Source organism: Virgisporangium ochraceum, from assembly GCF_016863655.1.
Taxonomy (GTDB): Bacteria; Actinomycetota; Actinomycetes; order Mycobacteriales; family Micromonosporaceae; genus Virgisporangium; species Virgisporangium ochraceum.
The window spans coordinates 1-205,487 of record NZ_BOPH01000018.1; the positions used below are offsets into that span (position 1 = coordinate 1).

Annotated in this window: 189 protein-coding genes, 1 tRNA gene, 3 pseudogenes and 1 riboswitch; of the genes and pseudogenes, 131 read left to right on the top strand and 62 right to left on the bottom strand. The window is 70.9% G+C overall.

All coding sequences use genetic code 11. The annotated features are described in order from the left end of the window. Both Voc01_RS06640 and Voc01_RS06645 read left to right on the top strand, forming a co-directional pair. On the top strand, positions 1-2,620 hold a 2,620-nt coding region (locus Voc01_RS06640), incomplete at its 5' end, for a response regulator (RefSeq protein ID WP_203926384.1). An 89-nt stretch (positions 2,621-2,709) separates the two neighbouring features. Next, positions 2,710-3,216 (top strand): response regulator, encoded by a 507-nt coding sequence (locus tag Voc01_RS06645; protein ID WP_239160020.1) that lies wholly within the window; start codon positions 2,710-2,712, stop codon positions 3,214-3,216. Here Voc01_RS06645 and Voc01_RS06650 read toward each other — a convergent pair. Continuing rightward, on the bottom strand, positions 3,213-3,533 hold the full coding sequence (locus Voc01_RS06650; protein WP_203926385.1) for an STAS domain-containing protein: 321 nt from the start codon (positions 3,531-3,533) through the stop codon (positions 3,213-3,215). The genes Voc01_RS06645 and Voc01_RS06650 overlap by 4 nt on opposite strands. 194 nt (positions 3,534-3,727) lie before the next feature. Here Voc01_RS06650 and hemL point away from each other — a divergent pair, with 194 nt between their 5' ends. From hemL to Voc01_RS06695, 9 genes are read left to right on the top strand one after another with little or no spacing between them, the layout of a single operon-like run. Further along, positions 3,728-5,029, top strand: a complete 1,302-nt coding sequence (gene hemL / locus Voc01_RS06655; RefSeq protein ID WP_239160001.1) for a glutamate-1-semialdehyde 2,1-aminomutase — start codon at positions 3,728-3,730, stop codon at positions 5,027-5,029. Then, positions 5,026-5,670, top strand: a complete 645-nt coding sequence (locus Voc01_RS06660) for a histidine phosphatase family protein (protein WP_203926387.1) — start codon at positions 5,026-5,028, stop codon at positions 5,668-5,670. Before hemL ends, Voc01_RS06660 begins: the two co-directional genes overlap by 4 nt. 3 nt (positions 5,671-5,673) lie before the next feature. Next, positions 5,674-6,171, top strand: coding sequence for a TlpA family protein disulfide reductase (locus tag Voc01_RS06665; RefSeq protein ID WP_203926388.1), 498 nt, complete (start codon positions 5,674-5,676; stop codon positions 6,169-6,171). After that, positions 6,164-6,910 (top strand): cytochrome c biogenesis CcdA family protein, encoded by a 747-nt coding sequence (locus Voc01_RS06670; protein WP_203926389.1) that lies wholly within the window; start codon positions 6,164-6,166, stop codon positions 6,908-6,910. Before Voc01_RS06665 ends, Voc01_RS06670 begins: the two co-directional genes overlap by 8 nt. Further along, positions 6,907-8,505, top strand: a complete 1,599-nt coding sequence (gene resB / locus Voc01_RS06675; protein WP_239160002.1) for a cytochrome c biogenesis protein ResB — start codon at positions 6,907-6,909, stop codon at positions 8,503-8,505. The genes Voc01_RS06670 and resB overlap by 4 nt, the downstream gene beginning before the upstream one ends. Next, positions 8,429-9,376 carry a c-type cytochrome biogenesis protein CcsB gene (gene ccsB, locus Voc01_RS06680; RefSeq protein WP_203926390.1) on the top strand — a complete coding sequence of 316 codons (948 nt, stop codon included), beginning with the start codon at positions 8,429-8,431 and terminating at the stop codon, positions 9,374-9,376. The genes resB and ccsB overlap by 77 nt, the downstream gene beginning before the upstream one ends. 24 nt (positions 9,377-9,400) lie before the next feature. After that, on the top strand, positions 9,401-10,861 hold the full coding sequence (locus Voc01_RS06685; RefSeq protein ID WP_203926391.1) for a menaquinone biosynthesis decarboxylase: 1,461 nt from the start codon (positions 9,401-9,403) through the stop codon (positions 10,859-10,861). Continuing rightward, positions 10,824-11,723, top strand: coding sequence for a menaquinone biosynthesis prenyltransferase MqnP (gene mqnP, locus Voc01_RS06690; RefSeq protein WP_203926392.1), 900 nt, complete (start codon positions 10,824-10,826; stop codon positions 11,721-11,723). The genes Voc01_RS06685 and mqnP overlap by 38 nt, the downstream gene beginning before the upstream one ends. After that, the gene (locus Voc01_RS06695; RefSeq protein ID WP_203926393.1) at positions 11,723-12,346 is read left to right on the top strand and encodes a UbiX family flavin prenyltransferase; all 624 of its coding nucleotides are present in this window, start codon (positions 11,723-11,725) and stop codon (positions 12,344-12,346) included. Before mqnP ends, Voc01_RS06695 begins: the two co-directional genes overlap by 1 nt. Positions 12,347-12,362: 16 nt before the next feature. Here the strand turns inward: Voc01_RS06695 and Voc01_RS06700 are convergent, their stop codons facing one another. After that, the gene (locus Voc01_RS06700) at positions 12,363-12,569 is read right to left on the bottom strand and encodes a BldC family transcriptional regulator (RefSeq protein WP_239160021.1); all 207 of its coding nucleotides are present in this window, start codon (positions 12,567-12,569) and stop codon (positions 12,363-12,365) included. Between the two features lie 134 nt (positions 12,570-12,703). Between Voc01_RS06700 and Voc01_RS06705 the strand changes: the two genes are divergently transcribed. Continuing rightward, positions 12,704-13,156 (top strand): Lrp/AsnC family transcriptional regulator, encoded by a 453-nt coding sequence (locus Voc01_RS06705; protein ID WP_203926395.1) that lies wholly within the window; start codon positions 12,704-12,706, stop codon positions 13,154-13,156. Here Voc01_RS06705 and Voc01_RS06710 read toward each other — a convergent pair. Then, positions 13,153-13,728 (bottom strand): putative glycolipid-binding domain-containing protein, encoded by a 576-nt coding sequence (locus tag Voc01_RS06710; protein ID WP_203926396.1) that lies wholly within the window; start codon positions 13,726-13,728, stop codon positions 13,153-13,155. The genes Voc01_RS06705 and Voc01_RS06710 overlap by 4 nt on opposite strands. A 17-nt stretch (positions 13,729-13,745) precedes the next feature. Between Voc01_RS06710 and Voc01_RS06715 the strand changes: the two genes are divergently transcribed. Next, positions 13,746-14,894, top strand: a complete 1,149-nt coding sequence (locus tag Voc01_RS06715; RefSeq protein ID WP_203926397.1) for a MalY/PatB family protein — start codon at positions 13,746-13,748, stop codon at positions 14,892-14,894. Here Voc01_RS06715 and Voc01_RS06720 read toward each other — a convergent pair whose 3' ends face one another. Then, positions 14,895-15,512 carry a hypothetical protein gene (locus Voc01_RS06720; RefSeq protein WP_203926398.1) on the bottom strand — a complete coding sequence of 206 codons (618 nt, stop codon included), beginning with the start codon at positions 15,510-15,512 and terminating at the stop codon, positions 14,895-14,897. A gap of 2,307 nt (positions 15,513-17,819) precedes the next feature. After that, positions 17,820-19,244: a C40 family peptidase gene (locus Voc01_RS06725; RefSeq protein WP_203926399.1), complete on the bottom strand. Its 1,425-nt coding sequence runs from the start codon at positions 19,242-19,244 to the stop codon at positions 17,820-17,822. Positions 19,245-19,423: 179 nt separating this feature from the next. On the opposite strand from Voc01_RS06725, the gene mqnE reads away from it, so the two are divergent. The 4 genes from mqnE (at position 19,424) to Voc01_RS06745 (ending at position 23,269) form a co-directional block, all read left to right on the top strand. Continuing rightward, positions 19,424-20,593, top strand: a complete 1,170-nt coding sequence (gene mqnE / locus Voc01_RS06730; RefSeq protein ID WP_203926400.1) for an aminofutalosine synthase MqnE — start codon at positions 19,424-19,426, stop codon at positions 20,591-20,593. A gap of 76 nt (positions 20,594-20,669) precedes the next feature. Continuing rightward, positions 20,670-21,056: a hypothetical protein gene (locus Voc01_RS06735; RefSeq protein ID WP_203926401.1), complete on the top strand. Its 387-nt coding sequence runs from the start codon at positions 20,670-20,672 to the stop codon at positions 21,054-21,056. After that, on the top strand, positions 21,053-21,310 hold the full coding sequence (locus tag Voc01_RS06740) for a DUF4229 domain-containing protein (RefSeq protein WP_203926402.1): 258 nt from the start codon (positions 21,053-21,055) through the stop codon (positions 21,308-21,310). Before Voc01_RS06735 ends, Voc01_RS06740 begins: the two co-directional genes overlap by 4 nt. Before the next feature lie 90 nt (positions 21,311-21,400). Continuing rightward, a complete protein-coding gene (locus tag Voc01_RS06745; RefSeq protein ID WP_203926403.1) occupies positions 21,401-23,269 on the top strand; it encodes a M14 family metallopeptidase in 1,869 nt (622 codons plus the stop codon). 21 nt (positions 23,270-23,290) lie between these two features. Here Voc01_RS06745 and Voc01_RS06750 read toward each other — a convergent pair whose 3' ends face one another. The 5 genes from Voc01_RS06750 to Voc01_RS06770 all read right to left on the bottom strand — a co-directional run bounded on the left by Voc01_RS06750 (position 23,291) and on the right by Voc01_RS06770 (position 29,242). After that, on the bottom strand, positions 23,291-24,937 hold the full coding sequence (locus Voc01_RS06750; RefSeq protein ID WP_203926404.1) for an alpha-amylase family protein: 1,647 nt from the start codon (positions 24,935-24,937) through the stop codon (positions 23,291-23,293). 30 nt (positions 24,938-24,967) lie between these two features. Then, positions 24,968-25,360, bottom strand: a complete 393-nt coding sequence (locus Voc01_RS06755; protein WP_203926405.1) for a hypothetical protein — start codon at positions 25,358-25,360, stop codon at positions 24,968-24,970. Continuing rightward, on the bottom strand, positions 25,353-25,712 hold the full coding sequence (locus Voc01_RS06760) for a hypothetical protein (RefSeq protein ID WP_203926406.1): 360 nt from the start codon (positions 25,710-25,712) through the stop codon (positions 25,353-25,355). The genes Voc01_RS06755 and Voc01_RS06760 overlap by 8 nt, the downstream gene beginning before the upstream one ends. Continuing rightward, complete coding sequence (locus Voc01_RS06765; RefSeq protein ID WP_373873789.1) at positions 25,709-27,712, bottom strand: HelD family protein; 2,004 nt, start codon at positions 27,710-27,712, stop codon at positions 25,709-25,711. The genes Voc01_RS06760 and Voc01_RS06765 overlap by 4 nt, the downstream gene beginning before the upstream one ends. Positions 27,713-27,868: 156 nt before the next feature. Further along, positions 27,869-29,242 carry an ATP-binding protein gene (locus Voc01_RS06770; protein WP_203926408.1) on the bottom strand — a complete coding sequence of 458 codons (1,374 nt, stop codon included), beginning with the start codon at positions 29,240-29,242 and terminating at the stop codon, positions 27,869-27,871. Between the two features lie 90 nt (positions 29,243-29,332). Here Voc01_RS06770 and Voc01_RS06775 point away from each other — a divergent pair, with 90 nt between their 5' ends. Next, a complete protein-coding gene (locus tag Voc01_RS06775; RefSeq protein ID WP_203926409.1) occupies positions 29,333-29,923 on the top strand; it encodes an ArsR/SmtB family transcription factor in 591 nt (196 codons plus the stop codon). A 61-nt stretch (positions 29,924-29,984) separates the two neighbouring features. Then, a complete protein-coding gene (locus tag Voc01_RS06780; RefSeq protein WP_203926410.1) occupies positions 29,985-31,220 on the top strand; it encodes an MFS transporter in 1,236 nt (411 codons plus the stop codon). On the opposite strand, the gene Voc01_RS06785 is transcribed toward Voc01_RS06780, so the two are convergent. Then, a complete protein-coding gene (locus Voc01_RS06785) occupies positions 31,206-32,075 on the bottom strand; it encodes a serine hydrolase (protein ID WP_203926411.1) in 870 nt (289 codons plus the stop codon). The two genes, Voc01_RS06780 and Voc01_RS06785, sit on opposite strands and share 15 nt — an antisense overlap. Positions 32,076-32,112: 37 nt before the next feature. Between Voc01_RS06785 and Voc01_RS06790 the strand changes: the two genes are divergently transcribed. After that, positions 32,113-32,949 carry a menaquinone biosynthetic enzyme MqnA/MqnD family protein gene (locus tag Voc01_RS06790; RefSeq protein ID WP_203926412.1) on the top strand — a complete coding sequence of 279 codons (837 nt, stop codon included), beginning with the start codon at positions 32,113-32,115 and terminating at the stop codon, positions 32,947-32,949. On the opposite strand, the gene Voc01_RS06795 is transcribed toward Voc01_RS06790, so the two are convergent. Continuing rightward, positions 32,946-33,845, bottom strand: coding sequence for a serine hydrolase (locus Voc01_RS06795; protein WP_203926413.1), 900 nt, complete (start codon positions 33,843-33,845; stop codon positions 32,946-32,948). The two genes, Voc01_RS06790 and Voc01_RS06795, sit on opposite strands and share 4 nt — an antisense overlap. A 126-nt stretch (positions 33,846-33,971) precedes the next feature. Here Voc01_RS06795 and paaA point away from each other — a divergent pair, with 126 nt between their 5' ends. From paaA to Voc01_RS06830, 7 genes are read left to right on the top strand one after another with little or no spacing between them, the layout of a single operon-like run. After that, a complete protein-coding gene (gene paaA, locus Voc01_RS06800; RefSeq protein ID WP_203926414.1) occupies positions 33,972-35,033 on the top strand; it encodes a 1,2-phenylacetyl-CoA epoxidase subunit PaaA in 1,062 nt (353 codons plus the stop codon). Further along, positions 35,030-35,308: a 1,2-phenylacetyl-CoA epoxidase subunit PaaB gene (gene paaB / locus Voc01_RS06805; RefSeq protein WP_203926415.1), complete on the top strand. Its 279-nt coding sequence runs from the start codon at positions 35,030-35,032 to the stop codon at positions 35,306-35,308. The genes paaA and paaB overlap by 4 nt, the downstream gene beginning before the upstream one ends. After that, complete coding sequence (paaC, locus tag Voc01_RS06810) at positions 35,305-35,976, top strand: 1,2-phenylacetyl-CoA epoxidase subunit PaaC (RefSeq protein ID WP_203926416.1); 672 nt, start codon at positions 35,305-35,307, stop codon at positions 35,974-35,976. Before paaB ends, paaC begins: the two co-directional genes overlap by 4 nt. Continuing rightward, positions 35,973-36,443, top strand: a complete 471-nt coding sequence (gene paaD / locus Voc01_RS06815; protein ID WP_203926417.1) for a 1,2-phenylacetyl-CoA epoxidase subunit PaaD — start codon at positions 35,973-35,975, stop codon at positions 36,441-36,443. The genes paaC and paaD overlap by 4 nt, the downstream gene beginning before the upstream one ends. After that, positions 36,443-37,540 (top strand): 1,2-phenylacetyl-CoA epoxidase subunit PaaE, encoded by a 1,098-nt coding sequence (paaE, locus tag Voc01_RS06820; protein WP_203926418.1) that lies wholly within the window; start codon positions 36,443-36,445, stop codon positions 37,538-37,540. Before paaD ends, paaE begins: the two co-directional genes overlap by 1 nt. Next, positions 37,537-38,178, top strand: a complete 642-nt coding sequence (gene sigK / locus Voc01_RS06825) for an ECF RNA polymerase sigma factor SigK (RefSeq protein WP_275423698.1) — start codon at positions 37,537-37,539, stop codon at positions 38,176-38,178. The genes paaE and sigK overlap by 4 nt, the downstream gene beginning before the upstream one ends. Then, positions 38,175-38,933, top strand: a complete 759-nt coding sequence (locus Voc01_RS06830) for an anti-sigma factor (protein WP_203926419.1) — start codon at positions 38,175-38,177, stop codon at positions 38,931-38,933. Before sigK ends, Voc01_RS06830 begins: the two co-directional genes overlap by 4 nt. Positions 38,934-38,944: 11 nt before the next feature. On the opposite strand, the gene Voc01_RS06835 is transcribed toward Voc01_RS06830, so the two are convergent. Then, positions 38,945-39,712 (bottom strand): GNAT family N-acetyltransferase, encoded by a 768-nt coding sequence (locus Voc01_RS06835; RefSeq protein ID WP_203926420.1) that lies wholly within the window; start codon positions 39,710-39,712, stop codon positions 38,945-38,947. A 158-nt stretch (positions 39,713-39,870) separates the two neighbouring features. After that, a complete protein-coding gene (locus Voc01_RS06840; RefSeq protein ID WP_203926549.1) occupies positions 39,871-40,818 on the bottom strand; it encodes an aldo/keto reductase in 948 nt (315 codons plus the stop codon). Positions 40,819-40,844: 26 nt separating this feature from the next. Here Voc01_RS06840 and mqnC point away from each other — a divergent pair, with 26 nt between their 5' ends. The 3 genes from mqnC to Voc01_RS06855 all read left to right on the top strand — a co-directional run bounded on the left by mqnC (position 40,845) and on the right by Voc01_RS06855 (position 44,415). Beyond that, on the top strand, positions 40,845-42,029 hold the full coding sequence (gene mqnC, locus Voc01_RS06845; protein ID WP_203926421.1) for a cyclic dehypoxanthinyl futalosine synthase: 1,185 nt from the start codon (positions 40,845-40,847) through the stop codon (positions 42,027-42,029). Positions 42,030-42,196: 167 nt separating this feature from the next. Continuing rightward, positions 42,197-43,648, top strand: coding sequence for a COG1361 family protein (locus Voc01_RS06850; protein WP_203926422.1), 1,452 nt, complete (start codon positions 42,197-42,199; stop codon positions 43,646-43,648). 74 nt (positions 43,649-43,722) lie between these two features. Further along, positions 43,723-44,415: a demethylmenaquinone methyltransferase gene (locus tag Voc01_RS06855; protein WP_203926423.1), complete on the top strand. Its 693-nt coding sequence runs from the start codon at positions 43,723-43,725 to the stop codon at positions 44,413-44,415. 79 nt (positions 44,416-44,494) lie between these two features. Here Voc01_RS06855 and Voc01_RS06860 read toward each other — a convergent pair whose 3' ends face one another. Continuing rightward, complete coding sequence (locus tag Voc01_RS06860) at positions 44,495-45,391, bottom strand: type IV toxin-antitoxin system AbiEi family antitoxin domain-containing protein (protein WP_203926424.1); 897 nt, start codon at positions 45,389-45,391, stop codon at positions 44,495-44,497. A 197-nt stretch (positions 45,392-45,588) separates the two neighbouring features. Between Voc01_RS06860 and Voc01_RS06865 the strand changes: the two genes are divergently transcribed. The 17 genes and pseudogenes from Voc01_RS06865 (at position 45,589) to Voc01_RS06945 (ending at position 65,084) form a co-directional block, all read left to right on the top strand. Next, entirely contained in the window at positions 45,589-46,845 is a 1,257-nt protein-coding gene (locus Voc01_RS06865) for a geranylgeranyl reductase family protein (protein WP_203926425.1), read from the top strand. A gap of 117 nt (positions 46,846-46,962) precedes the next feature. Then, entirely contained in the window at positions 46,963-47,328 is a 366-nt protein-coding gene (locus Voc01_RS06870) for an NADH-quinone oxidoreductase subunit A (protein WP_445009824.1), read from the top strand. A 3-nt stretch (positions 47,329-47,331) separates the two neighbouring features. After that, positions 47,332-48,015, top strand: a complete 684-nt coding sequence (locus Voc01_RS06875) for a NuoB/complex I 20 kDa subunit family protein (RefSeq protein WP_203926427.1) — start codon at positions 47,332-47,334, stop codon at positions 48,013-48,015. Beyond that, positions 48,012-48,839: an NADH-quinone oxidoreductase subunit C gene (locus Voc01_RS06880; protein ID WP_307781561.1), complete on the top strand. Its 828-nt coding sequence runs from the start codon at positions 48,012-48,014 to the stop codon at positions 48,837-48,839. Before Voc01_RS06875 ends, Voc01_RS06880 begins: the two co-directional genes overlap by 4 nt. Continuing rightward, entirely contained in the window at positions 48,836-50,146 is a 1,311-nt protein-coding gene (locus Voc01_RS06885) for an NADH-quinone oxidoreductase subunit D (RefSeq protein ID WP_203926428.1), read from the top strand. The genes Voc01_RS06880 and Voc01_RS06885 overlap by 4 nt, the downstream gene beginning before the upstream one ends. After that, positions 50,143-50,953 (top strand): annotated as a pseudogene (gene nuoE / locus Voc01_RS06890) (NADH-quinone oxidoreductase subunit NuoE); the annotation flags it as partial. The gene Voc01_RS06885 and the pseudogene nuoE, both read left to right, overlap by 4 nt. Further along, the gene (gene nuoF / locus Voc01_RS06895; RefSeq protein WP_203926430.1) at positions 50,913-52,229 is read left to right on the top strand and encodes an NADH-quinone oxidoreductase subunit NuoF; all 1,317 of its coding nucleotides are present in this window, start codon (positions 50,913-50,915) and stop codon (positions 52,227-52,229) included. The pseudogene nuoE and the gene nuoF, both read left to right, overlap by 41 nt. 3 nt (positions 52,230-52,232) lie before the next feature. After that, complete coding sequence (locus tag Voc01_RS06900) at positions 52,233-54,728, top strand: NADH-quinone oxidoreductase subunit G (protein WP_203926431.1); 2,496 nt, start codon at positions 52,233-52,235, stop codon at positions 54,726-54,728. Beyond that, a complete protein-coding gene (gene nuoH, locus Voc01_RS06905; protein WP_203926432.1) occupies positions 54,728-56,086 on the top strand; it encodes an NADH-quinone oxidoreductase subunit NuoH in 1,359 nt (452 codons plus the stop codon). The genes Voc01_RS06900 and nuoH overlap by 1 nt, the downstream gene beginning before the upstream one ends. 2 nt (positions 56,087-56,088) lie before the next feature. Next, positions 56,089-56,685, top strand: a complete 597-nt coding sequence (gene nuoI / locus Voc01_RS06910; protein WP_445009825.1) for an NADH-quinone oxidoreductase subunit NuoI — start codon at positions 56,089-56,091, stop codon at positions 56,683-56,685. Next, on the top strand, positions 56,685-57,461 hold the full coding sequence (locus Voc01_RS06915) for an NADH-quinone oxidoreductase subunit J (RefSeq protein WP_373873795.1): 777 nt from the start codon (positions 56,685-56,687) through the stop codon (positions 57,459-57,461). The genes nuoI and Voc01_RS06915 overlap by 1 nt, the downstream gene beginning before the upstream one ends. Further along, the gene (gene nuoK / locus Voc01_RS06920) at positions 57,458-57,757 is read left to right on the top strand and encodes an NADH-quinone oxidoreductase subunit NuoK (protein WP_203926433.1); all 300 of its coding nucleotides are present in this window, start codon (positions 57,458-57,460) and stop codon (positions 57,755-57,757) included. The genes Voc01_RS06915 and nuoK overlap by 4 nt, the downstream gene beginning before the upstream one ends. A gap of 10 nt (positions 57,758-57,767) precedes the next feature. Next, complete coding sequence (gene nuoL, locus Voc01_RS06925) at positions 57,768-59,681, top strand: NADH-quinone oxidoreductase subunit L (protein WP_239160003.1); 1,914 nt, start codon at positions 57,768-57,770, stop codon at positions 59,679-59,681. 70 nt (positions 59,682-59,751) lie between these two features. Beyond that, positions 59,752-61,275, top strand: a complete 1,524-nt coding sequence (locus Voc01_RS06930; protein ID WP_203926434.1) for an NADH-quinone oxidoreductase subunit M — start codon at positions 59,752-59,754, stop codon at positions 61,273-61,275. Further along, positions 61,275-62,828 carry an NADH-quinone oxidoreductase subunit NuoN gene (gene nuoN / locus Voc01_RS06935; protein ID WP_203926435.1) on the top strand — a complete coding sequence of 518 codons (1,554 nt, stop codon included), beginning with the start codon at positions 61,275-61,277 and terminating at the stop codon, positions 62,826-62,828. The genes Voc01_RS06930 and nuoN overlap by 1 nt, the downstream gene beginning before the upstream one ends. A gap of 107 nt (positions 62,829-62,935) precedes the next feature. After that, positions 62,936-63,961: a polyprenyl synthetase family protein gene (locus Voc01_RS06940; protein ID WP_373873790.1), complete on the top strand. Its 1,026-nt coding sequence runs from the start codon at positions 62,936-62,938 to the stop codon at positions 63,959-63,961. Positions 63,962-64,307: 346 nt separating this feature from the next. Beyond that, positions 64,308-65,084: an IclR family transcriptional regulator gene (locus Voc01_RS06945; protein WP_203926436.1), complete on the top strand. Its 777-nt coding sequence runs from the start codon at positions 64,308-64,310 to the stop codon at positions 65,082-65,084. Positions 65,085-65,233: 149 nt separating this feature from the next. Here the strand turns inward: Voc01_RS06945 and Voc01_RS06950 are convergent, their stop codons facing one another. Beyond that, a complete protein-coding gene (locus Voc01_RS06950; RefSeq protein ID WP_203926437.1) occupies positions 65,234-67,276 on the bottom strand; it encodes a PhoX family protein in 2,043 nt (680 codons plus the stop codon). A gap of 166 nt (positions 67,277-67,442) precedes the next feature. Here Voc01_RS06950 and Voc01_RS06955 point away from each other — a divergent pair, with 166 nt between their 5' ends. After that, positions 67,443-67,934, top strand: coding sequence for a sigma-70 family RNA polymerase sigma factor (locus tag Voc01_RS06955; RefSeq protein WP_239160025.1), 492 nt, complete (start codon positions 67,443-67,445; stop codon positions 67,932-67,934). Beyond that, positions 67,931-68,755, top strand: a complete 825-nt coding sequence (locus Voc01_RS06960; RefSeq protein WP_203926439.1) for an anti-sigma factor family protein — start codon at positions 67,931-67,933, stop codon at positions 68,753-68,755. Before Voc01_RS06955 ends, Voc01_RS06960 begins: the two co-directional genes overlap by 4 nt. Positions 68,756-68,769: 14 nt before the next feature. On the opposite strand, the gene Voc01_RS06965 is transcribed toward Voc01_RS06960, so the two are convergent. Then, positions 68,770-69,150 carry a phage holin family protein gene (locus Voc01_RS06965; RefSeq protein ID WP_203926440.1) on the bottom strand — a complete coding sequence of 127 codons (381 nt, stop codon included), beginning with the start codon at positions 69,148-69,150 and terminating at the stop codon, positions 68,770-68,772. 148 nt (positions 69,151-69,298) lie between these two features. Between Voc01_RS06965 and eccB the strand changes: the two genes are divergently transcribed. The 3 genes from eccB (at position 69,299) to Voc01_RS06980 (ending at position 71,389) form a co-directional block, all read left to right on the top strand. Beyond that, the gene (gene eccB / locus Voc01_RS06970) at positions 69,299-70,633 is read left to right on the top strand and encodes a type VII secretion protein EccB (protein ID WP_203926441.1); all 1,335 of its coding nucleotides are present in this window, start codon (positions 69,299-69,301) and stop codon (positions 70,631-70,633) included. A 129-nt stretch (positions 70,634-70,762) separates the two neighbouring features. Continuing rightward, positions 70,763-71,071, top strand: coding sequence for a WXG100 family type VII secretion target (locus tag Voc01_RS06975; RefSeq protein WP_203926442.1), 309 nt, complete (start codon positions 70,763-70,765; stop codon positions 71,069-71,071). A 21-nt stretch (positions 71,072-71,092) separates the two neighbouring features. Then, on the top strand, positions 71,093-71,389 hold the full coding sequence (locus tag Voc01_RS06980; RefSeq protein WP_203926443.1) for a WXG100 family type VII secretion target: 297 nt from the start codon (positions 71,093-71,095) through the stop codon (positions 71,387-71,389). Between the two features lie 106 nt (positions 71,390-71,495). Here Voc01_RS06980 and mycP read toward each other — a convergent pair whose 3' ends face one another. After that, entirely contained in the window at positions 71,496-72,728 is a 1,233-nt protein-coding gene (gene mycP, locus Voc01_RS06985; protein WP_203926444.1) for a type VII secretion-associated serine protease mycosin, read from the bottom strand. Positions 72,729-72,926: 198 nt separating this feature from the next. Between mycP and Voc01_RS55095 the strand changes: the two are divergent. Further along, positions 72,927-73,181: pseudogene (locus Voc01_RS55095) on the top strand (SseB family protein); the annotation flags it as partial. A gap of 176 nt (positions 73,182-73,357) precedes the next feature. Here the strand turns inward: Voc01_RS55095 and Voc01_RS06990 are convergent. Further along, complete coding sequence (locus tag Voc01_RS06990) at positions 73,358-73,588, bottom strand: hypothetical protein (protein ID WP_203926445.1); 231 nt, start codon at positions 73,586-73,588, stop codon at positions 73,358-73,360. 652 nt (positions 73,589-74,240) lie between these two features. On the opposite strand from Voc01_RS06990, the gene Voc01_RS55100 reads away from it, so the two are divergent. Further along, on the top strand, positions 74,241-77,615 hold the full coding sequence (locus Voc01_RS55100) for an SseB family protein (RefSeq protein WP_507772761.1): 3,375 nt from the start codon (positions 74,241-74,243) through the stop codon (positions 77,613-77,615). Continuing rightward, on the top strand, positions 77,612-77,974 hold the full coding sequence (locus Voc01_RS07000) for a UCP033725 family protein (protein WP_203926447.1): 363 nt from the start codon (positions 77,612-77,614) through the stop codon (positions 77,972-77,974). The genes Voc01_RS55100 and Voc01_RS07000 overlap by 4 nt, the downstream gene beginning before the upstream one ends. 34 nt (positions 77,975-78,008) lie before the next feature. Here Voc01_RS07000 and Voc01_RS07005 read toward each other — a convergent pair whose 3' ends face one another. Then, positions 78,009-79,094: a C45 family autoproteolytic acyltransferase/hydrolase gene (locus tag Voc01_RS07005; RefSeq protein ID WP_203926448.1), complete on the bottom strand. Its 1,086-nt coding sequence runs from the start codon at positions 79,092-79,094 to the stop codon at positions 78,009-78,011. 56 nt (positions 79,095-79,150) lie between these two features. Here Voc01_RS07005 and Voc01_RS07010 point away from each other — a divergent pair, with 56 nt between their 5' ends. Continuing rightward, positions 79,151-80,071 carry an alpha/beta fold hydrolase gene (locus Voc01_RS07010; RefSeq protein WP_203926449.1) on the top strand — a complete coding sequence of 307 codons (921 nt, stop codon included), beginning with the start codon at positions 79,151-79,153 and terminating at the stop codon, positions 80,069-80,071. Between the two features lie 25 nt (positions 80,072-80,096). Here Voc01_RS07010 and acs read toward each other — a convergent pair whose 3' ends face one another. Next, complete coding sequence (gene acs, locus Voc01_RS07015) at positions 80,097-82,076, bottom strand: acetate--CoA ligase (protein ID WP_203926450.1); 1,980 nt, start codon at positions 82,074-82,076, stop codon at positions 80,097-80,099. 141 nt (positions 82,077-82,217) lie between these two features. Between acs and Voc01_RS07020 the strand changes: the two genes are divergently transcribed. After that, positions 82,218-82,958, top strand: a complete 741-nt coding sequence (locus Voc01_RS07020) for a Fic family protein (protein ID WP_203926451.1) — start codon at positions 82,218-82,220, stop codon at positions 82,956-82,958. 384 nt (positions 82,959-83,342) lie between these two features. Here Voc01_RS07020 and Voc01_RS07025 read toward each other — a convergent pair whose 3' ends face one another. The 3 genes from Voc01_RS07025 to Voc01_RS07035 all read right to left on the bottom strand — a co-directional run bounded on the left by Voc01_RS07025 (position 83,343) and on the right by Voc01_RS07035 (position 86,214). After that, positions 83,343-84,158 (bottom strand): HAD family hydrolase, encoded by an 816-nt coding sequence (locus Voc01_RS07025; RefSeq protein WP_203926452.1) that lies wholly within the window; start codon positions 84,156-84,158, stop codon positions 83,343-83,345. A 140-nt stretch (positions 84,159-84,298) separates the two neighbouring features. Next, positions 84,299-85,621, bottom strand: a complete 1,323-nt coding sequence (locus Voc01_RS07030) for an MFS transporter (protein WP_203926453.1) — start codon at positions 85,619-85,621, stop codon at positions 84,299-84,301. Then, positions 85,618-86,214, bottom strand: coding sequence for a winged helix-turn-helix domain-containing protein (locus Voc01_RS07035; RefSeq protein WP_203926454.1), 597 nt, complete (start codon positions 86,212-86,214; stop codon positions 85,618-85,620). Before Voc01_RS07035 ends, Voc01_RS07030 begins: the two co-directional genes overlap by 4 nt. A 168-nt stretch (positions 86,215-86,382) precedes the next feature. Between Voc01_RS07035 and ssd the strand changes: the two genes are divergently transcribed. The 7 genes and pseudogenes from ssd to Voc01_RS54005 all read left to right on the top strand — a co-directional run. Beyond that, on the top strand, positions 86,383-87,465 hold the full coding sequence (gene ssd, locus Voc01_RS07040) for a septum site-determining protein Ssd (protein WP_203926455.1): 1,083 nt from the start codon (positions 86,383-86,385) through the stop codon (positions 87,463-87,465). Next, positions 87,462-88,625 carry a TadA family conjugal transfer-associated ATPase gene (locus Voc01_RS07045; protein ID WP_203926456.1) on the top strand — a complete coding sequence of 388 codons (1,164 nt, stop codon included), beginning with the start codon at positions 87,462-87,464 and terminating at the stop codon, positions 88,623-88,625. The genes ssd and Voc01_RS07045 overlap by 4 nt, the downstream gene beginning before the upstream one ends. Then, entirely contained in the window at positions 88,622-89,317 is a 696-nt protein-coding gene (locus Voc01_RS07050; protein WP_239160006.1) for a type II secretion system F family protein, read from the top strand. The genes Voc01_RS07045 and Voc01_RS07050 overlap by 4 nt, the downstream gene beginning before the upstream one ends. After that, positions 89,314-89,964: a type II secretion system F family protein gene (locus Voc01_RS07055; RefSeq protein ID WP_239160007.1), complete on the top strand. Its 651-nt coding sequence runs from the start codon at positions 89,314-89,316 to the stop codon at positions 89,962-89,964. The genes Voc01_RS07050 and Voc01_RS07055 overlap by 4 nt, the downstream gene beginning before the upstream one ends. A 37-nt stretch (positions 89,965-90,001) precedes the next feature. Continuing rightward, on the top strand, positions 90,002-90,187 hold the full coding sequence (locus Voc01_RS07060; protein ID WP_203926457.1) for a DUF4244 domain-containing protein: 186 nt from the start codon (positions 90,002-90,004) through the stop codon (positions 90,185-90,187). Further along, positions 90,184-90,696 (top strand): TadE family type IV pilus minor pilin, encoded by a 513-nt coding sequence (locus Voc01_RS52900; protein WP_239160008.1) that lies wholly within the window; start codon positions 90,184-90,186, stop codon positions 90,694-90,696. The genes Voc01_RS07060 and Voc01_RS52900 overlap by 4 nt, the downstream gene beginning before the upstream one ends. 131 nt (positions 90,697-90,827) lie before the next feature. Next, positions 90,828-91,121 (top strand): annotated as a pseudogene (locus Voc01_RS54005) (Rv3654c family TadE-like protein); the annotation flags it as partial. A gap of 66 nt (positions 91,122-91,187) precedes the next feature. Here Voc01_RS54005 and sftH read toward each other — a convergent pair. Next, the gene (sftH, locus tag Voc01_RS07075; protein ID WP_373873796.1) at positions 91,188-93,596 is read right to left on the bottom strand and encodes a DEAD/DEAH box helicase; all 2,409 of its coding nucleotides are present in this window, start codon (positions 93,594-93,596) and stop codon (positions 91,188-91,190) included. Between the two features lie 167 nt (positions 93,597-93,763). Between sftH and Voc01_RS07080 the strand changes: the two genes are divergently transcribed. From Voc01_RS07080 to Voc01_RS07115, 8 genes are all read left to right on the top strand, one after another. Continuing rightward, positions 93,764-94,123: an STAS domain-containing protein gene (locus tag Voc01_RS07080; RefSeq protein WP_203926459.1), complete on the top strand. Its 360-nt coding sequence runs from the start codon at positions 93,764-93,766 to the stop codon at positions 94,121-94,123. Positions 94,124-94,127: 4 nt separating this feature from the next. Continuing rightward, entirely contained in the window at positions 94,128-94,604 is a 477-nt protein-coding gene (locus Voc01_RS07085; protein ID WP_203926460.1) for an ATP-binding protein, read from the top strand. A gap of 329 nt (positions 94,605-94,933) precedes the next feature. Further along, a complete protein-coding gene (locus Voc01_RS07090; protein WP_203926461.1) occupies positions 94,934-97,342 on the top strand; it encodes a sodium-translocating pyrophosphatase in 2,409 nt (802 codons plus the stop codon). A 116-nt stretch (positions 97,343-97,458) separates the two neighbouring features. After that, positions 97,459-98,007, top strand: coding sequence for a hypothetical protein (locus Voc01_RS07095; RefSeq protein ID WP_203926462.1), 549 nt, complete (start codon positions 97,459-97,461; stop codon positions 98,005-98,007). Beyond that, a complete protein-coding gene (locus Voc01_RS07100; RefSeq protein WP_239160010.1) occupies positions 97,998-98,732 on the top strand; it encodes a hypothetical protein in 735 nt (244 codons plus the stop codon). Before Voc01_RS07095 ends, Voc01_RS07100 begins: the two co-directional genes overlap by 10 nt. 103 nt (positions 98,733-98,835) lie before the next feature. After that, positions 98,836-101,640, top strand: coding sequence for a type I DNA topoisomerase (topA, locus tag Voc01_RS07105; RefSeq protein ID WP_239160011.1), 2,805 nt, complete (start codon positions 98,836-98,838; stop codon positions 101,638-101,640). Further along, the gene (locus Voc01_RS07110; RefSeq protein WP_203926464.1) at positions 101,640-102,482 is read left to right on the top strand and encodes an AraC family transcriptional regulator; all 843 of its coding nucleotides are present in this window, start codon (positions 101,640-101,642) and stop codon (positions 102,480-102,482) included. The genes topA and Voc01_RS07110 overlap by 1 nt, the downstream gene beginning before the upstream one ends. Continuing rightward, on the top strand, positions 102,479-102,847 hold the full coding sequence (locus Voc01_RS07115; protein ID WP_203926465.1) for a VOC family protein: 369 nt from the start codon (positions 102,479-102,481) through the stop codon (positions 102,845-102,847). The genes Voc01_RS07110 and Voc01_RS07115 overlap by 4 nt, the downstream gene beginning before the upstream one ends. A gap of 36 nt (positions 102,848-102,883) precedes the next feature. Here Voc01_RS07115 and Voc01_RS07120 read toward each other — a convergent pair whose 3' ends face one another. Further along, positions 102,884-104,218 carry a D-arabinono-1,4-lactone oxidase gene (locus Voc01_RS07120; RefSeq protein WP_203926466.1) on the bottom strand — a complete coding sequence of 445 codons (1,335 nt, stop codon included), beginning with the start codon at positions 104,216-104,218 and terminating at the stop codon, positions 102,884-102,886. A 162-nt stretch (positions 104,219-104,380) separates the two neighbouring features. On the opposite strand from Voc01_RS07120, the gene Voc01_RS07125 reads away from it, so the two are divergent. From Voc01_RS07125 to Voc01_RS07155, 7 genes are all read left to right on the top strand, one after another. Next, entirely contained in the window at positions 104,381-104,929 is a 549-nt protein-coding gene (locus Voc01_RS07125; RefSeq protein ID WP_203926558.1) for a TetR/AcrR family transcriptional regulator, read from the top strand. Positions 104,930-104,953: 24 nt separating this feature from the next. After that, positions 104,954-106,024, top strand: coding sequence for a Rossmann-like and DUF2520 domain-containing protein (locus Voc01_RS07130; protein WP_275423699.1), 1,071 nt, complete (start codon positions 104,954-104,956; stop codon positions 106,022-106,024). Continuing rightward, positions 106,021-106,845 carry a pantoate--beta-alanine ligase gene (panC, locus tag Voc01_RS07135; protein WP_203926467.1) on the top strand — a complete coding sequence of 275 codons (825 nt, stop codon included), beginning with the start codon at positions 106,021-106,023 and terminating at the stop codon, positions 106,843-106,845. Before Voc01_RS07130 ends, panC begins: the two co-directional genes overlap by 4 nt. Before the next feature lie 45 nt (positions 106,846-106,890). Then, positions 106,891-107,799: a septum formation family protein gene (locus tag Voc01_RS07140; RefSeq protein WP_203926468.1), complete on the top strand. Its 909-nt coding sequence runs from the start codon at positions 106,891-106,893 to the stop codon at positions 107,797-107,799. 67 nt (positions 107,800-107,866) lie between these two features. Beyond that, a complete protein-coding gene (locus Voc01_RS07145; protein WP_203926469.1) occupies positions 107,867-109,471 on the top strand; it encodes an L-aspartate oxidase in 1,605 nt (534 codons plus the stop codon). Between the two features lie 35 nt (positions 109,472-109,506). Continuing rightward, positions 109,507-110,385, top strand: a complete 879-nt coding sequence (gene nadC / locus Voc01_RS07150) for a carboxylating nicotinate-nucleotide diphosphorylase (protein WP_203926560.1) — start codon at positions 109,507-109,509, stop codon at positions 110,383-110,385. An 11-nt stretch (positions 110,386-110,396) separates the two neighbouring features. Next, the gene (locus Voc01_RS07155) at positions 110,397-111,170 is read left to right on the top strand and encodes a type III pantothenate kinase (RefSeq protein ID WP_203926470.1); all 774 of its coding nucleotides are present in this window, start codon (positions 110,397-110,399) and stop codon (positions 111,168-111,170) included. Here Voc01_RS07155 and Voc01_RS52910 read toward each other — a convergent pair. Continuing rightward, positions 111,164-111,925, bottom strand: a complete 762-nt coding sequence (locus Voc01_RS52910) for a hypothetical protein (RefSeq protein WP_239160012.1) — start codon at positions 111,923-111,925, stop codon at positions 111,164-111,166. The two genes, Voc01_RS07155 and Voc01_RS52910, sit on opposite strands and share 7 nt — an antisense overlap. 510 nt (positions 111,926-112,435) lie before the next feature. Here Voc01_RS52910 and Voc01_RS07165 point away from each other — a divergent pair. Beyond that, positions 112,436-112,792 (top strand): histone-like nucleoid-structuring protein Lsr2, encoded by a 357-nt coding sequence (locus Voc01_RS07165; protein ID WP_203926471.1) that lies wholly within the window; start codon positions 112,436-112,438, stop codon positions 112,790-112,792. Between the two features lie 298 nt (positions 112,793-113,090). Further along, a complete protein-coding gene (locus Voc01_RS07170; RefSeq protein WP_203926472.1) occupies positions 113,091-115,613 on the top strand; it encodes an ATP-dependent Clp protease ATP-binding subunit in 2,523 nt (840 codons plus the stop codon). Positions 115,614-115,656: 43 nt separating this feature from the next. Here the strand turns inward: Voc01_RS07170 and Voc01_RS07175 are convergent, their stop codons facing one another. Beyond that, entirely contained in the window at positions 115,657-116,550 is an 894-nt protein-coding gene (locus Voc01_RS07175; protein ID WP_203926473.1) for an HhH-GPD family protein, read from the bottom strand. Between the two features lie 67 nt (positions 116,551-116,617). Between Voc01_RS07175 and Voc01_RS07180 the strand changes: the two genes are divergently transcribed. Next, positions 116,618-117,289 carry an early set domain-containing protein gene (locus tag Voc01_RS07180; protein ID WP_203926474.1) on the top strand — a complete coding sequence of 224 codons (672 nt, stop codon included), beginning with the start codon at positions 116,618-116,620 and terminating at the stop codon, positions 117,287-117,289. On the opposite strand, the gene disA is transcribed toward Voc01_RS07180, so the two are convergent. Then, positions 117,286-118,347, bottom strand: coding sequence for a DNA integrity scanning diadenylate cyclase DisA (disA, locus tag Voc01_RS07185; protein ID WP_203926562.1), 1,062 nt, complete (start codon positions 118,345-118,347; stop codon positions 117,286-117,288). The two genes, Voc01_RS07180 and disA, sit on opposite strands and share 4 nt — an antisense overlap. 159 nt (positions 118,348-118,506) lie before the next feature. On the opposite strand from disA, the gene Voc01_RS07190 reads away from it, so the two are divergent. Continuing rightward, complete coding sequence (locus tag Voc01_RS07190) at positions 118,507-119,109, top strand: hypothetical protein (RefSeq protein ID WP_203926475.1); 603 nt, start codon at positions 118,507-118,509, stop codon at positions 119,107-119,109. On the opposite strand, the gene radA is transcribed toward Voc01_RS07190, so the two are convergent. From radA to Voc01_RS07205, 3 genes are all read right to left on the bottom strand, one after another. Further along, entirely contained in the window at positions 119,093-120,574 is a 1,482-nt protein-coding gene (radA, locus tag Voc01_RS07195) for a DNA repair protein RadA (protein WP_203926476.1), read from the bottom strand. The two genes, Voc01_RS07190 and radA, sit on opposite strands and share 17 nt — an antisense overlap. A 36-nt stretch (positions 120,575-120,610) precedes the next feature. After that, entirely contained in the window at positions 120,611-121,384 is a 774-nt protein-coding gene (locus Voc01_RS07200; protein ID WP_203926477.1) for a copper chaperone PCu(A)C, read from the bottom strand. A 69-nt stretch (positions 121,385-121,453) separates the two neighbouring features. Further along, positions 121,454-122,269, bottom strand: a complete 816-nt coding sequence (locus Voc01_RS07205) for a UbiA family prenyltransferase (RefSeq protein ID WP_203926478.1) — start codon at positions 122,267-122,269, stop codon at positions 121,454-121,456. Positions 122,270-122,336: 67 nt separating this feature from the next. Here Voc01_RS07205 and Voc01_RS07210 point away from each other — a divergent pair, with 67 nt between their 5' ends. Genes Voc01_RS07210 through Voc01_RS07220 form a run of 3 tightly spaced genes read left to right on the top strand, consistent with a single transcriptional unit; the run spans position 122,337 to position 125,220 of the window. Continuing rightward, entirely contained in the window at positions 122,337-123,023 is a 687-nt protein-coding gene (locus Voc01_RS07210) for a methyltransferase domain-containing protein (RefSeq protein ID WP_373873791.1), read from the top strand. Further along, positions 123,020-124,192 carry an acyl-CoA dehydrogenase family protein gene (locus Voc01_RS07215; protein ID WP_203926480.1) on the top strand — a complete coding sequence of 391 codons (1,173 nt, stop codon included), beginning with the start codon at positions 123,020-123,022 and terminating at the stop codon, positions 124,190-124,192. The genes Voc01_RS07210 and Voc01_RS07215 overlap by 4 nt, the downstream gene beginning before the upstream one ends. Then, the gene (locus Voc01_RS07220; RefSeq protein WP_203926481.1) at positions 124,186-125,220 is read left to right on the top strand and encodes a type III polyketide synthase; all 1,035 of its coding nucleotides are present in this window, start codon (positions 124,186-124,188) and stop codon (positions 125,218-125,220) included. Before Voc01_RS07215 ends, Voc01_RS07220 begins: the two co-directional genes overlap by 7 nt. Positions 125,221-125,487: 267 nt before the next feature. Here Voc01_RS07220 and Voc01_RS07225 read toward each other — a convergent pair whose 3' ends face one another. Beyond that, a complete protein-coding gene (locus Voc01_RS07225; RefSeq protein WP_203926482.1) occupies positions 125,488-126,363 on the bottom strand; it encodes a hypothetical protein in 876 nt (291 codons plus the stop codon). Positions 126,364-126,744: 381 nt separating this feature from the next. Here Voc01_RS07225 and Voc01_RS07230 point away from each other — a divergent pair, with 381 nt between their 5' ends. Beyond that, on the top strand, positions 126,745-127,230 hold the full coding sequence (locus tag Voc01_RS07230) for a CarD family transcriptional regulator (protein WP_203904670.1): 486 nt from the start codon (positions 126,745-126,747) through the stop codon (positions 127,228-127,230). A gap of 32 nt (positions 127,231-127,262) precedes the next feature. Next, positions 127,263-127,949, top strand: a complete 687-nt coding sequence (ispD, locus tag Voc01_RS07235) for a 2-C-methyl-D-erythritol 4-phosphate cytidylyltransferase (RefSeq protein ID WP_203926483.1) — start codon at positions 127,263-127,265, stop codon at positions 127,947-127,949. Here ispD and Voc01_RS07240 read toward each other — a convergent pair. Continuing rightward, entirely contained in the window at positions 127,939-128,730 is a 792-nt protein-coding gene (locus tag Voc01_RS07240) for a TVP38/TMEM64 family protein (RefSeq protein ID WP_203926484.1), read from the bottom strand. The genes ispD and Voc01_RS07240 overlap by 11 nt on opposite strands. A 96-nt stretch (positions 128,731-128,826) precedes the next feature. Here Voc01_RS07240 and ispF point away from each other — a divergent pair, with 96 nt between their 5' ends. From ispF to Voc01_RS07255, 3 genes are all read left to right on the top strand, one after another. Then, complete coding sequence (gene ispF / locus Voc01_RS07245) at positions 128,827-129,324, top strand: 2-C-methyl-D-erythritol 2,4-cyclodiphosphate synthase (protein ID WP_239160013.1); 498 nt, start codon at positions 128,827-128,829, stop codon at positions 129,322-129,324. Positions 129,325-129,368: 44 nt separating this feature from the next. Then, the gene (locus tag Voc01_RS07250; RefSeq protein WP_239160014.1) at positions 129,369-130,208 is read left to right on the top strand and encodes a hypothetical protein; all 840 of its coding nucleotides are present in this window, start codon (positions 129,369-129,371) and stop codon (positions 130,206-130,208) included. Positions 130,209-130,315: 107 nt separating this feature from the next. Then, positions 130,316-131,680, top strand: coding sequence for an outer membrane protein assembly factor BamB family protein (locus tag Voc01_RS07255; protein ID WP_203926486.1), 1,365 nt, complete (start codon positions 130,316-130,318; stop codon positions 131,678-131,680). 3 nt (positions 131,681-131,683) lie between these two features. Here the strand turns inward: Voc01_RS07255 and hisC are convergent, their stop codons facing one another. The 4 genes from hisC to hppD form a co-directional block, all read right to left on the bottom strand. Then, positions 131,684-132,733, bottom strand: a complete 1,050-nt coding sequence (gene hisC / locus Voc01_RS07260; RefSeq protein ID WP_203926487.1) for a histidinol-phosphate transaminase — start codon at positions 132,731-132,733, stop codon at positions 131,684-131,686. After that, positions 132,730-133,899 carry an RDD family protein gene (locus Voc01_RS07265; protein ID WP_203926488.1) on the bottom strand — a complete coding sequence of 390 codons (1,170 nt, stop codon included), beginning with the start codon at positions 133,897-133,899 and terminating at the stop codon, positions 132,730-132,732. The genes hisC and Voc01_RS07265 overlap by 4 nt, the downstream gene beginning before the upstream one ends. A gap of 31 nt (positions 133,900-133,930) precedes the next feature. After that, on the bottom strand, positions 133,931-134,782 hold the full coding sequence (locus tag Voc01_RS54010) for an RDD family protein (protein WP_275423700.1): 852 nt from the start codon (positions 134,780-134,782) through the stop codon (positions 133,931-133,933). Between the two features lie 197 nt (positions 134,783-134,979). Continuing rightward, positions 134,980-136,128 (bottom strand): 4-hydroxyphenylpyruvate dioxygenase, encoded by a 1,149-nt coding sequence (hppD, locus tag Voc01_RS07275; RefSeq protein WP_203926489.1) that lies wholly within the window; start codon positions 136,126-136,128, stop codon positions 134,980-134,982. A gap of 101 nt (positions 136,129-136,229) precedes the next feature. Here hppD and Voc01_RS07280 point away from each other — a divergent pair, with 101 nt between their 5' ends. Beyond that, the gene (locus tag Voc01_RS07280; protein WP_373873792.1) at positions 136,230-136,721 is read left to right on the top strand and encodes an Lrp/AsnC family transcriptional regulator; all 492 of its coding nucleotides are present in this window, start codon (positions 136,230-136,232) and stop codon (positions 136,719-136,721) included. On the opposite strand, the gene Voc01_RS07285 is transcribed toward Voc01_RS07280, so the two are convergent. Further along, a complete protein-coding gene (locus Voc01_RS07285; RefSeq protein WP_203926490.1) occupies positions 136,664-137,683 on the bottom strand; it encodes a helix-turn-helix transcriptional regulator in 1,020 nt (339 codons plus the stop codon). The genes Voc01_RS07280 and Voc01_RS07285 overlap by 58 nt on opposite strands. Positions 137,684-137,772: 89 nt before the next feature. On the opposite strand from Voc01_RS07285, the gene Voc01_RS07290 reads away from it, so the two are divergent. Beyond that, positions 137,773-138,144, top strand: a complete 372-nt coding sequence (locus Voc01_RS07290) for a VOC family protein (protein ID WP_203926491.1) — start codon at positions 137,773-137,775, stop codon at positions 138,142-138,144. Between the two features lies 1 nt (position 138,145). Next, a complete protein-coding gene (locus tag Voc01_RS07295; protein WP_203926492.1) occupies positions 138,146-138,544 on the top strand; it encodes a DUF3224 domain-containing protein in 399 nt (132 codons plus the stop codon). 29 nt (positions 138,545-138,573) lie between these two features. On the opposite strand, the gene Voc01_RS07300 is transcribed toward Voc01_RS07295, so the two are convergent. Then, on the bottom strand, positions 138,574-139,425 hold the full coding sequence (locus Voc01_RS07300; RefSeq protein WP_203926493.1) for a TetR family transcriptional regulator: 852 nt from the start codon (positions 139,423-139,425) through the stop codon (positions 138,574-138,576). A 129-nt stretch (positions 139,426-139,554) separates the two neighbouring features. Here Voc01_RS07300 and Voc01_RS07305 point away from each other — a divergent pair, with 129 nt between their 5' ends. Next, positions 139,555-140,538, top strand: coding sequence for an ABC transporter ATP-binding protein (locus tag Voc01_RS07305; protein WP_203926494.1), 984 nt, complete (start codon positions 139,555-139,557; stop codon positions 140,536-140,538). Continuing rightward, on the top strand, positions 140,535-142,160 hold the full coding sequence (locus tag Voc01_RS07310) for an ABC transporter permease (protein ID WP_203926495.1): 1,626 nt from the start codon (positions 140,535-140,537) through the stop codon (positions 142,158-142,160). Before Voc01_RS07305 ends, Voc01_RS07310 begins: the two co-directional genes overlap by 4 nt. Positions 142,161-142,335: 175 nt before the next feature. Here the strand turns inward: Voc01_RS07310 and Voc01_RS07315 are convergent, their stop codons facing one another. Continuing rightward, positions 142,336-142,893: a hypothetical protein gene (locus Voc01_RS07315; protein WP_203926496.1), complete on the bottom strand. Its 558-nt coding sequence runs from the start codon at positions 142,891-142,893 to the stop codon at positions 142,336-142,338. A gap of 76 nt (positions 142,894-142,969) precedes the next feature. Beyond that, positions 142,970-144,841: a DUF4012 domain-containing protein gene (locus Voc01_RS07320; protein ID WP_203926497.1), complete on the bottom strand. Its 1,872-nt coding sequence runs from the start codon at positions 144,839-144,841 to the stop codon at positions 142,970-142,972. A gap of 120 nt (positions 144,842-144,961) precedes the next feature. On the opposite strand from Voc01_RS07320, the gene Voc01_RS07325 reads away from it, so the two are divergent. The 10 genes from Voc01_RS07325 to Voc01_RS07370 are packed head-to-tail and all read left to right on the top strand — an operon-like array spanning position 144,962 to position 155,584. Then, complete coding sequence (locus tag Voc01_RS07325; RefSeq protein WP_275423701.1) at positions 144,962-145,987, top strand: polysaccharide biosynthesis protein; 1,026 nt, start codon at positions 144,962-144,964, stop codon at positions 145,985-145,987. Next, positions 145,984-146,727, top strand: coding sequence for a class I SAM-dependent methyltransferase (locus Voc01_RS07330; protein WP_203926499.1), 744 nt, complete (start codon positions 145,984-145,986; stop codon positions 146,725-146,727). The genes Voc01_RS07325 and Voc01_RS07330 overlap by 4 nt, the downstream gene beginning before the upstream one ends. Then, complete coding sequence (locus Voc01_RS07335) at positions 146,720-147,817, top strand: polysaccharide biosynthesis C-terminal domain-containing protein (protein WP_203926500.1); 1,098 nt, start codon at positions 146,720-146,722, stop codon at positions 147,815-147,817. Before Voc01_RS07330 ends, Voc01_RS07335 begins: the two co-directional genes overlap by 8 nt. Continuing rightward, complete coding sequence (locus tag Voc01_RS07340; protein ID WP_203926501.1) at positions 147,814-149,022, top strand: glycosyltransferase family 4 protein; 1,209 nt, start codon at positions 147,814-147,816, stop codon at positions 149,020-149,022. The genes Voc01_RS07335 and Voc01_RS07340 overlap by 4 nt, the downstream gene beginning before the upstream one ends. Further along, positions 149,019-150,137 (top strand): non-hydrolyzing UDP-N-acetylglucosamine 2-epimerase, encoded by a 1,119-nt coding sequence (gene wecB, locus Voc01_RS07345; RefSeq protein ID WP_203926502.1) that lies wholly within the window; start codon positions 149,019-149,021, stop codon positions 150,135-150,137. The genes Voc01_RS07340 and wecB overlap by 4 nt, the downstream gene beginning before the upstream one ends. Further along, the gene (locus tag Voc01_RS07350; RefSeq protein ID WP_203926503.1) at positions 150,137-151,264 is read left to right on the top strand and encodes a glycosyltransferase; all 1,128 of its coding nucleotides are present in this window, start codon (positions 150,137-150,139) and stop codon (positions 151,262-151,264) included. Before wecB ends, Voc01_RS07350 begins: the two co-directional genes overlap by 1 nt. Further along, on the top strand, positions 151,261-152,484 hold the full coding sequence (locus tag Voc01_RS07355) for a glycosyltransferase family 4 protein (protein ID WP_203926504.1): 1,224 nt from the start codon (positions 151,261-151,263) through the stop codon (positions 152,482-152,484). Before Voc01_RS07350 ends, Voc01_RS07355 begins: the two co-directional genes overlap by 4 nt. Continuing rightward, positions 152,481-153,482, top strand: coding sequence for a class I SAM-dependent methyltransferase (locus tag Voc01_RS07360; protein WP_203926505.1), 1,002 nt, complete (start codon positions 152,481-152,483; stop codon positions 153,480-153,482). Before Voc01_RS07355 ends, Voc01_RS07360 begins: the two co-directional genes overlap by 4 nt. A gap of 3 nt (positions 153,483-153,485) precedes the next feature. Then, entirely contained in the window at positions 153,486-154,709 is a 1,224-nt protein-coding gene (locus Voc01_RS07365; RefSeq protein WP_203926506.1) for a hypothetical protein, read from the top strand. After that, complete coding sequence (locus Voc01_RS07370) at positions 154,706-155,584, top strand: glycosyltransferase family 2 protein (RefSeq protein ID WP_203926507.1); 879 nt, start codon at positions 154,706-154,708, stop codon at positions 155,582-155,584. Before Voc01_RS07365 ends, Voc01_RS07370 begins: the two co-directional genes overlap by 4 nt. Before the next feature lie 10 nt (positions 155,585-155,594). Here Voc01_RS07370 and Voc01_RS07375 read toward each other — a convergent pair whose 3' ends face one another. The 3 genes from Voc01_RS07375 to Voc01_RS07385 are packed head-to-tail and all read right to left on the bottom strand — an operon-like array spanning position 155,595 to position 157,955. After that, positions 155,595-156,239: an acetyltransferase gene (locus Voc01_RS07375; protein ID WP_203926508.1), complete on the bottom strand. Its 645-nt coding sequence runs from the start codon at positions 156,237-156,239 to the stop codon at positions 155,595-155,597. Then, positions 156,232-156,849: a sugar transferase gene (locus Voc01_RS07380; RefSeq protein WP_203926509.1), complete on the bottom strand. Its 618-nt coding sequence runs from the start codon at positions 156,847-156,849 to the stop codon at positions 156,232-156,234. The genes Voc01_RS07375 and Voc01_RS07380 overlap by 8 nt, the downstream gene beginning before the upstream one ends. Beyond that, positions 156,846-157,955 (bottom strand): DegT/DnrJ/EryC1/StrS family aminotransferase, encoded by a 1,110-nt coding sequence (locus tag Voc01_RS07385; protein WP_307781562.1) that lies wholly within the window; start codon positions 157,953-157,955, stop codon positions 156,846-156,848. Before Voc01_RS07385 ends, Voc01_RS07380 begins: the two co-directional genes overlap by 4 nt. Before the next feature lie 134 nt (positions 157,956-158,089). Here Voc01_RS07385 and Voc01_RS07390 point away from each other — a divergent pair, with 134 nt between their 5' ends. After that, the gene (locus Voc01_RS07390; protein ID WP_239160015.1) at positions 158,090-158,752 is read left to right on the top strand and encodes an arsenate reductase/protein-tyrosine-phosphatase family protein; all 663 of its coding nucleotides are present in this window, start codon (positions 158,090-158,092) and stop codon (positions 158,750-158,752) included. 274 nt (positions 158,753-159,026) lie between these two features. Here the strand turns inward: Voc01_RS07390 and Voc01_RS07395 are convergent, their stop codons facing one another. Continuing rightward, complete coding sequence (locus Voc01_RS07395) at positions 159,027-160,598, bottom strand: polysaccharide biosynthesis tyrosine autokinase (protein WP_203926511.1); 1,572 nt, start codon at positions 160,596-160,598, stop codon at positions 159,027-159,029. Positions 160,599-160,868: 270 nt separating this feature from the next. Between Voc01_RS07395 and Voc01_RS07400 the strand changes: the two genes are divergently transcribed. Further along, the gene (locus Voc01_RS07400) at positions 160,869-162,653 is read left to right on the top strand and encodes a nucleoside-diphosphate sugar epimerase/dehydratase (protein ID WP_239160016.1); all 1,785 of its coding nucleotides are present in this window, start codon (positions 160,869-160,871) and stop codon (positions 162,651-162,653) included. On the opposite strand, the gene Voc01_RS07405 is transcribed toward Voc01_RS07400, so the two are convergent. Then, on the bottom strand, positions 162,637-163,107 hold the full coding sequence (locus Voc01_RS07405; RefSeq protein WP_203926512.1) for an NUDIX domain-containing protein: 471 nt from the start codon (positions 163,105-163,107) through the stop codon (positions 162,637-162,639). The genes Voc01_RS07400 and Voc01_RS07405 overlap by 17 nt on opposite strands. Positions 163,108-163,466: 359 nt before the next feature. On the opposite strand from Voc01_RS07405, the gene Voc01_RS54425 reads away from it, so the two are divergent. Beyond that, on the top strand, positions 163,467-163,604 hold the full coding sequence (locus Voc01_RS54425; protein WP_373873797.1) for a DUF397 domain-containing protein: 138 nt from the start codon (positions 163,467-163,469) through the stop codon (positions 163,602-163,604). On the opposite strand, the gene Voc01_RS07415 is transcribed toward Voc01_RS54425, so the two are convergent. Next, complete coding sequence (locus tag Voc01_RS07415) at positions 163,570-164,157, bottom strand: DUF6082 family protein (protein WP_203926514.1); 588 nt, start codon at positions 164,155-164,157, stop codon at positions 163,570-163,572. The genes Voc01_RS54425 and Voc01_RS07415 overlap by 35 nt on opposite strands. A 91-nt stretch (positions 164,158-164,248) precedes the next feature. Further along, positions 164,249-164,758, bottom strand: a complete 510-nt coding sequence (locus Voc01_RS07420; RefSeq protein ID WP_203926515.1) for a hypothetical protein — start codon at positions 164,756-164,758, stop codon at positions 164,249-164,251. A gap of 181 nt (positions 164,759-164,939) precedes the next feature. On the opposite strand from Voc01_RS07420, the gene Voc01_RS07425 reads away from it, so the two are divergent. From Voc01_RS07425 to rlmB, 4 genes are read left to right on the top strand one after another with little or no spacing between them, the layout of a single operon-like run. Then, complete coding sequence (locus Voc01_RS07425) at positions 164,940-166,256, top strand: PQQ-binding-like beta-propeller repeat protein (protein ID WP_203926516.1); 1,317 nt, start codon at positions 164,940-164,942, stop codon at positions 166,254-166,256. A gap of 34 nt (positions 166,257-166,290) precedes the next feature. Continuing rightward, positions 166,291-167,673 carry a class II fumarate hydratase gene (locus tag Voc01_RS07430; RefSeq protein WP_203926517.1) on the top strand — a complete coding sequence of 461 codons (1,383 nt, stop codon included), beginning with the start codon at positions 166,291-166,293 and terminating at the stop codon, positions 167,671-167,673. An 11-nt stretch (positions 167,674-167,684) separates the two neighbouring features. Further along, positions 167,685-169,097 (top strand): cysteine--tRNA ligase, encoded by a 1,413-nt coding sequence (gene cysS, locus Voc01_RS07435; RefSeq protein WP_203926518.1) that lies wholly within the window; start codon positions 167,685-167,687, stop codon positions 169,095-169,097. Continuing rightward, a complete protein-coding gene (rlmB, locus tag Voc01_RS07440; RefSeq protein ID WP_203926519.1) occupies positions 169,087-170,325 on the top strand; it encodes a 23S rRNA (guanosine(2251)-2'-O)-methyltransferase RlmB in 1,239 nt (412 codons plus the stop codon). Before cysS ends, rlmB begins: the two co-directional genes overlap by 11 nt. A 34-nt stretch (positions 170,326-170,359) precedes the next feature. Here rlmB and Voc01_RS07445 read toward each other — a convergent pair. The 4 genes from Voc01_RS07445 to Voc01_RS07460 form a co-directional block, all read right to left on the bottom strand. After that, a tRNA-Thr gene (locus Voc01_RS07445) sits at positions 170,360-170,435 on the bottom strand. Between the two features lie 93 nt (positions 170,436-170,528). Continuing rightward, entirely contained in the window at positions 170,529-171,701 is a 1,173-nt protein-coding gene (tuf, locus tag Voc01_RS07450; protein ID WP_203926520.1) for an elongation factor Tu, read from the bottom strand. A 180-nt stretch (positions 171,702-171,881) separates the two neighbouring features. Next, on the bottom strand, positions 171,882-172,424 hold the full coding sequence (locus tag Voc01_RS07455; protein ID WP_203926521.1) for a GNAT family N-acetyltransferase: 543 nt from the start codon (positions 172,422-172,424) through the stop codon (positions 171,882-171,884). A gap of 68 nt (positions 172,425-172,492) precedes the next feature. After that, complete coding sequence (locus tag Voc01_RS07460) at positions 172,493-173,149, bottom strand: DUF3159 domain-containing protein (protein WP_307781563.1); 657 nt, start codon at positions 173,147-173,149, stop codon at positions 172,493-172,495. Positions 173,150-173,243: 94 nt separating this feature from the next. On the opposite strand from Voc01_RS07460, the gene Voc01_RS07465 reads away from it, so the two are divergent. Together Voc01_RS07465 and Voc01_RS07470 are read left to right on the top strand one after the other, a co-directional pair. Beyond that, entirely contained in the window at positions 173,244-173,819 is a 576-nt protein-coding gene (locus Voc01_RS07465; RefSeq protein ID WP_203926523.1) for a TerD family protein, read from the top strand. 223 nt (positions 173,820-174,042) lie between these two features. Then, on the top strand, positions 174,043-175,155 hold the full coding sequence (locus tag Voc01_RS07470; protein ID WP_203926524.1) for an ABC transporter ATP-binding protein: 1,113 nt from the start codon (positions 174,043-174,045) through the stop codon (positions 175,153-175,155). Between the two features lie 113 nt (positions 175,156-175,268). On the opposite strand, the gene Voc01_RS07475 is transcribed toward Voc01_RS07470, so the two are convergent. Together Voc01_RS07475 and Voc01_RS07480 are read right to left on the bottom strand one after the other, a co-directional pair. Then, complete coding sequence (locus Voc01_RS07475; protein WP_203926525.1) at positions 175,269-177,860, bottom strand: Hsp70 family protein; 2,592 nt, start codon at positions 177,858-177,860, stop codon at positions 175,269-175,271. A 106-nt stretch (positions 177,861-177,966) separates the two neighbouring features. Next, entirely contained in the window at positions 177,967-178,806 is an 840-nt protein-coding gene (locus Voc01_RS07480; RefSeq protein WP_203926526.1) for a hypothetical protein, read from the bottom strand. A 361-nt stretch (positions 178,807-179,167) separates the two neighbouring features. Between Voc01_RS07480 and Voc01_RS07485 the strand changes: the two genes are divergently transcribed. Next, a complete protein-coding gene (locus Voc01_RS07485) occupies positions 179,168-179,386 on the top strand; it encodes a hypothetical protein (protein WP_203926527.1) in 219 nt (72 codons plus the stop codon). A 3-nt stretch (positions 179,387-179,389) separates the two neighbouring features. Here the strand turns inward: Voc01_RS07485 and Voc01_RS07490 are convergent, their stop codons facing one another. After that, on the bottom strand, positions 179,390-179,629 hold the full coding sequence (locus tag Voc01_RS07490; RefSeq protein ID WP_203926528.1) for a hypothetical protein: 240 nt from the start codon (positions 179,627-179,629) through the stop codon (positions 179,390-179,392). 79 nt (positions 179,630-179,708) lie between these two features. On the opposite strand from Voc01_RS07490, the gene Voc01_RS07495 reads away from it, so the two are divergent. Beyond that, a complete protein-coding gene (locus tag Voc01_RS07495) occupies positions 179,709-180,455 on the top strand; it encodes an SDR family NAD(P)-dependent oxidoreductase (protein ID WP_203926529.1) in 747 nt (248 codons plus the stop codon). On the opposite strand, the gene Voc01_RS07500 is transcribed toward Voc01_RS07495, so the two are convergent. Next, positions 180,452-181,240 carry a S1 family peptidase gene (locus Voc01_RS07500; protein ID WP_203926530.1) on the bottom strand — a complete coding sequence of 263 codons (789 nt, stop codon included), beginning with the start codon at positions 181,238-181,240 and terminating at the stop codon, positions 180,452-180,454. The two genes, Voc01_RS07495 and Voc01_RS07500, sit on opposite strands and share 4 nt — an antisense overlap. A 692-nt stretch (positions 181,241-181,932) precedes the next feature. Between Voc01_RS07500 and Voc01_RS07505 the strand changes: the two genes are divergently transcribed. Together Voc01_RS07505 and Voc01_RS07510 are read left to right on the top strand one after the other, a co-directional pair. After that, the gene (locus tag Voc01_RS07505; protein ID WP_203926531.1) at positions 181,933-183,411 is read left to right on the top strand and encodes a sugar transferase; all 1,479 of its coding nucleotides are present in this window, start codon (positions 181,933-181,935) and stop codon (positions 183,409-183,411) included. A gap of 12 nt (positions 183,412-183,423) precedes the next feature. Next, complete coding sequence (locus tag Voc01_RS07510; RefSeq protein ID WP_373873793.1) at positions 183,424-184,224, top strand: 3'(2'),5'-bisphosphate nucleotidase CysQ; 801 nt, start codon at positions 183,424-183,426, stop codon at positions 184,222-184,224. Here Voc01_RS07510 and Voc01_RS07515 read toward each other — a convergent pair. After that, positions 184,194-184,520 (bottom strand): STAS domain-containing protein, encoded by a 327-nt coding sequence (locus tag Voc01_RS07515; protein WP_203926532.1) that lies wholly within the window; start codon positions 184,518-184,520, stop codon positions 184,194-184,196. The genes Voc01_RS07510 and Voc01_RS07515 overlap by 31 nt on opposite strands. 92 nt (positions 184,521-184,612) lie before the next feature. Between Voc01_RS07515 and Voc01_RS07520 the strand changes: the two genes are divergently transcribed. Together Voc01_RS07520 and Voc01_RS07525 are read left to right on the top strand one after the other, a co-directional pair. Further along, positions 184,613-185,344 (top strand): M50 family metallopeptidase, encoded by a 732-nt coding sequence (locus Voc01_RS07520; RefSeq protein ID WP_373873794.1) that lies wholly within the window; start codon positions 184,613-184,615, stop codon positions 185,342-185,344. A 405-nt stretch (positions 185,345-185,749) separates the two neighbouring features. Next, positions 185,750-187,375 carry a VWA domain-containing protein gene (locus Voc01_RS07525; RefSeq protein WP_239160017.1) on the top strand — a complete coding sequence of 542 codons (1,626 nt, stop codon included), beginning with the start codon at positions 185,750-185,752 and terminating at the stop codon, positions 187,373-187,375. A 175-nt stretch (positions 187,376-187,550) separates the two neighbouring features. Here the strand turns inward: Voc01_RS07525 and Voc01_RS07530 are convergent, their stop codons facing one another. After that, positions 187,551-189,884 (bottom strand): DUF8508 domain-containing protein, encoded by a 2,334-nt coding sequence (locus Voc01_RS07530; RefSeq protein ID WP_203926534.1) that lies wholly within the window; start codon positions 189,882-189,884, stop codon positions 187,551-187,553. A 178-nt stretch (positions 189,885-190,062) separates the two neighbouring features. On the opposite strand from Voc01_RS07530, the gene Voc01_RS07535 reads away from it, so the two are divergent. Continuing rightward, positions 190,063-191,133 (top strand): NAD-dependent epimerase/dehydratase family protein, encoded by a 1,071-nt coding sequence (locus tag Voc01_RS07535; protein ID WP_203926535.1) that lies wholly within the window; start codon positions 190,063-190,065, stop codon positions 191,131-191,133. Here Voc01_RS07535 and Voc01_RS07540 read toward each other — a convergent pair whose 3' ends face one another. Together Voc01_RS07540 and Voc01_RS07545 are read right to left on the bottom strand one after the other, a co-directional pair. Then, a complete protein-coding gene (locus Voc01_RS07540) occupies positions 191,134-192,090 on the bottom strand; it encodes a type IV toxin-antitoxin system AbiEi family antitoxin domain-containing protein (RefSeq protein ID WP_203926536.1) in 957 nt (318 codons plus the stop codon). Positions 192,091-192,215: 125 nt separating this feature from the next. Then, positions 192,216-193,493 carry a hypothetical protein gene (locus Voc01_RS07545; protein ID WP_203926537.1) on the bottom strand — a complete coding sequence of 426 codons (1,278 nt, stop codon included), beginning with the start codon at positions 193,491-193,493 and terminating at the stop codon, positions 192,216-192,218. Positions 193,494-193,573: 80 nt separating this feature from the next. Between Voc01_RS07545 and Voc01_RS07550 the strand changes: the two genes are divergently transcribed. From Voc01_RS07550 to Voc01_RS07580, 7 genes are all read left to right on the top strand, one after another. Beyond that, positions 193,574-195,271, top strand: coding sequence for a potassium channel family protein (locus Voc01_RS07550; protein ID WP_203926538.1), 1,698 nt, complete (start codon positions 193,574-193,576; stop codon positions 195,269-195,271). A gap of 52 nt (positions 195,272-195,323) precedes the next feature. Beyond that, a complete protein-coding gene (locus Voc01_RS07555; protein WP_203926539.1) occupies positions 195,324-196,541 on the top strand; it encodes a trypsin-like serine peptidase in 1,218 nt (405 codons plus the stop codon). A 21-nt stretch (positions 196,542-196,562) separates the two neighbouring features. Then, the gene (locus Voc01_RS07560) at positions 196,563-197,273 is read left to right on the top strand and encodes a phosphatase PAP2 family protein (RefSeq protein WP_203926540.1); all 711 of its coding nucleotides are present in this window, start codon (positions 196,563-196,565) and stop codon (positions 197,271-197,273) included. Positions 197,274-197,306: 33 nt separating this feature from the next. Continuing rightward, positions 197,307-198,092, top strand: coding sequence for a DeoR/GlpR family DNA-binding transcription regulator (locus tag Voc01_RS07565; RefSeq protein WP_203926541.1), 786 nt, complete (start codon positions 197,307-197,309; stop codon positions 198,090-198,092). Between the two features lie 11 nt (positions 198,093-198,103). Next, a complete protein-coding gene (locus Voc01_RS07570; RefSeq protein WP_239160018.1) occupies positions 198,104-198,394 on the top strand; it encodes a DUF3263 domain-containing protein in 291 nt (96 codons plus the stop codon). A 68-nt stretch (positions 198,395-198,462) separates the two neighbouring features. After that, positions 198,463-201,237, top strand: a complete 2,775-nt coding sequence (locus tag Voc01_RS07575) for an alpha/beta fold hydrolase (protein WP_203926571.1) — start codon at positions 198,463-198,465, stop codon at positions 201,235-201,237. Beyond that, positions 201,234-202,106, top strand: coding sequence for an ABC transporter permease (locus Voc01_RS07580; protein ID WP_203926542.1), 873 nt, complete (start codon positions 201,234-201,236; stop codon positions 202,104-202,106). Before Voc01_RS07575 ends, Voc01_RS07580 begins: the two co-directional genes overlap by 4 nt. Here Voc01_RS07580 and Voc01_RS07585 read toward each other — a convergent pair. Beyond that, positions 202,103-202,501: a PPOX class F420-dependent oxidoreductase gene (locus Voc01_RS07585; protein ID WP_203926543.1), complete on the bottom strand. Its 399-nt coding sequence runs from the start codon at positions 202,499-202,501 to the stop codon at positions 202,103-202,105. The two genes, Voc01_RS07580 and Voc01_RS07585, sit on opposite strands and share 4 nt — an antisense overlap. A gap of 127 nt (positions 202,502-202,628) precedes the next feature. Beyond that, positions 202,629-202,763, top strand: a riboswitch (SAM riboswitch). Between the two features lie 14 nt (positions 202,764-202,777). On the opposite strand from Voc01_RS07585, the gene thrC reads away from it, so the two are divergent. Then, complete coding sequence (gene thrC, locus Voc01_RS07590; protein ID WP_203926544.1) at positions 202,778-204,058, top strand: threonine synthase; 1,281 nt, start codon at positions 202,778-202,780, stop codon at positions 204,056-204,058. A gap of 364 nt (positions 204,059-204,422) precedes the next feature. Next, a complete protein-coding gene (locus tag Voc01_RS07595) occupies positions 204,423-205,457 on the top strand; it encodes a GNAT family N-acetyltransferase (protein WP_203926545.1) in 1,035 nt (344 codons plus the stop codon). The last annotated feature ends 30 nt before the right edge of the window (positions 205,458-205,487 follow it).

Genomic DNA, 205,487 nt, shown 5'->3' on the forward strand with positions numbered 1-205,487 from the left:
GGGCGAGATCCTGCAGCTCAAGGACACCGTCAACACGATGGTCGACCAGCTCAGCTCCTTTGCCGACGAGGTCACCCGCGTGGCCCGCGAGGTGGGTACCGAGGGCAAGCTGGGCGGTCAGGCGCAGGTCACGGGCGTCTCCGGCACCTGGCGCGACCTCACCGACAACGTGAACTCGATGGCCTCGAACCTCACCAGCCAGGTGCGGAACATCGCCCAGGTCACCACCGCCGTGGCGAAGGGCGACCTGTCGCAGAAGATCACGGTGGACGCGCAGGGCGAGATCCTGGAGCTGAAGAACACCGTCAACACGATGGTCGACCAGCTGTCGAGCTTCGCCGACGAGGTGACCCGCGTGGCCCGCGAGGTGGGCTCCGAGGGCAAGCTCGGCGGCCAGGCCAAGGTGCGCGGCGTCTCCGGCACCTGGGAGGACCTCACCGAGAACGTCAACCAGCTCGCGTCGACGCTCACCACGCAGCTCCGCGCGATCGCCCAGGTGTCAACCGCCGTGACCCGCGGCGACCTCACCCAGCGCATCGCGGTGCAGGCCCAGGGCGAGGTCGCGGAGCTGAAGGACAACATCAACCAGATGATCGTCACGCTCCGCGAGACCACGAAGAAGAACGCGGAGCAGGGCTGGCTCGACTCGAACCTGGCCCGCATCGGCGGCCTGCTGCAGGGCCAGCGTGACCTCGCCGAGGTCTCCCGCATGATCATGACCGAGGTCACGCCGCTGGTCGACGCGCAGATCGGCGCGTTCTTCCTGGCCGGCTCCACCGACGACGGCACGTTCCGGCTGCGCCTGGGCGCCAGCTACGGCTACGCGGCGCCCGACCACCCGATCACGTTCGCACCGGGTGAAGGGCTGGTCGGCCAGGCCGCGATGTCGCGGCGGGCGATCCGGGTCACCGCGCCGCCGGACGACCGGCTGGTGGTCCGCTCCGGGCTGGCGGCGACGCCGCCGGCGGACCTCGTGGTGCTGCCGGTGCTGTTCGAGGGCGAGCCGCTCGGCGTCATCGAGTTCGCGTCGGTGGCCGCGTTCAACGAGCTGCACCTGAGCTTCCTCGACCGGCTGGTGGTCACGATCGGCGTCGCGTTGAAGACGATCCTGGCGAACCGCCGCACGGAGGAGCTGCTGTCGCAGTCGCAGCGGCTGGCCCTGGAGCTGCAGGACCAGTCGGCCGAGCTGCAGCGCACCAACGCCGAGCTGGAGGAGAAGGCGGCGCTGCTGTCGGAGCAGAAGACCAACATCGAGACGCAGAACCGCGAGATCGAGATGGCCCGGCTCGGCCTGGAGGAGAAGGCGCAGCAGCTGGCCTCGGCGTCGCAGTACAAGTCGGAGTTCCTGGCGAACATGAGCCACGAGCTGCGGACCCCGCTCAACTCGATGCTGCTGCTTTCGCGGCTGCTGGCCGAGAACACCGAGAGCAACCTGTCGTCGAAGCAGATCGAGTTCGCGCGCACGATCCACGGTGCCGGCTCCGACCTGCTCGGACTCATCGACGACATCCTCGACCTCAGCAAGATCGAGGCGGGACGCATGGACGTCGAGCCGGGCGAGGTGGCGTTCGAGGACGTGCGCTCGTACGTGGAGCAGGCGTTCGGGCCGCAGGCCGAGGAGAAGGGGCTCGACTTCGCGGTCACGGTCGCGGTCGACCTGCCGCCGGTGATGGTCACCGACCCGCAGCGCGTGCAGCAGATCCTGCGCAACCTGCTCTCCAACGCGGTGAAGTTCACCGACGCGGGCTCGGTGGAGCTGTCGATCGGGCTCGCGGCGGAGGACACCCGCTTCGGGGTGCCGGCGCTCGACGGCGCCCGCCGCGTGATCGCGTTCTCCGTGGCCGACACCGGCATCGGCATCTCGCAGGACAAGCTGGGCCTGATCTTCGAGGAGTTCCAGCAGGCCGACGGCACCACCAGCCGCAAGTACGGCGGCACGGGGCTCGGGCTGTCGATCTGCATGAAGCTGGCCCGCCTGCTCGGCGGCGTGATCCAGGTGTCGTCGCTGCTGGGCGAGGGCTCGACGTTCGTCCTCTACCTGCCCGACGTGCTGCGCACCGACCTGCTGCCCGTGCCGGGCTCGCTCGACGGCGCACCGCCGCCGGCGCCGATCATCGGTGCGCTGCCGGTGTCTCCGCAGTCACCGCCCACCACGCCGCCGCTGCGGATCGCGCCGAGCCCGTTGCGTCCGATCAAGGACGGCGACCGTCGCGCCACGTCGGCCGCCCAGCAGCTCGACGGCGCGACCGTCCTGATCGTCGACGACGACGTGCGGAACGTGTTCGCGCTGACCAGCGCGCTGGAGATGCACGGAATGACCGTCCTCTACGCCGACAACGGCGCCGACGGCGTGCGGCTGCTCTCCGAGCACCCGGAGGTCGACGTGGTATTGATGGACGCGATGATGCCCGAGATGGACGGCAACGAGACCACCCGGGCGATCCGTCGCAACCGCCGGTTCGCCGACCTGCCCGTGGTGTTCCTGACGGCGAAGGCGATGCCGGGTGACCGCGAGTCGAGCTTCGCGGCCGGCGCGAGCGACTACATCACGAAGCCGGTCGATCTCGACGAGCTGCTGGAGACGATGGCCGGCTGGGTCACCGGACGGCGGTCGTCGTGAGCGAGCGGAGCGAACGCGGGAGCCCCGTGGCCGCGCGGGTCCTCCTCGTCGACGACCGGAAGGACAACCTGCTCGCCCTGGAGGCGATCATGCAGGGCCTCCCGGTGCAGACGGTCGCCGCACACAGCGGCGAGGAGGCGCTCAAGCACCTGCTGGTGGAGGACTTCGCGCTGATCCTGCTCGACGCCCAGATGCCTGACATGGACGGCTTCGAGACCGCGCGGCACATCAAGCGGCGCGAGCGCACCCGCCACGTCCCAATCATCTTCCTCACCGCCGCCGACCGCGACTCCCACCTGGCGATGCGGGGGTACGCGGTCGGCGCCGTCGACTACCTCACCAAGCCGTTCGACCCGTGGGTGCTGAGGGCGAAGGTGTCGGTGTTCGTGGAGTTGTGGGCGAAGAACGAGCAACTGCAGGCGCAGGGCGAGGCGGCCCGGGTGCGTGACAACGCGATGCGCGCGGCCGGCGTCGCCGTCGGGGAGGCGTTGACGGCGCTCAACAGCACCGAGACCACCGGCGGAGAGTTGTTGCCGGCGCAACTGGAACGGGCGTTGGCCGCACTGGACAGGGCGCAACGCCACCTGGGGATCTAGGCGATCATGAGCGCGCCGCGCAGCCCCGTGATGTCGAGGACGCGCAGCAGGAAGTCACCCACGTTGGTGAGCACGAGGTGGCTCTGCACCAGGCCGGCCTTGCGGCTGAGCACCACCAGCGTGCCGAGGCCCTGCGAGTCGCAGAACGTGACCTCGCCCAGGTCGAGCACGACCCGGGGCGGCGGCTCGTTCGCGAGCATGTCGCCGACCACTTTGGACAGTCGCTGCACCGTGGACATGTCGATCTCACCCGCAAGCCGAACAACTGCCTCCGCAGCCGTGCGCTCGACAGCGATACTGAGATCCGGGCGATCCACGTCGGAAGCTTAACCCGGCTCACCGGGGCCGGCAGGTCGGGCCGCCCTGTCTTCGCACGGGAACCGCGGTCGCGAGCGCGATTCCCGGGCGTTCGGGACCAAAGCGCCGCAACAGGCCCTCCTAAAGTGACCCACCGCGCACCGGGCAGGCCCCGGTCCGCGATCCCCCGTTCGTGGGTCACAATGGGCGAACCGTGGAAAGTCGAATCAGCGCCGAACTCTTCGACCGCGCCCGGGCCATCGTGCCGGGTGGGGTGAACTCGCCTGTCCGCGCGTTCCAGGCCGTCGGCGGTACGCCCCGGTTCATGGTGCGCGGCGAGGGCTGCCGCATGTACGACGCCGACGGGAACGGCTACGTCGACCTGGTGTGCTCGTGGGGTCCGCTCATCCTGGGCCACGCGCACCCGGCGGTGATCGAGGCGGTCACGGCCACGGCGGTGAAGGGCACCAGTTTCGGAACACCCACGCCGGGCGAGGTCGAGCTGGCCGAGGAGATCGTCTCGCGCACGCCGGTCGAGCAGGTGCGGCTGGTCAACTCGGGCACCGAGGCCACGATGACGGCGATCCGGCTGGCCCGTGGGTTCACCGGGCGCACCCGGATCGTGAAGTTCGCCGGCTGCTACCACGGTCACGTCGACGCGCTCCTCGCGAGCGCCGGCTCCGGCGTGGCGACCCTCGGCCTGCCCGACACGCCCGGGGTCACCGGCGCGTCCGCGGCCGACACCATCGTGTTGCCGTACAACGATGTCGAAAAGGTCGAAGAAGCGTTCGCCGAACACGGCCCGAGCATCGCCGCGATCATTACCGAGGCCGCGCCGGGAAACATGGGCGCGGTCGCCCCGCGCAACGGCTTCAACGCCGCACTGGCCCGCATCGCCCACGCGAACGGCGCGCTGCTCATCGTCGACGAGGTGATGACCGGCTTCCGCGTCAGCCGCGAGGGCTGGCACGGCCTCGACCCCGTCGACGCCGACCTGTACACCTACGGCAAGGTCATGGGCGGCGGCATGCCGGCCGCGGCCTTCGGCGGCCGCGCCGAGATCATGGGACGGCTCGCGCCGGCCGGGCCGGTGTACCAGGCCGGCACGCTCTCCGGTAACCCGCTCGCCTGCGCCGCGGGTCTGGCCACGTTGCGCCACTGCACTCCCGAGGTCTACGGCCTGCTCGACGCCACCGCGCTTACCATCGGGAAGATGGTCACCGAGGCTCTCGCCGCCGCCGGCGTGCCGCACCGGCTCTCCACCGCGGGCAGCATGTTCTCGGTGTTCTTCACCGACGCCGAGGTCACGAACTTCGCCGAGGCGAAGACCCAGAACGTGGCGGCGTTCAAGGCGTTCTTCCACGCGATGCTCGACCGCGGCGTGTACCTGCCGCCGAGCGCGTTCGAGGCCTGGTTCGTCAGCGCCGCGCTCGACGCGGAGGCGGTCGAGGTCATCGCGGGGGCGCTGCCGCACGCGGCGTCGGCCGCCGCGGCCGCGTTCGAGGGGACCTCATGAGGACGGTCGTTCACGTCCTCCGCCACGGTGAGGTGCACAACCCCGACAAGATCCTGTACGGCCGGCTGCCCGGGTTCAAGCTGTCCGAGCTGGGCCGGCAGATGGCCAAGGCGGCCGCCGAGGCGCTGGCCGACCGCGACGTCACGCACATCCGGACGTCTCCCCTGGAGCGCGCGCAGGAGACGGCCGAGCCGTTCGCCGCGCAGTTCAAGCTCACGCCCGAACTCGACGATCGGCTGCTGGAGAGCGTCAACAGGTTCGAGGGCAAGGAGTTCGGGGTCGGCGACGGCGCGCTGAAGCACCCGCGCAACTGGTGGATGCTGCGTGACCCGTTCACGCCGTCGTGGGGTGAGCCGTACAAGCAGATCGCGGCGCGCATGTTCGGCGCGGTCGAGTCGGCCCGCGACGAGGCACGGGGGCACGAGGCGGTGTGCGTCTCGCACCAGCTGCCGATCTGGACGCTGCGCCGGTTCGTCGAGCGCAAGCGGCTCTGGCACGACCCGCGGGTGCGCCAGTGCGCGCTGGCCAGCCTCACGTCGATCCATTTCGACGGCGACACGATCGTCAAGATCACGTACGAGGAGCCGGCGGCGCACCTCATCGCCCTGCACCCGGACGCCCGGACGGCCAAGGGGGCCTGAATCATGCGGCTGCTCGCGGCCATTTTGCTCGCCACCGCCCTGGTGCTCACCGGGGCGGGCTGCACCAGCGACGAGAAGCCGCGCGACCCGGTGCTCAAGGGCGAACTGGTGGCCGGCGGCAGCTACGACCAGGCCACGCACAAGGGCAAGGTCACCGTCGTCAACTTCTGGGGCTCGTGGTGCGCACCGTGCCGCGCGGAGATGCCCGGGCTGGTGAAGGCCCACGACGACCTGAAGGACGACGACGTCGTGTTCCTCGGCATCAACGTGCGCGACCCGAACGTCGACCAGGCGAAGGCATTCGTCGACCAGTACAAGGTGCCGTTCCCGAGCATCCGCGACACCTCCAGCAAGCTGGCGCTCGAGTTCGACGTGGTGCCCTCGAACATCCCCACCACGCTGGTGCTGGGTAAGGACGGCAAGCCGAGGAAGACGTTCCGTCAGGCCGTGCTGGAGCCCGACCTGGTGGCGGCGGTGCGGGAGGTGATCGCCGGTGGGTGAGACATTCGCCGGCATCGTCGACGGCGGCCCACTCGTCGGGGCGGTCGCGGTGGCCGCCATCGCCGGGCTACTGAGCTTCCTCTCGCCGTGCGTGCTGCCGCTGCTGCCCGGCTACCTGTCGTACGTCACCGGGCTCGCCGGCGCCGACCTCGACGCCGGGCACCGGCGGGGCCGGATCGCGGCCGGCATCATGCTGTTCGTCGCGGGCGTGGCCGTGGTGTTCGTGCTCGGCGCGATCCTCGCGTCGCAGGCCGCGCAGACGCTCTACGACCACCAGCGCGCCATCGAGATCGGCGTCGGTCTCGTCATCATCGTGCTGGGGCTGGTGTTCGCCGGGTTCGTGCCTCTGCTCCAGCGCGAGTGGCGGGTGCAGAAGCTGCCCACCGCGGGTCTCCTCGGAGCGCCGGTGTTCGGCGTGGTGTTCGCGTTGTCGTGGATCCCGTGCAGCGGGCCGACGCTCGGCGCGATGATCGGGCTCGCCACCACCGGGTCGACGACCCGCGCGGTCGGCCTCGCGCTCGCGTACTGCGTCGGGCTGGCGGTGCCGTTCCTCGCGTTCGGGCTGGGCTACCAGCGGTTCCTGGGCCTGTTCCAGGCGATCCGGCGGAACAGCCGGTGGGTCACCCGCATCGGTGGGGCGCTGCTGGTGCTCACTGGGCTGGCGCTCGTGACCGGTGCCTGGGGCCACTTCATCGACTGGCTGCGCGTCACCTTCCCGAATCTCGAGTTCTTCGTATGATGTGGCTGACCAGCACGGTCCGGAACGGGTGGCGGCAGCTGACCAGCATGCGCACCGCCCTGGTGCTGCTGTTCCTGCTCGCGGTCGCCGCGATTCCCGGTTCGGTGCTGCCGCAGAAGCGGCTGAGCCCCGAGAAGGTCGCCGAGTACGCGCAGAACAACCCGTCGTCGGCGCCGTGGCTCGACCGGCTGCAGTTGTTCGACGTCTACTCGTCGGTCTGGTTCTCGGCGATCTACCTGCTGCTGTTCGTCTCGCTCGTCGGGTGTCTCGTACCGCGGTTCCGCACCCACATCGTCGCGCTCATCCGGGTCCCACCGAACGCTCCGAAGCGGTTGGAGCGGCTGCCGGAACACGCCGACGGCCTGCCGCACGACGGCGACCTCGCGGCAACCGCGGAGCGGTTGCGGGCACTCATGCGCAAGCGCCGGTTCCGGGCCGTGGTCCGCGAGGCGGGCGACGGGTACACGGTCAGCGCGGAGAAGGGCTACCTCAAGGAGACCGGCAACCTGCTGTTCCACTTCTCGTTGCTGGCGCTGCTGATCGGCATGGCGCTCGGCGGGCTGTACGGCTGGCACGGCAACCGGATCCTGGTGCGCGGCGACGAGTTGTGCAACAGCCTCCAGCAGTACGACGAGTTCTCACCCGGCAGCCGCGTCGACAAGGAGGACCTGCCCCGCTTCTGTATGTCCCTTGTGGACTTCAAAGCGTCCTATCTGGACAGTGGGCAGCCGTCGGCGTTCCGGGCCCGGATGGGGTACGAGGTCGACGGGCGCAGCGGCGAACGGCGGGTGGCCGTGAACAACCCGCTGCGGCTCGGGCCGGCGACCGCCTACCTCCTTGCGAGCGGGTACGCGCCGGAGGTGCGGTACACCGACCGCACCGGGAAGTCGCAGACCATCACCGCGCCGTTCCTCACCATCGACGACGCCATGACGAGCCAGGGCGTGCTCGCGTTCCCCGACGCGAACATCGGCGTCCGCGACACCACCTACGGACCCACCGGCAAGGTGCAGGTCGCGTTCGACGGCACCTACCTGCCGACGGTCCCCGAGAACGTACACGTCGGAAAGTCGGCGTTCCCCGAGGAGCGCGACCCGCGCCTGATGCTGCGGGTCTACATGGGCGACCTCGGGCTCGACGCCGGCACGCCGCAGTCGGTGTACGAGATCAACCAGGCGCAGATCGGGAACGGGCTGCTGCGCCCGGTCGGCGACGCGATCGCGTTGCGGAAGGGCGAGTCGGCCACCCTGCCCGACGGGTCGAGGATCGAGTTTCTCGGCACCCGCCCGTGGATCGCCGTGTCGGTGCGGCACGACCCGGGTGAGGAACTGGTTCTCGTCGGTGCTGTACTGCTGGTGACAGGTCTGCTCGGATCGCTGGCGGGACGGCGCCGACGGATCTTCTTCCGGGTGACCCCCGGCGGGGTCGAGGCGGGCGGTCTGCCGCGCACCGACTATGCCGGGTTCACCGCGGAGTTCGAGGCGATCGTGCGAGACGCACGGGAGGGGGCCGGTCCGGATGGCGAGCTTGTCCGACCAGCTACTGGTGGTCACGATTCTGGCGTACCTGGCGGCGATGCTGTGTTACGCGGCTGAGTACGCGTTCGGGTCCCGCGGGTTCGTCGCCCGCGTGGCGAACCGCGACCTGGTCGCGGTCGGCGCGTCGGCGTCCAGCGACCCGCCCCTCGACGAGGAGCCGGCGCCGCCGTCCCGGATGGGACAGCGGCTCGGGCTCGCCGCGGTCGTCTTCACCGTGCTTGGGGTCGCCGGTCACGCCGCGACGCTGGTGACCCGCTCGGTCGCCGCCGGACGGGTGCCGTGGGGCAACCTGTACGAGTTCCTGCTGGTGCTGTGCCTGGCCGGTGCGGTCGCCTGGCTGGTGGTGCTACGGCTGCTGCCGGCGATGCGCCCGTTGGGGCTGCTCATCACCGCGGTGCTCGTGATCCTGCTGGGCTCGGCCGGCATGGTGTACACGGAGGCCGGTCCGCTGGTCCCCGCGCTCAACTCGGCCTGGCTGAAGATCCACGTCACCACGGTGGCCACCGCCGGTGGCGGCCTGCTGGTCGGCTTCGTGGCCGCGGTGCTGTACCTGCTGCGCGAGGGCTACGAGGACGGCAAGGAGGGCTTCCCGTGGGCGCTGGCCGCGAAGGCGCCCGGCGCCGAGACGCTGGAGCGCATCACGTTCCGCATCCACGCGTTCTCGTTCCCGCTGCTGACGGTCGGCATCATCTGCGGGGCGATCTGGGCCGAGTCGGCCTGGGGCCGCTACTGGGGCTGGGACCCCAAGGAGATCTGGTCCTTCATCACGTGGGTGGTCTACGCCGCCTACCTGCACGCCCGCGCGACGCCCAGCGTCCGCAGCCGCACCGCCACCTACCTCGCGATCGCCGGCTGGGCCGCGTTGATGTTCAACCAGTACGGCGTGAACCTGTTCTTCTCCGGACTGCACAGCTACTCGGGTACCTGACGGTGCCCTGGCAGACTTGACCGCATGGCGCGTGGCTTCCCGTATACGGACCTGAAGGACTTCCTGGCGGCTCTCGAGAAGGCCGGCGAACTGCACCGGGTCCGGGCGCCGGTCGACCCGACGCTGGAGATGAGCGAGATCGTCACGCGGGTCGTGCGTCAGCGCGGGAAGGCGCTGCTGTTCGAGAAGCCGACTCGGGGCGACATGCCCGTCGCCATCAACCTGTTCGGCACGCCGCGCCGCATGGCGATGGCGCTGGGGGTCGACGACCTCGACGAGATCGGCCAGCGCATCGGCGCGATGGTCAAGCCGGAGCTACCCGTCGGATGGTCGGGGATCCGGGAGGGCATCGGCAAGCTGCTGCAGCTCAAGTCGGTGCCGCCCAAGCGCGTGAAGACCGCGCCGTGCCAGGAGAAGGTGTACAAGGGCGCCGAGGTCGACCTGGGCCGCCTGCCCGGCCTGTGGACCTGGCCCGACGATGGTGGCATCTTCCACAACTACGGCCTCACGCACACGAAGCACCCCGAGACCGGCAAGCGCAACCTCGGCCTGTACCGCCTGCAGCAGCACGGTCGTGACACGCTCGGCATGCACTGGCAGATCCACAAGGACAGCACCGCGCACCACGCGGTGGCCGAGCGGCGCAACGAGCGGCTTCCGGTGGCGGTCGCGATCGGCTGCGACCCGGTGGTGAGCTACTCGGCGAGCGCGCCGCTGCCCGGCGACATCGACGAGTACCTGTTCGCCGGGTTCCTCCGCGGCGAGCGCGTGGAGATGGTCGACTGCCTCACGGTCCCCCTGCAGGTGCCGGCGAACGCCCAGGTGGTGCTGGAGGGCTACGTCGAACCGGGCGAGCGGCTGCCGGAGGGTCCGTTCGGCGACCACACCGGCTTCTACACGCCGGTCGAGCCGTTCCCGGTGCTGCACGTCGAGTGCATGACGATGCAGAAGAACCCCGTCTACCACTCGATCATCACGTCGAAGCCGCCGCAGGAGGACGGCCCGATCGGCAAGGCAACCGAGCGTATCTTCCTGCCGCTCATCAAGATGCTGGTGCCCGACATCGTCGACTACGACCTGCCGGCCGCCGGCGGCTTCCACAACTGCCTGATCGTCTCCATCAACAAGCGGTACCCGAAGCACGCGCAGAAGGTGATGAACGCCGTGTGGGGCGCTCACCTGCTGAGCCTCACCAAACTCATCGTGATCGTCGACGACGACTGTGACGTGCACGACTACGCCGAGGTGGCCTGGCGCGCCTTCGGAAACGTCGACTACGCGCACGACCTGCTGCTCACCAGCGGTCCCGTCGACCACCTCGATCACGCCTCGTACCAGCAGTTCTGGGGCGGGAAGGCGGGCATCGACGCCACCCGTAAGCTGTCCGCCGAGGGCTACCACCGGGGCTGGCCGGAGGAGGCCAGGATGGCGCCCGACGTGGTGTCCCTTGTGGACAAGCGGTGGAAAGAGTACGGACTTGCCTAAGGTGCGCGCGTTTCTGAAGTTGGTCGCGATCGAACACTCCGTGTTCGCGTTGCCGTTCGCCTACCTCGCGGCGCTGGTGGCCATGCGGGAACACGGGTTCAGCTGGATCGACCTGCTGCTCATCACGGTCGCGATGGTGGGTGCGCGCACGTTCGCGATGGCCGCGAACCGGCTCATCGACCGGCACATCGACGCGCGGAATCCCCGTACGTCCCAACGGGAACTGGTCACCGGAGCGGTGAGCGTCCGGACGGCCTGGACCGGCGCGATCGCCGCGCTGGTCGTGTTCCTCGCCGCGGCCGCGTTGCTGAACCCGTTGTGTCTCGTGCTGGCGCCGCTCGCGGTGGTGCCGCTCGTCGTCTACCCGTACGGCAAGCGGTTCACGGACTGGCCGCACGCGATCCTCGGCCTGGCGCAGATGGTCGGGCCGGTGGGCGCCTGGCTCGCGGTCACCGGAACGTTCGAGGGGTCCGGGCCGGCGTTCGTGCTCGGCGCGGCCGTCGGGTTGTGGATCGGCGGGTTCGACCTCATCTACGCCTGCCAGGACGCCGAGGTCGACCGGCGGATCGGGGTGCGGTCGGTGCCGGCGCGGTACGGGATCCCGTTCGCCCTCGTACTGTCCACAGTGGTGCATGTGGTGACGTTCGGGTTGTTCGTCTGGTTCGGCGCGCTGGTCGACCTCACCTGGTTGTGGTGGGTGGGCCTGGTGCTGACGGCGGTCGCGTTCGCCTACGAGCACTCCATCGTGAAGTCCACCGACCTGAGCCGGGTGAACCGCGCGTTCTTCACCGCCAACGGGTTCGTCGGCATCGCGCTGTTCGTGTTCGCGCTCGCCGACCTGGTGACGCGGAGCGCGTTCTGATGCGACGCCCGTGGATCGTCGGCGTCACCGGTGCGTCCGGAACCCCTTACGCCGCAGCGGTTCTGCGTGCCCTTTTCGACGCAGACGAACCGATCGACCTGATCGTGTCGCGCGCGGCCCGATTGACCATTCTGGACGAGACGAAGAGCCCGTTCCGCGACGCGCACTGGCGCGCCGACCTCGACGCGTGGATCGGCCGCAAGACGGCGCAGGGCGATGTGCGGTACTGGCCGGCCGGCGACCTCGCCGCCGGTCCGAGCTCGGGATCGTACCGGGCGCGGGGCATGCTGGTGGTGCCGGCCAGCACGGCGTCGTGCGCCGGCATCGCGATGGGTCTGTCGAAGGACCTGTTGCAGCGCGCCGCCGAGGTGAACCTGAAGGAACGGCGGCCCGTGGTCGTCGTACCCCGGGAGACCCCGGTGACCCGCAGCCACCTCGAGCACCTCATCGCACTGCTCGACGCGGGCGCAACGGTGCTGCCGGCCAGCCCCGGTTTCTATACGGCCGGGGCTGGCGCGTCAGCGGAACAACTCGTTGACTTCGTCGCGGGCAAGGTGCTCGACGCCGCTGGCATCGAGCACACCTTGTTCAGCCGCTGGAGCGGTCAGCTCGGTGCGCATTGACGCGCACCGCCGCACATCAGGCCGGTGTTTCTTCGCCCAGCTCGCCATCGAGCAGAGCGCGAACCTCAGACTCCCGAAAGCGCCGGTGTCCGCCAGGGGTGCGGATGCTGCTGATGCGGCCGGCCGCCGCCCAGCGCGTCACCGTCTTCGGATCCACCCGGAACAGCGCTGCCACTTCTCCCGGAGTGAGAAGACGATCTCCCGTGTCCACAACCCCTCCCAGTTGAGATCACGCGCCGCCAAACGCGTGATCATCGAGGCTTACGGGTTATTAGAGCACCGTCCGTCAGACGTGTCCGAAGAACATGGAAATAGCACGGGTTTGGGCGGATCGGGGCTTAAGCTAGGGTACTTTTCGTGGACGCCATCGATCGTCGCCTTCTCGATCTACTGCGTGCCAATGCCCGACTCTCCTTCGCTGAACTTGCGCGTCAGGTGGGGTTGTCGGCGCCGGCGGTGCACGAGCGGGTGGGCAAGCTGGAAGCGGCCGGAACCATCCGTGGGTACCGGGCCGACGTACTACCCGAGGCGGTCGGGCTCGGCGTCACAGCGATCATCGGCGTGGTGCAGGACAGCGGCGGCGACACCCAGGACGTGCTCGACGCGTTGCGGGCCATGCCGTCGATCGAGTCGTGCTACTTCATGGCGGGCGAGGAGTCGTTCCTGGCCACGGTTCGCGTCGGCACGATCCTCGAACTGGAACACGTCATCATCGAGCTGAACCGCACACCGGGTGTCGCGCGCACCCGCACCGCGATCGCGCTCTCCACCAAGTGGGAGGGCCGCCCCCGGCCACTGGCCGAGCCCTAACCGACCCGCTTCGCGAGGCCGGGGTAGTCGCGGACGTAGCCATGTTCGTCGAGCTCGATGTCCGTTTCGAAGCCATCGGACGCGTACCGCACGCGTTCCTTCGACAGGACCGTGTACGTCTGCTCCGCGCGCACCACGGCGAGGCTGGGCGGCAGCACCCAGGCGGTGACGACCCGGATGTCCTCCATGCCCGATCGCTTCAGCGGCAACGTGTTGGTCAGCGGGGAACCTCCCAGGTCGATGTCGAGCACACCTTCGAGACGGTCGGGGTCTTCGATGCCCGGCTGATGCGCGTCCAGTTGCCCTTGCTCCGCCGTGGTGACACGCCACCGCCCGGCGGCCCGTTCCATCCGGACGGTGCGCAACCACCCGGCGCCCTCGGTCGTGGCCGTGAACTGGGCCGTAGCCCACGACTCGTCGGTGTACAGCTCGTACCGGCACGTGTACGGAACCGGGTCGACCGCGAGCTGGACACCGTGCGCCGTGAGGCCACGACGGTCGTCGAACACGACGTGCTCGGCGCCGGCCGTGTCGGTCCGGGTCCACATGAGGGCGCGGGGAAGGAGGGTCATGCTGCATAGTCGATGGAATGAACCCGTTGACGCAACTGGATCTGCCGACCCTGCGTCGTCGGCGGAGCATGAAGTGGCGCGAGTTCCCCGATGACGTGCTGCCCCTGTGGGTGGCCGAGATGGACACGTTGCTGGCGCCCCCGGTCGCCGCGGCCCTGTCGGACGCGTTGACGCTGGGTGACACCGGATACGTCCACGTCGGTCAGCTCGCCGAGGCGTACGCGGCGTTCGCGTCGCAGCGGTTCGGCTGGTGGCCGGAGCCGGCGCACTGCTTGCTCGCCGCCGACGTGGCCCAGGGTCTGATGGACGTTCTGCGCGTGGTGACCAGGCCCGGTGACACCGTGCTGATCCACGGCCCGACGTACCCGCCGTTCCGGAGGCTGATCCCGGGCGCCGGCCTGTCACTGCGGGAGTCGCCGCTCGCCCGCGACGCGTCCACCGGCCGCTACTCGTTGGACCTCGACCGGTTGGACGCCGACCTGGCGTCGCCGTCCGTGACCGTTTTCGTGCTCGTGAGCCCGCACAACCCGACCGGGACGGTGTTCTCGCGTGACGAACTGCTCGCCGTGGCGTCGCTGTGCGAGACGCACGGGGTGCGGCTGCTGGCTGACGAGATCCACGCGCCGCTGGTGTATCCGTCGGAGGCTTCGTTCGTCCCACTTCTCGGCCTGCCGTCGGCGGAGCGGTCCATCGCGTTCGTGTCGGCGACCAAGGCGTGGAACCTGGCGGGGTTGAAGGCGTCGCTGATCGTCGCCGGTCCAGCGGCGGTCGAGGACGTGCGGGCGATTCCGGCGGACGCGTCGGTGAACGCGGGACTGCTGGGAGTGATCGCCTCGGAAGCGGCGTTCCGTTCCGGTGGGCCCTGGCTGGACGACCTTGTCGCCGGCCTCGACCACAACCGGACGCTCCTCGACTCGCTGCTGGCCAAGCACCTGCCCGGTGTCGCATACGTGCCGCCGGCCGCGACGTTCCTCGCGTGGCTGGACTGCTCCGGCCTCGGCCTGGGTCCCGACCCGGCGGTCCGCTTCCTGGAGCGGGGCCGGGTGGCACTGAGCCCCGGGCCGGACTTCGGCCCGATGGGCGCCGGGTTCGTCCGGCTCAACCTGGCGACGAGCCCGGAGATCCTGACGGAGGCGGTCCGCCGGATGGCGTCGGCGCTGGACTGACTATCCGCCGAGCCCTCCGAGCAGGTCGCTGATCATGTCTCCAAAGAGGGTCGCGGCGAGCAGGCCGAGCCCGACCATCACCACGAGCACCACCGCCAGGATGATGACGACCTTCGCGGTCCGGTTGCCCGCAGGCGGGGTGTCCGCCCGTCCCTGGCCGAGAATGTGCCCGGTGAGCGAGCCGGACGTCTCCACCGGGTTCGGCGGAGGGTAGGCCAGCGGCTGCTGCTGGTTCGGGTAGTACTGCTGGTTGTTGGCGGGCCCGCCGACGTTTCGTAACCCCGGAGTGCCGGTGCCGTAGGGGTTGCCGCTGTCGACCGGCGGCGCGCTGCTGGGTCCGGGGTCACTGCCGTAGACGGTGCCACCGGGACGGCCGTGCTGCGGTGCCCCGTACGGATGCGCGGCGGCCTGGTGGGGAGCTGGGTGGGAAGCGGCGGGCGGGCTGGAGGCCGGTGGGCTGGAGGCGGGGCTCGCGGCCGCCGGTGGACCGGAGGCGGGCTGGGCCTGGCCGTGGGAGCCGAACCGGTGCTGCTGGTCGGCTCCACCCTGCTGGCCCGGACCCTGTTGGCCCGGCCAGAGAACCTGGTCACCGGACGTCGCCCCGTACGTGCCCGGCACGGCCGAAGCCCCGTACGACGCTTGACCATAGGTCCCAGAAGCCGCCGGCGGCGGCTGCCCATAGGGCGAGCCACCCCCACCGGTCTCGGGCCGGTTTGCTCCCGGGATTCCCGGCTGCGCCCCATGAACCCCGCCCGCGATGAGCGGCTGCGGCACGTGCGGCGGCCCGTCAGGCTGAGGGTCGGGCGGGGCGGCCCCAGGAATCCCCGCCGACGCATACCCCGACCCCGGCGCCGAGTGGCCCGAAACCGAGTACGCCGGCGCATATCCAGCCGACGACGGAGGGCTCGACGCCGGCGCCGAGTACCCCGACGGCGTCGAATACCCCGACGGCGCCGGACTCGACGACGGCACCCCGTACGCCGACGCTGCCGCCTGACCCGACGATGGCATCCCATACCCCGACGCCGGCTGACCCGACGCCGGCTGACCCGACGACGGCTGACCCGACGACGGCGACAGACCCGACGACGGTGGCGACGGCACCGGTGGCGGCGGCACGGGCCCCGGCCCGGGCGGCGGCCCGCCAGGCCCGGGCCCAGGTCCTGGCGTCGGCTCCGGCAGCGGCGGAGTAGGCACCGGCCCCGGCGAGGGGAAGGGCGACGGCTCGGCCGGCCCCGGTCGTCCCGGCCGCTCTGGCCTCTCCGGCTCGGCCTCCGACCGCTGCGGACCACCAACCGCCGGCGACTCTCCCCGCAACGCCGCCCCGGCAATCAGCGACTCGACCGGCCGCTCGGTCGCGTTGTGGTCGTTCTGCGGCCGACTGGTGCGGTACGTGCCCGGGCTGCTGGGCCCCGCCGCGGCGGCGGCCGCCTCCGCTTCGGCCGCACTGATCCGGCTGGCCTGCGGTACCGAGGCAGTCGCCCGGGCAGCCGCGGATCCGCTCACGGCACCGGCCGATCCACCAGTACCGCCATCCGCGGCCCCGGCACCCGGAACACCGGCCGACCCGGCTGCGGAAACACTGGCCGAACCGGCCGAAACACTGGCCGACCCGGCTGCGGGAACGCTGGCCGAACCAGCCGAAACACTGGCCGAACCAGCCGCCGGAACACCGGCCAATCCGGGCGGGGGAACATTGGCGGACCCGGCGGCCGACGAACCCGCGGATCCGGCGCCACCGGCCAACGCGCTCGCAGAGCCGACGCCCGGCAGGCTGGCCGAGCCACCCGCCGAGCCACCCGCCGAGCCACCCGCCGAGCCACCCGCCGAGCCACCCGCCGAGCCACCCGCCCAGTCAGCCGCCAACCGAGCGCCCAACCCCGCTGCCGAGCCACCCACGGAACCCGCTACCGAGCCACCCGCCGACTCCGCTGCCGACCCTCCGCCCGTCTCGGACGCACCTGCCGAGGACCCACCCAACACCGAGTTCTCACCCGACGCCGCAGCCCACCCACCGCTCGAACCACCGCGTGCGGGCAGCTCGGGCTCGGACGTGCTCGCCCACCCGCTGCTGGCCGCACCGCGAGCGGGTAGGTCCGGTTCCGGCGTGCTGGTCCAGCCACCGCTCGCCGCTGGCCGCGCGGGCGGCTCGGGCGCCGACGGCACAGCCGGAGGCGGCACCGCCGATGGCGGTACGGCCGGCGACGGTGGAGCCGACGATGGCGGAGCGGCGGCCCGGCCCGGGGACTCGCCGAACGGCTGGGCGAACGCGGCCCACGGCGAACCCAGGTCAGGAGTGCTGGGCTGCCGGCGCGGGAGTTCGCCTGCCGCACCCAAGGGACCCGATGGCGGTGAAACCGGCCGGTCCGCGGGCGAACCAGCGGGAGAGACCGGCGAGCCGAAGGGAGAAGCGGACGCGGCACCGAAAGGTGGCGCCGGCGGAGGAGGCGGGCCGAACGGCGACGACGGTGACGAGTACGGCGACGCCGGGGGACCCGACGAAACAGCAGGCGCAGCGGGCACGGAAGGAGGCGCGGGCGAAGCCGGTGGCGTCGCGCCGGGCCATAGGGTCCCGCCGCCCATGATCATCGATGGTGGGTTGTACTCGTCGTCGTCTTCGTCGACGGGATCGCCCAGGGGTTCCAGTTGGGCGCCCACCGGTGGGGGTGGGGGCATGGGCGGGAACTCGTCGGCGTTCAGCTGTGGCGAGCCCGACGACGGGGCGGCCTGTGCGGCCTCGGCCAGCGGACCGCCCGGCCAGGCCGACGGCTCCGACTCGACCCCGGCGACCACCGCCGTGCCGCACGTGGGACACGCCGCGGCCCGCTCGGGCAATGGATCCCCACAGGCTCGGCAGCGCACCGCCTCAGGCCCTTCCATGACCGCCTCCTAGCCTGCAGAGCTTGGAGCCCCGCAGTCTAGTCGTTAGCCTCCCGAACTCGCCGCGCCGGCGCCACTGCTCGCCGCCTTCGACGAACTGGCCGCCTTTGAACTGCTGGACTGGGCATTTCCGCCGCCTCCGCCCGGATTGGGCGTCGGTGACGTGGTTCCCGCGGGTGACGACGGCGGGTTCGACGGCGGCGGGCTCGACGGCGGCGGACTCGACGACGACGAGGACGAGCTCGGCGGCTGCGACGACGACGAAGATGACGACGACGAAGACGAGGACGAGGACGACGAGCTGGACGAGGACGAGGACGAAGAAGACGACGACGAGGAAGACGAGGAGCCGCCGCTCGCGCCCGGGTCGTCGACCTTGACTGCCTCCAGCGGACGGGCGGCGCCGTAGTAGCGCGTCCACCACACCGACGAGATCTGGACCTTCTTACCCGTGGTCGGCGCCTGGATCATCCTGCCGTCGCCGATGTACAGGCCGACGTGGTGGATGCCCACCCAGGATCCCGACGGTCCGAAGAACACGAGGTCGCCCGGCAGCAGGAACTCCTTGCTGGCGACCTTCGGGGTGCTCCGGTACTGCTCGTTCGCGATACGGGGCAGGGTCTTGCCGACGGTGCGGTACGCCGCCCACATCAGGCCGGAGCAGTCGAACGTGTTCGGGCCCTCGGCGCCGAACTCGTACCACTTGCCGATCTGCTTCGACGCGTAGTCGATCACCTTGGCGACGTCGGGGTGGGGCTTGTAGCCGTTGGAGGCGCCCAGGTTGTAGGCCGCGCCGACCGAGGCCTCGTACGCCTCCAGTTCGGCCTCGGCACCGGGGTTCGCCGCGAGCGCGGCCTTCGCCTGGTCGTAGGCGAGCTGGGACGCGTTGAGGCGTGACACGAGGCCGGCGTGGGCCGACCGGGCGGAGGCCACCGCGTCGACCGCCGTGCGGGCGATCGCCTCGGCGCGGGCCAGCTCGCGGGCGGTGCCCTCACCGCCGGCCTGCTCGCCGAGCGCGGGTGTGACCTTCGACAACCGGTGCAGGTCGTTGGCGTACTCGCCGAACGGACCGAGTGCCTTCGAGGCCTTGTACGCGTCGGACGCCGCGGAGTCGGCCTTGGCGCGGAGCTCCTCGACCTTCCTCTCCGCCTCGCGCGACTCGTTCTCCTTGGCCAGCAGGTCGGCCTGGCTGCGCGCGACGTCTTCCTTGAGCTTGAGGAGCTGACCCTCGAGCGTCTGGACCTGCCAGGTCGCGGTCTGCTGCTGCTGTGCGGCGGGGCTGAGACCGGCCGGGATGTTCGGGTTGGTGGTCGACTCGCCGGCACCCGCCGCCGCTGCCGGCGGCCTGGCGCCGCCGTCGGGGACGGTCGGGTTGGTCGGCTCCGCTCCCGCCGGATGGGCGAGGATCAACGCGGCGACGGTACAGGTGGAAATGACCGAGGCGAGGAGAGTCGCCCGAGTCCTACCCATCTTGTGGATCATGCCTCCGCCTCGTTGCGTGCCGTAGCCGTCTCGGTCCTTGTTACCTCAAACACCTCGCGGGTGTCGACACTCATCGAACAGTTCGCACCCAATTGCCAGCTTCGAGGTCCGCCCAGCGGCGCTCGTGGCCGGCGAGGATGCGCTGGTCGCCGGTTAGGCTCGTCGGTGTGGACGCGGGACGCAAGCGGGAACTGGAAGAAAAGGTCTACTCGGGTGAGCGGCTGACCAGGGAGGACGGTGTCGCCCTGTACGAAAGCGACGACCTCACCTGGCTCGGACGACTGGCACATCACGTGCGGACCGAGAAGAACGGTGATCGGGTGATGTTCAACGTCAACCGGCACCTCAACCTCACCAATGTCTGCTCCGCATCCTGTGCATACTGCTCGTTCCAGCGCAAGCCGGGAGAGAAGGACGCGTACACGATGCGCATCCACGAGGCGGTCGCCAAGGCCAAGGAGATGGAGGACGAGCAGCTCACCGAGCTGCACATCGTCAACGGTCTGCATCCCACGCTGCCCTGGCGGTACTACCCGAAGGTCCTGCGCGAGCTCAAGGCCGCGCTGCCGAACGTCTCCCTGAAGTGCTTCACCGCGACGGAGATCCAGTGGTTCGAGAAGATCTCCGGCCTTCCGGCCAGTGACATCCTCGACGAGCTGATCGACGCCGGTCTCGCCTCGCTCACCGGCGGCGGTGCCGAGATCTTCGACTGGGAGGTGCGGCAGCACATCGTCGACCACGCCACCCACTGGGAGGACTGGTCGCGCATCCACCGCCTCGCCCACGAGAAGGGGCTCAAGACCCCCGCCACGATGCTCTACGGACACATCGAGGAGCCGAAGCACCGGGTCGACCACGTGCTGCGGCTGCGGGAACTGCAGGACGAGACCGGTGGTTTCGTGGTGTTCATCCCGCTCCGTTACCAGCACGACTTCGTCGACTCCGCCGATGGCAAGGTCCGCAACAAGCTGCAGGCCCGCACCACGATGGCGTCTCCCGCCGAGTCGCTGAAGACGTTCGCGGTCTCGCGGCTGCTGTTCGACAACGTGCCGCACGTGAAGTGCTTCTGGGTCATGCACGGGTTGTCGGTGGCCCAACTCTCGCTGAACTTCGGGGTGGACGACCTTGACGGCTCGGTCGTCGAATACAAGATCACCCATGACGCGGACTCGTACGGTACCCCGAACACGATGCACCGCGAAGACCTGCTCACCCTGATCGGCGACGCCGGTTTCGTCCCGGTCGAGCGCAACACCCGCTACGAGGTGGTCCGCGAGTACCCCGCGCCGGTTCCGCTGGCCGAGCGGCGCAAGGAACCCCAGCAGGTCATCGCCTAGGAGCCTGGTTGTCCACAGACTTGCACACACCCCTGTGGACAACTGGCTAGTTATCCACAGGCGTTAGGCTCTGGCGGTGCCTACCGCTGCCGTGAAGCCGCCTCGCGGACTGGGTGAGCTGCTGCTCGCCGGTGCCGGTGGCGTGGTGCTCGGCGCTGTTCTGGTGGTCGTGGTCGATCTCGTGTTCGCGCTGGCCAGCCTCGGTGGTTTCGGCACCGCCAGCGGGGTGCTCGCCATTCTTCCGGCCGTTTTCGTGTACCTCGAGGAGTACCGGAAGCAGCCCCTTTTCTGGCTCGCCATCCTGTGTGCGCTACTTGCCCTGATTCTTGCGCTCGGTTCCGGCTACGGCATCGCGACGGTCACCGGGTTGCCGCCGCTGTGGTCGGGAATCGTCGCCGCGATGGTGGGCGCGGTCGTCTATGCCGTCCTCTGGCGGGTCGCAACGAGAGGAAACAACCAATGAACCCGATGATGAAGTACACGCTCGCCCGGTTGGGGCTGTTCATTGCGGCCGCGGCGGTGCTGCTCGTGGTGCCGATCGAATTGAACCCGTTCCTCAGGCTCGGCATCGCGCTCATCGCGTCCGCTATTTTGTCTTTTTTCCTCTTGCGCAAGCTTCGTGACGATGTCGCGAACCAATTGGCCGACTCGGCCCGCGACCGGGCCGACCGCAAGGAAAAACTACGCAGCGCGCTGGCCGGCGAAGAGCAGGACTGAGGTTATAGAGGCACCGCTATATAGGCGTCTATTGATTAGCGGGGCATCGAAAGGAGAACATGAGCGGAACCCGATCGCAGGAGGCGACGCATGGGTTCCCTCATCAAACGGTCCAAAATCGTCCTCGGCGTCACGGCGGCCATCGCCCTCGTGCTCGCCGCCGCTCCGGCGGGTGCCGAACCACGGCAGACCGCTGAGACGTCCAGCCAGTACCAGGTCATCGGCCCGAAGACGTGGGATGACCGGAACAAGGTCGCCGCGACGGGGGCGTCGGTCGACTCGATCGAACACGGGAAGCTGTACATCACGGCCACGCCCGCGGAGGCGACGGCCATCCGCAAGCTCGGGTTCGGGCTGGTCGAGGAGCCGAAGGCGGACTCACACGCGCACGCCGACGCCCACGCCGACGACGTGCAGACGTTCGACTTCCCCGCGGCCGACTCGGCGTACCACAACTACGCGGAGATGACCGCGGAGATCAACCAGATCGTCGCCGACCACCCGACGATCGCGCAGAAGGTCCAGTACGGCACCAGCTACGAGGGTCGCGCCCTCATCGCGCTGAAGATCTCCGACAACGTCGCCACCGACGAGAACGAGCCCGAGGTTCTCTACAACGCGCATCAGCACGCGCGCGAGCACCTCACCGTGGAGATGGCCCTCTACCTGGCCAACATGTTCACCAACGACTACGGCAGCGACTCCCGGGTCACCAACGTGGTGAACAGCCGCGAGATCTGGATCCTGCCCGACGTCAACCCCGACGGCGGCGAGTACGACATCGCCACCGGCTCCTACCGGTCGTGGCGCAAGAACCGCCAGCCCAACAGCGGCAGCAGCGCGGTCGGCACCGACCTCAACCGGAACTGGTCGTACAACTGGGGCTGCTGCGGCGGCTCGTCGGGCAGCACCAGCTCCGAGACCTACCGCGGCCCGTCGGCGTTCTCCGCGCCCGAAACAGCGGCGTTCCGGAACTTCGTGCTCGGCCGGCGGATTGGCGGCGTCCAGCAGATCAAGATGAACATCGACTTCCACACCTACTCGCAGCTGATCCTGTGGCCGTACGGCTACACGACGGCCAACACGGCGCCGGGCCTCAACGCCGACCAGGAGCTGACGTTCCGCACGATCGGCCAGCAGATGGCCGCGACCAACAGCTACACCCCGGAACAGTCAAGCGATCTCTACATCACCGACGGCGACAGCATCGACTGGATGTGGGGCGACCAGGGCATCTGGGCGTACACGTTCGAGATGTACCCCGGTAGCTCCGGCAGCGGTGGCGGCTTCTACCCGCCCGACGAGGTCATCCCGGCGCAGACGTCGCGCAACCGCACGGCGAGCCTGATCCTCGCCGAGTACGCCGACTGCCCCTACCGCGCCTCGGGCCTGCAGGGCACCTACTGCGGCGCGCCGGGCACCACGGTCTACTCCGACAACTTCGAGTCGGCCACGGGCTGGACCACCAACCCGAACGGCACCGACACGGCCACGACGGGCGCGTGGGAGCGCGGCAACCCCGGCGGCACCAACTCCAGCGGGGTGAAGCAGGTCGACACGACGCCGAGCGGCAGCAACGCGCTCGTCACCGGCGCCGCGGCCGGCACCGGCGCGGGCGACTTCGACCTCGACAGCGGCACCACCAGCGTGCGGTCGCCGGCGGTCACGCTGCCCTCGACCGGAACGCTGACGCTCAGCTACCGGTGGTACCTGGCACACGGCAGCAACGCGTCGAGCGCCGACTTCTTCCGGGTCAGCATCGTCCACAGTGGAGGAACAACGGTCCTGTTCACCCAGGCCGGCGCCGCCAGCAACAGGAATGGCGCCTACGCCCCGGGTAGCGTCAACGTGAGCGCCTACGCGGGCCAGAGCGTGCGCATCGTGTTCGAAGCGGCCGACGCCTCGGGCGCGAGCCTCGTCGAGGCGTCCGTCGACGACGTCACCATCGTTCAGAGCTGATGGGACCCGCAGCGCCGTCGTCTACGCGGCGGCGCTGCGGCGTACCCGGATCCAGCGGTAGCCGTACCCGTCGAGGGCCAGGTTCTTCAGGCCGTCGAGCGGTTCGTAGTCCCGGTCGGCGAACACCTGGTTCAGCTCGGTCGCCTCGCCCGACAGCGAACTCAGGTCCACAGTGGATGGTTCGTCGGACAGGTTGTGCAGGAACACCATCGTCCCCGAGGCGCCGTCGGCGCGGTGCACGAGCACGCCCCGCGACACCGGGACGTCGACGTGCGCGCACGTGCCGCAGCCGACCTCCGGGCTCTCCCGCAGCGTGTGGATCATCCGCTCGAACCAGTTCAGCAGCGAGTCGCGGTCGTGGCGCGCGTCGTCGACGTTGACCTTCTTGAACCCGAAGTCGCCGCGGGACACGACCGGCCGGATGAGGTCGGCCGACTTCGCCGACGAGAAGCCCGCGTTGCGGGCGCCGGACCACTGCATCGGCGTGCGGATCGCGTACCGCCCGTCCTGCGCGAGGTCCTCACCCATGCCGATCTCGTCGCCGTACCGCAGCACCGGAGTGCCGCGGAGCGTGAACTGCAACGAGTACGCCAGTTCCAGCCGTCGCCGGTCGCCGTTCATCATCGGCGCCAGCCGCCGCCGGATGCCCCGGTCGTAGAGGCGCATCCGCTCCTCCGGGCCGAACTCCTCGAAGACGTCGGCCCGCTGGTCGGCGGTCAGGCGCGACAGGTCGATCTCGTCGTGGTTGCGCAGGAACGTGGCCCACTGGGCGCCGTTCGGCAGCGCGGGAGTGTCGCGCAGCGCGTCGATGAGCTGCTCGGCGTCCTTGCGGGCCAGCGCCAACGCGAGCCGGCTGTTGAGCATGAAGTCGAACAGCATGTGCAGCCGGCTGTGCGCGCCACCGTCGTCGGTGAAGTAGCGGCGCAGTTCGTCGGGCTCGACGTTCGCCTCGGCCAGCAGGATCGAGTCGCCGCGCCGCCACTGGGCGTGGGTGCGCAGGTCGGCGAGGAACTCGAAGTCCTTGGGACTGTTCGGGTTCCCCGGCTCGGTCTTCTCGATGATGAACGGCACCGCGTCCATGCGGAACCCGGCGACGCCGAGCTGCAGCCAGAACGCCACGATGCGCTTGATCTCGTCGCGCACCTCGGGGTTGTCGATGTTCAGGTCCGGCTGGAAGTCGTAGAACCGGTGGTAGTACCAGGCCTGCGCCTCCTCGTGCCAGGTCCAGGTCTCCTTCTGCTCGCCGGGGAACACCATGCCCTGGAACCGGTCGGAGGGTTCCGTGTCGGACCAGACGTACCAGTCGCGCTTGTCGCCACCGGCGACCGCGTTCCTGAACCACGGGTGCTCGTCGGAGGTGTGGTTCACCACCAGGTCGATCATCACCTTGATGCCGAGGTTCTTCGCGCGGTACAGCAGTTCGGCGAAGTCGCCCAGCGAGCCCAGCCGGGGGTCGACCCCGTAGAAGTCGGTGACGTCGTACCCGTCGTCACGCCCCGGCGTCGGGTGGATCGGGTTCAGCCACAGGCAGGTGACGCCCAGCCGGCTCAGATAGTCGAGCCGGCCGATGAGCCCCCGGATGTCGCCGACGCCGTCGCCGTTCGAGTCGGCGTAGGTGTCGACATCGAGGGAGTAGATGACGGCCTCGGTGTACCAGCGCGGATCCATGCACCTCGGCTTGCCCGCGAGGCGCGGAAGCTAATCGCGCCCGGCCCGGATGAGCCAGATCAACCCGAGTACCGGCAGCACGAGCGGGATGAACCCGTACCCTTCGCCGAAATGCGACCACACCGTGGGATCGGGGAAGTCCTCGGGTTGCAGGTAGCTGATCGTCCCGACCGTCACCACGCCGACCAGTTCGATCGCGCACGCGACAAGCGCGACCCGCCGCGCCGTCTCCCCGCCCTTCGCGAGCGCGACCGTCGCCACCACGTAGATCGCGGCCGCGAACGCCGACAGCAGGTAGGCGGCGGGGGCGTCGGAGAACTTGGTGACCAGCTGGTACCCGGCCCGCACGCTCGCCGACAACGCGAACACCGCGTACACGAGCAGCAGCGCCCGCCCCGGCCCGATGTTGATCCGTCTAGCCACCGAGCCCCCAGATCTGCAGCAGCCGCAGGAACAGCGGCCCCAGCACCAGCGCACCCGACGCGAGGATCACCGACCCCCACTTCGTGGGTTCCAGCTTCGCCAGGTAGATCGCGGCCGGCTCGAGGATCAGCGCGGTGAGGAGGTACCCGACCAGCAGGCCGGCCTGCACCTCGCGTCCACCCGCGATGAACGCGACCGCGACCACCGCCCACAGCGCGACCAGCGCCGACAGCACCCACGCCCCGGTGAACAGCGCCCGCCCCGGCGCACGGTCGAGCCGGGCGGCGACGAACCCCCACACCGCGTACGCCAGCCCGGCCGCGATGATCACGTAGCCCAGCGCCTCGATCACCCGGAAAGTGTGTCAGACAGCTGATCGGGCAGCGGCTTCGCGTGCACGATGTCGAGCCGGGACACCGCACGGGTCAGCACCACGTACAGCCGGTTGAGGCCGCGTGGCTCCGCGCTCGCGATGTCGGCCGGCTCGACCACGATCACGTGGTCGTACTCGAGGCCCTTCGCGACCGTCGCCGGGAGGACGGTGACGCGCGATTCGGCCTCGACCTCGTCGGCGCTCGCGGTCTCGATGCCGGCCTCCGCCAGCGCGGTGCGCAGCCCGGCCACGGCGGCGTCGGGCGCGATCACGCCGACCGACCCCTCGATCGCGAGCGCCCGGCGGACCGCCGCGACCGTCGCGCCGGGCACGTCGGGGTCGGCCACGTCGCGCAGCTCACCGTCGGCGCGGAGGGAAACGGCCGGGGGGACGTCGACAGCCAGTGCCGGGAGGAGCCGGTTCGCGAGGACGAGCACCGCGGCCGGAACCCGGAAGCCGGTGGTCAGGGGCACCACGCGTCCGCCCGGCTTGCCCAGGTGCGCCAGGCTCGCGGCCCACGTGCCGGCGGCCCAGGGCGCGGTGCCCTGCGCGAGGTCGCCGAGCACGGTGAGCGACCCGTGCTCGCTGCGGCGGGCGATCGCGCGACACTGCATCGGCGACAGGTCCTGCGCCTCGTCGACCACGACGTGCCCGAAGCTCGCCGGCCGGTCGAGGAGCCCGTTCGCCTCGTCGATGAGCACCGCGTCGGCGGCGGTCCAGCGCGCCGACTTCCACGTCTTGGGCGGCTTCGCCCACCGGATCGCGGCCTGTTCCTCCGGGCTCAGGTCGGTTCCGCCGGGATCCGTGAGCAGCTCCGCCACCAGTTCGGGGCCGGTGACGGCCGGCCACACCTCGTCGAGCAGCGCGACGACCGGCTTGCTGCGGCCCATCCGCCGCAGCCACGCGTCGCTGGGCGAGTCGCCCCGCCGGTTCTCCGACTGCCGTTGGATCAACGCGACCACCCGCGCCCGCACCCGCTCGCGCCCGATCGCGTAGGCCGGGTTCTCGCGCCGCACGTCGTCGACGATGCGCCGCAGCGGCTCGGCGGCGATGCGCCAGCGGTACGAGTCGTCGGGGACGGTCAGCGGCTCGGTCGGCCTGCGGACCCGCCGCCAGAGTGCCGTCGCCAGCACGTCGGCCATCTTCGCGTCGTGCTTGACCGTGGCGGCCTCGGGGGTGTCCGTCGCCCTGACCGGCACGCTCCCGACCAGGTCGTCCACTGTGGACTGGTGCACGTCGAGCTCGCCGAGCGCCGGCAGCACGCTCGCGATGTAGTGCAGGAACGCGGTGTTCGGCCCGACGATGAGCACGCCCGAGCGCTTCAGCCGCTCGCGGTGGGTGAACAGCAGGAACGCCGCCCGGTGCAGGCCGACCGCGGTCTTACCGGTACCCGGTGCGCCCTGCACGCAGATCGTGTCGCCGAGGTCGGCGCGCACCAGCTCGTCCTGTTCCGGCTGGATCGTGGCGACGATGTCACGCATCGGCCCGACGCGCGGACGCTCGATCTCGGCCGTGAGGATGCGGCTCGACGTGCCGAGCTCCTCGCCGCGGTCGAGGTGCTCGTCTTCGAAGCTGGTGAGCTCTCCGCGCATGAACCCGAACCGGCGGCGCACCCGCACGCCCTGCGGATCCTTCGCGCTGGCCTGGTAGAACGACCGCGAGATCGGGGCGCGCCAGTCGAGCACCATCGGCTCGCCGGCCTCGTCGGTGACGTGCCGCCGGCCGATGTGGAACCGGTTGTCCTCGACGAGCTGGAGCCGGCCGAAGAACAGCGGGGTGTTCGGGTCGTCGGCGAGCTCACGCACCCGGCGGGCCATGTGCCGGCCGAGCTGCTCGGCGGTGTACGCGTCGCCGGCCACCTTGTCGCCGGTGGAGAACAGGGCCTGGGCGTGCTCGCGCATCCGCCGCAACGCCGCCCGCGACGAGGTGAGGTGGTGCCGTTCGGATGCGAGGTCGGAGTCGAGATCTGTTACGGGCACGCTGAACATTCCTTACAGGGCGTCCGGGTACTCGCTCGCGTATCCGGGGGCGGCTCGGGCCCACCCCGGCGCGGAGACGTCCGCTGCGGTGCCGTCACACCGCGGCCGTCAAGCGGCCAACCAGGCTACGCCGGATGCCGGCACGCGGAAACCGAATTACCCGTCGACCAGGTCGGCGGGGGTGAACGTCCTGACCTCGGAATGGCCGGCCAGCGTCGCGTCGGCACCGCCCCGCGACCAGAACGCGTACAGCAGGGCCGGCTCCGGCAGGTGCGCTGACCGGCGCTGCAGGTCGCCGAGGTCGCGGACGGTGAGCGGGGCGGCCTGCCAGCGGCATTCGCCCACCAGCACGGGCTGGTCGCCGGCGAGCGCGAGCATGTCGATCTCCACGGTCTCGTCCTTCCACCAGCGACCGACGACCGTCTCCGGCGGGAACGCCTCCGCCGCCACCAGCCGGCGCGCGTGGTCGCGGGCGGCGGACTCGAAGACCTGGGCGAGGTGCGCCTGCCACCGCCCGGCCGTCCGCTGCCGCACCGCCGGCCCCTGGCCACCCTCGATCAGGTCGGCGTCGTCGCGCAGGACCCGGAACCAGTAGGCCAGGTAGTCGTCGGCCACCTCGTACAGCGGGTCGGAGGAGCCGGTGCTGCCGAGCGACCGGACCGTGCGCACGTAGCCGGCGCGCTTCAGCCGGTCGAGCGTGTAGTCGATGCGCTGCTGCGCCCGGCCGGCGATCCGCGAGCGCCGGCGCGCCCCACCCGCCATCGCCGTGAGCACCCGCTCGTACCCGCCGCGCCAGTCGAGGTCCTCCGACAGGATGTCGGGGGCGTCGCGGAGCAGCAGCCCGCCCGGGGTGAACGCGAGTTCCTGGAGGTTCTCCGCCGTCGACCGGTCGGGCGACCAGCGGCTGAGGTGCAGCGGGTAGCCGCCGCAGGCCGCGTACGCCTCGACGAACTCGGCCGGCGGCAGGTCGGGCTGGAACGCCCGCGCCTCGACCAGGGAGAACGGGTCCATCCGCCGTTCGACCCCGGCGCGGCGGTGCAGGCCGCCCTTCGGTCCCAGCATCTGTTCCATGACCGCGACCGCCGAGCCCGTGAGCACCAGCATCAGCCGCTGGCCACGCACGTGGTTCTCCCACACGGCCGAGACGGTGTCGGCGAAGTCGGCGTGCCCACCCGTGAGGCGCGGCGCCTCGTCGAGGACGACCAGCAGCGGGTCGGTGCGGGCCAGCCCGGCCACGAACCGCAGCGCCGCCTCCCAGGTAGGGAACGTCTCCGGGACCAGGTCGCGCACCTCGGCCTCGAGCTGCTCGTGGAGAGCCGCGGCGAACCGGCGGAGCTGGCGGTCGTCGGAGTCCTGGCGCGTCGCGGTGAAGTAGACCGAGCGCTTGTCGCCGGCGAAGTGTGTGAGCAGGAACGTCTTGCCGATCCGGCGGCGGCCCCAGACCACGGCGAGCTCCGGCCGGCCGGCGGTCACGCGGGCCCAGGCCTGTGAGAGCTCCGCCAGTTCGGCGGCCCGGCCGATGAGGGTCACCAGGTCAAGGTACTACAAACAGCTTGTAGTACAAACTGTTTGTACTGCTGTCCGGGTCGGTGCCGTCGCCGGGAGTGGCAGTCTTAGGGCGTGGCAGACGACGCACCCCAGCGGGCCAGGATCAGTGACCCGGTCGTGATGCGGGCGCTCGCGCATCCGGCCCGGTTGACCATCCTCGAGGAACTGGCCCTCGGCCGGGCCGGCACCGCCACCGAGTTCGCGACGGTCTGCGGGCTCACCCCGAGCGCGACCAGCTACCACCTGCGGGCGCTGGCGAAGGCCGGCCTCGTCCAGGAGGCGCCGAACCGCGGCGACGGCCGCGAGCGGGTCTGGCAGCTGGTGGCGGCCGGCGGAATCGAGGTCGGGTCGGGCCCCGGCGGCGATCCCGACACGATGAAGGCCGAGCAGGAGCTGGTGCTGATCTGGCTCGCCCGGGTGGAGGCCCGCACGCGGAGCTGGGTGCTGCGCTGGCAGGACGAGTCGCAGGAGTGGTACGACGCGACCTCGATGCGCGACAGCCTGATCTCCGTCACCGCGGCGGAGCTGGCCGAGCTCAACAGGAAGGTCTCCGCGCTGATCGAGCCGTACAGCCGGACGAACCGGCCGGAGCCGCCGCCGGAGTCCCGCACGCTGGCGATCACGTATCGAACGGTGCCTTTGCCGGAAAAACCGGACGCCTGAGCAAACCTGATCTCGAACCGGGGTATTGCCTACCCGAGATGTGAAGCACATACTTCGAAACATGTCCTTCACGACGACAGATCAGCGGGACGACTGGCGCGACGTCTGGGTCGCCGCTGGCGCGCGGGCCGTGTCGCTGGGTGGGGACTTCCTCGCCGCGACCGCGTTGGTGCTGGCCCTGGAGGAGCGGGGCGACAACGGCTTCGGTGTCGCGGCGTTGCTGCTGGCCAGCACGGTGCCGATGGTGCTGCTCGCCCCGCTCGGCGGACGCCTGGCCGACCGCTTCGACAGCCGTCGCATGCTCACCGCGGTCGGCCTGGCGCAACTGGTGTGCTGCGTCGCGATGGCGTTCACGACGCACCCGGTGGCCCTCGTCGCGCTCGCCGCCGCCCTGTCGGCCGGCCTCGCCATCAGCCAGCCGACGTTCGCGGCGCTGATCCCGGCGATGGTGCGGCGGGACAGCCTGCCGAAGGCGATGGCGATCGGACAGACCGCGAACTCGATCGCCATGATCGCCGGACCGGCGCTGGCCGGCTTCCTGGTGGCCGGCTTCGGGCTGCGGCTGCCGCTGCTGCTCAACGCGCTCACGTACGCGGCCGTGGTGGTCGCCGGCCTCCTGCTGCGCACCACCCGCGGCCGGGCCGCCACGGCGCAGAGCGACGAGAGCACCAGACCCTGGCGGCTGCGGGCCGACCCGCTGCTCATCCGCCTCGTTCCGGCGGCCGCCGTGGCGATCGGCGCGATCAGCGTCGTGAACGTGGTGCTGGTCTTCTTCGTCCGCGGCACGCTGGGCGCCTCCGCCGCCGCGTACGGGCTGATCGACACCGTGCTCACGGTCGGGCTCGTCGGCGGCGCCTGGATCGTGACCCGCATCGCCCGCGGCGACGAGTCGCTGGCCCTCGGGCTGATGGTGTCTCTCGCCGGGATGGGGCTGGTGTTCCTCGTCGCGTCGGCGGTGCCGACCGTGCTGTGGCTCGTGCCGCTCTACCTGGTCGGTGGCGTGTTCAACGGTGGGCTCAACTCGGTGGTCGGCCTGCTGGTCGCCCGCAGGGTGCCGGCCGGGTCGCGGGGCCGGGCGATGGGCGTGCTCTCGGGCGCGTCGAACGCCGCCGTCACCGTCGGCTACGTGAGTGCCGGCCTCCTGATGCAGGTGCTCACGCCGCGGCAGTGCCTCGCCGCGAGCGGGCTGGCAGGTGTGCTGACCATGGTCGCTTTCGCGGTCCCCATCATGCGGGCGGCGAGGCGGCCGCAAGCGGCCGACGAGCCGCGACCCACGCCGGCGCTAGTCACTCCGTAGCTGCTCGGCGACCTTGCGGCAGATTCCCGCGCCGTGGTCCTTGCCGAGGCTGCCGGCGTGGCGGGCCAGCACGCCGAGCGTCCAGCCGTTGCCGATGGCCAGGCAGGCGATGTGCCACTGCTTGTCGTCGCGCAGCAACCAGCCGTTCTTCACCGCGACCTGCTCGGCCGGCGGCGCGATCTCGATCACGCCGAACCGGCCCGGCCCGCGCACCGCGCGCATCTCGCCGAGCAACCAACCGGTCCACTCGGGGCCGGCGGCGCGCCCGTCGGCGATGCACGCGGCCAGCCGGGCCACGTCGCGGGCGGACATCTTCGTGAGGCTCCAGGAGTTCTGGACGCCGGTGGTCTCGGTGAGCGCGCACAGCGAGACCATCCGCCGGATCGAGCCGAGGTTGCCGTTGGCCTTGTGGAACTCGAAGGTGTAGGTGGTGTCGCTGTCGCGGATCATCCTGCTCAGCCGCCGCATGGTCTCGCCGCTCGGCTTCTGCTGCTTCTCGCCGGCCCGGCGCAGGTAGTCGGCGGCGACCCAGGCCTTGCTCATCGAGGCGGTGTCGCTCGGCGCGGCGATGTTCGGCGAGCCGGTGACCGTGCCGGTCGCGGTGTCGAGCAGCGCCCACGACCAGAAGCCGGGCGAGCTGACCGCCACCGGTCCGGCGGCGAGGAAGGGGCCCGCCGTGGTCGGGGTGGGTGCGGCGCTCGCGGCCGCTTCGGTGGCTTGAGGGGACCCGGACGCGCTGGGCGGCATGAAGTAGACGGGCCCGTCGTCGCTGGTCAGAGCCAGGGGGACCGCGACCGCAGCGGCCAGCAGCACGGCGACCGCGGCCGTGAGAACGAGCACTGCGTGCCGCCGCACGGAGGGCAATCTACCGCCGGACGGGCAGTATTGCGGGGTGACCGTTCGCCGTCCCCGTGTGGGCCACATCCAGTTCCTCAACTGTCTGCCGATCTACTGGGGGCTGATGCGGTCGGGTGCCCTGCTCGACGTCGACCTGCACAAGGACACCCCCGACCGGCTCAACGCCGCCCTGGTGGCCGGCGATCTGGACATCGGGCCGATCTCGCTCGTCGAGTACCTCCGGCACGCCGACGAACTGCTGCTCCTTCCGGACCTCGCGGTCGGCAGCGACGGGCCGGTGCAGTCGGTGATCGTCGCGTCCACCCGCCCTCTACACGACCTCGACGGCCGTCCGGTTGCGGTCGGGTCGACGTCACGCACCGGCGCGCTGCTGGCGCGGATGCTGCTCGCCGACCGGTTCGGCGTGCGGCCCACGTACTTCAGCAGCCCGCCCGACCTCGGCCGCATGCTGCAGGAGGCCGACGCGGCGGTGCTGATCGGCGACATCGCGCTGCGCACGGTGATCTCGCCGGGCAACCTGGTGATCACCGACCTGGGCCAGGCCTGGCGGGAGTGGACCGGGCTTCCGATGGTGTTCGCCGCCTGGGCCGTGCGCCGCGACTTCGCCCTTGCCCACCCGGGCCTTACGAAGGACGTGCACGAGGCGTTCCTGCGCTCCCGCGAGCTCTGCCTGGCCGAGCTCGACGACGCCGCGACGGCCGCCGCCCGCTGGGAGCCGTTCGACGCGGCCACGCTGGCCACGTACTTCCGGGTGCTCGACTTCTCGCTCGGCGAGCGCCAGGTCGCCGGGCTGCGCGAGTTCGCCCGGCGGGCCGCCGCCCGGGGCGAGGCACCGGCCCTCCCCGACGGCGGCCCGATCTTCTTCGGTTAGGCCGTCGTTCCCAGCTGTACCGCCACCTGTTTGCAGATGTTGGCGCCGTGCGACAGGCCCAGCGTCACCGGGTACTGGGCGAGCACGCTGAGCGCCCAGTCGTCGGTGATGGCCAGGCAGGCGATGTGCCACTTGCCGTCCTTGCGGTTGATCCAGCCGTTCTTCATCGCCACCCGGGCGGCGACGTCGGGCGGGAACGCGTTGATGATCCCGAATCGGCCGGAGCCCCGGATCTGACGCATCTCGTGCATGAGCCAGGGCGTCCACTTCGGGCCGGCGGCCCGGCCGTCGGCGAGGCAGACCCCGAGACGGGCACCGTCGCGGGCGGAGACCTCGGTGGTGCTCCAGGAGCCGGACGGGACCGGCCGGCTCTCGGTGAGGCCGCAGGTACGGATCATCCGGTTGATCGACGTGGTGCCGCCGTTGAGCGCGTTGTAGGTGATGGCGATCGAGTTGTCGCTGTCGCGGATCATCTGGCTCAGCGCCCGGAGCCGGCTGTCCTCGACGCCCTCGCCGCGGTCGCTCTGCCGGCGCAGGTAGTCGGCCGCGATCCAGGCCTTGATCATCGAGGCCGTGTCCGACCGGGTCGTGGCGTTCGCCGAGCCGGTGAGGGCGCCGGTGCGCCGGTCGATCAGCGACCACGACCAGAACCCGGTCGTGGTGATGCTGACCTGCCCGGTGCGCAGCGTGCGGGCGGTGCCCGCGGGCGCCGGCTGTACCGCCTGTACCGGTGGCGGAACCGCCACCCCGTCGCCGAGGTTCGCTTCCATCGCGGTGCCCGGACGTGGCGGCTGCTGCCCCGGGGTGTGGGCGGTGCTGACCACGTCGGGCATCAGCAACATGGCGGCGGCGCTCATGACGACCGCCGCGATGAACGGTGTGCCGCGTATAACCATATTTGTACCTTGCCTGGTGTAATGCGACTTAGCTGCCTTCTTGCGAAACAACATGCGAAACCGGGTCTGAGGTTGCGGTGTTACAGCATGTTGCGCTCATGGACAGGTGGCTGTAACACTTGCGGGGTGTACGGCAACGACTTCGCGCCGGACGAAACCGGCCTGCTCGCCGAGGTGGAGCAGGCCGAACGTGCCCTGCTGGCCGCGGCCGAGGCCCCCAGCGGTGCGCTGCACTTCGACGACCTGGTGGCGGCCGAGCAGAAGATCGAGCCGCGCGACTGGATGCCCGACGCCTACCGGAAGACGCTGATCCGGCAGATCGCGCAGCACGCGCACTCGGAGATCATCGGCATGCAGCCGGAGGGCAACTGGATCAGCCGCGCGCCCACGCTCAAGCGCAAGGCGATCCTGCTGGCGAAGGTGCAGGACGAGGCCGGTCACGGCCTGTACCTCTACGCCGCGGCGGAGACGCTGGGCGTCAGCCGCGAGGAGCTGGTGAACCTGCTCCTCGAGGGCCGGCAGAAGTACTCGTCGATCTTCAACTACCCGACGCTGACGTGGGCCGACATCGGCGCGATCGGCTGGCTGGTCGACGGCGCGGCGATTGTCAACCAGGTGCCGCTGTGCCGGTGCTCGTACGGTCCGTACGCCCGGGCGATGATCCGGGTCTGCAAGGAGGAGTCGTTCCACCAGCGGCAGGGCTACGAGATCCTGTACACGCTGTCGCACGGCACGCCGGAGCAGAAGGCGATGGCCCAGGACGCGGTCGACCGCTGGTGGTACCCGTCGCTGGCGATGTTCGGCCCGCCCGACGGCGACTCCACCCACTCCGAGCAGTCGATGGCGTGGAAGATCAAGCGCTTCTCCAACGACGACCTGCGGCAGAAGTTCGTCGACATGTGCGTGCCGCAGGCCGAGATCCTGGACCTGAGGATCCCCGACCCCGACCTGCGCTGGAACAAGGAGCGCGGCGTACACGACTACACCCAGCCCGACTACGCCGAGCTGATGCGCGTGATCAAGGGCGACGGGCCGTGCAACCGGCAGCGCATGGAGCACCGCCGCAGTGCCCACGAAGACGGCGCCTGGGTGCGCGAGGCCGCCGCGGCCTATGCCCAGAAGAAGGCAGATGCCAAGAAGAAGGCGGACGCCAAGAAAGCGGACGCCAAGAAAAAGGTAGCGGCATGACCTCGCCGCTGTGGGAGGTGTTCATCCGGCCGCGGCGCGGGCTGGCCCACACGCACGTCGGCAGCGTGCACGCGCCCGACGCGGAGACCGCGCTGCGCAACGCCCGCGACGTCTACACCCGCCGGCAGGAGGGCGTGTCGATCTGGGTGGTGCCGGCCGCCGGGATCACCGCGAGCAGCCCCGACGAGAAGGACGCGTTCTTCGACCCGGCCGCCGACAAGGTCTACCGGCACCCGACGTTCTACGACGTGCCCGAGGGAGCGCCGCACATATGAACGACCTGGCGCTCGCCGACGACGCGCTGATCGCCGCCCAGCGGCTGGCCGAGTGGTGTTCCCGCGGCCCGGAGCTGGAAGAGGACATCGCGCTCGCCAACATCGCCCTCGACCAGCTCGGCACCGCGCGGCTGCTGCTCACCCGCGCCGGTGCGGAGCTCGGCCGGACCGAGGACGACCTCGCCTACCTGCGCACCGACCGCGAGTTCCGGAACTGCCTCCTGGTGGAGCTGCCGAACGGCGACTTCGCCGTGACGATGGTCAAGCTGCTGTTCCTCTCCGCGTACCAGAAGCTGCTGTACGAAACCCTGGCCCCCGAGGACGACATCGCCGCGAAGGCCGTGAAGGAGAGCGCCTACCACCTCGACCACGCCACGCTGTGGGTACTGCGGCTCGGCGACGGCACCGAGGAGTCGCACCGGCGCGCCCAGCAGGCGGTCGACGACCTGTGGCCGTACACGCACGAGCTGTTCGAGCCGCCGTTCGAGGCGCTGCGCGAGGGCTGGTCGGTCACCGTGGAGCCGGTGCTCGCGGAGGCCACGCTCGCGCGTCCGGAGGACCGGTGGCGGCCCACCGGCGGTCGCGCCGGCGTGCACACCGAGCACCTGAGCCGGCTGCTCGCCGAGATGCAGGTGCTGCACCGCGCCCACCCGGGTGCGACCTGGTGACGGCCGTCGAGGAGGCCGTCGCGGCCGTCCGGGATCCCGAGATCCGCGTGCTCACCATCGCCGACCTCGGCATCCTGCGCGGCGTCGCGGAAGAAGGCGGGCGGGTCACGATCACGATCACGCCCACGTACACCGGCTGCCCGGCGATGGACGTCATCCGCCGCGACGTCGAGAGCGCGGCGCGGCGGGCCGGCGCCGCCGAGGTCGAGGTCCGTACGGTGCTGTCGCCGCCGTGGTCGACGGACTGGATCTCGGAGACGGGACGCGCGAAGCTGGCCGCCGCGGGCACCGCCCCGCCCCCGGCGCGCACCCGGCCGGGTGCCGTCGCGCTGACGCTGACCATGCGCTGCCCCCGGTGCGGCTCGGCCGACACCGAGGAGCTCAGCAGGTTCGGGTCGACGGCGTGCAAGTCGCTCTGGCGGTGCCGGTCGTGCCGCGAGCCCTTCGACTCCGTCAAGGCGCACTGATGACCGAGGTCGTCATCCGGCGCCCGGTGAAGCGCCGGCCCACGTTCCACCCGCTGCCGGTCGCCGCCGTCGACCGGCTCACCGACGACGCCGTGGCGGTGACGTTCGCCGTACCGGAGGAGCTGTGGGCCGTCTTCGGGTTCCAGGCCGGCCAGCACCTCACCGTCCGCCGGCCCGGTGCCGACGACCGGCGCTCGTACTCGATCTGCTCCACGCCGCGCGACCTGGCCGAGACCGGCCGGCTGCGGATCGGCGTGAAGCAGGTGCCCGACGGCGTGTTCTCCACCTGGGCGTGCGGCGGGATGTGCCCCGGCGACGTGGTCGACGTGCTGCCGCCCCTGGGCCACTTCACCACCGCGTTCGACCCGGACCGTAGCCGCCACTACGGCGCGGTCGTGGCCGGGTCGGGGATCACGCCGGTGCTGTCGCTGGTGACCGCCGCGCTGGAGACCGAGCCGGAGAGCCGGTTCACGGTGCTGTACGGCAACCGGTACGCGCGCAGCGTCATGTTCGCCGAGGAACTGGCCGACCTGAAGGACCGCTACCCGACCCGGTTGCACCTCGTGCACGTGCTCTCGCGCGAACCGCAGGGCGCCGACCTGCTCTCCGGCCGGCTCGACGGCGAGCGGCTCGCCCGCGTCTTCGCCAGCGGCCTGGTCGACCCGGTGAGCGTCGACGAGTGGTTTCTCTGCGGCCCGTACGGCCTCGTCGTCGACGCGAAGGGCGTGCTCGGCGGGCGCACGCGGGTCCACACGGAGCTCTTCCACGTCGACGCGGAGCCGCCGCCGGCGCGCGAACGCCCGACCACGGCGGACGCCGCCGCCGCGACCGTGACCATCCGGCTCGACGGCCGCGAGTCGACGTTCGAGATGGCGGCCGACGAGCGGGTGCTCGACGCGGCGCTCAAGGTACGGCCGGAGCTGCCGTACGCGTGCAAGGGCGGGGTCTGCTCGACGTGCCGCGCCAAGGTGGTCGAGGGCCGGGTCGAAATGGCCCGCAACTTCGCGTTGGAACCGGACGAAACGGCCAGCGGCTACGTTTTGACGTGCCAGTCGGTCCCCATGACGCCGAAACTCGTGGTCGACTACGATTCGTGACCCATCCGCCCGGCGACGAGCCTCGAACACAGGACATGCCACCCCTGCAACGAGGCCGTGTCTACCGGAGCCAGCCCGCTCCGGACCCGCCCGACCCCGCGAAAGACCCCAATGAGCTGCTGAAACGGGTCGCACGTGGAGACGAGGGCGCGTTCGCCACGCTGTACGACCTGGTGTCGGCCCGCCTCTACGGCCTGGTGCTGCGGGTGGTGCGCGACCCGGCGATGGCCGAGGAGGTGGCGCAGGAGGCGCTGGTGGAGGTGTGGCGCGGCGCCGCGCGGTTCGACCCGGCGAAGGGCTCGGCGGTGTCGTGGATGCTCACGATCGCCCACCGGCGCGCCGTCGACCGGGTGCGCAGCGAGCAGGCGGCCAGCGACCGGATCCGCAAGGCGGCGACGTCGGAGGTGGCGTACGACGACGTCGTCGAGCAGGCGACCACGCGCATCGAACGCCAGCAGGTGCGGCGCTGCATCGGCAACCTCACCGACCTGCAACGCGAGGCGGTACTGCTCGCGTACTACCGGGGGTATACGTACCGGGAGGTGTCGGAGGTGCTCGACACCCCGCTGCCGACGATCAAGACTCGGATGAGAGACGGACTGATCCGGCTCCGCGACTGCCTGGGGGTGACGACATGACCGACGTGCACTCCCTGTCCGGCGCGTACGCCCTCGACGCGGTCGACGACCTCGAGCGGGCGGCCTTCGAGCGGCACCTCCGCGAGTGCGACACCTGCTCCGTCGAGGTGCTCGAACTGCGCGAGACCGTCGCCCGGCTGTCCGACAGCGTGGCCGTCGAGCCGCCGCCGGCGCTGCGCGACTCCGTTCTGCAGGCGGTGGCCCGCACGCCGCAGGCCCCACCGGGCCGGTCCACCGCGCAACGCAGCGCCGCCGCGTCGGCGAAGCGCTGGCGCCGCTTCGCCGCGGCGTCCGTCGCGGCGGGGGTGATCGCGGTCGGCATCGGCGTCGGCACGTGGACCGTCGCGAACCGCAACGTCGACGACGCCAACCGGGCGACCGCGGTGGCAGAGGCCCGCGTGGAGCAGTTCGAGCGGGTGCTGGCCGCGCCCGACGCGCTGCTGTTCAAGGGGACCGGCAGAGACGGCGGAACGGTCAACGTGACGGTGTCCCGGTCGCTCGACTCGGCCGTGGCGGGCCTGGAAGGGCTGCCCGACCCGGGCGAGGGCCGGATCTACCAGCTCTGGATGATCCCCGCCGGTGACCCGGCGACCGTCGCGAGGTCCGTGGGCCAGGTGCCGAGCGCCGCGGCGCCGACCGCGCATCTGGTGACGGCGGTCGGCGACGCGACGACGTTCGGCGTGACGATCGAGCCGGAGGGCGGCTCCCCGCGTCCGACCCTGTCGAACCTGGTGGCTCAGGTCGCGCTGACCTGAGCGCGGGCCGGTCAGGCCGGGCGGGACATGAAGACCACTTCGTCCTGCCGGCGGTAGCCGGCCCGCGCGTAGACGCGTTCGGCCTCGTCGCCGCCCGGGGTGAGGAACACGGTGGCCGCGCCGGCCTCGTGCGCCATCCTCGTGAGGTGCGCGGTGAGCACGACCGCGATGCCGCGGCGGCGATACCGCTCGGCGACACCGAAGCCGGCCAGCTCGGTGATGCCGTCGACGATGGCGTCGTGGAGCCCGGCGCCGGCGACCGCACCGGTGGCGAGATCGCGTGCGAGCAGCGTACGCACGCCCGCCGCCCTGCCCTCGCGGTACCGGTCGGCCTCGGCGACGGTGACCTCCTCGGTGTTGCCGAACGCCCCGTTGCGCACCCGGATCATCTCGACGATCTCGTCGTCGGTCTCCGGGGTGGCCAGCTCGATGCCGGCCGGCACCGGATGGTCGACCACCGCGCCGGGTGGGCAGTCCATCAGCGGCACCCGGAGGTCGACGACGTAGCCGTTCGCGGCCAGCGCCTTCTCGACCGCGGGCGCCGGGCCGGGCAGGAACTCCAGGCGCGGCTGGCGACCGCGCCGTTCGAAGGCCGCGGCGAGGGCGGCGGCGTCGGCCGCGGTGGGCTCGGCGCCGGCGTCGGGGACCGCGTAGTTGAGGTACGGGTTGGTCGTGTGCGGCGAGAACGTGGCAAGGAACGGGCCGATCCGTTCGGTCTCGCGGCCACGGCTCGCCGCGGTACGGATGTAGTTCTGGATGGAAAGAGCTGCATTACTCACTGGATGGTGAGCCTTTCGAGGAAGAGTCGAGATCAGGGCCGGATGAGGGCACAGAAGGGCGCGGCGCTCGTGGACACGAGGCCTCACTCCTTCACTCAGATCGACTCTTCGCATCGCCTCGGGAAAGGCGTGGCAACGCGAAGCATTCTAAGGGGCGGTCACCCCAACGCGCGTCTCAATTTCTCTTGATCTTCCGGACGCCACGCGGCGGCCGCGGCGTTCGCGCGGACCTGTTCCCCGGTGGTGGCCCCCGCGATGACGCTGGTGACCGCCGGCTGCGTGAGCAGGCCGCCGATCGCCACGTCGAGCGGGGTGACGCCCTGCTCGGCGGCGTAACGCTCGAGGCGCTCGATGGTGTCCCAGGGTGCCGCGTCGAACCAGGCGTCGAAGCCCGCGCCCGCCAAGCGGGTGCCGGCCGGTGCCTGCTCGCCGCGGCGGTACTTGCCGGTGAGCAGGCCGCTCTCCAGCGGGAAGTACGGCAGCAGGCCGAGGCCGAACCGCTCGCAGGCGGGCAGCACGTCGTTCTCCACGTCGCGGTTGATGAGGCTGTACCGGTTCTGCGCGCTGATGAACGGGGTGAGGTTGCGCGTGCGGGCGATCCAGGCGGCGTCGGCGATCTGCCAGCCGGAGAAGTTGGAGTGCCCGAGGTAGAGCACCTTTCCGGCCGTGACGAGGTCGTCGAGGGCCGCCATGGTCTCCTCGATCGGCGTGTGCCCGCTCGGGACGTGGATCTGGTAGAGGTCGATGCGGTCGGTGCCGAGTTTTCTGAGGGAGTTCTCGACGGCCGTGCGGATGTAGCGGCGGCCGTGGCGCTCCTCGCGGGCGCTGGCGGGACCGCCACCGCCGAACTTGGTGGCGATCACCGCCTCGTCGCGGCGCTTGCCGAGGGCGGCGCCGAGCACCTCCTCGGAGTTGTGGCTGGCCTGGCCGTAGACATCGGCCGTGTCGAAGAGGTTGATGCCCAGGTCAAGGGCGGTGTGGACGACATCTTCCGCGCGCTGGTCGTCGATGCGGCGGCCGAAGTTGTTGCAGCCGATCCCGATCTCGGACACCAGGAGGCCGGACGATCCGAGGCGGCGGTAAGCGATGTCGGTCACGGCCGCGATCCTATGCCGGACGTTACGCTCGAACGGTGACCCAGGTGATCAGCGACATCTTGCAGCGGGCCGCCGACGGTGGGCGGATCACGCCCGAGGAGGCCCTCCTTCTGTACCTGGAGGCGCCGCTGCACCCGCTGGGTGAGGCGGCCGACGCCGTGCGTCGCCGCCGGTACCCCGACAACGTGGTCACGTACCTCATCGACCGCAACATCAACTACACGAACGTCTGCGTGACGGCGTGCAAGTTCTGCGCGTTCTACCGGGCGCCGAAGCACTCCGAGGGCTGGTCGCACCCGATGGAGGAGATCCTGCGGCGGTGCGGCGAGGCGGTCGACCTCGGCGCCACGCAGGTGATGCTGCAGGGCGGGCACCACCCCGACTTCGGGGTCGAGTACTACGAGAACCTGTTCTCCTCGGTGAAGCAGGCATACCCGCAGCTGGTGATCCACTCGATCGGGCCGAGCGAGATCCTGCACATGGCGCGCGTCTCGTCCGTCTCCATCGAAGAGGCGGTGCGGCGCATCAAGGCGGCCGGGCTCGACTCGATCGCGGGTGCCGGCGCCGAGATGCTGCCCGCGCGGCCGCGCACGGCGATCGCGCCGCTGAAGGAGTCGGGCGAGCGGTGGCTCGAGGTCATGGAGGTCGCGCACGGGCTCGGCGTCGAGTCGACCGCGACCATGATGATGGGCACCGGCGAGACCGCGGCCGAGCGTATCGAGCACCTGCGGATGATCCGTGACGTGCAGGACCGCACCGGCGGGTTCCGGTCGTTCATCCCGTGGACCTACCAGCCCGAGAACAACCATCTGAAGGGACGCACGCAGGCGACCACGCTCGAGTACCTGCGCCTGGTGGCGGTGGCGCGGCTGTTCTTCGAGACGGTTCCGCACCTTCAGTCGTCGTGGCTCACCACGGGCAAGGACGTCGGTCAGCTGTCGCTGCACATGGGCGTCGACGATCTCGGATCGATCATGCTCGAAGAGAACGTCATCTCGTCGGCGGGTGCGCGGCACCGCTCGAATTTGCACGAGCTGATCTCGCTGATCCGTTCCGCCGACCGCATCCCGGCGCAGCGCGACACGCTCTACAACCGGCTCGCCGTGCACTGGACGCCCGACGACGACCCGTCCGACGAACGCGTCGTCTCGCACTTCTCGTCGATCGCGTTGCCGGGCGGCGGTGCGGGTAAGTCGTTACCTTTGGTCGACGCGCGGTAGCGCTTCTTCAACCCATTGTCCGATGTGGACATTTGCCGGATGAGATCTTCACTGCTTCTTGATCGCTTCGCCCGAATTGACGCTGATTGTAGGGGTGGCGTCAGGGGTTAAGACTCCGATAAGTTGCCGCGGTCCTCACATCCTCTTCCCTCGGGGGAGTCATGGGCTTGCGATCGTTTGTTGCTTTCGGCGCTGTCGGTGCCGCGGTCCTTCTGGCCGCCCCGCCCGCCTTCGCGGCGCCCGGCGACGCCGACGTCTCGTTCAAGGTCGTCGGCAACACGGTCGTTCAGAACGCCGGTAAGCCGGTGTACGTCCAGCTTTTCAACAGTGGACCGGCCTCCGCCGAGAACATCGTGGTGAAGGTCGACATCAGCGGCGTCGACACCTCGAAGCTGGAGGCGCGGGCACCGGCCACCTGTAGCGAGCCCGACGGCGGCATCTTCCTGTGCAGCGTCGGCAGCCTCGTCCCCGGCGAAACCAACACGGGCTTCTCGCCGTTCGACATCATCGCGGTCACCGACGGCGCCACCGGCGGGGCGGGGTCGTTCACCATCGAGGTCACCTCCGACACCCCGGACTCCAACGGCGACAACAACAAGAAGGTCGAGGTGCCGCTGTCGGTGGCCGACCTGGCCTACGACTTCTCCGTCACCGTGCAGGACATCTGGGCCGAGGCCGGCGGCGAGCCGAACGCGGTGGCGCCGGGCGACTCGGCGCCGCTGGTCACGTTCTTCCGCAACTTCGGCACCCAGCGGGCGGTCGACCCGGTGTGGCAGGTGTCGCTGCCGCCGTTCGTCACCTTCGTCAGCGAAGACGGCAGCAGCTTCTGCACCTTCAACCAGCCGAAGACGGTGGCGTCCTGCAAGGCCGCCGGCCGCGGGGTCAACCCGGGCCGGAACGTCATCAGCCTCTTCACGGTGAAGGTCGCGAAGGACGCGCCCGGCCCGGCCGCGCTGGCCGGCGGCATCGTCGACGGCGGCGCGCTGAGCAGCGCCGAGCCCAACGACGACGACTCCGACGTCGGTCCCGGCTCCGAGGCCCGGAACGCGGCCCGGCAGTCCGTCGGCACCGGTGACGGCGACCCCACCGACAACGCCGCGTTCTTCTCCGCGCACGTGTCGTCGAACCCGGCCGACCTGGCCATCGCCGCCACGAAGGGCAGTGGCGCCGTGGGCTCGGTGGTGAAGATCACGATCACCATCGAGAACAAGGGGCCCGCGTCGTCGCCCGACACCAAGGTGACGGTCACCGCGCCGACCGGCACGGAGCTGGTCGACATGCCGACCAACTGCGAGTTCACGACCCCGGGCAAGGTCGGCACCTGCGAGGGCCTGCTGTCCGCCGGCGAGAAGAACTCCGGTACGTTCTCGTTCAAGATCGCCGCCACGTCCGTCGCCGACGACGGCAAGGCGACGATCGAGGGTCCCCTCGAAGACCGTGACACCACCAACAACAGCGCCGCGATCGTCATCACGATCGACAGCGGCCTGCCGATCACCGGCGTCAAGGTTTCGGTGATCGCGGGCACCGGCGTGGCCGTGCTGCTGGTCGGTGCGCTCCTGTTCGTCCTGGCGCGGCGCCGCCGCGTGGAGCTGGTCACCCCGTCTCACGACGCCTGATCTTTACCGCATATAGCCGGCGGCCGGTGCACCTGTGGGTGTGCCGGCCGTCCGTGCGCTTAGGCTCTTCTGTTGTGAGCAGGGCGTCGTTGGAGAAGGAGCCGCACGAGGTCGCGGCGATGTTCGACGGTGTGGCCGAGAAGTACGACCGCACCAACACCGTGCTGGCGCTGGGCCGGGACCGCATGTGGCGCCGCCGCACCCGGGAGGCGTTGGGCCTGCGGCCCGGTGACCGGGTGCTCGATCTGGCGGCGGGCACCGGGGTGTCCACCGAGGAGTTGGCCCGCTCGGGTGCGTACGCGGTCGGCGCCGACTTCTCGGTCGGCATGCTCCGCGTCGGCCGGCGGGCGAGGCCGTCGGTCCCGCTGGTCGCGGCCGACGCGTTGGCGCTGCCGTTCGCCGACGCCTCCTTCGACGCGGTCACCATCTCCTTCGGGCTGCGCAACATCGCCGATCCCATCGCGGCGTTGCGGGAGATGGCGCGGGTGACCCGGCCCGGCGGGCGGTTGCTGGTGTGCGAGTTCAGCCACCCGGTGCTGGCCCCGCTCCGGGCGGCGTACCTGGGTGGCGTGCTGCGGGCCCTGCCCGTGGTGGCCCGGCGCGTGGCCAGCAACCCGGACGCCTACGTGTACCTGGCCGAGTCGATCCCCGCGTGGCCCGACCAGAAGGCGCTGGCCGCGCTGATCCAGGAGGCCGGCTGGTCCAAGGTCGCCTGGCGCAACCTGACCGGCGGCGTGGTGGCGATGCACCGGGCCTTCCGCCCCTGACCGCTCGATGATCGACTTTTGATCGCGATCCGAGGAAGAAACCTGAAGCGTGGCTGCGGGTTTGTTCCTCGGATCACGATCATGAACGGCCGGCTCGGCGGAGAGCGGCCCGAATTGTCGCGATCACCGCATCCGGGCGGTCGTGGAGGTCGGTCCAGGTGAACCGGAGCACCATCCAGCCCGCCGCCACGAGCCGGTTCTGTCGGGTGCGGTCGCGCTGGAAGCTGTGCGGGTCGCTGTGGAACGCCCAGCCGTCCAGTTCGACCACCACCCGCTCGGTGGCGAAGACCAGGTCGCCGTAGCCGATCAGGCCGGTGGAGTCGCGGATCTCGGCGTTCGCCGCCCAGCCGGTGATCCGAGCCGCTCGCAACAGTGCCGCCGCCCGCCGTTCCGCGGCCGAGTGCGCTCCGCCGCTCGCGTCCCGGATGAGACGGACCAGGCGAGGCGCACCGCGACGACCGGCGTGGTCGTGCATTCGCCACACCAGTTCGCCGAACGTCGTCCAGCCGCGCTGGACCGCCCTGTCCATCAGCCGCATCGCGGCGTCGTCGGGCAGGATCCGCAGGCAGTCGAAGACTGTGCGGCCGGGGCCGGTGATCGGGATGCCGTCGGCGCGGCGGACGTCGTCGGCTCGCAGCGGATCGCGGAGGAGCCGGACGCCACGCAGCGCGGAGCGTCCGTTCGGACCGGTCCACAACCAGCGGACACCGCCGCTGACCGGGAGGTCGTACCAGAGGGCCGCCGACGGGCCCGCGACCACCGAGCCCGGCACCGCCAGCTGGGCCGCGGCGGCCAGCACGGTCGGGGTGAGCTGGCGGCCGTGGTGGGCGAGCACCTTGCCCTGGACGACCAGCCACTCGCCCGACCTGATGCGGCGGCGGATCTGGTAGCCGGTGAAGCCGCAGCGGGTGGCTTCGGCGCGGGTGAACAGGCCCAGGTGCCGGGCGGCGACGCGCTGGAGGCGCTGGTCGTTCATGGCGACACCCTGGCGGGGCGGACCGACGCCGGTCGAGGGGGTTGCGAAGGCTGTGGATAACTTGTGGATAACCGGGCACGCTGCCCGTTCTCCGAAAGTTAGTGTTGCCTAAGAAAATGCTGCCATCAGTGCCAGTTCTAGACTGCACCACTGGATGCTTGTGAAGACTTTCACGAGCATCGGGAGGAGGTGCCACGATGACGGATGCGGATGTCATCGTCGTCGGCGCTGGCCCGGCCGGGTCGACGGCGGCGTACCACCTGGCCCGGCACGGCCTGCGCGTACTGGTCCTGGAGAAGTCGCAGTTTCCGCGGGAGAAGGTCTGCGGAGACGGGCTCACCCCACGGGCCGTCAAGCAGCTCATCAAGATGGGGATCGACACCAGCGCCAAGGGCTGGCTGCCCAACAAGGGTCTGCGGGTCATCGGTGGCGGGGTCCGGCTCGAGCTCGACTGGCCCGACCTGGCGGCGTTCCCCGGCTACGGCCTCACCCGCACCCGGCTCGACTTCGACCAGCTCCTCGCCGACCGGGCGGTCGAGATGGGCGCGATCCTGAAGACCGGTCACACGGTCACCGGCCCGATCCTCGACGACGACGGTCGCGTGGTGGGCGTGAAGGCCACCGAGAACGGTGAGCCGTTGGAGTTCCGGGCCCCGGTCACCCTGGCCTGTGACGGCGTCAGCGCCCGCCTCGCGCTGGCGATGGGCCTCAGCAAGCGCGACGACCGCCCCATGGGCGTGGCGGTGCGTCAGTACTTCCACTCACCGGCCCGGCACGACGACGAGTACATGGAGTCGTGGCTGGAGCTCCGGAGCAAGGAGGGCGGCGACAAGCTGCTCCCCGGCTACGGGTGGATCTTCGGGATCGGCGACGGCCGCATCAACGTGGGCCTCGGCGTGCTCAACAGCAGCGTGGCGTTCGGTAAGACCAACTACCGGCGGATGTTGGCCGACTGGCTGGCCGCGACTCCGGCCGAGTGGGGCGCGAACGACCCGGCGAACGCCGACGGGGAAGCGCAGGGTGCCGCCCTGCCGATGGGCTTCAACCGGGTGCCGCACTACACCCGCGGGGTCCTGCTGGTCGGCGACAGCGGCGGAATGGTGAACCCCTTCAACGGCGAGGGCATCGCGTACGCCATGGAGTCGGCGGAACTCGCCGCCGAGATCGTGGTGCAGGGACTCGACCGGCCGGCGGGACCGGAACGGGAGCGCGCCTTCGCCGCCTACTCCACCGAGCTCAAGGCCCGCTACGGCGGGTACTACCGGCTCGGCAACCAGTTCGTGAAGATCATCGGCAAGCCGCGCCTCATGCGGGTCGCCACGCACCACGGGATGCCGCATCCCGTCCTCATGAAGTTCGTCCTGAAGCTGTTGGCGAACCTGACCGAGCCGCGCGGCGGCGACGCGATGGACCGCCTCATCAACGCGATGACGAAGGTCGTCCCCGCAGCCTGAGCGTGCCCCGGTACCCGACAGCGCCGACGCAGCCAGCGCCGATAGCTCAGCGGGCGTCCAGGACAGCCCTTAGTGTGTAAATCGTAAAGCCGGTAGATACCAGGGATGGAGCAGGCGGTGTCGCTCTCGCCGTACATACCCATCATCGGGCTCTTCGCGCTCGCCGCGGCGTTCGCGTTGTTCTCGGTGGGCATTGCGCCGTTCGTCGGCCCGAAGCGATACAACCGCGCCAAGCTCGACGCCTACGAATGCGGAATCGAGCCCACCCCGCAGCCGGTCGGTGGTGGCCGGTTCCCGGTGAAGTTCTACCTCACCGCCATGCTCTTCATCATTTTCGACATCGAGATCATCTTCCTGTACCCGTGGGCAGTGTCGTTCGACGTGCTCGGACTCTTCGGGTTCGTGGAGATGGTGCTTTTCATCCTCACCGTGTTCATCGCGTACGCCTACGTTTGGCGGCGCGGCGGACTGGACTGGGACTGACCAATGGGAATTGAAGAGAAGCTCCCCTCCGGGATCCTGCTCACCACCGTCGAGAAACTCGTCAACTGGACCCGCAAGTCCAGCTTCTGGCCGGCAACGTTCGGCCTGGCGTGCTGCGCGATCGAGATGATGGCCAGCGGCGCCGCCCGGTACGACCTCGCCCGTTTCGGCATGGAGGTCTTCCGGGCGAGCCCCCGCCAGGCGGATCTGATGATCGTCGCGGGGCGGGTGAGCCAGAAGATGGCCCCGGTGCTGCGGCAGATCTACGACCAGATGCCGGAGCCGAAGTGGGTGCTGTCGATGGGCGTCTGCGCGTCCAGCGGCGGCATGTTCAACAACTACGCGATCGTGCAGGGTGTCGACCACATCGTTCCGGTCGACATGTACCTGCCTGGCTGCCCACCGCGTCCCGAAATGCTCATCGACGCGATCCTGCGCCTGCACGACAAGATCATGCACGAGCCGCTCGGTGACCGGCGCCGCAAGGCGCTCGCCGAGAAGCCGGCACCGGTGGTCGCGCCGGGCGCGATGCCGTCGAGCTACCGCTTCAACCCGAAGCTCAAGGAAGAGTGGACCCGCGCCGCGGCGCAGGGCCGCGAGGAGCAGCTTCGCATCGAGAAGTGGATGACCGAGCGCGCCGAGCTCGCCGAGGCGGCGGCACGCAAGGCCGAAGGGAAGAAGAAGTGACGGCGCCGCAGATGCCCGGTCCCGACGCGACCGTGCCGGCTCCCGGTGCGGTGAAGGAGCAGGGGGACGCGCAGCCGGAGGGCGTCGAGGCGAAGAACCCGAGCGACGTGCCGCCGGCGGGCGTACCCGTGGCGGCCGTGCCGCTCGGCGCGCAGACCGGTGCGCCGGCCGACTTCCCACCGTCCACTGAGGCCGGTCGCGGCCTGTTCGGCGTGCACGGCACCGGCGACACGTCGGGCTTCGGTGGCCTGGTGCGCCGCCGCTCGACGCTGCCCGACACGCCGCGCCCGTACGGCGGCTACTTCGACGAGGTGGTCGACGCGCTCACCGACGCCTACCCGGGCGCGAGCGGAGCGATCGAGCGGGTCGTGGTCGACCGTGGCGAGCTGACCCTCCACATCGAACCGTCGGCGATCGCCGATGTGTGCAAGGCACTGCGTGACGACCCGTCGCTGCGTTTCGAGCTGTGCTCGTCGGTGTCCGGTGTGGACTATCTGGGCCACGACGAGAAGCGGCTGCACATCACCTACCACCTGGCCTCGATGACGTACCGGCGCCGCGTCCGGCTGGAGTGCGCCGTGCCGGCCGAGGACCCCCGGCTGCCGAGCGTCACCCAGGTCTACCCGACGGCCGACTGGCAGGAGCGGGAGACCTGGGACATGTTCGGGATCATCTTCGAGGGTCACCCGAACCTGACCCGGATCCTCATGCCCGACGACTGGGAGGGCTTCCCGCAGCGGAAGGACTACCCGCTCGGCGGCGTGCCGGTGGAGTACAAGGGCGCTGAAATTCCGCCGCCCGACCAGCGGAGGGCGTACCAGTGACATACGCGAAGGAACGGCAGACGACCGAGGGCAAGGTCTTCACGGTCACCGGTGGCGACTGGGACACCGTCGTCAACGAGGCCGGCGCCGAGGAGCGCATCGTCGTCAACATGGGTCCGCAGCACCCGTCGACGCACGGCGTGCTCCGGCTCGTGCTCGAACTGGAGGGCGAGACGGTCACCGACGCCCGTCTGGTCGTCGGGTACCTGCACACCGGCATCGAGAAGAACCTCGAGTACCGGAACTGGACCCAGGGCACCACGTTCGTGACCCGCATGGACTACCTGGCCCCGATGTTCAACGAGGTCGGCTACTGCCTCGCGGTCGAGAAGCTGCTCGGCATCGAAGACCAGATCACGTCGCGGACCAACACGATCCGCGTGCTGATGATGGAGCTGAACCGGATCTCCTCCCACCTGGTGTGGCTCGCCACCACCGGTATGGAGCTCGGCGCGCTGTCGATGATGATCTACGGCTTCCGCGAGCGGGAGTACATCCTCGACATCTTCGAGCTGGCGTCCGGGCTGCGCATGAACCACGCGTACATCCGGCCCGGCGGCCTCGCGCAGGACCTGAACGACGAGGCCATCGCGCGGATCAGGGACTTTCTCGGGTGGATGCCTGAGCGGATCGACACGTACGAGGATCTGCTGTCGGGCAACAAGATCTGGCAGGAACGTACGCAGGGCGTCGCGGTGCTCGACGTTCCCGGGTGCCTCGCGCTCGGCATCACCGGCCCGGTGCTCCGCTCGGCCGGCCTGCCGTGGGATCTGCGCAAGACGATGCCGTACTGCGGCTACGAGAGCTACGAGTTCGACGTACCCACCAGCACCGACGCCGACGTGTGGGGCCGGTACCAGGTGCGCCTCAACGAGATGCGGCAGAGCCTGCGCATCATCCAGCAGGCGATGGACCGGCTCGAACCCGGTCCCATCATGGTGGCCGACAAGAAGATCGCCTGGCCCGCGCAGCTGGCCATCGGCGGCGACGGCCTCGGCAACTCGCTCGAGCACGTCGCGCACATCATGGGCCAGTCGATGGAGGCCCTGATCCACCACTTCAAGCTGGTCACCGAGGGCTTCCGGGTGCCGGCCGGCCAGGTGTACGTGGCGATCGAGGCTCCGCGTGGCGAACTGGGCGTGCACGCGGTCTCCGACGGTGGCACCCGGCCGTACCGGGTGCACTACCGCGAACCCAGTTTCGTCAACCTGCAGTCGATCCCGGCGATGGCGGAGGGCGGCCTGCTGGCCGACGTCATCGCGGGCGGTGCTTCGCTCGACCCCGTGATGGGTGGATGTGACAGATGACGTTTTCCGCTGAGACGCGCGAGCGCGCGCAGGAGATCATCGCCCGCTACCCCGCGGGACGCTCGCGCTCGGCCCTGCTTCCGCTGCTGCACCTCGTGCAGTCCGAGGAGGGCTACGTGACGCCGCGCGGGGTCGCGTTCTGCGCCGAGGTTCTCGGTATCACCAAGGCCGAGGTCGGTGCGGTCGCGACGTTCTACACCATGTACAAGCGCCGGCCGACCGGCGACTGGCTGGTGAGCGTGTGCACCAACACGGTGTGCGGCGTGCAGGGCGGCGACAAGATCTACGAGGCGCTGGAGGAGCACCTCGGGGTCGGTCACAACCAGACCGCCGGCAACATCACGTTCGAGCACGCCGAGTGCCTGGCCGCCTGCGACTACGCGCCGGTCGTCACCGTGAACTACGAGTTCTACGACAACATGACCGCCGAGTCGAGCCTCGACCTGGTGAAGGAACTGCAGGCGGGCAACCGGCCGCAGCCGTCCCGCGGGTCGCGGCTGTGCACGTTCAAGGAGATGTCGATCCAGCTGGCCGGCTTCGCCGACCCCCGCGAGGAGGCGCTCGGCGACGGGCCGGCCGGTGCGGCGACGCTCGCCGGAAACCGCGTCGCGGAGCGGTACGGCATCTCGGTCCCCGGCTTCGACCCGAACACGCCGATCGGCGGACGCGAGCAGAAGCCGCAGGAGAAGCCGGCCACCGCCCCCGACGCGGCGTCGGACCGCAAGCCCGCCGGCGACAGCCCCATGCCGCAGAAGGACGGTGGCAAGTGACACAGCCATCCAAGGAAGCGCTCGCCAAGCTCGCGCCCGTTCTCACCAAGCGCTGGCTGTCTCCGGACGCGTGGAAGCTCGACGTGTACGAGCGCCTCGACGGGTACTCCGCGCTGCGCAAGGCGTTCAAGGTGCACCCCGACGACCTGATCCAGCTCATCAAGGACTCCGGGCTGCGCGGACGGGGCGGCGCGGGCTTCCCCACCGGCATGAAGTGGGGCTTCATCCCGCAGAACGACGGCAAGCCGCACTACCTCGTGGTCAACGCCGACGAGGGCGAGCCGGGCACCTGCCAGGACCTGCCGCTGATGATGTCCGACCCGCACTCCCTCATCGAGGGCGTCATCATCGCCAGCTACGCGATCCGCGCGAACTTCGCCGCCATCTACATCCGCGGCGAGGCGATCCACGCGGCACGCCGGCTCAAGCAGGCGGTCAACGACGCGTACCGCAAGGGCTACCTGGGTCAGAACATCCTGCGGTCCGGGTTCGACCTCGACGTGGTCGTCCACAGTGGAGCGGGCGCCTACATTTGCGGCGAGGAGACGGCGCTGCTCGACTCACTCGAGGGCTACCGCGGCCAGCCGCGGCTGCGTCCGCCGTTCCCGGCCACGCACGGGCTCTACGCGAGCCCGACGGTCGTCAACAACGTCGAGACGATCGCGACCGTGCCCTACATCGTGCTCGGCGGCGCCCAGTGGTTCCGCACCATGGGCACCGAAAAGTCGCCCGGCACGAAGATCTTCTCGGTCTCCGGCCGGGTGAAGCAGCCCGGGCAGTACGAGTGCGCGCTCGGCATCACGCTGCGGCAGCTGATCGAGCTGTGCGGCGGCATGCTCGACGGGCACAGCCTGCGCTTCTGGACGCCGGGTGGATCGAGCACCCCGCTGCTCACCGACGAACACCTCGACGCGCCGCTCGACTTCGAGGGCATGATGGGCGTCGGGACCATGCTGGGCACCGCGGCCGTGCAGATCTTCTCCGACCAGGACTGCCCGGTGTACGCCACGTACCGGTGGATCGAGTTCTACCACCACGAGTCGTGCGGCAAGTGCACCCCGTGCCGCGAGGGCAACTACTGGATGAAGGGCATCCTCGCCCGCATCCTCAGCGGCGAGGGGAAGAAGGAAGACCTCGAAACGCTGCTCGACGCCTGCGACAACCTGCTCGGCCGGTCGTTCTGCGCGCTCGGTGATGGTGCGACCAGCCCGGTCACCTCATCGATCAAGTTCTTCGAACAGGACTACCTGGACTACATCGAAGGCCGCAAGGAGCCGATGTTCGCAAAGGGCGAGCTGGCAGGAGCGCACTGAACGATGACTGACGTAGTAAAGCCCACCAACCTCGTCAAGCTCACCATCGACGGCATCGAGGTCGAGGCCGAGAAGGGCGAGCTGGTCATCCGCGTCGCGGAACGGATCGGCATCGCCATTCCCCGGTTCTGCGACCACCCGCTGCTGGCACCGGCCGGCGCCTGCCGGCAGTGCCTCGTCGACATCGAGGGTCAGCGCAAGCCGTCGGCGTCCTGTACGCAGACGGTCGCCGACGGCATGGTCGTGCGCACCCAGCTCACCAGCGAGGTCGCCCGCAAGGCGCAAGAGGGGATCATGGAGTTCCTCCTGATCAACCACCCTCTCGACTGCCCGATGTGCGACAAGGGCGGCGAGTGCCCGCTGCAGAACCAGGCGCTGAGCAACGGCCGTTCCGAGACCCGCTTCCACGAGCACAAGCGCGAGTACCCGAAGCCGATTCCGATCTCGTCCCAGGTGCTGCTCGACCGCGAGCGGTGCGTGCTGTGCCAGCGCTGCACCCGGTTCTCCGACGAGATCGCCGGCGACCGGTTCATCGACCTGATGGAGCGCGGTGCCGACGAGCAGATCGGTGTGTTCACCGGCCGCATCGACGTCGACGCCTCCGAGGTGGTCGGGGAGACCGGCATGGAGGGCGCCCGCGACGCCGACAAGCTCGACGCGCCGTTCAACTCCTACTTCTCCGGCAACACCGTGCAGATCTGCCCGGTGGGTGCGCTGACCGGTGCCCAGTACCGGTTCCGGGCGCGTCCGTTCGACCTGGTGTCCTCGCCGAACGTCTGCGAGCACTGCTCGGCAGGCTGCGCCCAGCGGGCCGACCACCGCCGCGGCAAGGTGCTGCGCCGACTGGCCGGCGACGACCCGGCGGTGAACGAGGAGTGGAACTGCGACAAGGGCCGGTGGGCGTTCCAGTACGCCACCGCGTTCGACCGCATCACCGAGCCGATGGTGCGCGACAAGCGCAGCGGTGAGCTCCGCAAGGCCAGCTGGCCGGAGGCGCTGGGCGTGGCGGCCGAAGGCCTGCGCAAGGCCCGCGAGGAGGGTGGCGTCGGCGTGCTGGCCGGCGGTCGCCTGACCGTCGAGGACGCCTACACCTACGGCAAGTTCGCCCGTACGGTGCTCGGCACCAACGACGTCGACTTCCGCGCCCGGCCGGTCAGCGTCGAGGAGACCGAGTTCCTCGCGTCCACTGTGGCCGGTCGGTTCCCGGTGACCTACTCCGACATCGAAGCCGCGCCGGCCGTGGTGCTGGTCGGCCTCGAGCCGGAGGAGGAGTGCCCGATCCTGTTCCTGCGGCTGCGCAAGGCGGCCACGAACAAGGGTCTGCGGGTCATCTCCATCGCGCCGTTCGCGTCGCGCGGGCTGAGCAAGCTCAACGGCGTCCTGCTGCCGACCGTGCCCGGCGCGGAGGCCACCGCGCTGACGGAGGCCGCGGTGGTCCGGGCCGCGCTGAGCGCGCCCGGAGCGCTTCTGTTCGTGGGCGAGCGCCTCGCGACCGTCCAGGGTGGACTGACCGCGGCCGCGCGGATGGCCGCGGAGACCGGTGCCAAGCTGGCCTGGATCCCGCGGCGGGCCGGCGACCGGGGAGCGCTCGACGCCGGCTGCCTGCCGACGCTGCTGCCCGGCGGCCGGCCGGTGGCCGAGTCGGCGGCGCGCGACGAGGTCTCCAAGGCCTGGGGCGTCGACGCCCTGCCGACCGCCGCCGGCCGCGACACCGACGCGATCCTGGCCGCGGCCAGTGCCGGTGAGCTGAAGGGTCTCGTCGTCGGCGGCGTCGACCCGCACGACCTGGCCGACCCGCGGCTGGCCGAGGAAGCCCTCGACAACGTCGGCTTCCTGGTGAGCCTGGAGCTGCGGCTGTCGTCGGTGTCGCGCCGCGCCGACGTGGTGCTGCCGGTCGCGCCGGCGGTCGAGAAGTCCGGCTCCTACCTCAACTGGGAGGGCCGGGTCCGGGCGTTCGACGCGGTGCTGCGCACCTCGGCGATGACCGATGCCCGCGTGCTCGACTCGATCGCGCGCGAGATGGGTGAGCAGCTCGGCTGCCAGGACGTGCTCGCGATCCTGCGGCAGATCGCGGCGATCGGCGAGACGCGCGCGCCGCGCGCCACCGCGCCGTCGGTGTCACCGGCGTCGATCGACGAGCCGGGTGCGGCCGAGGTCCGGCTCGCCACCTGGCACCAGCTCATCGACCTCGGTGCGCTCCAGGACGGCGACGAGCACCTGTCCGGCACCGCCCGTCCGCCGGCGGCCCGCATCGGCAAGGCCACCGCGGCCGGCCTCGGTGTCGTCGACGGCGACCCGGTGCGGGTGTCCACAGGAGACGGTGCGATCACGCTTCCGGCGCTGATCGTCGACGGCATGATGACCGGGGTGGTCTGGTTGCCGACCAACTCACCCGGTTCAACGGTGCGGCGGACGATCGGCGCCAACCACGGCGACGTCGTGCGCATCTCGGCGGGCTCCAGCGGTGGCCCGATTCTCGCGCAGGGGGGTCACTCCTGATGGGTCTCGAACAGTTCGGTCAGGACACCTGGTGGCTGGTGCTCGCCAAGGTGCTGCTGGTCTTCGTGTTCCTCGTCGTGATGACGCTGTTCGCGATCTGGTACGAGCGCAAGGTCGTGGCACGCATGCAGGTGCGGCCCGGACCCAACCGCGTCGGCGGCCGGTTCGGCATCCTGCAGTCCCTTGCGGACGGGCTCAAGCTCGCCTTCAAGGAAGACATCATGCCCAAGGGCGCCGACCGGGTGGTGTTCTTCTTCGCACCCGTGATCTCCACGGTCGCGGCGTTCACGGCGTTCGCCGTGATCCCGTTCGGCCCGATGGTCTCGGTGTTCGGCGAGAAGACGCCGCTGCAGCTCACCGACATGCCGGTCGCGGTGCTGGTGGTGCTGGCGTGCTCGTCCATGGGCATCTACGGGATCGTGCTGGGCGGCTGGGCGTCCGGGTCGACGTACCCGCTGCTCGGCGGCCTGCGTTCGAGCGCTCAGATGATCTCGTACGAGGTCGCCATGGGGCTGTCCATCGTGGCCGTCTTCATGACCGCCGGCACGATGTCGACCTCGCAGATCGTCGATGCGCAGCGGCACGGACAGCAGACCGAGATCTTCGGCTGGGACATCACGCTGCCCGGCTGGTACGCGATCCTGCTGATCCCGAGCTTCGTCATCTACTCGATCGCCGCCGTCGGTGAGACCAACCGGGCGCCGTTCGACCTTCCCGAGGCCGAGAGCGAGCTCGTCGGCGGTTTCCACACCGAGTACTCGTCGCTGAAGTTCGCGTTGTTCTTCCTCGCCGAGTACATCAACATGGTCACCGTCTCGGGCCTGTGCGCCACGCTGTTCCTCGGCGGGTGGCAGGCGCCGTGGCCGATCTCCATCTGGGACGGCGCGAACCAGGGCTGGTGGCCGGTCCTCTGGTTCTCGATCAAGGTCATCCTGCTGCTGTTCGTCTTCGTCTGGCTGCGGGGAACGCTTCCCCGGCTGCGTTACGACCAGTTCATGCGGTTCGGCTGGAAGGTGCTCATCCCGGCCAACCTGGTCTGGATCCTCACGCTGGCCGGCGTGCGCACCGTGCAGGACCGCGACCTCAGCACCGTTCAGCGGGTCCTGTGGATCGGCGTCCCGGTGCTGCTGGTACTGGCGATCTGGATGTTCTGGCCGTCGCGCAAGCAGGCCGAGGAGAGCCCCGGCGTCGCCGGGGTCGACGCCAAGAAGGGACGCGTCGGCGCCACTAAGGGCTTCCCGGTGCCGCCGCTCGACCTGGAGGTGCCGCCCAGCCCGCGGGCGGAGCGGGTCCTTGTGGGGCGATCGTCCACAAGCGACACCGAGCGGGAGACCGTCTCGATGGGTAAGGAGTCCTGACCGTGGCGATCAGGGGAACCCTCAAGGGGTTCGGCGTCACCTTCTCGCACATGTTCAAGAAGGTGGTCACCGAGGAGTACCCGGAGCAGCGCAAGCCACCGGCTCCGCGCTACCACGGCCGGCACATCCTCAACCGGCACCCCGACGGCCTGGAGAAGTGCATCGGGTGCGAGCTGTGCGCCTGGGCCTGCCCCGCCGACGCGATCTATGTGGAGGGCGCCGACAACACCGACGAGGAGCGCTTCTCGCCCGGTGAGCGGTACGCGTCGATCTACCAGATCAACTACGCCCGCTGCATCTTCTGTGGTCTGTGCATCGAGGCCTGCCCGACCCGTTCGCTGACGATGAGCAACGAGTACGAGCTGGCCCGCGACAGCCGCAAGGACCTCATCTTCACGAAGGAGCAGCTGCTCGCGCCGCTGCTGCCGGGCATGGAGCACCCGCCGCACGACATGTACCTCGGCGACACCGAGAAGGACTACTACCTCAGTGGTCCGCTGAACCCCGGAACCTCGGCGGGCGCCGAGCACAACCCGGGCCACGCCCACGAACCCCGGGTCGAGACCGCTCAGGCGCAGCAGTACGGGGAGGGCCGGTGATCTACTCGCTGGCCGACGCCGCCCTCGCCGCCGGTGACGTGAAGGGCGGCGAGGCCGCCACGTTCTTCGTGCTCGCTCCGATCGCGGTGCTGTGCGCCATCGGCATGGTGTGGGCGCGCAACGCGGTCCACTCGGCGCTGTTCCTCGTCGTGGTGATGCTCTGCCTCGGCGCGTTCTACGCGATGCAGGCGGCGCCGTTCCTCGGCATGGTGCAGATCATCGTCTACACCGGCGCGATCATGATGCTGTTCCTGTTCGTGCTGATGCTGGTGGGTCGCGACGCGTCCGACTCGCTCATCGAGACGCTGCGCGGCCAGCGGATGGCGGCGGTGCTGCTGGGCACCGGGTTCGCGCTGCTGGTCGGCACCGGCCTGTACCGCGCGCTCGGCGACACCAACGACGCCGTCGGGCTGACCCAGGCCAACGAGAACGGCAACGTCCAGGGAATCGCGGCGCTGCTGTTCACCAAGTACGTGTTCGCGTTCGAGGTCACGTCGGCCCTGCTGATCACGGCCGCCGTCGGCGCGATGATCCTGGCGCACATCGAGAAGCGCAAGGAAGACAAGAGGTCGCAGCCCGACCAGATGCGGGCCCGGTTCGCGCCCGGCAACTACCCGGCGCCGAAGCCCGGCCCGGGCGTGTTCGCCACCTCCACCTCGGTCGCGACGCCCGCCGTGCTCCCCGACGGCTCGCCGGCCGACCGCAGCATCTCCCGGATCCTGCCGCAGCGCGAGCTGTCCGCCGCCGAGGCTGCCCCGAAGGGGACCGAACAGTGACACCCACCTACTACATCGTGCTGTCCTCGATCCTGTTCACGATCGGGGCGGTCGGAGTGCTGATCCGGCGCAACGCCATCGTGCTGTTCATGTGCGTCGAGCTGATGCTGAACGCGGCGAACCTGTCGCTGATCACGTTCAGCCGCATCAACGGCGACCTGAACGGCCAGGTCATGGCGTTCTTCGTGATGGTGGTCGCGGCGGCCGAGGTCGTGGTCGGGCTCGCGATCATCATGGCGATCTTCCGGACCCGCCGGTCGGCCAGCGTCGATGACGCCAACCTGCTGAAGTACTGAGAGGGACACGGTGGAAGAGACGACCGTGGAGTTCGCCGCGGCCAGCGGCTGGTTGCAGTCGATCTGGCTACTGGTGGCGATCCCGCTGGTGAGTGCGGCCGTTCTGCTGGTGCTCGGCAGGCGGGCAGACAAGTGGGGGCACTGGCTCGGCGTCCTGGCCGTCGTGGCCTCGTTCGGCCTGGGCCTGTCCTACTTCCTGGCGCTGCGCGACCTCGGGGGCAACCGCTCGGCCGAGGTGAGCCTGTTCGACTTCATGTCGGTCGGCAGCCTGCACGTCGACGTCGGGTTCCTGCTCGACCCGCTCTCCGGGCTGTTCGTGCTACTGATCACCGGCGTCGGCTCGCTGATCCACATCTACGCCGTCGGGTACATGGAGCACGACGAGGGCCGCCGGCGGTTCTTCGGGTACTTCAACCTGTTCATCGCCGCGATGCTCCTGCTGGTGCTGGGCAACAACTTCGTGATGCTCTACATCGGCTGGGAGGGCGTCGGTGTCGCGTCCTACCTGCTGATCTCGTTCTGGTACGACCGGAACAGCGCCGCGACGGCCGGCAAGAAGGCGTTCCTGATGAACCGGGTCGGTGACACCGGCCTGGCGATCGCCATCTTCCTCATGTTCGCCACGCTCGGCACCACCCAGTACGAAGAGGTCTTCAGCGGCGTCAACGAGCTCGCCGCCGGCACCGTCACCGCGATGGGCCTGCTGCTCCTCCTCGGCGCGTGCGGCAAGTCGGGCCAGTTCCCGCTGCACACCTGGCTCCCCGACGCGATGGAGGGCCCGACCCCGGTGTCGGCGCTCATCCACGCGGCCACCATGGTCACCGCGGGCGTGTACCTGATCGCCCGCGCCCACCCGGTGTTCGACGCCTCGCCCACGGCGCAGAACGTCGTGGTGATCGTCGGCGCGGTCACGCTGCTGATCGGGTGCATCATCGGCGCGGCCAAGGACGACATCAAGCGGGTGCTCGCGTACTCGACCGTTTCGCAGATCGGCTACATGTTCCTGGCGGTGGGTCTGGGCGGCGCCGCGTACGCGCTGGGCATCATCCACCTGCTGGCGCACGGCTTCTTCAAGGCCGGCATGTTCCTCGGCGCCGGTTCGGTGATGCACGGGATGCACGACCAGGTCGACATCCGCCGCTTCGGCGCGCTGTCGAAGGTCATGAAGGTCACCTGGATCACGTTCGCGCTGGGCTACCTCGCGATCCTGGGCCTGCCGCCGTTCTCCGGGTACTTCACCAAGGACCCCATCATCCTGGCGGCGTTCAACCGCGAGGGCTGGAGCGGCTGGGTGCTCGGTACGGCCGCGCTGATCGGCGCCGGGCTCACCGCGTTCTACATGACCCGCCTGTACGTGCTGGTCTTCCACGGCCCCAAGCGGTGGACCGAGGACAACCAGCACCCGCACGAGTCGCCGCCGATCATGACGGTGCCGCTGGTGCTGCTCGCGGTCGGTTCGGTCGCGTCCGGTTTCCTGATGTCCACCTCGGTCGTCGACTGGCTCAACCCGGTCTTCGGCGAGGAGGAGGAGGCCCACGGTCACCTCGGCCACTGGACGGTGACGGCGATGGTGCTCGCGGTGGTCGTAGTCGGTACCGGTCTCGCGGTCCTGCTGTTCCGCAAGGGCACCGCGCTGGTGGAGCCGTCGGCCGGTCCGGTGGTCAAGGCCGCGCGGCGCAACCTCTACTTCGACACCCTCAACGAGGTCGTGTTCGAACTGCCCGGGCGCATCCTCACCCGGGCCCTCGTCTACATCGACAACCGGGGCATCGACGGGCTGGTCAACGGGTTGGCCGCCGGCATCGGTGGCGGCTCGAGCCGGCTGCGCCGCATGCAGACCGGCTTCGTGCGGTCCTATGCCCTGTCCATGCTCGGAGGAGCCCTGATCGTGGTGGCAGCCATGCTGGCGGTGACGCTCGGATGAGCGAGTCTTGCGAGCGAATCATTAACGCAGTGCGTCGCGAATGCCTCGCCGCGCGAAGCGGGGCGATCGCATGAGTGACTTTCCGTTCCTGCCTGTTCTGGTAGGAGCTCCGCTGGTGGGTGCGCTTCTGGTGGCGTTCCTGCCGAAGGCGAAGCCGGTCCTGGCGAAGCAGGTCGCGTTCGTCTGGTCGCTGCTGATCCTCGCGCTGACCGTCGTGATGTGGGTGTCGTTCGACGCCAAGGGCACCCGCTTCCAGTTCCGCACCTCGCTGCCCTGGATCGACGCGTGGGACGCCCGGTTCACGTTCGCCGCCGACGGCATCTCGCTGGTGATGCTGGCGCTGATCGCGCTGCTGGTGCCGGTGGTGATCCTGGCCTCGTGGCACGACGCGGAGCACAGCCGGCGTTCGATCCCGGCGTACTTCGCGCTGCTGCTCACGCTGGAGAGCACAATGCTCGGCGTCTTCGCGGCCGCCGACATCTTCCTCTTCTACGTGTTCTTCGAGGTCATGCTCGTGCCGATGTACTTCCTCATCGGTTCCTACGGCGGCGCGCAGCGGCAGTACGCGGCGGTGAAGTTCTTCCTGTACTCACTGGTCGGCGGCCTGTTCATGCTGGCCTCGGTGATCGGCCTGTGGGTCCTCGGCGGCAACACGTTCGACTGGGAGAAGCTGCTCGCGGCCGATTTCTCCACCGGTGCGGAGCGCTGGCTGTTCCTCGGCTTCTTCGTCGCGTTCGCGATCAAGGCGCCGTTCTTCCCGTTCCACACCTGGCTGCCCGACGCCGGTTCGGCCGCTCCGGCCGGTGCGGCGGCGCTGCTCGTCGGCATCCTCGACAAGGTCGGCACGTTCGGCATCCTGCGTTACTGCCTGCCGCTGTTCCCCGAGGCGTCGAAGTACTTCGCCCCGCTGGGTCTGGTGCTCGCGCTGGTCGGAATCATCTACGGCGCGCTGCTCGCGGTGGGCCAGCAGGATCTCAAGCGACTGGTCGCCTACACGTCGATCGCGCACTTCGGCTTCATCGGGATCGGCATCTTCGCGTTCACCACGCAGGCCGGCTCCGGCGCGGTCCTCTACATGCTCAACCACGGACTGGCGACCGGTCTCCTGTTCCTGGTGGTCGGCATGTTCGTGGCCCGGCGCGGCAGCGCGCTGGTCACCGACTTCGGCGGCGCGGGGAAGATGGTGCCGGTGCTCGCCGGCGTCTTCTTCGTGGCCGGCATGGCGTCGCTGGCGCTGCCGGGCACGTCGCCGTTCGTCTCCGAGTTCCTGGTGCTGATCGGTACGTTCACGGTCAACAAGCCGGTGGCGATCATCGCGACGGCCGGCATCATCCTCGCGGCCGCGTACGTGCTGTGGATGATCCAACGCACCACGCAGGGCACGCTGAACCCGGCGCTCGAGAGCGTCACGGCGATGCGCAAGGACCTGTCGCTGCGCGAGGCGGCCGTGGTGACGCCGCTGATCGTGCTGATCCTGGTGCTGGGGGTCTATCCCAAGCCCGTCCTCGACGTGATCAACCCGGCGGTGCAGGCGACCCTCTCCGACATCGGCAAGAAGGACCCCGCACCGACCTCGGCTGAAGGAGCCCGGTGATGGAAGCGTTGAACGCTCCGTCGATCCACTATGCGGCGATCCTGCCGATGCTCATCCTGTTCGGCACGGCGTGTCTGGGTGTCATCGTCGAGGCCGCGGCGCCGCGGGCGGCCCGGTTCCGGGTGCAGTTCGTGCTCGCCGTCGCCGGGCTGATCGGTGCGCTGGTCGCCGTCTTCACCGCGGCCAACGCGATCGCCGACGACGGAAAGAACGGCAGCATCACCGCCGGCGGCTCGCTCGTGGTCGACAAGCCGGGCGTCTTCCTGCAGGGCGCGATCATCGTGCTCGGCCTGGTCGCGTTGCTGCTGATCAGCGACCGGACCCTGGAGCACGGCGGCGCGTTCGTCGCACACGCGGCCGTCACCGCCAACACCGACGCCGACCGCAAGCAGGCGGCGGAGGAGGGTGGCGCGACCGAGGTCTACCCGCTGGTGATCTTCAGCCTCGGCGGCATGATGCTGTTCGCGTCGTCGAACGACCTGCTGACGATGTTCATCGCGCTCGAGGTGTTCTCGCTGCCGCTGTACCTGCTCTGCGCGCTGGCCCGCCGGCGCCGGCTGCTCTCGCAGGAGGCGGCGGTCAAGTACTTCCTGCTCGGCGCGTTCGCCTCGGCGTTCTTCCTGTTCGGCATCGCGATGGTCTACGGCTACGCGGGCGGCGTGCAGTTCGGCGAGATCAACCGGGCGGTGCAGGAGCAGCCGAAGGACGTCGTGCTGCTCTACGTCGGCCTGGCCATGATCGCGATCGGCCTGCTGTTCAAGGCGGCCCTGGTGCCGTTCCACGTGTGGACGCCCGACGTCTACCAGGGCGCACCGACCCCGATCACCGCGCTCATGGCGGCGTGCACGAAGGTGGCCGCGTTCGGTGGCCTGCTGCGGGTGCTGTACGTGGCGTTCCAGGGCTCGGTGTGGGACTACCGGCCGGTGCTCGGCACGATCGCGATCGTCACCATGCTGATCGGCTCGATCCTGGCCGTGACCCAGACCGACATCAAGCGCCTGCTGGCGTACTCGTCGATCGCGAACGCCGGATACGTGCTGGTCGGTGTGCTCGCGGTCAACGAGTCGGGCCTGTCGAGCTCGCTGTTCTACCTGGTCGCCTACGGCTTCGCGGTACTGGCCGCGTTCGGCATCGTCACCCTGGTGCGCGACGCCGACGGCGAGGCGACCCACCTGAGCCGCTGGGCCGGCCTGGGCCGGCGCTCGCCGATGTACGCGGCGGTGTTCACGTTCCTGCTGCTCGCGTTCGCCGGCATCCCGCTGACCAGCGGCTTCACGGCCAAGTTCGGCGTGTTCGCCGCGGCGATCGACGCCGAACAGACCTGGCTGGTGATCGCCGGTGTGATCACGAGCATGGTGCTGGCGTTCCCGTACCTGCGGGTGGTCGTCCTCATGTGGCTGTCGGAGCCCGGCGAGTCGACCCCCGCGGTCTCGATCCCCGGCGCGCTGACCGCCGCCGCGGTGACCATCGGCGCGGCCGCGACGCTCCTCCTGGGCGTGGTGCCGCAACCTCTCATCGACATGACGGAGTCGGCGGTGCCGTTCGTCAGGTGAGCCATCACATGACGCAGTGTCGACTGTGGCCTCCCGGGCCGGCGTGCCCGGAGGGCCACAGCGGTGCTGCTGGAAGAGGAGCCCGACTCGTATGGCATCGTTGATACGTGGATAGCGCGGGTACCAGGCCGGCAAGCACGCTTCCTGGCCTCGATGACATCGATGCTGATCTACAAGCGGGGCTCATCGGGATCCTCGACCGGGTCGAGGTCATGCTGCGGGACACGGTGGCGAGCGAAGACCGGCTCGTCGCCGAGGCGGCGACGCACCTGGCCGACGCGGGCGGCAAGCGGTTCCGGCCGCTGCTGGTCGCCGTCGGTGCCCACTTCGGTGACCCGGATTCGCCGCTGGTCGTCCCCGCGGCCGCGGTGGTGGAGCTGACCCACCTGGGCACGCTCTACCACGACGACGTCATGGACGAGGCCGAGGTGCGGCGCGGCGCTCCGAGCGCCAACTCGCGGTGGGGCAACTCGATCGCGATCCTGATCGGCGACTACCTGTTCGCACGCGCCGCCGACCTGGCGGCCGAGCTGGGCCTCGAGGCGGTGCGCATCCAGTCGCGGACCTTCGCGCGTCTGGTGCACGGCCAGATCGCCGAGACGCTCGGCCCGGCCGAGGGCGAGGACAAGGTCGAGCACTACCTGAACGTGATCGCCGAGAAGACCGGTTCGCTGATCGCGACCAGCGCCCTCTTCGGTGGCATGTTCTCCGGGGTCGCACCACCGCATCTGGACGCGCTGCGCGCCTACGGCGAGACCATCGGCACCGCGTTCCAGCTCTCCGACGACCTTCTCGACATCGCCAGCGACAGCGAGCAGTCGGGCAAGATGCCCGGCACCGACCTGCGTGAGGGCATCCCCACGCTGCCGGTGCTGTACGCACTGGCCTCCGACGACCACGATGCGGCCTCGGTGCGGCTGCGGGAGATCCTGGCCGCCGGCCCGGTCACCGACGACGCGTTGCACGCCGAGGCGCTGGGCCTCCTGCGCGAGTCGCCGGCGATGAAGCTGGCCCGGGAGACGGTGCGGTCGTACGCCGAGCGGTCACGGTCCGCATTGAGCGGTCTGCCCGAGGTGCCGGCCCGCCGGGCCATGGAGTCGCTCTGCGACTACATCGCCGACCGCACCGGCTGACCTCCGCGCGGTCGTCTGCACGTGCATATGCGCTGTTCATCGGCACTGTAGGCTGCACGGATCCGGCCGTTCCTCGATCTTGGATGCACAGATGTGAGATCAGTGATCGCTCATCAAGATCGATCACCGTTTGCAACCTGCAGGTACAGCCGTTCGGTGGCTTGAAGGTTGCTTACGGCTAGTGCTTGAATTCTCACGGCGCGACGGTGTTCATTGCTCAATCTTGCGTCTGACTTGGGGTATCTCGCCCGATATATGAGCGTCCGGTGGCTTTCTTGGCTCCCCGAAAGGCCGTCCGTTTCATATGGTGTAAAGCCTGTTACTGCTGCGACTGGGGAGGGCGGCGGTGAGAGATCCACAGGCAGAGCCATCGGATCTCATCCGCAGCGTGTCGCGGGCTTTTCAGGTGTTGGAGGCGGTCGGTCAGTCGCCTCGGGGGTTGACGGTCAAGCAGATCGCGCGACGGTGCGAACTCACCGTCGCAACCACGTATCACCTGGTCCGCACTCTTGCGTATGAGGGTTACGTGATGCGCCGTGAAGACGGCACGTACATCGTCGGTCTGGAGGTGGCCGACCGGTTCCGGGAGCTGGTGCTCGCGTGCCGGGGCCCGCAACAGGTGCAGGACATCCTGCGCAAGGCCGCCACCGACACGGGCTTCACGCACATGATCGGCCGGTTCATCACGAACCGGGTCGCGATCGTCGCGGTGGCCGAGGGTGTGCGGTCGCCGTACGCGGAGGACCTGATAGTCGGGTTCGACGACGGCGCGCACGCGACCGCGCTGGGCAAGGCGTTGCTGGCGACGCTGAGCGCCGACCAGCGGTGGCGGTTCGCGAAGGAGCAGGGCATGCCCGCCTTCACTCCGCAGACGTTGACCTCGCCCGAGACGCTCGACGCCGACCTGACGGCCGGCGAGCGACGCGGTCTCCACCTGGAGCTGAACCAGTTCCGCCCCGGCATCGGCAGCGCCGCCCTCCTGGTCCTCCCGGACCGCGAGCAGGACCGCCGCGTGGCCCTGGCCTGCACAGTCCCCGCCACCGAACTGACGGCCTCCGCCAAGGCCATCAAGACCCGCCTGACGACGGTCGCCCAACAGCTGGCGGAAATCCTCCGCGAGTAGCAGCTACATCCCCGTCCAACCCCGTCCGAGCTCATTGAGAGCGCGGGTGGCGCGACCGGCTGTACCACGACGGCGTTCGGGGGGAGCAACTCGCGGAGAGGAGCTAAACGCTGTACTCCCGGAGCGAGTTGCTCCCCCCGAACGCCCGTTCAGGAACCGACGGGTTTCCCGTCGAGACGCCACGCAACCACGACACCAGGCTTCGCGAAATCCCCGTCCGGCCACGTCGACGCCGGGTTGTCGACCCGCGCGCCGGTCACCTCACCGGGGTGCTGAACCGCGGTGAACACGCTGCGGCCGTCGCCGGAGATGAACGGGCCGCAGCACTCGGCGCCGAGCGGGACGCTGAGGAACTGCTTCAGGTGGCCCTTGTTGGGACCTTCCAACGGGACCGCGAAGAGCCCGTCGTTCGAACCCAGCGCGTTGCCGTCGGTGGCGATCCACAGGTTGCCCGTGGCGTCGAAGGCGACGTTGTCGGGGCAGGAGATCGGCGAGACCTTCGTCTTGTCGAAGCCCATGAAGTACGTGTCGGGCTGGGCCGGGTCGCCGCACAGGATCGGCAGCGTCCACGAGAAGGTCTCCGAGGTCTGGTCGTTGCCGTCCTCGGTGATCTCCAGGATGTGGCCGTGCCGGTTGACCGCCCGCGGGTTCACCGGGTCGACGCCGGGCTGGCCCGCCGCGCCGCGCCGGTCGTTGTTGGTCAGGGCGCAGTAGATCCTGCCGTTCTTCAGGTTCGGCTCGACGTCCTCGGGCCGGTCCATCCTGGTGGCGCCGACCTTGTCACCGGCGAGCCGGGTGAAGATCAGCACCTCCTCGACGTTCATTCCCTCGACCGCCGACTTGTTGTCCTTGACCAGCGGCAGCCACCGTCCGCGGCCGTCGCCCTCGAATTTGGCGACGTACAGGTCGCCCGATTCGAGGAGCTTCATGTTGTCGCGCCGGCTGTGCGTCATCTTGCGGTGCGAGACGAACTTGTACAGGTAGTCGAAGCGCTCGTCGTCACCGGTGTAGGCGACAACGCGCTTGTCGGGCGCCACGATGATGTTCGCGCCCTCGTGCTTGAGCCGGCCCAGCGCGGTGTGCTTCTTCGGGGTCGAGTCGGCGTCGTACGGGTCGATCTCCACGACGTACCCGAAGCGGTGCGCCTCGTTCGGGTGCCGGCTGAGGTCGAACCGCTCGTCGACGGTGGCCCAGGTAGGCGTCGTCGCGTTGACGGTCTCCACGCCGTATCGCTTGTAGGAGGGCTTCAGGTTCTCGGGCAACGCGTTGCCGCCGCTGAAGACGCCGTTCCAGTTCTCCTCGCCGGAGAGCACCGTGCCCCACGGCGTGACGCCACCGGCGCAGTTGGCCTGCGTCCCGATGACCCAGCGACCGCTGGGGTCGGCCTTGGTCCTCAGCAACGCGTGGCCCGCCGCCGGACCGGTGAGCTGGAACTTCGTGTCGGAGACCGTGACGCGCCGGTTGTACCGCCGGCGACCGTCGCGCACCAGTTGCCATTGACCCGTGCGTCCGACCCGTTCGATCTCCACGACGGCCATGCCGATCGCGGCGAGGGTGATCCGCCACTGCTCGGGCGTGAGCGGCACCGCCGGGTCGTAGCCGGGGAACATGAGTTCGGGGTTGGTGTACTCGTGGTTGCAGACGAGCAGCGCCCGCTCGTTGCTGAGCGGCACCACGGCGACGAAGTCGTTGTTGTAGCCGAACTGCTTCTTCTGCGCCGCGGCGCTCTGCCGACGCACGTCGAACGCCGGCGCACCCGGCAGCACCGGGTCTCCCCAGCGCGCGACGACGTGGTGGTCGTAGCCGTTCGGCACGATGAAGGTGTCGAGCTTGTTGGGTGGGATCGCCTTGAAGCCCAGCGCGACCGCGCCGGTGCCGCCCGATCCGCCTCTCGCCGCCGAGCCGGCTGCCGCGTCTGCGTCGCGTTCGGACTCGGGCGAGGCGTAGGCCGGGGTGGCGACCCCGACGGCGGTCGCGCCGGCCGCACCGACCACGAGCGCTCCGGCCCGGATAATGCCCCGACGGGACAGTTCCGCCTGAACGATGTCACCGAAGTAAGCGTTTTCGGATTCGTTAGGCTCAGGGTGGGCGCATGCGTTGTTGCACCGGTACTTGCAGGTCATGGCGCTTCGCCCGGAATGTCCTCTGAAGCCCCCGCTTACCAGCGGTAACAGCCGTCGAGGGTGAGACATATTTGAATCTCCTTGCGTGAAGTCGGAAACGCGATGTCGGCAGGCTATGAGGGGCCGGTGGATCAACCGAGGCACTAACGTGAACCAGGCGTGAACCATGTCGCGCTGGCGTGCGTGTCAATAAGAAGCGGGAGGGCTGCAAAGCGTGGGTACCGAAGACGCCGAGCTGCTGCGTGCATTGCACGCTGATCACGGTGAGGCGCTTTTCGCGCACGCACTGCGGCTGACCGGAGGAGACCGGCAGCGTGCGGAGGATCTGGTGCAGGAGACGATGCTGCGGGCATGGCAGCATCCGCAGGCGCTCGACCCCGCCAGGGGGTCGGTGCGGGCGTGGCTTTTCACGACCGCACGCAACCTGGCGATCGACGCCTGGCGGAGGCGCAATGCCCGCGCGGCGGAAGTCGTCACCGATGCTCCACCCGAGCGTCCGGTGGTCGACGACACCGACCGTGCCGTCGAGTCCTGGACGATCGCCGAAGCGTTGTCCCGCCTGTCGCGCCCACACCGAGAGGTGCTGGTGGAGTGCTTCTACGCCGGCCGGTCGGTAGCTGAGGCGGCAGCCCGCCTCGGAGTTCCGCCCGGCACCGTCAAATCAAGGACCTACTACGCGTTGCGCGCCCTGAAGGTCGCGCTGGAAGAGTTGGGGGTTACGCAATGAGGTGCCCCCAGACCATCGAAGTGGGCGCATACGTGCTGGGTGCCCTGGTACCCGCCGAGCGCGACGCCTTCGAGAAGCACCTCGCCGACTGCGCGATCTGCCGCGAGGAGGTCGCCGATCTCGCTGTGCTGCCGGGCCTGCTCGGGCGCATCGACTTCGAGACCGCCCGCACGATCGCCCAGGAGGGCGAGGACTCGGCCGCGCTCTTCCCGATCGGATGGGCCGGGCCGACCGCGTCCGAGGCCGACACTCCGGCGCCGCCGGCTCCGGCCGAGAACAACGTCGTGCGGCCCGAGCGGTGGGCCGGTCCCACCGTGAACGCCGACCTCGACGACCGGGCCGCCGACCCGGAGGACAGCAAGGTCGTGTCGCTGCTCGCGGCCGCCGAGCGCAAGCGGATCCGCGAACAGCGGCGGCGCCGTCTCGTCACCGCCGGGGTCGGGCTGGTTGCCGCGGCGCTCGCGCTGGTCGTCGGGCTGGGCCTTCCGAAGTGGACGGCCGACCCGGGGCCCGAGTACGTCGCGATGACCCCGGCGGCCCAGAACCTGCCGATCACCGCCGACCTGGCGCTGGAGGCCCAGGACGCCGGCACGCTGGTGTACATGAAGTGCGAGTACAACGGCGAGCCGGGTGCGACGCGCTCCTACAAGCTGATGGTCGTGCCGAAGGGCGGCGGCGAGGCCGAGCAGGTCACGACCTGGACGGCCAACCCGGGCGACAAGTTCGACATCGACGGGCACAGCGCCCACAAGCACACCAACATCGACCGGGTCGAGATCTGGAACATGGAGAACCGCGTACTGATGGTCTACCGGCCGTAGGGGCTGGCTCCCGGTCAGTCCTTCTTACCGTCGGGGACGACCAGGTTGAGGAGCCAGCTCACCACGGCGACCAGTAGGGCGCCGAGGACGGCGGTGGGCCAGAAGTCGTCGACGGTGAACGACAGGTCCAGTTCGCCGGCGATCCAGCTGGTCAGCATGAAGAGCGCGCCGTTGACCACCACCGCCACGAGGCCGAGGGTCAAGGCGTAGGCCCAGCAGCCCAGGACCTTGATGATCGGCCGGAGGACGGCGTTCACCACGCCGAAGATCGCGGCCACCACCAGGAGGGTGCCGGCCTGTTCGGCCGGCGTGCCGCCGACGTCGATCCCGTCGATCACCAGGGTGGAGATCCACAACGCCAGCGCGCTGATGATCAACCGGATGAGGATGCCCATTTGGTGATCGTCGCATGGGGCCGCCAACGGTGTCCGACCCGCTCCATTCGCCAGATCTTTCGCGGTGCTGAACCGGTCGCCCGCGGGGCGGCCCGTGTCGGACCCGTCGCTTATCGTGGGCGCCGATGGCTCGTCTGGGGAGGCGTCCGTGCCGTCGCGATCAGATCAACTTCATTCGTATCAGTTCGCCGTGCAGCGTGTGGTTTCGGCGATGGCCGCCCACGAGAGCAATCCGTCGCGCCCGCCGGGGCGTCGGGCCGGGCTCGCGCTGCTCGCCGGCGTGCTCGCCGCCGCACTCGGGCTCGCCGGGTTCGCCGTGTGGGGCCTGCTCCAGCCGGGTGGGTCCACGAAATGGCGGTCCGGCTCGGCGGTGATCGTCGAGAAGGAGTCCGGGGCCAAGTTCGTGTACCTCGACGGGGTGCTGCACCCGGTCGCCAACTACGCCTCGGCGCTGCTGATCGTGGGCGCCGCGAAGACGATGCAGGTGGCCCGGCGGTCGCTGGCCGGCGCTCCACGCGGTCCCCTTCTCGGCATTCCGGGCGCTCCCGACGCGCTGCCGCGACGCCGCGACCTGCTGGCCGGGCCGTGGGCGGTGTGCGGCTCGGTCGGCTCCGACCGGTCGACGGTGGTGGTCGGGTCGGCGCCGCGCGGCGATCCGCTCGGGGCCGACGGCGCGCTGGTGTCCACGCCCGATGGCGCGGTGCACCTGCTGTGGCAGGGGCGGCGGGCGCGGGTCCGGGAACCGGAGACCGTGCTCGGCATGCTCGTGTGGGGCACGCCCGCGCCGGTCGCGCCGGCGGTGGTGAACGCGCTGGCCGCGGCGGCCGACATCGGGCGGGTGCCGGTGCCAGGTCGCGGGCAGCCGTTCGGGCCGGTGCCGGGGGCTCGGATCGGGCAGGTCTTCCTGGTCGACGGGCGTCAGCACGCGGTTGCGCTCGCGGCCGGGCTGGCGCCGACGACGGCGTTCCAGGCCGCGCTCGTGCTCGGCGATCCGGCCACGGTCGAGCGGGTCGGCCAGACGGCGCCCACGGCACTGAGCCCGGGGGAGTACGCCCGGCTGCCGAGAACCGCGTTCCCGGGTAGCTGGATCGGGCTGCCGGATGAGGTGCCGCGGCCCGTCAGGATCGGTGCGGCGGAGGCGGTGTGTGCGTCGTCGGTGCCGGGCGGCGAGGTGGTCGTGAGCGCGGCGCAGCCCCGCGGGGCACCGATCGCGGGCTCGGCGCCGGGCCTGGCGAGCGAGGTGCGGCTGCCTCCGGGGCGCGGGGTGCTCGCCACCGCCCGGGCTGCGCCGGGGGCCGAGGCGGGGGTGGTCTACCTGGTCACCGATCTGGGTGTCCGGTATCCGTTGGCGTCGTCCGACGTACTGCCGATGCTCGGGTTCTCCGGTGCCCGGCCGGTGCCGCTTCCGGCGGAGGTGCTCGCATTGCTGCCCACCGGTCCCGGCCTCTATCCACAGGATGCACGGCGGGTTGTGGGTAGTTGAGTCCGAAGTTATCCACAGAAGGGAACTGGGTCTGGCGACCTCGGAACGGGCGCCGTTAGCGTGGCACATCAACAGCTGGCGATCTGGCAACTACAGATCCGGCTACAAGGGTCCTGGGGAGGAACAACCATGTCTGTGTCGCAAACCAGTGCGGAGTTGATGGAGACGACCGCACGCCGGTTCGAGAGCGTCAACGGCTCGCTCGACGGCATGCTCCGCCGCCTGATGCACGAGCTCGATGGGCTGCGAACCCAATGGACCGGTGCGGGCGGCCGGTCGTTCGAGCAGGTCAAGCAGGCCTGGGCGGCCGACCAGGAGAAGCTGAACCGGGCCCTGGCCGAAACGGCGACGGCGATGCGCACTGCCGGTCGGCAGTACGCCGCCACCGACTCGGCCGCCGCCGGCCGGTTCACCGCCCACCAGAGCCTGCCGCTCTGACGGCCCGGGGAGGCATCCGCGATGAGTGACCTGATCCGGGTCGAGTTCGGCGCCCTGCAGCACGCGGGCGACTCGATCAACAACGCCCTGCGGGCTCTGGAGAACCAGTTGGCCGAGGTCGAACGCGACGCCACACCGTTGGTCGCCACCTGGCAGGGCGATGCCCAGCAGGCCTACCAGATCCGCCAGACCCGTTGGCGCGAAGCAGCCGAGGGCCTGTCGACGATGCTGCGCGACATCAAGCGGGCCCTCGACGAGTCCGCGGCCGAGTACGCGAGCACGGAGAGCCGCAATACGTCGCTGTTCGGAGCGCACTGAGTAAAGGCGACCGGAACCCGGGAGGTCGGCCGGTCCGACCACCCGGGCTTCCGGCTGTTCTGCGGCGAACGGCCGTCCCGGTGTGCTCGCCGGCGGCGGGGCGAGGTCAGGTGCGGGAGCCGGACCTCGTGCGGCTGGCCCGGGCGCGGGCGGCGCCTGTGTGGTTGGTCCGGGCGCGGGCGGCGCTGGCGGCCACCAGGAGCAGCACGAGAGCGGCGGCCCCGGCGAGGGCGAGGTGGATGGCGGTGCGCCGGCGGTCGGCGGTCCGGGCCGCTGCCTGGACGGCGACCGGATCCGGTGGCCGCGTCGTCACCGGCCCGGGGGTGGGGCGGGTGGAGCCGTCAAGGCTGGCGGTCACCGCCCGGTAGGGGTTGACGACTCCGGCGCCGAGGCCGTTCCCGGGCGTCCGGTCGAGGGTGTCTGCCGTGGAGAGGAGACGCTCGACGACCTGGTCGGCGGTGAGGGTCGGGTGGTACTGGCGTATCAGGGCGGCGGTGCCGGTCACGAACGCCGCCGCGAAGCTGGTGCCGGTGTAGCGGGCGTGGCCCACCCGGGCGGCGGCGATCACGTCGGCGCCCGGGGCCACGAGGTCGACGTGCGGGCCGGTCTGGGAGGTGGCGACCCGGACGCCGTCGGCCTGCACGGCGCCCACGCCCACCACGCCGTCGTACGAGGCGGGGTAGACGGGCGGGTTGCCGGTCTCCTGCTTGTTGCCCGCGGCAGCGACGAGCACGGCGTCGCGTGAGCGGGCATAGCGGACGGCCTCGCGGAGGGTCGGGTCGTCGCGGTCCGTGGTCAGGGAGAGGTTGACCACGCGCGCGCCGCGGTCGACGGCCTGGCGTACGGCCGCGGCCACGTCGGCCAGGCTGGCGGTGCGGCCGCCGGCGTCGTCGGTGATCCGCTCGCTGACCCGCACCGGAAGGATGCTGGCCGCCGGCGCGACGCCACGGAACGTGGTGCCGGGGCGGATCCGGCCGGCGATGATGCTGGCGACAGCCGTGCCGTGGCCCACGCAGTCGACGCGGCCGTCACTGTCGGGGTCCAGACGGTCCACCCCCGGCACGACGGCGCCCGCAAGCTGCGGGTGCCGGGCCTCGACGCCCGAGTCGACGACCGCGACCAGCACATTTGCGCCGTCGGCGAGGCCTGCGAGCTGGTCGGGACCCTGCCGTTGCTGGGCCCACGGAACTTCGTCCGCAGTTACGCTCGGTGCGGGCGGAGCTTGACAGGTCGGCGCTGCGTACACACGGTCAGGCACCACCAGAGCCGGCAGTACCGCACACAGACCGCCGGTGACGGTGGCGCCCAGCGCCCGCAATACCCTTTCGGTGGATCGCATTCCGGCCCTCCCGTCGTCGACGGCGACCGAATGCTATCGATGGACAGGGTCGGTGGGTGTCCCCGCAGAGGAGCATCGCTACTGACGCCTGACTGCGGGTAGGTTAAGGTGCGCGCACGCGTGACGTGGCAAGCCCTGAGCAGCCGGAAGGGGGTGGCCGTGGAGAGCTGGAACCCGGCCACCGAAGCCGAGGCGGCGATGCGCGACGTGCTGCGGGCGGGAGACCAGGAACAATACTTCCGAATCCTGGCGCGCCTTGATCTTCTTCTTCCGGTTTCGGCCGATTCCGCGGGCCGGCGCTCGCCGGGGTGGGGCACCTGGTCATCGGACGGGCGCACGCACGTCCTCGCATTCACCTCTATCCACGCGATGCGCGCCTGCCTCGCGGAACACGCAGGTAACTACCGGTTGGCCCAGTTCCGCGAGTTGGCGGAGCAGTGGCCCAACCCGGAGTGGTGGCTGGCGATCAACCCCGGCCTGCCCATCGAGGGCTACCTGCCGGCGTGGTTCGTCGCCCAGATCAGCCGTGGCGACGTCCGCCTCCCGGGACGCACGATGGGCTCCCGGATGCGGATGGAGCACGCCAACAGCCTGCGGGCCCGGGCCGTGGCCCAGGTGCCCCAGGTGCCTCAGACCCCCCGCCGGGTTCCGCCCGCGACCCCGGTGCCGGCGAGCGGCGGACGCCTTCCTCCGGGTCGGCGCCCACCCGGAGCGGGCATCGTGCTGTCGGGCGAGATCGTCGAGTCGTCGACGGGTCCGGTCGTGGATGAGGCTCCGATCTCGGGCGGGCCGTCCCGGTCCGCACCGCCCGTGTCGCCGGTGTCGCCGGCGCGGGTCGGCCCGCCGGCGGCGGCCAGCATGGGCGGGCACGATCGGAGCGGTCAGGGGCCGGCTCGGTCGGGCCTGGCGTCTGGTCCCGGCATGGCGTCTGGCTCTGGCATGGCCTCCGGTCCTGGCATGGCTTCTGGTCCCGGCATGGCCTCCGGCTCCGGCATGGCCGGAGCTGGTGTGGCCGGGGCCCCTGCTCCTGGCATGGGTGGGTCTGGTGCCGGCATGGCCGGGCAGGGTCCGCCTGGGATGGCGCCGCACGGTGTACCCGGGATGGCCGCGCAGGCAACCGGTGGGCCTGGCGCTGGCGCACCGGGTATGGCGGCAGCGGGCATGGCGGGTCAGGGATCCGGCCGTCCGGGGATGGGTGGGCCTGGTCCCGCTGGTCCGGGGATGGGTTCTTCCGGTCCTGGAATGCCGGGTCCCGGGCCAGGCCCTGGGCCGGGCGTGCCTGGTTCGGGTGGTCCTGGCTCGAATGGACCTGGTTCGAGCGGTCCTGGGATGCGTGGTCCTGGGTCCGTTGGGTCCGGGGCACCGGTGTCCGGTCCTGGTGCGCCGGGGATGTCGGGTCCTGGGATGGCTGGTCCTGGTCCCGGAATGGCTCCGCCGGTCTCCGGGTCTGGAGCGCCGGCACCCGGAATTCCCGGTGCTTCGCCGCCCGGGCAGGCAACGCCTCCTCCCGGCATGACCGCCAGCGGACTGCCGACAAGGCGTCCGGGCGCAGCCTCGTTCGGCAGGCGGCCCCCGGCTGACCTGTTCCCGTCGTCGCCGGGTCCGGCTCCGGGCGCGGGCCCCGGCGCGGGTGGAGCGGCCAACCCGATGCCGCCGACCCCCGTCTCGCCGGCCTCGTCGCGCACCGGCCGGACCGGCCGCACAGACCGCAACGGCCGCGCTGACTTCGGTGAGGCGCAGAGCCGTGGCGAGGCGCCACGGTTGTTCGAGCGTCCCGACTTCCGGCAGCGCCCCGACCAGGGCGGGCAGCCCGGTCCGTTCGAGCGTCCGCCCGGGCAGGACAGCGCACGTCCCGGAACATTCGACGGCCCGCCGGTGTCCGGGCCGCCGGTATCCGGTGCGCCGATGTCCGGGGCGCCCATGTCCGGGGCGCCGGCTCCGGGCCGGCCCGGCGGATACCAGCCCGACCAGGGAAGGCCTGCTGCATACGCTCCCGAACCGGGTCGGCCTGGGCCGTTCCCGCCCGACCAGGGTCGGCCTGGGCCGTTCCCACCTGACCAGGGTCGGTCGGGTGCGTTCCCGCCTGACGAGGGTCGGCAGGGGAGGTTCCCGGCGACTGATGGTCGGCCGGGTGCGTTCCAGGGCGATCAGGGCCGGTCGGGAGGGTTCCCGCCCGGTCAAGGTGGGTTCCCGCAGGAGCAGGGGCGTCCCGGGGAGGCGGGTGGCTTCGGGCAGGAGCACGCGCGTCCTGGAGAGCCGGGTGGCTACGCGCCCGAGCAGTCTCGGCCGGCGGCGTTCGCTCCGGATGCTGGGCGGTCGGCCGGGGTGCCGGATCCGGGCCTGCTCGACACCGACCCCGGGCGGTCGACGGCGTTCGGGGGCGACCCGGGCCGGTTCGGCGGCGACCGGGGGCAGGCGGCGCCGTTCGTGCCCGCACCGAGTCCGCCGCGGCCGGGGATGCCGGATCAAGGGCAGGGTGGCGGCTTCCGGCCGGACACGGGCTGGGGAGCCGGGACGCCGGACCAGGAGCGGCCGGAGCAGGTCCCGCCCGCGGCGTTTGCGCCCGGGGTATTTGGGCCCGGGCAGGGCTCGTCGGATCAGGAGCGGCCTGCGGCGTTCGGGCCCGGGCAGGGACCGCCGGTTCATGGGGCGCCGGTTCACGGGACGCCGGGCCATGGAGCGCCGGGTCATCGGGAGCAGGGGCATCGGGAGCAGGGCCACCGGGAGCAGGGCCACCGGGAGCAGGGCCACCGGGAGCAGGGCCACCGGGAGTCGGGGGTTGGGTCCGAGCCGAGTGCGTTGGGGGCCTTCCGGCCTGACGGCGGGGCGGTTGGTGGGTTTGGGCCTGTCTCGGGTGGATCTGACTCCGGGGGGATCGACCGGGAGCGGCGGGAGCGGCCGGCTGGGTATGAGCCGGATCTGCGGCCGGCTCAGCCTCGTCCGGAGAGGTTCGAACGGCCGGAGGTCTTTGAGCGGCCGGAGCCGTCGGAGCGGTTTGAGCGGTCGGAGGCGTTCGCGCGACCGGAGGCGTTTGAGCGGGCTGAGGGCTTTGAGCGGCCTCAGGCGTTCTCGCAACCGGCGGTCGTTCCGGAGCCGGCGGCTCAGCCAGCGGCGTTTGAGCCAGCGGCGTTTGAGCCAGCGGAGTCGGGCTGGCGGGAGCCGGGTGTCGATTCGGATGTCTCGGAGCGGGCGTTTGGGCCGGCAGGTTCTGGGGCGGCTGGGGCCGGGGTTGAGGCTTCGCGGGTTGAGGCTTCGCCCGTAGAGGCTTCGGCTTCGCCGGCTCACGTGGAGGGGGTTGCCTCGGATCGGGGGCGGCCGCCGGCGTTTGAGCCTGTTCGGCGGGAACCGGCCCTGGGGGAGCCTTACGGGGGCGAGGAGTCTCGGTACTCCGAGCGGGGTTCGGGTTACGGCTCGGATCACGGGTCGGACCGGGGACCGGAGATGGGGGCCGCTTACCCGGACCAGGCGGAGGCGTACTCGGGGCAGCCGGGGGGTTCGGAGCCCGGGGGTGCGTATCAGGGGCAGGGTTCGTATCCGGAAGAGACCTCCGGCGCGGAGCCCTCGCCGTTCGAGGACGTGGACACCGATGCCTGGCCGGAGACGCGCACGGGGCCGGCGCTCGACCCCGAATCCGGCACCGGGCTGGGGCTTGGTGCCCGGCTGGCTGCCCTACAGGCGCAGTCGGGTGGGTTTGCGATGATCACGCCCGACGAGCCGGCGGAGGAGGAGCCGGCACCTACCGGGCGGGGGATCTGGGACCCCAAGGTGCCGCCCGTTCCGGCGGAGCCGGACGAAGACTTCGATTCTGCCCCGCACCAGGAGGTGGGGTCGCCTGGAGACAGCCGTAGCCCGTCTTCTGATGAAGAGCCCGCGCCTTCGCGCGAACCTGAACCCGAACCCGAGCCGGTCAACTGGAACTACGCCGACTACCCGGCGGCGAACAGCACCGAGGAGGAGCTCCTCGAGGCGACGCGCAACAACACGTCGAACCTGATGCTGTCGACGTTGTTGCTGGCCAAGGTGCTGATTCCGGGGTACGCGGCCGATCCGGCGCACTGGCCCGCGGAGGAGATCCGGGGCACGCGGTACCTGGTGGCGTTCACGTCGATGCAGCGGCTCACGGCGCACTACGAGGCGACGCTGCCGGAGCCCGAACCGGTGCGGTTCACCACGGTGATCGCGAAGTGGCCCAGCGAGGAGATCGGGTTCGCGCTCAACCCGGGCACTCCCATGGGGCGGCTGCTCGGCGGCAGCGAGGTCCGCGGGTTGGCGCGGTCGGCGGCGGAGTTTGGACTGATCGACGCCGACGCGTTGATGGCGACGGCCGACGCCGAGGAAGCCAGCGCGCAGACGCAGGCCATTCCGGCGGAGAAGAAGGCGCCCGTGAAGGCCTCGGAGCAGCCGCAGCTCATGCAGCGCACGGTGGCCGCCTCGCAGGTGTCGATGTACCTGGAGCGCGGGTACGACCGGGTCTGCGGGTTCGTGCACCGGGCCGGGGAGCTGTCGCACCTCAGCAAGCCGGCCGACCTGTACCGGGCGCTCGGCCTGGCCTACCCGGAGTCGCCGTTCAGCCTCGACGACACCGAGGTGTACGTGCTGCGGTGGCCCGCACACCTGCTCAGCCTGTACCGCATCCCGTTCGGCGGGCAGACGGAAGAGGCGCTGCACGCCATGCAGGGCTGGATGATCGAGCGGGCGCCGTTCCGGGGGAACGGGTTCGCACCCAGCGAGACCGGCGACGTGGTGGCCGAGTTCAAGATCGATAGCACCCGGCTGCCGCACGGGGCGCAGCTCTGGCGGCTCAACAGCGACGGCATCGAGACGCTCGTCGCGCTGTTCGACGCCGACAGCACCCGGTGGCGGCGGATCGGATCGGCCGAGTCGTGATCCGGGACGGATACGTCGCCCGCTGGCAGGGCGACGAGTACGAGGCCAGCCCGGACGGCAACGACGTGCGGCTGTACCGCGACGAAGCCGCCGACGGGTTCGAGGAGATCCGCGACGGGCGGTACCGGCGGATCGTGCCCGGCACCGAGGTGAAGCTGGAGTACGTCCGCACCGGATGCCTGTGGCGCGGTCAGCCGTTCATCGTGCTGGCCGAGCACGAGGGGTGGCTGCGGGTCGAGTACACCGGCGGGCTGGCACCGGTGGCCCGGGACCTCGGGCTGGAAGAGTTCGAGTTCGGGGTCTACCAGGGGTGGGCGCCGGCTTCTGAGGTCGCCGAGGTACGGGAGTTCAGGCAGTAGCGTGACCGGCCGGCGCGCGAAGCGCGCCAACCGGTCACGCGGTGAGCTCCTTGAGCGTCGCCCACTCGTAGGTTCCGTCGCAGGGCGGGCCCTCGGCGATGCCGAGGCGCTGCTCGTCGAGGTCCAGGAGCACGGAGAAGATCGTCTCCGACCGGTCGTCGTGGGCGTCGCGCTCGTCGACGTGGCGGCAGATCGCGTTCGGGAAACCGGCGTGGTCGGCGAAAATGTCCGCCATCGACATGCCGCCGGCCAGGAGCCGCCGGGCCCGGGCGCCGCGGAAGAACGACGAGCTGCCCAGCTCCTTCAGGTAGTCGCGCACGGCGACGTTCGTCTCCAGGTGGTTGGCGTGCGCGATGCGGCCGTGCTCGTCGGGGTGGAGCAGGCCGACATCGCCGGGCACCAGCTCCACGTCGATGATCTCGCCGCCGCCGGGTCCGTCGTGGGCCTGGCCGATCAGAAGATTGATGGACGCGCTGCGCGGGCTCGAGCACACCCTCCTCAGCGCGATCGTCAGGTCCGAGGACTCCAGCGCGGCCCGGAGGATCACGTGGTACGGCACGCCGCCGCGGGTGCCGTCCTTGTCGCAGCCGAGCATGTTGACGCACACCCCGAGGCCGGCCGAGTTCAGCCCGGCCTTGCCGAGCATGCCCGCCTCGGCCAGCGTGGCCACGGAGAAGCCGTGCTCGTCGGTGGTGGCCAGGAGCAGGGTGTACGGGCGCTGGTCGGGGTGCCAGTCCCAGTTCTGGCCGATCACGGTGCCATCGCCGATCAGGCCGAGCGCCGTGCACTCGGACGGCTCGCCCCGCTTCGAAGCGTGCGCGCCGTACAGCAGTTCGGTGCGGCCGTTCAGCGCGTAGATCTCCTCGACGGCCACCCCGGACCCCTCGGCGACCCCGTCGAGCATCTCGGCGATCCGCGGGTGGTGCTGCCGGGTGGCCGTGCGGAACTCGGTGCCCCACCACCACACGTCGGCCCGGCTCAGACCGGCCCGGAGCTTGAACCGCTCCACATACGTCTCGTTGTTCGCGGCGATCTCTTCGGCGGCGGCGGTGCCGTAGGCGGCGCCGCACTCGGCCGGCGTTCCGGACACGGAGATCAGCGGTAGGGGGAGGGTGGCCATGAATACGACGCTAGGCGCAACCGAACCTGAAATGCCAGCCCTCTACGCTGGGCTGCATGAAGCGTGCCGTGGACGACTCGGCCGTGCTCGTCGACGGCCCCTGGACGCACCGGTTCGTCAGCGCCAACGGCACCCGGTTCCACGTGGTCGAGGCGGGCACCGGTCCGCTGGTGCTCTTCCTGCACGGCTTCCCCGAGGCCTGGTTCGCGTGGGAGCCGCAACTGACCGCCGTGGCCGACGCCGGCTTCCGGGCGGTCGCCGTCGACCTGCGCGGATACGGCGCGAGCGACAAGCCGCCCCGCGGCTACGACGGCTACACGATGGCCGGCGACGCGGCCGGGCTCATCCGGGCGCTCGGCGAGCGCCGGGGGGTGCTGGTCGGGTCCGGGTACGGCGGCATGGTCGCCTGGTCGACGGCCTGCTTCCACCCGAAGCTCGTCCGGAGGCTCGTCGTGCTCAGCGCCGCGCATCCGCTGCGGCTGCGGGCGGGGCTTCTGGCGGACCCGCGGGGGCAGCTCGCCGCCTCGCTACCGATGCTCCGGTTCCAGGTCCCGCGGATGGAACACGTGCTGACCCGCGACGACGCGGCGGTGATCGGCGCGTACATGCGCCGCTGGGTGGGTCCCTCGTGGCGCGACACGGCGGCGTACGCGGAGTACGAGGCCCGCTGCCGGGAGGCGTTCCGCATCCAGCAGACCGCGTTCTGCGCGCTGGAGGCGTACCGCTGGGCGGTCCGGTCGGTGCTGCGCCTGCAGGGGTACCGGTACGTGAAGCAGATGCAGCAGCCGATCGTCAGCCCGACGCTGCAGCTGCACGGTTCGGCCGACACGGCGATCCTGGCCCGCACGGCGCTGGGCTCCGGCCGGTACGTGCTGGCCGACTACGAGTGGCGGCTCCTTGACGGGGTCGGCCACTTCCCTCATCGGGAAGCGGCCGACCTGGTCACCGGTGAGATCCTCCGCTGGGCGAAGGAGTAACCGCGCGGGCGCGCCCCGCGCGGCCTCAGTCCTCGGCTTTGCCGGTTTTCATTCCATCGGAGATCAGGTCCATCACGCTGGAGTCCTGCAGCGTGGTGACGTCGCCGAGCGAGCGGTTCTCGGCCACGTCGCGCAGCAGGCGGCGCATGATCTTGCCGGACCGGGTCTTCGGCAGCTCGGGCACCACCATGATCTGCCGGGGCTTCGCGATCGGGCCGATCGTCTTCGCGACGTGGTTGCGCAGCTCCTGGGCGAGCTCATCACCGTCGTCGACGCCACCACGCAGGATCACGAACGCCACCACGGCCTGGGTGGTGGTCGGGTCGGTGGCGCCGACCACGGCCGCCTCGGCCACCTTGGGGTGCGACACCAGCGCCGACTCGACCTCGGTCGTGGAGATGTTGTGGCCCGAGACGAGCATCACGTCGTCGACGCGGCCGAGCAGCCACAGGTGGCCGTCGTCGTCGCGCTTGGCGCCGTCGCCGGCAAAGTAGATCCACTCGTCGCCGTTGCCGGCGCCGGCACCGAACCGGGACCAGTACGTGTCGATGAACCGCTGGTCGTCGCCCCAGATCGTGCGCAGCATGCTCGGCCACGGCTCGCGGATCACCAGGAAGCCGCCGCCACCGGCGGGCACCGACTTCGCCTCGTCGTCGACCACGTCGGCGGAGATGCCGGGCAGCGGGGTCATCGCCGAGCCCGGCTTCGCGCTCGTCACACCGGGTAGCGGGGAGATCATGATCGCGCCGGTTTCCGTCTGCCACCACGTGTCGACGACCGGGGTCCTGTCGCCGCCGATGTTCTTCCGGTACCAGATCCAGGCCTCGGGGTTGATCGGCTCGCCGACGCTGCCGATCAGCCGCAGCGACGACAGGTCGAACTTCGCCGGGATGTCGTCGCCCCACTTCATGAACGTGCGGATCGCGGTGGGCGCGGTGTAGAGCAGCGTGACCTTGTACTTGTCGACGATCTCCCAGAACCGGCCGCGGTGCGGCGTGTCGGGGGTGCCCTCGTAGATGACCTGCGTGGCGCCGTTCGACAGCGGCCCGTACACGATGTAGCTGTGCCCGGTGACCCAGCCGATGTCGGCGGTGCACCAGTACACGTCGGTGTCGGGCTTGAGGTCGAAGACCGCGTTGTAGGTCCAGCTGGCCTGGGTGAGGTAGCCGCCGCTGGTGTGCAGGATGCCCTTGGGCTTCGCGGTGGTGCCGCTGGTGTACAGGATGAACAGCGGGTTCTCGGCGTCGAACGGCTGGGCGGTGTGGGCGGTGTCGGCCCGCTCGACCGTCTCGTGCCACCAGACGTCGCGGCCCTCGGTCCAGGCCACGTCCTCGCCGGTGCGCCGCACGACGAGCACCTTCTCGACGCTGGGGCAGCGTTCGGCGGCCTCGTCGACGGTCGGCTTGAGCGCGCTCGGCTTGCCCCGGCGGTAGCCGCCGTCGGCGGTGATCACGACCTTGGCGTTGGCGTCGTCGATGCGTCCCGACAGCGCCTCGACGCTGAACCCGCCGAACACCACGCTGTGGGTGGCGCCGAGCCGCGCGCACGCCAGCATCGCGACGACGGCCTCCGGGATCATCGGCAGGTAGATCGCGACCCGGTCGCCGGCGGACACACCGAGGTCGGTGAGCGCGTTGGCGGCCTGGTTGACCAGCTGCTGCAGGTCGGCGTACGTGATCTCGCGGGTGTCGCCGGCGGGCTCGCCCTCCCAGTAGATGGCGACCTTGCTGCCGCGGCCGGCCTCGACGTGCCGGTCGACGCAGTTGTACGCCACGTTGAGCTGCCCGCCGATGAACCACTTCGCGAACGGCGGGTTCGACCAGTCGAGAACCTCCGACCACTCCTGGTTCCAGTGCAGCCGCTTCGCCTGCTCGGCCCAGAACCCGAGCCGGTCCTCCGTGGCCCGGTCGTAGGCCTCGGCCTTGACGTTCGCGTTGGCCGCCAGCTCGTCGGGCGGCGGGAACTGCCGTGTCTCGCTGAGCAGGTTGGCAAGGGTGTCAGCCATACGGCAGCTCCTTTGTCGGGGTGGTGATTCGGCGGCTCACTCCGTCCCTAAACCTAATCCTGGGCTGCTGGGAGGGCGAGTTGCGGTATGGACCGTGCGCCCAGCGGACGTCGCCGCGCGCTGTAGTGAGACGATTGCTCGATGATTCGCGACGCGCTGGCCCCGCTGCTCGCGTTGGCCGACGTGTCGGAGGCGATCGAGGAGGCCCGCTCCGCCGCCGACGCGGCGTTCGCGCATCGCGCTCTCCGCCGCGGAACGGCGCGTATCGAACGCATCGCCGCCGAGGTCACCCTGCAGAACGCGGTCGCGAGCGCCGCGCTCGAAGGATCGAAATGGGACCCGGACGGCGTGCGCGCCGGAACCGTGACCGACCCGGTCCTGCAGGGCGCGCTGCGGGTCTCGGCCGAGGCGCTCGCGCTGGCGCCGCGGTGGCTGAAGGCGCCGCCACAGGTGATGACCCGGTTGCACATCCTGGCCGCGCGCGGGGTGGTGGCCGATCTCGGCCGGCCGGCTCCGCACGGCGGCACGGCGCGGCTGCTCGCGCTGGGTCCGGTGCTGAACTCGTCGGCGCCGGCGCTGTTGCGGTGCGCGGTGGTCCATGGCGAGCTGCTCGCGTTGCGGGCGTTCGAGGGGCCCAACGGGGTGGTCGCGCGGGGTGCGGGCCGGCTCACGTTGATCGCCGCCGGGCTCGATCCCCGCGGGCTCCTTCCGGTGGACGTGGGTCATCTGGACCGGGAGCCGGAGTACCTCGGTGCCGCCGGCGCGTTCGCGACCGGAACGCCCGACGGGCTGCGGTCCTGGATCAGGCACTGCGCGTCGGCGGTGACCGCCGCGGCGGGTGCGTTGTCGCGGATCTGCGACGAGACTCCCCTAGTGTCGTGAGCCGTCGAGGGACCGGTGTCACTGCGCGTGGCGCAAGCGCCGTCTTGGCGGGGTTCGGGTGCCTCTTGATCGTGGTTTGAGGAACGAACCTGCAGCGTGACTTCACTTCGTTCCTCAAACAGCGATCAGGGCGGCGAAATGCCGGCTTTGTCTGGCCGCCGACGGGACTCCCCTGGAACCGACACTCCCCTGGAACGTGGAGACGGCGCCCGCTCGAGGGGCGCCGTCAAACCCACGTCCTACCGGGTTACCAGGCGTGCACCTTGGGTTCGCAACCAGCAGCCCTGGTGAGGTTCCGCTGGAGCGTGCCTGACGCGGCTGTTCGCTCGTGGGTGCCCGGAGGCCGTGCCGGGCGGTGGGGCCCGTATGTCTGTTGGTACGCCTCTACCGGCTGGTAAGCAAGGTCTGTGCGGCCCTCGCTTTGCGCGCGCGACCCCAAAGGATGAGTCCGGTGGCGACCCCCGCGGCCGCAACGAGCACAGCCGCGGTGACCGGCACCGCTGGGCGCTCGCGCCACCGGCGGGCCAGCGGCACCGGGTGGCGGAACTCCAGCATCGGCCAGCCGCGTTCGGTGGCGACCCGGCGCAGCGCCCGGTCGGGGTTGACGGCGGTGGGGTGGCCGACGCAGCTCAGCAACGGCACGTCGGTGATCGAGTCGGAGTACGCGAACGACTCCGCGAGGTCGTAGCCGCGCTCGGCGGCCATCTTCTGCACCTCGGTGACCTTGTTCTCCCCGGCCGCGTAGAAGTCGATGTCGCCCGTGTAGCAGCCGTCGTGGACCACCATGCGCGAGGCGATGACGTCGGTGACCCCAAGGGCCTCGCCGATCGGCTTGACCATCACGTCGCCGGACCCGGAGACCAGCACGACGTCGCGGCCGGCCGCGCGGTGCTCGCCGATCAGCGCCGCCGCCTCGGCGTACACGTACGGCGTGATCAGCTCCTCCAGCGTCTCCTGGACGATCTGCTCGACCTGCTCGACACGCCAGCCCTTGCACAGCTCGGCGAGGTAGTCACGGGTGCGGGCCATGCCCACCTCGTCGCTGCCACCCATGCGTTGCAGGAGCTTGCCGTAGGCGCCCTTGATCACGTCACGACGGTTGATCAGCCCGTCGCGGTAGAACGGCCGTCCGAACGCCATGGCGCTCGATTTCGCGATGACGGTCTTGTCCAGGTCGAAGAATGCGGCACTCCCACCCACGGCGGGGAGTCTAGCTGTACCGACCCAATGTTCCGGGGGTACATCTATCGGGTTACTGATCAAATCTGAACCGCGTGTTAAGACCGGCCTACTCGACGTGTGCCGTGTGGCTCGTGCATGCTTACGTATGCGACACCGACTCACGTCTTGGCGGTGTTGCCCTGATTGACGCTCGGCGGCTGCATCCCCCCGCTGTCGCCGAGTGGGTTCGGCTCAAACCCCCCGGAGCCGGACTCATTGGCGACCCCCGTCTCCCCCGACGGGGGTCGTCCCTTCTCGCCGTCGGTTCTCGCTGGCCCGTCCGCTGTGACGAGCCCGACCGCCGCGACCAGCGCAGCCGTGAGGTAGAGCCCGGCCTGGACGTTGAGCAGCGCCACCAGGTCGACCCGGTCGCCCAGCAGGCCGCCCGCGATCATTCCGATCGCCTGGCCGGCCGCGAACACCGTGGTGAGCGCGCCGAACACCCGCCCGACCCGGTTTCCGCCGGCCTCCTGGAGCGCGCTGAACAGCCCGGTCACCGCGACCACTCCGGGCGCGCCCACGACCACGAACAGCACGACGTAGACCGGCGTCTCGGTGGTCACCAGGGAGCCGTTCCAGGTCAGCAGGCCGACGACGCCGAACGCCGCCATGCCGGCGGCGGCCAGCACGCCGGCCCGGCAGCGCCGCGCCAGCAGCCCGAGCAGCAGGCCGGCCGCGATCGCGCCGATCGCCTGGACCCCGCGCAGCAGGCCGGCCTCGTCGGCCCCGCCGTGCAGTTCCCGGTACACGAACGGAACGAACAGCACCACGAACATGCCCTGTGCGACGGCCGACAGGCCCGCCACGACGAGCCCGGCCCGGATCCGTCGGTGGTCGTAGCCGGCACCGCCGCCGACCTCGGTGGTGCCCGACGCCCGGGTGCCCTGTCCGGTCCGGATCCGGGCGTACAGCACCGCCGCCAGCCCGAAGCTCACCGCGTCGACGACCACGATCGTCGGCAGGTCGCCCAGCGCGAGCAGCAGGCCGCCGAGCGGGCCACCCACCAGTCGGCCGAGATTGCCGGTGAGCGCCAGCAGGGAGTTCGCCTGCACCAGGTGCTCGCGCGGGGTGACCGCGGGTACCAGGGCGTTGCGGGTGGGCTCGGTGAACGTGGCAAGCCCGGCCTGCACGGCGATCACGGCGTACACGACCCACAGCCGGCCGCCCGCGAACAGCAGCGGCAGCAGCGTGGCGGCCTGCGCGACCGACAGCCAGATCAGCGCCCGTCGCCGGTTCCACCGGTCGGCGAGGCGGCCCGCGAACGTACCCAGGAGGATCGGTGGAACCAGCTCACCGAGGAACGCGATCGCGGTGCCGAGCGTCGACCCGGTGATCTCGTAGACCAGGATCGGCAGCGCCACCAGCAGCAGCCAGTCTCCGGTCTCCGAGATCAGCCCGGCCGCGAGCAGGTTGCGGTAGTCGCGGCCGCGCAGCGCCGTCACCGCCCGGCCTCCGGTCCGGCCTCCAGGCTGAAGGCGTTCAGACCCAGGTGGACCAGGTCGGCGCCGTCGACCTGGCCCCTCGTGGCCGCGATGTAGGGGCGGATCAGGGCGTCGAGGCGCTTGCCCAGTTCTTCGAGCTCGGCGGGCGTCATCCGCAGCGTGTACGTGGACAGGCCGCCGACCTCGCGCCAGGCCGGGTCGATGTCGTCGATGCGGCCCAGGTACTCGCGGGCGAGCCGGTGGTCGCGCTGGAGGCTGATCGCGGCGAGGGTCCTGCCCTGCGGCCCGGACTCGAACGAGAACCCGGTGATCGTGGCGCGCCACGGCCGCTCGCGGTTGTCGCCCTCGTCGTCGGTCTCGCCTTTGGGGACCGGCTCCACGAGGCCGTGGCGGGCCAGGTAACGCAGGTGGTAGCTGCAGTTCGAGGGGGTGTCGCCCACGGCGCGGGCGCACTGCGAGGCGGTGGCCGGACCGTCGGACATGAGGTGGTTCAGCAGGTCGAGCCGGAGCGGGTGCGCCAGGGCGGCGAGCTCGTCGGGTTCGGAGACGACACGGCGCGACTGGCTGTTCTCCGGCACGGCGTCCACCCCCATCTGAAAGACCCTTTCAGATCGACCGTACGCCACTTCGACAGATTCTGAAAGGGTCTTTCAGAGTCATCGACACGCGTCGTGCTCCCTTGTCCACAAGGACCCTCGCTGTCCACAGATCCGCCCTTTCCCACCGGCGGCGGCCGCGGTCCGGGCGCTGGAGTGTGCGGCATGTCAGCCGACGCACCCGCCAGATCCCGCCCGCTGCTCCTCACCGACGACCCGCACCTCCTCGACGAGGTGCTGGGCCTCGCCGGTCGGGCCGGCGCCGACGTCGAGGTCGCGCCCGACCCGGCCGCCGCCCGTAGCCGGTACGGCCCGGCACCGCTCGTGCTCGTGGGAGCAGACCTCGCCGAGGCCTGCGTCCGCGCCCGGCTGCCGCGCCGGCCCGGCGTGATCATCGTCGGGTTCCGGTCCGACGACAGCGATCCGCCCTGGCAGCTCGCCGAGCGGCTCGGCGCCGAGCACATCGCGTTGCTGCCGAGCGGTGCGCCGTGGCTCTCCGACCGGCTGTCGGGGTTGGTGGGCGGCGGGTCCGCGGGTGCGACGGTGGCCGTGCTCGGCGCCCGAGGCGGGGCCGGCGCCACGGTGCTGGCCTGCGGGCTCGCGGTCACGGCGGTGCGGCTGGGCCTGCGGGCGCTCATGGTCGACGGCGACCCGTTCGGTGGCGGGCTCGACCTGGTGTTCGGGTGGGAGGGCGTCGAAGGGCTGCGCTGGTCGGGCCTGGCGCACACGGCCGGTGCGGTGGGGGTCCCGGCACTGGAACGCGCATTGCCGGGGGAGGGCGCTCTCGCGGTCCTTTCGTGCGACCGCACCGACGGCCCGGCGGTGCCGCTCGACGCGATGCTGGCCGCGCTGGAGGCGGGCCGGCGCGGCTGGGACCTGACGGTGGTCGACCTTCCGCGCCGCTTCGACGACGCGTCGCTGGCGGCGCTCGCGGCCGCCGACCACGCGCTGCTCGTGGTGCCGGCCGAGCTGCGGGCGTGTGCCGCGGCGGCCCGGGTCGCCACGGAGGCGCTGCGGCACGTCGGGTCGATGTCGCTGGTGGTCCGCCGGCCGGCGCCGGGAAACCTCTCGCCCAAGGACATCTCGCGGGCGCTCGGCCTGCCGCTGGCCGGCACGTTGCGGTCGGAGCCGGCGATCGCCCGTGGGCTGGAGCGGGGTCAGCCGCCGGCGGCGGACGGGCAGGGCGCGCTGGCCGACCTGTGTACGCGACTGGTCGGTCATCTCGGTGCCACCCGGGTGGCGGCATGAGCGCCGATGTCGACGCGCGCTTCGCCGACCGGGTCCGGCAGCGGCTGGTCGAGAGCGGCGGCGCCCCCACCGCGGCGCGGGTGGCGGCCACCGTGCAGGCCGAGCCGGGCGGCGCGGTGCTGGGGCAGGCCACGTTCGCCCGGCTGGTCGGCCGGATCACCGACGAACTGGCCGGCGCGGGGCCGCTCGCGCCGCTGCTGGCCGACGAAGAGGTCAGCGACGTGCTGGTCAACGGCGCCGAGGTGTGGGTCGACCGGGGGCGTGGGCTGGAGCGGGCCGAGGTCGACGTCGGTCGCCCCGACGACGTGCGCCGGCTGGCCCAGCGGCTCGCCGCGACCGCCGGGCGCCGCCTCGACGACGGCTGCCCGTGCGCCGACGTGCCGCTGCCCGACGGCACCCGGTTGCACGCGGTGCTGCCGCCGGTGGCCGTCGCGGGACCGTACCTGTCGCTGCGGGCGTTCCGCCGGCGCGTGTTCACCGTCGACGAGCTCGTGGCCACCGGCTCGGTGCCGGCCGACGGCGCCGGCCTGCTGAGCGCGATCGTGGCCGGCCGGATCGCGTTCCTGATCACCGGCGGTACCGGCACGGGCAAGACCACGCTGCTGTCGGCGCTGCTGTCGCTGGTGCCGTACTCCGAGCGGATGGTGCTCGTGGAGGACGCGGCCGAGCTGCGTCCGGCGCACCCGCACGTGGTCACGTTGCAGGCGCGCACGTCGAACGTGGAGGGCGCGGGCGCGGTCACCCTGCGCGATCTCGTGCGCCAGGCCCTGCGCATGCGGCCCGACCGGCTGGTCGTCGGCGAGTGCCGCGGGCCGGAGGTCGTCGACCTGCTGGGCGCGCTCAACACCGGTCACGAGGGCGGCGCCGCCACGCTGCACGCCAACACCCCGGCCGACGTTCCGGCGCGACTGGAGGCGCTGGGGCTGCTCGGCGGGGTGCCCCGGACGGCGCTTCACGCCCAGGTCGCGGCGGCGCTGCAGGTGGTGGTGCACCTGCGCCGCAACCGTGGGCAACGGGTCGTCGACGAGGTGTGCGTGCTGCTGCCCGACGGTCCCGACCGGTTGGTGCGGGCGGTGACGGCGTGGCGGCGCGGCCGCGGGTTCGGACCGGGGTCGGAGGCGCTGCGGGCGCTGCTCGTCCAGCGTGGAGCGGCGCGGTGAAGCGCCTGTTCCGGGTGGTCCGGCCGGTCCGGGTGCCGGTCTCGGCCCATGACCATCGGCGTTCGCGGCGCCTGTCCCCTGGTGCGGCGCTGGAGCGGCGGCCCTGGGCGGTCGTCGCGGGAGCGGGGATTCTCGCGGCGGGCGCCGGCGGGATCGCTGTCGGACCGGTGGCGGCCGTGCTGGCGGCGGTCTACGGCGGTGGCGGAGCCGGTGTGGCGCTGCGGAGCCGGCGTGCCGCCCGGAGCGCCGGCGCGGTGGCGGCGACCCTCGACACCGTCGCCGAGATGGCGGCCGAACTCCGGGCAGGGGCCGCGCCGGTGGCGGTGGTCGGTGCGGCCGACGCGGTGCTCGCCGCCACCCCGGCCGAACGCGCGTCGGTGCTCGCCGCGTGCGAGGTGAGCGAGCAGACGGGCGCGCCACTGGCCGACGTGCTCGACCGGGTCGAGGCGTACCTGCGGCAGGGCGACCGGCTGCGCCGGGCGGTGGCCGCGCACCGCGCCGGCAACCGGGCGACGGCGCTGCTGCTGGCCGTGCTTCCGGCGGGCGGGATCGCGGTCGGCTACGGCATCGGCGCCGACCCGCTGCGCCTCCTGTTCCACTCGGCGGCGGGTGCGGCCTGCGCGGTGGCGGCGTGTGTCCTGCAGGTCGGCGGTCTGCTGTGGACCGAGCGCTTGTCGCGGGTGGATCTGTGAAGCGGCGGGCGGCTCCGGGCGGCGGCCTGGCGAGGCGGCGGGCCGCTCCGGGCGGTCTGGCGAAGCGGTTGCTGGTCCTTGCGTGCGGAGCCGGGTCCGGGCTGGCCGTCGGCGGACCGGCGGGCATCGCGACCGGTGCGGTCGTCGTGGCGGTCCTCTGGTGGGCGTTGCCGCGGATGGCGGCCGCGGGCGCCGCGGCCGACCTGCGGAGGGCGGCGGCCGCGCTGCCCGCCGCGGCCGACCTGCTCGCGGCGGCCCTGCGGGCGGGTGCGCCACCCGGGCACGCGGCCACCGTGGTCGGCACGGCCGTCGCGGGACCGGTCGGCGAGCGCCTGGTACGCGTGGGCCACGCCCTCCGGCTCGGTGACCCGCCGGCGCTGGCGTGGGCGCACGTCGCCGACCTGCCCGGCGGGGAGCGGGTGGCCAGGGCGGCGGTCCGCAGCGCCGACAGCGGCGCGGCTCTGGCCCGGGCGCTGGTGCGGCTGGCCGACGAGCTGCGGGCCACCCGCGCCGCCGACGCCGACGCGGCCGCCCGGCGGGCCGGCGTGCTCGTGGTCCTGCCGCTCGGTCTGTGCTTCCTGCCCGCGTTTCTGCTGGCCGGCGTGGTGCCGGTCGTCATCGCCGTCCTCGACGGCGTCCTCGGATGAGCGGTCGCTCGTCCGTCCACGAAGGGGGAACACGTCAATGCTGGTTCGACGGTTGTGCGTCCGGTTCAGGTCCCGGCTCCGGGGCGACGGGGGCATGAACTCGGCCGAGTACGCGGTGGGCACGCTGGCGGCGGTCACGTTCGCCGGTGTGCTGCTCAAGGTGGTGTCGTCGGCCCCGGTGCAGGCCGCGATGAACGGACTGATCGAGCGGGCGCTCGCATGACCGGCGCCTCGCCGGCGGCCGGCTTCGACGGGGCGGCCCCTGCCGGTCCGGCGGGTGGGCACCGTACGGCGGCGGGGTGCGTGGCGGCGGTGCTCGTCGGGCCGACGGACGGCCGTCCCGGTGACTGGCGGAGGCCACCGGGCCAGCGTCCGGGCGACCGCCGGCCGCCCCGGCGGCGTGACCGCGGGTCCACGACGGCGGAGCTGGCCGTGGCGCTGCCCGCGCTGGTCATGCTGCTGGCGCTCGGGGTGCTGGCGGTCACGGCGGTCGGCGCCCAGCTCCAGTGCGTGTCGGCGGCCCGCGACGGTGCCCTCGGCGCCGCCCGCGGCGACGGCGGCGAGGCCGCGGCCCGGCGGGTGGCGCCACCGGGTGCGTCGGTCACCGTGACCGTCGACGGCGAACAGGCCCGGGCCACGGTGTCGGCACGGGTGCGGCCGTTCGGCGGGCTGCTGCCGGCGATCACGGTCGAGGCGACGTCGGTCGCGGCCGTCGAACCGGCGGCACCGTGAGACAGCACGAGGGGCCGTCCGCACCAGCGGGCGGCCCCGTCGCGGGCGGTTTCTCTGTGGGCGGCTCCTCTGTGGGCGGCTCCTCTGTGGGCGGCCATTCCGTGGGCGGCCATTCCGTGGGCGGCCATTCCGTGGGCGGCCCGGCCGCGGGCGGCCCGTCCCTGGGCGGCGATCGGGGGTCGGCGTCGATCTGGGTGCTCGGGGTGGGTCTGGTCGTCATGCTGCTCGGGTTGGGGTTCGCGGTCGTCGGGTCGGCGCTCGTGGCCCGCCAGCGGGCGCAGGCGGCGGCCGATCTCGGCGCGCTGGCCGGTGCGGTGCTGGCGCTGCAGGGCGAGGCGGCGGCGTGCGGGCGGGCCGCCGAGATCGTGGTGGCCAACGGGGCGCGGCCCGGTGGGTGCCGGGTCGTCGATCTCGACCTGGTGGTGGCGGCCGAGGTGCCGGTCAGCGGGGTCGGCACCGCACGGGCGCTCGCCCGCGCCGGGCCGGTGCGGTCAGTTGCCCTCCAGGGCGTCGAGAACCAGGTCCAGAACCTTCACCGCACCGTCCTTGGACAGCGGGGCATTGCCGTTGCCGCACTTGGGCGACTGCACGCACGACGGGCAACCGGCCGCGCAGCCGCAGGCGGCGATCACATCGCGGGTGGCCCGCAGCCAGTCGCCGGCGGCGTGGAACGCCCGCTCCGCGAACCCGGCGCCGCCGGGATGGCCGTCGTAGACGAACACGGTGGCCGCACCGGTGTCGGGGTGCATGGCGGTGGAGATTCCGCCGATGTCCCACCGGTCGCAGGTCGCCACCAGGGGCAGCAGCCCGATTGCCGCGTGCTCGGCGGCGTGCAGGGCGCCGGGGATGTCGCCGGGGTCGACGCCGGCGCGGTCCAGGCCCGGTGCCGAGACGGTCCACCAGACCGCGACCGTGTTCAGGCGGCGGGTCGGCAGGTCGAGCGGGCGGGTGTCGATCACCTCGCCGGTCGGTCGCTTGCGGCGTTGGTAGCCGGTGACCCGCGCGGTCACCTCGACCTCGCCGAGGAACAACCCGACGGGACCGGCGTCGACATACGAGCGCACCGACCCGACCGACAGGGCGGAGGAGTCGCGGGGGTGGGTGGTCCACGGCGGGTCCTCGGCGTGCACGAGGGCGACGGCGTCGGTCGGGTCCAGGTCGTCGACCACGTACGAGGCGCCCTGGTGCACGTACACGGCTCCCGGATGCACGAGGAAGTGGGAGGATCCGGCGTCGACGGTGCCGAGGAGGCGCCCGGTGCCGGTCTCCACCACGGTCACCGGGGCACCGCCCGCTCCGCGGAGGTCGACGTCGGGACGCGCGTCGCCGGTCCAGTACCAGCCGGACGGACGGCGGCGGACCACCCCCGCGGCAACCAGCTCGGCGAGCGCGGCCTCCGCCGGTGCGCCGCCGAACAGGGCCAGGTCGGCGGGCTTCAACGGCAACTCGGCGGCCGCGGCCGCGAGGTGCGGACCGAGGACGTGCGGGTTGGCGGGGTCGAGCACGCAGGCCTCCACCGGACGCCCGAACAGCGTGTCGGGGTGGTGCACCAGGTACGTGTCGAGCGGGTCGTCGCGGGCCACCAGGACGCAGACCGCGTCACGTCCGCGGCGGCCGGCCCGGCCCGCCTGCTGCCACATCGACGCGAGGCGCCCCGGGTAGCCGGTCATGATCACGGCATCGAGACCGGTGAGGTCGATTCCCAGTTCGAGGGCGGTGGTGGTGGCGAGGCCGACGAGCGAGCCGTCGAGCAGTCCACGTTCGAGCTCGCGGCGCTCCTCGGGCAGGTAGCCGCTGCGGTAGGCGGCGACGCGGTGCTCGAGCCCGTCGGCGGTCTGCGCGAGCGCGTCGCGGGCCAGGGTCGCCACAGCCTCGGCACCGCGCCGCGACCGGACGAACGCCAGCGTGCGCACCCCACCGGCCACGGCGTCGGCCAGCAGGTCGGCCGCTTCGCGCAGCGCGGACCGCCGGACCGGATGGGCGCCGGGCGCATACCCGGCCGGCCCATCGGCGCCGGTGTCGGTCGGGCCGTCGGCGTCGGCGTCGGTAACCGCGTGCCACGGCGTGTCGGTCGGTGGGAGCAGGGGTGGTTCCCACAGGGCGAACGCCAGCCCGCCACGGGGGGACGCATCCTCCGTGACCTCGTGCACGTCGGCGCCTATGAGCCGGGCGGCCGTCGTCCCCGGTTGGCCGGCGGTGGCCGAGGCCAGCACGAACACCGGGTCGCGGCCGTATCTCGCGGCCAGCCGGCGCAGGCGGCGGAGCACGTGCGCGACGTGGGAGCCGAACACGCCCCGGTACGCGTGGCACTCGTCGACCACCACGTACGTGAGCCGCCGCAGGAACATCGACCAGGACTCGTGGCGGGGGAGGATGCCGCGGCCGATCATGTCGGGGTTGGTCAGCACGAAGCGGCTGTGTTGGCGGGCCCAGTCGCGCTGTTCGCGAGGGGTGTCGCCGTCGTAGCAGGACGGGCGGACGCCCGCCGGTGCCAGCTCGGCCAGGCACCGGAGCTGGTCGGCGGCCAGGGCCTTGGTCGGTGCCAGGTAGAGGGCGGTCGCCCGCGGGTCCGCCAGCAGGGCACTGAGGACGGGCAGCTGGTAGGCCAGCGACTTGCCCGACGCCGTCCCGGTGGCGACGACCACGTGCCGACCGGCGTGGGCGTGGTCGGCGGCGGCCGCCTGGTGCGCCCACGGGGCCGGGATGCCCTGGGCGGCGAACGCCGCCCGTAGCTCGGGTGGGGTCCAGGCCGGCCAGTCGACCGTGACGCCGGGGCGTGGGGGCAGCAGTTCCAGGTGGGTGAGACAGCTGCTGTCCCGCCCCTCGAGGAGACGGTGCAGGAGCCTTGTCGACCCGTGCGCAACCGTCGTCACCCTGTGCACTGTGGCACCTCCGGTCACGGCGTGCCATGCCGCCACGCCGGGATCGGCCCACCCCGGAGCCTGGTTGGTCGGGCTCTGCGTCGCCGGGTTGGAACGTCGGTGGTTAGATAACTGTGGTTCCGGGAACGCTGCGGGCTGAACACCTGGACCCCACACATGGGCCAGGTAGTGCTGAGGGAGGTCGTATGGAACTGTCGCTGTCGACCCACACCGTCGGCGAGCACACGGTGCTGGAAGTCGGCGGCGAGGTCGACGTCTACACAGCGCCGCGGCTCCGGGAACGGCTCATCGAGCTGGTCGAGGGTGGCGCGCGGCACGTGGTCGTCGATCTGAGCCGGGTCGAGTTTCTCGACTCCACCGGCCTCGGCGTGCTGGTCGGCGCGCTGAAGCGGCTCCGTGCCGTCAACGGCACTCTCGGGCTGGTCTGCGCCCACGAGAGGTTGCTGAAGATCTTCCGCATCACCGCCCTCGACCGCGTGTTCGCGCTCTACGACACGGTCGAGGCGGCCACCGAAGCAACGGGTGCGGACCCGGGTACCGCGTAACCCTATGGCGACGGTACGGCTGTCGTTCTCGCCCGCGCCGGCGCACGTGCGCACCGCCCGGCTGGTAGCAGTCGCGGTGGCCCGGCGCGCCGGCGTCGCCGAGGAGTTCCTCGAGGAGATCCGTCTCGCCACGGGTGAGGCGTGCTCGCGGGCGGTGGCGCTGCACAGGTCACACGGCGTCGGCGACCTCGTCGAGGTCTCACTGCGCGACGGCGAACGCTTCACGGTCGAGGTGGTCGACCGGGCCAGCAACGGGTCGGCGCTGGTGGGCTCACCGGCGGAGCCGGGCCTGTTCCTGGTGGAGCCGGTCGTGCCCCTGACCGTCTCACCCGAGTCGCTCACCGAGGAGGACCTCGCCGAGCGGATGGGCCTCGCCCTGCTCGCCGGCCTGGTCGACGACATCGCGGTGGCGCCGGTGTCCGATGGCGAGGGCACCGAGGTCCGCATGTCCTGGCCGCTACAGAAGCTCGGCCGCCCGTAGAGGCCACGCCGGGTACGAGGCCACGCCGAGAGGCGCTGGGCCGCGTCGAGAAGCGCTGGGCCGAACCGGAGAGAGGCCGTGTCCCGCAGGCGGGGCCTGCGTGTAAATCGCCCGTGGACGGGAAGCCTCGCCTGCACCGATTCCGCTGGGACGCGGTTGGTCAGGAGTGCTGCCCGTTCCCGGTGTGAGTAGCGACACGCCGGTTCGCTAGAGTACCCGGGTTACGCCCCGCGTCGGCCCTGGTAGACGCGGTGCCCCCAACTCAGATGAGTGGCCGCTGCCGGCGCAGGCCTGCGCGGCTGTGATTTGTCGGTACAGGAGGACAACGGATGTCCCGGGATTCTTTCGCCGCTGGCGGCGATCTATCCCTGACCGGAAGTAACGTGACCTACGTCGTGATCGCGGCCGTCATCGCGCTCGTGGCACTGGGTTTCGCGGCTGCGCTCACCAAAGCCGTCCTCGCCGCCGGTCGGGGAACCAACAAGATGCAGGAGATCGCGGCCGCCGTGCAGGAGGGCGCGTCCGCCTACCTGGTGCGGCAGTTCAAGACGCTGGGAATTTTCGTCGTCATCGCGGTCGTGCTGCTGTTCCTGCTCCCGGTGTCCGAGGCCGGCGACAACGAGACCGCCGTCAAGATCGGCCGCTCGCTGTTCTTCGTGGTCGGCGCGGTGTTCTCGGCGATCATCGGCGGCGCGGGCATGGCACTGGCCACCCGCGCCAACCTGCGGGTCGCCGCCGCGGCCCGCGAGGACGGCGGGCGCGAGAAGGCGATGCAGATCGCGTTCCGCACCGGTGGTGTGGTCGGCTTCATGACCGTCGGCCTCGGTCTGCTCGGCGCCGCGCTGGTCGTGATCATCTATCAGGGCGACGCCCCCACGGTCCTCGAAGGGTTCGGCTTCGGAGCCGCGCTGCTCGCGATGTTCATGCGGGTCGGCGGCGGCATCTTCACCAAGGCCGCCGACGTGGGCGCCGACCTGGTCGGCAAGGTCGAGCAGAACATCCCCGAAGACGACCCGCGCAACGCCGCGACCATCGCCGACAACGTCGGCGACAACGTCGGTGACTGCGCCGGCATGGCCGCGGACCTGTTCGAGTCGTACGCGGTGACCCTGGTCGCCTCGCTGATCCTGGGCCGGGTCGCCTTCGGCGAGCAGGGCCTGGTCTTCCCGCTGATCGTGCCGACCATCGGTGTGCTCACTGCGATCATCGGCGTGTTCATCACCCGGCTGCGCAAGAGCGACAAGAACGGCCTTACCGCGATCAACCGGGCCTTCTACATCTCGGCGTTCATCTCCGCGGTGGGCGTCAGCGCCGCCGCTCTGGTGTACCTGAAGTCCGACTGGCCGGCCCTGCTCGGCGACGACTGGTTCGAGACCCTCAAGGTCGGCGAGAACCACGACTTCGCGCTGAACCCGCAGGTCTTCGCGATCATCGCGGTGATCATCGGTATCGTGCTGGCCGCGGTGATCCAGGCCCTGACCGGCTACTTCACCGAGACCGAGCGTCGCCCGGTGCAGGACATCGGCAAAACCTCGCTCACCGGTCCTGCCACCGTGGTTCTCGCCGGAATCAGCGTCGGCCTCGAGTCGGCGGTGTACTCGGCGATCGTCATCGGCGCGGGCGTCTACGGCGCCTACCTGCTCGGTGGCGGCTCGATCATCCTGTCGCTGTTCGCGGTGGCGTTGGCCGGAACCGGTCTGCTCACCACGATCGGCGTCGTCGTCGCCATGGACACGTTCGGCCCGATCAGCGACAACGCACAGGGCATCGCGGAGATGTCCGGTGACATCGACGAGACCGGCGCCCGCACGCTGACCGACCTCGACGCGGTGGGCAACACCACCAAGGCGATCACCAAGGGCATCGCGATCGCGACGGCCGTGCTCGCCGCGACCGCGCTGTTCGGCTCCTACACGACCAACCTCGAGTCGGCGCTCGGCGAGCGCTTCACCGACGAGGGCGTGGAAGCCGGTGCGATCGCGGGCAGGGTGGCCAGCGAGATCGCCGGCCTGCTGAACATCGCCGACCCGCGCAACCTGGTCGGCATCCTGCTCGGCGCGGCCGTCGTGTTCCTGTTCTCGGGGCTCGCGATCAACGCGGTGTCGCGCTCGGCCGGTGCCGTCGTGGTCGAGGTGCGTCGCCAGTTCCGCGAGCTGCCCGGCATCATGGACGGCTCTCAGCGGCCCGAGTACGGCAAGGTCGTCGACATCTGCACCCGGGACGCGCAGCGCGAGCTGCTCACCCCCGGTCTGCTGGCGATCATGGCTCCGATCGCGGTGGGCTTCGGCCTCGGCGTCGGCGCCCTGGCCAGCTTCCTCGCCGGTGCGATCGGTGCCGGCACGCTGATGGCGGTGTTCCTGGCCAACTCCGGTGGTGCCTGGGACAACGCGAAGAAGATGGTCGAAGACGGCGCGTACGGCGGGAAGGGTTCGCCGGCACATGCCGCGACGGTCATCGGCGACACCATCGGTGACCCGTTCAAGGACACCGCCGGTCCGGCGATCAACCCGCTGCTCAAGGTGATGAACCTGGTGGCGTTGCTGATCGCTCCGGCCGTCGTGCTGCAGTTCGGCAGCGACGTCAACCCGGCGGTCCGGATCATCATCGCGGTGGTCTCGGCCCTGATCCTGGCCGGCGCGGTGTACTGGAGCAAGCGCAAGCCGATCTCGGTGGACGCCGGCGACGCCGGTGCCGACCAGGTGCGCGAAGCGGAGCCCCAGACCCGCGTAGGCGCCTGACCTGTATCGATGACGATGGCCCCCGGCGAGAATCGGCCGGGGGCCATCGCCCTTTACGGACCTGGATACCGCGAGCCGAATGGATAGCACGCGTGTACGGATCTACCCTTGCGGCCATGCCGCGTGTGCGCACACTGCTGGCGGTCGCCGCGTTGATGCTCGCGACCAGCACGGCCTGCGGTGGCGAGGACGACGCCGATCGGGGATCGGTCGCCGCCGCCACCTGGGCGGGTGCGGTCTGCTCGGCGCTGGGTCCGTGGCGTACCGAGATCGACTCGCTGATGACCAGGGCGCAGCAGCGCATGGACTCAGCCGCCAACGCCGACCAGGCCAAGACCGGCCTGCTGGAACTGCTCGGCGGCGCCGAGAACGCCAGTGAGCAGGCCCGGTCCAAGGTGGCCGCCGCAGGCGTTCCCGACGCCGAGAACGGCAGACAGGCCGCCAAGGAGTTCGCCGATACGCTGCGCCGCACCCGCGACGCCTACGGCAAGGCGAAGGAGAAGGTCACCACCCTGCAGACCGGCGACTCGACGAAGTTCTACGACGGCGTCAGCGCCGCGTTCAAGGAGCTCGAGAAGGACTACTCCGCCGGCGCGCTCAACCTCGACAAGGTGAAGTCGAAGGACCTGCAGAAAGCGTTCGACGAGGTCGAGGCGTGCAGGTAGCGATGGACACCCAGCTGTCGATCTTCGGAATCGAGGCGCATCCGCCCGGTCCCGGTGATCTCGACGGCCTACTCGCCGGCGCCGGCCAGGTGGTGCGCCTCGGCGGTACGGCCCGCGTGTCGATCGTCGTCGACGCGGCCTGGCGGGTGCGGGTGCTGATCGCCGAGTTCACCCGCCGCGGCCTCGCCACCAGCTGGGACAAGGCCACGATCGAGGGCCACTACGGCGTCCGCACGGCCTACTCCTCGCGGCTCGCGCCGCTCGGCGCCCGGTGGTTGCGCGGCGCGGTCAAGCGCGTGCCGTCGGACTTCTTCCTGGACGGGCAGCGCCTGCGCCTGTGGTGTGCGGCCGCCGGCGCGCCCACCGAGGACGGCGACGGGTACTCCCTGCACCTGGGTGCGGAGGAAGAGTGCTGGAAGGCTGTCGGTAGGGCGCTCGCCACCACCGGCCTGCCGGCCGAACTGCTCGGACCGCGTGCCGGCGGTCCGCTGTTCCGCATCGAGGGTCGCAAGCGGGTCGCCCACCTGGCCGAGATCATCGGGGATCCGCCCGACGACGTTCCGCCAGGAAAATGGCCCCGCAAGAAGGCGCAGACAGAAAACCCGGACGGGGCTGTGCCCGTATCCTCAAGAACTTCACGAAAACGCGAACCCGGCGCCGGGCGCGCGGCCGCGACCCCGCGAGAAGCCCATTTGAAGGACGAACCCGGACTTTTCGACCTCTGACGGCCACGGAGGACGCCCAACGCGCCTTACCTCGTTGAGTGACGGTGTACGGTGGCGCCGTTCGGCGTGCCGGATGCAGATAACACGCGATTTGGGGAGAAGAGTGGCGAACACCACGCGCTTGGTCATCGTCGAGTCACCGGCGAAGGCCAGGACGATCTCGGGTTACCTCGGCCCGGGGTACGTCGTGGAGGCGAGTTTTGGCCATGTCCGCGACCTGCCCCGCAACGCCGCCGACGTGCCGGCCAAGTACAAGGAACAGTCGTGGGCGCGGCTCGGGGTCGACGTCGACAACGACTTCACCGCGCTGTACGTGGTAAGTGCCGACCGCCGCCAGCAGATCCAGAAGCTGAAGAAGCTCACCGGCGAGGTCGACGAGATCCTGCTCGCGACAGACGAGGACCGCGAGGGCGAGGCCATCGCGTGGCACCTGGTCGAGACGCTGAAACCGCGCGTACCGGTGAAGCGGATGGTCTTCCACGAGATCACCAAGCCCGCGATCCAGGCGGCCGTCGCCAACCCGCGCGACATCGACCGCTCCCTGGTCGACGCGCAGGAGGCCCGCCGCATCCTCGACCGCCTCTACGGCTACGAAGTCTCGCCGGTGCTGTGGAAGAAGGTCCAGCGCGGCCTGTCCGCGGGCCGGGTGCAGTCGGTCGCGACCCGCATCGTGGTCGAGCGCGAGCGCCAGCGGATGAAGTTCCGCTCGGCCGACTACTGGGACATCGCGGCCACGCTGGCCGTCGAGGCCGACAAGGTAGGCGACGGGCCGCGCACGTTCGGCGCCACGCTGATCGCGCTCGACGGCGACCGCATAGCCACCGGCAAGGACTTCGACCCGGAGACCGGGCGGGTCCGCGTCAACTCCGGGGTGGTGCACCTCGACGAACAGGGCGCCCGTGGCCTCGCCGCCCGCCTGGAGGACCGGCCGTTCGAGGTCACCCGCGTCGAGGAGAAGCCGTACCGGCGCCGGCCGTACGCGCCGTTCATCACCTCCACGCTGCAGCAGGAGGCGGCCCGCAAGCTGCGGTTCTCGAGCGAGCAGACGATGCGCGTGGCGCAGCGGCTGTACGAGAACGGCTACATCACTTATATGCGTACCGACTCGGTGAACCTGTCGGAGTCGGCGATCACCGCCGCCCGCCAGCAGATCCGCGACCTCTTCGGCGACAAGTTCGTGCCACCGCAGCCGCGGCGGTACACCGGCAAGGTCAAGAACGCGCAGGAGGCGCACGAGGCGATCCGCCCGGCCGGCGACATGTTCCGGACCCCGGGCGACGTCGCCAACGAGCTCAGCGGCGACGAGTACCGCCTGTACGAGCTGGTCTGGCGCCGCACGATCGCCTCCCAGATGACCGACGCGGTCGGCAACTCGACCTCGGTGCGGATCCGGGCCACGTCGACCACCGGCGAGCAGGCCGACTTCGGCGCGTCCGGCAAGACGATCACCGACCCGGGCTTCCTGAAGGCCTACGTCGAGTCGTCCGACGACGAGAACGCCGAGGCCGAGGACGCCGAGCGCCGCCTGCCCACCCTGGCGAAGGGTCAGCCGCTCACCGCGGAGGAGCTGCGCGCCGCCGGTCACACCACGCAGCCGCCGGCCCGCTACACCGAGGCGTCGCTGATCAAGGCGCTGGAGGAGCTGGGCATCGGGCGCCCGTCGACCTACACGTCGATCATGAAGACCATTCAGGACCGGGGCTACGTGACCAAACGCGGCCAGGCCCTGGTGCCCAGCTTCATCGCGTTCGCGGTGATCACGCTGCTGGAACGGCACTTCCCGCAGCTCGTCGACTACGCGTTCACCGCGTCGATGGAGAACGAGCTCGACGACATCGCCGGCGGCGACGCCGCCGCGGTCGACTTCCTGCGCTCGTTCTACTTCGGCGGCGAACTGGGCGGCGAGGGCTCGGTGTCGCGGTCGGGCGGGCTCAAGCGGATGGTCACCGAGCAGCTCGGCGACATCGACGCCCGCGGCGTCAACTCGATCCCGCTGTTCGACGACATCGTGGTGCGGGTCGGCCGGTACGGGCCGTACCTGCAGCGGGGAGACGGCGAGGAGGAGAGCGACCGGGTCACGCTGCCCGACGGCATCGCCCCCGACGAGCTCACCCCGGAGAAGGTCAACGAGCTGTTCCTCGGCGGCGGCGGCGAGCGCAAGCTCGGCGAGCACCCGGAGACCGGCGAGCCGATCGAGCTGAAGTCCGGCCGGTTCGGCCCGTACGTGCAGAGCGGCGAGCGGAAGTCGTCGCTGCTGCGGTCGATGTCGCCGGAGAACCTCACCCTGGCCGACGCGCTGAAGCTGCTCCTGCTGCCGCGGGTGATCGGCCAGTCGTCGGTCGACGGCGCCGACATCGTCGCGGCGAACGGCCGGTACGGCCCGTACATCCGCAAGGGCGACGACTACCGCTCGCTGGAGAGCGAAGAGGCGATGTTCACGGTCACCCTGGAGCAGGCGGAGGCCATCCTCGCCGCGCCCAAGACCAGGGGACGCCGCACGGCGGCGCCGCCGCTGCGCGAGATGGGCGCCGACCCGCTCACCGAGAAGCCGCTGGTGATCAAGGAGGGCCGGTTCGGCCCGTACGTCACCGACGGCGAGTACAACGCGTCGCTGCGGCGCGGGCAGACCCCGGAGTCGCTGTCGCTCGACGAGGCCAGCGAGATGCTCGCCGAGAAGCGGGCCAAGGGTCCGGTGAAGAAGACCGCCCGCAAGGCGCCGGCGAAGAAGGCGGCACCGGAGAAGGCGACCGTCGGCGCGGCGAAGAAGACGACGAAGGCGGCCGCGGCGAAGAAGACCACGAAGGCCGCGGCGAAGAAGGCCACCCCGGCGAAGAAGGCGGCACCGGCCAAGAAGACGACCGCGGCGAAGAAGACCACGGCCCGGAAGGCCACCAGCGGCGAGGACTGATGCTGACCGTCGACCGGCAGGAGTCCGGCGGGATCCGGTGGGAGTCGGCGCGGCGTCCACCGGAGCCCCGGCTCGCCGGGCTGGTCTCCACCGTCGTCGGGTACGCCGAGTTCGCGGACAGGCCGGTGGTCCGCCGGGTCACGCCCCACCCCGCGGTGACGGTGATCCTCAACCTCGGCGAGCCGATCGCGGTGCACGGGGTGCCGCGGCGCACGTTCGTCGCCGGTCTGCACGACACGTGGGGCACCACCGAGTTCACCGGTGGCCAGCGCGGGATCGAGTTGGGGCTCACCCCGCAGGGCGCGCACCGGCTGCTGCGGGTCCCGCCCGGTGAGCTCACCGGCCTGGTGGTCGACCTGCCCGTGCTCGACCGACTGGCCGACCGGCTCGCCGCCGCCGACGGCTGGGCGGAGCGGCTCGACCTGCTCGACGCCGCGCTGCTCGGGCTCGCGGCCGACGGACCGCAGCCCGACCCGGCCGTCGAGTGGGCCTGGGCGGTGATGCGTGGCCGGCACGGCGCCGTGCGGGTCGGTGACCTCGTGGCCGCGACGGGCTGGAGCCGGCGGCACTTCGTCAACCGGTTCCGGGCGGAGGTCGGGCTGCCGCCCAAGGTGGCGGCGCGGGTCGTGCGGTTCCAGCGGGCGTCACGGCTGCTGGGCACCGGCGTGCCGGCGGCGGTCGCGGCGGCCACGTGCGGCTACACCGACCAGAGCCACCTGGTGCGCGAGTTCCGCGCGTTGGCCGGGGTGACGCCGGGTTCGTTCGTCGCCGGGCTCGACGCCGAGCAGGTCACATTCCTCCAAGACGCCGACCGGGCGGGGCTTCTAGCGTCGGGCGCATGAGTATCTACCCCACGCTGCGGTACGACGACGCGAAAGCGGCGATCCGGTTCCTGGTCGACGCGTTCGGCTTCACCGAGAAGTCCGTGATGGAGAACGACGACGGCACGATCGCACACGCCGAGCTGGCCTGGCCCGGCGGCGGGCTGGTCATGCTCGGCCAGCGGCGCGCCGAACCCAGCCCGTTCGACACGGGGCGAACGGTCACCTACCTGGCCCTCGACGACCCGGACGCGCACCACGCCCGTGCGGTGAAGGCCGGCGCCGAGATCGTCCAGGAGCTGGTCGACCAGGACTACGGCTCCCGCGAGTACGCCGCGAGCGACCCGGAGGGCAACGTGTGGTCCTTCGGCACCTACCGCCCCTGACCGCTCTTCCCCTCCGCGCGCACGGGAGGCCAGGGGTCAGGGAAGGAGGTCGTCAAGGAAGGGGGAGCGGAACAGCCCCTCCGGGTCGAACCGGGCGCGTTCGGCCTGCCAGTCGGCGAAGCGGGGGTACGCGGCGCGCAGGCGTTCCGGTGCGGCGAAGTGCATCTTGCCCCAGTGCGGGCGCCCGCCGAGGTCGAGGCAGATCCGCTCGACCTCGCGGAAGTACGGCTCGTACGGCATCCCGATGAACTGGTGCACCGCCACGTAGGCACTGTCGCGGCCGTGCCCGTGTGACAGCCACGGGTCGTCGGCCGCGGTGAACCGCACCTCCACCGGGAACGCGACCGGGAACGGCAGCGCGTCGACCACCCGCCGCACGCCCGTCAGCGCCTCGCGCAGCGCCTCGCGGGGCAGGCCGTACTCCATCTCGGTGAACCGCACCCGCCGGTCGGTGCAGAACACCTCGTGGGAGGCCGCGGTGTAGGTCCGCGCGGACAGTCCCCGCGCGGACACCTTCATGAAGGGACGCGTGAAGCCCGGCACCCGGCGCGCGACCCGGAGGCCGGCGCCGAACACCGTGTTGGACAGGAACGAGTCGTCGAGCCAGCGCCGCCAGCCCGGTAGCGGCCGGTCGATGGCGTCGACCCGGTTGTTCAGCTTCACCTGCGCGCGGCTGGTGTAGGGGAACCAGAAGAACTCGAAGTGGTCGTTGCCGGCGATCAGGTCGTCCAGGCCGTCGAGCACGGATTCCAGCGCCGACGGCCGCTCCTCGGCGCGCAGGACGAACGCGGGCACGCAGTCGAGCGTCACCTCCGTGACCACCCCGAACGCGCCGAGCCCGACCACCGCCGCCTCGAACAGCGGCTCGCCGCGCGCGCACGTCACCGTGGACCCGTCCGTCCTCATCAAGGTGATGGCAGAGACGAACGACGCGAGGCCGCCGAAGCCGGCACCGGTGCCGTGGGTGCCGGTCTGGGTGGCGCCCGTGATCGTCTGCGCGTCGATATCACCCAGATTGGGTAGCGCCAGGCCGCGACTGTCGAGTTCCCGATTCAATCGCTTGAGCGTGATGCCCCCGGGAACGGTGACCGACGTGCCCGCCACGTCTACTTTGATCGGCATCCGTGTCAGTGCGATGCGCACACCGTCTGATGAGGCGATACCCGAGAACGAGTGGCCGCTGCCGGCCACGCGGACCCGTTTGCCCCGCTCAGCCGCGGCGCGGACCGTATCAGACAGCTCCTCGAGTGACTCCGGGGTAACAAGAGGCGCCGAGTCTGAGACGTTGCCGGCCCAGTTCCGCCATGCGGGGGCGGCGCCCTGCCGAGCAGCGTCCAACTCAGCGCCTTCCCGCCACGAATTGGGGACCATCGGACGTGACTACCGTTCCGATGCGCGGCGAGTCAACTTCTCAATCGTTATGCCGAGTGAGAGGGCCATAAACGGGAAGGAACGGACGTGACCGCACAGCCGCTCGCCGGACCCCTGCGCCGGGTACCGGTGCAGGGCCGCAGCGTCGCCCGAGTGAACCGCATGCTCGACGCGTGCGCACAGTTGGTCGACGAGGTCGGCTACGACGGGCTGACCACCACGCTGCTCGCCGAACGGGCGGGGGTGGCGATCGGCTCCGTGTACCAGTTCTTCCCGGACAAGAGGGCGATCGTCCAAGCGCTCACCCTGCGCAACCTGGAGGCCTACCTCCAGAGGCTGAGCAACCGACTGTCGCAGGAGCAGTCGACCCACTGGTGGGGCGCCGTCGATGCCGCGATCGACGAGTACATCGCGATGTACCGCACGACCCCGGGATTCCGCACGCTGCACTTCGGCGACGTGGTCGACGTCCACCTCCTGGACGACGAGCGCGACAACAACGCGGTGATCGCCGCGCGGATCGCCGCTCTGCTGAACGAGCGGTACGAGCTTCGCGGGGAACGCACCGAGTTCGCGCTGGGCATCGCCGTCGAGGCGGCCGACGCGCTGATCAAGATGGCGTTCCGCCGGTCGCCGAACGGCGACGTCGCGGTGCTCGACGAGGCACGTGCGCTGATCAAGGACTACCTGCACCGACAGGTGCAGGCCTGAGCAATTGGTCACTGGTCCGTGCGGGTGGGCGCGCGGCTCGCGATACTGATGATCGACCGGTACCTCCTCGGTAAGGACTGGATCATCATGAGCGCTCCGCCGCGCGTTCACCCCCGGAACGGGGAAACCGTCAGCGTGATCGGCGCGGGTCGGGTGGGAACGGCGCTGGCCGTCGCCCTCGCCGCCGCCGGTCACGAGATCGTCGCCGTGTCGACCGTGTCGAACCGTGACCGGGTCGGCCGGCTGCTCCCGGGAACCCCCGTACTACCGCCCGACGAGGCCGCCACCGGTGACCTCGTGATCATCGCGGTTCCCGACGACGTGCTCGCCGGGCTCGTGCGTGGGCTCGCGGCCGCGGGCGCGTTCCGGCCGGGTCAGCTGGTCGTCCACACGTCCGGCGCGCACGGACTGGAGCCCCTGCGCCCGGCCGAGCAGCGGGGCACGCTGATCGCGGCCGTCCACCCGGTCATGACCTTCACCGAGTTTGATGCGCCCGCCTCCGCGGGCGCGGGCCCCAGGGCCTCCGCGGCGTCGCCTTCCCTCGTCGCTCCGGTCGCTTCGCTCCCTGCGCTCCTCAGTCCAGGCGACGCCGGCCCTGGGGCCGAAGCGACGCGCACGGAGGACGTCACGTTCGGGGTCACCGCGGAGAAGGCGGCCCGGCGCCGGGCCGCGAAGCTCGTGACCGACCTCGGCGGCATCCCCGAGTGGATCGCCGAACGCGACCGCACCCTGTACCACGCCGCGCTCGCCCACGGGGCGAACCACCTGGTCACGCTCGTCAACGAGGCCCGCGACCGGCTGCGTGACGCCGGCGTCGACAATCCCGAACGGGTGCTGCGGCCGCTGCTCCAGGCGGCGCTCGACAACAGCCTCGCGCTCGGCGACGCCGCGCTGACCGGCCCGGTGTCGCGGGGCGACGCGGGCACCGTCGCCGGGCACCTCGCCGCGCTCGGCGCCACCGCACCCGGCTCGGTGCCGCCCTACCTGGCCCTGGCCCGGCGCACCGCCGACCGGGCGATCGCCGCCGGCCGCCTGCGCCCGGCCGACGCCGTTCCGCTGCTCGAGATCGTCCAGGCACCCAGGGAGCGCGTGTGATCGTCGCGAGGACCCGCGCCGAACTGGTCCAGGCCCGGCGTGAGCTCGAGAAGAAGGTCGGCGTCGTGATGACCATGGGCGCCCTGCACGCCGGTCACGTGAGCCTGCTGAGGGCCGCGCGCGCGGAGTCCGACCACGTGATCATGACGCTGTTCGTGAACCCGTTGCAGTTCGGCCCGAACGAGGACCTCGCGACGTACCCGCGCACCTGGGCGGAGGATCTGGCGATCGCCGAGCGGGAAGGCGTCGACGTGCTGTTCGCGCCCACCGAGGCGGAGATGTACCCGGGCGGCCCGCCGGCGGTGCGGGTCAACCCCGGTCCGGTCGGCGAGATCCTCGAGGGTGCCAGCCGCCCGGGCTTCTTCCACGGCGTGCTCACCGTGGTGCTCAAGCTGCTGCACCTGACCCGCGCCGACGCGTCGTTCTTCGGCGAGAAGGACTTCCAGCAGCTCACGATGATCCGCGCCATGGTGCGCGACCTGGACCTCGACGTCGACATCGTCGGCGTCCCCACCGTGCGCGAGCCCGACGGGCTGGCGTTGAGCAGCCGCAACTCGTACCTGTCGGCCGAGGAGCGGGTCACCGCGCTGGCGTTGTCGCGGGCGTTGGCCGCGGCCGCCGCCGTGGGCGGGCAGGGTGCGGGGGTCGCGCTCGCCGCCGCCGGTGCGGTGTTCGACGGGACCCCCGGAGCGCGGCCCGACTACGTCGTGGTGACCGCTCCGGACCTCGGACCGGCCCCTGAGCACGGCCCGGCGAGGATGCTCATGGCTGCCCGCGTGGGCACCACCCGGCTGATCGACAACGCGCCCCTCACCCTCTAGTGCCGGTGCGCTAGCTTCGAAGGAAGCCGACTGGGGAGGGTGCAGGTGCGAGGTAGGCGTCTGAGTACGGGCGCGCTGGCGGTCGTGGGAGTGGTCACGCTGCTGTTGAGCGCCTGTGGTAACCCGGCCGGCACCGACGGTGACCTGACCAACAACTGGAAGGCACTGCCCGACGCGAAGATCCCGACGCCGGCCTCCGGCGCCTGTTACAGCATCACCACCGACAACCCGGCCAGCGTCACCAAGTGGCCGGCTCCGGTGGAGTGCACCGCCTCCCACACGGTCGAGACCGTGTATGTCGGCCAGTTCACCGGCGAGGAGGCGGGCCAGTCGTCGGCGCCGTCGACCGGGTCGAAGGGTCGCCGCACCGCGTACGAGACGTGTGCCGCCGAGGCCAAGACGTTCCTCGGTGACGACTGGCGCAACGGGCGGCTGGAGTTGTCGGTCGTGCTGCCGATCGCGCTGCACTGGCAGGGCGGTGCCCGCTGGTTCCGGTGCGACATGATGGAGTACCTGGATCTTGACGACTACGCCGTCGTCACGCGGACGGCCAGCCTGAAGGGCGGTCTCACCGGCGAGAAGCCGGTCGCGCTGGGGTGCATCACGGTCACCACGGGTGCCAACAACCGGATCGACAAGATGACGCCGGCCAAGTGCGACACCAACCACAACGGCGAGTACGTCGGCGTCTACGACCTGCCCGACGGCCCGTACCCGACCGACCGGGCGGCCGCGTCCAAGGCCCGCCTCGACGGCTGCGCGCCGGTGGTGGCCGCGTACGCGGGCGTCCCGAACGACGCCGACCTGAGTTTCCGCGTCGGCTGGATCTCGTCGCCGTTCACCGAGATCGAGTGGGGCCTCGGCAACCGTGGCGTGCGGTGCTACGCCCACAGCGCCGACCCGCTGAACAAGTCGATCAAGGGCATCGGCCCGGCAGGTCTTCCCGCCGACTGAGTCCGACAGATGGGCACGTGACCGACGTCGTAGCGCGGTTACAGGGCGGTAATGATTCACTGAACGAATGGGTTCAGCCAAAGCTCGGCTGACCGGGCCACCCCCGGGGTGGGCCGAGCAGACCGACGTGGTGGTCGTCGGGTCGGGGATCGCCGGCCTCACCTGCGCACTGCACCTGCGCGAGGCCGGGCTCCACGTCACCGTGGTCACGAAGGTCAACATCGATGACGGGTCCACGCGCTGGGCGCAGGGCGGCATCGCGGCCGTGCTCGACCCGCTCGACACGCCCGAGGCGCACGCCCAGGACACGCTGGTGGCCGGCGTCGGACTGGGCAACCCCGACGCGGTCGACGTGCTGGTGCGCGAAGGGCCGGCCCGCGTCCGCGAGCTGATGCGCTGGGGCGCCGCGTTCGACCGGCACCCCGACGGGTCGCTGATGCTCACCCGCGAGGGCGGCCACCACGCCAACCGCATCGTGCACGCCGGCGGCGACGCCACCGGGGCGGAGGTGCAGCGGGCGCTGCACGCGGCCGTCCAGCGCGACCCGTGGATCCGGCTCATCGAGCACGCGCTCGTGCTCGACCTGCTCACCACGAAGAAGGGTCGCGCCTGCGGGGTCACGCTGCACGTCCTCGGCGAGGGCGCCGAAGACGGCGTGGGCGCCGTCCTGGGCCGGGCCGTGGTGCTGGCGACCGGCGGCATGGGCCAGATCTACGCGGTGACCACCAACCCCTCGGTGTCCACCGGCGACGGGGTCGCCCTGGCGCTGCGGGCCGGCGCCGTGGTGACCGACCTCGAGTTCGTGCAGTTCCACCCGACGGCGCTCTACACCGCCCGCGGCGGCGCCCAGCAGCCGCTGGTCAGCGAGGCGCTCCGCGGCGAGGGCGCGTACCTGCGCGACGCCGACGGCACCCGGTTCATGGTCGGCCAGCACGACCTCGCCGAACTGGCCCCGCGCGACATCGTTGCCAAGGGCATCCACCGGGTCATGGCCGCCGAGGGCTCCGACAACGTGTGGCTCGACGCCCGCCACGTCGAAGACGTCACCAGCCGCTTCCCGACGATCACGGCGTTCTGCCGCGAGGCCGGCGTCGACCCGGCCCACGACCTGATCCCGGTGGCACCGGCGGCCCACTACGCGTCGGGCGGGGTACGTACCGACCTGCACGGCCGCTCCTCGATCAGGGGCCTGTACGCCTGCGGCGAGGTGGCCTGCACCGGCGTGCACGGCGCCAACCGGCTGGCGTCGAACTCGCTGCTCGAAGGGCTCGTGTTCGCCCGGCGCATCGCGGCCGACATCGCCGCCAACCTTCCCGAGCCGGGCGAGCCGGCCGACCCCGAGGGCCTCGAGGACGGCGGCGCGGTCGCCACCAGCGGACGGCTGCCGTTGCAACGGGCGATGAGCCGGGGCGCCGGCGTGCTGCGCAGCGCCGAGTCGCTGAAGGAGGCCGCGGTGGCGGTCGCCGCCGCCGAACAGGCACCGGCCGGCACGGCCGCGTGGGAGGCGGCGAACCTCTACACGGTGGCCGGCGCGCTCGTCGCGGCCGCGACGAAACGCGAGGAGACCCGCGGCTGCCACTGGCGCGAGGACTTCCCCGACGCCAGCGACGCCTGGCTCGGTCATCTGCTCGTGTCGTGGAACGGCAAGGCGAAGTGGGAGTCGAACGCGTGAAGCCCGAGATCGCCGCGCGGCTCCAGGCCGCCGGGATGGAACCGTCCGCCGTGGCCGAGATTCTGGAAAGAGCGCTGACCGAGGACGTGGGGAGCGGCGACGTCACCAGCCTCGCCACGATCCCGGCCGACCAGCACGATGTGGCCGAGGTGGTGGCCCGGGCGCCGGGAGTGGTCGCCGGCCTCGCGGTGGCGGCAGCGGTCTTCCACGCGGCCGAGGCTGTGTCGCCAGAATCAGGCGCCGTATCCGACGGCGCTCACGTGCGTCCCATCGCTTTTGAGGCACTGGCCACAGACGGCGCCGCGGTGGCGCGCGGAGATGTCCTGGCGACGGTGGCCGGGCCGACCCGGACCCTGCTGACGGCCGAGCGCACGGCGCTGAACCTGCTCTGCCGCATGTCGGGGGTGGCGACGCACACGCGGAGGTGGGCCGACGCGCTGGAGGGCACGAAGGCGCAGGTGCTCGACACCCGCAAGACCACGCCCGGGCTGCGCGTACTGGAGAAGTACGCGGTGCGGGCCGGCGGCGGCACCAACAAGCGCATGGGCCTGTACGACGTCGCGATGATCAAGGACAACCACAAGATCGCGGCCGGCGGACTCACCGCGGCCTTCCGCTCCGTGCGTTCTTCGTACCCGGATGTGCCGGTTCAGGTGGAGATCACCACGGTGGCCGAGGCGGTGGAGGCGGTCGAGGCCGGCGCCACGTTCCTGCTGTGCGACAACATGGAGCCGGCCCTGCTGCGCGAGGTGGTCGCGGCGGTCGGAGACCGCGCGGAACTGGAGGCGACCGGTGGACTCACACTCGACCGGGTTCGTGAGTTCGCCGAGACCGGCGTCGACTACCTTTCGGTCGGGGCGCTGACCCACTCGTCGCCCATTCTGGACATCGCGCTCGACCTGCGCCTTCGCTGAGGTGGCCTGACTTGCTCCTGTGCATCGACATCGGGAACACGAACACGGTGCTCGCCACGTTCGAGGGCGACAAGCTCGTGCACTCCTGGCGGACGAAGACCGACGGCCGCTCCACCGCCGACGAACTCGGCCTGCAGCTGCGCGGGCTGCTCGCCGGCGACGCCGTGGAGATCACCGGGATCGCGGCGTGCTCCACCGTGCCGGCCGCACTGCGCTCGATGCGGTCGATGCTCGCCCGGTACTACGCGAACGTGCCGGCGGTGATCGTCGAACCCGGCGTGCGCACCGGTGTGCAGCTGGCGATCGACAACCCCAAGGAGGTCGGCTCCGACCGGGTGATGAACACGCTGGCCGCATACACGTTGTTCGGGGGACCGGCCATCGTCGTCGACTTCGGAACCTCGACCAACTTCGACGTCATCTCGGCCCGGGGCGAGTTCCTGGGTGGGGTCCTCGCGCCCGGAATCGAGATCTCGGTCGACGCGCTGGCGGCCCGCGCCGCCCAGCTACGCAAGGTCGAACTGGTCAAGCCTCCGCGGATCATCGGCAAGAACACCGTCGAGTGCCTGCAGTCCGGTGTGGTGTACGGCTTCGCCGGCCAGGTCGACGGGGTGGTGCGCGGCATCATCTCGGAACTCGGAGCGGTCAAGGCCGTGATCGCCACCGGCGGGTTGGCGCCGGTGGTGATCGGCGAATGCGCGACAGTGACCAACCACGAACCGTGGCTGACCCTGATCGGCCTCAGGCTGGCCTATGAACGGAACGCCCCGGCGAACCGTCAGTAGCCGCTGTTGCTGCTCGAGATGATCGAGAAGCAGCAGCAGATCAGACCGATGACCAACGGCACCGCCATCAGCGCGATGGTGGGGCCGACGCCGTTGTACTTCTGCGGCGGCGTACCGAGCGAACCGGGCGAGAACATGAACAGCGGAGCCCGGTACTCCAGTTCGACCGGCTGACCGCCGCCGACGTTCACCGCCAGGTCGGCCTTGCCGATCTGTGTCGGGATCAGATACGGCGTGTGGACGTGTACGTGGTACTGCCCGGGCGGCAGCTGAATCGGCGTACGCCGGTTCCACGGCACCTGATACTGCTGCCCGTTGATGGTGACGACCGGCTTGAAGAACATCAGCAGGAAGGCGAGCGGAAAGAATTTGAGCGTCAGCGCGATTCCGTCGCCTCCGCCGCCGCCGTAGCCACCGGCCGGCGGGCCGTAACCGGGTTGTTGAGCGCCGTACCCGCCTTGCGACGGGTCGTAGGCCTGTTGTTGACCGCCGTAGCCCGGTTGTTGGGCGCCGTATCCCTGGTCGGCTCCGTATCCGGGTTGTTGAGCTCCGTATCCGGGACCGGAAGTCGGCTGCCCGCCGTAACTGGGACCGGAAGTCGGCTGGCCGCCGTAACCGGGTCCCGACGTCGGTTGGCCGCCGTAAGCGGGGCCCGATGTGGGTTGGCCGTAGCCACCCGGCCCGCCACTCGCGGGCTGGTTGGGGTACTGCGAATAAGGAGGCATGCTCACAGCTACCGCATTCTGCCGGATCATGGCCGGACGCGGTGCAGGTGGTCCCATCTGGGCACCCTCGACTCCATGGTGCGGTCGGCATTATGTGACGCAATGCAATGCCGCCGACACCGATTTGGTTCGGCGGGATCGAGGTGAAGCTATTCCACGTGTGCGGTGTGGTACCGCACCGGGAGTACGATTCGTCCGGTCAATCGCCGAAGCGCACATTGTGATCGGATGGCGATGGGATCGCGATCGGATGGTCGGGCGGCAATGCGGACACGGCGACGGCCGGGGAGTGGGTTGTCGAACCGATCCTCGTCTATCATTTGATAGTCGCGACGGGGAGCGTGGTCAAGGGGCATCACGTAGTGTGTCAGGATGCCTGCCAGCTTGCCTGTCGGCATGATGGTGCGCGTGGTATTCGGTGGACATTCGATCCCGATGGTGTGCGCCGAGTAATTGCGGAACTCCGGCTACTCAATCCCGCCCGACATGCGTTAGAGTTTTGCGCAATTGCGGGGAGTCCCCATTCGGGAAGGAATTGACGTGGCCAGGCGAACGATTCAGGTGCTCACCGACGACCTCGACGGCGGCGAAGCCGAGGAGACGGTGAAGTTTGGCCTCGACGGCGTTCAGTACGAGATCGACTTGTCCGAGGACAATGCGGCGAAGATTCGTGATGTTCTCGCGCCCTACGTAGGTGCGGGTCGCAAGATTGGGCGGGGTGGAGTGGTTCCCGGTGGCCGTGCCGCCGCGGCCCGGGTCCGCGGAGGCGCCGCCGCCGACCGCGACCAGAACCGCGCCATTCGCGAGTGGGCCCAGGCGAAGGGCATCAAGGTGTCCGACCGGGGGCGAATCAAGCAGGAGATCGTCGACCGGTACCACGCCGAGGCCGGCCGCTAGCGGCGGAAGCCTCGGTACGTTCGCAGCCCGTCCGGTGTCCGCACCGGGCGGGCTGGTGCGTTTCCGCGTCTCAGCCCCTACCCGACCCCCCTGATTTCGCTCTGGGCGTATCGGGACGCGTCCCGGAACATCCGCACCTGGCCTGGGGTTGGTCCGTACACCTGGTCAGTACGCAGGTAACGGCCTTGGACTTAGTGCTCGCACCCGGCGAGATCGCAGGGTCGGCGGGGATAGAGTTATGGCACGGTCACGTCGGCAGGGCACGGCGTCGACGGACACGGCATGTGAGGGAGCAGGGATGTTCGAGCGGTTCACCGACCGAGCCCGAAGGGTTGTCGTCCTGGCCCAGGAAGAGGCCCGGATGCTCAACCACAACTACATCGGCACCGAGCACATCCTGCTCGGCCTCATCCACGAGGGTGAAGGCGTCGCCGCGAAGGCCCTGGAGAGCCTGGGCATTTCGCTGGAAGGTGTCCGGCAGCAGGTCGAGGAGATCATCGGCCAGGGGCAGCAGGCGCCGAGCGGGCACATCCCGTTCACGCCGCGCGCCAAGAAGGTTCTGGAGCTGTCCTTGCGGGAGGCGCTCCAGCTGGGCCACAACTACATCGGCACGGAGCACATCCTGCTCGGGCTGATCCGCGAGGGTGAGGGCGTCGCCGCCCAGGTGCTGGTCAAGCTCGGCGCCGACCTCAACCGGGTCCGTCAGCAGGTCATCCAGCTCCTGTCCGGCTACCAGGGCGGCAAGGAGCCGGCCGCGGCCGGCACCGGCGCGCCCGGCGAGACGGCGCCGTCGACGAGCCTGGTGCTCGACCAGTTCGGTCGCAACCTCACGCAGGGCGCCCGCGAGGGCAAGCTCGACCCGGTCATCGGGCGTGAGAAGGAGATCGAGCGGGTCATGCAGGTGCTGTCCCGCCGCACCAAGAACAACCCGGTGCTCATCGGTGAGCCCGGTGTCGGCAAGACGGCCGTCGTCGAGGGTCTCGCCCAGCGCATCGTCAAGGGCGAGGTGCCGGAGACGCTGAAGGACAAGCAGCTCTACACGCTCGACCTCGGCGCGCTGGTCGCCGGTTCCCGCTACCGCGGTGACTTCGAGGAGCGCCTGAAGAAGGTGCTCAAGGAGATCCGCACCCGGGGCGACATCATCCTGTTCATCGACGAGATCCACACGCTCGTCGGTGCGGGTGCCGCCGAGGGCGCGATCGACGCGGCGTCGATACTGAAGCCGATGCTGGCCCGTGGCGAGCTGCAGACGATCGGTGCCACCACGCTCGACGAGTACCGCAAGCACCTGGAGAAGGACGCCGCGCTCGAGCGCCGGTTCCAGCCCATCCAGGTCGGCGAGCCGTCGCTGGCGCACACGATCGAGATCCTCAAGGGTCTGCGCGACCGGTACGAGGCGCACCACCGGGTGTCGATCACCGACGCCGCGCTGGTGGCGGCGGCCACCCTGGCCGACCGGTACATCTCCGACCGGTACCTGCCCGACAAGGCGATCGACCTCATCGACGAGGCCGGTGCCCGCATGCGCATCCGTCGCATGACCGCGCCGCCAGACCTGCGTGACTTCGACGAGCGCATCGCCCAGGTCCGCCGCGACAAGGAAGGCGCGATCGACGCGCAGGACTTCGAGCGGGCCGCCCAGCTGCGCGACAAGGAGAAGCAGCTGCTGGGTCAGAAGGCGCAGCGGGAGAAGGAGTGGAAGGCCGGCGATCTCGACGTCGTCAGCGAGGTCGACGACGAGCAGATCGCCGAGGTGCTGGCGAACTGGACCGGCATCCCGGTCTACAAGCTCACCGAGGAGGAGACCTCCCGGCTGCTCCGCATGGAAGACGAGCTGCACAAGCGCATCGTCGGCCAGAAGGACGCCGTGGAGGCGGTCTCGAAGGCGATCCGGCGTACCCGCGCCGGCCTGAAGGACCCGAAGCGCCCGTCGGGCTCGTTCATCTTCGCCGGCCCGTCCGGTGTCGGTAAGACGGAGCTGTCGAAGGCGCTGGCCGAGTTCCTGTTCGGCTCCGAAGACTCGTTGATCCAGCTCGACATGTCGGAGTTCCACGACCGGTACACGGTGTCGCGGCTCGTCGGTGCCCCGCCCGGGTACGTCGGCTACGACGAGGGTGGTCAGCTGACGGAGAAGGTGCGCCGGCGTCCGTTCTCGGTGGTGCTCTTCGACGAGATCGAGAAGGCGCACCCGGACGTGTTCAACACGCTGCTGCAGATCCTGGAGGACGGTCGCCTGACCGACGGCCAGGGCCGCATCGTCGACTTCAAGAACACGGTCATCATCCTCACCACGAACCTCGGTACGCGAGACGTGGCGAAGGCGGTGTCGCTGGGCTTCCAGTCCTCCGAGGACAACGAGAGCAACTACCAGCGGATGAAGCAGAAGGTCAACGACGAGCTGAAGCAGCACTTCCGCCCGGAGTTCCTGAACCGTATCGACGACACGATCGTCTTCCACCAGCTCGACGAGGACCAGATCCTGCAGATCGTCGACCTGATGATCGGCCGGATCGAGGGCCAGCTGAAGAACAAGGACATGGGCCTCGAGCTCACGCCCGACTCGAAGAAGTTCTTGGCGAAGAAGGGCTACGACCCGGTGCTGGGCGCGCGTCCGCTGCGGCGCACCATCCAGCGTGAGGTCGAAGACCACCTCTCGGAGAAGATCCTCTTCAACGAGCTGCGCCCGGGCCAGATCGTGGTCGTGGAGTGCGACGGCGACCCGTACGACATCGAGAACACCAAGCTCACGTTCCGCGGTGCCGACAAGCCCGCCCTGGTGCCCGACGCGGTTCCGGTCGACCTGGGCAAGTCCGACGAGTAACCACTAGCGCGAGAAGGGCGCCGGCCGATCTGGCCGGCGCCCTTTACTGTGTGCCGGACGGTGTGCCGGGAAGCGCGTACCGGTTGCCGTCCGACACCACCAGGCCGTCGGTCAGGAGGCTCGCCAGCGCCCGGTGGCGTTGGACCGCGTCGGGCCACACCACGTCGAGCCGGGCCGGGGGCACCGGGCCTTCGGCGTCGCGGAGAACCGCCATCAGCAGGCCGCGTACCTGGCGGTCGGTGCCGGCGTACGTCTGGGTGCGCTGGCCCGGGACGTCCGCCGGAGGGGAACCCGCCCGCCGCCAGGCGCACGTGGTCGCCACCGGGCAGGCGGCACACCGTGGTGACCGCGCCACGCACACCACCGCGCCCAGTTCCATGAACGCGGCGCTCGCCCGGGCGGCGTCGGCCGGGTTCGTCGGGAGGAGCTCCTCCACCGCGTCGAGGTCGCGCTGGGTCGTCGCCGGTCCCGCCTCGGCCTTGCCGCCGACTGCTCGTGCCACGAAGCGCCGCACGTTGGTGTCGACCACCGGATGCCGTTGACCGAACGCGAACGCGGCCACCGCGCGGGCCGTGTACGAGCCGACGCCGGGCAGTGCCAGCAACGCGTCGAGATCGTCGGGAATCTCGCCGTCGTGGCGTTCGACCGCCGCGACCGCGCACTGGTGCAGGCGCAGCGCCCGCCGCGGGTAGCCGAGCCGGCCCCACATGCGGATCGCCGCCGCGGGCTGGTCGGGATCGTGTGCCATCGCCGACGGCGTGGGCCAGCGTTCGAGCCAGGCGAGCCACACCGGGGTCACGCGGCTCACCGGGGTCTGCTGGAGCATGATCTCGCTGACGAGCACGCCCCACGGGGTGGTGCCGGGCTCCCGCCAGGGAAGATCCCGGGCAGTGGCGTCGAACCAGACCGTGGCTGCACCTGCGAGCGAAACAGACATTGTCCGCGACGGTACAACGGCGCGCCGCCGCAACGGACAACGCACCCGGAGCTAACGTGAATCCACCATGAGACTGACGGTGGGGCAGTTGCCCCCGAGCGTGTACTGGCGGCGGCGCGCGGTGGTGGCCGCAGCTGTGCTCGCCGTCGTCCTCTTCATCGCCTTCTCCTGTTCGGGTGGTGAGGAGCCGGGTAAGAAGCCGGCGGCGAACCCCACGACGACCGGCGACCCGACCACGGCGTCGACGACCCCGTCGGTGCCCGCGCCGATCACGCCGAACGCGTCCGATCCGACGTCGGGTCTGCCGATCAACCCGGGCGGTGGCGGCGTCACGGGCGCCGGCGCCGGCGAGACGTGCACCGACGCCGAGCTGTCGGTCACCGCGGCGGCCGAGAACACGACGGTGCGCCAGGGCGTGCCGGTGACGTTCTACATCCGCATCAAGAACGTCTCGACGCGGCAGTGCTCGCGTGACCTGAGTGCGCAGGCGCAGGAGCTGTACCTGGAGCAGAACCAGGCCAAGCAGTGGTCGTCCGACCTGTGCAGCAGCTCCACCAGTTCGGGCGACGTGCGCCCGATGCAGCCGAACATCGAGCACCAGTTCAACCAGGTGTGGAACGGCCAGGGCAACGCGCAGGGCTGCACCAACCGGCAGTTCCTGAAGGCAGGCAGCTACCAGCTGCGCGCGCGACTGGGGAACATCGTCAGCGACCCGGTGACGGTCACCGTCAACGCCTAGACGTAGCGCTCCAGGATCGAGGCCTCCGCCAGCCGCGAGAGGCCCTCCCGCACGCCGCGGGCGCGGGCGTCGCCCACGCCGTCGACCGCCTGCAAATCCTCGACCGTGGCGCCCAGCAACCGCTGAAGGCTGCCGAAGTGGTCGACCAGCCGGTCGATGACCGGCACCGGAAGCCGCGGCACCTTGGCCAACAGCCGGTACCCGCGCGGCGACACCGCCGCGTCGAGGGCGTCGGCCGCACCCGGGTAGCCCAACGCCTTGGCCACGGCGACGAGGTCGATGAGCTCGGTGGCGGTGAGCGCGTCGAGCGCCTCGCAGGAGTCGTCGGCCTGCCGGACCCGGCGACTGGCGTCGCCGGGCAGGTAGTCGCGGATGACGAGCGTCCGGTCGGCCTCGACGCCGGCCATGAGCTCTTCGAGCTGCAGGGCCAGCAGCCGGCCGTCGGTACCGAGCTCGACCACGTAGCCGGCGATCTCGTCTGCGATGCGTCGCACCATCTCCAGCCGCTGCACCACCGCTACCGCGTCGCGCACGGTGACCAGGTCTTCGATCTCCAGCGCCGACAGCGTGCCGGACACCTCGTCGAGCCGGAGCTTGTACCGCTCCAGCGTCTGCAGAGCCTGGTTCGCCTTCGACAGAATCGAGGCCGAGTCGTCGAGAACGTGACGCTGCCCGTTTACGTACAACCCGATGATGCGCATCGACTGGCTCACCGAGATCACCGGGAACCCGGTCTGCTTCGCGACCCGTTCCGCCGTGCGGTGCCGGGTACCCGACTCGTCGGACTGGATCGTCGGGTCGGGCATGAGGTGCACCGCGGCGCGGACGATGCGCGTGCCGTCGCTCGACAGCACCACCGCACCGTCCATCTTGCACAGTTCACGCAGACGGGTGGCACTGAACTCGATGTCGAGGGGGAAGCCACTACCCGTGCAGATCGACTCGACGATCTCGTCGTGCCCGAGCACGATGAGTGCCCCGGTGCGTCCGCGAAGGATGCGTTCCAGACCGTCGCGCAGCGCGGTGCCGGGAGCCATCAGCGCCAGCGTGGCCCGCATCGGATCGCCGGACCCCACCGGGCTGGACCACACGGCACCCGCGGCGGGCGCGGCCGGCCGCTGGGGTTCGCGCTCGATCGGCACTCGCACAGTCTACGGACCTGGGGCGAGCCGGTGCCGTGGCGGGCCGCGTCACCGTCCGTAGGGTGAAGGGGAGGCGTGGGGACAAGCAAGATGGTGGCGGGGGAACGGATCGAATGGCGGCGTGCCTTTCCACGCCGCGCGGTGCGGATGCTGACCGGCTGCACCGTGGCCGCCGCGCTGGTGGCAGCGCTGGGATGGGCGATGTTCGGCACCGAACCGGCGACGCTGAACACCGGCGCGGCCAACCCGCTCGCGGTGGTTCCACAGTGGACGCTCGCGCTAGTGGCCGCCGTCGTGGCCGCGGCCGCGGTGCCGGTGCTGCGCCGTCCGCTGGTCGCGGCCAGCCACGTGACGCTCCACGTGCGGCCCGGCGTGTTCCGGACGCTCGCGCTGCCGTGGACCACGGTCGCCGCGATCACCGGCGTGGACACGCCAGCCGGCGAGTTCCTCCTGGTGCGGCTCACCCCGCACGCCGCAGACCGGCCCGGCCCGCAGGACCCGGACCGGCCCGGCTTCTGGGACCGGACCGTGCTCCGCGCCGCCACCCGTGCGTACCCGCCCGCGGCCGGGTACGACCTCGCGGTGCGGCTGGGGGACTTCACCGGCACGCCGGCGGCGAAGGTGACGGCGCTGGCCGCCTACGCCCCCGAGTCCGTGGAGATCACCAGCCGCCTGTAGCCGGTCGGACGGCTTCCCTGGCGGCTTCCTCGGCGGCGGCCCTGTCGGTGTTGGCCCTGTCGGTGGCGCCGTCGGCGGCGGCCACGCCCGCCTGGGCCGAGGCCCGGAGCGCGCTCATCATGTCGGCGACCTCGTGGACCCGCATGCCGGCCGGAACCTGACCGGACGCGGCCGGCCCGCAGCCCGGCGGGACCAGCGCCGACCGGAAGCCCAGCCGCGCCGCCTCGGCCAGCCGCTTCGGCACCGCACCCACGCGGCGGATCTCGCCGGTGAGGCCGACCTCGCCGATCACCACCATGTCGGGGGCCAGCGACACCTCGTGGTACACCGACGCCACCGCCAGGGCCACCGCCAGGTCGGCGGCGGGCTCGACGACCCGGATGCCGCCGACGGTGGCGGCGAACACGTCACGGTCGTGCACGCGGACCTTGCCGCGCCGCTGCAGGACCGCGAGCACCAGGTTGAACCGGGCCGCGTCGAGACCGCTGACGGTGCGCCGGGGCGCCTGCGTCGGGAACGCTCCCACGAGCGCCTGCACCTCGGTGACCAGCGCCCGCCGGCCCTCCATGCTGACCGTGACACAGGTACCCGGCACCGTTTCGGCGTGCCGGTTGAGGAACAGGCCCGACGGGTCGGGCAGGCTCGACAGGCCACGCTCGTGCATCTCGAAGCAGCCCACCTCGTCGGCCGCGCCGAAGCGGTTCTTCAACCCGCGGATCAGCCGCAGCGACGAGTGCTTGTCGCCCTCGAACTGGAGCACCACGTCGACCAGGTGCTCCAACGTGCGGGGACCGGCGACCTGCCCGTCCTTCGTGACGTGACCGACGAGCACGGTGGCGATGCCCCGCTCCTTCGCGACCGCGACCAGCGCCGCCGTGACCGCCCGCACCTGCGTGACCCCGCCCGCGATGCCGTCGGTGCTGCCCATGCTGATCGTCTGCACGGAGTCGAGCACCAGGAGGCCGGGCTTCACCGAGTCGAGGTGGCCGAGCACCGCTTCGAGGTCGGTTTCGCAGGCCAGGTAGAGGTTCTCGTGCAGAGACCCGATGCGCTCTGCCCGCAGGCGCACCTGGCTGGCCGACTCCTCGCCGCTGACGACCAGCGCCGGAGTGGGCTGACCGACCGCCCACTGCTGCGCCACCTCGAGCAGCAGGGTGGACTTGCCGACACCCGGCTCGCCGGCGAGCAGCACCACCGCGCCCGGCACGATGCCGCCGCCGAGCACCCGGTCGAACTCACCGACGCCGGTGGCCCGCGCCTGCGCCGGCTCGGCGCTGACGCTCGCGATCGGGCGGGCCGGCTCGGACGGCGCCCGCACGGTGACCGGCTTGCCGCCGACGACCGCGCCACTCGGCTTCGCCTCGATGACCGAGCCCCACTCGCCACACTCGGGGCAGCGTCCGACCCACTTCGGCGGGCGGTGCCCGCATACGTCGCACTCGTAGGCGGCGCGCTTGTTCGTCACCCCGCGAACGTTAGCGGTGCGGTACGACGAAACCGCTCAGTGACCTTCGCCCTCTTCGAGGTGCAGCGGGCTGCGCGGCGGCGGCGACAGCGGGATCGCGACCGGCACCGGCGTGGTGATGACGACCTCGCCCGCGTCGGTCTGGAACCGGAAGGTGACCTCGACGGTGTCGCCCGGCTTGAGTTCCTCGTTCAGCCCGGCGATCTGCAGGTACCGGTCGAGGCTCGGGTCGAGCACGGCCAGGCCGCGCACCGGGATCTCGACGTCGATCGTCGGGTTGCTGGGCGGCCCGGACGGCGGCGCCGACGACGGCGGCGTGCTGGGCGGCGCAGAAGCAGAACCCGAAGCCGAGCCCGAAGCAGAACCTGACGCAGCAGGGCCGGAGGCCGAAGCCGCACCCGACGGAACGCCCGACGCCGAACCGGACGCCGACGGCGCCGGGCTCGACGGAGGAACCGACGGCGCCGGCGGGGTGACGCCCTTGCCGGCGATGACCACCGCGCCCGCCTCGCTGGTGACGCCCACCAGCCGGATCGGCGTGAGGTTCTGGTTGACGATGCGCACGTGCAGCGGCACCGGCTGCCCGGTCTTGTACCCCGACGTGCCGCTGTACTGGAACGCCACGTTGCGCAGCTGGATCGCGCGGTCCTTGGAGTCGACGTTCACGCCGCTGATCGGCGGCTGCTGGTTCTCCGTCTGGGTGACCTGGCCGGCGCCGCAACCGGAGAGCAGCACCGCGGCACCCACCGCGGCGGAGGCGGCGACCACCGCCGCGCGCACCCTGAGGCGGGGCAACATCGAGCGGGTCACGTCGGATCCTCCTCAAACGCCAAAGCCGGCCGTTGTACAGCCTAGATGGGCGCCAGGCGGCATATGCGCTTACCCCAAGACCCCGCCGGCCACCAGCAGCACCACGTCCACCAGGGCCACTCCCATCACCCCACGGAAAGCCCAGTGGCGCGCGCTGCTCCGCCGTCCAAAATAGGCTCCCACCAGCAGAACCACGACGGCGAACACGCCCGCGACGGCACCGACCGCACGCGGCGGCCCGGGCGGTCCGAAGATCAACAGCGCGGTGACCGCGAGCAGCAGCACGGCCGCCGCCGCCAGCGAGCCCCGCGGCCCGAACCGGTGCGGCAGGCCACGCACACCCGTGCGCTCGTCGTCGGCCATGTCGGGAACGACGTTGGCGAAATGCGCGCCGACGCCGAGCAGCCCGCCCGCCGCGACCAGCCAGACCGGCACCGACTCCCCGGACACCAGCACCACGAACGACGGCAGCGCCGCGAACGACACCGCGTACGGCACCGGCGAGAACACCGTGAACTTGACCGGCCAGTTGTAGGACAGCGCCGAGAACAGGGCCAGGATCGCCACCCACGCCGCCGCGACCGACGTGACGAGCGCCAGCGCCACGCACGCCGCCGACGCCACCACGGCGGCGACAGCGGCCGCGCGCCGGCTCACCTGTCCGTTGGCGACCGGCTTGTCGGCGCGGCCCACCCGCGCGTCGCGCGGTGCGTCGATAGCGTCGTTGGCCCAGCCGATCGCCAGTTGGCTCGCCAGCACCGTCGCCGTGACCCCCACGGCCCGCACGGGGGCGACGCCGGCACCGACGCACAGCAGCGCGGTGACGGTCGTGACGGCGGCGGCCGGCTCCGGATGGCTGGCGCGGAGCAGCGCGAGAGGGTGCACCGCGCAAGTGTGGCTGGCGAGACGTATTCATGTCAGGCTTCATCGCATGCCCTCAGCGTTGGTCCAGGTGAAGCGGCCACGGAACGACGTGGGGCAGTACGACGACCTCGCGGCCGAATGGTGGAACCCCGACGGCGCGTTCGCGATGCTGCACTGGCTCGCGAAGGCGCGGTCGAAGCTGGTGCCGCCGGCCAGGAACGGGATTCTCGTCGACGTCGGCTGCGGCGCCGGGCTGCTCGCACCGCACATCAGCGGATACCGGCACATCGGGGTCGACCTCGTCGACTCGGCGCTGCGCCAGGCCGCCCGGCGCGGCGTCGAACCGGTAAGGGCCGACGCCGCCCGGCTCCCGTTCGCCGACGGGTTCGCCGACGTCGTGTGCGCCGGCGAGATCCTCGAGCACGTGCCCGACCTGTCCGCGACGGTCGCCGAGGCGTGCCGGGTGCTGCGGCCCGGCGGCACGCTGGTGCTCGACACGCTCGCCGACACGGCCCTGAGCCGGTTCGTGGCGGTGACGCTGGCCGAGCTCGTGCCGGGCGTGCCGAAGGGCATCCACGACCCGGCCCTGTTCGTCGACCGGCGCCGGCTGGTGGCCGAGTGCGCCCGGCACGGGGTCACCCTGCGGCTGCGCGGCATCCGGCCCGCCGTTCCGTCGATGGCCCGCTGGTTTGTCAACGGCCGCAAGGGGGAGGTACCGATCGTGCCGAGCCGTTCCACCGCGATCCTGTTCCAGGGTCGCGGAGTCAAGCGATGACGTCCGCGGCGGTCGAGGTCGCGGCCCGGCTCGTGCCGCGGTTCGCGGCGCGTGCCGCGCAGTACGACGAGACGGGCAGCTTCCCGGCCGACGACTTCGCGGATCTCCGCGCGGCCGGCCTCTTCGGGCTGATGGTGCCGGAACGGCTCGGCGGCATGGGCTCCGGCTTCGCCGGGTACGCCAGGGTGGCCTACGAGCTGGCCCGCGGCAACGGCGCGACGGCCCTGGTGTTCAACATGCACGCCTCGGTCACCGGCGCGCTCGCCGGGGTGCCCGACGTGATGGTGGAGGCGCTCGGCGTCCCCGACAGCTTCTACGCCGCCCGCGACCGCGTCCTGAGCGGCGCGGCCGAGGGCCGGTGGTACGCCGTCGCGATGAGCGAACGCGGTGTCGGATCGCGGCTGTCGCAGCTGTCGACGTCGTACACGCACCTGCCCGACGGTGGATGGCAGATCAAGGGGTCGAAGACGTTCTGCTCGGGCGCCGGCAACAGCGACGCGTACCTCGTCGCGGCGCGGTCGACGGCCGACCCGTCGCTGGTGTCGCAGTTCCTCGTGCCGGCCGGCACCGACGGCCTCACGGTCGAACCCACCTGGAACGCGCTCGGCATGCGGGCGACGAGCTCGCACGACCTGCACATCGACGTCACGGTGCCCGAGGACGCCCTCGTGGGCGGCGTGGAAGGGCTGGCGGTGCTCGTCGCCCAGCTGATGCCGCACTGGATGGTGGCGAGCTACGCCGCGGTCTACGTGGGCGTCGCGCAGGCCGCGATCGACGCGGCCGTCGAGCACGTCCGCGCGCGCAAGCTGGGCGGCCTCGCGTCGGTGCGGTCGCGGATCGGACGGGCCGACGCCGCCGTCGCCGCGGCGAAGCTGGTCGTCGACGAGGCGGCCCGACGGGTCGACGAGGCGCCCGGCGAGGAGGACACCAACCGCTGGGTGTGGCGCGCCAAGCTCCTGGCCGGCACCACCGCGGCGGAGGTGGCGGCGAGCCTGCTCGAGGCCGCCGGCACCAGCGCGACCCGGCGCGGCCACCCGCTGGAACGGCTGTTCCGCGACGCCCGCTGCGGCTCGTTGCAGCCGGCGACGTCCGACGTGTGCGCCGACTGGCTCGGTGTGGCCGCGCTGGGCGGCGATCCGGAGAACGACGGCTCGGCACCGCGATGGTGACCATCGCGGGAATCGGCATCGCGCACCCGCCCCCGTTCCGCCAGGACGATCTCTGGCGCGACTTCTTCGACCGTCACTACACCGGTGTGCAGCGCGGCTTCGCGAAGCGCATCTTCCAGAACGCCGGTGTGGTCACCCGGCACGGCGTGATCAACCCGTCGATCGAGGACGTCTCCCAGTGGTCGACCCGCCAGCGCATGGAGCGGTTCCTGGTCGAGGCGCTGCCGCTGGGCAAGGAGGCGGTCGGCCGGGCGTTGGGGTCGGCCGGCCTGGACCCGGCCGACGTGGGCCTGTTCGTGGTGTGTTCGTGCACCGGGTACGTCACTCCGGGCCTCGACATCCTGCTCGCCCGCGACCTGGGCATGGCGCCCACGACGCAGCGGCTGCTGGTCGGTCACATGGGCTGCTACGCGGCGCTGCCGGGGCTGGGCGCGGCCGCCGACTTCGTGTCCACCCGCGGCCGGCCGGCGCTGGTGCTCTGCTGCGAGCTCACCAGCCTGCACGTGCAGCCGGCCACCCGCGATCCGCAGCAGATCATCGCCCACTCGCTGTTCTCCGACGCGGCGGCCGCCGTCGTGCTCATGCCGTCCGGATCGTCCGGTCTCGGCGTGCGCGAGGTGACCTCGGTGACCGACACGACCACGTCGGACCACATGACCTGGGACGTCACCGACCTCGGCTTCCGCATGGGCCTGTCGCCGAAGGTGCCCGACGCGTTGTCGCTGCACGTGGCGCCGGTGATCGACGGGCTGCTGGAGCGCCACGGCCTGGCCCGCGGCGACGTCGACGGCTGGGTCGTGCACCCCGGCGGCCCGCGCATCCTCGACGTCGTCCGCGACCGGCTGGAGCTGTCCGACGCCGACCTCGGCGTGTCGCGGCAGGTGCTGGCCGAGCACGGCAACTGCTCCTCGCCGACGGTAATGATCATCTTGGACGAGCTGCGGCGCGCGCGGCCGGACGCCGGTCCCGTGGTGATGATGGCGTTCGGACCGGGACTGACGCTCTACGCGGCCCTCTTGGCCGGCTGAGCTGGTAGTGCTTCGTCAGGTCTGTTGACCGGCCGAGCCGCTCGCGCTCGCGCCCTTGTCGAAGCGTGCGCCGATCTTGCAGTTGTGGCCGCCTCTATTTACGGAAATGTCGTGTTTTGAGGGAGGCCACAACTGCAAGATCGGCGCAGAGGGGCGTGGGGCCTCACGTTCGTTCCTCGAACGACGATCAAGGCGGCCGGCTCGGACCTGGTGGGCGGATTTGCGATGACGGACAGTGGCCGGCGGTGGTCCGTTCGACTCGGGACACTAGCCAGCCAGGTTCGCCAGGTCGCCCTTGAGGTCGTTCACCGGCGTGGTGGTGGGTACGACCCGCACCACGGCCCAGTCGGACGTCACGAGCAGGATCGTGCCGTTCTTCGGCGGGATCGGACCGAGCGGCGCCAGGCCCGGAATCGACGCGCGGAGCAGGCCGGCCGGGTCGAGGAGCCGCCACACGCGGACGCCGGGGGAGGCCGACACGCCCGGCTGCGTGGGGCTCGCACTGACCGACGGGCCTGCCGACGGGCCTCCCGCCACGCCCGGGCCCGCGCCGATTCCGGGCCCCGCCGACGCGCCTGGCTGCGCCGACGCCGACGCATAGGGGTTCGGCGTGGTGACCACGAGCACGCTGACCCGGGGGTCGACGGTCGCGGCCAGGTTGTTGATCACGCGCTCGCAGTCACAGCCGTCGACGAGAACGATCACCGCGGGCGCGAGCTCGCGGATCGGCACGGCGAGGCCGTCGGAGTCGCGCAGCTTGAGGTCGGGCAGCGGCAGCGGGCGGGCGTTGGTGGTGACGCCGTCGGCGTTGGGCGAGCCGTTCGGATAGCCGCCCGGCCACGCGACGGCGAAGAGGCTGATCAACGTGGCGACCACCGCGATCGCCATGATCGCCAGCGGGACGGCCAGCGACGCTGACTCGCGCCTGCGTGGCGCGGTGAGCCGGAACCGGCGCCGCCAGCGGTACCGGCGCGCCTCGCGGCGGAACTCCTTGCGGATCGCGGCCGACTCGTCGCTGAGCGCCGACGCGTCGTCGGGGATGACGACCGGCCCCCACTCGGGTGGCACGAAGGAGTCGCCGTCGAACGGTCCTCCACCGCCCGGCGGCTGTTCGTCGCCGTTGCCTCCCCGAGGGGTACCCATTGACCGACTCCTTGTGCCCGTACCCAAGTGTCTGGCACCTGGCCGGCGCACGCCAGTGGGTGAGGGGGGTCGCGCCGGACGGATGTTCAGAGATCGTGGTCACGATGTTGTCTCCGCATCGTGACTCTACGTGTACTCGCCTGTCATAGTCGTGAGGAGACCTGGTGGGTCGCGACGCGAGCCGCCAGAAGCACTCTGACCAGCACTCCCACGCATGCTCTGACCAGCGCTCTGACCTGGGGGGAGCACTGTTCCTACGCCGTGTCAAGCGGGAGAAAGGGGACTCACACCCGTCCTGACCTGCGCTAATGCGGCCGCTCAGGGTAGGAAGTCGGGGCCACCCCGTGTTACCCTAGACACAGCGAAAGGGGTTTCGAACCTATGGTTTTCAGTGTCGGCGAGACCGTTGTCTACCCCCACCACGGGGCCGCACTCATCGAGGCAATCGAGACCCGCGTCGTCAAGGGCGAGGAGAAGCTCTACCTCGTCCTGAGGGTTGCTCAGGGTGACCTGACGGTGCGGGTGCCCGCCGAAAACGCCGAGATCGTCGGTGTGCGCGAGGTCGTTGGAGAAGAGGGCCTGACCAAGGTCTTCGACGTTCTCCGCGCTCCTCACACCGAAGAGCCGACCAACTGGTCGAGGCGTTACAAGGCGAATCTCGAGAAGCTTGCCTCGGGCAACCCGCTCAAGGTGGCTGAGGTCGTGCGGGACCTCTGGCGCCGTGAGCGTGAGCGCGGTCTTTCAGCAGGAGAAAAGCGCATGCTCGCCAAGGCGCGAGACATTCTTGTCGGCGAGGTGGCGCTCGCTGAGAAGAGCACGAAGGACGAGGCGGAAGTTCTGCTCGACAAGGTGCTTACCGAGGCCTGAGCACTACTTCTTTCATAGCGAAGGACCGCGACGTGACCGCGCAGACGCTGCGTGGTGACGTCGCGGTCCTTGTTCCTGCCGCGGGCGCCGGTGTTCGGCTGGGCCCGGGCGGTCCCAAGGCGCTACGCGAACTCGCCGGTGAGCCGCTGCTGGTGCATGCGGTCCGGCGGTTGAGCGTGGCGCCTTCCGTCGGTCAGATCGTCGTGGCGGCTCCCGCGGGCGACGTGGAGGCCGTGTGCGGGCTGCTGGCCCCGGTTGCCGGGGTCACCGTGGTCGCGGGTGGTTCAAGCCGTCAGGCGTCCGTTGCGGCGGCTCTGGCGGCCGCTGATCCGGGGCTCGGCATCGTGCTGGTCCATGACGCCGCCCGGGCGCTCGCGCCGCCGGAGCTCGTCGAGCGGGTCGCGGCGGCGGTCCGGAGTGGGCTGCCGGCGGTGATCCCGGTGCTTGCGGTGGTCGACACGATCAAGCAGGTCGACGACGCGGGCCGGGTGGTCGGCACGGTCGACCGGGCCGTGCTGCGGGCCGTGCAGACCCCGCAGGGCTTCCGGCGTGACGTGCTGACGGCCGCGCACGCGGCCGCGGTCGACGAGCACACCGACGATGCCGGGCTGGCCGAGAAGCTGGGCGTGCCGGTGCACACCGTCGAGGGCGACGAGGCGGCCCTGAAGATCACGCGTCCGCTGGATCTGACGATCGCGGCGGCGATCCTTAGGTCGTGAGGCTCTTGGTGAGGCTCACAGGCGCCACCGCGTGCGGGCGCCGGCGCCACACGAGGTACGTGCCCATCACGCCGCAGGCGCCCAGCGCGAGCACGCAGCCACCGGCGACCTTCGCGCCCAGCCAGTCCTGCTGCATGGTGGCGGCACCCAGCGCCGCGTAGGCGAAGTTGGCCGGGAGCGCGCCCAGCATGGTCCCGGCGATCATCTGCCGTGGCCGCACCGACGTGGTCCCGAATGCGTAGTTGCTGATCGCGAACGGGACGATCGGGATGAGCCGGCACACGACGACCGCCCAGACGCCGCGCCGGGCCACCGCCGCCTCGATGAGGGCGAACCGGCCGCGCAGCTTGGCGGAGACGAAGCTGCGCCCGAGCAGGCGGCCGACGAGGAACGCCAGCGACGCACCGACCGTGACACCGACCAGCACGTAGACGGCGCCGGCGAGCGAGCCGAACAGGGCGCCACCGGCGAACGCCAACCAGGTGCGCGGCACCATCGCGGCCACCAGCAGCGCGCTGCCGACCACGGCCGCGACCGGGGCGAAGAAGCCGCCCCCGCGGGCGGCCGCCATGAGCGTGTCGCGATCGGGGCCGGCCACCAGCGCCGTGACGAACAGCACGGCGACGAGGCTGACGAGGATCATGAACCGGAGCGCCGGGCCGGTGGGCCGGCTCCACCGACGCCGCCACGGCGGCGTCGTCCGGACAGCTTCCAGGCCGCGACGAGCCATTTTCAGGGCGTTCCTGATCTCGTCGCGCGCGGTAGGGAGGGAGCCGGGCACGACGACCAGGGTAGACAGGCGATGCAGCTCACACCGAATCTCCTGGTCAGAGCGTTGCCGGTGGGTCAGAAACGCACTACCGGTACGCTCCGGAGCGTGATCGTTCCGCTCGTCGGCGTAGGCACCGACGTCCACGCCTACAGCGCCGACCGGGAGTGCTGGGTCGCCGGGTTGCGCTGGGACGGCGTCCCCGGCCTGGCCGGCCACTCCGACGGCGACGTCGTCGCGCACGCCGCCTGCGACGCGCTGCTCGGCGCGGCGGGCATCGGTGATCTCGGTTCGAACTTCGGGACGTCGCGCCCGGAGTGGGCCGGGGCGTCGGGGGTCGCGCTCCTGGTCGAGACGGCGCGCCGGGTGCGGGCGGCCGGGTTCGAGATCGGGAACGTGTCGGTGCAGGCCGTCGGGCGGTCACCCAGGATCGGTCCGCGCCGGGCCGAGGCGGAGAAGATCCTCGGTGACGCCGTGGGCGCGGCCGTGCGGGTCAGCGCGACGACCACCGACGGGCTGGGCTTCACCGGTCGGGGTGAGGGGCTGGCCGCGACGGCGGTCGCGTTGATCTACCCCGTGACCAGTGAGTCCACAGTGGACGGTTGAGGTGTTGTTGTTCGCCGATACACGCGTCCGTTAGGTTGCTGAACGTGCCGAACAGCGTTCCACCGTTGCTGGTGGGCCTCCTCGACGACGCCGCGATGTTCCCACCCCGCGGCGCGTCGGTCGGCGACGCGCTCGACGGGCACCGGGAGGCGCGTTCGTCCTGGTACGCGTCGCTGGTGGGGCCGCTGCTGGTGCCCGCCGACGAGGTCGGCGCCCTGTGGTCACGGCTGCGGTCCGACCCGGAGCCGCTCGCGATCGGCCTCGTCGGTCCGCTGACGGTGGTGGCCGGTGCGCTGGTGGCCGCCGGCGACCAGGTCGACATCCGGCACATCGAGGCGCCGGTGGCCAAGCGCGGTGAAGACCCGATGCCGGGACTGACCGCGTTCCGCACCCTCGCCGCCGGCCGGGCCGGGTACGCGGAGGTGCCGCTCACCTGGGGTCTGCAGGCCGCGCTCGACGTGCTGGCCGCCGCGCGGGCCGACGGCGAGCGGATCGCGCCGAAGTTCCGCACCGGGGGGCTCGCGGCCGAGCTCTTCCCGACCCCGGTCGAGCTGGCGGCCGTCATCTGCGCCTGCCGCGACCGCGACCTGCCGTTCAAGCTCACCGCCGGCCTGCACCACGCGCTGCGGCACACCGACCCGGAGACCGGCTTCCTCCATCACGGGTTCCTGAACGTGCTGGCCGGGTCGCTGGCCGCCGCCGACGGCGCCGAGGCGGCCGACGTGGCGGAGGTGCTGGCGACCACCGACGCGGTGCCGCTGGTCGAGGCGGTACGCAGCCAGCTCGAGACCGAGCGTCCCCTGTGGATCGGGTACGGGACCTGCAGCGTCTCCGAGCCGGTCGACGACATGCGCCGCCTGGGACTCCTGTTTCCTCCGCCTTGAGTCGCGGGACGCGGTCACGTGTCACGCAGCTCGAGGCCAGCGGCGCCGCAGGCGCCCGACCTGTCGCTCGAACCGCCCTCAGTCTGGCGAGTTAGAGTGCTAGCCCGATGAGTCCTGTGCTGACCAGACCCGCCACCTGGCCACGCTGGGCCCGGTTCTCCGTGATCGCCCTGGCGGTGGTCTGCGTCCTGGGTGCGACAGCCGTGGTCGGCTACCGCGTGCTCCGGCCGGCCGACACGGCGGTCGAGGCGAGCGGGTCCTATCCCGACCGGCCGACCGCCGAGCCGGTCCGGTACGGCGAGCTGACGTCGGCGCCGCTGATCGTCGACGGGCGCCTGCGGGTCTACGCCGACGCCCGCCGGGTGTGGGCCGACACGTCGCTGACCAGCCGCACCGAGATGACCCCGTTCTGGTCGATCCGGCGCTGGCCGGCCGAGGTGGTCGGCGTGGTCGCGGTCGAGGGCCAGTACGAGGGCGTCGCGCTCGTGATCGCGAAGTTCTCCGACGGCGTGGTCCTGGCGATCAACCCGCGCACGGGCCGCGTGGCCTGGCAGGACCAGGCGAAGGCGAGCGTCAACGAGAAGTTCGACGGACGCCGCACCGGCGGCGCCACCGTGTGGCAGCCGGCCGGGATCTTCACGTCGCGGTCGAACACCGACGGTGGCGCGGTGCTGATCGTGGCCGGCGCCGACGAGGTGATCGGCTACAACCCGTGGACCGGCAAGCGCCGGTGGGAGTTCACGTTCACCGAGCACCCGGGCTGCCACGAGACCGACTGGACCAGCGAGACGACGTACATCGTCAAGGACTCGTGTGCCGCGCCGGCGACCCTGCAGGTCTTCGACGTGGCCAGCGGCAAGCTGCTGAACACCTGGACGCCGCCGGGCGCCTCGGCCGGCCCGGCGGAGGCGGCGAACTGGTTCATCGAGCCGATGTCCTGCGCGCGGGGGCATTCGGAGTGCGGGCTGCTGAAGGCCACCGGTGGGCAGACGGTGCTGAGCGTCGAGGAGCGGGCGGAACGTCTCGCCGGCGACACCGGCACGGTGTGGCGGGTGAACTTCGACGGCAAGGTGACCCAGGAGAAGTACGCCACCGGCAACCGGACGTTCCTCTGGAACGAGTACCTGATCCAGAACTCGGGTGACCCGCACTACGTGGTGCGTGCCGTCGACCGGGCGACCGGCGACCCCGTGTGGACGCACAAGGCGGCCGGCCTGAAGCTGGTCGCGGTCGGGCGGCTCGGGGCGTACGCGATCGACGACAAGCTGAACCTGGTGGTGCTGCACCCGACGCTGGGCGTGGAACTGTCGCGCACCGACCTCAAGGAGCGCCCGGACGAGGTGTGGGTGCCCGGCCTGGTGCACACGGCGGGGCGGTTCGTGGCGGTCGAACGGCTCACGGGTGGATCACCCAAGGAGCCGGACGACCGCTACTTCCTCGGTTCGACGCCGGTGGTGCTGGCGGGCGTCTGATCCCTACAACGCCTTCGCCGCGGCCTCGAGGAACGCGTCGTTCTCCTCTTCCGTGCCCACGGTGACCCGGACACCGTCGCCCGCGAACGGCCGGACGATCACCCGCTGCTCCTCGCAGGCCTGCCCGAACGCCATCGCCCGGTCGCCCAGCGGGAGCCAGACGAAGTTGGCCTGGGTCTCGGGTGTGTCGGGGGAGAACTCGCGGACGGCCTTCAGGAGCCGGTCGCGCTCCTTGACCACGAGCCCGGCGCGGCGCGTCATCTCGTCTTCGGCCTTGAGCGCGGCGAGCGCCGCGGCCTGGGCGACCATCGAGGTGGAGAACGGGGTGACGACCTTGCGGACGTTCCCGGCGACCTCGGGCTGCGCGACCAGGTAGCCGATGCGCAGCCCGGCCAGCCCCCACGCCTTGGACAGCGTACGGAGCACGACCACGTTGGGCCGGTCGCCGTAGGTCCGCAGGCCGTCGGGCACGTCGGGGTCGGTGACGAACTCCCGGTAGGCCTCGTCGAGCACGACCAGCACGTTCTCCGGCACCGCGGCGAGGAAGTCGTCGAGTTCGGCCGTGCGCAACGCGGTCCCGGTGGGGTTGTTCGGATTGCAGACGAAGATGAGCCGCGTGCGGTCGGTGACCGCCGCGGCCATCGCGCGGAGGTCGTGGGCGTGCTTGTCCGTGTTCGGGACGCGCACGCTGGTGGCGCCGGCCGAGGCCGCGATGATCGGGTACGCCTCGAACGAGCGCCAGGAGTAGAGGACCTCGTCGCCGGGCAGGCAGGTGGCCCTGACCAGGTGCTCGGCGAGGGCGACCGAGCCGCAGCCGGTGATGATGCGCTCCTCGGCCGTTCCGGTTTTCCTGCTCAGCGCCTCGCGGAGCGCGACGACACCCATGTCGGGGTAGCGGTGCACGTCGGTGATGGCGGCCGTGAGGGCCTCGACGACGCCCGGCAGCGGGCCGTACGGGACCTCGTTGCTGGCCAGCTTGATCGCACCCGGTATCGCCTTGCCGGGCACGTAGGCGGGAAGCGCGTCCAGGTCTGCCCTGGTCAGCCGTGTCATGCTGGCCGTCCTTGCTGATCGTGGTTGGGCTGGGTCTGCTGTTCCGGGGATGGACGGGGTTCGGCCTGCACCACCACGGTGACGGCCGACTTGTCGTGCAGCGCCTGGTGCATCGGCCGGTCGATGGCGGCCCACAGGCAGTCGATGAACTGCAGCACGAAGCCGAGACCGAAGCAGGTCCAGAGGAGGGTGGGCAGTCCGAGGGTGTTCCACCGCCGGATCGACCTCCGGAACCCGAGCGCCTCGTCGCTCTCCAGCCGCATCACCTTGATGCCGAGGAGGCGTTTGCCCAGCGTCTGGCCGGTGTTCGCGTGTGACGGCACCTCGTAGGCGAACCAGAGCGCCGCGCAGAGGATCAGGATGATGACCAGGAGCGTGGAGCTCCGCTCGGGCGGTTCGACGCCGGCCATGCTCTCGCCGTCGTAGAACCGGCGGGAGATCTCCTGCCAGTACGGCAGGTTGATTGTGTAGTACTGGTACACGAAGTACCCGTTGACCAGGATGTTCAGCCCGAGCACGGCGAGGATGTCGACGAACCTGGCGACGAACCGCGCGCCGAGGCCGGCGAGGCGGTAGCCGTGCGGACGCGGTGCGGGGAGGACGAGCCGCGGGTACGCCGGCCAGCCGGGCATCTGGCCGGGTTGCGCCGGGGTGCCGTGGGGCGGGGTCAGGCCGCCGTACGGGTAAGGGCTCTGGGTCGGGTAAGGGCTTTGCGGTGGGTACGGCCCTTGCGGCGGGTACGGACCCTGCGGTGGGTGGGTGCTCTGCGGTGGGTGGGTGCTTTGCGGGGACGCGGGTGGGGCGCTGATCTGGGTGCTGTTCGCGACGCCGGCGGGGGCGTGGTGGGACGGGGTGTCCTGGGTGGGGACGCCGCCCTGCGGCGTGCTCTGGCCTTGGGGCGTGCTCTGGCCTGGAGCCCGTGTGTTCTCGGGGGTGGTGGCCTGGATCTGCGGAGTGGCCTGGTTCTCTGCCGTGGCCTTGTTCTCGGCTGCGTTCTCTGCCGTGGCCTGGTTCGGGGTGGGGGGCGGCGTGGCGTCGGCCGGTGGTCCGGGGGGCGGGGTGGCGTCGGCTGGGATGGGCTCGCCGAGGTAGCCCTCGCCGTCCCAGTAGCGTTGGATCGTCGGGTCGACCGGATCGCGGTACCAGCCCGGCGCGATGCTGCTCACGCTGTTGCCCCGCTCCACTCGTTGCGCTTGCTCACGCTGGCACCTTAACTACGACCGTCTTGGCGAACTTGTCGTGGAGGCACTGCCGGTAGGGCTGGTCCCACAGGCACCAGAGGGCGTCGAGGATCCCGAGCCCCGGAACCAGCCCACCCGGGCTGGTGACCAGCCACCTCTTCGCCAGCGCGGCCCGGTCGAGCGGCTGGTTGGGGTCGAGCGGCACGATGCGCAGCTTCAGGACCCGCTTGCCGACCGTCTGGCCGTCGCGCTTGGCGAACTCCACGTCGTACACGTACTGCGCGGCCATGACCAGCAGGAGAGCCACCAACTCGGTGACCACCAGCACCGCCAGGAACGTGGCACCGTCCCCCGAGTTGATCATCGTCACGAACACCACCACGATCACGATCGTCATGACGATCGAGACCACCCCACCCACGATCAACCCGTCGATGAGCCGGGCGAGCAACCGCATCCCGACGTCGGCGAGCACCTGGCCATTGGGCGCGGCCGGCTGCTGCGACGCGTACCCGGCCTGCTGCTGTCCCGCGAACCCGCCGGCCGCCGGGTGCCCGACGTGCCCGTAGCCGGGTGCGCCGGCGGGCACCCCGTATCCGGACGCCGGTACCTGCGCGTACTGCCCACCCGGCGGGACGCTGTACTGCCGGGCGCCGGCCTCTTGGCCGTACTGCTGGCCGTGAGCCTGGGCCCCTTGGCTGTACTGCTGGCCGTGTGACGCCTGCCCGGACGGCGTTTGCCCGTACTGGGGCTGCCCGTACTCAGGCTGCCCCGGCTGAGCCGGCGGCTGCCCCCACGGCGGTTGTCCGCCGGGCTGCTGGCCTCCCTGCTCACCTGGGGGGTGGTACGGGTATCCGTGCTGGGTCACCGGTCCATCCTCCCCCACGGGCGCGGGTGATCGCCGCCCCCTGCGTGCCGAACCGGTGACCACGGGTCGGCACGCACGTTTCCGCCCGGCCGGAGGACCTTCGGCCGGGCGGACGTGGTCGGCTGCAGGCCGCGGTGGCCCGCGGAAACGGCTGGCGGCCGCTGGCGGCGCGGGCGGCGGCTGGCTGCTGGCGGCTGCTACAGGTTTCCGCGGCGGGCCTGTTCGCGCTCGATGGCTTCGAACAGCGCCTTGAAGTTGCCCTTGCCGAAACCCATGGAGCCGTGGCGCTCGATCAACTCGTAGAAGACCGTCGGGCGGTCCTGCACCGGTTTGGTAAAGATCTGCAGCAGGTATCCGTCTTCGTCGCGGTCTACGAGGATGCGGCGGGCGCGCAGCTCCTCGATCGGCACGCGCACGTCGCCGATCCGCTCGCGCAGCGTGTCGTCGTAGTAGGCGTCGGGCGTCTCGAGGAACTCGACACCGGCGGCGCGCATCGCGTCGACGCTGGCGATGATGTCGCCGGTGGCCAGGGCGATGTGCTGGGCGCCCGGCCCGCCGTAGAACTCTAGGTACTCGTCGATCTGCGACTTCTTGCGGGCGATCGCGGGCTCGTTCAGCGGGAACTTGACCTTGCGGGTCCCGTTGGCGACCACCTTGCTCATCAGTGCCGAGTAGTCGGTGGCGATGTCGTCGCCGATGAACTCGGCCATGTTCGTGAAGCCCATGACGCGCCGGTAGAAACCGACCCACTCGTCCATGTGCCCGAGTTCGACGTTGCCGACGATGTGGTCGATCGCCTGGAAGTACCGGCGGGCCGGCGGGCCCACCAGCGGCGACCGCGCGACGAACCCCGGCAGGAACGGACCCGTGTACCGCGACCGGTCGACCAGTGTGTGCCGGGTGTCGCCGTAGGTGTCGATCGCGGCGAACCGCACGACGCCGTGCTCATCGGACCAGTCCTGCGGAACGTCGCGGCCGCGTGCACCCTGCTCGACCGCGTGCCGGTAGGCGGCGTCGACGTCGGGCACCTCGAGGGCGATGTCGACCACGCCGTCACCGTGACGGGCGTGGTGCTCCGCCTCGGGGGTACCTGCCCGCACGCTGCCGGCGAACACGAACCGGGACGAGCCGGACTTCAGCACGTACTCGGAGACGTCGCGATGACCGGTCTCCGGGCCCCGGTACGCGATCAGGGTCATGCCGAACGCGGTGGAGTAATAGTGAGCGGCCTGCTTGGCGTTTCCGACCACGAACCGGACGTGGTCGATCCCCCTGACCGGAAACGGATCGTTGTCGATGTCGTGATCGACGGCGCCGACGAGTTCGTCCTCGATAGCACTGGTCATCCCACGAGGATCGCGGCGCGTCGGGGCGTGGGCAACAGTGGCTATGATCTGTGGTCAGCTTGTACAAATCGTCTTCCTCCCTCCCAGTGAAGGTGTACAGATTGCCCAGTCAACTGGACGATCTCGATGCTCGTCTGATCGCCCTCCTGGCCGCCGAGCCGCGGCTGGGCATCCTCGAATGCGCCCGCCGCCTGCACGCCGCCCGCGGCACGGTGCAGGCGCGACTCGACAAGCTCGTCGCGCGTGGGGTGGTGCGCGGCTTCGGCCCCGACGTCGCACCCGCGGCGATCGGGTTCGGCGTCACCGCCTTCGTGACGCTGGAGATCAGCCAGCGCCTCGGCCACGAACCGGTTGCCGCCCACCTCGCCGCGATCCCCGAGGTGCTGGAGGCGCACACGATCACCGGTTCCGGCGACCTGCTGTGCCGGGTGGTCGCCCGTCACAACGCCGACCTGCAACGGGTGATCGACCAGGTGGTCGGGCACGAGGGCATCGTGCGTGCGATCACCCACATCGCTCTCGCCGAGCAGATCCCCTACCGCGTGCTCCCACTGGTACGGGCCGCGGCGGACTCCTCCGGGGCCGAACCGTAGAACGCCGCGAGCCGGGCCACCGTGGCCCGCAGCATCTCGCGTAACTCGGGCGGTTCGAGCACCTCGACGTCGGCGCCCAGCCGAAGCAGCTCGCCGTGGGCGTGCCGCACGGACTCGATCGGTACCACCGCGCGCACCCAGCCGTCGGCGTCGGGTGGCTGGATCGTGTGTTGCGTGCCGCGCGCCATCGCCCGGCTCATCAGGTACGGGATCATCTCGACCCCGCTCGGCGACAGCCGGATCACCGCCTCTCCGCGGAACAGTCTCCGCTCGAAGTCGTCGGCCCACGTCGCCCACGTGTCGGCCAGGTCGAAGTCGTCGGGACGGGTGAACCGCTCGTCGAGCACCTCCAGGTCGACGATCGCCGCCACCCGGTAGGTGCGCAGGTCGTCGTCGACCCGGGCGACGAAGTACCAGACGCCGGCCTTGAGAACGATTCCCAGCGGGTCGACGGTGCGCTCCACCACCTTCGGCCGTGCGTGACGCTCGTACGTGAGGTGGACCCTGCGCTCGTCCCAGACCGCCCCCGCCAGAGCGGCGAGCCGGGGATGGGTCTCGGTCTCGCGGAACCAGCCGGCCGCGTCGAGGTGGAACCGGTCGCGAACCCGGCCGACCTGCTGGTTCAGGCTCGCGGGCAGAGCCGCCCGCAGCTTCAGTTCGGCCGTGGCGAGCACCGCGCCGAGACCCATCTCCGCGGCGGCGTCGGGCACGCCCGCGAAGAAGATCGACTCGGCCTCCCGGGCGGTGAGACCGGTGAGCCGGGTGCGGAAGCCGTCGAGCAGGCGGTATCCGCCGCCGTGGCCGTGCTCGGCGTAGACCGGGACGCCAGCCGCCGCCAACGCGTCGATGTCGCGGTACACGGTGCGCACGGATACCTCCAGTTCATCGGCGATCTGCTGGGCGGTGAGCTGGCCCCGGTTCTGCAGAAGCAGGAGAACGGACAGCAGTCGACTGGCGCGCATGACGTTCAGCCTCTCGAACTCGACTGACAGAAGGTGTCAGTCGAGGGTGCCAGGCTAAACGTGATCACCACACCGAGAAGGAGACCCTGATGACCGCGATAGCCCGCTACGTCGGCGTGTCGATGGACTGCGCTGACCCGGCAGCCCTGGCCGACTTCTACCGGCAGATGCTCGATCTCGAGGTCAGCTACACCAGCGACGACTTCGTGTTCCTGGGCGAGATGGGACCGAACGGCATCGGCTTCGTGCGCGTGGAGAACTACGTGCCGCCGACGTGGCCGAAGCCCGACGTGCCGAAGCAGGCCCACATGGAGTTCGGCGTCGACGACCTCGACGCCGGCGAGGCCGCGCTCATCAAATTGGGCGCCACGAAACCGGACGAGCAGCCACAGCCCGACCGCTGGAGGGTGATGCTCGACCCGGCGGGCCACCCGTTCTGCATCTCGAACGCGAGCTCCTGACATGCCGAGCAGCACGACGCCGTTCTCCATCGAGGACTGGGAACCGCACGCCGTGGACGGGACGGGCGAGACCTCCGCCCTGGGTCGCGTGGTGTTCCGCAAGGTCTACAAGGGTGACGACCTCGCCGGTACCGCCGTGGCCACGATGCTCAACTGCGGCCAGATCGCGTACACCGCGATGGAACGCGTGACCGGCACGCTCGGTGGCCGGACCGGCTCGTTCGTGCTCATGCACAGCGCCGGACCCGACGCGGACCAGCCCGAGGTGGCCACCGGCGTGATCGTGGCGGGATCGGGAACCGGCGACCTGACCGGGCTCACCGGCCGGATGGAGATCCGCCACGGAGAGGACGGCCCCGAGCTGTTCCTCGAGTACGAGCATGCTGACACGGTCTCATAATTCTTTTGAGACGTCGAGCGGTTTTGCGACTAATTGAGATAGCGGTACACCGTGGCGCGGGAGACGCCCAGCTCAGCGGCGATGGCGTCGACGTTGTGCGCGCCGCTGGCGTACATCTCCTTGGCCCGCTCGATCCGCTCACCGCTCAGCGCCCGGGGGCGGCCGACCCGTCGGCCGCTTCCGAGCCGTTCGACGCCGCCGGTGTGCGGGGGACCGGTGGGCTCGTACGACGTGGTGAGGCGCGGGTCCTGCCACGTGATGTCGATCCGGGGCCCTTCCGGCGTGTGGCTCGGTGGCCCGTCGACGAGTAGGCGCAGGGTTCCCTGGAGGATCGCCTCCCGGAGCTCGGCTTTCGGGGCGTCGCCGAAGAACAGGACCGAGTCGCCGAGGGTGCCCATGAGCTGCACCGCCCAGACCTTGTCTTCCAGCGGTGCGTCGGGCCCGACCATGATCTCGATGACGCGACCCGGCATGCGCATGAACCGCTGGTAGGTCTCCTCGTGCGTGAAGATCGAGGCATCGGTGCGCGCCATCAGCAGCAGCTGCTGGTTGGCCAGGTAGGCGTCGAGGATGCCGTCGAGAAGCACCCTGCGCGAATCTGGGAACGGGATTGCCGCGGCGTGCTCGATGGCCTCCTCGATGGCGACGACGAACGGGTCCATCAACGCGACGATGATGCGATCTTTCGCCGGGAAGTGGTACAGGATCGCGGCTTTGGTGATGCCCAGCCGGTCGGCGAGCAGGCGCAGGGTGGTGCGGTGGTAGCCGTGCCGGGTGAACATCTCGATCGCCTCGGCCAGGATGCGGTCGCGCGTTCCCTCCGCACCCTCCACCCCATCCACCGCTATGGCGGTGCCGGGGCCGAGTGTGTCGTCGGTCATCTCAAAACTATAGCGGTTGCGCTGACCGCTGGACAGCGCGTAGCGTCGATCGTGCTGACCGATGGTCAGTAATCCGGGGCGTTTGTGCCACGGGGTAATCACGCAAGGTCTCACTGATTGAGAGGGACCATGACCACCGCTTCCGCCGCGGCAATAGCGGCCACCGATCTGGTCAAGACGTTCGGCCGTACCCGCGCGCTCGACGGGCTCACACTGTCTGTCGACGTCGGCGAGGTGCACGGCTTCCTGGGCCCGAACGGTGCCGGCAAGTCCACCACGATCCGCGTGCTCCTCGGCCTGCTCCGGCGCGACTCCGGCTCGGTGCGGCTGCTCGGGGGCGATCCCGTACGTGACGCGGTGGCGCTGCACCGTCGCCTCGCCTACGTGCCGGGTGACGTGAACCTGTGGCCGAACCTGTCGGGTGGTGAGGCGATCGACCTGTTCGGGCGCCTGCGTGGCGGAGCCGACGAGACCCGCCGGCGCGACCTGCTGGAGCGATTCGAGCTCGACCCCACGAAGAAGTGCCGGACGTACTCGAAGGGCAACCGGCAGAAGGTCGCCCTGGTGGCCGCGTTCGCGTCCAATGTGGAGCTCTTCATCCTCGACGAGCCGACCTCCGGGCTCGACCCGTTGATGGAGGCCGTCTTCCGTGACTGCGTGCGGTCGGCCAAGGCCGAGGGTCGAACGGTGTTGCTGTCCAGCCACATCCTCGCCGAGGTCGAGGCCTTGTGCGACCGGCTGAGCATCATCCGGGCCGGCCGGAACGTCGAGAGTGGAACGCTCGCCGACATGCGCCACCTCACCCGGACCGCGATGACAGTCGAGACCGACCGGCCGACCGAGAACCTCGAGTCGGTCACGGGCGTGCACGCGGTCAGCGTGGCAGGCACGAAAGCCTCGTTCGACGTGGAGCCCGGTGCGATGGGTGAGGTCATCGCGTATCTCACCCGCTTCGGTATCCGCGACCTCACCAGTCGTCCGCCGACGCTGGAGGAGCTGTTCCTGCGGCACTACGAAGGCAGCGCGGAGGACGCGAGCGGTGCCCAGGGCGGTGCTGGGGGCAGTGCCGGGACGTCGGGTGTGCGGGTGGACCAGGCGGTGCCGTCGCGATGAGCGGATTCACGGGCACCGGATCGCTGCTCCGGCTGGCCCTGCGGCGCGACCGGATCCAGATTCCGGTGTGGCTGGCGGCGCAGGCGGCCGTGCTCGGCGGGAGCGGGTCGAGCATCGTCGGGCTCTACAACACCGTCGAGGAGCGGGAGTCCTACGCCACGAGCACCGCCACGAGCGTCGTGTCGGTCGCGTTCAACGGTCCGACCTCCGGGCCGTCGATGGGTTCGATCGTCACGAGCGAGACGTTCCTGGTGTCGATCCTGCTGATCGCGTTCATGACGACGTTCATGGTGGTGCGCCACACCCGGCAGAACGAGGAGACCGGCCGCGCCGAGATGGTGGGCGCGGGTGCCGTCGGGCGGTACGCGATGGTCACCGCGGCGCTCGTGCTCGCCGTGATGACCGACGTCGTGTTCGCCGGTGTCTCGACCCTGGTGCTGTTCGGTTTCGAGCTACCGGCGGGCGGCGCAGTGCTCTACGGGGTCGCGCTCTGTCTCGCGGGGATCACCTTCGCAGGGGTGGCCGCCGTCACCGCGCAGATCGCGGAGAGCGCGCGGGCCGCGAACGGGCTCGCCGCAGCCTTCGTGGGGCTCAGCTTCCTCCTGCGTGCGGTCGGTGACGCCACCGGAGACGTGGTGCGCAACGGCCAGTACGTCGAGAGCTCCTGGCCGTCGTACCTGTCGCCGATGGGCTGGGCGCAGCAGGTGCGACCGTTCAGCGACGACCGGGTGGTCCTCCTGCTGCCGTCGGTGGTGCTGTTCGGGGTCCTGCTGTACCTCACCACCGTCCTGGCGGCCCACCGCGACATCGGTACGGGAATGATGCCGGTGCGACCCGGGCCGGCGCGGGCACCGCGGTCGCTGGGCAGCCCGCTCGGCCTGGCGTGGCGGCTGCAGCGCGGGTCCTTCCTCGGATGGGCCATCGGGCTCCTGGTGCTCGGTGTCTCGTTCGGAGCCGTCGCGAAGGAGGTCGACGCGATGGTCAGCGGCAACGAGGACCTGGCCGAGGTCATCGCGCAGCTCGGGGGAACCGAGAACCTCGTCAAGGGCTACCTGTCGGCGATCCTCGGGATCGGGGTGCTGATCGCGTGCGGCTACGTCATCCAGGCGCTGCTGCGCATGCGCTCGGAGGAGGCGGGCGGAATGCTCGAGCCGGTGCTCGCCACGGCCGTGAGCCGGACGCGTTGGTTGGGCGCACACGTGGTCTGCACGCTGCTGGGGCTGATCGCCCTGGTGGTGCTGTACGGGGCGTCGCTCGGGTTCGCGTACGGGCTCTCGTCGGGTGACCCGGGTGGGGAGACCGTCACCGCGATCGGGGCGGCGTTGGTGCGGCTGCCGGCCGCGATGGTGATCGGTGCGCTCGTCGTCGCGGTGTTCGGGGTGCTGCCGCGGTTGGCGGTTCCGATCTCGTGGGGGGTGCTCGCGGCCGCTTTCCTCGTCATGCAGTTGGGAGCCGTGCTGGAGCTGCCGCAGGTCGTGCTCGACCTGTCGCCGTTCACCCACGTGCCGAATGCGCCGGCCGCGCCGGTCGAGGCGCTGCCGTTGGTGGTGCTGACAGCCGCCGCGCTGGCGATCGGTGGCACCGGGCTGGCGGTGTTCCGCAGGCGCGACCTGGCCATGTGATCAGGGGCAGCGCAGCTGCCTGACAAGAAGCGCACGGCCGCATGAAAGAGGGCCGCAGACAAGAGGGCCGCAGACAAGAGGGCCGCATACAGGGGAACTGCACGTCCACGCACAAGAAAAGCGCCCGGCCGGTTCACAGAACCGGCCGGGCGCATGTGCGTCCCACAGAGGCGGACTACCAGGCGCGCCAGGAGGCTCCCCAGCCGGGCGCGCTTCCGAGCCACCGGCCGACCGTGTTGTCCACGGCCTGCATGCCGGGCAGGCCACCCGGGGCGCTCGGGGCGCCGTGGTCCGACCAGTGGCCGTAGCCCGGGCCCAGGTTGCGGCCGAGGACCCTGACCTTCGCCTTCTCGTCCTCGCCGGAGTCGAGGCCGTGCGCGACGATCGTCGTCGTGCCCGCGACGTAGGTGGGCACGCGGGTCTTGAACTCGCCGTCCTTGTTGGTCCAGACCTTCTGCTTGTGGGTGACGAAGCCCTGCCGCGGGAACCAGAATCCGGAACGCGGCCGGACCTTGATCACGATGATGACCGGTTCCTTCGCCCCGAAACCCTGGCCGTACACGCCGACGCTGTTGCCGGCACGAACCGTGCCGGAACTCAGCGACAGGTCAGCCGGCGGCGGCGGGTAGTCGGGCGCGGCACTCGCCGCGCCCGGTGCGAGCAGGACACCGACGGCGGCCAGTAGGAAGGCCCCGACTGCGGCAAGCAGTGCCTTGGTGCGTTGAGTGCGCATGAAATCCCCTTAGGAAAGGTTTCTTAGGTTCTAACACGGAGAACCTGCGCCTAACTCACGAATCCGGCAAAACAGCTCACTTATCGCACGGCTTGCCAGCGGTGATTGTGGTGCGCCATGGAGACACACCGGGCGTCGTCCAGACGACGGGAGTGACCGGTGTGTCCACTGTGGGCAGTGGGCCGGTGATCAGCGTGACGGAGAACGTCTTGCGGGTGCCCGGGGGCAGGTCGATCGTCGCCACGGCGACCTGCCGCCCGCGCTCGAACCCCGAACCGATCGGCACCGACACACCGTCGACGTACGCGTCGGCGATCGAGCCGTCGGTCGGGCTGAACACCATCAGGTGCGTTCGCACGGTGTACGGGTCGCCGGACTTGCCGAGCCCGAGAACCGACTTCGACAGCCCGCTCGCCGGGGCGCTCGAACCCAGCGTCACCTTCACGCTCAGCTCGCGCCGCCCGTCACCGGTGCAGTCTCCGGTGGTGACCTCGGCGGACTGGGTCAGGTAGTAGCTGAGCTTCGCGCCGCTGCCGTCGTTGAGGAACAGCCCCACGCCCGGCTTCGCGCCGTCGTCGACCGGCAGCGCGCCCTCGACCGCCGTGCCCGCGAGGGCGGCCTCCTCGTCGGGGTCGCTGCTCCAGAACAGCACGCGCCGCTCGGTCACCGCGCGCATCAGCTGCGTGGCCAGGCCGCGCGGGTCACCGGGCCGTCGGGTGAGGGCGTCGAACGTGGCACGCGCGGCCGTCGCGAAGTAGGCGTCCTGCTGGGCGGACGAGAGGGCGCCGGCGTACACCTGCGACAGCAGCAACCGGACGGCCGAGTCGGCGGTCAACGGGGGTCCCGAGGGCATCGGCACCGGACCGGTGGCGCTCAACAGATACGACAGCGCCACCGGGTCGGTGGCGAGCACGCCGTCGACGGTCGTGCCGGTGCGGATCCGGTACATCTCACGGGCCAGTTGCGCCACGGTCGGGAAGTGCGGCGTCAGGTTGATGTTCGCGGGATAGGTGGCGATCCGGTCGGTGTAGAGGTCCGCGGCGTCGGCGTCCAGCGGCAGCACCGGCTGCTCGAACGTCTTCAGGTCACCCGCCGCGCTGCCCTGGCCGACGATGGTCACCGCGCCCCTGTTCGCCTCGATGACCACGAACGCGCCCGGCATGCCGCCGGTGGCGCGCACCTCGGCGAGGTTCTGGAAGAGCACCAGATAGCGCCGGGGCGCCGAGGCGCCGAGCATCTCCGGCAACAGGTTCGCCGCACGCGAAGCCGGCGCGAGGAGCCCGGTGAGCCGTGCCAGCCCGCCGTCGAGTTGGGTGACGGCTGTGCGGGTCCGGGTGTCGAGGCCGCCGGTCGGAATGGCCGCGATCCGGTCGGTCGACCGGCGGATGACGTCGGAGCCGGCGGTCAGCGACCCGGCCGCCGAGGACAGCGCGTCGAGGTCGATCCGGCCGGCCGCCGGGGTCAGGCCTCCGCCGGTGAGCGTCTCCGCGGCGTCGAGCAGCGGCGGCAGGCCGTTGTCGGCGAGGTCGGCCAGCGTCGTGGCGATGGTCCGGGCCGCGTCGAGGTCGTCGCCGACCCACGGCAGGAGACCGGCGGCGCGCCACCCGATGCCACTCGTGCGCTCTTGCGCCGCGGTGGTCTCTTTCCGCAACGACCGCAACGTGACCCGGGCGGCCGGGAGGTCGCCGGAGAGGACCTGTTGGCGCATCGTGGCGACGAGAGCGGCCGCCGTGCGCAGGTTCCCGGCGGCCCGCCAGCCGCCGACGCCCACCCACCCGACGGCGGCGAGAAGCACCAGGGTCAGGCCCGCAGCGACGACGAACGGGAAGCGTCGTCTGCGACGCGGCGCCGGGTCGCTGCGGCGCACCCGTTCGAACTCGATGTTCGGTTCGGTGTCGGGTGGGGTGAAGGCGAACGGTGTCTGTTCGATCGTGCGGTGCTCGTCCACGGTGCGAGTTTAGTGCTTTAAGTCCGAAATCTAGTTTTTAGTCGCTTTCGCGTGTGTAACGTGACCTGCGTCCGATCACTCCACCCCGCCCCGCTGATGCGGTGGCAGACGGGAGGAATCGTGGAGTCTCCAACGCTCGCCGAAGGTCGCTTCCTCGTCACCGGCGGCACCGGTTCGTTCGGCCGGACGATGGTCGCGCGCCTCCTCGACGCCGGCGCCACCGAAGTGCGGGTGTTCAGCCGGGACGAGGCGAAGCAGGACGACATGCGCCGCCACCTCGGCGACGACCGGGTGCGCTTCTATGTCGGAGACGTACGCGACCGCGAGGCACTGTTCCGCGCCACCCGGGGGATCGGATATGTGTTCCACGCCGCGGCGCTCAAGCAGGTCCCGTCGTGCGAGTTCTTCCCCCTGGAAGCCGTACAGACCAACGTCCTCGGCAGCGCCAACGTCATCGACGCCTGCGAGCGCAACGGCGTCGGGAAGCTGGTCTTCCTCAGCACCGACAAGGCGGTGCAACCGGTCAACGCGATGGGCATGACCAAGGCGCTGATGGAGAAAATCGCCCAGGCGCACGCGCGCAACAACCCGGGAGCGAGCACGAGCGTCAGCTGCGTGCGCTACGGCAACGTGATGTGCTCGCGCGGGTCGGTGATCCCGCTGTTCATCGAGCAGCTGCGGTGCGGCCAGCCGCTCACCGTGACCGACCCGTCGATGACCCGGTTCCTGATGTCGCTCGCGGAGTCGGTGCAGCTGGTGGAGCACGCGTTCACGCACGGCCGGCCGGGTGACATCTTCGTGCACAAGGCGCCGGCGTGCACGATCGGCGACCTCGCGGTGGCCGTCGCCACGCTGTTCGACGCCGAGCCGAAGCTCAAGTACCTCGGCATCCGGCACGGCGAGAAGATGGCCGAGACGCTCGCCAGCCGCGACGAGCTCGTGCACGCCGACGACCTCGGCGACTTCTACCGCATCCCGGTCGACAGCCGCGACCTGAACTACGCCCTCTACTTCGAGGAGGGGGAGTCCACAAAGGACCGGCTCTTCGACTTCACGTCGTCGACGGCCACGCGGCTCGGCGTCCCGGAGATCGTCGACCTGTTGAAGACATTGCCGGAGATCCAGGCACAGATGGAGCTGGTGTGAGCACGAAGACCACCCTGGCGGCGTATCTGCCCGAGGGCGCGCGCAAGTGGGTCAACGCCCGGCGGCTGCGCTCGATGCGCAGCCGTAACAGCCGGCGCTCGGTGGAGGAGGTCTTCGCCGACGTCTACGCCAACGGGCGGTGGGGCGGAGGCGGTCCGGGCTTCAACTCCGGCACCGGATCGCGCGGCGAAGCCGCCGTCACGTACGCCGCCTACGTCAAGGAACTGCTCGACATCAACGGCCCGCTGTGCGTGGTCGACGTCGGGTGCGGCGACTTCGAGGTGGCGTCGGCGTTCGTCGACAGCGCCTACGAGTACATCGGCCTCGACGTCGTGCCGCCGCTCATCGAGCGCAACCGCGCGCTGTACGGCAGCGACAGCGTCGACTTCCGCCGGCTCGACGCGACCGCGGCCGACCTGCCCGACGGCGACCTGTGCCTGATCCGGCAGGTGCTCCAGCACTTGTCCAACGAGCAGATCGACCGGATCCTGTGGCAGTGCCGGCACTACCCGGCGGTGCTCGTCACCGAGCACTGGCCGGCGCCGGAACTCGCCCGCGAGCCCAACGTCGACAAGGCGCACGGCCCCGACACGCGGCTCGACAGCGGGTCCTGGGTGGACATCCGGCAGCCGCCGTTCAGCTGCCGCAACGTCACCGAGGTGCTGTGCGTGCCGGTGTCCGCCCCGCAGTTCCACCCCGGCGAGACCATCCGCACATTCCTGTGGCGTCCCTATGGGTAGCTCGATCGTCCTCAGTGGAGGGTCCGGGTTCCTCGGCTGGCACACCCGGGTGCTCGCCCGCGCGCTGGGACTGCCCGCGCCGCACCTGCTGACCCGCGACGACCTCGCGCGACCCGCGCGGCTGGCCGGCCTGGTCGACGGCGCCGACCGCGTGCTGCACGTCGCCGGCGTCAACCGCGGCACGCCGACCGAGGTGAAGGACGGCAACGAGGGAGCGGCGACAGCCCTCGCCGAGGCCATTCAGCAGTGCGCCACCCCGCCCAAGACGGTCGTGTTCGCCAACTCGACCCAGGCCGGCAACGGGACCCCGTACGGCGACTCGAAGGCCGCCGCCGCCGAGCGGCTCGCGGACGCGACCCGGTGGTGCGGGTCGGAGTTCGTCGACCTGAGGCTGCCGAACCTGTTCGGCGAGCACGGCCGCCCGCATTACAACTCGGTGGTCGCCACGTTCTGCCGCCTGCTCGCCGACGGCGGCACGCCCCGGGTACAGGACGACAAGGCCCTGGACCTGGTGCACGTCCAGGACGCCGCACGAGCGCTCCTCGGCGTCGAGGGCGCCGACCTCGTGCCGGCCCGCCGCACCGTGAGCGACCTCGCCCAGACGTTAGGCACGTACGCCCGCACCTACCGGCGCACCGAGATCCCCGCCCTCACCGACCCGTTCGACCTGAAGCTCTTCAACACGTACCGCTCCCACTGCTTCCCGGGCCACTACCCCATGCCGCTCCAGCGGCACACGGATGCGCGTGGCGGGCTGGTCGAGGTGGTCAAGGCGCACGGCGACGGCGGGCAGACGTTCTTCTCCACGACGAGGCCCGGCGTCACGCGGGGCGAGCACTACCACCTGTCCAAAGTGGAGCGGTTCGTCGTCGTGCGCGGCGAGGCGGAGATCCGGCTGCGGCGGGTGCTGCACGACGATGTCGTCACGTTCCGCGTCACCGGCGACAAGCCCGTCGTGGTGGACATGCCGACGATGTGGGTCCACCACATCACCAACGTCGGCACCGACGACCTGCTGACGCTGTTCTGGACCAACGAGATCTTCGACCCGGACCGGCCCGACACCTACGCGGAGAAGGTGTCGCCGTGAGGATCGGCATCGTGAGCCAGTGGTACCCGCCCGAGCCGGTGACCATCCCGGCCGACCTGTCGCGCGAACTGGCGGCACGCGGGCACACCGTGCGCGTGCTGACCGGGCACCCGAACTACCCGCACGGCGAGCTGTACGAGGGCTACGAGCAGCACTGGCGCACCGTCGAGCACCACAACGGCGTCACCGTGCGCAGGGTGCCGCTGTACACCAGCCACGACTCGTCGGGGGTCAGGAGAGCGGCCAACTACCTGTCGTTCGCGGCCACCAGTTCGGCCGCGGCGGGCAGGTTCCTCGCCGGCGCCGACGTCGTCTACGTGTACCTGACCCCGGCCACCGTGTTCGCGGCGCCCGCGTTGCTGCGCCTGCTCCACGGGATCCCGTCGGTGGTACACGTGCAGGACGTGTGGCCCGACTCGGTCACCGCGTCTCCACTCGCACCGCGCGGCCTCGCCGGTCGCGCGGTGAGCCGCACGCTCACGGCCGCGGTCGGACAGATCTACCGGCTGGCGTCGGGGATCGTCGTCATCGCGCCGTCGATGCGTGATCTGCTCGTCGAGCGCGGCGCCGATCCGGAAAAGATCCGGGTGGTGCTCAACTGGGCCAACGAGTCACTGTTCCGTCCGGTCACGGAGAAAAGCGATATCGGACGCCGTGAGCGGTGCACGTTCATGTACGCGGGCGCGATGGGGCCGTTCCAGAACGTCGGCGACTCCGTGTGCGCCGCCGCGGCGGTGGCCGACGTCGCCGACCTGGTGCTCGTCGGGTCCGGAATCGAGGAGGACGCGGCCCGCCGGATCGCCGCGGACCTGAAGGCCGACAACGTCCGCTTCCTCGGCCGGCGGCCGGCCGGCGAGATGGCCGCGCTCTACGCGGCGGCGGACTTCCAGCTGGTGACGCTCCGGGACCTGCCGATGTTCCGCGGCACCATCCCGTCGAAGCTGCAGGCGGCGCTCGCGTGCGGCTCGCCGGTGCTGGTGTCGGTGCCGGGGGACTGCGCGGAACTGGTCGAGCGGGCGGGAGTCGGGCTCGCGTGCCCGCCCGAGGACTGGCGCGCGCTGGCCGACCGGATGCGCCAGGCGGCGAAGCTGCCGGCCGTCGAACGGGCGGAGATGGGCCGCCGCGCGCTGGAGACGTACCGGGGGCGGATGTCGCTGCGCGCCGGCGTCGACGCGATCGAGGAGATGCTGAGGGCTGCCGCATGACGAGAGTGATGACCGTCGTCGGGACCAGGCCGGAGATCATCCGGCTCTCCCGCGTGATCGACCGGCTGGACCGCACGCTCGACCACGTTCTCGTCCACACCGGACAGAACTGGGACCCGATGCTCAGCGACGTGTTCTTCAAGGAGCTGGAGATCCGGTCGCCGGAGCGCTTCCTCGGGGTCGACACCAGCTCGCTCGGGCGCGTGCTCGGTGGCGTGCTGGTCGGCGTGGAGCAGGCGATCCGCGACTACCGCCCCGACGCGTTGCTGGTGCTCGGCGACACGAACAGCTGCATCAGCGCGCTGATCGCCCGCCGGATGAAGGTGCCGGTGTACCACATGGAGGCCGGCAACCGCTGCTTCGACCAGAACGTGCCGGAGGAGACGAACCGGCGCCTGGTCGACCACGTCAGCGACTTCAACCTCGTCTACACCGAGCACGCGCGGCGCAACCTGCTCGCCGAGGGCATCCACCCGCGGCGCATCCTGCACACGGGATCGCCCATGCGCGAGGTGCTCGAGCACTTCCTGCCCCTCGTCGCCGCGTCCGAGGCGGTGGAAGGGCTGGGCCTGACGCCCGGCGGCTACTTCCTGGTGAGCGCCCACCGCGAGGAGAACGTCGACGACCCGGAGCGGCTCGCGAAGCTGCTCGACTGCCTGAAAGCGGTGCGGCAGGAGTTCGGCCTCCCGTTGCTCGTCTCCACACACCCGCGCACGCGGCAACGGCTGGGAACGGTGGAGCTCGACGGCGTCGAGTTCCACGAACCGTTCGGCTTCTTCGACTACGTCCGGCTGCAGACGCAGGCCCGCTGCGTGCTGAGCGACAGCGGCACGATCGCCGAGGAGTCGGCGATCCTCGGCTTCCCCGCGGTGACCCTGCGCGACTCGATCGAGCGGCCGGAGTCGCTCGACACCGGTTCGATCCTCATGACCGGGCTCGACGCCGACGGCGTGGTCGAGGCGGTCTCGGTGGCCGTGGAGTCGGAGCTGCACCGGGTGACCTGCTCGCCCGAGTACCAGGTGCGCGACACGTCGAGCCGGGTCGCGAACTTCATCCTCTCCACGGTGCGGCGGCACCACGAGTGGGCGGGAATCAGGCCGTGTATCGCGTCCTGATGACGTCACAGGTGTTCGAGCCGGGGTTCCGGGGCGGTGGACCGGTCCGGTCGATCGCGCGCATCGTCGACACGGTGTCCGACCGGATCGGCGTGGCGCTGGTGACCCGCGACCGCGACCACGGCTCGCCGGTGCCGTACGAGGGCCTGAGCGGTCGGTGGCTGAGCCGCGGCGGCGCGCGTGTCTTCTACCTCGGCACCAGAAACGTGACCCAGTGGCTGCGGCTGCTGCGGGAGCTGCGCCGGCAGCGGTTCGACCTGCTGTACGTCAACAGCCTGTGGGCGCCGATGTTCACGATCCTGCCGGTTCTCGCGGTCCGCCTGGGGCTCATCGACGCCGACCGGGTGCTCATCGCGCCGCGCGGTGAGCTGTCGCCGGGCGCGCTGGCGCTGAAGGGCACCAAGAAGCGGCTGTTCCTGCGGTGGTGGGGCGCGGTGCTCCGGGACATGGCGGTCGTCTGGCACGCGTCGACGCCCATGGAGGCCGGCGACATCCGGGCGGTGTGCCCGTGGGCGGCGGTGGAGGTGAACGGGAACCAGACGGCGCTGCCGGATGAGCCGCAGACGCCCGACGCGGTGAACACCGGGCCGATCCGGCTGGTGTTCATCAGCCGGATCACCGCGAAGAAGAACCTCGATCTCGCGTTGTGCGCGTTGAGCCGGGTCGTGTCGCCGTTCGTCTTCGACATCTACGGTCCCGTCGAGGACGAGCGGTACTGGGCCGAGTGCCGGTCGATCATCCGCGACATGCCGCCGAACGCCCGGGTGACCTACCGCGGCGAGGTGCACCCCGACCTGGTCCGGGAGACGTTCGCGACCTACGACGCGTTCGTGTTCCCGACGCGCGGCGAGAACTTCGGGCACGTCATCGCGGAGAGCATGTCGGTGTCGTGCCCGGTGGTGTGCTCGGCCGAGACGCCGTGGACGGACGTGCTGCGGACCGGCGGCGGTACCGTCGTCAGCGACCTCAGCGTCAACGGGCTGCGGACCGCGTTGCAGCGGCTGGCCGCGGAGGCACCGATCGAGCGGGCCCGGCGGCGGGTCGCGGCCGGGGAGGCCTACCGCCGGTGGCGCGCGGAGACGCCCGAGACGAACATCCTCGACCAGGTGTCCGGCGAGGCGTCATGACGGCCCGGGTCGCGATCGTCACGCACGGGTTCCAGACCGGTGGCGGTGTGCCGACGGTGGTGCGGTGGTTGCGCTCCGCGCTCCTCGCCACCGGACGGTACACAGTGGACGTTCACGACCTGGCGACCTCGAGCCGCGACCCGCACAGCCGCCGGCTCGCGGAACCGGGTACCTGGTTCCGGCGCGACATGTGCATCGCGCAGAATGACCCGTCCACATTCCACTGGGGCGCGAACGCGGTGGAGGTGGAGTTCATGCGCTACCGCCCCCGTGCCCGGCTCACCGAGGCCCTGCGCGGGTACGACCTCATCCAGGTCGTATGCGGAACCGCAGCCTGGGCAAGCGCGGTGGGCCGGACGGGCCGCCCGGTCGTGGTGCAGGTCGCCACGCGGGCTGCCTGGGAGCGGGCCGCTCAACTCACGGCGGTCGGTCGGCCGCTACGAACCTGGAGGCAGGCAATGACGGCGATCACGACCCGGCTGGAGAAGTCGGCGACGAAGAAGGCAGACGCGGTGCTCGTCGAGAACGACGCGATGGTCGCCGCGGTCACGCAGACCGGCCAGCGCACCGTCATCAAGGCGCCGCCGGGCGTCGACACCGCGCGGTTCCTGCCGGCGTTCGACGGCTGGCGCCGCGACGGCCACCTGCTGTCGGTGTGCCGGCTGGGCGACCCGCGCAAGGGGCTGGACCGGTTGATCAAGGCGTACGCCGCGCTCTGCAAGGAGCCGGACCCGGTGCCGCGGCTCGTGCTCGCCGGCAAGGGGCAGCTGCTGCCCGTCAACCGCGAGCTCATCGAGGACCTGAAGCTGACCCAGCGGATCGAGGTGCGTACCGACGTCCCCGAGAAGGACCTCGTGGAGCTGTACCAGACCGCGTCGGTGTTCGTGCAGACGTCGCACGAGGAGGGCCTCGGCCTGTCGGTGCTGGAGGCGATGGCCTGCGGGCTGCCGGTGGTCGCCACCGACACCGCCGGCTCGCGCGAGACCGTGGTCGACGGGGTCACCGGATGGCGGGTGTCCCAGGGCTCCGACGAGGACGTCGCCGCCGAGGTCGCCAAGCGGATCCGGCAGCTGCTCGTCGACGGCGAGGCGGTCAGCCGGCAGGCCCGCCGCCGCTGCCTCGACCGGTTCTCCTCCGACGCCACGCTCGACCTCTACCTCGGTGTCTACGAGAAGCTGCTGAACACCGGCTACCCGAGCCTGAAGGCGGGGGACGAGTGAACTGCCCGACCTGCGAGGAGCCCGGAACGCCGGTATCCGGCCGGTTCGACGGCTACCTGGAGGGCTACCGGGTCGCGATCGTCGAGTGTGGACGGTGCGGCCTGCGCTACGCCGACCGGCTCGACGTGCCCGACCACCTCTACGAGTCCATCTACCGGCACGCGGCCGTGCTACCCGGCTACGACCGGTACGCCCGGTACGCCCGCGAGGTGACCCGTAGCGCCGATCCACTGGGGACACTCGCCGACGCCGAACTGCCGTACCGGTTCGCCGCCGACGCGGTACGGCTGCTGCCCCGCGACGCCGTCGTGGTCGACCTCGGCTGCGGCGAGGGCTACCTGACCTACGCGTTGCGGCAGGCCGGCTACGCGTGCGTCGGCGTCGACCTGTCCCAGACGGTGGTGGCCCGCGCGCGCCGGCGGTTCGGCCGCGACGACTGGTTCGCGACCCCCGACGAGCTGACGCGCCACGGCGCCGACCTCGTGATCGCGCTCGAGCTCATCGAGCACGTGCCCGATCCGGTCGGCTTCCTGCACGGCACCACGAAGCTGCTCCGCGACGGCGGATCGATCGTGGTCACCACCCCGAACCGCGACGCCAGCCCGACCGACGCGATCTGGGACACCGACCTGCCACCGGTGCACCTGCACTGGTTCGGGGCGCGGGCGATCACCGAGGTCGGCCGCCGGGCCGGCTGCGACGTGACGCTGCTCGACCCGTCCCACCGCCCTTCCCCCGCGCCGGTGAGCCGCACCGGCACCTGGGAACCGCTGCTGACCGCCGACGGCAGCCCGTCGCGGGCCGTGCGACGCGTCCGCGGCCTCCGCTGGCGGCTGCGCAACCGTGCCGGTCGGGCACTGGCCGGCCCGTCGCCGTTCCGCGCGCTGCCCGCCCGCACGGCGGCGCCGGCGTCGACGCTCGGCGTGGCGTTCCGGCCCCAGCGGCTCGCGGCCGGCGCCCGTCATGCCGCACCGGACGCCGAACGCGTACCCGGCTGACACATGCCCAACCTGCGCGGCCTCGCGGGCGGTCGGTTGCCGACGCTCGCGGCGAACGGGACGCTGCTCGTCAGCGGGATGCTGTCGAGTGTCTGCGTGTCGCGCGCGCTCGCGCCGGCCGGACGCGGCGAGTACGTCACCTGGCAGGCGTGGGGCGCGGGGGTCGCGATCCTCGCGATCGGCGGGTTGCCGCAGGCGCTCGTGCTCAACCGCCGGCGCCGTCCGCCGCCGATCGGGCCCGCGCTCACGTCGACGCTCGTGGCGGCGCTCGTGGTGGTCGTCGTGTTGACCGTTCTGCTGCGGCCGCCGCCGCTGCTGGTGCTGGCGACCGTTCTCGTGGTCGTGGCCAACCAGGCCGGCGCGATCGGTCCGGCGCTCGCCCAGTGGGCTGGCCGCATGGGCACGCGGTTCAACCTGGCCCGGCTGGCGCCTCAGCTGGCCGCGCTCGTGGCGATCGCCGCGCTGCTCGTCGCGGGCGACCGGGTCGCCGCGCACTGGCTGGTCGCCGTCGCCGGCTGCCAGGCCGCCGTCGCGGTCGCCTGGGCGGCGGTCGCGCTGCGCCGGGCGTCCGCGGCACATCGCGCGGGAAAGAGCGGAAGGCACGACGGGACCCGGCTGCGCACGCAGACGTGGGACCTCTTCCCGGCGAACTTCGCGACCCAGGTGCAGTACCGCTTCGACCTGATCGCGGTGGCGGCCCTGTTCCCGCACACGACCGTCGCGTTCTACGCGGTCGGGGTCGCGGCACAGGCGGCGGTGCTGGCGATGGGCCAGGCGAGCGGCATGTACCGGTTCGCGAACCGGTCGGGCGCATCGCAGGGGCTGCGGCACGAGCTGCGGCACGCGGTGACGTTCGCGGGCCTGGCCGCCGTTCCGCTGGCCGCCTCCAGCGTGCTGTGGGTGCCGGCGGCGTACGGGTCGGCGTTCGCGCCGGCGGGGCTCGTCGTCACCGTGCTGTGCGTCGCGGGGGTCGCGCAGTCGGTGGACTACCTGCTGGTCCACGAGGTGCTGCGGCGGCGGGGCGCGGGGGCGTTGCTGCGCGGGCGCATTCCCGGCCTCGTGACGGTCGTGGCCGGCTTCCTGCTCGCGCGGTGGCTCGCGCTGCCCGTCGCGGTACTGGGGTTGGCGCCGCTGGCGGGCTACGCCGTGGCGTCGGTGGCGTTCCTCCGCGCGTTGGGCCACCGGGTTCCGGGGGTCCGCGCGCCCGAACCGGTGGGGGTCGAATGAGCGGGGTCACGGCGGTCGTCGTCCACTATGGACCGGTCGAGCCGACGGTGCGGCTGGTCCGGCGCATCGACGGGTATCCCGACGAGGTGGTGGTGGTCGCGAACGACGGCACCCCCCGGCCGGCCGAACTGCCGTCCACTGTGGACTGGATCGTCGCCGAGCGGAACCTCGGCTACGGTGCCGCGTTCACCGCCGCGGTGCGCGGCCGCACCGCCGACGCCTACCTCCTGCTCAACAACGACGTCGTGCTGCCGTATCCCGCGTACCGGCGGTGTCTCGAGGTGCTGCTGTCCACATCGGACACCGGGATCGTCGCGCCGGTGCTGCGTTACGCCGACGGCACGTTGCAGTCCGGCGCGGCCCGGCTGTCGCGCTGGCGACGGGCGCCGCAGGTGCTCATCGAGCCGGGACCGGAACCGGTCGAGTGCGAATGGGTCACCGGCGCGGTGATGTTCATCCGGCGCGAGGTGGCCGAGACCGTCGGGATGGACGGCTCGTTCTTCCTCGGCGGCGAGGACGCCGACCTGTGCGTACGGGCCCGCAGGCAGGGCTGGCGGGTGGTGTGCTGCGGTGACGCGCCGGCGGTGCACCACCGCTCGCAGGTCATCACCGGTCCACGGTGGACGTACTACTCCATCCGCAACCGGGTCTGGCTGGCCCGGGCGAACTTCGGACCGGTGTCGGCGGCCATGTCGTGGCTCGGCGGGCTGCTCGCCCTGCCGCGGCTGGCACTGGGCGACGCGGTGCTCCGCCGGGACTTCACCGTGTCGCGGCTGGGCCTGCTGGCGCTGGCGCACGCGTGGATGCGCAAGCCCTCGCGGGCCGACGGCCCGCTGCCGGCGGAGCCGTTGGCGGGCCGGGTCATCCGCTGGTAGTCCCGCGGCCCTATCTGGCCGGAACGCCCTTGACCGTGAGGTCGGCCGCGACATCGCGCACGGCGCAGGCCCCGGCACCGACGATGGCGCCCGAACCGATGGACAGCTCCTGCAGCACCGTGGAGTTCGCCCCGATCATCGTGCGCTCGCCGATGGTGACCGAACCCGAGACGGCGGCCTGCGGGTGCACCGACACGTAGTCGCCGAGCACGCAGTCGTGGCCGATGGTGCAGTTCTGGTTGAGGTGCACGTGTTTCCCCAGCCGCACGTTCGTGGTGATCCGGGCGCCCGCGAAAATCACCACACCTGCCTCGATGTCGATGTCTTCGCCCAGCGTGGCCTCGGGGTGGATCAGCGTGGCCGGCCGGAGGTTGTGCATCTCGACCGTCCGGTCGACCGTCGCGCGCACCTGGGGGTTGCCGATGCCCAGCACGTAGTGGGTGCCTTTCTCCACAGAGGACAGCCAGGCCGTCGTGCCGAGGTAGGTGCTGCCGAGCCGGCCGACCCGGGCCATGTCCTGCGCCCGCGGGTAGTCGTCGACGAACCCGAGGACCTTCCACTGCTCGCCACCGGGTCCGTTGTTGATGGCCTCGACGATCGTGTAGATCTCCCGACCGTGGCCGGCACACCCGATGATCACCAGCGGTTCAGACATCCGCCACCACCCGAGTCCCCTTGAACTCGGCCGCCGTCGCCTCGCCGGCCGCCGAGATCCCGTCGCGACGAAGCACCACCCCGACGGTGGCGCAGATGATGCGCAGGTCCATTCCGAACGACATGTCCTCGACGTATTCGACGTCGAGGGCGAACTTCGCCTCCCACGACAGCGAGTTGCGGCCGCAGACCTGTGCCAGACCGGTGATTCCGGGCCGCACCTCGTGCCGCCGCGCCTGGTGCTCGGTGTAGCGCGGCAGGTACGCCACTGGCAGTGGCCGGGGACCGACGATGCTCATCTCCCCGCGCAGCACGTTCCAGAGTGACGGTAACTCGTCCAGGCTCGTCGAGCGGAGGAACCGGCCGAACGGGGTGAGCCGGTCGGCGTCGGTGAAGATGCCCCGCAACGGGTCGGCCTCGCGCATGGAGCGGAACTTCAGCACGGTGAACGGCTGCCCGCCGAGCCCCGCCCGGCTCTGCCGGAACAGCACCGGCCGGCCCAACGCGAACGCCACCGCCACGGCGACCACGAGCATCAGGGGCGCCAGTGCCACGAGGGCCAGTGCCGCCAGCACGACGTCCGTCGCGCGCTTTGCCGTCGGCCACCTCATCGCGCGTCCAGAAAATTGTGGACGGCCGTGAGCACGCGATCGACCTCACCCGGACCGAGCGACGACCCGCTCGGCAGCGCGAGCCCGGTCTCGAACAGGCGCTGTGCCGCACCGGTGACGTACGACCGGGCCTTGGCGAAGACGGGCTGCAGGTGCATGGGCTTCCAGATCGGGCGGGTCTCGATGTCGTGGTTCCTCAGCACGCCGGCCAGATCGGCGGCGGTCCAGCCGGCCTCGGCCGGGTCGACGACCACGGTGGTGAGCCAGCAGTTGGAGCCGAGGTCGTCGGCGCCGAGAAGGGTCACGCCTTTCACGCCGTCGAAGAGCTTCGCGTAGCGTTCGCGGACCGCGCGCCGGCGGCCGATCATCTCGTCGAGCCGTTTCAGCTGTGCGCGGCCGAGGGCGGCGAGCACGTTGCTGAGGCGGTAGTTGTAGCCGATGTCGGTGTGTTCGTAGTGGACGACCGGCTGGCGCGCCTGCGTGGACAGGTACCGGCACCGGTCCACGAGGTTCCTGGACTCCGAGAGCAGCGCGCCGCCGCCCGACGTCGTCATGATTTTGTTGCCGTTGAACGAGAACACGGCCGCCGAGCCGAAGGAGCCGGCCGGCCGGTCGCCGTAGGTGGCGCCGAGCGCTTCGGCCGCGTCCTCCAGAACCGGTACGCCGTACCGGTCGCAGACCGGCAGGATGGCGTCGTAGTCGGCGCAGCGGCCGAACAGGTCGACCGGCACGACCGCCGAGACGTCGTGGTCCTTCAGCGCCCTGCCGAGAAGGTCCGGGTCGAGGTTGCCGGTCGCCGGGTCGCAGTCGACGAACACGGGTTCGGCACCGGTGTACACGGCCGCGTTGGCGGTGGCCGCGAACGTCAACGTCGGCACGATCACCGCGGTGCCGGCGCCGGCACCGAGCGCGAGCAGCGCCAGGTGCAGCGCCGCGGTGCCCGACGACAGTGCCACCGCGTACGGAACGCCGGCGCGGTCCGCCAGCTCGCGCTCGAACGCGTCGAGGTCCGGACCGGCGGGCGCGACCCAGCCGGAGCGCAGCGCCTCGGCGACGTAGGCCTGCTCGAGCTCACCGATGTCCGGTGGGGACAGGTAGATCTTCACGCGCCGTGCCTCCTTTACACCTACGGGGACATCGTCTGTCGCAGTGGCGCGTTGGACTCACAAATAGGGCAAAATGCCCCCACGTGACTACTTCTCGCGGATTCGGCTGACAAATGGCAGGAGGGGCTCAAACGGTGCCGCACGACCGCTTCGAGGTGCTGTTCGTGTGCCACGCCAACCAGTGCCGGTCGGCCATGGCGGAGCGGTTGGCCAATCGGACGTTCGCCGACCGGATCGGCGTGCGCGGGTCCCGGCTCAGCGTTTCCAGTGCCGGCACGCACGCGCGCGCCGGGGTCCCGATGCACGAGACCGCCGCCGCGGTGGTGCGCGAGCGGCGCGCCTACGCCGACCGCTTCAGCAGCCGGTTGCTGACCCCGCCCATCCTGTCGTCGCCCGACCTGGTTCTCACCGCGACGCGCGCGCAGCGCACCGCGTGCCTGACCCTGGTGCCGGGGGTGGCGCGGCGCACGTTCACGCTGCGCCAGTTCGCCCGTCTCGCCACGACGGTGGGGACGCTGAGCACGTGGTCGCCGCGGCGCAGCGCCCTGTTCTCGACCGGGGTGCTGTCGACCGTGCACGCCGACTCGCCGGCCCGGCGGCTGCAGGCCCTGCTCGACGAGATCGCCTCGGTGCGCAACCGCCTGCCGGCCGTCAAGCCCGACGAGGACGACCTCGCCGACCCGGTACGCGAACCGATCGAGGCGTTCCGCACCTGCGCCGACGAGATCCAGCGCACGCTCGACGCCCTCGTGGACGTGATCGCCACCCCGACCGCCGACCTGGCGCCGACAGGCTGACCCCGGCGGCTCCCTCCCCTTGTATCGACGACGCTCTATCCAGTGCACGTTTCTGCCGGAGGGCCGCACTGGATAGAGCGTCGTCCATGTGGCCGGCCGGGCGAGGCGCGCCCTGGGCTCTGGCCCGCCCCCGGGGCCTCCGGCGCGTTCGTTCCCCCGCCGATCTTGCAGTTGTGGCCCCACCTAAAACGCGACATGTCGGCACATTGGTGCGGCCACAAGTGCAAGATCGGCGCGGCCGCCGGGCGCGGAAGGACCGCGGCTGGGGTGCCCGTCAGCCGCGCTTGGTGTGGACCTTCGCGCGGCCGGCCGGGGTGCGGCGCTTCGCACCCGTCGCCATCGCGGGTTCCGGGGTGTCGGCGGGTGGGCCGGTCACCGGGGTGGGGTCGTCGGCCTCCTCGTCCACGGTGGCCTCTACGGGAGCGGGGCTCACCGGGGCGTCGGCGGGAGCCGAGCGGTAGACCACCGACAGCGGCGCCTTGTACCACGGACGGCCGGTGCCCAGCGGTTCGTACCCGTAGTACGCGTACCCCGGCTGACCCTTGCGCGGCGTCATGTTCAGCACGCAGCCCAGCACCTTGGCGTCGACCGCGCGCAGGGCCTCCGTCGCCGAGCGGACCTGGGCCGCCGACGTCTTTCCGCAGCGGAACACCAGCACGGTGCCGTCGACGAGGGCGGCGGCCAGGGCGCCGTCGGTCACCGGGAGCAGCGGCGGCGTGTCGACGATGACCATGTCGAAGCCGCCGCGCAGCGCCTCCAGGAGGGCGGCCATGTTCCGGGACCCGAGCAGCTCGCTCGGGTTCGGCGGCACCGAGCCGCTCGGCAGCACGAACACCCCGCTGGTGCCCCACTCCTGCAGTGCGTCGTCGACCGTGGCCTGCCCGGCCAGCACATTGGTGACCCCGATCGTGCCGTCGACCCCCAGGTACTCGGCCAGCCGCGGGCGGCGCAGGTCGGCGTCGACCAGCACCACCTTCCTGCCCGCCTCGGCGAACACGATCGCCAGGTTGCACGCGGTGGTCGACTTGCCCTCGCCGGGCACCGCGCTCGTCACCACGAGGGTGCGGGCCGGCTCGTCGACGTTCACGAACTGCAGGTTGGTGCGCAGCTGCCGGAGGGCCTCGGCCCGCACCGAGCCGGCGCTTCCGGTGACGATCAGCGGGTCCTTGCGGGCGCGGCTGTCGACCGGCACCGACGAGAGCACCGGCGAACCGGTCAGCTCGGCCAGCACGCCGGAGGACTTCACGCTGGTGTCGAGCACCTCGCGCAGCACCGCCGCACCGATGCCGATCAGCAGCCCGACCGCCAGGCCCAGGCCCACGTTGCGCACCGGCTGCGGCGCCACCGGCTCGTCGGCGAGCGTGGGGCCGGCGACGACCTCCACCCACACGGTCGGCGACGAGCCGCCGGGCGGGGTCTCGAGCGTCTGCACGAGGTCGACGAACGCGTCGGCCACCGCGCGGGTCAGCACCACCGCGCGGTTGCGGTTGCGGTCGGTCACCGTCGCTTCGAGCAGGACCGTGTCGGGGACCGGCGTCGCGGTGATCGCCGCCTGCACGCGCGCCGCCGACCGGGCCTGCGCCTCCCGACCGACGACGGCCTGCGCCAGCCGGTCGCTGGTCAGCAGGTCGGCGTAGGACTTGATGCGCTGCTGGGAGAACAGGCCGCCCTGGTAGGCGTCGGACACGCCTTTCGTCTGGGTGCCGACGAAGAAGGTGACCGACGCGGCGTACTCGGGCGGGGTCGCCGCGGTGACCCCGATCCCGCCGCCGAGGCCCAGCAGGACGGCCGTCGCCGCCAGCCACCAGTGCCGGCGTACGGCGCGCAGATAGTCACGGACCTCCATCGGCGGCACCTCTCCACGAAGTCGTCGACCTGCCCGCGCCGCCGAACGACGCGAACACTTTGTCCGAAAGAACTCTATATGGGAGCGTTCTGCCGCGAACGCCCTTCACGAGTACAAAGCGTCGGTTAGATCTGAATAGGACTGATCGTACGAAGGCTCATGTCTTACGACGGGGGACGAATGCAGCCGCTACACAGACCTGCCCTCACGATGCTCGCCAGCCAGCAGCAGAGGGATCGGGTTCCGACGACGACAAGCAACCGGGTCCGGATGGTGCTCACCTGGGCGGTCGACGCCGTGGCGTGGAGCGTCGGGCTGACGGTCGCGGTGCTGGCCCGCTACGGGTTCGCCCCGACCCAGGAGTGCCTCTCCGGCACCGCCGCGATGGTCGTGCTCGCGATCGGCGTGCACACGATGCTCGGTCACCTGCACTTCCTCTACCGGGGCCGGTACGGCTACGGGACGTTCGAGGAGGTCAGGGCGGTCGCCGTCACGGTGATGGTGTGCGCCGCGGTGATGATGACCGTCGCGCTGATGGCCACGATCAGGCCGGTGCCGTTGAGCGCGGTGGTGGTGGGCAGCCCGCTCACGCTCGTCCTCATGCTGGGGGTCCGGTGCGTGCGGCGCCTGCACCGCCAGCGGACCCGGCGCCCCGACGCGCGCACGGCCACGCCGGTGCTGCTGTTCGGTGCCGGCGACGCCGGCCAGCAGCTGATCCGGTCGATGCTCGGCGACCCGGGCTGCCGGTACGTGCCGGTCGGCGTGCTCGACGACGACCCCGCCAAGCGCCACCTGCGGATCGCCGGCGTGAGCGTGCTCGGCACCCGGCACGACATCCCGCGGGCCGCGGAGGACACGGGTGCCGCCACCGTGATCTTCGCGGTGTCGAACGCCGACGGCGCGCTCGTGCGCGACGTCCAGCGGCAGGCGCAGAAGGCCGGCGCGGCGTTCAAGGTGCTGCCGTCGGTGAGCGAGCTGCTCGACGGCCGGGTGGGCGTCGGCGACGTCCGCGACGTGCAGATCACCGACCTGCTCGGCCGGCACCAGATCGAGACCGACCTCGACGCGATCGCCGGCTACCTGACCGGCAAGCGGGTGCTGGTCACCGGCGCGGGTGGCTCGATCGGCTCGGAGCTGTGCCGGCAGCTCCACCGGTTCGCGCCGGCCGAGCTGATGATGCTCGACCGCGACGAGTCGGCGCTGCACGCGGTCCAACTGTCCCTGCACGGCCGCGCGCTTCTCGACGGCCGCGAGCTGATCCTGGCCGACCTGCGCGACACCGCGACCATCCGCCGCATCCTCGCGGAACGACGGCCGCAGGTGATCTTCCACGCGGCCGCGCTGAAGCACCTCGCGCTGCTGGAGAGCCACCCGGGCGAGGCCGTGAAGAGCAACGTCCTGGGGACGCAGGCGGTGCTGGAACACGCCAACGGCGTGGAACGGTTCGTGAACATCTCCACGGACAAGGCGGCCAACCCCACGAGCGTGCTCGGCTACTCGAAGCGGATCACCGAGCGGCTCACCGCGCACGCGGCCACCCGCCACACCGGTACCTTCCTCAACGTGCGCTTCGGCAACGTGCTCGGCAGCCGCGGCTCGGTGCTCACCGCGTTCACCTCGCAGATCGCGGCCGGTGGACCGGTGACCGTCACCGACCCCGAGGTCACGCGCTACTTCATGACCGTGCAGGAAGCCGTACAACTGGTGATCCAGGCCGCCGCCATCGGCCGCGACGGCGAGGCGCTGGTGCTGGAGATGGGCCGCCCGGTGCGGATCGCCGACGTCGCGCGGCAGCTCATCGAGCAGGCGCCGCGGCCGGTGGAGATCGTCTACACCGGACTGCGTGCGGGCGAGAAGCTGCACGAGGAGCTGTTCGGCGCGGGGGAACGGGACGTGCGCCCCCTGCACCCGCTGATCTCCCACGTCGAGGTGCCACCGCTCGACCCCGGCAAAATCGAGTACCTGGACCCGGAAGCCGACCGCGACCAGCTCCGGCACGACCTCGCCGCCCTGTGCGACGTACCGGCCGGATACGCGGCTAGCGGGAGTCGGTGAGGTACTCGGTGCCGCCGGTCGAGCGGGCCCGCAACGCGGCGTCGACCCGGGGCGCGACGCGGGGAGCCAGCAGGCCGGCGGCCTCGTCCGGCCGGACGAAACGGGCCTCGTCGAGCTCCTCGACCTGCAGGGCGAACCCACCCGGAGGCGCCTCGACCGTTCCGCAGTCGAAGAGGAAGTGCACCATGCTGCGCGGAGCTGTTCCGTACGGCAGCACCCAGTCGACGACCAGCAGCCGGCCCACCTCGACCCGGAGACCGATCTCCTCCAGCACCTCGCGGGCGGCGCCCTCGTCCGGGGTCTCGCCGGCCTCGAGGACGCCGCCGGGAAAGCCCCACGTGTCCCGGTAGTTCGGCTTGACCAGCAGGACGTCGCCGGCCGGGTCGGTGAAGAACCCGGCCGCACCGGCGAAGAAGGTCGGCAGGCTCGCGAAGTAGTCCTCGTCACTCAGCACCGGGCGACGATAGCGGCGCGCACCAGCCGAACTGTGCGAGTGAGGGACGTGCCGTGCTTAGTGAACTGAGCCGACTACGGAGAGTTTTGAGACCGGCATGCAAGGAGAGTTCTGGAACTTGCGCCCACGATCGGATTAGCCGACTTAGGTTGGCTTAGAGGTGCGGTGGCAACGATGAAAGACCGCGATCGTTAGCTGTCAGGCGCGGGGGGGGGGGCGATGCCGGAGCAAGGCCTGTGATCGAATGGCCTCACTCAGAGTAGCTGTTGATCATCAACTCCTCGAAGGGTGGTTCAGTGGCCACAACCAATAGCGTGTTCAAAGCCTCGACAAGGTGCACCGGAGGTGCCTGTGTGGAGGTGGCAGTATCCACCAGCGCGATTATCGTGCGGGACGGAAAGGACCGGCAGGGCTCGGTTCTTTCGTTCGGACCCGTCGAATGGCGGAGCTTTCTCGACGCCGTCAAGTCCGGGTCGGTTGGGTCGGCGGACGGATAGTTTGCTCGGTTGAGCGAGAGCGGTTGGCGTAGATCTCGTCCACGATATGGGCGAATCTGCGCCGGCCGAGCCTGCGTTCGCTCTCGTGGTAGACGGGTCCGGCGGTGCGCCACCACTGTGCGATCTCCTCGTCGCGGAAGATCCGTTCGCAGGTCCACCGGAGTTCCGACTCCGTGAGTTTTCCCAGGTCGTAGGCCATCCAGAAGTAGGCGAAGACCATCGCCGAGTACGCCTCTATCTGTGCCCTGGACGTGTGGCTGACGTCGAAACCCCAGGCTGCCAGCAGGCGCGGGTTGTTGATCGCGAACTGGATCAGATCGGCACGGTGATTTCGCGCCGCCTCGAGTCGGGAGATCTCCGTCTGCTGCGCCTGGAAGTACAGCGCCGCGGCGACCCCGAGCAGAGCGAGTGTGGACAAGCCTGTCGCCAACGTATTGGCGGTGGCGCTGGTTCCGCCCGGCCAGGAAATGTAGATGACGGTGCCGATGACGGCCGCGGCGGCGATCGCTCCGACAATTGCGCGCAGCAGCGACCGGCTCTTGGTATTGAGCATGGCAGTTCCTCGTGTCGAACCCTCCCCAGAGGATTCATTGTGAGGGATGAATGCCTATGTGTCTGGCGTTTGCCGGTTCACGTGCCAGCTGTCAATGGACGATCTCAGCGATCGTCGTTACCAGAATTGTCAGAAGTATCGCGGTGAGCACTCCCGCGCTCGTCCAGGTGAAGACCCGGCGTGGGAGGGGCCCCAGCCGGCGCCTCGCGTGCCGGGGGGAGTGGCCCCGCGCGGCGCGGGCGATCGTGGTCCAGTCGAGGCCGACGGGCCAGCCGGGATTGTCGTTCCACGCGAGGTCGCGGCGCTGGGACGTGAGGTCGGCCAGGGTCAGGTCGCGCTCGTCGGGCGGTGGCGGCGCCGGCGTCGGGATCGCCGGTCCGCCGGACCGGGCCGTACCGGGCACGCGTGCCGGCAACGGGTCGACGTGCCTGATCCACGGTTCCAGCTGTGGCGGCCAGGCCAGGTCGACGGGCTGGGCCTCCACCGCCTCCATCGCCTCCATCGCCTCCATCGCGGGATCGGAGGATCCGGACGGGGCGATCGCGACGGTGCTGGCCGTACCTGTCCGGCGGCAGCCGATGGCGATGCGACGGGTCCGCATGGCGCAAGACGCTATGCGGGCCGACCGGCCGGCGCGGGCCGAACGCCCTGGTTGCACCTGACCGGTTCCGATCACCTGGCCGGTCCGGTGACCCGCCGCGAGGGACCTTCGGGCAATACCTATCGACACGGACCATTTGGGCTCACCCGTACCGATCGCCACCGGGGCTAGCGTGATCGCCGTGGCGAAGCGGAGCATCGGAAGCCGGATCGAGACCGGCCTCGGCTGCTTCGGGATCATCGCGCTGGCCGTCACGCTGGCGATCGTCTTCAAGTGGAACCCCTGGCTGGAGGCCCGGGAGTGGCTCGACGAGCGCACCAGCACGCTCTCCGAGCCGAAGGGCGCCTGGACCCAGCGGGTCGCCGGCACCCCCGACGCCGCCGGGATCACCGACACCGCCGTCGTGGCGTTCATGGGTGACATGGTCGAGAGCCGGGCCCGCAACAACGGCGAGTTCAAGTGGCGTAAGGAGACCGACTGGGCGGCGCTGGCCGGCACGTCCACGGTGCTCGTCTCCAAGGTGAGCGGCAAGGGCTTCGACGCCGTCGACGCGCTCAGCGGGTCCACCAAATGGACCGACCCCGACGGCGACGGCGCCTGGACCTACCGCGACGCCGTCCTCACCGTCGACTGCCCCAAGGGCGGCGCCTGCACGATCGCGAACCGCGACCCCGACTCCGGCGCCGTGCGCTGGAAGGTGCCGATGGGCGGCACCAACCGGGCGCTGTACGGCGGCAACTCCGGCCGCTCCGCCCCGCGCAACCTCGACGAGCGGTGGAACGACGTCCGCCACGCCAACCCGCTGCCGATGCCCCGCTACCTGGGTTACCTGGTCGAGCGGAAGCTGCACGTCGTCGACACCGCCGCCGGCCGGAAGCTGCGCGAGGAGACGGTGCCCAACGACTCGCGGGCGGTGGTGGCGGCCAACCGGATCGTGCGGGTCGCCGGGTCGGTGATCAGCACGGGGTGCCGCATCGTGGTCTCCGGCCGCGACCCCGGATCGGGCCAGCAGGCCTGGCAGAAGGACGGCTACGACCTCCGCACCACCGGCGGCGCCGGTTGCGAGCCCCGCAACGACCCGCCCGGCGGCGGAACCGCGCTGATCGCGACCCGGCTCGACCAGCGGCAGGTGCTGCTGTCGGCCGTCGACGGGCGGGAGCTCGCGGTCGCCAACCCGGGCGAGACCATCCTCGGCACCGACGGCCAGGTCGGCGTCGTGCGCGCCGGCGACGGCAAGAAGATCCGCGGGCTGCGCCTCGACGGCGGCGGCCAGGCCTGGGCCCGCGACGTGCAGTCGAGCGCCAAGGTCGGTGTGACGCCGTACGCGATCTTCATCACCGACGCCGCGGTCGGACGCGTGATCGCGGTCGACGCCGCCTCCGGCCAGGTGCGCCTGGACGTGAAGACCGGCGCCGAGGTCGTCGGCGTGCACCCGGACGGCGTCGTGCTGGGCCGCGGCCGCACGATCGGCTTCAGCTCATTTTCGGGGTCCGGTTGAACCGGTAGCGACCAGCGCAGGCAATATGTAGCCCATGGAGTACCGGATCGAACGCGACACCATGGGTGAGGTCAAGGTCCCGGCGGACGCCCTGTACCGGGCGCAGACGCAGCGGGCCGTGGAGAACTTCCCGATCTCCGGGCAGCGGCTGGAGGCGGCGCACATCCGGGCGCTGGCCCAGATCAAGGGTGCGGCCGCCGCCGTCAACGCCGACCTCGGTGTGCTCGACCGGTCGACCGCCGACGCGATCGTCGCCGCCGCGAACGAGGTGGCCGGCAACAAGCACGACGAGCACTTCCCCGTCGACGTGTTCCAGACGGGCTCGGGCACGAGCTCGAACATGAACATGAACGAGGTGCTGGCCACGCTGGCGTCTGCGCACAAGGGTGACAAGATCCACCCGAACGACCACGTGAACGCCTCACAGTCGTCCAATGACGTCTTTCCCTCCAGCGTCCACCTGGCGGCGACCGCGGCCGTGACCACCGACCTCCTCCCGGCCCTCGACCACCTCGCCGCCGCGCTCGAGGCGAAGGCGGCGGCGTGGGAGACCGTCGTGAAGTCCGGGCGCACGCACCTCATGGACGCGACCCCGGTGACCCTCGGCCAGGAGTTCGGCGGGTACGCCGCGCAGGTGCGCTACGGCATCGAGCGGCTGCGGGCCACGCTGCCCCGGCTCGCCGAACTGCCGCTCGGCGGCACCGCCGTCGGCACCGGCATCAACACGCCGGCCGGGTTCGCCGCCGCGGTGATCGAACGGCTGGTCGCCGACACCGGGCTGCCGCTCACCGAGGCGCGCAACCACTTCGAGGCGCAGGGCGCGCGCGACGCGCTGGTCGAGGCGTCCGGGCAGCTGCGGGTGATCGCGGTCGGCCTCTACAAGGTCGTGAACGACATCCGGTGGATGGGCTCCGGGCCGCGGGCCGGCCTGCGCGAGCTGGCGCTGCCCGACCTGCAGCCGGGCTCGTCGATCATGCCGGGCAAGGTGAACCCGGTGGTGCCCGAGGCGGTGCGCATGGTGTGCGCGCAGGTCATCGGCAACGACGCGGCGGTGACGTTCGCGGGCAGCCAGGGCGACTTCGAGCTCAACGTGATGATCCCGGTGATGGCGGCCAACCTGCTCGGGTCGATCCGCCTCCTGTCGAACGCGAGCCGCATGCTGGCCGACCGCTGCGTCGCTGGCCTCGAAGCGAACGAGGAGATCACGCGCGCCTACGCGGAGGGCTCGCCGTCGATCGTCACGCCGCTGAACAAGTACATCGGGTACGACGAGGCGGCGTCGATCGCGAAGCAGGCTCTCAAGGAGAACCGCGCGATCCGGGAGATCGTGGTCGAGCGTGGACACATCAAGGACGGCAAGCTCACCGAGGAGCAGCTCGACGAGGCCCTCGACGTATTGCGGATGACGCACCCGTAATACTGGTACATGTGACCCTGAGGCTTTACGACACCGCTACCAGATCGGTGCGCGACTTCACGCCGCGCGAACCCGGCAAGGTCAGTGTCTACCTGTGCGGGGTCACCGTGCAGGCCGGCCCGCACATCGGGCACCTCCGCTCCGGGGTCAACTACGACGTGCTCCGGCGCTGGCTGCTGCGCTCGGGCTACGAGGTCACGTTCATCCGGAACATCACGGACATCGACGACAAGGTGCTCGTGAAGGCCGAGGCGAAGACGGTTCCGTTCTGGGCGCTCGCGTACGAGAACGAGAAGCTGCTCGACGCCACCTACCAGAAGCTCGGCGTGCTGCCGCCCACCTACGAGCCGCGGGCCACCGGCGTGGTCACCGAGATCCACGAGCTGATCAAGCGGCTCATCGACAAGGGACACGCCTACGCGGCCGACGACGGCAGCGGCGACGTGTACTTCGACGTGCGGTCGTTCCAGCGGTACGGGTCCCTCAGCGGCCAGAAGGTCGACGACATGGAGCCGGCCACCGACGCACCGCAGCGAGCCAAGCGCGACCCGCGCGACTTCGCCCTGTGGAAGGGCGCGAAGGCCGGCGAGCCGCCGGAGGCGCAGTGGGCGTCGCCGTGGGGGCCGGGCCGGCCGGGCTGGCACATCGAGTGCTCGGCGATGACCTGGCGCTTCCTCGGCGAGGAGTTCGACATCCACGGCGGCGGGCTCGACCTGCGCTTCCCGCACCACGAGAACGAGATCGCCCAGTCGCACGCGGCCGGCATGCCGTTCGCGCGGTACTGGGTGCACCACGCGCTGCTGCGCCTCGGCGACGCCAAGATGGCCAACTCGGTCGGCAACGTGATCTCGCTGGAGTCGCTGGTCGGGAAGGGTCTGCGGCCGGTCGAGGTGCGGTACTACCTGCTGGCGCCGCACTACCGGTCGGTGATCGAGTACTCCGAGGAGGCGCTGCACGAGGCCGCGGTCGCGTACCAGCGCATCGAGAACTTCGTCCAGCGGGCGTACGAGTCTGTCGGTGCGACCGACGCGGCCACCGACCTGCCCGCGGAGTTCGTCACCGCGATGGACGACGACCTCAACACCGCGCGTGCCCTCGCCGTCGTGCACGAGGCCGTGCGCGAGGGCAACGCCGCGCTCACGGCGGGAAACGCCGGCGGGACCCGTGCGGCGCTCGCCTCGGTGCGGGCGATGACCGCGATCCTCGGCGTCGACCCGCTGGATCCACAGTGGAGCGACGCCGGCGCCGGCCGGCTCGAGCCGGTGGTGGCCGCACTGGTCGCGCTCGCCCTGCAGCAGCGCACCGAGGCGCGGGGCCGCAAGGACTGGGCGGCCGCCGACGCCATCCGCGACCAGCTACGCGCCGCCGGCGTCGTGGTCGAAGACACCCCCAACGGTCCAAGGTGGACGGTAGATGCCCGGTAACGATCAGCGCCGTAACAAGCGACAGACCAGCAAGAAGGGCGCCACGATCGGCTCCGGTGGCAAGCGCCGCCAGTCGCTCGAGGGGCGGGGCCGCACGCTGCCCGCCGAGGAGCGCCCGTGGCACAAGGCGTACGAGGGGACGGGCGACATCCCGAAGCGCACCGCGTGGAAGCAGGACAAGGAGCGGCGCGCCGCCGCGGCCGAGGGCCGCACGCCGAAGGCCGGTAGCGGTAGGGGCCTGGCCTGGGACGCCCAGCGCGGCTCCGCGCCCGGTGGCAACACCGGCGGCCGGGCCAAGGCCGGCGCGTCGAAGGCGGCCGGGAAGACCGGTGGTGGCCGTGCCGGTTCCGCCGGCTCGGCGCGTACCGCGGCGACCGACCGGGCGGCGGCGAAGGCCCGTCGCGCGGCCGCGACCCGCACGCCGGGCCGTGCCCCCGGCCGGCCCAGCGGCCCCCGGGTCGCTCCGGGCCGCCGGAGCACCCCACCGAAGGACGCTCCGGAACTGCTCGTCGGGCGCAACCCGGTGGTGGAGGCGCTGCGCGCGCACATCCCGGTCACCGCGCTCTACGTCGCCCAGGGCATCGACATCGACGAGCGGGTCACCGAGGCGGTGCGTACCGCCGGCGACCGGGGCATCCCGATCATGGAGGTCGGCCGCGGCGAGCTCGACCGGATGACCGGCGGCGTGCTGCACCAGGGCATCGGGGTGCAGGTCCCGCCGTACTCGTACGAGGTGTTCGACGACCTGCTGGCCGCGTCGCTGGAGCAGGTGACCCCGCTGCTGGTCGCGATCGACGGGCTCACCGACCCGCGCAACCTCGGCGCGGTGCTGCGTTCGGCGGCGGCCTTCGGCGCGAACGGGGTGTTCTTCCCCGAACGCCGGGCCGCCGGCATCACCGCGACCGCGTGGCGCACCAGCGCCGGCGCCGCGGCCCGGGTGCCGGTCGCGCGGGTCACCAACCTGACCCGCTCGCTGAAGGCGTGCCAGCAGGCCGGGTTCATCGTCGCCGGCCTCGACGCCGACGGCGAGGTCTCCCTGTACGACCTGGAGGCGGCGGCCGGCCCGATCGTGGTCGTGGTCGGGTCGGAGGGCCGGGGCCTGTCGCGGCTCGTCGGCGAGTCGTGCGACATGCGGGTGCGGATTCCGATGGCATCGGACATCGAGTCGCTCAACGCGTCGGTGGCGGCCGCGGTGGCGCTGGCCGAGGTGGCGCGCAGGCGCGCCTGACAAGCTGGACCTGACAAGCTGGACCTGACAAAACTGGAGCCCGCGGTGGTATTCGAAACCACGACCGCTCGCTTACAAGGCGAGTGCTCTGACCCCTGAGCTACACGGGCAGGACGTTCGGTTTGATCGTACGCGACGGCCCCAGCGGTTTTACCAACGAGATCCGGGCGCCCCCTCGGGAGAAGGGGCGCCCGGATCCGTGTTTACGCCAGGACCGCCGTGACCGTGCCGGCGCCGACGGTGCGGCCACCTTCACGGATGGCGAAGCCGAGCCCCTCGGAGAGGGGAACCGGCTTGCCGAGCTTGACCGTGACGTCGAGCCGGTCGCCCGGGATGCCCAGGTCGGCCTCGCCGAGGTCGAGCTCGCCCACCACGTCGGTGGTCCGCACGAAGAACTGCGGCCGGTAGCCCGACACGATCGGCGTGCGCCGGCCGCCTTCCTCGGCCGTCAGCAGGTACACGTGCGCGGTGAACAGCGACGCGGACTCGACCGAACCCGTGGCCGCCACCACCTGGCCCCGCCGCACGTCGTCGCGCTTGACGCCGCGCAGCAGCAGGGCCGCGTTGTCACCGGCCTCGGCGGTCTGCATCTGCTTGCCGAACGTCTCGATACCGGTGATCACCGTGCGCACGTTGCCACCGAGGCCGAGCACGTCGACCGAGGAGCCCATGCTGATCCGCCCGCGCTCGACCGCACCCGTGACGACCGTGCCCCGGCCGGAGATCGTCAGAACGCTCTCCACCGGCATGAGGAACGGCGCGTCGAGGTAACGGTCGGGCACCGGCACGTGCTCGTCGACAGCGTCGAGCAGCGCGCCGATCGCGGCCACCCACTCCGGGTCGCCGGCGAGGGCCCGCAGGCCGCTCACCCGCACGACGGGGGAGTCGGGGTAACCGTGCGCGGCCAGCAGGTCGCGGACCTCGAGCTCGACCAGGTCGAGCAGTTCGGGGTCGTCGACGGCGTCGGCCTTGTTGAGGGCGACGACCACGTACCTCACACCGAGCTGCTTGGTGAGCAGCACATGTTCGCGGGTCTGCGGCATCACACCGTCGAGCGCCGAGACCACCAGGATCGCGCCGTCGAGCTGGGCCGCACCCGTGATCATGTTCTTCACGTAGTCGGCGTGGCCCGGCATGTCGACGTGGGCATAGTGCCTGGTCGCCGTCTCGTACTCGACGTGCGAGATGTTGATCGTGATGCCCCGCAGAGTCTCCTCCGCGTGCTTGTCGATCCGCCCGAACGGCGTGTACTCGGCCTGGCCCCGCTCGGCGAGCACCTTCGTGATCGCCGCCGTGAGCGTGGTCTTGCCGTGGTCGACGTGCCCCATCGTGCCGATGTTGAGGTGCGGTTTGGTCCGCACGAACTCCCGCTTCATGGCCCTTTCCCTATTCGTGAGCAGCTGACGCTGTGCCGGCAATGGGAGAACCCGTTGGACGCCCCAACCATTCCCCGCCGGGCTCCCCGGACAAATCGACCGGGGAATGGTCAGCGTCGTGCGCCGTCGAATAGAGATAGCAACAGCGTCTCCAGAGAGAGGGCTGTCGCGAACATGGATCTAGGATCGGGCCCGCTGCGGCGTTCGCGCCACCGAATTTGGACGCAGCCGCGGGGAGACGAGGTGGAACAGCTCGTACTCGGTGGCGTGGTACCGCGTGGTGCGGCCGAGGTGCGCCATGCCCAGCCGCCGGCACACCCGTTGCGAGCGAATGTTCTTCGGGACCACCAGCGCGAACACCTCCGGCACCCCGAGCCGGAACCCGCGCTCGATCACCATGTGGCCGGCCTCGGTGGCGTACCCGTGCCCCTCGGAGTCGGGGTGCAGGCGCCAGCCGACCTCCATGTGGTGCTCGCCGGGCAGCAGGTTGTAGAGCACGGTGCCGGCGACCACGCCTGTCTTCCGGACCTCGATCGCCGCGATGAACTCCCGGGGATCGGCGGCCATGTGCGCCGACCAGTTGTCGACCATCCGGCCGACGGGTTCGCGCATCGCGCCGAGGAAGCGCACGTGCGACGGCTGGGCGTAGAGGTCGGCGAGCCGGTCGATGTCGTCGGGACGGTGCGTCCACGGGCGGAGGACCAGGCGGTCGGACTCAAGCACCCGGTCACCTCCCAGCGGCCTCGTCGCCAATAGAACAGCGTCGCCAAGGTGAGCGTAGAACGCAAGCACTAACTCGACGGATGCCGCAGCCCGGGGTGGTCGGGCGGCAGCGTCCTGCGCAGCACCCACCAGCTGCTCGCGAGGCACAGGGCGACCAGCGGCCACGACAGCGCCACCCGCGCGACGCCCAGGGCGAAGGTCTGCTCGGCCAGGAAAAGCGGGACGAAAACCGCGAGCCGGACGAGGTACTGCCCCACCCACACCCAACTGGCCCGCGAGTACGCCTTGAGCAGTGCGGGATCGCGCCGCCACCGGGTGCGCTGGCCGAGCACCAGGCCCACGATCACGCCGAGCAGCGGCCACCGGATCACGATGCTCGACGCCCACCCCAGTGCGCTGGCGGCGTTGGAGGCGACCTGGATGAAGAAGAAGTCGACCGCCCGACCCGTCCGTAGGGCGATCACCGCCGCGACAGCGACCCCCAGCAGGCCCAACACGACGGCCCTCGGAGGCGACTGTGCCCGTATCCTCACGATCGCGACGACGACCGCGACGGCGAGCGCGGCCGCACAACCCACCGCAATGGACCACGAAGCCGGCGCGAACCGTTCGGCGAGCGCCCAGCCGACGACGTAGCCCAGCCCCGGCAGGGTCGCGTCGATGGCGCCGCGCCGGCCGCCGAGCAGCGCGGCGAGATTCTCGCCCTCAGGTAAGGCTTGCCTCACCCCGCTATTCAACCAGCGTTGTCCTCCTGCGCGGGTTGGCCCGGGGGGACTAGCCTTTGCGGCGGAAACGGCAACCGACTTCGAGGAGCCCGCCGTGGCAGTACGCCTCACCAAAGGCGCCAACGTCAACCTGAGCAAGGAGGCGCCCGGCCTGGCCGCGGTGTTCTTCGGCCTGGGCTGGGACGTCCGCACCACCACCGGTGAAGACTTCGACCTGGACGCGAGTGCCGTGGTGTGCGGCGCCAACGGCAAGGTCCTCTCCGACCAGCACTTCATCTTCTTCAACAACCTGAAGTCGCCCGACGGCACGATCGAGCACGCCGGCGACAACAAGACCGGTGTCGGCGAGGGCGACGACGAGGTGGTCAAGGTCAACATCGCCGGCCTGCCGGCCGATGTCGACAAGGTCGCGTTCATCGCCTCGATCTACGACGCCGAGACCCGCAAGCAGGCGTTCGGCCAGGTCCGCAACGCCTACATCCGCGTGGTGAACCAGGCCGACAACGTCGAGCTGGCCCGCTACGACCTGAGCGAGGACTACTCGACGGAGACCGCGCTGGTCTTCGGCGAGCTCTACCGCAACGGCGCCGAGTGGAAGTTCCGCGCGGTAGGCCAGGGCTACGCGTCCGGCCTGGCCGGCGTCGCGTCCGACTTCGGCGTCACGGTGTAGGGCGCCGCGGAGGCCGCGCGCTAGGGCGCGGCCTCCGTGCGCCGCGCCGATCTTGCAGTTGTGGCCCCGTGTTTATGGTGATTTATCCGGTTTATCGGCGGCCACAACTGCAAGATCGGCGCACCCGCGCGCTAGCGGCGCGCGTGATCGGCGGGTACGGTGCGGACACCAACCTTTACTCGGATCGTCCGGCACGTTCCTGCCGGTGAAGGGATGTTCCAGCATGGCTACGGTCACCTACCGGGATGCGAGCCGCATCTACCCCGGTACCACCCGCCCCGCCGTCGACAAACTGAACCTCGAGATCGGCGACGGTGAGTTCCTCGTTCTGGTCGGTCCTTCCGGTTGCGGAAAGTCCACCAGCCTCCGCATGCTCGCCGGTCTCGAAGACGTCGACCAGGGCAGCATCTTCATCAACGAGCGCGACGTCACGAACCTGCCGCCGAAGTCCCGCGACATCGCGATGGTGTTCCAGAACTACGCGCTGTACCCGCACATGTCGGTCTACGACAACATGGCGTTCGCGCTGAAGCTGCGCAAGACCCCGAAGGCCGAGATCGACCAGCGGGTCAAGGAAGCCTCGGCGATGCTGCAGCTCGACGACTTCCTCCAGCGCAAGCCGAAGGCGCTCTCCGGTGGCCAGCGCCAGCGTGTCGCGATGGGTCGCGCGATCGTGCGTCACCCGCAGGTCTTCCTCATGGACGAGCCGCTGTCGAACCTCGACGCCAAGCTCCGGGTGCAGACCCGTTCGCAGATCGCCACGATGCAGGCCAAGCTCGGCGTCACCACGGTGTACGTCACGCACGACCAGGTCGAGGCCATGACGATGGGTCACCGCGTGGCGGTGCTCCTCGACGGCAAGCTCCAGCAGGTCGACACCCCGCGGGCGTTGTACGACAAGCCTGCCAACGCGTTCGTCGCCGGCTTCATGGGCTCGCCGGCCATGAACATCAAGACCGTGCCGCTCACCGACGAGGGCGGCAAGTTCGAGGGCATGGTGCTGCCGCTCACCCGCGAGCAGATCGCGGCCGCCCGTGAGGGTGGCGACGGCAAGGTCACCGTCGGCTTCCGTCCGGAGGACACCGACCTGGTCACCGAGGGCACGGGCGGTGGCCTGTCGAAGGAGGTCGCCGGCATGCCGATCGTCGTCGACCTGGTCGAGGAGCTCGGCTCCGACGCCTTCGTCTACGGCACCGTGGCCCTCGAGGGCCAGGACGAGCGGTTCACGATCCGTACCGACCCGCGCAAGGCACCCGCTCTTGGTTCCACGGTCTGGGTGCGGCCGCGCACCGACTCCCACCACGCGTTCCACAGCGTCACGGGCGTCCGCCTCTAGGCATCGACCCACCGCGATCTCGAAAGTCCAGGCCGTCTCGGCCTGGGCTTTCGAGCTTCGGGGATACGCACGTTCCCAGAGCCGGATACGGCAGAGCTTCGCGTGGCCGCGCCCTACGCGGCGAACCGCCAGACGCGCCATTCCTTGTCGGCGGCGCACACCAGGTATGTGGCGTTCCACGAGCAGCTGCTCGTTGCCACGTCGATCGAGCCGAGCGCCGTGCGCTTGCCGTCGATGGTCATGCCGGTCAGGGCGACCTCGCTCGCGTACGTCGTGAACGAGCGGGAGAACAGCAGCGCGCTCGACCCGTCGACCCGCGTGCCGACGGTGGCCCTGGCGTCGGCGGGCAGCACCTGCTTGCCGTCGTCGTCGAAGAGCAGGCTCACCGGGGTCGAGCCGTCGCTGGTCGCCAGCACGCCCGATCCCATCGTCACCACGGTCTCGACGCCCGGGGCGGCCTCGCGCCAGACGCGCTTCGCCTCCTTGGTGTCGAGGGCCAGCACGTGGGCCGCCCTGGTGCCGGAGCCTTCCTGCTCGACGAGGCAGACGCGGTCGTCGCCGCACCGCACCGGCGGGGAGTCGACCTTGCGGGCGCTGTTCGCCTCGGTGTACAGCACCCGGGCCTTGCCGGGTTTGGCCAGGTCGTACTCGCGCACCTGGTACCCGTTGGAGCTCACCACCAGGTACACCTTGTCGCCGACGGCGAGGATCGGGGTGCTCGACGGCACGTCGACGCCGGTGACGGTGCGCTGCTTGCCGGTCGCCACGTCGACCACCCGCATGCCGTCGTCGCTGTCGAACTGCACCAGCCGCGCGTCGTCGCCGGGCGTCACGCGGGTGCTGCCGGGCGCGGGCGAGGGGATGCCGGCCTCGTCGCCGGCACCGACCTTGACGCTCTGGGTCGTCAGGGCGTTGCCGCGTTCGTCGGTGCGGTGGTCGAGCTTCCACTTCTCGCCGCCCGTGCGCCAGTCGAGGCCGCGGACCGCGTTGTCGGCGTCGGACTGGAGCACGATCGCGGCCTCGTAGAAGAACAGCCGCTCGTTGGCGTTGATGTCGCGTTGCCACTTCGGGTTGCCGCTGTTCGGGTCGAGCACGACCATCGGCTCGGGGTCGGAGGAGCTGACGCTGCCCGGCACCAGCACGATGCCGGCGGGTCCGACGTGCAGCGACTCCCACACCTCGGAGCCGGCCGGCGCCTGCTTCTGCCACAGCTTCCGGTTGTCGGCGTGGTCGATGGCGGCGACGTCGACCACCGTGTCGCGCGTCCACACGACGTAGGTGACGTCGCCCAGGGTGTAGCTGGCGGCCCGGCCCGGCGAGCCGTCGCCGTAGGGGACGGTGGGTTTGCTCGACTCCAGGGCGGTGAAGTCCACCGGCGTCTCGCGCGTGAAGTACCACCAGGCACCGGCGGCGACCAGCGCGACGACCAGCACCCCGGCGACGGCGGCCGACCCGATCAGCCACGTCTTCCGCCGCCCTGCCGGTCCCGTCGACGGTGCCGGCCCCATCGACGGTGCCGGCCCTGTGTGCGGGCCCGGTACGGCCGATACCGGCGACCCGACCGGGCCGGCCGAGACCGGAGCCACCGGACCGTGCACCGGCGCCGACACGGACTCCGTCTCGTAGCCGGCCGGCGCCAGCTCCGCGATGGCGCCCTCGGCCACCGGAAGCTCGGGCTGTTCGAGCACCGTGGGCGCGATGCCGAGGTCGTGGTGCAGCAGCCGGGCGGCCAGCGGCAGCCGCGACGAGCCGCCCACGAGGAACAGCCCGGCCAGCGCGTCGGGCCGCAGCCCGCAGTTCCGGATGACGGTGCCGGTCTCCTGCACGGCCCGCTGCAGCAGCGGTGCCGCCACCGACTCGAGTTCCTCCCGGGTGAGGTGCACCGCGGCGTCCAGGCCCGGGACGGTCACGGGGGCGACCGCCACCCGGGAGAGCATTTCCTTGGCGCCGCGTACGTCGTCCCAGAAGAGCCGGCGGTCGCGGCGCTGCGCCGTGGTGGCGGGGTTGGCGAGGGTGTGCCAGACGTCGGGCCGGTGGGCGGCGATCATGCGGCCGAGGTGCTCGACCAGCGCGGAGTCGATGTCGAGCCCGCCGAGGTCGTGGATGCCGCCGGACCCGAGCACGCTGAACCGGGTCCCCTCGTTTCTCACGACGGCGACGTCGAGCGTCCCCCCGCCGAAGTCGAAGACGGCCAGTGAAGCCCCGTACGGCACGGGCCGACGCAGGACGTCGGCGAAGTAGCGGGCGGCGCCGATCGGTTCCGGCACCAACCTGACCGGTGGCCAGCCCGCGAGGCCGGCCGCCTCGGCGAGCATGTCGCGTCGGCGCGATCCCCAGGCCGCCGGATAGGTGAGCACCGCCGGCGGCAGATGGCCGACAGCCTCCAGGGCGGCCCGTCCGACTCCGCCGAGGATGGTGGCGAGCAGGTGCACGGTGGGCACTTCCCGGTCACCGAGCAGGACGGCTCCGTCGTCGACGCGCCGCTTGGGGTTGGGTTCGTACCGGGCCGGTTCGATCTGTGCGAGCCGGTGCGCGTCCCGTCCGACGTGCAGCCGCCCGTGCTCGTCGAGGTACACGCCCGACGGCAGGACCGGCACCCCGTCGACCAGCAGCGGCCGCGTACGCCCATCCGGCCACCGAACCACCGCGACGGTGTTCGAGGTGCCCAGGTCGACGCCCATCGCGTAGCCATGCGGAGCGGACACCAGGCCGACACTACGCCCGGAGGTCAACGCTGCTGGCCGACAACGCCGTGATGCAGGACCGGCCCCCTCGCGTTGGATGACGTGAGAGGGCCGGTTCCGATCGGGTCTACTTACGAACCGCGACGAACTCGACGGTCCAGTTGGACTTGAACGTCATGCCCTCGCACCGGATGTCCATGTCGTCGGAGAACGCGATGCCCTCGACCAGGGTGTACTTGGCGTCACCCTCGCCCAGCGTCGGCAGCTCCGCGTTGGCATTGTTCTCGACCGTCTGGATGACCCACTTGCCGCACTGGTCAGCGTCGTTGGGGTCGTTGGTCTTGACGTCCGAGATGCCCGCCGGTTTGATCGACTCGACCTTCGCCTTGATCTTCTTGTTCGGGTTCGACAAGACGAGGTTCACGTTGTCCTTCTCACCCGGCAGCAGGCTCGGCGTGTCGGACACGGTGACCTTGGTCGGCTTGAAGCTCTCGGCCGACCCGGAGCCGCTCGCCGTGGGGGTGTAGCCGAAAGCGGCGTAGGCGATGGCGCCCGCTCCGACGACGCCGGCGGCGACGGCACCGGTGATGGCGAGCTTCGTGCGCTTGAGCATGGTGAAACCTTTCGTTGTCTGTCGTGCGGGAAGGGTTGTGCGGCGGCTGATCAGCCGGCGGTCGTCGGCGCTTCCGACGGGGTGCCGGTCGGCTCGGGTGCCGGCGGCGTGGTTGTGGCGGTGGCCGTTGGAATAGGCCGTGCGGTTTGAGGTCCGGCCGGCTTCTTCGTCGCGGGTGGTGCCGTCGGAGCAGCGGCCGTGGACGTCACCGTCGGGACTGTCTGGGCTGCCCCGTTCACCGGGGTGGCGGGCGGCTGGATCAGCTCCGGCACTGGTGCCGCCACCGCAGGGGCCTTTGCCGGAAAGGTCTCGGCGGCCTGGCCGGACGCGGCCGCCGACGTGGAGGTCATCCAACCCGTCTGGTCGCCCCAGGCCGCGCCGAGAGCGGCGAGCGGGGTGATGCCGGCGGCGGTGAACAGCAGCGCGACAACGAGGCGGCGACGAGGCAACGGGAACTCCGGGAAGCCGTGGGGAACGGACCGGAGAACTGTGGCAGTTGGTGCGCACGTTGCACACGCGGCGAAAAGCCGAGGATCGGCCAAGAACGGTCTAATCCGATCGTGGACATGCCGTCTGGCCTGCCCGGTTCTACGAGCCACTCCGGAGCGCGGACACGGTCACGGCGTGGGGTTCCCGCCGTCGCGGTCGGTCGAACGGGCATGGCCGGGCGACGGGGTGGGGTGCCGGTGCCGCCGGAAGCGGCACACTGGCGTGCATGGCGAATGAGCTGTCACCGGTCGGCTCACCGGATACGGCCCACCCGGAACGGCCAACCCGACGTCTCCTCGGGATTCCCCCGCTGGTGGCGGTGGTCTGTGGCTCCATCGGGGTGGTGGCCGTGGTGAATGGGCTGGGGGTGGTCGGCGACATCGGGGCGGCGCTCGTGGACTTCTTCGGGAGTCTGGTCGGCTTCGTCGGGGGCCCGTTCGCCTGAGGGCTACGCGCCTTCCTCGCGGCGGGTGAGCTCGGTCAGGTCGCGCCATTCCCAGGGGCCGACCTTGCAGCGTTCGACGAACTGCCGGGCTTCCTCCTCCGACGTGAACCGGAACACGCCGGCCGTGCCGTCGGCGCCGCCCTGGCGGGCCTCCACCTCCCAGAACTGCTCGACCCGCAGAAAAACGTCGCGCCTCGTCATGGTGCCGAGACTGCCGTTCCACCAACGCCCCACCGTCTCCATGTCGCTGCACACTATCGAACACCAGTTCGAGTCGCACCTGTTTCGACCTGCGAATTCGCAACGTGACAGGCTGTTGCGCATGTCCCGTGCCGTCCTTGTCACAGGTGCCTCACGCGGTATCGGCCGTGCCACCGCGCGTGCGTTCGCCGCCTCCGGCGACCGGGTCGCCGTCCACCACCGCGACTCGGCCGACCTCGCCAACGGTCTGGTCGCCGAACTCGAGGGAGAGGGGCACGTCGTGGTCCGGGGGGACGTCGGCGATCCGGCCGCCGTCAGGAATTTCGTGGACGCGGCGGCGCGCGCCCTCGGCGGCACGCTCGACGTGGTGGTCAACAACGCGGCGGTCTTCCCGAAGCACCCGATCGACACGGACGACTACGAGAGCTGGCAGGAGGCGTGGCGGCGGACCATCGACGTCAACCTCACCGGGCCGGCCAACGTCATCTGGTGCGCGATCAGGCACATGCGGGAGGGCGGGCGGATCGTCAACGTCTCCAGCCGGGGTGCCTTCCGGGGCGAGCCGGAGCAGCCGGGGTACGGCGCGAGCAAGGCGGGGTTGAACGCGCTCGGCCAGTCGCTGGCGGTGGCGCTCGCGCCCCGTGGCATCACGGTCACCGCGGTGGCGCCCGGCTTCGTCGAGACCGACATGGCCAACGAGCACCTGAAGGCGCCCCGCGGCGCCGAGATCCGGGCGCAGAGCCCGTTCAACCGGGTTGCCCAGCCGGAGGAGATCGCCGCCGCCATCCACTGGCTGGCGAGCGGGGAGGCGGAGTGGGCAAGCGGCGCCGTCCTGGATCTGAACGGCGCCTCCTACCTACGTACCTAAGGCAACCGGGCCAGCGCCGCGGTGATCGCGGACGCGAACGTGGAGACCTCCGTGTAGACGCCGGGGTAGTTGGCGCGGGCGCACCCGCGTCCCCAGCTCACGACGCCGACCTGCACCGGGGTCCCGTTGACGGTCTTGATCATCGGACCGCCGGAGTCGCCCTGGCAGGTGTCGGTGCCACCGCTGATCGGACCGGCGCAGAGCATCTCGCTGTCGCTGAACGAGTAGCCCGCACGCCGGTAGTTGGTGCCGCAGACCGAGTCGCTGACGAACGGCACGGAGGCCTTGAGCAGGTAGCGGCTGCCGGAGCCGCCCTCGCGGGTCGCGCCCCAGCCCATGATCGTGAAGGTGCCGCTGTTGTTGGCCGCGTTGGTGTTGTAGGCGATCGTGGTGAGCGGGATGCTCGACGCGAGCTTGACCAGGGCGAAGTCGCCGTCGGCGCTGACGTCGTAGCCGCTGTACACGTACGTCGAGCGCACCGAGTACGGGAAGCTGTTGCGGTCGACCGAGCCGGCCCGCGCGGTGTACGAGGTCGAGGCGCCGGTTCGCCCGACGCAGTGTGCGGCGGTGAGGACGACGTTCGGGCGGATCAGCGAACCGCCGCAGCCACCCAGGTACACCATGAACGGGAACTCACCGCTGGCCGCGCGCGTACCGCCGACTACGAACACACCGACGTCGCCGTCGGGCTGCGGTGGAGCCGCGGACGCCGCTGTCGGTGCGAGGACCAGTCCGCCGAGAGCGGCGACCAGGAGCACGGCACGCCGTGCGAAGTTAAGGCCCATTGTTGCTCCTCCCCTGCTCAGGACCTGAAGACATGACGATAGCCATCGATGTATCGAGAGCGATAGATCCTGTGGGGGCCATACCGGGAGGGAAGATCGACAATCTGCCGCAGGGCGAATACGCTGCGTAGTGAGCGACTTGACCAATTGTGCTACCGCTAGATCGCCTGAATTGCTGTCAGCTAATTGGCCGTGAGAATCGCACAACGTCTGTTGCTCACGTTCCGGGAGGCGTGCTAAAGCGCCACTAAAGACTTCTTTAAGGTGGTTGCACGCTGTTAGTGCTGTGGCAATTGTCTAGTAACACTATGACCAGCGGAAACTACGGATCGTGAGCGCTTCGCAGGCGATCGTGACGTCCGCCACGGCCCGCAATATCTACGTACTGTAACTTCGCGCTTATCGTGAGTTGTTAAATTCCGGTCAATAGACAACCGTCAGCGCCGGTCAACGCGGGTATTCACATACTGACTGTTGCGGGATGCCCGTTTTGTATATCAGCTACTCGACCAGTTTCGGGTGCAGGTCCGTTACAAGCCGGTTGGTTTCCCTTAAGCTCATCGGCGTTCCTTCCAGGGTGGCCAGCGCGAAATCGCCGACCCTCCCCAGGCGGAGGGTTTCGGCAAAGTTCGAGGGGGGCTTGCGTGGCGGCGACCGACATTGCGGCGAGTGACACCGCTGCGTCCGTCAAGGTGCCAAGCGACAAGACCACCGTGGTGCTGCCACGGGCCTTGCCCCGGCCGACGGCGCTCGCCGGACCGGCGCGCTGGGTGTGGGAGACCAACTACATCCGCAAGCTGATCGCCCTCGACCTCGTCGTCGGTGTGGTCGGCGCGCTGGCGGCGCTGCAGTTCCGGGTCGGCCCGGGCACCGAGTTCTCCAACCAGGTGTTCATGGTCCTGGTCTTCCCCCTGGTGTGGGTGCTGTCGATCGCCCTGGGCCGCGCCTACGAGTCGCGCTACCTCTTCGCCGGCAACGACGAGTACCGGGCCGTGTTCCGCGGGGCGATCGGTCTCATCGCGGTCGTGGCGATGGGCGCCTACATCATCAACACGGGGTTCGCCCGGCGGTACGTGATCATCGCGGTGCCGGTGGTCCTGGCGATCACGATCATCGCGCGGTACCTGATGCGCCAGCGGCTGCACGCCTCGTGGGGTCGCGGCCAGCGGCTGCGCCGGGTGATCCTCATCGGTCACGGCGCGGCGGTCGTGCAGCTCACCCGCCAGCTGCGGCGCGAGCGCTTCCACGGCCTCGGTGTCGTCGGCGCCTGCCTGCCGGCCAACTCGCCGATGCACCGCGAGAAGCCGCGCGACGGCGCGCCGCCCATCTACGGCACGTTCGACGACGTGGCGGCGGCCGTCCGGTACGCCCGGGCCGACACCGTCCTCGTCCTCTCCTGCCCCGAGCTCGACGGCCCGACGCTGCGGCGCATGGCCTGGCAGCTGGAGAACGACAAGATCGACCTGATCGTGGCGAGCACGCTGGTCGACGTCGCCGGCGACCGCACCACGATCCGCCCGGTCGACGGGCTGCCCCTGCTGCACGTCGAGCACCCGAAGCTGCGCGGCATGCGTCGGGTGATCAAGGACGTGTTCGACCGGGTCGGCGCGCTGCTCGGCCTGATCCTCATCTCGCCGCTGCTGCTGGCGATCGCCGCGCTGGTGAAGTTCGGCCCGGGCGGTGGCCCGGCGTTCTTCCGCCAGGTGCGGGTCGGCCGCGACGGCCAGCAGTTCAACATCTTCAAGTTCCGCACGATGCACACCGACGCCGAGGCCCGGCTCGCCGAGGTCATGGACCTCAACGAGCACGACGGCGCGCTGTTCAAGATGCGCAACGACCCCCGCATCACGCCGGTCGGAAAGTGGCTGCGCCGCTTCTCGCTCGACGAGCTTCCCCAGCTGTTCAACGTGGTGCTCGGGCACATGTCGCTGGTCGGCCCGCGTCCGCCGCTGCCGGCCGAGGTGGCAAAGTACCCGGCCGACATGCGCCGCCGCCTGGTCGTCAAGCCCGGCATGACCGGCCTGTGGCAGGTCTCCGGTCGGTCCGACCTGAGTTGGGAAGAGTCCATCCGGCTCGACCTTCGTTACGTTGAGAACTGGTCGCTCACCATGGACCTGGTCATCCTCGCGCGTACGATCACCGCCGTAGCGCGGGTATCCGGAGCGTACTGAGGGGAACTAACGTTGGCTCAGCCAATCACCGGCGTCGCTGCTTCAGCGACGCCGGTTTCGTCTGTAGAGGATGGCGAGCTCGCCGCATGGCTGGCGGGTCGCGCCGGGGTCGAGCTTCTGAAGCTCCGTGACGCGCTGGGCTTCGCCGATCCGAAGGCGTTGAAGGACGCGGGTGACCGGCAGTCGCACGAGCTCCTGGTGGCCGAGCTGGCCCGCCTGCGTCCGAACGACGCGGTGCTCTCGGAGGAGGGGCGCGACAACCCGGCCCGGCTGAGCGCCGACCGGGTGTGGATCGTCGACCCGCTCGACGGCACCCGCGAGTTCGGCGAGGACGGCCGCGCCGACTGGGCGGTGCACGTCGCGCTGTGGTCGGGCGGCGACCTGGTGGCCGGGGCCGTGTCGCTCCCGGCGGCGGGCACCGTGTACAGCACGGCGGGTCCGGTGCCGGCGGCGCTGGAGCTCGGCGACCCGGTGCGCATCGCGGCGAGCCGCACCCGCCCGCCGGCGTTCTTCGCCGGGCTGTGCGAGCACCTGGGCGCGGTCGCGGTGCCGATGGGGTCGGCCGGCGCGAAGATCATCGCGGTGGTGTCGGGCGTGGCGGACGCGTACGTGCACGCCGGCGGCCAGTACGAGTGGGACTCGGCGGCACCCGTCGCGGTGGCCCGCGCGGCCGGGCTCCACACGTCCCGGATCGACGGCAGCCCGTTGACCTACAACCGTGCCGACCCGACGCTGCCCGACCTGGTGGTGTGCCGGCCGGAGCTGGCGGCGCCGATCCTCGGCTACCTGCAGGCGGCCTCGACCGACTCGTAGGTGTGCACGGCGTCGCGCACGCCCACCACGGTGAGCAGGTTCAGGAGGAACGCGTTCGGCCGGGCCAGCCGGAGGAAGCCGCCCGCGGCTTCGCACGACCGGCTGGCCACCACCAGCGTCGACAGGCCGATCGAGTCGCAGAACGTGAGCCGGCCGAGGTCGACCACGATCCGGGTGCGGCCGGCGCCGATCAGGCCTTCGAGTGCCGCCTGTAATCGGGGCGCGGTCTCCATGTCGAGCTGGCCGCTGGGCTGTACGAGCTGGCAGGTGGGTCGATCCTCGACCTGGACGTCCATGCTGACCCTCCGTGACGAACTAGCCCTCTAGATTAGGGCCAGCGCGACCCTGCGTCATGTCGATGTTGCGCGGACGTGCGACCCTACGCGGCGTGCCCTCCGACTTTCTCGACCGGCTGTTCTCGACCCAGCCCGAACCCGACCGCCTGGAACTGGTAGTTCTCGGCGCGGCGCTGCTCGCTCTCGGTGTGGTCGTGTACCGGCCCACCTGGCGGTGGAGCCGGAACGTGATCACGATCGCGCACGAGGGCGGCCACGCCGTTGTCGCGCTTCTGAGCGGACGCCGGCTGCAGGGCATCCGGCTGCACTCCGACACGTCGGGGCTGACCGTGTCGGCGGGCCGGCCCACCGGTCCCGGCATGATCATGACCCTGCTCGCCGGCTACCCGGCGGCACCGATCGTCGGTCTGATCGGTGCCGTGATGCTCACCGCCGGCCGCATCACGCTCATGCTGACGTTCGCGCTGGTGATGCTCCCGCTGATGCTGGTGATGATCCGCAACCTGTTCGGCGTGCTGTCGGTGGTGACGGTCTGGGCCGCGGTGTTCCTGGTCGTCTGGTACGCGTCGGACCTGTGGCAGTGGGTCTTCGCGTACACGCTGGTCTGGTTCCTGCTGATCGGTGGCGTGCGCCCGGTGTTCGAGCTGCACCGGCAGCGGGCCCGTGGCCGCATGCCGTACTCCGACGCCGACCAGATCGGGCGGCTGACCCGGATCCCGCCGCTCGCGTGGGTGGGCGTATTCCTCACCGTGGCGGTCGTGGCTCTGGTGGCAGGTGGGTGGCTATTGGCGCGGTGGTTGCTTCCCGGGGTCGACGCAATCTGAGACCGCGATATCGGAGTTCGCGTGGAGCGCTCTCTCGACCTTTGATCAACATTAACTTCATGTAGTTGAATCGTGACCCAAATCGATGCAGCGCAGATGATCCATTTGGGCCTTAGCGGACGTTTTCGCTGGTCAGGGCGATCAACTAAAGAAAGTTGAGATCTTTTCGTTACCTAACTCGCATCATACGACCGGCTGAGGCACGTACACCTGGTTAGCGATACGTTAAATCGCGCTCGGGTCCTGTCCCGGGTTTGTGTTACTGCCTAACGAAGATAGTGGTGAATCGCCGGCATGGGTCGCCATCGACGCCCATCTAGCACGCGCACCGGACTGCAGACCGCTGGGGTCGCTGTCGCGGTGATCGCGCTGCTGGCCGGCGCCCTCTTCGGTTACCGACAGTTCATGGCCGATGACTCCACGGCGGCCGGCTGCGACAACCCGCTCCGGTTGAGCCTCGCGGTGTCGCCCGAGCTGGTCCCGGTCGCACAGGCGACCGCGACCGACTGGGTGCGCAGCGGCGTCAGCGTCGCCAACCGGTGCATCGCGGTCGACGTGGCCAGCGCCGAGTCGGCCGACGTCGCCGCCGCCATCGCCAGCCGGTCGGAGCTGAACCTGGCGGGCGTCACGGGTGCGCAGCAGGTCAAGGTCCCGAACCTGTGGATCCCCGACTCGTCCACGTGGCTGCGGCGGCTGCGCACGCTCGGTCCGAACCTGGTGCCCGCCGACGCGCCGTCGATCGCGTCGAGCCCGGTGGTGGTCGCCGCGCCGCAGCCGGTGGCGACCGCCGCGTTCGGCTGGCCGCAGACCAAGCTCACCTGGAAGCAGCTTCTCGGCAAGATGACCACGGGCACCGGCCTGCGCGCCGGCATCGTCGAGCCCACGCGTGACGCCGCCGGCCTCGCCGGGCTGGTGTCGCTCGCCGTGGCCGCCAGCGACGGCGGGGCCAACGCGCAGCAGAACACCGCCGCGGCGATGCGCGGACTGGTCGCGGGCCGCTCCGCGGTGCGCGACGACCTGCTGCAGCGGTTCCCGCGGGCCAACGACCAGGCCGCGCTCGCGTCGGCGATCTCCGCGGCGCCGCTCTCGGAGCAGACGGTCAACGCGTACAACGCGAAGACGCCCGTCGTGCCGCTGGCCGCGCTGTACCCGGAGCCGGCATCGGCCGCCCTCGACTACCCGTTCACGATCGTTCCCGGTGGCGACGCCGACCGCACCACCGCCGCCGAGCGGCTGCGGGCCGCGTTCACCGGCGACAAGTACCGCGACCGGCTGGCCGCCGCCGGTCTCCGCGCCGCCGACGGCACCACCGGCAAGGGCTTCCCCAGCGCGCCCGGCGCCCCGGCAGCGGGCGGGCAGGGCGGCGCCGCCGGAGCCGACCTCAACGTCGTCGACCGCATCCTCAGCACGTGGACGGCGATGACCGCGCCGGCGCGCACGCTGTCGGTGTTCGACGTCTCCGGGTCGATGAACCGCCCGGTTCCCACGGCCGGCAACGCCCCCCGCATGGCGGTGCTGCTGGAGGCCGCCAAGCGCGGGCTCTCGCTGTTCGACGACACCTGGGCCACCGGCCTGTGGGTGTTCTCCACGGAGCTCGACGGGCCGGGCACCGCCGACTACAAGGAACTCGTGCCGATCGGGCCGCTGACCTCGAACCGGCAGACCGTGCTGAACGCGCTGAACGGCATCAAGGCCACCGAGCGGGGCGACACCGGTCTGTACGACACGATCCTGGCCGGCTACAAGCGGCTCAAGGACGGCTGGGAACCCGGCATGGTCAACACGTTGATCGTGATGACCGACGGCGAGAACGACGACAAGAACGGCCTGAACCGCGACCAGCTCCTCCAGGAGCTGGGCAAGATCAAGGATCCGGCCAAGCCGGTGCGCGTCCTGATCATCGCCTTCGGCCCCGACGTCGCCCCCGACGGCCTGAAGCCGATCACCAACCTGACGAGCGGGGGCGTGTTCGCCGCTCCGGACCCGGCAAAGATCGGCGACATCTTCCTCCAGGCGATCACTACGCGGTAAGGCTTTGGGGCGCGGTTAGGGCTTTGGGGCGCGGTTGGGGCTTTGGGGCTCCGCAACGTGCTCCGGGAAGTCTCCACAGCGTTTATCCCTCCGCACGTTGCGGAGCCCCAAAGCCCCCGGGCTCGGCTCTCGCCGGCTCCGGGGGCTTGGAGGTGGTTGGACCTTCGCGTTGGTGCTACAGGCGGAGGCGGACGATCTGGGGGTCGTGGTCGCTGGCCTGGTCGGCGTACTCGGCGTTGGTGTGGACCACGTCGTAGTCGAAGCCGCGCAGCAGCAGCGGCAACGAGATCATGATGTGGTCGAGCACCTGCGAGTTGCCGTCGAACACGTACGTGTAGCGCTCGGCCGGCGGCAGCAGCCTCGGCAGGTCCCACATGAACAGGTCGCGGGTGAGGATGTCGACCGTCTCGGAGAACTCGAAGTCGTTGATGTCGCCGAGCACGATCACGTTCGCCAGCGGGTTGATGCCACGGAGGTCGTCGATGAAGTTCTTCACGACGGTCGCCTGGGCGTGCCGCTGCACCTCGGTCGACCGCGTCGGAGGCTGGAACCGCCCGAACAGCGGCTGGTCGCCGCCCTTCGAGTTGAAGTGGTTCGCGACCACGAACAGCGGCTTGCCGTGGTACCGGAACTCGCCCGCGAGCGGCTTGCGCGACGCGTCGAACGCCGGGTTCGCCGGGTCGATCCGGCCCGGTGACACCGTGAGCGCCGCCTGGAAGAACCCGGTGCGCTTCACGCCGACCGGCGTGGTGGTGTCGCCGCCCGGACGGTCCACGAAGGACAGTCCGCGGTCGGTGCGGAACAGGAACCCGACCCGGATGTTGCCGCCCGGCTCGCCGCCGTCGGTCTTGTTGCCCGGGTCGATCTGGCGGAACTGGTACGCCGGACCGCCGGCCCGCTGGATCGCCTCGATCAGCCTGGCGTAGGTCTGGTCGGCGGCGACCACGCCGTTGTCGGTGGCGCCGTTGTTGTCCTGCACCTCCTCCAGGGCGAGCAGGTCGGGCGCGGCCAGGCTGGTGACGATGCCGGCGGCCAGCTCGTCGAACTTCTCGACCGGGTCGCCTGGGTCGAGGTTCTCGACGTTGTAGGTGGCGACGGCCAGTTCGCCGGGACGCTGCGCGCGGGTCACCTCGCGCACCGGACCACGGTCCACGATGGACGGTGCCGCCAGCACGTTGAACTTGAAGTTGCCGAACGAGTAGTCCACCACCGCGTCGACCGGGCCAGGCAGGAGGTCGCCCGTGTCGGCGGCCGGCATCGCGGTGATCGTGTCGTCGAGGATGACCCGTTCGGTGTTCGGGTCGGCGTACGTGTAGCGGATGCCGCCGCGCACCGTACGCGGCGAGCCCTGGCCGCCCGGGAGCACCGACAGTTCGCCGAAGTTGTTGGTCGGCCCGCTGGCGACGGAGTCGACCACGCGTACCTGCATGCCCTCCAGCGACTCGTAGAAGTCGAGCGCGTTCGTCGTCACGTCGAACGTGGTCGACGCCTCGACGTCACCCGGCGCGTCCGTGCGGATCGCGGCCGGTGCCCGGCGGCCGCCCGGCCCGACGAGAACCGGCGCCGGAACGGCGACGCCCCGCGCGACCACGGTGACCGTCGGCGAACCGATCTGGGTGACGGTGAGGTTGTTGGCGTCGCCACCCGGCCGGAACTCGCTGGCGCGGCCGACGACCTCGACGCTGTCGCCGCGCGTGACCGCCGGCGCCGACGACGTGAAGACCAGGATGCCCTCGCTCGTCGCGGGGTCGGCGTCGGGAGCCGGATCCTGAAGGTAGAAGCCGCGGCCGTAGGTGGCGGTGACGACGCCGCGCACGCGCACCAGGTCGCCGGTCAGCGGCGACACGTGACCGGCGCCCTGCACCTCGCGGATCAGCCGGTCGACGGGCTCCTCCGGCGGGCCGCTGCCCGCGTTGCGCGGGTTCGGCGCGCCGGCGGTGAAGTCGGTGCCGTTCTGGTCGGTATCGGGGCCGGCACCCCGCAGCGCCGCCGTCGTGTTGGACAGGCCCGGCGCCGCGGCCGTGCCCTCGAAGTCGTTGGCGGCGCCGTAGCCGACGAAGTCGCGCACACCGGCGGCGGTGTCGCAGTCGGCGCCGCAGGCGAGCGCCCCGCTCGACGTGACCAGCGCGACCTTGGCGGAGGTGCCGCTCATCGCGATCGAGCCCGACGCGTCGGGCGTGGGCAGTGGAGTGGTGCCGCCGGCGCCGGCGGCCTCCTGGACGAGGAAGAATCCGTTCGGTGCGATCGTGCCGGACAGCACGGTGACCTGCCATGACGTGCCGGCGGCGGAGGCGTACTGGACGCTCCAGCCGGTGACGTCCACGGGGCTGGAACTGCGGTTGTGCAGTTCGATGAAGTCGTTCGTGTACGTGGCGCCCGAGTTGCCACCACCGCCGTAAACCTGGCTGATGACCACGTCGGGCGAGGCCGCGGCCGCCGGGGTGGCGGCGGCGAGACTCGCCGCGACAGTCGCGGCGGCCGCGGCCGCCGCGAGGGTTCTTCTCTGCATAGAGGCTGGATATCAGCCAGCGTCGACGGGGTCGAGGGCCTACGGGTTAACGAAAGGGTCCTAGTTGTTCTGCTCCGCCGCGCTGATCTGCGCCGACGCGGAGCCTTCGTCCCGCTCTGTCCGGCATGGACCGGTGGCCGGCCGCTTCGATGGTCGACCAACGGGGTAGGTGCCCGTCATGCGGATCGTGGTGGTCGGAGCGAGCGGCAACATGGGCACGGCACTGTTGCGCCGGTTGGCGGACGAGCCCGGTGTGGACCGGGTGGTCGGCGTGTCGCGCCGGATGCCACCGGACCAGCCGCCGTACGAGGCGGCCGAGTGGGTCACCTGCGACATCGGCGACGACGGCGCGGTCCAGGAACTGACGACCGCCTTCACCGGCGCCGACGCCGTGGTGCACCTGGCGTGGCAGATCCAGCCCAGCCAGCAGCCGAAGGTGCTGCACCGTACCAACGTCGTCGGCTCGCACCACGTGGCTGAGGCCGTGCTGCGTGCCGGCGTGCCGGCGTTGGTGGTGGCGTCGTCGGTGGGCGTCTACTCGCCGGGGCCGAAGGACCGCACGGTCGACGAGAGCCACCCGCGCCGGGGCATCGCCGGTTCGCTGTACAGCCAGCAGAAGGCGGCGGTCGAGGACCTGCTCGACGAGGTCGAGTTCACGCACCCGTCGTTGCGCGTGGTGCGGATGCGGCCCGGCCTGATCTTCCAGTACGAGGCAGGTGGACAGATCGCCCGGTACTTCCTCGGCCCGCTGGCACCGGTCGGGCTACTGCGCCGCCGGCGGGTGCCGGTGCTGCCGCTGCCCCGGTCGATGCGCTTCCAGTGCGTGCTCGCCGGAGACCTGGCCGACGCGTTCACCCGCGCGATCCGGTCGGAGGCCCGGGGCGCCTTCAACGTGGCGACCGACCCCGTCCTGGACCCGCCGACGATGGCCGGGCTGCTGGGTGGCCGCGCTGTGCCGGTCCCGACGGCTCTTCTGACGTGGGCCGCCGGCGCGACCTGGGTGACCAGGCTGCAGCCGACGGACCCCGGCTGGATCTGGATGGCGACGCAGGTGCCGCTCATGGACACGACCCGGGCGCGGACGGAGCTGGACTGGCAGCCGAGGTTCGACTCGCTGACGGCGATGAACGACCTCCTCGAAGGCATGGCGGCCGGCGCGGGGACGTCGAGCCCGGCGCTACGGCCGAGGGCGCTCGTCAGGGACCGGCTGGGCCGCGGACACCTCCCCGGGCACGGCACGCACTACTGATCAACGGGGAGGTTCGTCCACGTGATGGCGTGCACGAATTTCCCCGTTGCTGCATTCGGGGCACAGCGCGGGCGCGCCGGCCCAGCCTGATGCGGCGAGGACCCCCGCCACCTCCTCCGCCACCGCGCACGGACGGCTCACCACGTCGGCGTAGCCGTACCGCAGGACCCTGCCACCGCTCACCACCGCGGCGTTGTCACGCCGATGATCGCGGAAGCGGCCGCCGTCAGCGTGACCGAGGCGGCCGTCGAGTTCCACGTGCACCCCGAACTCCGTGTAACTGACGTCGTCGTACCAGCCGTCGCGGCGCTGCTGTCGGACACCGTCCGGCAGCCCGTGCGCGCGCTCGACGAAGCGGCGGTAGCGGTACTCGAGGACGCTGTGGCAGCCCGCCGCGGCGTCGGCGAGCGCGGCTGTCAGGTCGCGTCGCCATCGCATCCGCCCGCGGGTCTGCATCGCGTCCGCGATCCGGCCAGCGGTGGTGAGCCGGCTGCCAACAGCCGTGAGCGGCCATGCCACCGCCTCGTCCAGGCTGCGACCGGAGACGGCGAGGTCGAGCACCGTCTCCTCCACGCACGTCCGTGGCGGCATCCGGGCCGAGTGGCGTAGGCGATGCGGGTCGACTACGCGATGCACCACCAGCCCTTCCCGCCCGACGATCCGCCGGGTGTGCGGTACGGATACGTGCACCGGGCCGGGCCGCTGGTTGACCAGGCCGTGAAGTTCCGCTGCGGTGCGGTGGCTCAGCACGGCGCCGGTCCCCGCGTACAGGAGGGCCGCCCAGAGCCGCGCCGGCCATGACATGGCACCGGTGAAGGTCGCGATGACCCCGGGGAACACCCGTTGCCAGCGGCCGGAGCGGATCTGCGCGGCGATCCGGGAGTCGGTGATTCCGCACCGCCTCGCCTGTGCACGCGAGACGACGCCGGCCTGGGTGCGAGCGACCTCGAAGAACACCGGCGCACGATGCCGCACCCGGAACCCCCTACGGAAGGGGAACTTGGGATCCTGTGGACAACTCAACGACAACGGGGAGGTTCGTGCACGCCATGACGTGGACGAACCTCCCCGCTGCTGAGTTGTCAGGCGGAGTGGCGCGCCATGTACTGGGCGCGGTGCTTGCCGCCGGTCAGGCCGTCGGCGACGCCGCCCACCACGGGGATGCCGCGGGTGTCGGGCAGCGGCATGCCGCGGGTGCCGGTCGGGCCGGTCAGTCCGCCGACCACCGGCAGGGCCTCGTCGCCGACCGGCAGCGCCCCACCGCCGACCGGCAGCGACCCGACCGGCAGCGACCCGACCGGCAGCGACTCGGTGCCGCCGCCCTGCGCGGCCAGGTTGTTCACGGTGCCCGAGGCCTGGTTCAGCGCATTGCCGGCCGAGGCGCCGGTGGCGGCCGTGCCGGGGGCGAGCAGGTTGTGGACCGGCAGCGCCGGAGCCCCCGGCAGCGTGTTCACGTTGGCCTTGGTCGGCAGCGTGCCGCCCTGGAGGACCCCGCCCACCACCGGCAGGCCGCCGGCCGTCGGCAGTCCACCGGTCGGCAGGCCCGCCTCGGCACGGTGCCGGCCGACGAAGGACTCCGACGGCGGCAGCACGTGCACCGCGTCGCCGGCGAGGATCGGGGAGCCCTGGCTCCGCGCGGTCTGCTGCTGGCCAGCGGTCGGCGTCGTCTGGGCACGGCCGCCGGAGGCGTCGCGTGAGAACCCGCCGCCGGAGGCGTCGCGCGAGGAACCGCCGATGAGGGGGAGCCCACCGCCGCCGCCGAGCGGAAGCGCGGAGCCGCCGCCCAGTGACTGGCTCTGGGTCGCCAGGTTCTGCGCCGCACCCAGCGGCAGCTGGTCGCCCAGCGGGATGCCCAGGCCGTTGCCGGCGAAGCCGTCGCGGGCCAGGTCGTCGCCGCCGCGCAGGGTGTCGCCGGCCATGCTGGTGCCGATCGGGAGGTTGCGAACAGGAAGGCCGGTCGACTCGCGGGCCGGTGCCGGCAGGGTCCGGGCGGTGGGCATGCCCAGGCCGTCCATGGGGACCACGTCGGTGATGGGCAGCGCCTGGAAGATGTCCGGCGTCCGCCCGTTGGCGAACACGTCCCGCGGCTGGCCGTCCTGGGTGGGCGCGTGCACCACCGCTCCGAGCTCGCCGTTGTTCGTGCCGCTGCGGACCGGTCCGCCGCCGTCGGGTAGCAGTCCGACCGTGTCCCGCTGGCCGGGCGTATCGAGCGAGACACCCACGCCACTGAGTCCACCGTCGATGCTGGCGGTGTCAGCGAGGTCGTGAACGGGGGTGTCGGCGTGCGCGGCCGTGCCGAGCAGCAGCGCCCCACCGGCGATGCCGACGGTTCCAGCCGTCCGCCGAATCCACTTGTTCATTCGTGTTCCATCCGTCGCGTACAGGTGAACGGAATAACGACCAAGTCGGGCAAAACGTTCTGCAGTTAGGATCATCGTCGATGGCTCGGACGACCTGGCTGGCGCGGGCCCGCTACGTACGCCGTCCCACACCGGAGCCAACCGGGCAACAAGGGCGCCCGGTTGCGGGTCACCTGATCGTGTGCGGCGACGACCCGCTGACGTACCGCCTGGCCAGCGAGCTGGTCACCCAGTACGGCCGCCAGGTGACGGTCATCCTTCCGAGCCGCCGGCGCAACCACGGTCCGCAGATCTCCCGCCTGCGGGTGCGGGTGGTCGAGTCGGAGCGGCTCGACGCCGACGCGTTCCGCCAGGCCCGGGTCGCGACCGCCGACGCGGTGGCGGTGGTGCGCCAGGACGACGTCGGCAACATCCACGCCGCGCTGCAGGCACAGGAGCTGAACCCGCGGATCCACCTGGTGCTGCGCATGTTCAACCTCAGCCTCGGCCTCGGCATCCGCACGCTCTTCCACGACTGCGCCGTGATCTCCGACGCCGCGATGGCCGCGCCGGCGTTCGTCGCGGCCGCGCTGGGCGAGGCCGCGCCGGTGCATGTTCGGCTCACCGGACGCGCGTTGCATGTCGCCCAGCGCGGAAGCGTCGCGCCGGAGCGGATCGTGGCGGGGCTGGCCACCGCCGACGGCGTGCTGCTGCCACGGGACCCCGAAACCGCCGACCTCGTGCTCGCGCTGGCCGACCGCGACGCCTACGCCGAACAGCCGGCGGCCCCGCCACGGCGGCGGGGAAGGCCGTGGAGCACCCTGAAGCTGCTGGTGAACCGCAAGCTCGTGCAGGCCGCGCTGGCGCTCGTCGTCCTCCTCATCGCCGGCACCGGCGTGCTGGCCGCGGTCCGCACGGATCTGAGCTGGTGGGACGCCGCCTACCTCACGATCTTGGCCGCGCTCGGCGGCGCCGACGCCAACGTCGACGCCGGCGCGATCGAGAAGATCACCCAGACGCTGCTCACGGTCGTGAGCATCGCGCTCATTCCGGTGGTGACCGCCGCCGTGGTCGAGGCCGTCGTCAACGCGCGGCTCGCGATCGCGCTGGGCGGGCTGCGGGACCCCGTGAGCGGCCACGTCGTGGTGGTGGGCCTCGGCAACGTCGGCACGCGCGTGATCCGTCAGCTGACCCAGCGCGGCGTGCGGGTGGTGGCGATCGACCGCACCGACGACGCCCGCGGCGCCGCGCTGGCCAAGGAGTTGGACGTGCCGCTGGTCGTCGGCGACGCCAGCCGGGAGGAGACGCTGCGGGCGGCGTCGGTGCAGACCTGCCGGGCGCTGGTGGTGCTGTCGACCGACGACGTGGTGAACCTGGAGGCGGCGCTGCACGGCCGGGCACTGAACCCGGGCCTGCGGGTGGTGCTGCGGCTGTTCGACGGCGACTTCGCCGACCGGGTCGAGCGGGCGTTCCGCATCGACGTCTCGCGGAGCGTGTCGTACCTGGCGGCGCCGGCGTTCGCGGCGGCGATGCTGCAGCGCGACGTGATCGGTTCGATCCCGGTGAACCGGCGGGTGCTGCTGATCGCCGACCTGCCGGTGTGCGCGGGCTCGGCGGCGGCGGGCTCGACCGTCGCCACGGTCGACGCGATGGACGGCGTGCGCGTGATCGGCGTCACCCACAGTGGTTCGACCACGTGGTCACCGCCGCTCGACCTGGCGGTTCGGGTGGACGACCGGTTGATTCTCGTCGCCACGCGAGACGGACTGGGTCGGGTCGTAGCGGCAACCTCTGCGTGACGGGGTCGTTACCTTACTCGTATTCGGACATTTTGCGAGTAAGGGGCGCTCTATGCGGCGTACGTTCGGGTTGGCTGTCGCGCTGTGCGCGCTCGTGGGGACGGCCGGGGTCACCGGCGTCACCTACGCCGAGACGCGGCCGGACTCCCGCAACGTGGTGCAGACGCCGATCACGGAAGCGGTGAAGCTGCCCCGCATCGGCGCGATCGAGAACGTCTCCGGTCTGCTCGAGCGGCGCGGCCGCCTGGTGAAGACCGAGCGCACCCTCACCTACCGGTACCCCGGCGCCTCGTACGTCAAGGTGCACTTCAGCCGCGCGATGCTGCGGGAGGGCGACCGGGTCGTGGTCTCCGACCCGACCGGCACCGAGTCGTACTCGTACACGGCCGAGGAGCTGGCGGCCGACCCGTGGGCGATGTCGATCAGCGGTGACACCGCCCACGTGCGGCTGGAACAGGGCAGCTACGACCCGCTCGGGCTGCGTACCCGCCTCGCCGGCCTCGGCATCGGCGTCGACCAGGTGGCCCGCGGCTTCCAGGAGTCCGAGGGCGAGGGCGCGCCGGAGGGACCCACCCAGAAGAAGAACAAGGAGGAGAGCATCTGCCGCGGCAGCGACGAGAAGCTCGACGCGGTCTGCTACCGGTCCTCGCACCCGACCGAGTACGCCCGGTCGAAGTCGGTGGCCCGGCTCCTGATCAACGGGGTCGAGCTGTGCACGGCGTGGCGGGTCGGCCAGCTCAACCGGATGCTGACCAACAACCACTGCACGTCGAGCCAGTCCGACGTGCGGCGCACCGAGGTGTGGTTCAACTACGAGTGCGTCCAGTGCAACGGCAGCGCCACCCGGCGGGTCACCAAGGTCTGGGGCGGTGACCTGATCGCCAACGACGGCACGCTCGACTACGCGTTGTTCAGCGTGCGCGACTTCGCCGCCGTGACCCAGTACGGCTTCCTGGAACTCGACCTGCGCCTGCCGAAGTCGGGCGAGGAGCTGTACATCCCGCAGCACCCGCGCGGCCAGCCGACCTCGATCGCCATGGACGACCCGGGCGAGCGCAGCGGCACCTGCGCGATCGACGACCCGCGGTACACCGGTTACGACACGGCGACGGACATCTCCTACTTCTGTGACACCGACGGCGGCTCGTCGGGCTCGCCGGTGATCTCGGCCACCACACACAAGGTCGTGGCACTGCACCACTTCGGCGGCTGCCCCAACTCCGGCGTCCGGATGGACCTGATCAACCGGGAGATCGGGCGCCTGCTGTAGCGCCTGCTGTAGAAATGAACGATGCGTAGAGGACGAGGATGGCTGCCCGATGCCGTCCTCGTCCTCGTTCTGGGGGCGATCACCGCGCTGGTGTGGACGGGCGTGACCCACGGCATCGACCTCGACACCCGCGACTGGGTCGACAGCCACCGCCCGACCTGGGCCTACGTCACCGCGCGGGTGCTGAACTACCTCGGCCAGGGCACGCCGCTGGCGATCCTCGCGATGGGCCTCGCCGTGCTGCTGGCCTGGCGTCAGCACAGCGTGCGGCCGGTCCTGCCGGTGCTCACCGCCTACCTGATGCTGATGTTCGTCGTCGGTCCGATGAAGGTGTTCACCGACCGGGCCGCGCCGCACAAGCCCGAGGACACGCTCAACCGCGAGGAGTTCTTCAGCGGCGGCATGTCGTACCCGTCGGGCCACACGGCCAACACGATCGTCTGGTACGGCGTCCTCGTCCTGCTGCTCTCGGCCCTGGCACCGGCGGCGCTCACGCCGGCGGCGCGCCTCGCGTTGCGGTTCGGCCCCCCGCTGATCGTGGCGTTCGTGACCACCTACCTGGGCTTCCACTGGATCACCGACACCGTGGCCGGGCTGGTCGCGGGGTTGCTGCTCGACCGCCTGCTGCGGCGGGTGAACTGGGACGCGGTACCGCTGCACCGGGTGCCCGGCACCCGTCGGTGGGCGGAACGTGGGTGGTTTGGCAAGGTACCTGACCTGGCCCTGCGCTAGGGTTCGCGAATCATGTGACCCTGGGAGGCCGCGTTGGACCGGTACGCGCGCTGGAACGCGCTGCTGGAAATGCTCACCGAAGACGGTCGGGTGAGCGTCGAGGAGGCGGCCGAACGGCTCGCGGTGTCGCACGCGACGATCCGGCGCGACTTCGACCAACTGGCGCAGCAGCAGATGATCAACCGCACGCGCGGTGGCGCGGTGGCCAGCGGCGTCTCCTACGACCTGCCGCTGCGGTACAAGACCGCGAAGCACTCGGCCGAGAAGCAGCGCATCGGCGCGGCGGCCGCGGCGCTGGTGACGCCCGGCATGGTGGTGGCGCTCAACGGCGGCACCACGACCACCGAGGTGGCCCGCGCGCTGGCGGTGCGCCCCGAACTGACCGGCGGCGTCGACGACGCGCAGCTCACCGTGGTGACCAACGCGTTGAACATCGCCAACGAGCTGCTCGTGCGCTCGCGCATGAAGATCGTGGTGACCGGCGGCATCGTGCGGCCGCAGTCGTTCGAGCTGGTGGGCCCGCTCGGCAGCGGGGTCCTGAGCGAGGTGACGTTCGACATCGCGCTCCTCGGCGCCGACGCGATCGACGTACGGCTCGGCGCCGCCGCGCACCACGAGGGCGAGGCCGGCATGAACGCGTTGATGGTGGCGCGGGCCCGGCGCGTGGTCATCATCGCCGACTCGTCGAAGCTCGGCGGGCACGCGTTCGCCCGCATCTGCTCGATCGACCGCGTCGACACGCTGGTCACCGACAACGGCGCCGGCCCCGACCGGATCGCCGAGTTCGAGGCTGCGGGCGTTCACGTCATCTGTGCGTGAGAATAAGTCGCGTGAATGAAGCGCATGTTCCGGAGGCGCGCGACTCCCCGGAAGAGTCCACTGTGGAGGCTCCGGCCGCTCTCGACGAGCGGGCGATGGAGATCCTGGCGTTCGAGCGCAGGTGGTGGCGGCACGCCGGCTCCAAGGAGCAGGCGATCCGCGACACGTTCGCGCTCTCGGCCACCCGGTACTACCAGCTCCTGAACGGGCTCCTCGACGATCCGCGGGCACTCGCGCACGATCCGGTTCTCGTCGGCCGGCTCCGGCGGCTGCGGGCGTCGCGGGCACGCCGATCTTCCTAGTCCCTCAGCGCGGTCTCAGGATCTGCGCATAACGTTGTCGGGTGGCCAAGGCACCGTGGTGGCGTCGCATGCTGCCCAGAATCAGGTGGACCCGGCGGCGCCTCGTCTCGGCGGCCGTCGTACTCGTACTCGTGGTCGGGCTGGTCGGTGTCGCGGCCTGGCCGGAACGGGCGAGCTACCGCGTCGAGCAGCACCGCATCCTCGTGCAGACCGGCCCGAACGGCGACCAGCAGGTCGACCTCGACGCGACGTTCTACGTGCCGCGGTCTGCGGGGCGCAAGCCGGCCGTGCTGTTGGCGCACGGCTTCGGCGGCACGAAGAACAGCGTGGCCGACGACGCGAAGGACCTCGCCGACCTCGGCTACGCCGTCCTGGCGTGGACGGCGCAGGGCTTCGGCCGGTCCACCGGCGAGATCCACCTCAACAGCCCCGACTGGGAGGTGCGTGACGCGCAGCGCCTGCTCGACTGGCTGGCCGCGCGTCCCGAGGTGCGCCTCGACGGGTCCGGTGACCCCCGCGTGGGCGTGGTCGGCGGCTCGTACGGCGGCGCGCTGGCGCTGATGCTCGCCGGCGCCGACAGCCGCATCGACGCGATCGTCCCGATGATCACGTGGAACGACCTCGCGCGTTCCTTCCTTCCGGAAGCGACCGGCGGCGACCCTTCACGTGGCGTCTTCAAGAAGCAGTGGGCCGGGCTGTTCTTCGGCTCCGGGTCGGGTGGCCTCGGCAGCGCGTTGAGCGACACCGAGTCCGACACCGGCAACGACCTCGGCGCGCTGCTCGGTGGCGGCGGGCCGCCGTCGCTGGCCAACGGCAATCCGCAGTGCGGCCGGTTCGCCGCCGACGTCTGTGCGGCCTACCTGTCCGTGGCGACCACCGGCCGGCCCACGCAGCAGGTGATCGACCTGCTGCGCCGGTCCTCTCCGGTGACCATCGCCGACCGCATCAAGGCGCCGACGCTGCTGATCCAGGGCGCCGCCGACTCGTTGTTCCCGCTCTCGGAGGGCGACGCCAACGCCCGGGCGATCGCCGCGACCGGCACCCCGGTGCGGGTGGCCTGGTTCACCGGCGGCCACGACGGCGGCACCGGTCCGCGCACCGACCGCGACCGGCTCAACTTCCTCACCGCGCAGTGGTTCGGCCACTACCTCGACGGCGAGGGCTCGAAGCCGTCGCAGAGCTTCACGTACTCGAGGATCACCGGCATCGACGCCACGAACCGCGACCTGGTGGCCTCCGGGTACAGCGTCACCGACTACCCCGGCGTGTCCGCGCCGGGTCGCACGGTCGAGGTGAGCGGGCCGCCGCAGCCGATCGCGAACCCGCCGGGCGGTACGCCCGCGGCCGTCTCGACGCTGCCGGGCGGGCTGTCGTCGTTCATCGGCGGGTCGGGTCTGGACATCCCCGGCCAGTTCGCGCGGTTCGAGAGCCGGCCGTTCGACGGGATCGTCGACGTCGTGGGCGCGCCGACCGTGCGGCTGCGGGCGGCGTCGCCGACCGGTGAGGCGGTGCTGTTCGTCAAGCTGTACGCGGTCGGCGACGGCAGTGGCAGCCTGCCCGGCGGGCAGGTGGCCCCGATCCGGTTGACCGGGCTGCCCGCGTCACTGGCGGACGCGCAGCCGGTCACCGTGACGCTGCCCGCGATCGTGCACCGGTTCGAGGCCGGGCAACGGTTCGCGATCGTGGTGTCCACATCGGACCAGGCGTACGCGACCCCGGCGGAGCCCGTGCTGTACCAGGTGGCCGTCGAGAGCGCGGTCACGCTGCCCACAGTGGACGGTGAGCCGATCCGGAACCCGAACGTCGTGTGGTGGTACGCGTTGTTCGCGTTGCTCGCGCTCGTGGTACTGGGCGTCGTCGTCGCCGTCGTGGTCGCGCGGCTGCGGGCGCGGCGCTCGGTGCGTTCGGTCGACGCCGAGAACGCCGACACCCCGCTCGTGGTGCGGGGGCTGCGCAAGGAGTACGCCGACGGGTTCGTGGCGGTGCGGTCGGTGAGCTTCACCGTCCATCGTGGACAGGTGGTCGGGCTGCTCGGCCCGAACGGTGCCGGCAAGACGACGAGCCTGCGCGTGCTGATGGGGCTCACCCGGCCGACCGCCGGCGAGATCCTCGTCTTCGGCCACCGCCTGACGCCCGGTGCGCCGGTGCTGTCGCGGCTCGGCGCGCTCGTCGAGGGTCCCGGCTTCCTGCCGCACCTCACGGGTCTGGCGAACCTGCAACTGTTCTGGAAGTCGACCGGGCGCCCGGGCGACGAGGCGCGGTTCGAGGAGGCGATGGAGATCGCGGGTCTCGGCACCGCCGTCGACCGCCGGGTCAAGACGTACAGCCACGGCATGAAGCAGCGGTTGGCGATCGCGCAGGCAATGCTTGGTCTCCCCGAACTTCTGGTCCTCGACGAGCCGACCGACGGCCTGGACCCGCCCCAGATCGCCGAGATGCGCCAGGTGCTCAAGCGGTACGCCACCGACGGGCGGGCCGTGCTGGTGTCGAGCCACCTGCTCGCCGAGGTCGAGCAGACCTGTACCGATGTGGTCGTGGTGCACAAGGGCGAGGTGGTCGCGTCGGGCAAGGTCGACGAGATCGTCGGTGACTCGCCAACCGTGCAGCTGGATGTGTCCGATGTGGACACCGCGACCTCCGTGCTCGGCAAGCTGGGCGTGCGGTCGGTGGCACCGGACGGCGAGGGCCTGGTGGTCGACGTGAACGGCACGCCGCGCGCCGACGTGGTGGCGGCACTGGTGAACGCCGGTGTCGGCGTCGACCGGGTGGTGCCGAGGCGCCGGCTGGAGGACGCGTTCCTGGCTCTGGTGGGTGGCGACACGAAGGCGAGTGGCGAGCGATGAGCACCGTGACCGATCGGGCGCCCGGTTACCGGCCCAACCGCACACTGTCGTTCTGGACCGAGTTCCGCCGGCAGGCCGCGCGCCGCCGCACCCAGTTCTCGCTCGGGTTCATGGTGCTGCTGCCGCTGGTCGTCCTCGGTGCGTTCAAGTGGAACCCGGGCGGCGGAGACGACGACGACGGCGACGGGGGCGGTGGCTTCAGCGCGCTCGTCGACGTGGCGACGTCGGGCGGTCCGAACTTCGCGTTGTTCACGTTGTTCGTGTCGTCGGGGTTCCTGCTCGTCGTCGTGGTCGCGCTCTTCTGCGGTGACGCGGTGGCGAGCGAGGCGAGTTGGGGGAGTCTCCGGTACCTGCTGGCCGTGCCGGTGCCGCGGGCCCGCCTGCTCGCCATCAAGCTGCTCGTGGCGCTGGCCTACAGCGCACTGGCGATCCTGCTGCTCACCGGCACGGCCCTGCTCGCCGGAACCGTCTTCTACGGCTGGAACCCGTTGCAGGCGCCGATCGGCGGAACGCTGCCACCGGGCGAGGGTGTGGTGCGGCTGCTGGCCGTGGTCGGCTACATCTCGGTGACGCTGATGGTGGTGGGTTCGCTCGCGTTCCTGCTGTCCGTGTCCACCGACGCCCCGCTCGGCGCGGTGGGAGGCGCCGTGATGATCTACATCGTGTCGAACATCCTCGACCAGATCGACGCCCTCGGCGGCATCCGCGACTTCCTGCCGACCCACTTCAACGAGGCGTACCTGGGCCTGCTCTCCACGCCGGTACAGACCGACGACGTGGTGCGCGGGATGGTGAGCGCCCTCGTCTACTCGACGGTGCTGCTGTCGCTGGCGTGGTGGCGTTTCCTCCGCAAGGACGTGGTCAGCTAGACCTTGAACGCCGTGACCTTGGCCGGGGTCACGCGGACGATGAGCCGCTTGATCTCGGCCGGTTCCGGCGGGTTGGCTCCGGCGTCGCCGAGGTAGCGCTCCGCCAGCCGGGCAGGCAGCGTCTTCTCCGGGTCGTCGACGAGCTCGGCGGTGCCCCGCAGGTCGACGGAGTGGTACGGGTTGCCGCGGTCGGACACCGTCAGGCTGATCCGCGGGTCGCGGGCGAGGTTGCGGGCCTTCAGCTTGTCGGCGGTCACCGAGATCAGGATCGCGTCGCCGTCGCGCAGGTACCAGACGGTGGACGTGTGCGGTGCGCCGCTGGCGGTCAGCGTTGCCACGACGGCGAAGTTGGGGGCGTCGAGCAGGGTCCGGGTCGACTCGTCGAGGATCGTCACCGGATGAGTCTGTCACAGATGATCTGCTTCGGTCCAATATCCAGGCGCCGCTCGACGGAGTGCTACAGGTCACGCGCCGCTCGTAACGGGCGGGTCGGTGAGGTTATGCTTACGGCCACAACTGAATACCTCATCCAGAGGGGCTGAGGGACCGGCCCGTTGACGCCCCGGCAACCGCCGCGCATCCACCTCATCGTCGAGGCCAGCGCGAGGCAGGTGCCAATTCCGGCCCGGCACACCGAGTGCCCGGGAAAGATGAGCGGAAAGGGCCTCATCATGTCCAGCACCCTCACCACCTCCATCTTCGGTGACTCGCCCGCCCGCGACCTGGTCTGTCGGGGCTGTGGCACCCGGTTCCCGCTGGCCGCCCAGCACGCCTGTTTCGAGTGTTTCGGCCCGCTCGAGGTCGGCTACGACGAGGCCGCGCTGGCGTCGGTCACCCGGGAGCAGATCGAGCGGGGTCCCAAGAACATCTGGCGGTACGCCGGGCTGCTGCCGGCGGGCGCCGACCCGGCTTCGCGGGTCACGCTCGACCCCGGCTTCACGCCGCTGGTCCGGGCCGACAACCTGGCCGCTGCCATCGGCCTGCGGGCGCCGCTGCACGTGAAGGACGACTCGGCCAACCCGACCCACTCGTTCAAGGACCGCGTGGTCTCCGTGGCGTTGACCGCGGCCCGCGCGCTCGGGTTCGAGCGGTACGCCTGCGCCTCCACGGGCAACCTGGCCAACTCCGTCGCCGCGCACGCGGCCCGCGCCGGCACGCCGTCGGTGGTCTTCATCCCGTTCGACCTGGAGGCCGGAAAGGTCGTCACCACGGCCGTCTACGGCGGCGATCTGGTGGCCGTCGAGGGCTCCTACGACGACGTCAACCGGCTCTGCTCCGAGCTCACGGAGACCGACGAGTTCGAGAAGACCGCGTTCGTCAACGTCAACGTGCGCCCGTTCTACGCGGAGGGCTCGAAGACGCTCGGGTTCGAGGTGGCCGAGCAACTGGGCTGGCGCATCCCGGAGCAGGTCGTGATCCCGATGGCCTCGGGTGAGCTGCTCACCAAGGTCGACAAGGCGTTCAGCGAGCTGGTCGAGGCCGGGCTGGTCGAACCGCCGGCCAGCGGCTGGAAGGTGTTCGGCGCCCAGTCCGCGGGCTGCAACCCGATCGCTGTCGCGCTGCACGGCGATACCGACGTGATCACGCCGGTGCGGCCCACCGGCATCGCCAAGTCACTGAACATCGGTGACCCGGCGGCCGGCCTCTACGCCCTGGAGGCCGTGCGGCGCACCGGCGGGTGGATGGACTACGCCGACGACGACGAGATCCGCGACGCGATCCGGCTCCTCGCCCGCACCACGGGCGTCTTCGCCGAGACCGCCGGCGGTGTCACCGTCGCCGTCCTGCAGAAGCTGATCGACGCGGGACGGCTCGACCCCGACGCCGAGACCGTCGTGTTCAACACCGGTGAGGGATTGAAGACGCTCGACGCGGTCGCCGAGCAGGTCGGGCCGACCTACCGCGTGCGCCCGTCGCTGCGTGCTGTCCGTGAAGCGGGACTTCTCGATTGATTTTTTCCGGTCGAGATCTCACCAAGGGTGAGGTATTTGTTGTCTGGGCCCGCGAAATCGGGGTAGCTGTCACTCCTGGTGGGTCGGCTGTCCGGTTCCGGTCACTGTCCTGATGGCGTCGTGATGGTCGCATTCGGTGACCATCACACACCCGTCGGTGGACGACCCAGGTGTCCGGTGGGGTTGACGCGGGTCGCGCATACGCGCAGGATGCTGCGTGCGGGAGGACGTATCGCCGCCCGGATCCCTTACCGGATCTGGGCGCCAGCGGCGCCGGAGGCGTTGTGCGAACGTCCTCTCGACCAATATTCCGGGTCTTTTAAATGGGTCGCGCGGCGTCTGGCCGGGGAGCACCCTGCCGGGTATGCCTACCGCCACCCTCACGGTCACCCCCCTCGACGCCGACGATCCGGCCGAGGTCGCCGCCGCTTACCAGGTCCGGGCCAGAGCCCAGGCGAACGACGTGCCCGACTTCCCGGCTCCGTGCCGGGTCGCGTTCGAGGTGGGGCTGCGGGTTCCGTGGCCGGGCGACGAGACGCACCGGTGGGTTGCCCGCTCGTCCAGTGGTGAGGTGGTCGGTTACGTCCAGGCCAACCTGCCGACGCTCGACAACCTGAGCAACGCGTCGGTCGACATCATCGTGCTGCCGGAGCACCGCCGGCGCGGCTACGGGCGGATCCTCTACGCCCACATCGTCGAGTTCCTGCGGGGGCGGGGCCGCCGGGTGATGATCGCGTTCACGGCGGAGACGCTTCCCGGTGGTGGCGTGCCCCGCGACCCCGGTCCCACCGCTTTCGCCCGCGCCATGGGAATGAAGAGCGCGTTGGCCGAGGTGCGGCGGCGGCTCGACCTCGAGACGCTCGACCACGCGGCGATCGACGCTATGCTCGCCGACGCCCGGGCGGCGTCCGCCGGCTACTCCCTGGTGCGGTGGGGGAGCGTCGTGCCCGACGAGCTCATCGAGGGCGTCGCGTTGCTCGACAGCGACTTCCTCAACCAGGCACCGCTCGGCGACCTCCAGTGGGAGCCCGAGAACGTCGACGCCGCCCGGATCCGGGCCATGGACGAGGCGCGCGTGAAGGTCGGCCGCGTGGCGGTGAACACCGCCGCCGTGCACGACGAGACCGGCACGATGGTCGCCTGGTCGGGCCTGAGCCGTCCGGCGACGCACGTGGAGCACGCCGGCCAGGGCATCACGCTGGTGCACCCGGCGCACCGCGGGCGCCGTCTCGGTCTGCTCACGAAGATCGAGAACCTGCGGACCGCGATCATCGAGCTGCCCGGTATCCGGTACATCGACACCTGGAACGCCGCGGTCAACAAGCACATGATCGCGATCAACGAGCAGATGGGCTTCCGCGCCGTCGACCAGTGGCACAACTGGCAGCAGGAGATCTAGGCCTTGTCGAGGCCTCCGCCGATCTTGCAC

Bases quoted from the DNA above. Each gene is read 5' to 3' on its own strand.
- Voc01_RS06645 (WP_239160020.1), top strand. From the start codon at position 2,710: ATGCAGGGCCTCCCGGTGCAGACGGTCGCCGCACACAGCGGCGAGGAG.
- Voc01_RS06660 (WP_203926387.1), top strand. From the start codon at position 5,026: ATGAGGACGGTCGTTCACGTCCTCCGCCACGGTGAGGTGCACAACCCC.
- Voc01_RS06665 (WP_203926388.1), top strand. From the start codon at position 5,674: ATGCGGCTGCTCGCGGCCATTTTGCTCGCCACCGCCCTGGTGCTCACC.
- resB (WP_239160002.1), top strand. From the start codon at position 6,907: ATGATGTGGCTGACCAGCACGGTCCGGAACGGGTGGCGGCAGCTGACC.
- ccsB (WP_203926390.1), top strand. From the start codon at position 8,429: ATGGCGAGCTTGTCCGACCAGCTACTGGTGGTCACGATTCTGGCGTAC.
- Voc01_RS06685 (WP_203926391.1), top strand. From the start codon at position 9,401: ATGGCGCGTGGCTTCCCGTATACGGACCTGAAGGACTTCCTGGCGGCT.
- Voc01_RS06695 (WP_203926393.1), top strand. From the start codon at position 11,723: ATGCGACGCCCGTGGATCGTCGGCGTCACCGGTGCGTCCGGAACCCCT.
- Voc01_RS06710 (WP_203926396.1), bottom strand. From the start codon at position 13,728: ATGACCCTCCTTCCCCGCGCCCTCATGTGGACCCGGACCGACACGGCC.
- Voc01_RS06715 (WP_203926397.1), top strand. From the start codon at position 13,746: ATGAACCCGTTGACGCAACTGGATCTGCCGACCCTGCGTCGTCGGCGG.
- Voc01_RS06725 (WP_203926399.1), bottom strand. From the start codon at position 19,244: ATGGGTAGGACTCGGGCGACTCTCCTCGCCTCGGTCATTTCCACCTGT.
- Voc01_RS06740 (WP_203926402.1), top strand. From the start codon at position 21,053: ATGAACCCGATGATGAAGTACACGCTCGCCCGGTTGGGGCTGTTCATT.
- Voc01_RS06745 (WP_203926403.1), top strand. From the start codon at position 21,401: ATGGGTTCCCTCATCAAACGGTCCAAAATCGTCCTCGGCGTCACGGCG.
- Voc01_RS06750 (WP_203926404.1), bottom strand. From the start codon at position 24,937: ATGGATCCGCGCTGGTACACCGAGGCCGTCATCTACTCCCTCGATGTC.
- Voc01_RS06780 (WP_203926410.1), top strand. From the start codon at position 29,985: ATGTCCTTCACGACGACAGATCAGCGGGACGACTGGCGCGACGTCTGG.
- Voc01_RS06795 (WP_203926413.1), bottom strand. From the start codon at position 33,845: ATGGTTATACGCGGCACACCGTTCATCGCGGCGGTCGTCATGAGCGCC.
- paaB (WP_203926415.1), top strand. From the start codon at position 35,030: ATGACCTCGCCGCTGTGGGAGGTGTTCATCCGGCCGCGGCGCGGGCTG.
- paaC (WP_203926416.1), top strand. From the start codon at position 35,305: ATGAACGACCTGGCGCTCGCCGACGACGCGCTGATCGCCGCCCAGCGG.
- paaE (WP_203926418.1), top strand. From the start codon at position 36,443: ATGACCGAGGTCGTCATCCGGCGCCCGGTGAAGCGCCGGCCCACGTTC.
- Voc01_RS06830 (WP_203926419.1), top strand. From the start codon at position 38,175: ATGACCGACGTGCACTCCCTGTCCGGCGCGTACGCCCTCGACGCGGTC.
- Voc01_RS06860 (WP_203926424.1), bottom strand. From the start codon at position 45,391: ATGAACGACCAGCGCCTCCAGCGCGTCGCCGCCCGGCACCTGGGCCTG.
- Voc01_RS06865 (WP_203926425.1), top strand. From the start codon at position 45,589: ATGACGGATGCGGATGTCATCGTCGTCGGCGCTGGCCCGGCCGGGTCG.
- Voc01_RS06875 (WP_203926427.1), top strand. From the start codon at position 47,332: ATGGGAATTGAAGAGAAGCTCCCCTCCGGGATCCTGCTCACCACCGTC.
- Voc01_RS06900 (WP_203926431.1), top strand. From the start codon at position 52,233: ATGACTGACGTAGTAAAGCCCACCAACCTCGTCAAGCTCACCATCGAC.
- nuoH (WP_203926432.1), top strand. From the start codon at position 54,728: ATGGGTCTCGAACAGTTCGGTCAGGACACCTGGTGGCTGGTGCTCGCC.
- Voc01_RS06930 (WP_203926434.1), top strand. From the start codon at position 59,752: ATGAGTGACTTTCCGTTCCTGCCTGTTCTGGTAGGAGCTCCGCTGGTG.
- nuoN (WP_203926435.1), top strand. From the start codon at position 61,275: ATGGAAGCGTTGAACGCTCCGTCGATCCACTATGCGGCGATCCTGCCG.
- Voc01_RS06950 (WP_203926437.1), bottom strand. From the start codon at position 67,276: ATGTCTCACCCTCGACGGCTGTTACCGCTGGTAAGCGGGGGCTTCAGA.
- Voc01_RS06960 (WP_203926439.1), top strand. From the start codon at position 67,931: ATGAGGTGCCCCCAGACCATCGAAGTGGGCGCATACGTGCTGGGTGCC.
- Voc01_RS06965 (WP_203926440.1), bottom strand. From the start codon at position 69,150: ATGGGCATCCTCATCCGGTTGATCATCAGCGCGCTGGCGTTGTGGATC.
- Voc01_RS06975 (WP_203926442.1), top strand. From the start codon at position 70,763: ATGTCTGTGTCGCAAACCAGTGCGGAGTTGATGGAGACGACCGCACGC.
- Voc01_RS06980 (WP_203926443.1), top strand. From the start codon at position 71,093: ATGAGTGACCTGATCCGGGTCGAGTTCGGCGCCCTGCAGCACGCGGGC.
- mycP (WP_203926444.1), bottom strand. From the start codon at position 72,728: ATGCGATCCACCGAAAGGGTATTGCGGGCGCTGGGCGCCACCGTCACC.
- Voc01_RS06990 (WP_203926445.1), bottom strand. From the start codon at position 73,588: ATGCTGGCCGCCGCCGGCGGGCCGACCCGCGCCGGCGACACCGGCGAC.
- Voc01_RS55100 (WP_507772761.1), top strand. From the start codon at position 74,241: ATGACCGCCAGCGGACTGCCGACAAGGCGTCCGGGCGCAGCCTCGTTC.
- Voc01_RS07005 (WP_203926448.1), bottom strand. From the start codon at position 79,094: ATGGCCACCCTCCCCCTACCGCTGATCTCCGTGTCCGGAACGCCGGCC.
- Voc01_RS07010 (WP_203926449.1), top strand. From the start codon at position 79,151: ATGAAGCGTGCCGTGGACGACTCGGCCGTGCTCGTCGACGGCCCCTGG.
- acs (WP_203926450.1), bottom strand. From the start codon at position 82,076: ATGGCTGACACCCTTGCCAACCTGCTCAGCGAGACACGGCAGTTCCCG.
- Voc01_RS07020 (WP_203926451.1), top strand. From the start codon at position 82,218: ATGATTCGCGACGCGCTGGCCCCGCTGCTCGCGTTGGCCGACGTGTCG.
- Voc01_RS07035 (WP_203926454.1), bottom strand. From the start codon at position 86,214: ATGGGGGTGGACGCCGTGCCGGAGAACAGCCAGTCGCGCCGTGTCGTC.
- ssd (WP_203926455.1), top strand. From the start codon at position 86,383: ATGTCAGCCGACGCACCCGCCAGATCCCGCCCGCTGCTCCTCACCGAC.
- Voc01_RS07045 (WP_203926456.1), top strand. From the start codon at position 87,462: ATGAGCGCCGATGTCGACGCGCGCTTCGCCGACCGGGTCCGGCAGCGG.
- Voc01_RS07060 (WP_203926457.1), top strand. From the start codon at position 90,002: ATGCTGGTTCGACGGTTGTGCGTCCGGTTCAGGTCCCGGCTCCGGGGC.
- Voc01_RS52900 (WP_239160008.1), top strand. From the start codon at position 90,184: ATGACCGGCGCCTCGCCGGCGGCCGGCTTCGACGGGGCGGCCCCTGCC.
- Voc01_RS07080 (WP_203926459.1), top strand. From the start codon at position 93,764: ATGGAACTGTCGCTGTCGACCCACACCGTCGGCGAGCACACGGTGCTG.
- Voc01_RS07085 (WP_203926460.1), top strand. From the start codon at position 94,128: ATGGCGACGGTACGGCTGTCGTTCTCGCCCGCGCCGGCGCACGTGCGC.
- Voc01_RS07090 (WP_203926461.1), top strand. From the start codon at position 94,934: ATGTCCCGGGATTCTTTCGCCGCTGGCGGCGATCTATCCCTGACCGGA.
- Voc01_RS07095 (WP_203926462.1), top strand. From the start codon at position 97,459: ATGCCGCGTGTGCGCACACTGCTGGCGGTCGCCGCGTTGATGCTCGCG.
- Voc01_RS07110 (WP_203926464.1), top strand. From the start codon at position 101,640: ATGCTGACCGTCGACCGGCAGGAGTCCGGCGGGATCCGGTGGGAGTCG.
- Voc01_RS07115 (WP_203926465.1), top strand. From the start codon at position 102,479: ATGAGTATCTACCCCACGCTGCGGTACGACGACGCGAAAGCGGCGATC.
- Voc01_RS07120 (WP_203926466.1), bottom strand. From the start codon at position 104,218: ATGGTCCCCAATTCGTGGCGGGAAGGCGCTGAGTTGGACGCTGCTCGG.
- Voc01_RS07125 (WP_203926558.1), top strand. From the start codon at position 104,381: ATGCTCGACGCGTGCGCACAGTTGGTCGACGAGGTCGGCTACGACGGG.
- Voc01_RS07145 (WP_203926469.1), top strand. From the start codon at position 107,867: ATGGGTTCAGCCAAAGCTCGGCTGACCGGGCCACCCCCGGGGTGGGCC.
- nadC (WP_203926560.1), top strand. From the start codon at position 109,507: ATGGAACCGTCCGCCGTGGCCGAGATTCTGGAAAGAGCGCTGACCGAG.
- Voc01_RS52910 (WP_239160012.1), bottom strand. From the start codon at position 111,925: ATGATCCGGCAGAATGCGGTAGCTGTGAGCATGCCTCCTTATTCGCAG.
- Voc01_RS07170 (WP_203926472.1), top strand. From the start codon at position 113,091: ATGTTCGAGCGGTTCACCGACCGAGCCCGAAGGGTTGTCGTCCTGGCC.
- Voc01_RS07175 (WP_203926473.1), bottom strand. From the start codon at position 116,550: ATGTCTGTTTCGCTCGCAGGTGCAGCCACGGTCTGGTTCGACGCCACT.
- Voc01_RS07180 (WP_203926474.1), top strand. From the start codon at position 116,618: ATGAGACTGACGGTGGGGCAGTTGCCCCCGAGCGTGTACTGGCGGCGG.
- disA (WP_203926562.1), bottom strand. From the start codon at position 118,347: ATGCGGGCCACGCTGGCGCTGATGGCTCCCGGCACCGCGCTGCGCGAC.
- Voc01_RS07215 (WP_203926480.1), top strand. From the start codon at position 123,020: ATGACGTCCGCGGCGGTCGAGGTCGCGGCCCGGCTCGTGCCGCGGTTC.
- Voc01_RS07220 (WP_203926481.1), top strand. From the start codon at position 124,186: ATGGTGACCATCGCGGGAATCGGCATCGCGCACCCGCCCCCGTTCCGC.
- Voc01_RS07225 (WP_203926482.1), bottom strand. From the start codon at position 126,363: ATGGGTACCCCTCGGGGAGGCAACGGCGACGAACAGCCGCCGGGCGGT.
- Voc01_RS07230 (WP_203904670.1), top strand. From the start codon at position 126,745: ATGGTTTTCAGTGTCGGCGAGACCGTTGTCTACCCCCACCACGGGGCC.
- Voc01_RS07255 (WP_203926486.1), top strand. From the start codon at position 130,316: ATGAGTCCTGTGCTGACCAGACCCGCCACCTGGCCACGCTGGGCCCGG.
- hisC (WP_203926487.1), bottom strand. From the start codon at position 132,733: ATGACACGGCTGACCAGGGCAGACCTGGACGCGCTTCCCGCCTACGTG.
- hppD (WP_203926489.1), bottom strand. From the start codon at position 136,128: ATGACCAGTGCTATCGAGGACGAACTCGTCGGCGCCGTCGATCACGAC.
- Voc01_RS07285 (WP_203926490.1), bottom strand. From the start codon at position 137,683: ATGCGCGCCAGTCGACTGCTGTCCGTTCTCCTGCTTCTGCAGAACCGG.
- Voc01_RS07290 (WP_203926491.1), top strand. From the start codon at position 137,773: ATGACCGCGATAGCCCGCTACGTCGGCGTGTCGATGGACTGCGCTGAC.
- Voc01_RS07295 (WP_203926492.1), top strand. From the start codon at position 138,146: ATGCCGAGCAGCACGACGCCGTTCTCCATCGAGGACTGGGAACCGCAC.
- Voc01_RS07300 (WP_203926493.1), bottom strand. From the start codon at position 139,425: ATGACCGACGACACACTCGGCCCCGGCACCGCCATAGCGGTGGATGGG.
- Voc01_RS07305 (WP_203926494.1), top strand. From the start codon at position 139,555: ATGACCACCGCTTCCGCCGCGGCAATAGCGGCCACCGATCTGGTCAAG.
- Voc01_RS07310 (WP_203926495.1), top strand. From the start codon at position 140,535: ATGAGCGGATTCACGGGCACCGGATCGCTGCTCCGGCTGGCCCTGCGG.
- Voc01_RS07315 (WP_203926496.1), bottom strand. From the start codon at position 142,893: ATGCGCACTCAACGCACCAAGGCACTGCTTGCCGCAGTCGGGGCCTTC.
- Voc01_RS07335 (WP_203926500.1), top strand. From the start codon at position 146,720: ATGGGTAGCTCGATCGTCCTCAGTGGAGGGTCCGGGTTCCTCGGCTGG.
- wecB (WP_203926502.1), top strand. From the start codon at position 149,019: ATGACGAGAGTGATGACCGTCGTCGGGACCAGGCCGGAGATCATCCGG.
- Voc01_RS07350 (WP_203926503.1), top strand. From the start codon at position 150,137: ATGACGTCACAGGTGTTCGAGCCGGGGTTCCGGGGCGGTGGACCGGTC.
- Voc01_RS07355 (WP_203926504.1), top strand. From the start codon at position 151,261: ATGACGGCCCGGGTCGCGATCGTCACGCACGGGTTCCAGACCGGTGGC.
- Voc01_RS07365 (WP_203926506.1), top strand. From the start codon at position 153,486: ATGCCCAACCTGCGCGGCCTCGCGGGCGGTCGGTTGCCGACGCTCGCG.
- Voc01_RS07370 (WP_203926507.1), top strand. From the start codon at position 154,706: ATGAGCGGGGTCACGGCGGTCGTCGTCCACTATGGACCGGTCGAGCCG.
- Voc01_RS07375 (WP_203926508.1), bottom strand. From the start codon at position 156,239: ATGTCTGAACCGCTGGTGATCATCGGGTGTGCCGGCCACGGTCGGGAG.
- Voc01_RS07380 (WP_203926509.1), bottom strand. From the start codon at position 156,849: ATGAGGTGGCCGACGGCAAAGCGCGCGACGGACGTCGTGCTGGCGGCA.
- Voc01_RS07395 (WP_203926511.1), bottom strand. From the start codon at position 160,598: ATGGAGGTCCGTGACTATCTGCGCGCCGTACGCCGGCACTGGTGGCTG.
- Voc01_RS07400 (WP_239160016.1), top strand. From the start codon at position 160,869: ATGGTGCTCACCTGGGCGGTCGACGCCGTGGCGTGGAGCGTCGGGCTG.
- Voc01_RS07415 (WP_203926514.1), bottom strand. From the start codon at position 164,157: ATGCTCAATACCAAGAGCCGGTCGCTGCTGCGCGCAATTGTCGGAGCG.
- Voc01_RS07420 (WP_203926515.1), bottom strand. From the start codon at position 164,758: ATGCGGACCCGTCGCATCGCCATCGGCTGCCGCCGGACAGGTACGGCC.
- Voc01_RS07430 (WP_203926517.1), top strand. From the start codon at position 166,291: ATGGAGTACCGGATCGAACGCGACACCATGGGTGAGGTCAAGGTCCCG.
- rlmB (WP_203926519.1), top strand. From the start codon at position 169,087: ATGCCCGGTAACGATCAGCGCCGTAACAAGCGACAGACCAGCAAGAAG.
- tuf (WP_203926520.1), bottom strand. From the start codon at position 171,701: ATGAAGCGGGAGTTCGTGCGGACCAAACCGCACCTCAACATCGGCACG.
- Voc01_RS07470 (WP_203926524.1), top strand. From the start codon at position 174,043: ATGGCTACGGTCACCTACCGGGATGCGAGCCGCATCTACCCCGGTACC.
- Voc01_RS07485 (WP_203926527.1), top strand. From the start codon at position 179,168: ATGGCGAATGAGCTGTCACCGGTCGGCTCACCGGATACGGCCCACCCG.
- Voc01_RS07490 (WP_203926528.1), bottom strand. From the start codon at position 179,629: ATGGAGACGGTGGGGCGTTGGTGGAACGGCAGTCTCGGCACCATGACG.
- Voc01_RS07495 (WP_203926529.1), top strand. From the start codon at position 179,709: ATGTCCCGTGCCGTCCTTGTCACAGGTGCCTCACGCGGTATCGGCCGT.
- Voc01_RS07500 (WP_203926530.1), bottom strand. From the start codon at position 181,240: ATGGGCCTTAACTTCGCACGGCGTGCCGTGCTCCTGGTCGCCGCTCTC.
- Voc01_RS07515 (WP_203926532.1), bottom strand. From the start codon at position 184,520: ATGGACGTCCAGGTCGAGGATCGACCCACCTGCCAGCTCGTACAGCCC.
- Voc01_RS07525 (WP_239160017.1), top strand. From the start codon at position 185,750: ATGGCCGATGACTCCACGGCGGCCGGCTGCGACAACCCGCTCCGGTTG.
- Voc01_RS07530 (WP_203926534.1), bottom strand. From the start codon at position 189,884: ATGCAGAGAAGAACCCTCGCGGCGGCCGCGGCCGCCGCGACTGTCGCG.
- Voc01_RS07535 (WP_203926535.1), top strand. From the start codon at position 190,063: ATGCGGATCGTGGTGGTCGGAGCGAGCGGCAACATGGGCACGGCACTG.
- Voc01_RS07545 (WP_203926537.1), bottom strand. From the start codon at position 193,493: ATGAACAAGTGGATTCGGCGGACGGCTGGAACCGTCGGCATCGCCGGT.
- Voc01_RS07550 (WP_203926538.1), top strand. From the start codon at position 193,574: ATGGCTCGGACGACCTGGCTGGCGCGGGCCCGCTACGTACGCCGTCCC.
- Voc01_RS07555 (WP_203926539.1), top strand. From the start codon at position 195,324: ATGCGGCGTACGTTCGGGTTGGCTGTCGCGCTGTGCGCGCTCGTGGGG.
- Voc01_RS07560 (WP_203926540.1), top strand. From the start codon at position 196,563: ATGCGTAGAGGACGAGGATGGCTGCCCGATGCCGTCCTCGTCCTCGTT.
- Voc01_RS07575 (WP_203926571.1), top strand. From the start codon at position 198,463: ATGCTGCCCAGAATCAGGTGGACCCGGCGGCGCCTCGTCTCGGCGGCC.
- Voc01_RS07580 (WP_203926542.1), top strand. From the start codon at position 201,234: ATGAGCACCGTGACCGATCGGGCGCCCGGTTACCGGCCCAACCGCACA.
- thrC (WP_203926544.1), top strand. From the start codon at position 202,778: ATGTCCAGCACCCTCACCACCTCCATCTTCGGTGACTCGCCCGCCCGC.
- Voc01_RS07595 (WP_203926545.1), top strand. From the start codon at position 204,423: ATGCCTACCGCCACCCTCACGGTCACCCCCCTCGACGCCGACGATCCG.